136 protein-coding genes and 11 pseudogenes are annotated in these 171,512 nt (G+C 37.8%); 60 read left to right on the top strand and 87 right to left on the bottom strand.

Annotated elements, in window-relative coordinates; all coding sequences use genetic code 11:
* Together ACINWC743_RS20540 and pcaD are read left to right on the top strand one after the other, a co-directional pair.
* Nucleotides 1–365: pseudogene (locus ACINWC743_RS20540) on the top strand (acetyl-CoA C-acyltransferase); the annotation flags it as partial.
* An 85-nt stretch (nucleotides 366–450) separates the two neighbouring features.
* Nucleotides 451–1,230 carry a 3-oxoadipate enol-lactonase gene (gene pcaD / locus ACINWC743_RS20535; RefSeq protein WP_009586813.1) on the top strand — a complete coding sequence of 260 codons (780 nt, stop codon included), beginning with the start codon at nucleotides 451–453 and terminating at the stop codon, nucleotides 1,228–1,230.
* Between the two features lie 264 nt (nucleotides 1,231–1,494).
* Here the strand turns inward: pcaD and mobR are convergent, their stop codons facing one another.
* Nucleotides 1,495–3,177 (bottom strand): phenol degradation transcriptional regulator MobR, encoded by a 1,683-nt coding sequence (gene mobR / locus ACINWC743_RS20530; protein ID WP_009586751.1) that lies wholly within the window; start codon nucleotides 3,175–3,177, stop codon nucleotides 1,495–1,497.
* Between the two features lie 416 nt (nucleotides 3,178–3,593).
* Here mobR and ACINWC743_RS20525 point away from each other — a divergent pair, with 416 nt between their 5' ends.
* The 10 genes from ACINWC743_RS20525 (at nucleotide 3,594) to ACINWC743_RS20480 (ending at nucleotide 11,830) form a co-directional block, all read left to right on the top strand.
* Entirely contained in the window at nucleotides 3,594–3,884 is a 291-nt protein-coding gene (locus ACINWC743_RS20525; protein ID WP_009586699.1) for a phenol hydroxylase subunit, read from the top strand.
* 18 nt (nucleotides 3,885–3,902) lie between these two features.
* Nucleotides 3,903–4,904 (top strand): aromatic/alkene monooxygenase hydroxylase subunit beta, encoded by a 1,002-nt coding sequence (locus ACINWC743_RS20520; protein WP_009586747.1) that lies wholly within the window; start codon nucleotides 3,903–3,905, stop codon nucleotides 4,902–4,904.
* Nucleotides 4,905–4,916: 12 nt separating this feature from the next.
* Complete coding sequence (locus tag ACINWC743_RS20515) at nucleotides 4,917–5,186, top strand: MmoB/DmpM family protein (protein WP_005033116.1); 270 nt, start codon at nucleotides 4,917–4,919, stop codon at nucleotides 5,184–5,186.
* Between the two features lie 69 nt (nucleotides 5,187–5,255).
* Entirely contained in the window at nucleotides 5,256–6,782 is a 1,527-nt protein-coding gene (locus ACINWC743_RS20510; protein ID WP_004829543.1) for an aromatic/alkene/methane monooxygenase hydroxylase/oxygenase subunit alpha, read from the top strand.
* A gap of 95 nt (nucleotides 6,783–6,877) precedes the next feature.
* A complete protein-coding gene (locus ACINWC743_RS20505) occupies nucleotides 6,878–7,240 on the top strand; it encodes a phenol hydroxylase subunit P4 (RefSeq protein ID WP_009586774.1) in 363 nt (120 codons plus the stop codon).
* A gap of 11 nt (nucleotides 7,241–7,251) precedes the next feature.
* The gene (locus ACINWC743_RS20500) at nucleotides 7,252–8,313 is read left to right on the top strand and encodes an NADH:ubiquinone reductase (Na(+)-transporting) subunit F (RefSeq protein ID WP_009586690.1); all 1,062 of its coding nucleotides are present in this window, start codon (nucleotides 7,252–7,254) and stop codon (nucleotides 8,311–8,313) included.
* A gap of 103 nt (nucleotides 8,314–8,416) precedes the next feature.
* Complete coding sequence (catA, locus tag ACINWC743_RS20495) at nucleotides 8,417–9,337, top strand: catechol 1,2-dioxygenase (RefSeq protein WP_035301510.1); 921 nt, start codon at nucleotides 8,417–8,419, stop codon at nucleotides 9,335–9,337.
* A 96-nt stretch (nucleotides 9,338–9,433) separates the two neighbouring features.
* Complete coding sequence (locus ACINWC743_RS20490; protein ID WP_009586809.1) at nucleotides 9,434–10,315, top strand: SphA family protein; 882 nt, start codon at nucleotides 9,434–9,436, stop codon at nucleotides 10,313–10,315.
* A 205-nt stretch (nucleotides 10,316–10,520) separates the two neighbouring features.
* Nucleotides 10,521–10,934: a MerR family transcriptional regulator gene (locus ACINWC743_RS20485; RefSeq protein ID WP_009586765.1), complete on the top strand. Its 414-nt coding sequence runs from the start codon at nucleotides 10,521–10,523 to the stop codon at nucleotides 10,932–10,934.
* A gap of 89 nt (nucleotides 10,935–11,023) precedes the next feature.
* Nucleotides 11,024–11,830: a type 1 glutamine amidotransferase domain-containing protein gene (locus ACINWC743_RS20480; protein WP_009586705.1), complete on the top strand. Its 807-nt coding sequence runs from the start codon at nucleotides 11,024–11,026 to the stop codon at nucleotides 11,828–11,830.
* Between the two features lie 607 nt (nucleotides 11,831–12,437).
* Here the strand turns inward: ACINWC743_RS20480 and ACINWC743_RS25110 are convergent.
* Nucleotides 12,438–12,560, bottom strand: coding sequence for a hypothetical protein (locus tag ACINWC743_RS25110; protein ID WP_009586795.1), 123 nt, complete (start codon nucleotides 12,558–12,560; stop codon nucleotides 12,438–12,440).
* 1 nt (nucleotide 12,561) lies between these two features.
* Nucleotides 12,562–13,803, bottom strand: a complete 1,242-nt coding sequence (locus ACINWC743_RS20475; RefSeq protein WP_009586742.1) for an NADH:flavin oxidoreductase/NADH oxidase family protein — start codon at nucleotides 13,801–13,803, stop codon at nucleotides 12,562–12,564.
* A gap of 316 nt (nucleotides 13,804–14,119) precedes the next feature.
* Between ACINWC743_RS20475 and ACINWC743_RS20470 the strand changes: the two genes are divergently transcribed.
* The gene (locus ACINWC743_RS20470) at nucleotides 14,120–16,357 is read left to right on the top strand and encodes a TonB-dependent siderophore receptor (RefSeq protein WP_009586800.1); all 2,238 of its coding nucleotides are present in this window, start codon (nucleotides 14,120–14,122) and stop codon (nucleotides 16,355–16,357) included.
* A 108-nt stretch (nucleotides 16,358–16,465) separates the two neighbouring features.
* Here the strand turns inward: ACINWC743_RS20470 and zigA are convergent, their stop codons facing one another.
* Genes zigA through ACINWC743_RS20455 form a run of 3 tightly spaced genes read right to left on the bottom strand, consistent with a single transcriptional unit; the run spans nucleotide 16,466 to nucleotide 18,845 of the window.
* On the bottom strand, nucleotides 16,466–17,692 hold the full coding sequence (gene zigA, locus ACINWC743_RS20465; protein ID WP_009586727.1) for a zinc metallochaperone GTPase ZigA: 1,227 nt from the start codon (nucleotides 17,690–17,692) through the stop codon (nucleotides 16,466–16,468).
* Nucleotides 17,693–17,700: 8 nt separating this feature from the next.
* Nucleotides 17,701–18,105: a hypothetical protein gene (locus tag ACINWC743_RS20460; RefSeq protein ID WP_009586718.1), complete on the bottom strand. Its 405-nt coding sequence runs from the start codon at nucleotides 18,103–18,105 to the stop codon at nucleotides 17,701–17,703.
* Nucleotides 18,106–18,107: 2 nt separating this feature from the next.
* Nucleotides 18,108–18,845: a D-Ala-D-Ala carboxypeptidase family metallohydrolase gene (locus ACINWC743_RS20455; protein ID WP_009586704.1), complete on the bottom strand. Its 738-nt coding sequence runs from the start codon at nucleotides 18,843–18,845 to the stop codon at nucleotides 18,108–18,110.
* A gap of 756 nt (nucleotides 18,846–19,601) precedes the next feature.
* On the opposite strand from ACINWC743_RS20455, the gene fimA (ACINWC743_RS20450) reads away from it, so the two are divergent.
* From fimA (ACINWC743_RS20450) to ACINWC743_RS20370, 17 genes are all read left to right on the top strand, one after another.
* Nucleotides 19,602–20,159, top strand: a complete 558-nt coding sequence (fimA, locus tag ACINWC743_RS20450; RefSeq protein WP_009586731.1) for a type 1 fimbrial major subunit FimA — start codon at nucleotides 19,602–19,604, stop codon at nucleotides 20,157–20,159.
* Between the two features lie 54 nt (nucleotides 20,160–20,213).
* Nucleotides 20,214–20,693, top strand: a complete 480-nt coding sequence (locus ACINWC743_RS20445) for a hypothetical protein (RefSeq protein ID WP_005033145.1) — start codon at nucleotides 20,214–20,216, stop codon at nucleotides 20,691–20,693.
* Between the two features lie 19 nt (nucleotides 20,694–20,712).
* On the top strand, nucleotides 20,713–21,414 hold the full coding sequence (locus tag ACINWC743_RS20440) for a fimbria/pilus periplasmic chaperone (RefSeq protein ID WP_009586694.1): 702 nt from the start codon (nucleotides 20,713–20,715) through the stop codon (nucleotides 21,412–21,414).
* A gap of 4 nt (nucleotides 21,415–21,418) precedes the next feature.
* Nucleotides 21,419–24,025 carry an outer membrane usher protein FimD gene (gene fimD, locus ACINWC743_RS20435; protein ID WP_035301509.1) on the top strand — a complete coding sequence of 869 codons (2,607 nt, stop codon included), beginning with the start codon at nucleotides 21,419–21,421 and terminating at the stop codon, nucleotides 24,023–24,025.
* A gap of 13 nt (nucleotides 24,026–24,038) precedes the next feature.
* Nucleotides 24,039–25,049 (top strand): fimbrial protein, encoded by a 1,011-nt coding sequence (locus tag ACINWC743_RS20430; protein WP_035301508.1) that lies wholly within the window; start codon nucleotides 24,039–24,041, stop codon nucleotides 25,047–25,049.
* Between the two features lie 9 nt (nucleotides 25,050–25,058).
* Nucleotides 25,059–26,234 carry a fimbrial protein gene (locus ACINWC743_RS20425; RefSeq protein ID WP_151776249.1) on the top strand — a complete coding sequence of 392 codons (1,176 nt, stop codon included), beginning with the start codon at nucleotides 25,059–25,061 and terminating at the stop codon, nucleotides 26,232–26,234.
* A gap of 9 nt (nucleotides 26,235–26,243) precedes the next feature.
* The gene (locus ACINWC743_RS20420; RefSeq protein WP_009586771.1) at nucleotides 26,244–26,786 is read left to right on the top strand and encodes a fimbrial protein; all 543 of its coding nucleotides are present in this window, start codon (nucleotides 26,244–26,246) and stop codon (nucleotides 26,784–26,786) included.
* Between the two features lie 277 nt (nucleotides 26,787–27,063).
* Nucleotides 27,064–28,086: a helix-turn-helix domain-containing protein gene (locus ACINWC743_RS20415; protein ID WP_009586808.1), complete on the top strand. Its 1,023-nt coding sequence runs from the start codon at nucleotides 27,064–27,066 to the stop codon at nucleotides 28,084–28,086.
* A 514-nt stretch (nucleotides 28,087–28,600) separates the two neighbouring features.
* Complete coding sequence (locus ACINWC743_RS20410; protein WP_009586810.1) at nucleotides 28,601–28,834, top strand: hypothetical protein; 234 nt, start codon at nucleotides 28,601–28,603, stop codon at nucleotides 28,832–28,834.
* Nucleotides 28,835–29,352: 518 nt separating this feature from the next.
* Nucleotides 29,353–29,904, top strand: a complete 552-nt coding sequence (fimA, locus tag ACINWC743_RS20405; RefSeq protein ID WP_009586722.1) for a type 1 fimbrial major subunit FimA — start codon at nucleotides 29,353–29,355, stop codon at nucleotides 29,902–29,904.
* Between the two features lie 71 nt (nucleotides 29,905–29,975).
* Nucleotides 29,976–30,452: a hypothetical protein gene (locus ACINWC743_RS20400; RefSeq protein ID WP_035301520.1), complete on the top strand. Its 477-nt coding sequence runs from the start codon at nucleotides 29,976–29,978 to the stop codon at nucleotides 30,450–30,452.
* Nucleotides 30,453–30,471: 19 nt separating this feature from the next.
* Nucleotides 30,472–31,176 carry a fimbria/pilus periplasmic chaperone gene (locus tag ACINWC743_RS20395; protein ID WP_009586743.1) on the top strand — a complete coding sequence of 235 codons (705 nt, stop codon included), beginning with the start codon at nucleotides 30,472–30,474 and terminating at the stop codon, nucleotides 31,174–31,176.
* 5 nt (nucleotides 31,177–31,181) lie between these two features.
* Nucleotides 31,182–33,797 (top strand): outer membrane usher protein FimD, encoded by a 2,616-nt coding sequence (fimD, locus tag ACINWC743_RS20390; protein WP_035301507.1) that lies wholly within the window; start codon nucleotides 31,182–31,184, stop codon nucleotides 33,795–33,797.
* Between the two features lie 11 nt (nucleotides 33,798–33,808).
* Nucleotides 33,809–34,819, top strand: a complete 1,011-nt coding sequence (locus ACINWC743_RS20385; RefSeq protein ID WP_009586693.1) for a fimbrial adhesin FimH — start codon at nucleotides 33,809–33,811, stop codon at nucleotides 34,817–34,819.
* A gap of 6 nt (nucleotides 34,820–34,825) precedes the next feature.
* Nucleotides 34,826–35,362 carry a fimbrial protein gene (locus tag ACINWC743_RS20380; protein ID WP_009586797.1) on the top strand — a complete coding sequence of 179 codons (537 nt, stop codon included), beginning with the start codon at nucleotides 34,826–34,828 and terminating at the stop codon, nucleotides 35,360–35,362.
* A gap of 270 nt (nucleotides 35,363–35,632) precedes the next feature.
* A complete protein-coding gene (locus ACINWC743_RS20375) occupies nucleotides 35,633–36,691 on the top strand; it encodes a helix-turn-helix domain-containing protein (protein WP_009586707.1) in 1,059 nt (352 codons plus the stop codon).
* A gap of 718 nt (nucleotides 36,692–37,409) precedes the next feature.
* Nucleotides 37,410–37,616, top strand: a complete 207-nt coding sequence (locus ACINWC743_RS20370) for a hypothetical protein (RefSeq protein ID WP_009586753.1) — start codon at nucleotides 37,410–37,412, stop codon at nucleotides 37,614–37,616.
* Nucleotides 37,617–37,699: 83 nt separating this feature from the next.
* On the opposite strand, the gene cntB is transcribed toward ACINWC743_RS20370, so the two are convergent.
* The 6 genes from cntB to ACINWC743_RS20340 all read right to left on the bottom strand — a co-directional run bounded on the left by cntB (nucleotide 37,700) and on the right by ACINWC743_RS20340 (nucleotide 45,213).
* Nucleotides 37,700–38,656, bottom strand: a complete 957-nt coding sequence (gene cntB, locus ACINWC743_RS20365; RefSeq protein ID WP_009586792.1) for a carnitine monooxygenase, reductase subunit CntB — start codon at nucleotides 38,654–38,656, stop codon at nucleotides 37,700–37,702.
* A gap of 105 nt (nucleotides 38,657–38,761) precedes the next feature.
* On the bottom strand, nucleotides 38,762–40,213 hold the full coding sequence (locus tag ACINWC743_RS20360) for an NAD-dependent succinate-semialdehyde dehydrogenase (protein ID WP_009586749.1): 1,452 nt from the start codon (nucleotides 40,211–40,213) through the stop codon (nucleotides 38,762–38,764).
* Between the two features lie 63 nt (nucleotides 40,214–40,276).
* The gene (gene cntA / locus ACINWC743_RS20355; protein ID WP_009586752.1) at nucleotides 40,277–41,392 is read right to left on the bottom strand and encodes a carnitine monooxygenase subunit alpha; all 1,116 of its coding nucleotides are present in this window, start codon (nucleotides 41,390–41,392) and stop codon (nucleotides 40,277–40,279) included.
* Between the two features lie 65 nt (nucleotides 41,393–41,457).
* Nucleotides 41,458–42,411, bottom strand: coding sequence for an alpha/beta hydrolase (locus ACINWC743_RS20350; protein ID WP_009586725.1), 954 nt, complete (start codon nucleotides 42,409–42,411; stop codon nucleotides 41,458–41,460).
* Nucleotides 42,408–44,063, bottom strand: a complete 1,656-nt coding sequence (locus ACINWC743_RS20345; RefSeq protein WP_139420340.1) for a BCCT family transporter — start codon at nucleotides 44,061–44,063, stop codon at nucleotides 42,408–42,410. Before ACINWC743_RS20345 ends, ACINWC743_RS20350 begins: the two co-directional genes overlap by 4 nt.
* Before the next feature lie 37 nt (nucleotides 44,064–44,100).
* Nucleotides 44,101–45,213, bottom strand: coding sequence for a tartrate dehydrogenase (locus tag ACINWC743_RS20340; RefSeq protein WP_009586738.1), 1,113 nt, complete (start codon nucleotides 45,211–45,213; stop codon nucleotides 44,101–44,103).
* 100 nt (nucleotides 45,214–45,313) lie between these two features.
* On the opposite strand from ACINWC743_RS20340, the gene ACINWC743_RS20335 reads away from it, so the two are divergent.
* Nucleotides 45,314–46,294 carry a LysR family transcriptional regulator gene (locus ACINWC743_RS20335; RefSeq protein ID WP_004829585.1) on the top strand — a complete coding sequence of 327 codons (981 nt, stop codon included), beginning with the start codon at nucleotides 45,314–45,316 and terminating at the stop codon, nucleotides 46,292–46,294.
* 78 nt (nucleotides 46,295–46,372) lie between these two features.
* Nucleotides 46,373–47,206, top strand: coding sequence for a DMT family transporter (locus tag ACINWC743_RS20330; RefSeq protein ID WP_009586801.1), 834 nt, complete (start codon nucleotides 46,373–46,375; stop codon nucleotides 47,204–47,206).
* 121 nt (nucleotides 47,207–47,327) lie between these two features.
* Here the strand turns inward: ACINWC743_RS20330 and ACINWC743_RS20325 are convergent, their stop codons facing one another.
* The 8 genes from ACINWC743_RS20325 to ACINWC743_RS20290 form a co-directional block, all read right to left on the bottom strand.
* Nucleotides 47,328–48,512, bottom strand: a complete 1,185-nt coding sequence (locus ACINWC743_RS20325) for a hypothetical protein (RefSeq protein WP_009586758.1) — start codon at nucleotides 48,510–48,512, stop codon at nucleotides 47,328–47,330.
* 383 nt (nucleotides 48,513–48,895) lie between these two features.
* Complete coding sequence (locus tag ACINWC743_RS20320) at nucleotides 48,896–49,381, bottom strand: DUF4189 domain-containing protein (RefSeq protein ID WP_009586807.1); 486 nt, start codon at nucleotides 49,379–49,381, stop codon at nucleotides 48,896–48,898.
* Between the two features lie 542 nt (nucleotides 49,382–49,923).
* Entirely contained in the window at nucleotides 49,924–50,982 is a 1,059-nt protein-coding gene (locus ACINWC743_RS20315; protein WP_009586768.1) for a 2,3-butanediol dehydrogenase, read from the bottom strand.
* Between the two features lie 122 nt (nucleotides 50,983–51,104).
* Nucleotides 51,105–51,890, bottom strand: coding sequence for an acetoin reductase (locus ACINWC743_RS20310; protein WP_009586702.1), 786 nt, complete (start codon nucleotides 51,888–51,890; stop codon nucleotides 51,105–51,107).
* An 11-nt stretch (nucleotides 51,891–51,901) separates the two neighbouring features.
* The gene (gene lpdA, locus ACINWC743_RS20305; RefSeq protein WP_009586791.1) at nucleotides 51,902–53,302 is read right to left on the bottom strand and encodes a dihydrolipoyl dehydrogenase; all 1,401 of its coding nucleotides are present in this window, start codon (nucleotides 53,300–53,302) and stop codon (nucleotides 51,902–51,904) included.
* Between the two features lie 10 nt (nucleotides 53,303–53,312).
* A complete protein-coding gene (locus ACINWC743_RS20300; RefSeq protein ID WP_009586695.1) occupies nucleotides 53,313–54,878 on the bottom strand; it encodes a 2-oxo acid dehydrogenase subunit E2 in 1,566 nt (521 codons plus the stop codon).
* 1 nt (nucleotide 54,879) lies between these two features.
* On the bottom strand, nucleotides 54,880–55,899 hold the full coding sequence (locus ACINWC743_RS20295) for an alpha-ketoacid dehydrogenase subunit beta (RefSeq protein ID WP_004829597.1): 1,020 nt from the start codon (nucleotides 55,897–55,899) through the stop codon (nucleotides 54,880–54,882).
* Nucleotides 55,900–55,914: 15 nt separating this feature from the next.
* Nucleotides 55,915–56,877, bottom strand: coding sequence for a thiamine pyrophosphate-dependent dehydrogenase E1 component subunit alpha (locus tag ACINWC743_RS20290; RefSeq protein ID WP_035301502.1), 963 nt, complete (start codon nucleotides 56,875–56,877; stop codon nucleotides 55,915–55,917).
* A gap of 360 nt (nucleotides 56,878–57,237) precedes the next feature.
* Between ACINWC743_RS20290 and lipA the strand changes: the two genes are divergently transcribed.
* Together lipA and ACINWC743_RS20280 are read left to right on the top strand one after the other, a co-directional pair.
* The gene (lipA, locus tag ACINWC743_RS20285) at nucleotides 57,238–58,230 is read left to right on the top strand and encodes a lipoyl synthase (protein WP_009586734.1); all 993 of its coding nucleotides are present in this window, start codon (nucleotides 57,238–57,240) and stop codon (nucleotides 58,228–58,230) included.
* 255 nt (nucleotides 58,231–58,485) lie between these two features.
* On the top strand, nucleotides 58,486–59,571 hold the full coding sequence (locus ACINWC743_RS20280; protein ID WP_009586770.1) for a helix-turn-helix domain-containing protein: 1,086 nt from the start codon (nucleotides 58,486–58,488) through the stop codon (nucleotides 59,569–59,571).
* 16 nt (nucleotides 59,572–59,587) lie between these two features.
* On the opposite strand, the gene ACINWC743_RS20275 is transcribed toward ACINWC743_RS20280, so the two are convergent.
* The gene (locus ACINWC743_RS20275; RefSeq protein ID WP_035301519.1) at nucleotides 59,588–61,066 is read right to left on the bottom strand and encodes a PLP-dependent aminotransferase family protein; all 1,479 of its coding nucleotides are present in this window, start codon (nucleotides 61,064–61,066) and stop codon (nucleotides 59,588–59,590) included.
* A 162-nt stretch (nucleotides 61,067–61,228) separates the two neighbouring features.
* Between ACINWC743_RS20275 and ACINWC743_RS20270 the strand changes: the two genes are divergently transcribed.
* Nucleotides 61,229–62,419: a benzoate/H(+) symporter BenE family transporter gene (locus tag ACINWC743_RS20270; RefSeq protein ID WP_009586719.1), complete on the top strand. Its 1,191-nt coding sequence runs from the start codon at nucleotides 61,229–61,231 to the stop codon at nucleotides 62,417–62,419.
* A 234-nt stretch (nucleotides 62,420–62,653) separates the two neighbouring features.
* On the top strand, nucleotides 62,654–63,109 hold the full coding sequence (locus tag ACINWC743_RS20265; RefSeq protein WP_009586796.1) for a GNAT family N-acetyltransferase: 456 nt from the start codon (nucleotides 62,654–62,656) through the stop codon (nucleotides 63,107–63,109).
* Nucleotides 63,110–63,671: 562 nt separating this feature from the next.
* Here ACINWC743_RS20265 and adeS read toward each other — a convergent pair.
* Complete coding sequence (adeS, locus tag ACINWC743_RS20260; protein ID WP_035301518.1) at nucleotides 63,672–64,742, bottom strand: two-component sensor histidine kinase AdeS; 1,071 nt, start codon at nucleotides 64,740–64,742, stop codon at nucleotides 63,672–63,674.
* Between the two features lie 146 nt (nucleotides 64,743–64,888).
* Between adeS and ACINWC743_RS20255 the strand changes: the two genes are divergently transcribed.
* Nucleotides 64,889–65,152, top strand: a complete 264-nt coding sequence (locus ACINWC743_RS20255) for a transporter suffix domain-containing protein (RefSeq protein WP_009586755.1) — start codon at nucleotides 64,889–64,891, stop codon at nucleotides 65,150–65,152.
* 15 nt (nucleotides 65,153–65,167) lie between these two features.
* Here the strand turns inward: ACINWC743_RS20255 and adeR are convergent, their stop codons facing one another.
* Entirely contained in the window at nucleotides 65,168–65,914 is a 747-nt protein-coding gene (gene adeR, locus ACINWC743_RS20250; protein ID WP_009586696.1) for an efflux system response regulator transcription factor AdeR, read from the bottom strand.
* A gap of 146 nt (nucleotides 65,915–66,060) precedes the next feature.
* On the opposite strand from adeR, the gene ACINWC743_RS20245 reads away from it, so the two are divergent.
* The 4 genes from ACINWC743_RS20245 (at nucleotide 66,061) to ACINWC743_RS20230 (ending at nucleotide 73,330) form a co-directional block, all read left to right on the top strand.
* On the top strand, nucleotides 66,061–67,248 hold the full coding sequence (locus ACINWC743_RS20245) for an efflux RND transporter periplasmic adaptor subunit (RefSeq protein ID WP_009586780.1): 1,188 nt from the start codon (nucleotides 66,061–66,063) through the stop codon (nucleotides 67,246–67,248).
* Nucleotides 67,248–70,370, top strand: a complete 3,123-nt coding sequence (locus tag ACINWC743_RS20240) for an efflux RND transporter permease subunit (RefSeq protein WP_035301500.1) — start codon at nucleotides 67,248–67,250, stop codon at nucleotides 70,368–70,370. The genes ACINWC743_RS20245 and ACINWC743_RS20240 overlap by 1 nt, the downstream gene beginning before the upstream one ends.
* Before the next feature lie 82 nt (nucleotides 70,371–70,452).
* Nucleotides 70,453–71,862 carry an AdeC/AdeK/OprM family multidrug efflux complex outer membrane factor gene (gene adeC / locus ACINWC743_RS20235; protein WP_035301516.1) on the top strand — a complete coding sequence of 470 codons (1,410 nt, stop codon included), beginning with the start codon at nucleotides 70,453–70,455 and terminating at the stop codon, nucleotides 71,860–71,862.
* 316 nt (nucleotides 71,863–72,178) lie between these two features.
* The gene (locus ACINWC743_RS20230; protein ID WP_009586703.1) at nucleotides 72,179–73,330 is read left to right on the top strand and encodes a DUF1624 domain-containing protein; all 1,152 of its coding nucleotides are present in this window, start codon (nucleotides 72,179–72,181) and stop codon (nucleotides 73,328–73,330) included.
* A gap of 109 nt (nucleotides 73,331–73,439) precedes the next feature.
* On the opposite strand, the gene ACINWC743_RS20225 is transcribed toward ACINWC743_RS20230, so the two are convergent.
* Nucleotides 73,440–74,384, bottom strand: coding sequence for a LysR family transcriptional regulator (locus tag ACINWC743_RS20225; protein ID WP_009586714.1), 945 nt, complete (start codon nucleotides 74,382–74,384; stop codon nucleotides 73,440–73,442).
* Between the two features lie 89 nt (nucleotides 74,385–74,473).
* On the opposite strand from ACINWC743_RS20225, the gene ACINWC743_RS20220 reads away from it, so the two are divergent.
* Nucleotides 74,474–75,115: a hypothetical protein gene (locus ACINWC743_RS20220; RefSeq protein WP_009586776.1), complete on the top strand. Its 642-nt coding sequence runs from the start codon at nucleotides 74,474–74,476 to the stop codon at nucleotides 75,113–75,115.
* Nucleotides 75,116–75,217: 102 nt separating this feature from the next.
* Here the strand turns inward: ACINWC743_RS20220 and ACINWC743_RS20215 are convergent, their stop codons facing one another.
* The 7 genes and pseudogenes from ACINWC743_RS20215 to ACINWC743_RS20180 all read right to left on the bottom strand — a co-directional run bounded on the left by ACINWC743_RS20215 (nucleotide 75,218) and on the right by ACINWC743_RS20180 (nucleotide 80,250).
* Nucleotides 75,218–75,895 carry a GAD-like domain-containing protein gene (locus ACINWC743_RS20215; RefSeq protein WP_009586798.1) on the bottom strand — a complete coding sequence of 226 codons (678 nt, stop codon included), beginning with the start codon at nucleotides 75,893–75,895 and terminating at the stop codon, nucleotides 75,218–75,220.
* Between the two features lie 183 nt (nucleotides 75,896–76,078).
* Nucleotides 76,079–76,723, bottom strand: coding sequence for a GAD-like domain-containing protein (locus ACINWC743_RS20210; protein WP_035301499.1), 645 nt, complete (start codon nucleotides 76,721–76,723; stop codon nucleotides 76,079–76,081).
* Nucleotides 76,724–76,918: 195 nt separating this feature from the next.
* Entirely contained in the window at nucleotides 76,919–77,596 is a 678-nt protein-coding gene (locus ACINWC743_RS20205) for a GAD-like domain-containing protein (protein WP_035301498.1), read from the bottom strand.
* Nucleotides 77,597–77,821: 225 nt separating this feature from the next.
* Nucleotides 77,822–78,838: a hypothetical protein gene (locus tag ACINWC743_RS20200; protein WP_009586782.1), complete on the bottom strand. Its 1,017-nt coding sequence runs from the start codon at nucleotides 78,836–78,838 to the stop codon at nucleotides 77,822–77,824.
* Between the two features lie 400 nt (nucleotides 78,839–79,238).
* A pseudogene (locus tag ACINWC743_RS25340) lies at nucleotides 79,239–79,416 on the bottom strand (RHS repeat-associated core domain-containing protein); the annotation flags it as partial.
* 5 nt (nucleotides 79,417–79,421) lie between these two features.
* Entirely contained in the window at nucleotides 79,422–79,640 is a 219-nt protein-coding gene (locus tag ACINWC743_RS20185; RefSeq protein ID WP_151776227.1) for a hypothetical protein, read from the bottom strand.
* A 154-nt stretch (nucleotides 79,641–79,794) separates the two neighbouring features.
* Complete coding sequence (locus ACINWC743_RS20180) at nucleotides 79,795–80,250, bottom strand: hypothetical protein (protein WP_151776228.1); 456 nt, start codon at nucleotides 80,248–80,250, stop codon at nucleotides 79,795–79,797.
* A gap of 41 nt (nucleotides 80,251–80,291) precedes the next feature.
* Between ACINWC743_RS20180 and ACINWC743_RS20175 the strand changes: the two are divergent.
* A pseudogene (locus ACINWC743_RS20175) lies at nucleotides 80,292–81,223 on the top strand (IS5 family transposase).
* Nucleotides 81,224–81,366: 143 nt separating this feature from the next.
* On the opposite strand, the gene ACINWC743_RS20170 reads toward ACINWC743_RS20175, so the two are convergent.
* The 23 genes and pseudogenes from ACINWC743_RS20170 to ACINWC743_RS20060 all read right to left on the bottom strand — a co-directional run bounded on the left by ACINWC743_RS20170 (nucleotide 81,367) and on the right by ACINWC743_RS20060 (nucleotide 106,764).
* Nucleotides 81,367–81,705, bottom strand: a complete 339-nt coding sequence (locus ACINWC743_RS20170; RefSeq protein WP_009586789.1) for a hypothetical protein — start codon at nucleotides 81,703–81,705, stop codon at nucleotides 81,367–81,369.
* Between the two features lie 195 nt (nucleotides 81,706–81,900).
* Nucleotides 81,901–82,347: a hypothetical protein gene (locus ACINWC743_RS20165; RefSeq protein WP_005033246.1), complete on the bottom strand. Its 447-nt coding sequence runs from the start codon at nucleotides 82,345–82,347 to the stop codon at nucleotides 81,901–81,903.
* 9 nt (nucleotides 82,348–82,356) lie between these two features.
* A pseudogene (locus ACINWC743_RS25335) lies at nucleotides 82,357–82,876 on the bottom strand (RHS repeat-associated core domain-containing protein); the annotation flags it as partial.
* An 84-nt stretch (nucleotides 82,877–82,960) separates the two neighbouring features.
* Nucleotides 82,961–83,467 carry a hypothetical protein gene (locus tag ACINWC743_RS20155; protein WP_009586750.1) on the bottom strand — a complete coding sequence of 169 codons (507 nt, stop codon included), beginning with the start codon at nucleotides 83,465–83,467 and terminating at the stop codon, nucleotides 82,961–82,963.
* Nucleotides 83,464–84,195 (bottom strand): annotated as a pseudogene (locus tag ACINWC743_RS24985) (RHS repeat-associated core domain-containing protein); the annotation flags it as partial. The gene ACINWC743_RS20155 and the pseudogene ACINWC743_RS24985, both read right to left, overlap by 4 nt.
* A 12-nt stretch (nucleotides 84,196–84,207) precedes the next feature.
* Nucleotides 84,208–84,570, bottom strand: coding sequence for a hypothetical protein (locus tag ACINWC743_RS20145; protein ID WP_009586779.1), 363 nt, complete (start codon nucleotides 84,568–84,570; stop codon nucleotides 84,208–84,210).
* Nucleotides 84,571–84,970: 400 nt separating this feature from the next.
* Nucleotides 84,971–85,384: pseudogene (locus ACINWC743_RS24980) on the bottom strand (RHS repeat domain-containing protein); the annotation flags it as partial.
* Between the two features lie 377 nt (nucleotides 85,385–85,761).
* Nucleotides 85,762–86,202: a hypothetical protein gene (locus tag ACINWC743_RS20135; RefSeq protein WP_009586710.1), complete on the bottom strand. Its 441-nt coding sequence runs from the start codon at nucleotides 86,200–86,202 to the stop codon at nucleotides 85,762–85,764.
* Nucleotides 86,203–86,351: 149 nt separating this feature from the next.
* Nucleotides 86,352–86,909, bottom strand: a complete 558-nt coding sequence (locus ACINWC743_RS20130; RefSeq protein ID WP_009586769.1) for a hypothetical protein — start codon at nucleotides 86,907–86,909, stop codon at nucleotides 86,352–86,354.
* Nucleotides 86,906–88,266 (bottom strand): annotated as a pseudogene (locus ACINWC743_RS24975) (RHS repeat domain-containing protein); the annotation flags it as partial. The pseudogene ACINWC743_RS24975 and the gene ACINWC743_RS20130, both read right to left, overlap by 4 nt.
* Nucleotides 88,267–88,421: 155 nt before the next feature.
* Nucleotides 88,422–89,012, bottom strand: coding sequence for a hypothetical protein (locus ACINWC743_RS20120; protein ID WP_009586698.1), 591 nt, complete (start codon nucleotides 89,010–89,012; stop codon nucleotides 88,422–88,424).
* Between the two features lie 9 nt (nucleotides 89,013–89,021).
* A complete protein-coding gene (locus tag ACINWC743_RS23570) occupies nucleotides 89,022–93,782 on the bottom strand; it encodes an RHS repeat-associated core domain-containing protein (RefSeq protein ID WP_009586721.1) in 4,761 nt (1,586 codons plus the stop codon).
* The gene (locus ACINWC743_RS20110) at nucleotides 93,779–96,736 is read right to left on the bottom strand and encodes a type VI secretion system Vgr family protein (RefSeq protein ID WP_009586733.1); all 2,958 of its coding nucleotides are present in this window, start codon (nucleotides 96,734–96,736) and stop codon (nucleotides 93,779–93,781) included. Before ACINWC743_RS20110 ends, ACINWC743_RS23570 begins: the two co-directional genes overlap by 4 nt.
* Nucleotides 96,737–96,917: 181 nt before the next feature.
* Complete coding sequence (locus ACINWC743_RS20105) at nucleotides 96,918–97,520, bottom strand: hypothetical protein (protein WP_009586820.1); 603 nt, start codon at nucleotides 97,518–97,520, stop codon at nucleotides 96,918–96,920.
* 327 nt (nucleotides 97,521–97,847) lie between these two features.
* Nucleotides 97,848–99,155: an aminotransferase class I/II-fold pyridoxal phosphate-dependent enzyme gene (locus tag ACINWC743_RS20100; RefSeq protein WP_009586759.1), complete on the bottom strand. Its 1,308-nt coding sequence runs from the start codon at nucleotides 99,153–99,155 to the stop codon at nucleotides 97,848–97,850.
* 19 nt (nucleotides 99,156–99,174) lie between these two features.
* Nucleotides 99,175–99,873: a glutamine amidotransferase gene (locus ACINWC743_RS20095; protein WP_009586781.1), complete on the bottom strand. Its 699-nt coding sequence runs from the start codon at nucleotides 99,871–99,873 to the stop codon at nucleotides 99,175–99,177.
* 5 nt (nucleotides 99,874–99,878) lie between these two features.
* The gene (locus tag ACINWC743_RS20090; protein WP_009586762.1) at nucleotides 99,879–101,060 is read right to left on the bottom strand and encodes an aspartate aminotransferase family protein; all 1,182 of its coding nucleotides are present in this window, start codon (nucleotides 101,058–101,060) and stop codon (nucleotides 99,879–99,881) included.
* Nucleotides 101,057–101,317, bottom strand: coding sequence for a hypothetical protein (locus ACINWC743_RS20085; protein ID WP_009586787.1), 261 nt, complete (start codon nucleotides 101,315–101,317; stop codon nucleotides 101,057–101,059). Before ACINWC743_RS20085 ends, ACINWC743_RS20090 begins: the two co-directional genes overlap by 4 nt.
* Nucleotides 101,318–101,323: 6 nt before the next feature.
* Nucleotides 101,324–102,061, bottom strand: a complete 738-nt coding sequence (locus tag ACINWC743_RS20080) for a YggS family pyridoxal phosphate-dependent enzyme (protein ID WP_005033259.1) — start codon at nucleotides 102,059–102,061, stop codon at nucleotides 101,324–101,326.
* A gap of 186 nt (nucleotides 102,062–102,247) precedes the next feature.
* Nucleotides 102,248–103,228 (bottom strand): aliphatic sulfonate ABC transporter substrate-binding protein, encoded by a 981-nt coding sequence (locus tag ACINWC743_RS20075; protein ID WP_009586708.1) that lies wholly within the window; start codon nucleotides 103,226–103,228, stop codon nucleotides 102,248–102,250.
* Nucleotides 103,229–103,347: 119 nt separating this feature from the next.
* Entirely contained in the window at nucleotides 103,348–104,946 is a 1,599-nt protein-coding gene (locus ACINWC743_RS20070) for a sensor domain-containing diguanylate cyclase (protein ID WP_005033263.1), read from the bottom strand.
* 536 nt (nucleotides 104,947–105,482) lie between these two features.
* Nucleotides 105,483–106,091 (bottom strand): GNAT family N-acetyltransferase, encoded by a 609-nt coding sequence (locus ACINWC743_RS20065; RefSeq protein ID WP_009586730.1) that lies wholly within the window; start codon nucleotides 106,089–106,091, stop codon nucleotides 105,483–105,485.
* Between the two features lie 34 nt (nucleotides 106,092–106,125).
* Nucleotides 106,126–106,764, bottom strand: coding sequence for an FMN-binding negative transcriptional regulator (locus ACINWC743_RS20060; RefSeq protein ID WP_009586775.1), 639 nt, complete (start codon nucleotides 106,762–106,764; stop codon nucleotides 106,126–106,128).
* Between the two features lie 143 nt (nucleotides 106,765–106,907).
* Here ACINWC743_RS20060 and ACINWC743_RS20055 point away from each other — a divergent pair, with 143 nt between their 5' ends.
* Nucleotides 106,908–108,410, top strand: coding sequence for a PLP-dependent aminotransferase family protein (locus ACINWC743_RS20055; RefSeq protein WP_035301494.1), 1,503 nt, complete (start codon nucleotides 106,908–106,910; stop codon nucleotides 108,408–108,410).
* Nucleotides 108,411–108,534: 124 nt separating this feature from the next.
* On the opposite strand, the gene ACINWC743_RS20050 is transcribed toward ACINWC743_RS20055, so the two are convergent.
* The 9 genes from ACINWC743_RS20050 to ACINWC743_RS20010 form a co-directional block, all read right to left on the bottom strand.
* On the bottom strand, nucleotides 108,535–108,921 hold the full coding sequence (locus ACINWC743_RS20050; RefSeq protein ID WP_009586804.1) for a carboxymuconolactone decarboxylase family protein: 387 nt from the start codon (nucleotides 108,919–108,921) through the stop codon (nucleotides 108,535–108,537).
* Nucleotides 108,918–110,375, bottom strand: coding sequence for an NAD-dependent succinate-semialdehyde dehydrogenase (locus ACINWC743_RS20045; protein WP_009586784.1), 1,458 nt, complete (start codon nucleotides 110,373–110,375; stop codon nucleotides 108,918–108,920). Before ACINWC743_RS20045 ends, ACINWC743_RS20050 begins: the two co-directional genes overlap by 4 nt.
* A 142-nt stretch (nucleotides 110,376–110,517) precedes the next feature.
* Entirely contained in the window at nucleotides 110,518–111,690 is a 1,173-nt protein-coding gene (locus ACINWC743_RS20040) for a hypothetical protein (protein ID WP_009586811.1), read from the bottom strand.
* Between the two features lie 32 nt (nucleotides 111,691–111,722).
* Complete coding sequence (locus ACINWC743_RS20035) at nucleotides 111,723–113,117, bottom strand: purine-cytosine permease family protein (RefSeq protein ID WP_009586740.1); 1,395 nt, start codon at nucleotides 113,115–113,117, stop codon at nucleotides 111,723–111,725.
* Between the two features lie 350 nt (nucleotides 113,118–113,467).
* Nucleotides 113,468–114,937: a (Z)-2-((N-methylformamido)methylene)-5-hydroxybutyrolactone dehydrogenase gene (gene tgnC / locus ACINWC743_RS20030; protein WP_009586799.1), complete on the bottom strand. Its 1,470-nt coding sequence runs from the start codon at nucleotides 114,935–114,937 to the stop codon at nucleotides 113,468–113,470.
* A gap of 11 nt (nucleotides 114,938–114,948) precedes the next feature.
* Nucleotides 114,949–115,986 (bottom strand): flavin-dependent trigonelline monooxygenase oxygenase component, encoded by a 1,038-nt coding sequence (gene tgnB, locus ACINWC743_RS20025; protein WP_009586728.1) that lies wholly within the window; start codon nucleotides 115,984–115,986, stop codon nucleotides 114,949–114,951.
* A gap of 2 nt (nucleotides 115,987–115,988) precedes the next feature.
* Nucleotides 115,989–116,921: a flavin-dependent trigonelline monooxygenase reductase component gene (gene tgnA / locus ACINWC743_RS20020; RefSeq protein ID WP_009586735.1), complete on the bottom strand. Its 933-nt coding sequence runs from the start codon at nucleotides 116,919–116,921 to the stop codon at nucleotides 115,989–115,991.
* A 24-nt stretch (nucleotides 116,922–116,945) separates the two neighbouring features.
* Nucleotides 116,946–117,737 (bottom strand): alpha/beta fold hydrolase, encoded by a 792-nt coding sequence (locus ACINWC743_RS20015; protein ID WP_009586736.1) that lies wholly within the window; start codon nucleotides 117,735–117,737, stop codon nucleotides 116,946–116,948.
* Nucleotides 117,706–118,308: an amino acid synthesis family protein gene (locus ACINWC743_RS20010; RefSeq protein ID WP_009586814.1), complete on the bottom strand. Its 603-nt coding sequence runs from the start codon at nucleotides 118,306–118,308 to the stop codon at nucleotides 117,706–117,708. The genes ACINWC743_RS20015 and ACINWC743_RS20010 overlap by 32 nt, the downstream gene beginning before the upstream one ends.
* 148 nt (nucleotides 118,309–118,456) lie before the next feature.
* Between ACINWC743_RS20010 and ACINWC743_RS20005 the strand changes: the two genes are divergently transcribed.
* Together ACINWC743_RS20005 and ACINWC743_RS20000 are read left to right on the top strand one after the other, a co-directional pair.
* A complete protein-coding gene (locus tag ACINWC743_RS20005) occupies nucleotides 118,457–119,119 on the top strand; it encodes a GntR family transcriptional regulator (protein WP_005033289.1) in 663 nt (220 codons plus the stop codon).
* Nucleotides 119,120–119,166: 47 nt separating this feature from the next.
* Nucleotides 119,167–119,454 (top strand): DUF1330 domain-containing protein, encoded by a 288-nt coding sequence (locus ACINWC743_RS20000; RefSeq protein WP_005033291.1) that lies wholly within the window; start codon nucleotides 119,167–119,169, stop codon nucleotides 119,452–119,454.
* 129 nt (nucleotides 119,455–119,583) lie between these two features.
* Here ACINWC743_RS20000 and ACINWC743_RS19995 read toward each other — a convergent pair whose 3' ends face one another.
* From ACINWC743_RS19995 to ACINWC743_RS19965, 7 genes are all read right to left on the bottom strand, one after another.
* Nucleotides 119,584–121,812, bottom strand: a complete 2,229-nt coding sequence (locus ACINWC743_RS19995) for a TonB-dependent receptor (RefSeq protein ID WP_009586764.1) — start codon at nucleotides 121,810–121,812, stop codon at nucleotides 119,584–119,586.
* A 140-nt stretch (nucleotides 121,813–121,952) separates the two neighbouring features.
* On the bottom strand, nucleotides 121,953–122,939 hold the full coding sequence (locus ACINWC743_RS19990; RefSeq protein ID WP_005033295.1) for a siderophore ABC transporter substrate-binding protein: 987 nt from the start codon (nucleotides 122,937–122,939) through the stop codon (nucleotides 121,953–121,955).
* Between the two features lie 4 nt (nucleotides 122,940–122,943).
* Entirely contained in the window at nucleotides 122,944–123,714 is a 771-nt protein-coding gene (locus ACINWC743_RS19985) for an ABC transporter ATP-binding protein (RefSeq protein ID WP_005033297.1), read from the bottom strand.
* Nucleotides 123,711–124,658 carry an iron chelate uptake ABC transporter family permease subunit gene (locus tag ACINWC743_RS19980; RefSeq protein ID WP_035301493.1) on the bottom strand — a complete coding sequence of 316 codons (948 nt, stop codon included), beginning with the start codon at nucleotides 124,656–124,658 and terminating at the stop codon, nucleotides 123,711–123,713. Before ACINWC743_RS19980 ends, ACINWC743_RS19985 begins: the two co-directional genes overlap by 4 nt.
* Complete coding sequence (locus tag ACINWC743_RS19975; protein ID WP_009586715.1) at nucleotides 124,658–125,599, bottom strand: ABC transporter permease; 942 nt, start codon at nucleotides 125,597–125,599, stop codon at nucleotides 124,658–124,660. The genes ACINWC743_RS19980 and ACINWC743_RS19975 overlap by 1 nt, the downstream gene beginning before the upstream one ends.
* The gene (locus ACINWC743_RS19970; RefSeq protein ID WP_009586773.1) at nucleotides 125,590–127,368 is read right to left on the bottom strand and encodes an ABC transporter ATP-binding protein; all 1,779 of its coding nucleotides are present in this window, start codon (nucleotides 127,366–127,368) and stop codon (nucleotides 125,590–125,592) included. The genes ACINWC743_RS19975 and ACINWC743_RS19970 overlap by 10 nt, the downstream gene beginning before the upstream one ends.
* The gene (locus ACINWC743_RS19965; protein ID WP_009586786.1) at nucleotides 127,362–129,167 is read right to left on the bottom strand and encodes an ABC transporter ATP-binding protein; all 1,806 of its coding nucleotides are present in this window, start codon (nucleotides 129,165–129,167) and stop codon (nucleotides 127,362–127,364) included. Before ACINWC743_RS19965 ends, ACINWC743_RS19970 begins: the two co-directional genes overlap by 7 nt.
* Nucleotides 129,168–129,373: 206 nt before the next feature.
* On the opposite strand from ACINWC743_RS19965, the gene ACINWC743_RS19960 reads away from it, so the two are divergent.
* Nucleotides 129,374–129,982, top strand: a complete 609-nt coding sequence (locus tag ACINWC743_RS19960; protein ID WP_009586748.1) for a TetR/AcrR family transcriptional regulator — start codon at nucleotides 129,374–129,376, stop codon at nucleotides 129,980–129,982.
* 142 nt (nucleotides 129,983–130,124) lie between these two features.
* On the opposite strand, the gene ACINWC743_RS19955 is transcribed toward ACINWC743_RS19960, so the two are convergent.
* Nucleotides 130,125–130,970, bottom strand: coding sequence for a siderophore-interacting protein (locus tag ACINWC743_RS19955; protein ID WP_009586812.1), 846 nt, complete (start codon nucleotides 130,968–130,970; stop codon nucleotides 130,125–130,127).
* 190 nt (nucleotides 130,971–131,160) lie between these two features.
* Complete coding sequence (gene soxR, locus ACINWC743_RS19950; protein WP_005033313.1) at nucleotides 131,161–131,628, bottom strand: redox-sensitive transcriptional activator SoxR; 468 nt, start codon at nucleotides 131,626–131,628, stop codon at nucleotides 131,161–131,163.
* Between the two features lie 322 nt (nucleotides 131,629–131,950).
* Here soxR and ACINWC743_RS19945 point away from each other — a divergent pair, with 322 nt between their 5' ends.
* Genes ACINWC743_RS19945 through ACINWC743_RS19935 form a run of 3 tightly spaced genes read left to right on the top strand, consistent with a single transcriptional unit; the run spans nucleotide 131,951 to nucleotide 136,569 of the window.
* The gene (locus ACINWC743_RS19945) at nucleotides 131,951–132,379 is read left to right on the top strand and encodes a DoxX family protein (RefSeq protein ID WP_009586815.1); all 429 of its coding nucleotides are present in this window, start codon (nucleotides 131,951–131,953) and stop codon (nucleotides 132,377–132,379) included.
* Nucleotides 132,376–133,476 carry an efflux RND transporter periplasmic adaptor subunit gene (locus ACINWC743_RS19940; RefSeq protein WP_009586744.1) on the top strand — a complete coding sequence of 367 codons (1,101 nt, stop codon included), beginning with the start codon at nucleotides 132,376–132,378 and terminating at the stop codon, nucleotides 133,474–133,476. The genes ACINWC743_RS19945 and ACINWC743_RS19940 overlap by 4 nt, the downstream gene beginning before the upstream one ends.
* 12 nt (nucleotides 133,477–133,488) lie before the next feature.
* Nucleotides 133,489–136,569, top strand: a complete 3,081-nt coding sequence (locus ACINWC743_RS19935) for a MexW/MexI family multidrug efflux RND transporter permease subunit (protein WP_009586711.1) — start codon at nucleotides 133,489–133,491, stop codon at nucleotides 136,567–136,569.
* Between the two features lie 358 nt (nucleotides 136,570–136,927).
* Here the strand turns inward: ACINWC743_RS19935 and ACINWC743_RS19930 are convergent, their stop codons facing one another.
* The 4 genes from ACINWC743_RS19930 to ACINWC743_RS19915 all read right to left on the bottom strand — a co-directional run bounded on the left by ACINWC743_RS19930 (nucleotide 136,928) and on the right by ACINWC743_RS19915 (nucleotide 140,918).
* Nucleotides 136,928–137,680 carry a PA1136 family autoinducer-binding transcriptional regulator gene (locus tag ACINWC743_RS19930; protein WP_009586687.1) on the bottom strand — a complete coding sequence of 251 codons (753 nt, stop codon included), beginning with the start codon at nucleotides 137,678–137,680 and terminating at the stop codon, nucleotides 136,928–136,930.
* A gap of 434 nt (nucleotides 137,681–138,114) precedes the next feature.
* Entirely contained in the window at nucleotides 138,115–138,984 is an 870-nt protein-coding gene (gene hchA / locus ACINWC743_RS19925) for a glyoxalase III HchA (RefSeq protein WP_009586760.1), read from the bottom strand.
* A 391-nt stretch (nucleotides 138,985–139,375) separates the two neighbouring features.
* Nucleotides 139,376–140,236: a Vmh family MBL fold metallo-hydrolase gene (locus tag ACINWC743_RS19920; protein ID WP_009586819.1), complete on the bottom strand. Its 861-nt coding sequence runs from the start codon at nucleotides 140,234–140,236 to the stop codon at nucleotides 139,376–139,378.
* A gap of 4 nt (nucleotides 140,237–140,240) precedes the next feature.
* Nucleotides 140,241–140,918: a DsbA family protein gene (locus ACINWC743_RS19915; RefSeq protein ID WP_009586766.1), complete on the bottom strand. Its 678-nt coding sequence runs from the start codon at nucleotides 140,916–140,918 to the stop codon at nucleotides 140,241–140,243.
* A 134-nt stretch (nucleotides 140,919–141,052) separates the two neighbouring features.
* Here ACINWC743_RS19915 and ACINWC743_RS19910 point away from each other — a divergent pair, with 134 nt between their 5' ends.
* Complete coding sequence (locus tag ACINWC743_RS19910; protein ID WP_009586723.1) at nucleotides 141,053–141,400, top strand: winged helix-turn-helix transcriptional regulator; 348 nt, start codon at nucleotides 141,053–141,055, stop codon at nucleotides 141,398–141,400.
* 43 nt (nucleotides 141,401–141,443) lie between these two features.
* Here ACINWC743_RS19910 and ACINWC743_RS19905 read toward each other — a convergent pair whose 3' ends face one another.
* Both ACINWC743_RS19905 and ACINWC743_RS19900 read right to left on the bottom strand, forming a co-directional pair.
* Nucleotides 141,444–142,727 (bottom strand): OprD family outer membrane porin, encoded by a 1,284-nt coding sequence (locus ACINWC743_RS19905; RefSeq protein WP_009586817.1) that lies wholly within the window; start codon nucleotides 142,725–142,727, stop codon nucleotides 141,444–141,446.
* A 31-nt stretch (nucleotides 142,728–142,758) separates the two neighbouring features.
* The gene (locus tag ACINWC743_RS19900) at nucleotides 142,759–144,105 is read right to left on the bottom strand and encodes an MFS transporter (RefSeq protein ID WP_009586739.1); all 1,347 of its coding nucleotides are present in this window, start codon (nucleotides 144,103–144,105) and stop codon (nucleotides 142,759–142,761) included.
* Between the two features lie 647 nt (nucleotides 144,106–144,752).
* Between ACINWC743_RS19900 and ACINWC743_RS19895 the strand changes: the two genes are divergently transcribed.
* Both ACINWC743_RS19895 and ACINWC743_RS19890 read left to right on the top strand, forming a co-directional pair.
* Entirely contained in the window at nucleotides 144,753–145,829 is a 1,077-nt protein-coding gene (locus tag ACINWC743_RS19895; RefSeq protein WP_009586783.1) for an aromatic ring-hydroxylating oxygenase subunit alpha, read from the top strand.
* Between the two features lie 12 nt (nucleotides 145,830–145,841).
* Complete coding sequence (locus tag ACINWC743_RS19890; RefSeq protein ID WP_009586712.1) at nucleotides 145,842–146,786, top strand: PDR/VanB family oxidoreductase; 945 nt, start codon at nucleotides 145,842–145,844, stop codon at nucleotides 146,784–146,786.
* A 67-nt stretch (nucleotides 146,787–146,853) separates the two neighbouring features.
* On the opposite strand, the gene ACINWC743_RS19885 is transcribed toward ACINWC743_RS19890, so the two are convergent.
* From ACINWC743_RS19885 to pobA, 3 genes are all read right to left on the bottom strand, one after another.
* On the bottom strand, nucleotides 146,854–147,534 hold the full coding sequence (locus ACINWC743_RS19885) for a GntR family transcriptional regulator (RefSeq protein WP_009586737.1): 681 nt from the start codon (nucleotides 147,532–147,534) through the stop codon (nucleotides 146,854–146,856).
* A gap of 341 nt (nucleotides 147,535–147,875) precedes the next feature.
* On the bottom strand, nucleotides 147,876–148,217 hold the full coding sequence (locus ACINWC743_RS19880; protein WP_009586729.1) for a hypothetical protein: 342 nt from the start codon (nucleotides 148,215–148,217) through the stop codon (nucleotides 147,876–147,878).
* 436 nt (nucleotides 148,218–148,653) lie between these two features.
* Complete coding sequence (gene pobA / locus ACINWC743_RS19875; RefSeq protein ID WP_009586777.1) at nucleotides 148,654–149,886, bottom strand: 4-hydroxybenzoate 3-monooxygenase; 1,233 nt, start codon at nucleotides 149,884–149,886, stop codon at nucleotides 148,654–148,656.
* Between the two features lie 133 nt (nucleotides 149,887–150,019).
* Between pobA and ACINWC743_RS19870 the strand changes: the two genes are divergently transcribed.
* The 5 genes from ACINWC743_RS19870 (at nucleotide 150,020) to ACINWC743_RS19850 (ending at nucleotide 158,756) form a co-directional block, all read left to right on the top strand.
* On the top strand, nucleotides 150,020–150,829 hold the full coding sequence (locus tag ACINWC743_RS19870) for an IclR family transcriptional regulator domain-containing protein (RefSeq protein ID WP_009586785.1): 810 nt from the start codon (nucleotides 150,020–150,022) through the stop codon (nucleotides 150,827–150,829).
* 291 nt (nucleotides 150,830–151,120) lie between these two features.
* Complete coding sequence (locus ACINWC743_RS19865) at nucleotides 151,121–153,331, top strand: TonB-dependent siderophore receptor (protein WP_009586802.1); 2,211 nt, start codon at nucleotides 151,121–151,123, stop codon at nucleotides 153,329–153,331.
* Between the two features lie 165 nt (nucleotides 153,332–153,496).
* Complete coding sequence (locus tag ACINWC743_RS19860; protein WP_009586713.1) at nucleotides 153,497–154,558, top strand: alpha/beta hydrolase; 1,062 nt, start codon at nucleotides 153,497–153,499, stop codon at nucleotides 154,556–154,558.
* A gap of 856 nt (nucleotides 154,559–155,414) precedes the next feature.
* Complete coding sequence (gene aspT, locus ACINWC743_RS19855; protein WP_009586685.1) at nucleotides 155,415–157,100, top strand: aspartate-alanine antiporter; 1,686 nt, start codon at nucleotides 155,415–155,417, stop codon at nucleotides 157,098–157,100.
* Between the two features lie 54 nt (nucleotides 157,101–157,154).
* On the top strand, nucleotides 157,155–158,756 hold the full coding sequence (locus tag ACINWC743_RS19850) for a bifunctional aspartate transaminase/aspartate 4-decarboxylase (RefSeq protein ID WP_005033338.1): 1,602 nt from the start codon (nucleotides 157,155–157,157) through the stop codon (nucleotides 158,754–158,756).
* 134 nt (nucleotides 158,757–158,890) lie between these two features.
* On the opposite strand, the gene ACINWC743_RS19845 is transcribed toward ACINWC743_RS19850, so the two are convergent.
* From ACINWC743_RS19845 to ACINWC743_RS19825, 5 genes and pseudogenes are all read right to left on the bottom strand, one after another.
* On the bottom strand, nucleotides 158,891–159,352 hold the full coding sequence (locus ACINWC743_RS19845; RefSeq protein WP_171064917.1) for a hypothetical protein: 462 nt from the start codon (nucleotides 159,350–159,352) through the stop codon (nucleotides 158,891–158,893).
* Nucleotides 159,353–159,606: 254 nt separating this feature from the next.
* On the bottom strand, nucleotides 159,607–161,667 hold the full coding sequence (locus ACINWC743_RS19840; protein ID WP_009586763.1) for a choline transporter: 2,061 nt from the start codon (nucleotides 161,665–161,667) through the stop codon (nucleotides 159,607–159,609).
* Nucleotides 161,668–162,727: 1,060 nt separating this feature from the next.
* Nucleotides 162,728–162,965, bottom strand: a pseudogene (locus ACINWC743_RS25330) (hydrolase or metal-binding protein); the annotation flags it as partial.
* A gap of 90 nt (nucleotides 162,966–163,055) precedes the next feature.
* Nucleotides 163,056–169,025: a calcium-binding protein gene (locus ACINWC743_RS19830; RefSeq protein WP_009586788.1), complete on the bottom strand. Its 5,970-nt coding sequence runs from the start codon at nucleotides 169,023–169,025 to the stop codon at nucleotides 163,056–163,058.
* Nucleotides 169,003–169,557: a hypothetical protein gene (locus tag ACINWC743_RS19825; protein ID WP_009586700.1), complete on the bottom strand. Its 555-nt coding sequence runs from the start codon at nucleotides 169,555–169,557 to the stop codon at nucleotides 169,003–169,005. Before ACINWC743_RS19825 ends, ACINWC743_RS19830 begins: the two co-directional genes overlap by 23 nt.
* Nucleotides 169,558–169,951: 394 nt before the next feature.
* Between ACINWC743_RS19825 and ACINWC743_RS19820 the strand changes: the two are divergent.
* Nucleotides 169,952–170,531: pseudogene (locus tag ACINWC743_RS19820) on the top strand (DUF4372 domain-containing protein); the annotation flags it as partial.
* Between the two features lie 171 nt (nucleotides 170,532–170,702).
* Here ACINWC743_RS19820 and ACINWC743_RS19815 read toward each other — a convergent pair.
* Nucleotides 170,703–170,933 (bottom strand): annotated as a pseudogene (locus ACINWC743_RS19815) (hypothetical protein); the annotation flags it as partial.
* A 172-nt stretch (nucleotides 170,934–171,105) separates the two neighbouring features.
* Here ACINWC743_RS19815 and ACINWC743_RS19810 point away from each other — a divergent pair.
* Nucleotides 171,106–171,512 (top strand): annotated as a pseudogene (locus ACINWC743_RS19810) (transposase); the annotation flags it as partial.

Raw genomic sequence — 171,512 nt, 5'->3', positions numbered from 1 at the left:
AAATCATTGCAGCGACGACAGTCGGTATAGAACCTCGAATCATGGGATTTGCACCTGCACCAGCGATCAAGAAATTACTTCAACAGGCAAATCTGAGTTTGGCGCAGATGGATGTGATTGAGCTGAATGAAGCCTTTGCCGCCCAAGCTTTGGCAGTGACTCGTGATTTAGGCTTGGCAGATGATGATGCACGGGTCAATCCGAATGGTGGTGCGATTGCTTTGGGGCATCCATTGGGTGCATCAGGTGCGCGCTTGGTGACAACCGCCCTCAACCAACTTGAACAGATTCAAGGGCAATATGCCTTGTGTTCAATGTGCATCGGTGTGGGTCAAGGCATCGCCATGATTATTCAACGCGTTTAATTTTAATTTAAAACAAGATTTTGTAGCCAACCATTAAAGTTGTTGGTCTTTCAATATCATCAAACAGGCAAAAGGATCAGTTTCTATGCCAACATTCCAGTCAGATGATGCTGTCATTCATTATCAAACATGGGGTAAGCCGACTCAGCCTGCCCTTGTATTTTCCAATTCGTTGGGTACTCAACTGAGTATGTGGCAGGCTCAAATTGAATATTTTCAAAAAGATCATTTTATCATAGCCTATGACACCCGTGGTCATGGGCAATCGACAGCACCTCAAGGACCCTATTCTATCGAACAGTTGGGTCAAGATGTCATTCATTTATTGGATCAGCTCAATATTCAAAAAGCAGATTTTTGCGGAATTTCAATGGGTGGCTTAACAGGTCAATGGTTAGCCATTCATCATCCGCAACGATTTAACCATGTTGTGATCTGCAATACTGCTGCAAAAATTGGTCAGGAATCTGCTTGGTTAGCACGTGCCGAATTGGTGCGTGAGCAAGGCTTAACCCCGATTGCAGAAACAGCAGCACTTCGTTGGTTTACCGAGCCCTTTATCCAAAGTCAAACAGCGATTGTAAAATCCATGAGTAACGACCTCGCAGCTAGCAGCACAGAGGGTTATGCAAGTTGTTGTGAGGCTTTGGCTAAAGCGGATTTAACCACTCGAATCAATAGCATTACGGTACCTGTCTTGGTGATTGCTGGTGCACAAGATCCAGTGACGACTGTTGTAGATGGGCAATTTATGCAGGAGCAAATCCCTGAGTCTGAACTCTTTGTGATTGAAGCATCGCATATTTCCAATGTAGAAAAACCGCAACAATTTAATCAAGCCTTGGCAGATTTTCTAGTCTCTTGATGATTTTAAATCTTCTTTGAATCTGTAGTCTTAAGTAAAAACTCACACTGGTGAGTTTTTACTGTTCAATTCATTGGTTTTTAGAATATTAATTTGCCTCCGAAGCCTCATTCTTTCCACTCAACATCTTAGCTTCGCCATAAAGTAGACAAACTGCACCAAGATGTTTTGAATATGATTCAAACCTTTGATTTATTAAATAAATTTATATGGCGATATAGCTATGGATTGAATCGGTTGTCATCTCGATGCATGCTGATCTCTTTATGGTAAATCAATTTTCTTTAATCGATAATCCAAGGTCGCCCGACTAATTCCCAAAATTCGAGCAGCTTCTGAAACATTTTGGCGACTTTTGTCCATAGCCGTACGAATAATGTCTTGTTCAAATTGTTCCAAGGAAAAATGTTCAGTCAATAATTCATCAATATTGATATTCATGTGTGTCGAATGAGATGTACTTTCCACATCTTTATGCTGTGGAAATAAACTGTCTAATTTTATTTCCTGTTGATGATCCGTCAATAATGTTGCACGTTCTAACAAATTTTCTAATTCACGAATATTACCCGGCCAATCATATTTCATCACGAAACTTTTAGCTTTATCACTTAAGCCTTTTAAGGTTTTGTCGTACATATTTTCAAACCGTGCCAAAAAGTGATTGATCAATAAAGGAATATCTTCTTTACGCTCACGTAAAGGTGGAATCAAAACAGGAAAAATATTAAGGCGATAATATAAATCTGCTCGAAACTTGCCATCTTTCACAGCTTGTTCCAAATCCTCATTGGTTGCTGCAACAATTCTGACATCAACTTGACGTGTACGAGTATCTCCTACCCGTTCAAACTCACCCTCTTGTAACATTCTTAACAAGGCAGCTTGCGCACGTGGTGAAAGCTCAATGACTTCATCAAGAAAAATCGTTCCACCGTGAGCACGTTCAAATTTTCCCATTCGAGATTGAGTCGCCCCTGTAAATGCACCTTTTTCAACACCAAAAAGTTCTGACTCAATTAAATCTGGAGGAATACAAGCACAATTGACCGCAACAAAAGGTTGGCGTTTACGCTGACTGGCATTATGGATACCACGAGCAAATGCTTCCTTACCTACACCTGTTTCACCTTGCAATAAAACAGCCACTTTACTGCCTGCTGCTTTTTTCAGTAAATCACATACTTGACGGTAAGCCACTGATTCACCCACCGCATTGAACATGGTGTAATCACTTTCTGCGTCTGTGTAAATATTCTTTTTCAACGCATTGAGTTCAGCCTGTAAGGCAATGATTTCATCTGAAATAGGATCTGGTGACATAAAACGAATCAGCTCATCAGCATTTTCCCATTCACTTAAAGGTTTACCAATAATTCGACAATGGTCATCCCCTTGAGCGACACAATGTGTTTCCTGATAGATAATGGTCTGTCCCATCACAAAACTACTGTAACCACAAGCATAACCCAAGAGCATCCAACAAGCTGGTTCATCGGAAGAACCAAACTCACTCAAATGAACTTCAGCTTCAAATGAGTTCAGCCAATTAAAATCCGCATAAAACTGCTTTAGATCATGACTGAGGTGCAACTCATTGACTTCTACCTGCACCATGCCACGAATACCGTGCATTTGTGGTCCCGCCATAAATGCTTCAGCTTCATTTAAATTGGGGCGAAGTTTAGAGGTCACTTCTGCGTCACGCATGCCAGCTTGATAACCACAACGAATAAAGAAACGTTTGGTTCTTTCAAGCCCTAGCATCTGAAACAAATCTTTTCTTAAAAACCCCATGATACTGGTATGCATCAACAACATACGATTTTCATCAAACCAGATTTGACCATGTCGGGTATCAAAAACGATTTTATCCAATAGATCTTGAATATCTTTGTTTTGTTCAAGTATCTGCTTATATACCTTCACATTTTTGGCTTGGGGCATGATATCCATCCTTGGCTATATGTCTTTTGTGAATGCAACCTTGATATTACCTAATTCCGACTAAAAAGCTTTACTACCTTATTCTTATATTTTTATACCTTAGAGGTATATTATCTTAATTTTGAGCTATATCAGTCGCTTAAAAAAATCTTATTTCATAAATAAAAAAATAAACGAATGGATCAATCAATAAGGTGTTTATTGTTTTGATGAAATCTGATTAAACCAATGTTCATCATTTGATGAAAATCTCTATTAATCTCCTCTCTTTCAATCAACACAAAATTTTTAAACAATTGTATTTAAATATAAAAATAAAGTTGGCACGACTTTTGGAATATCTATAGGGAATTATCTGAAGAGCATGATGCTCTGCATCAAAACTGTTGTTGATGTTGACCAAAAGGATTCCACTTATGGTAGATGCCACACCCACTCACCCACTGGTGAAATACATTCGAATTACTGGTGATCGTAATGCCAAATTCGTTGAGTTTGATTTTGCAATTCATGATCCAACCCTATTTGTTGAATTGGTTTTACCCCAACAGGCATTTCAGCACTTTTGTGAAATTAACCATGTAATCGAAATGACCGCAGAACAACAGGCTTGGAATGACGCGCAGGAAGATAAATGGCGCTACGGCATTGAACCCACTGTTCTCAATCATACGCGCCAATATGCTGATCAAGAAGATCAGGCTTAAGTCGAAAAGGAGAATGAAATGACTTTAGAAATTAAAACATCCAATTTAGAGCCGATTCGCCAAAGCTATGCCTATATCGAACGTCGCTTTGGTAGCAAACCTGCCACCCGTTATCAGGAAGTCAGTTTTGATGTACAGGCATCCACCAACTTTCACTATCGTCCATTGTGGAAGCCTGAAAAAACGTTAAATGATCAAACCCATACAGCTTTGAAAATGCAAGACTGGTATGCATTTAAGGATCCTCGTCAGTTCTACTATGGTGCTTATGTGCAACATCGCGCACGTATGCAAGATACTGCTGAAAGTAATTATTCATTTTTTGAAAAACGTCAATTGGTTGACAACCTCAGTGATGCAGTCAAACAAAAAATCATCACTTGTTTATTGCCATTTCGCTATGTCGAACAGACTGCCAACTTACACATGATGTCAGGGAGTGCTTATGGCTATGGAACCGTGATCACCCAAGCCTGTATTTTTGCAGCAATGGATCGTTTAGGGATGGCGCAATATATTTCCCGTATCGGTCTGATGCTCGACGGTCATACAGGTGAATCCTTAGCACAGGCGAAACAAGCTTGGATGAATGATGAGATGTGGCAACCTCTACGCAAACTTTGCGAGCACAGCCTGACAGAGCAAGATTGGTTCAAACTCTACATCCTGCAAAATCTGCTGATCGACACCTTCTTACAAGAACTGATCTTTGGACAACTCGATCAATGGCTTGTTGAACATGGTGGGCGTGATATCGCCATCCTCACCGAATTTGTTAAAGACTGCTTAACTGATTTACGTAAGTGGTCTGACAGTGTTTTAAAAACTGCGATTTCAGAATCAGAAGAAAATAAAACTTTAATCCAATCATGGATAACCGAAATGCTTCCAAACGTTCAACTGGCATTTCAAAGTTGGGCACAAAACGCACTACCTGACAGCAATATTGATACTGCACTGAATGCTCTTTCAGAACGCAGTAAAAAGGTAGGTTTGGTTTTACTTGATTCAGCAGCATAAGGAATTGCCATCATGAGTTCTAAAGTTTATTTAGCCTTACAAGACAATGACACCTCACGTTATATCATTGAAGCCATTGAACAGGACAATCCTGAAGCAAACATCCAATATCTCCCAGCCATGATACGCGTAGAAAGTACAAGCATTTTGGTGATTCGAGCTGAAACAGTATCAGAAAAGCTCGGACAGGATTGGGACATTCAAGAACTGCAACTCAACATGATCACATTGGGTGGCAATGTAGAGGAAGATGATGACAGTTTTACCCTGAAGTGGAATTAAACCCGTCGCCCTACATCAAAGCAAAACATCAGAAGCAGGCAGCTTCAAGCCATTGAAAGGATAATCAAAATGAATAGCCAAGCAAAAGTCAGCAATAAAAAACTCAATGCCAAAGAACGTTATCGAATATTGACCCGTGATCTGGACTGGGAGTTTTCCTATGCAGATCGAAAAGATGCCTTTCCTTATGAAGAATTCGAAGGCATAAAAATCACTGACTGGTCTAAATGGGAAGACCCGTTCCGTTTAACTATGGATGCCTATTGGAAATACCAAGCTGAAAAAGAAAAGAAACTGTATGCCATTTTTGATGCATTTGCGCAAAACAATGGACAAATGAATGTTTCGAATGAACGTTATGTCAATGCCATCAAACTGTTTTTAACCGCAGTGACCCCGTTGGAATATCAAGCTTATCAGGGTTATGCACATGTTGGACGCCAATTTGGTGGAATCGGCGCTCGGATTGCTTCACAGATGCAATCTATCGATGAATTACGTCATGTACAAACCCAGATTCATGCGATGAGTCATTACAACAAGTTCTTTGACGGTTTCCAAGATTGGGCACATATGCATGATCGTGTTTGGTATTTATCCGTTCCGAAATCATTCTTTGAAGATGCCCGTTCAGCTGGACCGTTTGAGTTTTTATTGGCGATCAGTTTTGCCTTTGAATATGTATTGACCAATCTGTTATTCGTACCATTTATGTCAGGCGCAGCCTATAACGGTGATATGGCAACTGTCACCTTTGGCTTTAGTGCCCAATCAGATGAAGCACGCCACATGACACTCGGTTTAGAAATTGTCAAATTCTTACTTGAACAGCATGAAGATAATGTGCCAATCGTTCAAGAATGGATTGATAAATGGTTCTGGCGTGGCACCCGTTTGCTCTCCATCGTCGGCATGATGATGGACTATATGTTGCCAAATAAAGTCATGTCATGGAAAGAAGCTTGGGAAACCTACTTTGAAGAAGCAGGTGGTGCATTATTCAAAGACCTTAGTCGCTATGGCATTCGTATGCCGAAATACAGTGAGGTCATCACCAAAGAAAAAGAGCATGTATCACACCAAGCATGGTGGATTTTCTATAACTTTGGTCATGCGGCTGGCTTCCATACTTGGATTCCAACAGATGAAGAAATGGATTGGTTATCTGCAAAATACCCTGACACTTTTGATCAATACTATCGCCCACGCTGGGAACTGGCACGCAAAATGGAAGCCGAAGGTAAACGCTTCTATAGCGCAGGCTTACCACAACTTTGCCAAGTCTGCCAAATTCCAATGACATTTACAGAGATGGATGGCGACCAAACCATGTTCAGTTATCGTGAATCAATTTACCAAGACGAACGCTACCATACCTGTTCAGATGGCTGCCATGACATTTTTGAAAGAGAGCCTGAAAAATACATCCAAGCTTGGTTGCCTGTTCATCAGATTTTACAAGGCAATTGCGGTGGTCCTGACTTAGAAAGCATTTTAAGGGACTACTACAATTTCAATGTGGGTGCAGACAATCTTGACATAGAAGGTTCCCCAGACCAAAAACGCTGGAAAAAATGGAAAGGTAACGCGGCTTAATCCATCACTCAAAACAACAGCAACAAGGAACGGATGTCGTCGCTAACGACTGCATCCTCTCAAGGATTTATTCAAAAAATTTGAGGAATTACCCCATGACCGTAAAAGCGATTGTAGAAAATTATCAATTTGAACCTTTAGATCTCCAGCAAAAATACGGCGACAATATGCTGCTATTTATTGGTTGGGACCATCATACACTTTTTTGTTCTGCCCATACTTTTGTCGTTTCAGCGCATCAAACTTTTCAAGAGTTGCTTGATGGACAGATTCAAGTAGGTTTCGAGCAACATCCTGACTTTGCAAATATTGATTGGTCAAAAGTTGAGTTTTACCTTAACCGGCAACGATTAAACGTGGATCTTTCTAAATCTTTAGCGGATTTGGGTTTTGATCACAAATCACTCCTACGCTTTGTTACGCCTGAATTACAGGGTTACAACGGCACACACGTTTAAGGAGAATGAAGATGAGCTATCAAGTTACCATCGAACCCATCGGTACCACGATTGAAGTAGAGCAAGATCAAACTATTTTGGATGCTGCATTACGCCAAGGGGTTTGGCTACCCTTTGCCTGTGGGCATGGCACATGCGGGACTTGCAAAGTCCAAGTCACAGACGGTTTCTACGATGTTGGCGAGGCTTCACCGTTTGCATTGATGGATATTGAACGAGAAGAAAATAAAGTTTTGGCCTGCTGTTGTAAACCTGAATCTGACATGATCATCGAGGCAGATGTGGATGAAGATGAGGATTTCTTAGGTTACTTGGTTCAAGACTACCAAGCAAAAGTGGTCGAAATGACCGACTTATCACCGACGATTAAGGGCATCCGTTTTGAAATTGATCGTGAGATGGCATTTCAAGCTGGACAATATATCAATCTCCATATCCCCAATGTCGAAGGGACTCGTGCATTTTCAATTGCAAACTCACCCAGTGAAACCAATATCATCGAATTGCACATTCGTAAAGTCGAAGGCGGTCAGGGAACACAGTATATCCATGAACAGTTAAAGCTGGGAGATAAACTCGCTCTTTCAGGTCCATATGGGCAATTCTTTGTACGTAAGTCTGACCAACAAAATGTCATCTTTATCGCAGGCGGTTCGGGGCTGTCCAGTCCGCAATCCATGATCATGGATCTGCTTGAACAAGGTGATCAACGCATCATATATCTTTTCCAAGGCGCACGTGATCTGGCTGAATTGTATAACCGAGAAAAATTTGAACAGCTTGTCAAAGAATATCCAAATTTCAGATACATCCCTGCGCTTAATGCACCCAAATCAGCAGACGATTGGACAGGTTTTACAGGCTTTGTTCATGAAGCTGTAGCCAATTATTTCGAGCACAAATGTGGTGGACACAAAGCCTATTTATGTGGACCGCCTCCGATGATTGATGCAGCTATTTCTACACTGATGCAAAGCCGTTTGTTTGAAAAAGATATTCATACTGAACGTTTCTTGAGTGCTGCGGATGGTGCAAAGGAACAATCACGTTCAGCACTTTTCAGACACATTTAGACCTAACGCATGTCTTTATACAATTTTAGTCAAAGATACAGTTGAGTGATCTCGACAAAACAAGATCACTCCCGACAGTCATATCAATCAAAGGAAGATGATGATGAACCGCCAAGAAATAGATAAATTAGTTCAACAAATGAATGTAGACACTGCAACAGGTGAAGTAAATCCACGTGTTCAGCAAATTGTGGTTCGCCTACTTGGAGACTTGTTCCAAGCTATTGAAGACTTGGATATATCTCAAACTGAACTTTGGAAAGGTTTAGAATACTTTACCGATGCTGGTCAAGCCAACGAGCTTGGTCTGTTGGCAGCAGGATTAGGCTTAGAACACTATTTAGATCTGCGTGCTGATGAAGCCGATGCGAAAGCTGGTATTACAGGTGGAACACCACGCACGATCGAAGGTCCATTATATGTTGCAGGTGCACCTGAATCTGTCGGCTTTGCACGTATGGATGATGGTTCTGAATCGGATCATGTTGATGCGTTGATCATTGAAGGTATTGTCACAGATACGGCTGGAAATAAAATTCCCAATGCCAAAGTAGAAATTTGGCATGCCAATAGTCTAGGCAATTATTCTTTCTTTGATAAATCTCAGTCTGAGTTTAATTTGCGCCGTAGTATTTTCACAGATGCCAATGGTCAATATGTCGCACAAACCACCATGCCTGTAGGTTATGGCTGTCCACCGGATGGTACGACACAAGCACTACTCAATTTGCTGGGTCGTCACGGCAATCGACCATCTCATGTTCACTATTTTGTCTCTGCGCCAGGTTATCGCAAACTCACCACCCAATTCAATATTGATGGTGATCAATATCTTTGGGACGACTTTGCCTTTGCCACACGTGAAGGCTTAATTGCCACGGCAAGTGAAGTTACAGCTGTTGACGAGATTAAAAAATATAATTTAGATCAGCCTTTTAAGCACATTAGCTTTCACTTTGAATTGGTCAAAGAGACTCAACAAATTCCCTCAACAGAAGTTAATCGCCGTAGAGCAGCAGCTTAACCTCAAACATCACGATTTTATCTAACACAATGTACCTATACAGAAGCTTATAGGTACAGCTCGATGTCATAAAAATATCATTGAAAAGGATTTTCTATGAAACAATTCATCTTAAAACTTTCACTTACATTAATGCTCGGTTTAAGCACGCACATCGTTCATGCTACGGAAAATGGTGCAGACTCATTTGCCTTGGGTGCAGAAGGTATGATGGCAGGTGCCTTACCTCCACCGGGTGTTTACTTATTGACTTATTATCAAAATTATCATGCAGGACATTTTGATCAAGGTCCTCCCAATTTTCATTTAGACGTCAATGCTTTTATTCCTCGACTGGTTTGGATGACAGAGCAAAACTATTGGGGAGGTCAACTTGGATTCTATGCGATTCAACCGATGGTCGATTTGCGCCTTTCAGCAGCAGGTATGTCAGACCATAACACCGCCTTGGGTGATCTAATGCTCGGTTCAATGCTTGGTTGGCACCGTGGTAATCATCACTGGATTGGCGCGATTGAAACAGTGCTTGCTACTGGAAAATATGACAAAGCAAGCATCACTCAACCTTTGGTTGCCAATATAGGAAAAAACTACAATACCGTACGACCAATTTTTGGCTATAGCTATGCACCTGAAAATGGTTTAGACCTTTCTACGAAAATCTCTTATAGCTTTAATACAGAAAACGATGATACACATTATCGATCTGGAGATTATTTTGCAGGAGATTACAGTATAGGCTATAAGCTTTCAGATCATGTTAAAGTTGCTATTGAAGGTTATGCGTTTAAGCAAACCAAATCAGATCGCCAACATGGTGACAATATTGGTATGCGTGGACAGGTTTTGGCTGTTGGTCCTGCTGTACAATATCAAGATAAAAACTGGTCGGTCGAAGCAAAATATTTAACCGAGACTCAAGTTGAAAATCGCCCAGAAGGTCATACTGGACTATTAAAATTTGTTTGGGCGTTCTAACTTCAAACTGGTCTGTTTTGACCATAGGATGTTCACCAATCTTGTATTTTCATGACGCTACTACTGAAAATACAAGATTCCTTCCAGAAAAAATCCCACTGCTCTTTATCTTTACGCTCAATGAAATTCAGATTGATCTTTTCATCTTGCTTTTGATGATGTGAAAGCCTAAAGTAAACTTTAGTGTTAAAAAGAAATTAGTAAAATGAATATCAGTCAATTATCTAAACAAAGCGGACTAAGTACGCCGACGATTCGTTATTATGAGCAAATCAAACTACTCCCCAAAGCCAAAAGAAAATCAAATGGTTATAGAGAGTACAGTGAAGATGATCTTAAACAGCTTTTTTTGATTCAACAGGCACAACAAGTCGGTTTTTCATTGAATGAAATTAAGTCTTTCTTACCCTCTCAAGTTGGTCAATGGAATCACGACATATTGATCGGTATTTTAGAAAGTAAAATTAAAGATATTGAAGAATTAGAACAAAAGTTAAGCCTCAGCAAACTGAATCTACGCACCATGATTCACGCAATCAATAACAAACCTGATGAAATTACTTGTGCGGAAAATGCACAACGCTTGCTGAATCTTTATTATGCAAAGGAACAAATGTAGCCCAGTTATCCATAAATCATAAAAGTGCTTGACCTTAAACCTCACTTTAAGCATAGCATTGAATACAGGTGGACGATTAGGAACCTGTTATGTTTAAACGTTGGAATCTTCTTTATCGGTGGATGGGCATTTTTATGGTGATATTCGCAAGTGGTCAAAGCACAGCATCTGAATCTACTCAACAAACTAACCCCGTAAAATCAAGCGGAAAAATTTTGGTCGTTATGACCAATCATGCAACGTATCCCTCACGTTCTGATACGACAGGATTATGGCTGACTGAGCTTACTCATTTTTATGATGTTGCTCAAGCAGCAGGATACGACATGGATTTTGTCAGCCCTCAAGGTGGTACTGTTCCACTGGATGAACGCAGTTTAAAATCTATCTACATGGATGCATCAGCTAAAGCACATCTGGCAGACCCGAAATTTGTACAGCGACTGAACACCACACTGGCACCTAATGCAATTGATCCAGCACATTATCAAGCCGTTTACTATACTGGTGGGCATGGGACGATGTGGGATTTTCCCAACAATCAAGCCCTACAAAAGATCAGTGAAAAAATTTATCAACAAGGTGGGATTGTTTCAGCAGTATGTCATGGTGTCGGTGGATTATTGCCTTTAAAAAAACAAAATGGACAACCGCTGATTGCAGGAAGAACTGTGACCGGTTTTGCCAATATTGAGGAAACGTTGTCTGGAATTAAATCTCAAGTTCCCTTTTCTCTACAAAACAATTTAATACAACGCGGTGCTCAATATAAACGAGGTTTTCTCCCTTTTACCTCTTATGTGATTTCTGATGACAGGATCATCACTGGACAAAATCCTCAATCCAGTAAAGAAGTTGCTGAGGCTGTGATAAAACGATTAAAAAGTCTAAATTAACCTGAGTTCGATGTAATTAAATCTTCAACTCATTGAAAAATAATAAATCTCCATGGAGTCTTGCTGCGTTTTCATCCAATTTTAGGATGAGGAGCGGCGCTCCGCAAGCGCAACCATCAATAGCGTTTCATTTCTCTTGATCAATAAAATTAAAGCGATCAATAGATTGTTTGATGATCTAAGGCTTGCACTGCCACACTTTATTTCTAAAGTTTAAATTGTTTTGCGTAGGCGATGGCTCACTTTTCAGAGATGAAAAGTGACAAAAATCTTTCGTTGAGCGAGGGGTACATCCTATATACCCCCCGCTCAACATGGCGACATCCATGTCGCTTCACGATAGCAAGACCATATATAGATTCAAAAGGGCGAAATAAATGAATCATCCAAATCACTTGTATGAATAATCAGGAGGTTTGGCTGTATCATCTTTCATCAATGATTTTTATCGAACTCAGGTTAAATTAATTTCTTAAAAAAATTGCTCGATGTTATAAAAAACCAGATCACTTGATCTGGTTTTTCTTTATTCATACATTTTGAGTCAATTAAGAGTGAATAAGAAGTACAACTCAATCGACATCTCACTTCTTTCAACTTTTGAATATTAACAAATCACCAATTCGCCTGAATCTTGAAGCTGAGTAACGAACTGATAATCCATCAATTTAGCAGGCGTATAGCCATTTGCACCATAAATCATCCAATTCAAATCATGATTTTGTCCCATCTTATCCCCTCGCTTTTAAGATATTTGCCATCGCATGCTTATACTGACGAGTACGACGTGCCATCGCAGTTTGTTGTAAAATCAATGCCCATAAGGGGGACACTTGAGGATTGGGCGTTTTACCTAAACTGAGTTTACGTAGCTGAAATTTAACTGTTGCCATATTGGCAAGTGATGCAAGCGTTTTATTCTTCCATGAAATTGCTTTCAAAGTCGGTGCTATATTTTGTCCTTGCTTCCATGCATTCGGTAAGTTTGGATCAATGGCTAAAGCCGTAGCAATTCCAACCATATCGACACCACTCTCTATGACCTGTTCAGCAACTTGTTTACGGCGAATACCACCTGTGACCATCACGGGCATTTTGGCAATCTTGCGAATCTCTTGCGCAAACTCCAAAAAATAAGCTTCACGTGCCAAAGTTCGACCATCTCGCGCTTGTCCTTGCATCGCGGGGGCTTCATAACTGCCACCTGAAAGTTCAACCAAGTCGACCGCCAATTCATTCAACATTTCGACTACAAGTTGAGCATCTTCAGCACTAAAACCTCCACGCTGAAAGTCTGCTGAATTAAGTTTCACTGCCACCGTAAACTGATCTGAGACCACTGCTCGAACTGCTTTGACAATTTCAAGTAAAAGACGTGCACGATTTTCAAGTGAACCGCCCCATTGATCTTGGCGTTTATTACTGAGCGGTGATAAAAACTGGCTCAATAGATAGCCATGCGCTGCATGGATTTCGACTCCCGTAAAACCTGCTTTTTCGCCTAACCGAGCCGTATTTGCGAAACGTTGAATCACTTCATCAATCATCGTTTGAGTCATTTCAATTGGTAAATTAAAACGATCTGACATTTTGCCTAAATCTAATCCAACAGCAGATGGTGCCCAAGTTGCTTGACCCAGATTGGACTGCATTTGACGACCAGGATGGTTGATTTGCAGCCAAACTTGTGCCCCTTGAGAACGTGCTATCTGAGTCCAACGTTTAAAAATGTCCAAGTGTTTATCATCTTCAAGTACCACACCACCAGGTCCAGTCATTGCACGACGATCCACCATGACATTACCTGTAATAATCAGTCCTGCACCACCATCAGCCCAAGCTTGATATAAACGCATCAATGCTTCAGAAGGTGCGTGATTTAAATCTGCCATATTTTCTTCCATCGCAGCTTTCGCTATACGATTGGCAATCTCAGAACCATTTGGAAATATCAATTTTTCGAAGACTTTCATTTTATCGCCTCATTGGGTATAGCTCTACTTTAAGTTTAAAGTTAACTTTAATGTCAATCTTTTTTTTGGAACAATTTTACTCCCAATCAATTTACTTTCTGATACATTTAATCATTATGAGTTTAATGAAATGAACAATAAATTTTCATGTATTTAATTTTAAAAAATTACATATAAAATAATATATTACATAAATTTAAATCTTATTTTTTCTTTAAATATCAAAATAATTATTTATAAATTATGACATTTTCGTAGCTTTTTGTAATCTTATTGATAATAATAACGATTCTTATTAGCATAATTTATCACTATTATGGACAAGCAATTTCGACAAACGGCATTAAACATTGCAATCAAGTCATTCTTGATATGTGGTGCAATTTCTCATACTGCTTTTGCACAAGAACAACCATCCAATACTGATCTGTCTGTTCTCCCAACCATTACCGTCAAAGCAGATACTCAAGATGAAAAAACTGAAGGAAGTGGCAGTTATAAAGCCAATTCATCACGATCATCTTCGAAACTCAAGTTATCTTTAAAAGAAACACCACAATCTGTGAGTGTAGTCACACGTGAACAAATTGAGCAACGTGGTCTCACTATTTTGGATGATGTACTTGCTGCCACTCCCGGTGTAACAGCAACAAAGAATGACAGTGAACGTTCTAACTACTATTCCCGTGGCTTTGCAATCAGCAACCGACAAATTGATGGTATGCCTGTAGGTGACAACGCTCCTCGCTTCGACAGCTTTTTCTTTGACCGTATTGAAGTCGTCAAAGGTGCATCAGGTCTAACAGGTTCAACAGGAAGCCCTTCTGCAACCATCAATATGGTTCGTAAACGTCCTGAAAAAGAGTTTAAGGGCAATGTCAGCTCCACCTATGGCTCATGGGACAACACCCGTGTTGAAGCCGATGTTTCTATTCCACTCACTCAAGATGGCAGTGTTAGAAGCCGATTCATGGCAGCTTATACTGACAAAGAATCCTATATGGATCGTTATAAACTAAAGTCAACAGCCGCGATGGGGATTATCAGTGCAGATTTAACGGCAAACACAACTGCCTCTGTTGGGTTCCAATATCAAGACAATGACCCTAAAGGCTCAACGTGGGGAACAGTGCCATATTTCAATGCTGATGGAAGTAAAGCGAATTTTTCGCGAAACTTTAGCTTGTCTGCGGACTGGAGCTCAATTGCCAATACAGATAAAACAGTTTTTGCAGATATAGAACATACTTTTGCCAATGATTGGTTGGTAAAAGCTGCAATTGCACACAGCACTTCGGATAACAGTTGGATCGTGGCTTATGGTGGGAGTGGTTTTCCAGACCCAAGCACAGGTAAAGGTTTAAGTCTATGGAGTATGGTCAGCCCTTATGCTGAAAGTAAAAAGCTCAATATTGATTTTTATGCAACTGGTTCATTTCAATTGTTAAACCGCCAACATGATTTAATCATTGGTTATAGTGGATTCAAAAGTGAAAATACTTCATTAAGTGTTAACAGCAAAATAGCATATCCTGCTGCTATACCAGATTATCGAGAGTGGACAGGAAATATTCCGAAACCGACATATGAAAAAAATGGTGCAGGTAGTACCAATACCACAGAACTTTACGGCGTATATTCAACTTTACGTTTAAATCTGGCTGACCCGCTTAAGTTAATTTTAGGCGCACGTTATAGCTCCTATGATTACAAAGTCGATAAATGGGATCCTAACGCTGCTGTTTCTCCTACAAAGCCACGTAATTTTGATCAACTCATCCCCTATGCAGGGATTTTATATGACATCAATGATACTTATACTGCTTATACCAGCTATACCAAAGTATTCAATCCCTCCACACGACGAGATCGCTTTGGTGACTATTTAGATCCTGAAATGGGTAACACCACTGAACTGGGTATTAAAGCGGATCTATTGGACGGTAAGTTACTGACCAGTGCGGCTTTATTTTGGTCAGATGTCAAAGACCTTGCTGTAGAAGATGTTGAATACCGCGAAGGTGTAAAAAACGGCACCATTGCTAAAGTTGATGAGATGGATACTGCCTATATGTCAACGGGCAAAGGGCTTAAAGTCAATGGTTTTGAATTAGAAGCCATTGGTAAATTACAGGAAAACTGGAATCTAAGTTTTGGGTATACTTATGTCAATAGTGTCAGCTCTGCAAATGCTAATGCTTTAAGCAATATTCCTCAAAACCAAGTGAAATTATTTAGCAGTTATACCCTGCCTGAAAATCTTTGGTCAGGCTCAGAAAAATTGACGATAGGTGGCGGCATCAACTGGCAAAGTGAGATTTCACAAAAATGGGGAGGAGCGCCTGCAAATGCCTACAATGGTGGTGTAGTCACTCAAAAGGCTTATTACTTGGCAAATGCTTTTGCCAGTTATAAATTGAGTGATGAGCTGACTGCAAGTCTAAATATCAATAATTTATTTGATGAAAAATACTACTTAAATGTCGGTTTTTATAACGGCGTTTATTGGGGTGAACCGCGTAATGTCACCCTTACATTAAGAGCAAAGTTTTAATTTAATCTAGGGTTTTCATTGATCAAAAGAATAAAGGAGTGCTTAACTAAAAGCACGCCTTTTAAACCATACTCACAACTAGACACTGACTGAGCTATACATCATGGATTAATGGGTTGCGATAGAATCCGCCCAATCACTAAATGGATTATCAAAAGTTTGCCATTTTTCTGCACCCAATGCCATTTCTGTATCCGTCAACAAACATGCATCCAATTGATTAATTAATTCAGATTGATTCATATCCAGTCCAATTAAAACAATTTCTTGGCGAGCATCACCTGTTTGTTCATCCCAGTTTCCCTGAATGACATCCAGACTGTGCTGATCTTCTGGCCAATGTTCATCAGACACGGCTGCCCACCAATATCCAGCCACACCATGTCTTGCCAACGCACCTGCTTGTGACCAAGATCCTGCCAACTCAGGATTTGATGCCAACCAAAAGTAACCTTTAGAACGAATGACACCTTGCCATTCAGTTTGAATAAAATCAAAGAACCTTTGCGGATGAAATGGTCGTCTGGCACGATAAACGAAACTTTGAATACCATACTCTTCTGTTTCGGGGGTATGTTCACCGCGCAGTTCTTTAAGCCAACCCGGCGCTTGTGCGGCTTCATAAAAATCAAATAAATGAGTATTCAATATTCGATCCAAATTCACTTGACCAAATTCAGAAACTTCAATTTTTGCTCGGGGGTTCAACGATTGTAAAATTTTAAACAGCTTGTCCTGCTCGGGTGGCTGAATCAAATCAATTTTATTCAGCACAATCACATCACAAAACTCAATTTGATCAATCAATAAATCAACCACATTACGACTATCATGTTCCCCTAATGACTCGCCTCTCGCTTGTAAACTATCCAGAGAGCTATAGTCTTTTAAAAAATTATAGGCATCAACCACAGTCACCATCGTATCAAGACGGGCAAATTCATTCAGTGAAATGCCATTTTCATCTTCAAAAGTAAAGGTTTCTGCAACTGGTAAAGGTTCAGAAATACCTGTAGATTCAATCACCAATTGATCAAAGCGCTGCTCCTCTGCCAAACGTCGGACTTCAACCAATAAGTCTTCTCTTAAGGTACAACAAATACAACCATTACTCATTTCAACCAACTTTTCATCGGTCCGTGAAAGTTCTGCACCGCCCTCTCGAACTAAAGCAGCATCAATATTGACCTCAGACATATCATTGACGATCACTGCAATCTTGCGACCCTCACGATTATTCAAGATATGATTCAGTAAAGTCGTTTTTCCAGCACCTAAGAAACCTGATAAAACAGTGACAGGAAGCTTTTGGGGAGTGGCTAATAAGTTATTCATTGGCATTCTCACTTTAAAATTGTATGGTTTTCATGCGCCGATACACACGCAAAACACTGACCGAGGACTTCTAAATATTCACATTTGGCGTTAAATTTTTTTGCGTTTAAGGATTGTTTGACACATCTGTCAAAATGGGGAATGACAATACTTTGCACCTGTTGACAATGGGTACAGACCGTTAAGATTTGATAAGGCGTTTCCAAATTTGCAACTGTGGCGATATATAGATTTAAACTATTCAGTTTAATAATAAGTTTCTGCTCACACAGTTGTTTAAGTACTCTATAAATCTGCATAGGGGCTTGAAAACCATAAGGCTTGGCTTTTTCCAAAAGTTGATATGCGCTCATTGCCTTATGTTCTGCCTGTAAAATTTGCAAAAGCATTTGCTGCGCCTGAGCTTGTTTCATTTTTATTGATCCTGCTTTTTATGATTGTTTAGAAAAGTATTCATACATGGAGATGAGTGATAACGATGATCTGCTCCCCAAGTGCGATAACCTGCACTATCAATATGGATTTGCCCCGATGGATAGACGCCTAAACCCATATTGAGTTGTTGACCATAGTCATGCCAAAACTTGCAAAGTTTTATTTTTGTGCCTTGAATAACAACCAATTCTTTTTCATCTGGCATTTCAGAACCAATTCGAAAGTCTAAAGCCGCATTAAAAATATGTTTTGAAGCGCTTGCACCATTGGCGCATCGGTTGAGATTTAAATTTCGATAAACTGAAGTCACTGTGAAATCATTCAAAATCTGCTGATCAATCAGCTGGTCCAGAATGTTGAGTGTAGGCACGATATTGCGCCACAACGCTTGAGGAGGAATTTCAAATTCAGTTGCATTGCATCTTTGCCAATCTCTCGCAGTTTGGAAAAACTCAAAATTAGGCACATAAGTATGTATGCCTTGTTGTTTTAAAAATTTTTTATAATGTTCAATCGCTTGTTGGTTAACTGCATCTTGCTCCCACACCAAAAAAGAAGCCGGCACGTTTTTGATAGGCTGTTTATCTACTTGATGATTTGTCCTAACGAGCTTGGATAAAGACTGGTTGATCGTCATGAACTGTTGTTTTGAGTCTAATGCGTTTTGGCTACATGCCGAAACGCATCCAATCAATCCAATAAAGTAGCATCGTTTCATTTCACTAAAATCCAAGCTCAAAAGACAATGTTCAATTATCAATAATTAATTGTTATGTTATAATATAACAATTAATGAATGCAAATATAGTCAAAACATCAATACACACACAACTTATATGATCGTTAATTTTTTTTAAACAAATGAGGCATCAAGTCATCCAAAGAATGCGGCTAAAATTATTTTTTAAACGGGTTAAAAGTATTTTCATTTAAGCCTTTTAAATATGTATTATTCAAAAACCACCATCTCAAACAAATAAATTCTCAATCACCAGTTTCTGTTTAAAAAACCACAATAATAAATTTTAATTTAAATTAAAAAATACTAAACAAATGCATGCCTTTTTATAAAATTACAATACCGTAATAAATTAATATTTCAAAACCATTTTAAATATAATATTTTTCACATATAATTTTCATTATCTACATAATATTAAATAATAATTTTAAATTTAAATCATGATTTTAAACATTAAAAATAAACAAAATTAGAGACTTAATTCACAATAATAATAATTAATAAAAATAAAGTCACAAAAATAATAATCGTCGTTAAATACAATCTAATCGCGTTTAAAATACAAAGTTTTCCCTTGCGGTAAATATCAATATGTTCGTGTGTTTATTACATCTGTCACTATTTTTAAAAAACAGTACGAATAAACAGCGTTTATTGATGCCATAACAAATGAAGTCAATAAACAAAAAAGAAAGTGTTGAATATCAATTTTTTTAACGAATAGGTTTTACTATGAAATTTAGTACATTAGGTCTAATCGCAATCTCTACATTCGGTGTTTCTGCTTCTGCTTTAGCTGCTCCTGTTGAAGTAAAAGGTGGAACAGTCAACTTTAAAGGCGATCTTGTCAATGCTGCATGTGCAGTAAGTACAAGTTCTACAAATCAAACCGTAACACTCGGTCAAATTCGTACAGCAAGCTTTACCAAAGCTGGTGATAAAACAACTGCTGTACCTTTTGAAATCAAACTTGTCGACTGTGACACTGCAGTTCAAGCAACTGCAGCGGTTGCTTTCCAAGGTAATGCTGTAGGTGGTACAGCTGGCGCTAAACTATTAGCAGTGTCTGCTGCTGATGCAAACGGCACCGCAGCAAAAAATGTCGGTATTGAAATTGCGGACCACACTGCAAAAGTATTGGGCTTAACAGGTGCGGATTACTCAACAGCAAAAACACTTATTACTGGTGATAACACGCTTCAGTTCAGTGCACGTTATGTAGCTACAGATGCTGCCACTACACCTGGTCAAGCAAATGCAAATGCAACCTTTACAGTGAAATATGAGTAATTATTCTTTCGGGAATAATTTCTAAGCAATTGACTAAATGAGCTTATTTTACCCATGAAAAAATATATAGCCCTGATTGCTGGGATATTGGTTAGCACTCATATTTATGCTGAAAGTTATGTATTTGGTGGAAAAGCTCAATTTCTGGGGGCTTTACTCAATCAAAGTTGCTCAATTTCGATTGAAAGTATAGTTGATACTTCGACTAGAGCTCCCCAATCCCCTATTCAAATTAACTTTTCAACCTGTTCTGTTGACTACTATAGCAATCTCATCATCAGTTTATCTGAACCCAATCAGTTAAAAAAAGAGATGTTTACCACCACAGCACAAACAAAAAGTGAGTTTGATAAAGAAATTAATATTCAAAGTGCTGAACATAAACGTTTAGGTGAAAGATTTATCCAACATATTGACCTACCTAAACATTATGACGATGAATCACCAAAAAGTGTACGTGTTTACTTAAATAAGCCTTTTGAAGATTCACCTACTCAAGCACCACATTTTTTAATTTCTATTTTTTATCCATAAGTAAATTCTAAAGGTTTATATGAACTTGAACTTATTTAAACAAGGTCTTCTTGGTATAACCTTAGCCTGTATGACTGCGACAAGTTTTGCAAACACCAATGGTTCTGGTGGTATTTCACTGGGTGCAACCCGTGTGATTTATCCAACCGATGCAAAACAAGTTTCTTTGCCGATCATTAACAGCAATAGCAAAGAGCGCTTCTTGATCAATGCATGGGTAGAAGATTCTTCAGAGAATAAATCTAAAGATTTTCTGATTACTCCACCCTTATTTGTTGCTGAAGCGAACGCTGAAAATACCTTACGTATTATCAATGTGGCACCGAATCTCCCTCAAGATCGTGAATCTGTGTTTTGGATCAATGTCAAAGCGATTCCCTCGATTGATAAGTCAACATTGACCGATAAGAATGTTTTACAGCTTGCGGTTTTATCTCGCATCAAACTGTTTATTCGACCTACAGGTTTAACCACTAAAGCTGAAGACTCATTGAATACACTCAAGTTTTCTAAAACTGCTGACGGTATTACAGTCAATAACCCATCTCCCTATCATGTGTCTTTTGTCAATCTTTATTTAGATGACAAAAAATTACCCAATGTGATGGCAGCTCCATTAACGCAGACAAAAATCGCAGACAGCTCTGGCGGTAGCTTGAGCTATCAAACAGTCAATGATTATGGTGGTTTAACGTCTAAAGTGAATTTAGAACTGAAGTAAGCATATGAATACTCTACATTTAACATCATCCAATACGTTACGTATAAGGAAAATTATTAAGCGATACCCGATGGGTATGGCGATAACGATGCTTATATCCGCAGTGATGGTGAGAGAGAGTCATGCTGAACAAGTGTTTAACCCTGAATTCCTGTCAGATGGGTTGCCTGACACACAAATCTCCGACTTAAGCAGATTTGATAAGTCCACCCATCAGTTACCTGGTGTGTATCGTGTCGATGTATATGTCAATGATCAATATGCATTTACACGTGATATTAATTTTATTGAGAGTGCTGACGCTCAGGATTCTACAGGCTTATTGCCTTGTTTAGACATCAAAACCTTAAAGGGTTTTGGTGTCAATATTGCCCAATATGAAGGCTTTGCAGATACCACTCAACAATGTGTAGATTTCACCTCGATTATTGAAGGTGCAACAACCCAATTCCACTTTGACAAACAAAAACTCAATATTAGTCTGCCACAAATATCGCTCATGAATCAGGTCAGAGGTTATATCTCACCAGATCAATGGGATGAAGGCATCAATGGTTTATTTCTCAATTATAATATCTCAGGTTATAACAACTCTAAAACAGATTCCAATAGCGCATTTTTACGTTTGGACAATGGGCTCAATATTGGCGCATGGCAATTTAGGCACTCTGGAAGTTGGAGTTACAACTCTCACCAAGGCAAATCTTCAAACCAATGGAATGACTTAAACACTTATGCGCAAACCATCGTAGCCCCAATCAAAAGTCAACTCATCATCGGTGATAGTACAACTTCAGGTGAGATTTTTGACGGCTTTGGCTACAGAGGTGTTCATTTGTCTACATCTGATGCCATGTATCCAGATAGCCAACAAGGCTATGCGCCTTCGATCCGTGGTGTTGCGAAAACCAATGCCAAAGTGGTCATTAAGCAAAATGGTTATGTGGTTCATCAAATCAACGTTGCGCCTGGTCCTTTTAAAATTGAAGACATCAATACAGCGTCTTTAAATGGTGACTTGGTCGTGACCATTGAAGAAAATGATGGCTCTCTACAAACCTTTAAAGTGCCGTTCTCAACACTACCTATTTTACAACGTGAAGATCGTACCAAATACAGTATTGCGCTTGGTGAGTATCGAAGTGGATTAAGAAACCAAGACAATCCTTTTATCGCACAAGCAACAGCGATCCATGGATTGAACAGTGGCATGACGGTTTATTCTGGTACTCAGCTTTCCCAAAAATATAAAAGTTTTTTATTGGGTTTAGGTGCAAATCTTGGACACTACGGTGCTTTCTCGTTTGATATTACCCATGCCAACAGTGAGTTAGCAGATAAAAGTTCATCTAGTGGTCAATCATTACGTTTTTTATATTCAAAATCACTACTAAGCTCGGGTACCACTTTTCAGCTTTTAGGCTATCGCTATTCGACCAAAGGTTTCTACACCTTAAATGATGTCACCAATAAAAACATGAGTGGCTACAATACAGGTAAAGATCAAACTGATCTTCCCAATATTGAAGACTACTATAATTTAAATAATGCCAAAAAAGGTCGCTTCCAACTCAATATTTCACACTCATTTGGAGACTACGGTTCTCTATTTATTTCAGGAAACCAACAAACTTACTGGAACACCGATAAAAAAGATGAGTGGTTACAAGCAGGTTACTCTAACTCTTGGAAAACCGTAAACTATTCATTTTCGGTCAGTCGCAATAAATACTCTGCGCGTGACATTACTGACACCATGTATACCATGAACCTTTCTTTTCCTTTAGACAAGGTGTTAGCAAAGGCAAAATTTACTGACAATCCAATCCAGAATAGTTATGCATCGTTTTCAAGTACACAAAACTCGAATGGTGATGAAACCTATATGGCAGGTGTCAGTGGTACTTTGCTGAAAGATCGAAATTTAAGTTATAGCTTTAACCAAGGCAAAGTCAGCCAACAAGGTGACATTGGCTCTTTAAATGTGACCTATAACGGCAGCTACGGTAATGTTGGCGCGGGTTATAGCTATGAAAAAGATTCCAATCAGTTTACCTATAGTGCATCAGGTGGCGTGCTTGCTCATCGTGACGGGATTACCTTTGGTCAACCTTTAGGTTCAAGCTCTATCTTAGTCAAAGCATCTGGGGCAAAAGGCGTCAATATTGAAAATCAAATTGGCGTTAAAACTGACTGGCGTGGTTATGCGATTGTGCCTTATGCCAATGAATATCGCTCTAACCGTGTCGCACTGAACTCAGACAGCTTTAGTAATAATCTGGAAATTCGTAACAACGTTGAACATGTCGTTCCAATTAAAGGCGCCATTGTTCGAGCAACCTTTGATACCAGTATCGGTGTTCGAGCACTGGTGACCTTATCACATGATGGCAAACCTGTACCTTATGCCAGCAGTGTGATCGAAACAGAAAGTTCTACCCGAAGTATGGTTGCTGATGACGGTCGTGTCTACTTAACTGGCTTACCACTTAAAGGCACCTTAGAAGCTTATTGGGGCGGAAACTCCAGTGAAAAATGCAGCACAGCTTATGACATTTCTCAAATGGATTTGACTAAACCTGTTGTTCAATTTGAACTTGAATGTCAATAAGGGGCTGAACAAAATGAAACTTAAATACTTACTACTCTCGCTTCTTATGGTCAGTTCCACCCAATCTTATGCACGACAATGTTGGAATGCCAAAGGTTACAATATAGTCGATAAAGTTAATTATGACTTATCGAGAACCTTTTCTCAGGGTAATAATGCTATAGGGCAAATACATGAGATCACTATAAATCCTAACACGGACATCAAAGCCCAATGCACATCTGCTTCGTATCCTGGGGGGCAAAGTATAACTGTTCGTGCATATATAGCCGAGCAAGGAATTGTTCAAAGAGAAGGTGATTACCAGTATATGCAAATTAATGAATATTTGCTGGCAGCAATGCGAATAAATGATAGTGCGATAGGTGAATTTTATCCTCCTGCGCGCAAATCTATGGGCAGAGATCCCAATGTTGATGACGGTAATCCCTTTCTGGTAAGAGACTCAAATTTAACATTACGCCTTAAAGTAATTAAACCCTTTGTAGGCAATGTATCAATTCCATCAAAAACGATGTTTACTGTTTATGTCACCACATCACATAACGATCCACTCTACTATCCAGTATATACTATTAGCTACAGTGGACGAATTATTGCACCACAGTCTTGTACCATCGATTCAGGCAAGGTTTTAGAAATTAAATTTGGCGATATTCTTGCCTCTGAATTTGCACAAGCAGGTGCAGGCAATAAACCCAATTCTGTCGACCCACAAACTAGAAGTGTCTCAGTTCAATGTTCAAACATGAATGCTGCAGCAACACTCACCTTCCGTATCGAATCAGAAAAGTCTCAAGGCGAGATGTTGGTCTCAAACAATAATGATATCGGTTTTAAAATTTCAAATCTTAATGATAAACTATTGATTCCAAATAATTTATTAAGCACTTCTGAGTTTCAATTGAATCAAAACCAAAATGCGACCATATCTTTTAAAGCATGGCCAGTCAGTGTAACAGGGAAAAAACCTGCACTTGGTCCTTTTAATTCCAGAGCATTTATTCGAATTGATTTCCCATAGGATTGAAATATGAAAAATCACACGACATACGTGTTCAGTCCAATCAAACCTCGATATTTAACGTATCAAGGGTATTTATATACGCCAGCATTCAGTCCAAAGTTAAATGCTCTAACCCTTTATGCTGCTGAAATATGCTCTCAGATTATTCGCAATTTTTTAAGCCACAAGCTCTACACGATGAAATTCAAATATTTATTACTCTTACTCCTGTTCATTAGTTCAACTCAATCCTTTGCACGACAATGCTGGAATGCAAAAGGAATAAATGTTGTTGATTCAGTTAATTACAATTTATCGGATACATTTACTTCGAGTAATAATGCAGTAGGAAAAATACAAGTTTTGAACATGAATTTTTCTCAAAAACTTGAAGCCCGATGCGATCCATCAAGTTCATCGTATAATTATACTAATCGTGCTTATGTAACCAATGAGCCAATCGTTGAAAAAATTGGTGACTATCAATATATACGAATCAATGAATACTTGTTGGGTGCAATGCAAATTAATGATAGTGCTATTGGTACATTTCATCCTCCAGCTCGAATAAATATGGGTATGCATCCTAACGTAAGTACGGGAGGGTCTTTTCCTGTAAATGACTCAAACTTACGCTTTCTCCTGAAAGTGGTTAAACCCTTTGTAGGCAGTGTATCCATTCCATCAAAAACCATGTTTACCGTTTATGTGACCACTAACCCTACTGATCCACTCTCTTACCCCGTATATACCATCAGTTATACTGGACGAATTATTGCACCACAGTCTTGTAGCATTGATTCTGGAACAGTTTTAGATATTAAATTTGGTGACATTCTTGCCTCTGAATTTAACCAAGCAGGCGCAGGCAATAAACCCGCTTCTATCGATCCACAAACCAGAAGTGTCTCCGTACAGTGTTCCAACATGAATGCTGCGGCAACACTGACTTTCCGTATTGAATCTGAAAAATCTCAAGGGGACATGTTGGTCTCTAACAATGATGATGTCGGCTTTAAAATTTCAGACCTCAATGGCAAAACTTTGATTCCAAACAATTTATCCAGTTTTTCTGAATTTCTGTTGAATCAAAACCAAAACGCGACCATATCTTTCAAAGCTTGGCCAGTCAGTATTACAGGAAATAAACCAGCACTTGGACCTTTTAATTCCAGAGCATATATACGGATTGACTTTCCCTAGGAGAATAAGATGCAAAATCTAAGTAAATATATCATATCTGTAATGAGCGTCTTTTATTTAAGTTACTCCTTAACAGCAAATGCAAATAATATAAAATTAGATGCAATTAATCTTAACCTTTCAGGTACTGTTACAGAAAAGACCTGTGGCGTGTTAAGTACTGCACAAGATAAAAAAATAGAACTCGGAACCATCAGACTGGGCAAAGGAATGTATAAAGATGATCGTTCCCCACGCGTTCAGATTCCTTTTGATGTCAGCAGCTGCCCCGCAAATGGTCTTGTCACTATCACCTTTACAGGAACCAATGATACTGTCGATACTCAGTTACTTGCCATAGATAATGTGCCGAAAAAAGCCAAAAATGTTGCCATTGAAATTAGCGACAAAGATAAGAACAGGGTTGTATTGGGGACAAAAAGTAAGCCAATCACAGCCGATGCCAATGGAAATGCATCATTGATGTTTTATGCCAATTATATTGTGACTAAGGACACAGCTGAGCCTGGTGTCGGCAATGCAAAAATGCAATTTTCTATTCAATATGAATGAGAAAACATCATGCTTAAATTTTACCAACAGGTATATAATTACCACCCTTCAATTTTAGGAGCATGTATATGATTTAGAGCAAAAGAATATGCAGTTTTAAGTCTTAACTATATTTCAATTTTTGGTAAATCAGGTTGATTTTATCAATAGTACGGCTTGTCAATTTTTTAGGCAACCAAATCAGTTTACCTAAATTTGATGGGTGAAGTTCCCTTACAAATTTTTCAGCATATTAAGCCCAATTTACGATCAAGTCAATTGGAAACTTGGAGAAATTATGAAGTCTTTTTTAAAAATTAAAAGCGTTCGTAATAGTTTAACACTTTTATTAGATGATTTTTGTAAAAAACATGGCTTAGATTCACCTAAAAGCTTTAAAAGCACATTTAATGACCATATTCCTTTTGGAGAATGGCTCAATAAAATCAAAGAGATCAGTGAACAGTACCCCAAAGAAGGCTTAGGCTTAGAGATTGGTGCTTTGGTTCAGGCTAACCATATTGGCATTGTGGCATATATTGCCCAGTCATGTGACACCTTCGCTGACTATATCGAAATACTTTCGAAGTATGAACGCTTATGGTTTAATTACATCCCTAAAAAAATTGATTTTGATGAAGATTTTTTTTCAATCTCTTGGGAAAAACCAGCATATGTAAAAGCGGGTTTATATATTAAAGAAACGTCAATTGTTGAAGAGATGCAAGTCTCTATTATCTATCATCACTTACAACAATTGATGGATTCTGCTGAAAATGCTTTTCACCGTCTTGATTTGGCAATTCCAGAGCCAGAGAATATTGAAAAATATACCCAACTTTTTAACTGCCCTGTTTACTTTAATACAGAACAAACCAAAATCGTTTTTTCAAATACGCTATTAAAGGCTAAACTCAAATGCTATGACCCGACATTATTTGAAATTTTGTCAGATCATGCCAATATTTTACTTAAAAAAATGCCGAAACAAGATTCACTTGTTGAATTGGTAAATTTAAGTGTGATCCAAGCACTTGAGCATAATAATGTTCAAATTCATTTTGTTGCTCGCTCATTAAATCTTACTCCGAGGATGTTACAACGAGATTTAAGAGACAGAGGTTCATCTTTCAAATTAATCCTTGCCAATGCACGGAAAAATTTGGCAAAAAAGCACTTAAAAAACGAGAAGTTAGCGATCACTGAAATTGCATTTTTATTAGCATATAAAGATCAAACCTCATTCAATCGTGCTTTTCGTGGATGGACAGGATTTTCTCCTTCTGAGTGGAGAAAGCAATATCTTGATAAACGTATGTAGCCTATAGAAATTTAAAAGGAAAATATGTTAGTTACTGCGAAATGCTTGTCGTGGTTGATACTCATTTTTCGATTGAAGCAAACTTAAACACATATTTTACTCAAAATTAGATTTCACTTTAATCTCCAAGACTCCTTCAAAGGATAATCTTTTCAATAAACACTGTAATGAATAGATCTCTAAGCTAAGCCAAAAGCAAAACTCTTGCTCAATCGCTTATGTTGGTGAAAATTCAAATAATAATCATCTATGATTTACGTGTATGTACTTTATATCATTATGTTTAATACATGGTTTCTAAAAGCATTAAACTACGCTACTGTAAAAATTTGCCAAGTATTTATTCAGAAACTGAATAACAAATTCGGGGATTAAGGCATATATCTTAAAATGCCGCATAAACTCAGTAAGTGTAATAATTTTTATGCTTTAAATGCCAAGCAATCGTGCATAAGAGGGAAAGTTTTAGACTGATTTCTGAAATATATTAAATAAAAATCTTGAGGATATTAAAGTGCTAAATGTATCAGCAGAAAAACGTAAACTTAAACGAACGTATTTAAGAAAAGGCGATCCAAGTTTGGTGTTAATTTCAAGTTTTATTACCCATGTGAAATATTTAGGTTGGAGTGATGAGCATATTAAAAAGCTATTGGCTGAAGCAAGAAGCCAAAATTATAGCTATTTGTATGCAACCTTAAAAAAGGCGATTGAGTCAAACCAACACCCCATATACAAAAAAATTTAAAACAAACAGGAATTCTAATCAGCGTCGATTTCGCGAATTCAGGATGTTTTTAGCTTTTTTGACTTTAGTTTCCTTTTCATACAATAATATTTTGATTACTTTTAAACCAATATGAATATAAAATAATAATAATATTATTAATTTTCAAACATTAACACTGTTTTAAAAATTACGCATTTATAATAAAAAATGTGACAATCATCAAATAAAAAATTGATTTTAATATAAATTTTACCAATATATTTTTAATAAATATATTCAAATTCAACATAATTTATTGATTTTAAATAAAAATATTTAATTACATTAAAGTAATTATTTTCGTCAAATACAAATAATCATCCAGAAACTACAAAGATATTTCACATAATTCAAACTACCATGAACTTACATTTATTTAACTGTGTCACTTTTTTTTAAAACAGTGAGACTAAATGTAGTTTATTGAAGTCAGTGAAACGAACTCAATAGATTAAAAAAATTGAAAATCAACCTTTCTAAAATAAATAGGTTTTACTATGAAATTGAGTCTATTAAAAATTGCAACTTTATCAGCATTGACTATTTCTGCTTCTGCGTTTGCTGCCGATCCTGTAACTGTAAACGGCGGTACAGTTCACTTTACGGGTGAACTGGTAAATGCTGCATGTGCTGTGAGTACAGAATCTTCAAACCAAACTGTAGATTTAGGTCAATATCGTATTGCTCGTTTAGAAGTTTCTGGTGATAAAACCACGCCAGTACCATTTCAAATCAAACTTGTAGACTGTGATCCAACAGTACAAGCAACGGCAGCTGTCGCATTCTATGGTCAAGCTGAATCTACAAATCCAAATTTACTTTCAGTATCTGCGGGTGGCTCTAACTCAACAGCAGCATCATTTGTTGGTATTGAACTTTCAGATGATACTTCAAAAATCTTAGGAATAAATGGTTCAAGCTTCTCTACACCTAAAACACTTATTGCAGGTGATAACACACTTCAATTTAGCGCACGTTATGTAGCAACAGGTAAATCTACACCTGGTCAAGCCAATGCTGATGCAACATTTGTTGTGAAATATGAATAATTCTTTGCTCAAAAAATTAATTATTTTCCAAAAGTAATTATGACGTAGTAAACACAATGGGCTTATTCATCATGAAAAAATATATAACGTTGTTCGCTGGAATATTGGTCTGCTCTCATATTCATGCTGATAGTTATGTATTTGGTGGGCGAGCTCATTTTCGTGGAGTTTTAGTTCATGAAAGTTGCGCTGTTTCTGTAGAAAAAGCCAGAGTGACAACTGAAACTCCGTACTTACCTGTTCAAATTCATTTTTCGTTATGCCCTATGAGCATCTACGATAATCTTGCGATCGGTTTATCTGAAGCCAATAAGCATACACATGAGATTTTCTTTACCACGCCTCAAGCAAAAAATGATTTTGATAAAGAAATTAATATTCAGGGCGATGAATATATCAGCTTAGGGCAGCGACTTATCCAATCTGTGGCGTTACCTAAAGATGATAAAAACATTAGGGAAAAGAGTGTAAATGTTTTTCTTAATCAATCAATTGAAGAACCTTTCACACCCTCACAGCATGTTTTAATTTCTGTTTTTTATCCATAAATAAATTCTAAGGGTTTATATGAACTTCAACTTATTAAAAAAGGGTATTTTGAATATAACCTTAGCCTGCTTGTCTTCCACAGGTTTTGCCAACACTGACGGTTTAGGCGGAATATCTCTAGGTTCTACTCGTGTCATTTACCCAATCGATGCAAAACAAGTTTCACTTCCTATTATTAATAGCAATAACAAAGAACGCTTTTTAATTAATGCATGGGTTGAAGATCATCGTGATAACAAAACTAAGGATTTCTTAATTACTCCACCTTTGTTTGTTGCTGAAGCAAAGACTGAAAATACACTGAGAATCATCAATGTAGCGACATCTGAATTCGCTCAAGATCGCGAGTCTGTGTTTTGGATCAATGTCAAAGCAATTCCCTCGATTGATAAGTCCACATTAGCAGATAAAAATATTTTACAACTTGCTGTGTTATCTCGAATTAAGCTTTTTGTTCGCCCGACAAATTTAAAAACAAAACCAGAAGCCAGTTTGGAAACACTCAAGTTTTCAAAGACGGCTGAAAATATAATGGTCAATAATCCGTCTCCCTACCATGTCTCTTTTGTCAACCTTTATCTAGATGGTGTGAAACAGCCAAATGTTATGGCATCACCCTTCACCGAAACAAAAATTTCAAATGCATCAGGACGCAACTTAAGTTATCAAACAGTCAATGATTATGGTGGCTTGACACCTAAAGTTGATTTAGAGCTGAAGTAATCGTTATGAATAGTTTATTTTCAATACCATACAACACTGTATGTATGAGGAAAAATATTCCGCTTTCACCCTTTGGGATTGCAATGACTTTACTCATTTCAATCTTCACTATACGGGTCAGTCATGCTGAGCAAGTATTTAACCCTGCTTTCTTGGCAGACAACTTATCCAATACTCAAATTTCTGATTTAACCAGATTTGAAAAATCTACACATCAATTACCAGGTCTTTATCGGGTCGACGTATATGTCAATGATCAATATATGTTTACTCGTGATATTAACTTTATTGAAAAGCCAGACACTCAGGACACTACAGGTTTATTTCCTTGTTTAGTCACGAAAACTTTACAAGGTTTTGGCGTAAATATTGGTCAATATGAACAATTGTCTACACATAAACAGTGTGCTGATTTTAGTACGATCATTGACGGTGCAAACAGCCAATTTCAGTTTGATAAACAAAAATTAATGATTAGCTTGCCTCAAGCGGCATTACTTAACCAAATTCGTGGTTATATTCCTCCAGATCAATGGGATGAAGGGATCAATAGCCTATTCACGAATTATAGTCTTTCTGGTTATGACAACTCAAAAACGGATACAAACAGTTTATTTTTACGATTAGACAGCGGTATAAATCTTGGGTCATGGCAATTGAGGCACTCTAGTAGCTGGAACTATAATCGTTATGCAGATAAAACATATAATCAGTGGAATAATTTAAACACCTATCTACAAAAAACAATTATTCCATTAAAAAGCCAATTAATTATTGGAGATGGTTCAACCAATGGTGAGATTTTTGACAGCTTTGGTTATCGAGGTGTGCATTTATCAACCTCGAGTGCGATGTATCCAGACAGTCAACAAGGCTATGCACCCACGATACGCGGTGTGGCTAAAACCAATGCTAAGGTTGTCATTAAACAAAATGGTTATGTAATCCATCAAATTAATGTAGCACCCGGACCCTTTCATATCCAAGATTTGAATCCCACTTCCATGAGTGGGGATCTTTTGGTGACTATTGAAGAAAATGATGGTTCAGTACAAAGCTTTGTCGTGCCCTATTCTACGCTCCCAGTCCTGCAACGTGAGGGTCGAACCAAATATAGTGTTGTTTTTGGAGAATATCGCAGTGGTAGAGATTCTCAGGATAATCCTTCAGTTGTACAAGCCACGGCAATCCACGGGCTGAAGAATGGGATCTCTGTATATGCTGGAACCCAGTTTTCTCAAAAATATAAAAGTGCGCTGGTTGGCTTAGGGGCAAACCTTGGAAATTACGGTGCATTATCTTTTGATCTCACGCATGCCAACAGTGAGTTAGCCGATCAGTCTACGCATAGTGGTCAATCATTGCGCTTTTTATATTCAAAATCGCTTTTAAGTTCAGGTACAACTTTTCAACTTCTTGGTTATCGCTATTCAACTAAGGGCTTTTATACCCTGAATGACGTTAGCTATAACAATATGAGTGGTTATGAACTTTCTGAAACTCATGATGGCAATCAATCCAATACACCGATCATTACTGACTACTACAACTTATATAACGCAAAAAAAGGGCGTCTAGAAGTCAATATCTCTCATTCACTCGGAAAATATGGATCGTTATTTGTCTCAGGAAATCAACAAACCTATTGGGATACCGACAAGAAAAACGAATGGGCTCAAGCTGGCTATGCAAACTCATGGAAAGGATTGAATTATTCATTTTCAATCAGTCGCAACAAATATTCAGAAATCAATCAAACTGACACCATGTATGCCATGAATATTTCCTTCCCTCTGGACAAATTATGGCCTAAAGCAAACTTCCAAAATAGCCCTCTGAATAATGCCTATAGTACTTTTTCAACCACTCAAAACTCGAATGGTCATGAATCTTACTTGACGGGTTTAAGTGGAACTTTACTCAAAGACCGAAATTTAAGTTATAGCATCAACCAAGGTCATGTCAGTAACCAAGGCAGTATCGGTTCAGTCAGTTTAAATTATGAGGGTCGTTACGGCAGCATTGGTGCTGGTTATAGCTATGATCAAAACTCAAATCAATTTACCTATAACGCTTCAGGTGGTGTACTTGCCCATCGTGATGGTATTACTTTTGGTCAACCCTTGGGTGCTACCTCAATTTTGGTCAAAGCGCCGGGCGCCAAAGGGGTCAACATTGAAAATTATATTGGTGTGAAAACAGATTGGCGTGGCTATGCGATTGTTCCTTATGCCACTGAATATCGTGCCAATCGTGTTGCACTCAACTCAAATAGCTTCAGCAATAATCTTGAAATCAGTAATAACGTCGAAAATGTAGTACCCATTCAAGGTGCTATTGTCCGAGCAAACTTTAATACCAGCATCGGGATCCGAGCCCTCATTAGCTTAACCCACAACGGTAATTTTTTGCCTTACGCAAGTAATGTATCTGAAATAGAAAGTTCAGCCCGAAGTATGGTCGCAGATGATGGTCGAGTCTATTTAACTGGGCTGCCACTCAAAGGCACGTTAGAAGCAAATTGGAATGAAACTGATGGAGGAAAATGTTTGGCTAATTACGATATTTCAGAAATGGACTTAACCAAACCCGTCATTCAATTTGACCTTGAATGTAAATAAGGAGAGTGTATATGAAAGTTAAGCTTTTAATCTCTTCCATATTATTACTTGGTTCTACCCAGTGTTTTGCAATTTCATGCTGGAATAGTAAAGGGCAAGGCGTTGTGGATGAAGTTTTCTATGATCTTTCCAATAGTTTCAGTAGTTCCAATAATGCTGTTGGACAAATTGTAGAAATCAGAAAAAACTTCTCGGCACAAGTATATGCAGTATGTGAACCCCACAGTTCAGGCATCAGCGGTAATAGAACCAAACGTAGCTATGTTACTGATTTGCCAGTTGTTGAAACAATAGGTCGTTATCAATATTTGCCCATTAATGACTATTTGCTGGGCGCAATGAAAATTACCGACAGTTATGCAGGTGATTTTTATCCGCCTGCTAATTATGTACAGATGGGCTATGACGCCAATGTCAGTGCAGGCAGACCTTTTGGCGTCAGGGATTCGAACTTTACCTTTAGGCTTAAAGTGATCAAACCCTTTATTGACTTTGTCCCTATTCCCAAAAAGACCATGTTTACCGTGTATGTCTCTATAGGCTCAGGCGACCCATTAATTTTCCCTGTTTACACAGTGAGTTATAGTGGTTCTGTCAATGTGCCTCAAAGCTGTAAAATTGGAACAAATGATATTGTAGAAATTCCTTTTGGCGATATTCCGGCATATGCATTTAGTAATGCAGGTCCTGGAAATAAACCAAGCAATGTCAATGTACAAACGCGAACATTAGGAATCCAATGTACCAATATCAATGCGCAAGCTATGCTGACACTGCGAATTGAAGCAGAAAGAGCAAACGGAAATATGATTATTTCTGATAATCCAGATATTGGATTTCAGATGTCAGATCAAAACAATAACATTTTGATTCCCAATAATATAAACAGTGTCATTCCTTTCAATCTGCAGCAACAACCCGCCAATGTGACCATTAAAGCTTGGCCAATCAGTATAACGGGCAACACACCTAAAGTTGGTCCCTTTAAATCGAGGGGCTATCTCCGAGTTGATTTTGAGTAAAGAAAAATGAAACAGATAACAACGATGATCGTGATTTTTTGTTGCAGCATTTATCAACATGCGAATGCTCAAGATTCTAATGTTGAGTTAGGACGTGTAAACATTGAACTCTATGGAAATGTCACCACTGTAACTTGCGGTGTTTTAAGCTCTGAGCAAGATAAATATATTCGTCTCGGAACAATTGCAACCAAAGATTTACCATCCGTTGGCAGTCAATCCAAAGCAACTCCGATTCCTTTTGAAATGAGTAATTGCCCTGCTAACGGTACAGTGACGATTACTTTTGAGGGGGTACGTGATAGCGACAATGCAGAGCTTCTCGCCATCGATGATTTGGTCAATAAAGCTGAGAATATTGCGATAGAAATTAGGGATCAAGACAAGAAACGCTTAGCTTTGGGCAAAAAAAGTGAAGATTTCGTGGTGGACAGTAATGGTCGTGTTTCTGCGCTATTTTATGCCAATTATATCGTGACCAAAGCGCAAGCAAAGGCAGGGCTAGCCAATGCAAATGCTCAATTTTCTATAGAGTATCAATGAGAAAACATCATGATTAATGAATGGAATTAATATTATAGTAAATAAGTGATAATTTTGAATAAATTAAGTTAAAACAAAAGCTTGGAATTTATTCTAAATTTAAAACTTAACGCACAACACGCTAAACGGACTGATTTTGTTCAGAAAACGATGTGTCATTTTATTGATATGAAACCGTTTTGCTCGCAAAAAAAATGAAAGATGAAATATACCTCTATTGATCCTAAATCAAATTAACAGTCGTGTCAAAGTAAAATACTTGGAGGAGTGATGAAATCATTTTTAAAAACCAAAAGTGTCACAACAAGTTTGACGGTCTTATTAGATGAATTTTGCAAAAAAAATCATCTAATATTCCCCAAAAAAACTCAAAGCAGCTTAAATGGTCACATTACTTTTGGTGAGTGGTTAAAAAAAATTAAAGTCATTGATAAACAGTATCCTTATGATGGTTTAGGGCTAGATATTGCTGCCCTATTTCAGCCTAATCATATCGGTGTGGTTGCTTATATTGCACAATCTTGCAATACATTATCGGATTACATCAAAATTTTACCCAAATACGAAAAACTTTGGTTCAATTATCTTCCCAAAAAAATTCGTGTTGAACCAAATACTTTCTCAATATCATGGGACCAACCCGCCTACTTACAAGCAGGCATCTATATCCAAGAAAGCAAGATCATTGAAGAAATGCATGTGGCGATCATTTACCAACAGTTCAAACAGCTTTTGGGGGGTGAAGAAAATATTTTTCTTGGTTTAGAGCTAGCGATACCCGAGCCAAAAGATTTGGAAAAATATATGCGATATTTTAATTGCCCGATCCAATTTAATACTGAACAAACTAAAATTATTTTGCCCAGTTCACTCTTACATATCCCGTTTAAAAGTCATGACCCGAATCTTTTGACAATTCTGACCAACCATGCCAATGCATTACTCAAAAAAATGCCGAAACAAGATTCATTAAGAGAACTTGTCAATCTAAGTATTCTACGGGCTTTAGAAAGTAATGATGTTAAAATTCAAACCATTGCCAGGTCTTTAAACACCTCACCTAGATTATTGCAAATTGATTTAAAAAAGAATGGATTATCCTTTAGGAATATCTTAAACAGTATCCGTCAAAGTTTGGCAAAGAAATATTTGAGAAATTGCAGTTTACTGATTGTCGACATCGCATTTTTACTTGGCTACAAGGACCAAACCTCTTTTAATCGTGCTTTTAAAGCATGGACTGGTATATCACCTTCAGAATGGAGAAAAAGACATATGGACAAAAATATCAACACTATCAATCCTAAACTCTGTTCTTATATGGAATGATCAAAATATATGATTTAGACCTAGTTTAATTTAATCTTGAAAGCGCTTTCACTAGATCAAATATCAACTTCGCAACGCCTAAATATCTTGAATCATCATCAATACAAAAAGTGTATGAGGCAATTTTTCATACAAGACGATGAGACTAACTATGTTTGTTTAAAAACATAATTTTCCGCTAAGTATTATATTTTCTTAATAATACTAGGAAGCATTATGCTTATTGTTTGGATCTATCTTTGTCCTTATTGTCAAACTACCTGATGATTCATACAAGTGATTTGATTTCAATTATTTCTATTCGGTGAACTTTATACTTTTATACAAATTCTAAGCTGACTTGATGATTCATTTATTTTTCACTTTTGAATCATTGCTGATTTTTCTATTGTGAGGCGACATTCATGTCGCCATGTTGCGTAAGTATAGGATATGCCCCTCGCTCAGCAAAAGTTTTTTATCAGCTTTTCATCTCTGAAAATTTGTGTGTTCTTTAATCAATTGACTATATTCCATAAAATCAACCTCATATTTCTCTTTTAGCAATATTTTTAAGATATTAAATAAGTTGTTGATAGATACTCAGCTCTATTTCATAAATGCAAAATCTTTCAATAAAAAAACTGGTTTTGCTAAAAATGACAAGAAATTATGCACGATATGGAAAGTCTACCCCTTTTTTTTTAAATAAAATTAATAAAAAAGGAGGTATTAAGTTTTGCTAAAAAAAGTAACCAAACAAAAACTGAAACGTACCTATCTGCGAAAAGGTGATCATAGTCTAGTCTTGATCGCAAGCTTTCTGACGCATGTTAAATATTTAGGTTGGAGTGATGAGCAAATTAAGGAAACATTACAAGATGCAAGAAGTAAAGATTATGAATATTTATATGAAACATTAAAAAGAGCTGTAGAAGTACCATAAGAACTAAGCTACAGCGCTTAGATTTTCATACTATTATTAAAATAAATAGCTACATTAAATTAAAAGTAAAATCATCATTCAACTTATAAATCCAGTACTAATCTCCGACCTTTGGCACGAGAAACGCAGATCATCATCGACTGTTGAGAAGACTTTTCATCATCGCTCAAATACTGATCAAAATGTTCTGCTTCACCCTCAATAATTGTAGTTTCACAAGTCCCACAAACCCCTTCACGGCAGAGACATTCCACATCAATATTTAATGCTTCAATGGCTTGTAGAATCGTTTGATTGCCTTGTACTTCAACTTCCTGATTAGATTTCGCCAGTACCACCGTAAAAGCTTCACCCTCTTCAGGCACAGTTGAAGCAAATTGTTCCCAATGAATATATTCATCACGATAACGATGAAAATTACAACGATCAATCACAGCATCAATCATCGGCTTAGGTCCACATACATATATATGTGTTGCTTTAGGTTGTGATGCGATCAGTTGATCGAGGTCAAGGCTTGTGCCTTCTGAGTCGACATAGCTAAAAATATGTGCTGAATGTTTTTGTTTGAGCTCTTCTAATAATGCCGCATGTTCTGGTGAACGAAAAGCATAATGCAACTCGTAGTCTGCGCCACGCGCCGCCAACTCCTCCATTTGAGGTACAAACGGCGTAATACCGATCCCACCAGCAATTAAAATATGCTTGCTACCATTTTCAGCCAGAGGAAATAGATTTTTAGGCTCAGAAATGACGATTTCACACCCTTCTAGACACTGATCATGCATATACACTGATCCGCCTTTGCCTTCGACATCCTTACGCACACAGACCTGATAAGTCGAGAGATCTTCAGCACAACTCATCAGTGAATAAGCATTGGAAAGCTGATCATTCATTTTCACAATGATATGGCTACCGCCATTGAATTGAGGGAAATTTTGTCCATCCTGACGTTTAAATGTAAATCGTTTGATCAATGGGGTGAGTTGTTCTACTCGAGTAACCACTGATGGAAACATTTCATAATGACTTGCCATGTCTAAATCCTCTTTACCACATGCTGCTTCATACAAGCATTTCTTAATTTTAAGCGCAGATTTCAGGCTGGTTAATCTTCACTGATCGACCAACCTGTGTTGTTGCTATAAGCCTAAACACATATATTTAATGGTCATGAATTCTTCTAAACCATATTTTGAACCTTCGCGCCCCACACCCGATTGTTTAACACCACCAAACGGAACGACTTCATTGGAAATTGCGGTGGAGTTCATTCCCACCATGCCATATTCGAGTTGTTCAGCTACGCGCCAAATTCTCGAAATATTTTCACTGTAGACATAAGCCGCTAAACCAAAAATCGTATCATTGGCTTGTGCAACGACATCTGCTTCTTCACTGAAGCGAATCAGTGGTGCAACAGGTCCAAAGATTTCCTCTTGTACGATTTCCATCTGCTGATTCACACCAGTTAAAACCGTGGGTTCAAAGAATGTTTGCCCCAATGCATGCGGTTTACCGCCACAAGCCACTTGCGCCCCTTTTTCACAGGCATCATCAATCAATTGCTGGGCTTTTACGACCGCTTTTTCATTGATTAAAGGACCAATCTGTACGTTTGCTTCAAGACCATTGCCAATTTTGAATTTTTGCACTTCTTGCACAAACTTTTCAGTAAATGCCTGATAAATCTTGTCATGCACATAAATACGATTGGCACAAACACACGTTTGTCCAGCATTACGGAATTTAGCAAAAATCGCACCTTGAACAGCTTTATCGAGGTCAGCATCATCAAAAATGATTAACGGTGCATTTCCACCCAATTCTAATGCCAGTTTTTTAATGGTGCTTGAACATTGCTGCATCAATAAACGACCGACAGGCGTAGACCCTGTAAATGTTAATTTTTTAACTTTTTCATGACTGGTAAATACCGCACCTATTTCTTGTGATTTACCGGTTACAACATTGATTACACCAGCAGGAATACCTGCCATTTCAGCTAACTTCGCCAAGGCTAAAGCACTGTATGGTGTTTCATTGGCGGGTTTAATCACAATGCTACAGCCTGCCGCTAAAGCAGGAGCTGCTTTACGGGTAATCATCGCAATTGGAAAGTTCCAAGGTGTAATTGCAGCAACAACACCGACAGGCTCTTTACTGATGATAAAACGTTGTTGATTGTTGGTGGTTGGAATTACATCACCATAAACACGTTTTCCCTCTTCAGCAAACCATTGGATAAATGAAGCCGCATATTTCACTTCACCCAATGCTTCAGCCAAAGGTTTACCCTGTTCAACCGTCATGATATATGCCAGCTCATCTGCATTCGCCAACACCAACTGATGCCAAGCAAGCAATAAATCTGCACGTTGCTGTGCAGTTAACGCTTTCCATGAAGCCAATGCTTGATAAGCAACTTCAATGGCTTCCGTTGCTTCAGCTGTTCCCATATTCGGAATCACACCAATTTCTTCACCTGTTGCTGGATTGGTTACAGGTACAGTGTCATGAGATTGAGCATCGATCCATTGACCATTGACCAATCCACGTTGTTGAAATAACTGACGACCTTGCAAACTTGTCATGTCATGATCCTATAAAGTGACAAGAAGGTACGGCTAGATTTGCCGCACCTCTAAATTGATGAATTACTGATGGTATTGCGCAACCAGATTTTGGAAATATGCAATACCATGTTCGCTGATACCTGAACGTTGTCTATCAGTCATAATACGACCTTGACCACGATATCCCCGTGATTTCAACCCACGTTGCACACTTTCAACCAGATTTAAATCTTCAGGACGGAATACATTACGATACCATTCAATCAAATCTTTCTGATCTTGAGTGAGTGCTTCATTGGTAAAGTAAATGTCATAATGTTGTAAGGTCGTTTCAGCATCAACAGGAAATTCATAAATCACTGTCATAAAATTGCTGCCTGGTGGAACATTAAACATGGTGCATGGCCAAGTCCAAAAACCACTGAAGGTTGGGTCTTGAACAGATGGATCTAATTTGAATGATTTTTCTGAAGAACGTGCATAGCCGTATTGTAAAGTCCAGTTTTGATGTGTGGTGTGCCAATATTTATCGACTTGCACTGAATCTGCAAAACCAGGATGTGCAGGACCACAGTGATAACATTCCATATAGTTATCAACGATCACTTTCCAGTTTGCTGGTGTTTCAGTGACAAAACGTGCTGCAAGTTTTAAATCTTTGATGACTGCACAGCTTTCATTGAGCTTTTGGGCAAATTCAGGTAACTGATCTTCTACACAAGTTGCATTTTCATCCATATTGATAAAAATAAAACCTGCATACTCTTCCACCTTTAACGGCACCATACTTGAGTTTTGTTTATCAAATGACTCAACATGGTCACAGTTACGTGCTAAAGCCAAGCTACCATCTAACTTAAATGTCCATGCATGGTATGGACAGGTAATCACGTTTTTTGCTTTACCACTGCCACTGAGCAACTCATGACCACGATGTGGGCATACATTATAGAAAGCGCGTAAAATATTATCTTTACCACGAATCACAATGATGTTTTCACCAATCACTTTGCGGGTAATATAATCATTGGCTTGTGCAACTTCACTGCCATGTGCCACACAAATCCAGCTTTTTGCAAAAATTTCTTCTTTCTCACGTTCAAAAACTTGAGAAGATGTATAGAACACTTTTGGGAAGGTCCATGCTACATCTGGGTTTGAGCAGAAATCTTCGGGTAATTTATCAACTGCATTCATGGTTTTACTCCATTAAACTCTTTTGTCCTAACGACCGTTTCATTAAAAATTGGCTGATGCCCAAATCAATTGAGCATTTGCTTTATTGAACTCAGCATCTGCTGATATAAATCCTGTACGACTGGGCAATCACGAACTAAGCGTAGACTGCCATGTAGCAATCCCTTTCCAAGATAAAATTCCGTTTCGATATTGGCTTGTTTTAAGCTGTCAGCAAAAATACGTCCGTCATCACTTAAAGGGTCATACTCTGCTACAGCAATAAAACTCGCTGGCATACCAGAAAAATCCTGTGCGAACAACGGCGATAAACGTAAGTCTTGCCAATCATTTTCATTGGGTGCATAAGCTGTTAAGTAATAACGCATGTCTGCTACGCTCAGTAACGGTGCTTGTCCATGCAACTGGCAAGATTCGCTATCAAACTGGGTGCTTAGACTTGGATAAATCAGTACAAGACCACATGCTTGATTTGCCGTATGTTGTAACTGAACTGCCAGTGATGCTGCTAAATTACCACCTGCACTATCTCCTGCTAATACGATTTGATCTGGATTAATACTCCATTCAATCGCATGTTGTTTAAGCCAGAGGTAAACCGTTTCACAATCTTCATAAGCTGCTGGAAAGTGATGTTCAGGCGCTAATCGGTAGTCGATACTCAGTACCACAACATTGAGATCACGACACAGATAACGGGTGATAAATTCATGTGAATCTAAATTTCCCACCATCCAACCACCGCCATGAATATAAACAACGCATGACCACCCTTTTTCTGGTGCTTCACCTAATGGTGAATACAATCGAACATTCACTGGATGCGTGATATGCGGTACGACTCTATCTTCAATATTGACTGTGTCATCTCTTGGCAAAGTGTAATGTAAACACATTGCATCATAGGCAGCACGTATTGAATCAATATCCTGATCCGCAGGTGAATAAATACTGCTCCAGTACACTAAGCTTTGCATTTCTTCACTTAATTCATAGTTCATGTTCGATTGTGCTGTCATGACAATTCCTTTTGACTTGCCTTATCTGCAATCGGTTCAATGGCAACATCAATATGCATATGCTTATTGGCTTCTGCATGATCCAATGATTGCAATTCATTAAAGCTACTTTGCTCAATCAGATGTGATGGAATCTTTGAATAATCCTCAATCAACCATTTCACCAAGCCATAAGTCTGTATCAGAATAATCACGATAAAAGGCAAGGCGGTCACAATCGTTGCCGTTTTCATGGTGTCTAAAGGTGCTTTAGAAAAAATCATCGCAATCGGTACCAAGGTCAGCATCAAGCACCAGAATAATCGAGCATTTGGTGATGGATCTTGTCCTTCACTTAAGCCACGTGTACAGGTTGCTGAGACGGCATAACCAACCGCATCCATATGCGCTGCAAGGAAAATCACCATAATGCCGAGGAAAATCCACATCATCAGCTTGCCTGCTGGTAAAAGCCCCAACAGTTGACTGATCGCAACTTCACCGCCTTGCTGACTCAAGACTTGGGGAACATTCACCATGCCATGAATAAAGTTATATACACTGTAGTTTTCAAATACACCGAAGATGAACCATAAACCAACGCTACCACCAATCACCATGGCAAGAATCACTTCTTTAATGGTACGTCCTTTAGAAACACGAGTAACGAAGAGCGCCACACCCGGTGCATACGAAATCCACCACAACCAATAGAAAACGGTCCATTCACGGGTGAACTTTCCATCGCCCATCGGGTCTGTAAATAAACTCATATCAACAAAGTTGGTTGCCATAAGACCAAAACTCATCAATGAATTATTCATAATGAATTGGGTCGGCCCAAAGCACAGGACATAGATTGCGAACAGTACCACACCCAGACAGACCATATGGCTGAGACGCTGCATCCCTTTGTCCATACCGACATAAGAACTCAGGGCAAATAAAATCGATACCGCAAAAATGATGACGACCTTGGTCATAAAGGTATTTGGAATACCAGTAAGCTGCGACAAAATATTGGTAAAGGTCACTGCGGTCAGTACCAATGAAATAGTTAAGGCACCAAACATACACAGCAAGAACATTAAATCAACCAAACGTCCAACGGGTCCTGTTGACTTAAACCCTGTAACCGCCTCTATCATCGAAGCCAAGCTCAAGCCTTTATTCTTTCTCACATGATAGCTATAGCACAGTGAAATAGACGCAAGTGCATAGATCGACCATGCGCTTAAACCAGAGTGAAAGAATGAATATGCCACACTGTATTTGAGTGCTTCGGCAGATTCGGGTGCTAAATTTAAGCCCGGGGTTTGGTAATAATATGCCCAGTCCAAAAAGCCCCAATACAATGTCGAAGAACCAATGCCCGATAAAATGAACATAAAAATCCACGACATGGTGCTGTATTCAGGTTTTCCCTCTCCCAACTTGATTTTGCCGTATTTACTAAATGCCAAACCAAAGGTAAAAATAATTGATAAAAAGGCAAATAAAAGCACGGGCGTGGTAAACACCGAAGTCGTCCAATGCATCCATTTAGAAGCCAATTCTATTGATTCAGATGAGTAGATCGCTAAACCAGCCACCGAAATAAACACAACGGCAAGACTGGTTATAGCTAAGGTCTTATCTGTATAGAGTTTTGTATTTTGATTATCCATATCTATTCAATCCATCTTGGATTTTGATCATTCCATATGGTGGTTATTCCATAGCGAATAAATCCATTTTCTCGTGAGTTACAAATGATGCAATGGCATCTCCAACTTGATAAGTTTTTGCAGTTCCGCCAACATCCGGCGTTTTAGGTCCATGAACCAAGATATGTTCAATCGCCTGCATAATGTCTTGCCCTGCCTGAATCACCTGTTCATCCCCATCTGCCAAGAAATCCAACATCATGGCACCTGACCAGATTGCAGCGATCGGGTTGGCAATTTGCTGACCAAAAATATCTGGAGCAGAACCATGTACAGGCTCAAACAATGACGGGAACTTACGTTCAGGATTGAGATTTGCAGATGCTGCTAAACCAATCGTTCCTGTACAAGCAGGTCCCAAATCAGACAAAATATCGCCAAACAAATTCGATGCAACCACTACATCAAAACGTTCAGGCTGTAGTACAAATCGGGCAGCTAAAATATCAACATGTTGTTTATCTGCTTTGATTTGCGGATATTGTTTTGCCATTTCATCCACACGCTCGTCCCAATATGGCATGCTGACAGCAATTCCATTGGACTTGGTTGCAGCCGTGATCTTTTGAGCATCACGTTGACTGGCAAATTCAAATGCATATTTCAAAATGCGGTCTACCCCATAACGCGTAAATACCGCTTCCTGTAATACGAACTCTCGATCAGTGCCTTCAAAAGCTTTACCACCTATTGCGGAATATTCGCCTTCACTGTTTTCACGTACCACATAAAAATCAATATCCCCTGGCTGTTTACCTGCAAGTGGGCATTTCACCCCAGGCATTAATCGAACTGGGCGTAAATTTACATATTGATCAAAACGGCGGCGGAACTGCAGCAATGAACCCCAAAGTGAAATATGATCGGGTACTTTTTCAGGCCAACCTACAGCACCAAAGAAGATTGCATCATATTGCTGTAAAATCTCAAACCAGTTATCCGGCATCATTTTGCCGTGTTCAAGGTAATAATCGCAGCTTGCCCAATCAAAGGTATCCATTTGAAGTTCAATACCATATTTATCAGCTGCTGCCTTTACAACCTTGATTCCTTCTGGTAGAACTTCTAACCCAATCCCATCACCTGCAATCGTGGCAACTTTATACTTTTTTGCCATAACGCTCCCTTACACCTTTGGTTAATATCCTTAGATGTAAACATGCTGTTTTCAGCAAAAATGATCAATAAGAAAACTATCACCCCAATGGACACGGATCGTGAATAATCTACCTAACCTATCGGATTTAAAGGTTTTTTGCACAGTCGCAAAACGCAAGAGTTTTGTCGATTCTGCGGATGAGCTTGGCGTTTCGCCTGCTTTTATTAGTAAGCGGATCAACATTTTAGAGACCAATTTAAATTGTAAATTATTTCATCGAAGTACACGCCATGTCAGTTTGACGGAAGATGGCAAACTTATACTCGATCGTGTTGCGCATATTTTGGACGAGTTTGATGAGATTAGTGAACTGGTCAATAACCCATTAAGTACGCCAACAGGACATCTGGATATTGTCAGCAGCTTTGGTTTTGGTCGAAAACATGTGGCGCCCATCTTGTCAAAACTGATGACCATGTATCCAAAACTGGAGATACAGTTTGATACCATTGATAATACTAAGGATCTGATTCAACACAGTATTGATTTGGATATTCGTATTGGTAACGAAATTGCACCCAATATGATTGCAAAAAAACTGGTGCCTAATTTTCGGATTTTTTGTGCCGCACCCAGTTATATCCTTAAAAATGGTGCGCCTGAAAATTTAGAAGATTTACGGCATCATGACTGCTTAACCATTAGTGAGCGTGATCAATCCTCTGTATTATGGAAATTACGTCACGCCTCAGAAGATATGTCTGTACATGTTACACCGCGCTTTATTTCAAACAATGGTGAAATTATTCACCAGCTTGCTGTAGAAGGTCACGGGATTATTTTACGTTCAATTTGGGATGTTGCCGATGAATTGATTAGTGGTCAATTACAACATATTCTTCCTGAATATTGGCAAGATGCAGATGTATGGGCAGTCTATCCATCACGTTTGAAAAGTTCATCCAAATTACAAACCTGTATTTTGTTTATTCAAAATGAATTATTGAATCGTTTGCAACATATCCAAAACCTATCACGAGGACAGTTGATTCAACCTGTAGAATCTGTTCAACACAGCGCTGAGAAGGTATTTTTATAGGTATGCTTAGATTTTTGTTTTTTTAAATATCATCAATCATCAGCTTGATAAAACTGATGATCTACTGACACTAAAACTATGAGCACAACGATATTTGGTCTAATTTTACTGGCAGCAGCATTTCATGCAACATGGAATGCGATTGTCAAAGCGGGCTCAAATAAGTTCTTAACCACCGTACTGGTTACAGCATCAGCAGCAGTTTTAGCCATGCTATTGCTGCCCTTTTTCCCGATGCCCAACAGTGCAAGCTGGGCTTATATTTTAGCATCTACAGTGATACAAATTGTCTATTTTGGTATGGTCGCAAAAATCTATCATATCGCAGATATGGGACTGACCTACCCGTTAATGCGGGGTACTGCACCGCTTATTGTTGCTGTTTTAGGGACATTGTTGCTGGATGAAAAGCTCGAATTCTATGCATGGCTTGGTATCATCACGATTTCCATCGGCATTTTATCCATGATCTTCGCCGCACCTAAAAAGGGACGAAAAGGGATTGGTTTAGCCTTGCTAAATGCAATCTTGATTGCGAGTTATACCTTGGTGGATGGACATGGGATTCGCCTTTCTGGATCAGCTATTTCCTATATCTTATGGAGTTTTGTACTTTCTGGACTGATTTTCTTTATTTTTGCCTTAAAAATGCAGTATCGACAGATGGGGAATTATTTCCGTTTAAATTGGCATCTCGGTTTAATCGGTGGAATCGGCTCATTTTTCTCTTATGGTCTCGCCTTGTGGGCAATGACACTCGCACCTGTTGCCATCGTTGCCGCATTGCGTGAAACTTCAATTTTATTTGCGACTTTAATTGCAATTTTCATTTTAAAAGAACGTGCTACGGTCACTCGAATTCTCTCATCCTGTATTATTTTAATCGGCGCACTAATTTTGAGAGTCAGCTAACGCTTGATCACCAACAGCTCATTCCCAAATAAGCACCCATTAAACATCACTCTTTTTAAACCTCAGTTCAATTAAAAAGCCAGCTTATTTGGATAAAGCTGGCCCAATGGTCACGCTTTGTTTAGAAATAATAGCCTAGTGATAAATAAAACAATTTATTCCACTGATTACTTTCTCCCTGTGCAAGACCGTTTGCACCGCCTCCAGTCATCGGATCATTGCGACTCCAAATATATTCGCCCTGAATGCCAATTGCTTTGTAGTTAAAATACACCCCAGCGGTGAGTCGATCTGAATCTTGGTAAGCTGTTTGATCTTTAAAGTAGCGACTATAAGCCAAATAAGGTTTTATATTCTCCAACTGATGAAAAGGCTGTGCCAATGTATAATTAATTTCATTAGACATAAACTTGCCTTTATTTGCCACTTGGTATGGATAATCGAAGGCTCCCATAGTCGAACTATTTGGTAGCAAATTGTCCGCATTGTTAATATTTTGCTCACCTGCCAAAAATAGCCATTGCCATGCTTGGTAGTTCAAGGTGTTAAATACAGCCCATGTACGACGATGTCCATCTTGTTGAGTTCGGTTGTTTTCCAATTCTGAATACCAATATGAACCACCGATTTCAGTCGAAAAGTTTTGTGATTTGTCCAAATCAAACTTTCTAGACAAACGTGTGATCCACATATTTTTTTCTTCAATATCTGTACCCTGACTTAAATCATCTGCTTGAACAAAATTGCCACTGTATCGACTTGCATCTTTGGATGTGCCTGTATAATTTCCACCATCAGTAGGATAGAAACCTAAATTAAAATTGTATTGATCATTTTTAAATTGATATTTTAGCCCTAGATTTTGTATGTCTTCAAAACCCACAGTGTTAAGCAATGTTTCATAATAACTATTGCCCCATAATCGACCAAAACCAAAATCTATAGATTGAAACCCGACAGACAAACGCTGCTGATCTGAAAACTTATAGCCTGCCCATGCATCTTTTAAAAACCAAGCATCACATAAACGACTGTATTGATAACAGCGAACATCCATCGAAGCGATCCAATTGGGGTTTTCATAACTCAAAACAGCTTTAATATCTGCAAGTTGCCAATCCTGATTTTTAGAGCCCTCATTTGCCTCGACAACATAATCTTTGTACATATAGCGTGTTCGAATTGCGCCTGTGAGTTTCAGTTCCCCTGATTCTGTTTTAGGATCGCCTATACTTAAATCAGCTGCTAAAACAGGCATATTCGCTAACATACCCATTGATCCCAAAATTAAGAGTGCCTTCTTCATTATTCTACTTCCTTGTTTATCCTGCTAAGAAAATGAACAAATTCAACAAGACAAACAATGCTGAAACTATGTCGTCAGCATTTACAAAGTGTGTTTAATTTATGCTAATTATATTTAAATCATGCAAAATACTTTATTTTTTTAAATGAATATTCAAGTTATAAGTCGGTATTTAAACAAAGATTACAATATTGAAAGATGTGCACCAAGGATGATCATCTTGTTTATCAACCCAGATCATATTTTAAGGTTTTATAATTTTAATAGAAAAATACTGTATAAGCTGACAATGCACATAAGATTCTAAAAATACTGATTTTGAAATTTTTGATCAGTTTTTATATTTATGGTCTTGTCAGCCCATTTAAAAATACATTTTAGTATTACATGACGCTGCTACAGCGCTCGTAAACGACCTCACATTGATCTTTTCTAAAACCGTCACGTTGGCATTGTGATAACACACTCTCACGTCCAAATTTCTTTCTAAATGTATGATCTCTACCCGTGACTTGTCCATATAATTTGGTTGTGCCCTTCGCTTGACCGACGGTAGCGCATTGGGTTTCTTGGTAAGTAAACCAAACCTCACAGTGCGTTCCACCCTTTTCCTGACAGTCTTTTACAGCTTTTGCACGGAGATCTCCACGGAATACTTTAGCGAAAGAATGTCCAACTACCCCATTACTGCCTGAAGCAATTGCTCCGACAACCGCATAAGTGTAATAAGTTGGCGCTTGATAGCCACCCCCTCCACCACCGTAATTAGGAATTGGTGCGCATCCCATGACACCCTGCCCACCCACTGGATACATACCCTGAGGACAATTACCTTCAGCCCACGCCAAATGGCTTAAACTGCTGAACATTAATAGGCTGCATATCGACAGTAAATACTTTATTTTTTGATTCAAGAATATCCACATAAGCTTCCCTCTTTTTTCATTTTAAGCATGAGCATTTTCACCCAAGATTATTTTTTGTTCAATAAATATCATGATTATTTACTTGAAATATTGACTTAAAATAATTTAAAAATTCATATTAATTTTTGATAATTAATGTCTTTTAATCATATTTAAAAAAATAATTTCATAAAAATTTTAACTTTTTTATTTAAAATTTATTTAATTTTAAATTCATAATTATGGAAATATACGCACAATTTCTCTCATATTTTATATCAATCTGATGAATCAAATCTCACTCAACCATTTAAGTTATTTTGCTTTTTACACCATTCATCACTTTTATAAACTGGTTTCAAAGCATCATTCAACAAATAAAAGCCCATCATCCTTTATCTTCTCCCAAAGGGAGAAGACCGTTTTAATATCTATAGGATTGATAGCTGATCATTACAGTTTGATTGTTCAAAGACTCCCTTGTCTATTCAAGTGCTTTTACCCCTTTAAGGATGTACAATAATTTTTACCGCAGATTCATTGTTATGAATCAAAGTTTCAAATCCTTGCGATACCAAATCATCTAAAGCAATGCGTTGAGTGATAAATGGTTCTAGATTAATTTTACCTTGCTCAACCAAACGTATGGTTTCTTGATGATCGTTGACATAAGCAATCGTGCCACGAATATCCAATTCTTTCATCACCACACTATGCACATTAATAGTGGCAGGATGACTCCAAATTGACACGATCACCACCACACCTGTAGGCTTCATGGCTGCAACCAAAGTATCCATGACTTTATTGACGCTACTACATTCAAATGCAACATCTACGCCTTTATCTTGAGTCAGTTTCATCACTTCTGCCACCACATCCACTTGTGATGGATCAAGCACATAGTCCGCAACACCTGCTTCTAAAGCTTTTTCTTTACGTTTAGCGCTCAGTTCAGTGATGATGACTGTTAAACCTTTGGCTTTTAAAATTGCAGAAAGTAATAATCCTATGGGACCAGCACCACCGACCAAAGCAATATCACCAGCCTTTGCCCCACTTCGCACAAAAGCATGATGCCCTACAGATAAAGGTTCTATCAGTGCAGCTTGATCCAATGGAATTTTGTCAGAAATCGGATGAACCCAGCGTCGTTGTACAGCGATCTTTTCTGATAAACCACCACCCCGTCCACCTAAACCAATAAAGTTCATATTTTTTGACAAGTGATAATGATCATTCGGACCCGTGGGTACATCATCTGCAATGATATAAGGTTCGACCACAACATGCTGCCCCACCTGAATATCCTCTACTCCCTCACCGACCGCATAGACCACACCTGAAAATTCATGCCCCATGGTCACAGGTGCAGATTCGCCAGAAATTGGATGCGGATGCCCACAAGGTGGAATAAAGATCGGACCTTCCATAAACTCATGTAAATCTGTACCACAAATGCCGCACCATGCGACTTGGATTCCCACAGTTCCGGGAAGGACTTGAGGTTCTGGAATATCCTCAATACGAATATCCCCTTTGTCATAAAAACGTGCCGCTTTCATAGAACTATTCCTTATAAAGATAATAGAAAACTTAACCAAGACATCGCGAATATCTGCATCTCATGCCTTGTTTATGTCGTTCTAACCGATCACCCAATACATTGTTGAAATGTCCTCAGACTCTAACGATAGACCATGCCACCGTCAGTCAAAATTGATTGACCAGTAATATAATTTGCATCCTCACTTGCCAAAAAGGCAACCAAAGCAGCCACATCATCTGGGGTTTCAGCTCGACCTAAAGCAATGCCATCAACATATTTCTTATAAGTTTCACCTACAGGTGCGCCTGTGATTTCAGCAAAGCGTTGGTCAATTTCGACCCACATATCTGTTCCCACGACTCCCGGACAATAGCTGTTGACCGTAATACCTGCACTGGCATACTCCTTGGCAGCAGCTTGTGTCAAGGCTCTGACAGCAAACTTCGTTGCAGAATAGACACCCAACAAAGCAAAGCCTTCATGCCCTGCAATCGAGCAGGCATTGATAATTTTTCCCTGCTGTTGTCGTTGTTTAAATTTATTCGCTGCGGCTTGAATTCCCCAAAGTACACCACCCACATTAATATTCATGATTTGGTTAAACTCGCTGGGTGTGACTTCAGCTAAAGCTTTAACCTGCGCAATGCCAGCATTATTGATCATGATATCAAAACCATTTAAAGATGATTCTGTATGTGCAATAGCTTCACTGATTTGTATTGGATCAGCAATATCGGCAATAAATGTGGTGGCCTTTACACCCAATGCTTCAATTTCTTGTTGCACAGCATTTAACTTTTCTTGACGAAGATCTACCAGCGCAATATGTACGCCTTCTTGTGCCAAACGTAAGGCAATGCCTCGTCCTATTCCTTGTCCTGCACCTGTAATCAGTGCAACTTTGTTGTTTAAACCTTTAGGCATATTGTGACTCCTTAGATATGGATTGCACGTTGCATTGCCGATAAGACCGACTCATGCATCGCCTCAGATAAAGTAGGATGTGGGAAAATTACTTGCGCTAGACTTTCATCTGTAGCTTCTAAATATTTGGCGATAGCAAAGCCTTGAATATGTTCAGTGACTTCGTGCCCAACCATGTGTGCGCCCAACAACTCACCTGTTTCTTGATTAAAAATGGTTTTGACAAAGCCTGCCATTTTACCCAACGCCAATGCCTTACCATTGGCTTGCAATGGAAACTTACCAACATGGATATTCAATCCTGTTGCTTTGGCTTTCTGTTCAGTCAAACCGATACTCGCCACTTGCGGATGGGTAAAGATACAACCAGGGATTTGAGTACGATCTAGTGCATGTACATGTTCAAGACCTGCAATTTTTTCCACACATAAAATAGCTTCATGACTGGCTTTATGTGCCAAACACGGTGCACCAGCAACATCACCGATTGCATAAACACCAGCAACATTGGTTTTGCACCATGAATCGACTTTGATAAAACCATGTTCAAATTCCATTCCCAGTGCTTCTAAACCTAAATGCTGTGTATTCGGTTGAACACCTATTGCTGAAAGCACTTTTTCCACAGTCACAACCTGCACCCCTTGTGCAGTTTCAATATGGCAATGTACCAAGTCATGATCCCGTTCGATTTTTTGTACTGCAGCTTCTGTTAAAACCTTCATTCCTTGCTGTTCAAATTGCTTTTGTACATATTGAGCAACCTCAAGGTCTTCACTGGGTAAAATCTGTTTGGCTATATCCACCAAAGTCACTTGACAGCCCAAGTCTTGATATAAGCTTGCAAACTCACTTCCAATTGCCCCAGAACCAATCACCAATAAGGATTGAGGTAATTGTGTAGGAACTAAGGCTTCTCGATAACTCCACACCTGCTCACCATCTACAGGGATATGCGCTAAGTTGGCGGCTTTAGCACCTGTTGCGACAATAATATGTGGTGCTGAAATCTGCTGTTTTTGTCCCTGCGTATCAGTCAGCTCTAACTGTTCTTTGGCAGTGAATCGTGCAGTTGCTTTAAAAACCGTTACTTGATTTTTCTTCAACAACTGTCCAATACCCTGCACCAATTGCTCTGAAACTTGTCTGCTATGTCGAACCAATTGCTGAATATCAAACTCAACTGCACCCAAACGAAAACCAAATTGCTCAGAATGTTTAAACTGTTGCGCCAATGCTGCTCCACTTAACAGTGCTTTCGTGGGAATACACCCCCAATTGAGGCAAATCCCACCCAAATGTTGTTTTTCAACAATTGCGGTTTTTAAGCCCAGCTGTGCTGCACGAATCGCAGCAACATAACCACCTGGACCTGCACCAATCACGATAAGATCAAATTGTGTCTCTGACATATTTAATCTCCTACACTAAAATCAATGCAGGATTTTCAACAAACTGCTTAAATGCTGCCAAGAATTGCGCCCCCAATGCACCATCAATCACACGGTGATCACAAGACATTGTTGCTGTAACCATTTGACGAATCACAATCGAGTCTTGTTCAATGACCGCACGTTTTTCTGCTGCACCTAACGCCAATATTGCACCCTGAGGTGGATTGATAATGGCATCGAATTGCTGAATGCCGAGCATGCCTAAATTAGAAATGCTGAAACTCCCCCCCTGAAATTCATCAGGCGCTAATTTTCCAGTTTTGGCACGTGTCGCCAAATCACGCATTGCATTTGAAATTTGTGCCAAAGACTTACTATCGGCCGCTTTAATAATCGGTGTGATCAATCCATTCTCGATCGCCACTGCAACAGAAATATCGGCTTGTGCAAACTGTAAAATCTGTTGATTCTTTTCATCATATTGCACGTTGACTTGCGGTACTTTCATCAAAGCAGCGGCAGCAGCTTTAATCAGCATATCGTTAATCGACAACTTCACTTGGGGGACAGTGCTATTGATTTGCTGGCGTAATGCTTGGATTGCTTCAACATTGAGATCTATAGTTAAACGGAAATGTGGTGCATTACGTTTTGCTTCCTGTAGTCGTGATGCAATGGCTTTACGCATACCGTTCATGGCAATTGTGGTAGGTTTTGCTGATTGCGTTGTATTGTCCTGATCGCATTGTTGTGTCTGTACAGGGTTTTCACGCTGATAAACGGCTTCTACATCTTCTTTACAGACTCGACCTCTGGTGCCTGATGCGCGACAATCATGCAGATTTATGCCCCATTGTTTGGCTAAACGGCGTGCAACAGGTGTTGCTAACACTAGACTGTCATCTGCTTTAGATTTTGCTACTTTAGCACTGGCTTGCTGACGAATATCTGGCCATGAGCCTCCAACAGCTTGAACGGCTTGTTGAATATCATGGACACTGATACGCCCTTGTCGTCCTGTACCAGTAATTTTTGCCAAATTGACCTGATGCTTTTCAGCCAATTTCAAAGCATGTGGTGTCGCAAAAATCTCGTCACGCTGTTGATAACCTCGCAATACGACGGGAATTGAATAACCACCTTGAGCAACCGATTTCTGACTATTTACAGCATTATTCTGTTCAGGCAAATTATTCGGTTGAGCCACAGTAGCGACTGTTGTTTTAGCCTGAGTGGCTGATACCTGTTCTGATGTTTTATCTGGTGCGTTTGTATGGGATTGCTTTTCACTGACTGTCGATGTGCCCGTTAAAGATTGGGCAAAAGCATCAATTTCTGCATCTGAAACTTGTGAATCAGCACAAATCGCAATTAATCCGCCCACCAGCAAAGTATCGCCTGCTTTGGCAATGATTTTACGCAAAGTACTATCAAAGGGCGCTTCAAGCACATTGACGATTTTGGTGGTTTCAATTTCACAAATTTCTTGTCCTTTGCTAAATTGCGCCCCCTCTTGAATCAGCCATTGCGCAATTGTCCCTTCTTCCATGGACAAACCCCATTTTGGGATTTCTAAAGTTTTGATTTCGCTCATCCTAAGCCTCCAACGTTTTACGTACAGCCTGTTCGATACGCTCTACACTTGGTAACCATTCTTTTTCTAAAACGGGTGAGAAAGGTACAGGAGAATGTGGTGGTGTTACCAACTCAATCGGTGCTTTCAAATAATGAAAACCTTTTTGCGCAATCAATGCGGCAACATCATGCCCAAAACCACAGCGCGCAGCCGACTCGTCCACAATGACCACGCGACCTGTAGACGCGACTGACTCTAAAATCCCATCCTCATCCAAAGGTGAAATGGTACGTGGGTCAACGACTTCAACAGAAATGCCTTCTTTTGCTAATTTATCAGCAACCTCATTGGCGCGATGTACCATTAAACTCAACGCAATAATGGTAATATCCGTCCCTTCACGTGTGTAGTTGGCTACACCAAATGGAATACTATATGACTCGTCTGGCACTTCTCCCTTGATGTCATAAAGCAACTTATGTTCACAGAAAACAACTGGATCATCATCACGAATGGCTTGAATCAGCAAGCCTTTCACATCATAAGCACTGGATGGTACAACCACTTTTAAACCCGGCACAGCGGCAAACACGTTGTAAGGTGATTGTGAATGTTGAGCAGCCGCAGAAAAACCGGCTCCGATCATGCCTCTTACCACTAAGGGTGCTTTGGCTTTTCCACCAAACATATAACGGAATTTAGCGGCTTGGTTATATAACATGTCATGACAAACGCCATAAAAATCCATAAACATCAGATCTGCTACTGGGCGCAAACCTGTTGCTGCTGCACCTGCTGCCATTCCAATAATGGCTGACTCAGTGATTGGCGTATCAATTACACGTTCTGAACCAAACTCAGTCCATAAACCTTTGGTGACACCCAACACACCACCAAAACCTTCAAGTTTATTGTCATCTGTGTTTTTGCCACCATGACCACCACGTACGTCTTCACCTACCACAATCACCGTGGGATCACGACGCATTTCTGATTCAATCGCTTCTTTAATCGCATTTCGATAACTTTTATTTGGCATTGCTTTACTATTCCTTTAGTAAGAGACGTAAACGTCGGTGAGAAGTTGAGAAGCTTCTGGATACTTGGCTGCACGTGCTTTTGCTACCGCTGCATCCACATTGGCTTTTGACTCTGCATCAATCGCATCCAGTTTGGTGTCCTCAATTTTTCCTTTGACTTTTTCACGAAAAATTTTCAGTGGGTCTTTATGTTCTTTGACATAATCAAGTTCTTCTTTTGAACGAATTAATCCAGGATCACCTTCAAAGTGCCCGTAAAAACGATTGGTAATGGTTTCGATCACACTCGGACCTTCGCCACGACGTGCACGCTCAATGGCTTTTTGAGCGACTTCATAAACAGCAAAGAAATCTGTCCCATCAACTTTTTCAGCAGGCATGCCAAAAGCAGCTGCACGACCCGCAATATCCTTGCTACCAACGGCATAGTCATGTGCCGTACCTTCACCAAAACCATTGTTTTCAAAAACAAAAATAACAGGTAATTTTAAGACCACTGCCATATTCATGGCTTCAAAAGTTAAACCTTGGTTAGAGCCTCCATCACCTGTAAAAGACAAACCGATTCCACCCGTTTTTAAAGTTTTAGCAGTCAAAGCTGCACCAATTGCCAAAGGAGGTCCACCGCCCACAATACCATTGGCGCCAAGCATGCCTTTGTCCAAATCGGCAATATGCATTGAACCGCCCTTACCTCGACAAAGTCCGTCATCCTTACCGAAAATTTCCAACATCATCCCGTGGATATCGCATCCTTTGGCAATACAATGCCCATGCCCACGATGTGTTGAGGTAATAAAATCTTTGTCCGTCAAGTTTTCACATATTCCAACGGCTACAGCTTCTTCACCACTGTAAAGATGAATAAAGCCGGGAATATCACCTGTATTGTTTTCATCGTGCAGTCGATCCTCAAACTCACGAATATCTCGCATCCGTCGGTATGCTGCTAGCAATTGCTCTTCCGTTAATTGCATATCCTTAATCCTTAATGTTCACATTTAGAATAAAAAACCAGATATTTAAAATAAATATTGGTATTTAAAACCTGTATACTTATATAAAATTATTTTAATAAAAATTAATATTAGACTAAAAAAATATTCATTTTAAAAAAGCACTAAAAATATTAAAAACAACTATTTATGAGTCAAAAAATATTTGTAATTTTTTATAATTTTCAAAAACTTAAAAAACCAAACCTTTAACCAACCTTTATTTTATAATATTAATATTTTGCTTCAATTTATTCACAGTTAAAATATTTTAAATATAATTGACACATAGAATAAAAGTGTCATTTTATATTCATTATTTTATTTAATGGACTATTTAAAATGGATTTAAAACGTTCAATCACCACAGGTGAAAAGTTACGAGGTGCTGATAAGCTGGCACGTATTCCAGTCAAAATCATCAGTACTGAACAAATTCCACAGAAACCAGAATGGATTCGTGCCAAAATCAGCCATCCAGAAGAAATACAACGCATTAAAGACTTATTACGCCAACAAAAGTTGCATACTGTCTGCGAAGAAGCCGCTTGTCCCAACCTACCGCAATGCTTCGGAGGTGGAACAGCAACATTTATGATTATGGGAGACATCTGTACACGCCGATGTCCTTTTTGTGATGTTGCGCATGGTCGCCCAAATACTTTAGATCCTGATGAACCCAAACATTTGGCGGAAACTGTTAAAAACTTAAATTTGAAATATGTGGTGATTACCTCTGTAGATCGAGATGATCTTAAAGATGGTGGCGCGCAACATTTTGTCGACTGTATTCAAGAAATTCGCCAAAGTAGCCCAGATACATTGATTGAAATTTTAGTTCCTGACTTTCGTGGCAGGCTAGATCTTGCACTTGAAATTCTCAGTGAAACACCACCAGATGTATTTAATCATAATATTGAAACTGTACCACGCTTATATCGGGCAATGCGTCCAGGCTCTGACTATCAACATTCTCTTGAGTTGCTTAAAAAGTTTAAACATTTGCGTCCTGATATTGCGACTAAATGTGGTTTGATGGTGGGATTGGGCGAGGTAGAAGCAGAAGTCATTGTTCTACTCAATGATCTGAGTGATCATTTGGTTGATTACGTGACGATTGGTCAGTATTTACAGCCGTCAAAGTCCCATGCCCCCATTCACCGTTTTGTATCGTTGAAAGAGTTTGAAAACTATCAGACACATGGACAATTATTGGGATTTAAGAATATCTGGAGTGCGCCTATGGTTCGCTCAAGTTATTTTGCCGATCGTCAATATAAAGGCGAGCCTGTTCCTCAGCCATTTAAACGTGAAAATATCTTAAAAAGTGGCTAAAACTCAGCATCTTTGATCAAAGTTGAATAGCTTTGGATGGGTAACTTTATTTAACATTTATGCGCAGAAAACTCATTTTAAATTGAGCTCTGACATTTTAAAGTGGATGTAGATCAAGACAAAAATACCCGAATTTTAATGCCATCATTTTGCTGGATTTAATACGTCTTAAATGTGATGTCAAAACCGAACTATACAATGACAATGAATACAACATATTAATGGCGATAACCGCGCATCATAAAGGACTATGATATGAAGCTATTGAATCAAACATCAACATTACAAACCACACATTTATTCAATATCGCGCCAATGAATGCTGCGCCACTTTTAAGCCTGCCCATGGAGCAGGAACAATCATTATTTCGCCGTTCAATCCAACACAACTATGCAGATTTATTGAAAATTGCAGATGACTCAGAAATGGCGATTGGGATCACTGACCATCATGGAACATTATTATGGACATGGAGTAGCCGTTCTATGCTTTCGTCCGCAGAACAAGTCCATTTTGTTGAAGGGGGTCATTGGTCAACTCAAGCTGTTGGTACCAATGCAATCGGTTTAGCGCTGAATAATCATATTTCCAGCTGTGTGTATTCTCATGAAAATCAAATGAATAGCGTACAAGATTGGGTTTGTTATGCAGCGCCAATCGTTGACCCTGTTTCTGGTCAATTTCACGGCATTATTAATTTATCCACCAAATATAAAAAACATACCTCACTTGGTGTATTGGCTGTCGAGCGATGTGCCGAATTGGTTCAACGCGCAATCCAGTTTGAACAAAAAAATATGCTGTATCTGAAAGTTTTTGGTACACCTAAAGTACAGTTCAATCAACAACTTCTAACCCTGACTCACAGACAAATTGAAATTCTCTGTATTCTCATTTTGCATCCGGATGGAATAAATTTAGATGAATTGCATTATGCACTGTATGGCGATCGTGACATCAGTGAAAAAACCTTAAAGGCAGAAATGTCACAACTCAGAACCTTGCTTCCGAATTGTATTTTATCACGTCCCTACAAACTGATTTGTGAAATTCAAACTGACTTTATCCGAGCAGAACAGTCACTCAATGCTGGTTTTCTAGCCAGCACATTTTCATTGTACAAAGGTAGTTTCCTCGCAAAATCAGAAAGTCCATTATTGACCACATGGCGAGACTGTTTCGATGCTCGCTTAAGTCATTTGATCTATCAAATGCAAGATATTGATCCATTACTCAAAATTATTCGCCATATGCCAGAACGAATTGATGCCATACAACGAGTACTGGAGTTATTGCCACAGGAAAGCCAACACCGTGATCGTTTTTTAAAACTGCTTTGACCTGACCTGTATAACATCAATATGATTCAATATGCTGTGCTAAGCGTTGAATATTAAAGCGGATTTCCTCAGGGCTATGCGCAGCATAGCCAAATAAAACTGCTGCTTTTTGAGGAGGACTTTGGCAGTAACGAGATAAAGGCTGTACAGCTAAATCAACTTCTGCGCATATTTTTAGGAAATCTTGTTCTGTCCATCCTTGATTGAGCCAACACACCAAATGAATCCCGGAATCTGTCGGCTGTACAGTCAAGACATTCGCAAGTCTCTGTTGGATTTCTGCAATAAGCACCTGCTGTCGTTCATAACAAGCTTTGCGTACTTTTCGTACATGCCTTGCATAATGCCCCTCTTGAATAAACAATGCCAAAGCAACTTGTTCCAGATAAGCGCTTCGTGTATCGGTATAGTATTTGGCGAGACTAAATGTCTCAATTAATGCTTCTGGAACGACCATGAATCCTAAACGGAACTCTGGAAACATCATTTTTGAAAATGTTCCAGAATAAATCACTCGTTGATGTTGATCTAAACCTTGTAAAGCCTGAATAGGATGCGTGCCATATCTGAACTCACTGTTATAATCATCCTCAAAAATCCATTTTTGCTGACTCACTGCCCATTCCAGCAATGTCAATCGGCGACTCAAACCTAAAGTTCCCCCAAGTGGAAACTGATGCGATGGTGCCGTATAAATGAGCTGACTGTCTGGATAATGTTGAATGATTTCATTGATCTTCATTCCATCATCGTCACTCGCTATGGGATTCACAGTCATGCCAAAGCTGCGGAAAATATTCAATGCTGCATCATAACCAGGCTCATCCAAACAGACTTGGTCTTGCGCTTGCAATAAAGCATATGCAGCCAAATGAATCGCCTGCTGTGTGCCATTGACCACAATAATCTGCTGTTCATGGCAGTTCAGTCCTCGAGTCGAACGGACATAGTCACAAATGGCTTGGCGTAAAGGTAAATAGCCTCGACAATCATGAAACTGCCCCAACTGTCGATAAGACTGACGCCATGCTTTTCCCAGCAACTTTCCCCAGAGTCGGTGTGGAAATAAATCAGTACAGCCCACACCGACATGAAAGATTTTCTCTCCCTGTCCAGAAACATTTTGTTTTTGCCATGCGGGCAACAAATTTGCGATGTGCGGATTAACCTTTAATTGCTGAGGAGGCTGGACTGAAGTCGAATTTGTATCTAAGGGTAAATTGATCAAATGATCAGGGATAATTTCAACAACATAGGTTCCAGAACTCGGTTTGGTCTGCAAATAACCTTCATCCAGTAAACGTTCTATCGCAGCCAGAACTGAGTTTCTAGAAATAGACATCATCTCTGCCAAAGCACGGCTTGAAGGCAGTTTGCTTCCTGCTCGCAAACGCCCATCCAAGATAGCATCACGCAAAACACGATATAAACCATCTTTGATCTGTCCTTCTGGCAAAATCAAATGTGGAAAAACAGCTGAAGATGGTGAGCGCATAAGAAAACTGGTACTGTCAAAAATATCAAAAGTGTACCTTATAAAAATACCACAATCAAAACTACACTCAATCGGACCATTCCAAATCATTGAGAAAAAAGACATCTTTTACTCAAGTGCTTGGGCTCTAAACACATGATTAAAAATCTTTGGGGTTGACTTATGCACGCTCAACGGCGCCCATTTCGAGTATTTTCTTCTGATCTGATTCATCCTGTTGTCGCAGGATTGATTTCGGTGATTGTCAACTATGGTGGTACTTTTATTCTAATCTTTCAAGCTGCTCAAGCAGCAGGATTAAGTGCTGAACTGACTGCTTCATGGGTTTGGTCTATTTCCATTGGTGTTGGGATTTCAGGCATTCTACTAAGTTGGATCAGTCGAGAACCAATTATTACAGCATGGTCAACACCAGCAGCCGCCTTTTTGATTACAGCATTGCTCACCATTCCTTATGCGGAAGCCATCGGAGCTTATTTGATTTCTGCACTGGCTTTTGTGATTTTAGGCATGACGGGATATTTTGAAAAACTGATTGCTTATATCCCTCCAAGCATTTGTTCAGGTCTGCTCGCTGGAATCTTATTACAATTCGGCATTTCTGCATTTTCCAATATCAGTATTGATCCCGTCTTAGCGATCAGTATGCTATTTGTTTACATGCTGACTAAACGAATTTCTGCTCGCTATGCTGTTGTCAGTGTACTTGGGCTAGGTTTGATATTTTTAATTTTACAATCCCGTATTGATTTCTCAGCATTTGAACTGCAATTGGCTGCGCCTGTCTTTACCGTACCTGCATTTTCAGTCAATGCACTTTTGAGTGTGGCACTGCCTTTATTTTTAATCACACTCACAGGTCAATATATGCCGGGCATCTTGGTACTTAGAAATGATGGTTATCAAACCAGTTTAAAACCGATATTTACGATCACTGGTTTGGGCTCTTTTTTAATGGCTCCTTTTGGTTCTCATGCATTTAATCTTGCCGCAATCACTGCTGCGATTTGTACAGGGAAAGCATCTCATACTGATCCATCTAAACGCTGGATTGCAGGTATTGCTGCAGGTATATTTTATATTTTGGTTGGAATATTTGGGCTAACGCTTGCAAGCCTCTTTAGTGCTTTCCCGAGTGTTTTTATTGCAACGTTGGCTGGACTTGCTTTACTGGGAACGATTGCAGGAAGTTTGGCAAATGCAATGCATGATCAGGACACACGGGAGTCTGCACTGATCACCTTTTTAGCCACTGCTGCAAATATTCATCTGTTGGGCATTGGAGGGGCTTTTTGGGGACTAGTCATTGGATTAATGTCCTATGTGATCTTAAATGGAAAATTTAAAAGATAAACCATTGTTTTACCATTACACTTTTATCATACCCACTATTCGCCATAGATGTGATTTAGACATTATGGAATTCTATGACATACCTGACCAAAACAAGGGAGACTAAGACTCCCTTTTTTAGGTCTCAAAGCAACTGGTACTCTCAAAAAGATCAAAACTGTATCTTATGAAGATACCACAATAAAATTACACTAATTTCTCTGCTTTCAAACTTATACCGACTGGAGAATATCTGTGGAAAATTTATCAATTCAAATTGTACCTGTCACCCAAGTGGACTACACACAGTGGTTAGCGTATTGGTTAGCCTATCAAGAATTTTATCAAGTCAGTTTATCAAGTGCAGTCACTCAAACCACATGGCAACGTTTTTTTTCTGATGCCGAACCTGTTTATTGTGCTGTGGCAAAACATGAAGACACTGTATTTGGCTTTGTTCACTATGTCATTCACCGCTCGACATGGGCTGAGCAGGATTATTGTTATCTTGAAGATCTCTATGTTTCACCAAAATCCAGAGGTCAACAGATCGGTAAACATTTGATTGAATATGTTAAACAACAAGCTCAAAAATCCCGATGCGCACGCCTGTATTGGCACACTCAACAAAGTAATCATACAGCACAAAAACTGTATGACTGGGTAGCAGAGAAACCTGGGGTGATTGAGTACCGTATGCCTTTAAATTAATTTAACGTGAATTCGATGCAATTAAATCTTCAACTCATTGAAAGATAATAAATCTATTTGGATTTTTGCTGGATTTTCATCCGATTTTAGGATGAGGAGCGGAGCTCCGCAAGGGCTCGCCATACTTGTTTTGGCATGAGGAGCGAAACTCCGTAAGCGCAACCATCAATATAGTTTCATTTCTCTGATCAATAAAATGAAGGCGATCAATAGATTGTTTGATGATCTAAAGCTTGCACTGCCACGCTTTACTTCTAAAGTTTAAATTGTTTTGCGTAGGCGATGCCTCACTTTTCAGAGATGAAAAGTGACAAAAATCTTTCGTTGAGCGAGGGGTTTATCCTTTACCCCCGCTCAACATGGCGACATCCATGTCGCCTCACGATAGCAAGAACATCAATGATTCAAAAAGTACAAAATAAATGAATCATCCAAGTCACTTGTATGAATAATCAGGCGGTTTGACTGTATCATCTTTCATCAAGGATTTTTATCGAACTCAGGTTAATTTATCCTTGCCAGAAATCAATCAATTTCTGGCAATACTTTTGCTCAGCGTCGCTTATTCATTGCGCTCAATTTGGATGGTAAAAACACTATTCGAATCTTTATTTTGATATCTAATCGTGCCCTGATGAGCAATCACAATCGCGTGTACCACAGCCAGCCCTAAACCAGTTCCACCAAACTCTTTATTTCTCGACTGTTCTAATCTAAAAAATGGATCGAACAAATGGTCTTGATACTCTTGTGCAATGCCTGGTCCTTGGTCACCAATCTGTAAAATCCAGTTATGATCAATCACTTTTGAAGAAATAGTCAATTGACCTGCATGTGCATAGCGTACTGCATTATCAATCAATGCCATTAAAACTTGCTCAATACGACGTCGATCGCAATATACAGGTGTTGTCGTCAAATCCAGCTGAGGAATAAGTTGGGCTTGAGCCAAACGATCATCAAACAGTTTAATTACACGTTCAATACTTTCCTGTGTATTGACCCATTCATAATTTAATCTTAACTGCTGATTTTCGACCAAACTCAATGTGCGTAAGTCTTCAACTAAATGAGATAAACCTTCAACTTGATTTAACAGGCTTTTAAATAAGACCACATTGGGTTCAAAAACACCATCGATAATGCCTTGTAAGCGACCTTGTAAAATCGTCATTGGCGTTCTAAGTTCATGCGCAATTGCAGCATTCCAAACCTGAGCATTTTTAACTGAAAGCTCAAGTTTTTGTGCCATATGATTAAAGTTATGCATCAATTCAGAAATTTCAGCAGAATGTATCTGGCGGTCATCTGCTCGTGCTGAAAGATCACCTTGGCTTATTTTCTCAGCGGCTTCTGCTAAAAAATTAATCGGCTTAATAAACCGTTGCGCAAGATGCATGCCGATAATCAATGAAATCACCGACCCGCAAAAAACAACCGTAGACAACCAGATCCAATCGACAAAATGAAAGTCGGTCCATTCCCCTTGCAATGAACTTAAAGTAATCCAACCGACATCAATGGCATAGTTATAAATAATATAACCCAGCAAAACCGAGAATAATGTTACGCTCAAATTCACAATACTGAGTGCAATGAACAGCTGCTTACTGATTCCTGACTTATTCTTCATAAGCTTTCCAGCTTTATTCACCACGTGTTGATCCATATCATAGGTTCATTTTTTCTGATCTTACACACTTTTTCCGCACTTTAAAGATCATTTCTCCGCAAACCTTGCAAACAATCACACGATCAAATGTTATAGCGCTGAGTGAGATGATTAAACAAAAGTTAAATCTACGCAAGAAAATCGGTTTTATACTTTTAGCGATTGTCGTGACGTATTGGATTGCCTTTCCTATCATTGCGTTCTTGGAGATTCCTTATAAAGCATGGGTGATGACAGTCATGGCAATTGGTGGTGAAATTCTCTTATTGATTGTTATTGCCTTATTCAGTAAGGAATATTGGCACAGCATGAAACACAAATTTAAGCGTGTATATTCAACATTTAAAGATCGACACCAGAAAATCAAATGACCAGAATTAAACCAATCAAGATTCAAAATAGGTAGATGCTGAGGGCTGATCTAGTCGGTAACCTACTCCACGAACATTGATCAACATCTGTTGCAACCCAAGTTCTTCAAGTTTTTTCCTTAACTTGCTGACATGGCTATCTACCGTTCGTTCCAATGCATCACTGTCAGGCAAACAATGATTCATCAATTCACTGCGGGTAAAGACTTTATGCGGATGGTGAATCATCAAACTGAGAATCTTATATTCAGTTAAGGTCAGATTGAGTAAAACGCGTTGATCTTGTTGATAGACATAGGCGCTATGAATCTCAGCATTGATCTCTATATTTTTATAAACGAGGTGGCTATTTTGAACCGAAATATTCTGTTGTGTCCGTCTCAACACTGCTTGCACCCGAGCAACCACTTCATTGGGATTGAATGGTTTGACCACAAAATCATCAGCGCCAATCCGTAGTGCCATCACCTTATCAATATCTTGATCTAATGCTGTTAGCATAATGACAGGGGTTTGCGCCTTTTGACGAATTTTACTCAGTACTTCCCAACCATTCATTTCCGGTAATTTAATATCTAAAAGAATTAAATCGATCGGTTGAGCTGAATGGATTTCTATTGCATGCCGCCCATTCATCGCTCGAATTACCCGCATTCCTTCACGTTTTAAATAACGCTCAATAATATCGCCAATATCATATTCATCCTCAACAACAAGGATCTGTTTATCGCGGCAATCAAAAGAAAATGAGGCTTCAAACATGAATGAATCATCAAATAATTTCTGTCAATCTGCATGATACGCTGATTTATCTGCTTTTCTCCACACTTTTTCCACACTTTGCTGATCAAGGTTACACAAACATCAAAAATAATGTGAACATCAAAAACTCCCAAGGCTTGGACAGAATGCAAAAGCATCTATTACTTCCATTATTTTTATCCATCGGGTTGCTGATGCAAGGCTGTGGCTCCAAGGAGGCAGCTCAACCAGAAACACCACCTGCAAAAGTCAGTGTACTCAACATTCAACCTCAATCAGTCAATTTCAGTGAGAATCTCCCAGCACGTGTACAAGCATTCCGTACGGCTGAAATTCGCCCCCAAGTCGGCGGTATTATTGAAAAAGTGTTATTCACTCAAGGCAGTGAAGTAAAGGCAGGACAAGCGCTCTATAAAATTAATTCGGAAACATTCCAAGCGGATGTAAACAGCAATCGTGCATCGCTCAATAAAGCAGAAGCGGAAGTGGCACGTTTAAAAGTTCAGTTAGAACGCTATCAACAATTGCTACCGAGCAATGCCATCAGTAAGCAAGAAGTTAGCAACGCTCAAGCAGAATATCGACAGGCACTTGCAGATGTAGCACAAATGAAAGCCTTACTCACACGTCAAAATCTCAATTTACAATATGCCACTGTTCGCGCACCGATTTCAGGTCGAATCGGACAATCCTTTGTCACAGAAGGAGCCTTGGTTGGTCAAGGTGACAGCAATAAAATGGCTACAGTACAGCAGATTGATAAAGTCTATGTCGATATTAAACAGTCGATCAGTGAATATGAACGCTTACAAACTGCATTGCAAAATGGTGAACTGTCTGCAAATGATCAAAAGACTTTCCGAATTTCCAACAGTCATGGTCAACCCTATAACGTTACAGCAAGAATGTTGTTTGAAGACATTAATGTAGATCCGGAAACAGGTGATGTCACTATTCGTATCGAGGTCAATAATCCTGAAAGAAAGTTACTCCCTGGCATGTATGTTCGTGTAGATATTAACCGCGCTTCTGTTCCACAAGCTTTACTGATTCCTGCTCAAGCCATTCAACGTAATATCAACGGCGAACCGCAAGTCTATGTGATCAACGCCAAAGGTACAGCAGATATTCGCCCAATCGAGCTGGGACAACAATATGAGCAATATTACATTGCCAATAAAGGATTAAAAGCCGGGGATAAAGTGGTGGTTGAGGGTATTGAGCGTATCCAACCTAACCAAAAACTTGAGCTAAGCGTATGGAAAGTTCCTGTCAATACAACGGCGAATACCTCTGTACATGCCGAATCAGCTGCAACACAAGGAGCTCAATGATGATGTCACAATTTTTCATACGTCGCCCTGTGTTTGCATGGGTGATAGCGATTTTCATTATTCTATTTGGGGTACTGAGTATTCCTAAATTGCCGATTGCACGCTTTCCAAGTGTTGCTCCGCCGCAAGTCAATATCAGTGCGACCTACCCAGGGGCTACTGCCCAAACCATCAATGATAGTGTCGTCACTTTGATTGAGCGAGAATTATCGGGAGTCAAGAACCTGCTTTACTATAGTTCAACAACCGATACCTCGGGTACAGCTGAAATTTCTGCAACGTTCAAACCGGGTACTGACGTTGAAATGGCTCAAGTGGATGTACAGAACAAAATCAAGGCGGTGGAAGCGCGGTTACCACAAGTTGTTCGTCAACAAGGTTTACAAGTAGAAGCTTCTTCATCAGGCTTTTTAATGCTGGTCGGTATCAACTCACCCAATGGACAATACTCAGAAGTTGATTTGAGTGATTATCTGGTACGTAATGTGGTTGAAGAACTCAAGCGTGTTGAAGGTGTTGGTAAAGTTCAATCTTTCGGTGCTGAAAAAGCCATGCGGATCTGGGTTGATCCAAATAAATTAATTTCTTATGGTTTATCGATCAGCGATGTAAATACGGCAATTCGTGAAAACAATATTGAAATTGCACCTGGACGCCTTGGAGATCTTCCAGCGACAAAAGGACAATTGATTACCGTTCCTTTGTCAGCTCAAGGTCAATTGGGCAATGTAGAGCAATTTAAAAATATCAGTTTAAAGAGTAAAACCAGTGGTAGCGTGATTAAGCTTTCAGATGTTGCAGAGGTTGAAATGGGTTCACAAGCCTACAACTTTGCCATTTTAGAAGATGGTCAACCTGCTACAGCAGCTGCGATTCAGCTCAGCCCAGGGGCGAATGCAGTCAAAACTGCTGAAGGTGTAAGAGCCAAAATTGAAGAATTAAAATTGAATTTACCTGAAGGTATGCAGTATAGCATCCCGTATGACACTGCGCCTTTTGTTAAAATTTCGATTGAAAAAGTGATTCATACATTACTTGAAGCCATGGTTTTGGTGTTTATTGTGATGTATTTATTCTTACACAATGTCCGTTATACCTTGATTCCAGCCATCGTTGCACCTATTGCCCTACTCGGGACTTTCGCAGTGATGCTCCTTTTGGGCTTTTCCATCAACGTTTTGACCATGTTCGGGATGGTGCTTGCTATCGGGATTATTGTCGATGATGCAATTGTGGTAGTTGAAAATGTCGAACGGATTATGGCGACAGAAGGCTTGCCACCCAAAGAAGCTACCTCTAAAGCAATGAAAGAAATCACCAGCCCAATCATTGGGATAACACTGGTGCTAGCTGCGGTATTTTTACCAATGGCCTTTGCCAGTGGCTCTGTCGGTATTATCTATCAGCAATTTACACTGACCATGTCTGTGTCGATTTTATTCTCTGCACTCTTGGCATTGATCTTAACACCTGCCCTATGTGCAACGATACTAAAACCAATTGATGGTCACCATCAAAAGAAAGGCTTTTTTGCATGGTTTGATCGGAGTTTTGATAAAGTTACCAAAAAATATGAATTACTGTTACTCAAAGTCATTAAACATACCATTCCAATGATGGTGATCTTTGTGGTGATCACAGCAATCACCTTTGCAGGCATGAAATATTGGCCTACCGCATTTATGCCAGAAGAAGATCAAGGCTGGTTTCTGACCTCCTTCCAACTTCCTTCAGATGCAACAGCAGAACGTACTCGCAACGTTGTCAATGAATTTGAACAGCATCTAAAAGACAATCCCAATGTAAAAAGCAATACAGCAATCTTAGGTTGGGGCTTTAGTGGTGCTGGTCAAAACGTTGCGATGGCATTTACTACGCTTACGGATTTCAAAGACCGTACTTCTACGGCGACAGAGATGACCAATTCAGTCAACGCTTTCATGGCGAATAGCAAAGAAGGCGCAACCATGGCGGTGTTACCTCCTGCCATTGATGAATTAGGTACGTTTTCAGGTTTTAGTTTACGTTTACAAGACCGTGGAAATTTAGGTATGCCTGCATTACTGGCAGCTCAAGACGAGCTGATGGCAATGGCAGCCAAAAATAAAAAGTTCTATATGGTCTGGAATGAAGGTTTACCACAAGGGGACAATATTTCTTTAAAAATTGATCGTGAGAAACTCAATGCTTTGGGCGTGAAGTTTTCTGATGTCTCTGACATTATTTCAACCTCAATGGGTTCAATGTATATCAATGACTTTCCTAATCAAGGACGGATGCAACAAGTCATTGTTCAAGTGGATGCCAAATCACGGATGCAATTAAAAGATATTTTAAGTCTCAAGGTAGCAGGCGCAAGAGGACAATTGGTTTCTCTGTCTGAAGTGGTCACACCTCAATGGAGTAAAGCACCGCAACAATATAATCGCTATAACGGACGACCATCTTTAAGTATCGCAGGTATTCCAAACTTCGACACTTCCTCTGGTGATGCAATGCGAGAAATGGAACAATTGATTGCTAAATTGCCCAAAGGTATAGGCTATGAATGGACGGGTATTTCTTTACAGGAAAAACAAACCGAGTCTCAAATGGCATTTTTACTGGTACTTTCAATGTTGGTCGTATTCCTTGTATTGGCGGCACTTTATGAAAGTTGGGCGATCCCGCTTTCTGTCATGTTGGTGGTTCCTTTGGGCATTTTTGGAGCAATTGTTGCGATCATGTCGAGAGGCATGATGAATGATGTGTTCTTTAAAATTGGCTTAATCACCATTATCGGTTTATCGGCGAAGAATGCCATTTTGATTGTTGAATTTGCCAAGATGCTCAAAGAAGAAGGCATGAGTTTAATTGAAGCCACAGTTGCAGCAGCTAAACTTCGTTTACGCCCTATTCTGATGACTTCACTGGCGTTTACCTGTGGTGTGATTCCTTTGGTGATTGCATCAGGTGCAAGTTCTGAAACTCAACATGCATTAGGAACAGGTGTATTTGGAGGCATGATTTCTGCGACGATTTTAGCGATTTTCTTTGTCCCGGTATTTTTTATTTTTGTCTTAGGCACAGTAGAAAAAATATTCTCTGCAAAATCACCATCAAAACAAGACCCGCAACTTTAATACAACACAATAGATCAGAAGAAAACTGATGTTTTCCTCTGATCTTGCTGATGTTTTCACCTTTTATAAATGGGTAAAAATCATGCCTAAATCAACACTCCTATTGCGTGGATTGATTGCCTCCACACTATCCATTGCTTTGACCGCTTGTATGAATTTACAAGCACCAAAGCCTGTCATTCAATCTAATATTCCTGAAAATTTTACTCAAAATTCTGCTCTAAATCGCTCAGAAATCTCAATTGCCCATCAAGGCTATTCAGATTTCTTTTCGGATGCCCGTTTATTGCAAGTCATTGAAATGAGCTTAGCGCATAACCGTGATTTGCGTACAGCAACGCTCAATATTCAACGAGCGCAGCAACAATATCAAATCACTAAAAATGATCAACTTCCGACAATCGGTGCCAATGGCAGTGCGCTTAGACAAGTCAACCCAACGGTTAATCCCAATAATCCTTATTCATCATTCCAAGTCGGACTGGGCATCACAGCCTATGAAGTTGATTTTTGGGGACGTGTAAAAAGCTTAAAAGATGTGGCTTTAAATCAGTATCTTGCCACTCAAAGTGCGCAACAATCCACCCAAATTAGCTTAGTCAGTCAAGTGACTCAAGCTTGGTTAGATTATGCTTTTGCACAATCTAATTTGAGCTTAGCCAAGCAAACACTAATCGCCCAACAGGATTCTTACCATCTGAATAAAAAGCGATTTGATGTAGGGATTGAGAGTGAAGTTCCTTTACGTCAAGCCCAGATTTCTGTGGAAACAGCTCGAAATGATGTTGCCACCTATAAAACGCAAGTCGCACAAGCCCAAAATCTGCTGAACTTATTGGCAGGACAAAGCGTTCCTCAAAGCCTACTCCCCAATCAAGCAGTTGAACGTATCAGTACACAAGCTACTTTTGCTACGGGTTTGAGCAGTGATTTACTCAATAATCGACCTGATATCAAAGCTGCTGAATACCAACTTCTTGCCGCAGGTGCCAATGTGGGGGTGGCAAAAGCAAGAATGTTCCCCACGATTAGCTTAACGGGTTCTGCTGGCTATGCTTCAACAGATCTTCAAAATTTATTTAAATCAGGTAGCTTTGTTTGGTCAATTGGACCTAGTCTGGATCTACCCATTTTTGATTGGGGGACTCGAAAAGCCAATATAAAAATTTCTGAAACAGATCAAATGATTGCACTTGCAGATTATGAAAAAGCCACTCAATCAGCATTTCGTGAAGTTAACGATGCTTTAGCAGCACATGCTCATATAGACGAACGTTTAGATGCGCAACGTCGACTTGTCTCGGCAACACAAACCACTTATCGACTTTCTTCGGCTCGCTTTAAAGCAGGAATCGACAATTATCTTTCAGTTTTGGATGCTCAACGTTCTGCTTATACTGCTCAACAAGGTCTACTCACATTAGAGCAAAGCAAATTGAACAATCAAATTGAATTATATAAAGCTTTGGGTGGAGGATTAGAACAAAAATAATAAATGTTGGCTCAAGTAAAGTACGAAAATTAAGTACTAGAACGATACTTTCGCCATAAAAAATTCGGTATGGCTCAAGCCTTATTTTATTAATAAGGCTTGAGAAAATTAAAGACTTGGTGAATAGACTAAACACATCTCTATGAATATCCATAAAAGCGAATAGTATTGATCATTTATATAAAAAAATTATTTCGCTTAGAACCAGCAATATTTTGAATTTTAAAAACATCAACTTTACTGATCATTTTTTAATTTTAAAAGCAGAAAAATTAATGTTACAGTATATCATAACACTATATTTTATCTTTTCTTTATGTCTACGTCCCCTTCCCAGCGCTTACAAGCCATTGATGCATTAAGAGGTTTAGTTATCTTAATCATGATGGTTGATCATGTCAGAGAAACCTTTTATCTGCATCATCAAGTTCCAGATCCGATGATTATTTCAGCAACAGAAGAACCCTTATTCTTCAGCAGAATTTTGGCTCATTTATGTGCGCCTGTCTTTGTCATTTTGACGGGTTTATCGGCATATCTTTATCAAGCAAAAAATAATAGCCTTCAGATGACCCGTGAATTTTTAATCAAACGTGGGCTTTTTTTAGTTTTTCTGGAACTGCTAATAATCAACTTTGCATGGACTGGGAAATTTCCACCCGATGTCATTTATCTACAGGTGATTTGGGCAATTGGCATAAGTATGCTTGCTTTGGCAGCACTGATTGGATTACCGCAAAAACTGCTATGGTGTATCAGCTTGATGATTATTTTTGGTCATAACCTACTTGATCAAATCTCCTTTGAAAATATCCCAGTTTTACACCAACTTTGGCTCATCTTACATGACCGTGGATGGATCGAAATTGGAGACATTGTTCGTTTAAGAACCTCTTATCCTGTTTTGCCTTGGATTGGTGTGATTACACTGGGATATTGTATTGGTCATCAGGTTTTTGCCCCGTCCAATGATACGGCAAAAAGAAATCAGATCTTGCTCCGCTTTGGTTTATCCAGCATTGCACTATTTTTCATACTGAGAATCATCAATCTCTATGGTGATCAAGCATGGCAAGTTATGCCAACATTCTCAGAAACATGGATGAGCTTTATGAACCTCACCAAATACCCACCTTCGTTACTGTTTATTCTTTGGAATGCAGGTATGGGGCTTATTCTTTTGGTACTTTTACAAAAAGTTGAAACACAAAAATGGGTTAAACCGTTAATTATTTTTGGTTCAGTTCCAATGTTTTTCTACATTGTTCATTTATATCTTTTAAAAGCGTTGTATCTGGTTGCAGTGCAAATTTTCGGTACGACACAAGGTCAATACTATGGTGTAGATCAGGTCTCTACCTTATGGTTAATCTCCATACTATTGAGTATTTTGCTCTATCCATTGATGCTCAAATTTTCCAAGTTTAAACATCAAAACAAACACATCCCCATTTTAAAATATTTATAAAATGCGTTTGGGTTAAATCAGCACATATACACTCAACACACTGATGCTAAATGATTTTAGCATCAGTTTTTCTTAAAATACCACCAACATCTTAGAATCATAGCATCCTTTAAATATGGGAATCATCATGTTTCAGTGTCGGTTCGGATTTTAATTTTTGGGCGAGAAATTGAATAAATACTTCTATTTTAGGCGCTAAATAGCGTGTCGGTGGATAGAGTAACCACGCAGCACCACTGTAATAGGTTTTAAAATACCATTCTGGCAGAACTTGCAACAAAGTATGGTTTGCCAAAGCCTGACGGGCAACGAAGTAAGGTAAACTTGCAATCCCCATATGATTTAATGCTGCATCTAAGCGTATACCAGTATGATTTGCAGAATATCGTCCTTTAACAACAACACTGGTGGTTTTATTGCCTTTTTGAAACTTCCACTTTGAGTCGCTGGCTTGCTCACCCAAATAGATACATTGATGATCCACTAAATCCTGAGGCTTTCGTGGAATGCCATAACGTTTGAGATACTCTGGAGTTGCGACCAGTACATGATCAATCTGAATTAATTTTCTTCCCTTTAATCCCAATGCTGGCTCATTGGTAATCCGTATCGCCAAATCAATCTCATCATCAATAAAATCAACAATGCGATCTTCCAATAACAGTTGAATATCGACTTTGGGGTATCGTTCTAAAAATTCAGCAAGATGTGGATGAATCATATAGTGTCCCACAGCTTTGGGTACGCTGATTCTTACTGTACCACTGGGTTCACTGTTTAATTTTCCTGTGTTGTCGATCACTGCCTGAGCAGCATTGAGCATTTCAAGACAATATCCATAAATTTGCTGACCACTTTCGCTCAAACGTAATTTTCGTGTAGTTCTTTGCAACAGTCTGGTTTCTAGTGCCTGTTCAAGTCGAGTAATGGCCTTACTGATCGCAGAAGGTGTATTGCCCAGTTGTCGTGCTGTTTCTGAAAAACTTCCTGTCTCCACAACCTTGACGAAAATAGCCATTTCCTGAAGTAATGCAATGCTTTGATTTGTGCTCATGAGGAAAAAGTAAATTCATTTTTTACTAGATTATCATCAATAGGATTACTTCATATAATTCTTTCTTAGAAATTTGCGAAGAAGTTAATATGACTCAGGCTTTATATTTATCTGACCAGACCAGTGCAGACGTTCAGGTTTTATCCTGCGAATTAAATCAAGATGGTTTATTTGCAGTTCGGCTAGAACAAACACCGTTTCATCCTCAAGGCGGTGGACAACCGAGTGACTTAGGTACAATCAACGATGTGAATGTCGTGCATGTTGTACAACAGGATGGTGACATTATTCATTATTGTCAGGGTGAAATTGCTCTGGGTCTGGCTTTTGCCCAAGTTGCCCAGAAACAAAGACATTTTTATAGTCGCCTCCACTCCGCAGGTCATTTGATCGGGCATATCATGCAAAGCTTTGGGTGGCATCCTGTAAAGGCACAGCATTGGCCTGAAGATGCAAAAGTGCAATTTACGCAGTCAGAAAACGCTCAAGATATCGATCAAATCCATCTTCAAGCGATATGTCAGCATTACATTCGCCGTGATTTGCCCCGTATGATGCAACAAAATGACCAAGGTTATCGTGAGGTTGGTTTTGGCGATCTGCCTAAATTTCCTTGTGGTGGGACACATGTTCAATCTTTATCAGAAATTGGCAGTATCGAAATTACTACTTATAAAATAAAAAAAGGCAAACTCACTGTTGCCTATAAAGTTACAGAGATGTGCCTATAATATTTAGGCATTTTATAAGTTGGCAATATTTTCCCTAAAAATATACCCCTCTAATTAGACCAATAGTATCCAATTTTCAGGGTGCAATTCATTCAAGCTTTCTTAGTCTAAACCTTGTTCATCTACATACTTACCAATATCCAACATCATACGTGGAGTATCGAGTGTGGCTAAAAATTGTAAATGCGAGATAATCGGTAACTTACGTACATTTTCCAGCTTGGCTTCACCGCCTAAAACAAGAGCAGGTTCAAATCCAAACATTTCATTTTTCGTAAGTATTCCATATTTTTTTACAGCACGTTCAAATAAAGGTTTGTTTCTATAATCTTTTAAATCCAAATATTTTTTATTTTGTGTAGCAAAAAACATTTGAACCAAAAAATCCTCTTCATTTTTTTTCATTTCTTCCATATTTGGAAATATTTGATTCATTATGGAGGAAATTGTAAGACATCTTCCATGTAGAGTTCCCCATACCTCTAAATCTCCAAATGCACTTCGAGCAATGACAAAATATTCCTCATGTGGTTGGGTTTCGATATTTTCTAACAATGCATCCAGTACATCTTGATATTCATCAGGATTAACCAACCAAAATAAACCATTTCCCCAACCTGAAAAACCAAATGCTCTCCAATACTCTAAGAGTTGGGTTGGTAGTTTTCCTTTATATTTATTAATAATGCTATCTGAAACAGGTTCTGAAAATACAGGTGGACCAAAACCTTTATCATTATAAAAATAGTCAAAATCTTCATCTATTATAAATTCACTCATTTTTTACACCTTTCCAATTTTGCATTCATACTTGTACTAACATTGATTAAATGAAGATTGACTGAATCGTTTGATAATTCCATCATTTTTTGAATTAAAGCCAAAGCATAGCTTTGGCTTCGTACTTCTTTAACGATACATATTAAAATTAATATCTAATATAATTGAATTCATTCATAAATATTAAAGTGTATAAATCTCTGTATCAGCAAGTTCAGCAAGCATATTTAAATGCGCTAATACTGGAACTTTTTTTAGATTTTCAAGTTCCATACTCCCCCCAAAAACTAAAGCAGGAACAAAGCCATATATTTCAAATCTATTTAATGGTCCTAGTTTCTTTTGCGCACGTTCAAATAGCAACTTATTTTTTTCATCTCTCAAGTCTAATCTTTCTTTATTTTTCGAAGAGAAAAAAATATCTATTTCAAAATCAGGTTCATATGAATCATCTTCTAAAATTCTTGGAAATATTTTGTGTATAGTTGGATTAATTGTCACAGACTCCCCTGAGTTTTTTGACCAAACAAAAAGTTCTCCAAATGCAGTTCTTGCAATTACAAACAATTCATCTTTATCTAAAAAATTAGTCTTTTCTAAAAATTTATGTAATAAATCATCATAATCAGCAGGGTTTACCAACCAAAATAAACCATTGCCCCAGCCAGAGAAACCATACTCTTTCCAATAATACAATAACCTTTTAGGTAACTTATTCTCATACTTTTTTAATGTATCTTCATCTACTTGTAATGCCTCTATTGGTGGACCAAAACCTTCATCATTATAAAAATAATCAAAATCATCTTCCATTATAAATTCACTCATTTTTTATCTCATTTTATCAAGTACATATTGGTATTCTTATATTAAAATTTAGCTACTTGCTTAACTCCATCAGTGCTAGATAAAATTGGTAAACAATTTTAAGTTTAAATACTTGGAAATATTTACCCTAGAAATACACCCTTCAAGTTAGACCAATAGTATCCAATTTTCAGGGTGCAATTCATTCAAGCTTTCTTAGTCTAAACCTTGTTCATCTACATACTTACCAATATCCAACATCATACGTGGAGTATCAAGTGAGGCTAAAAATTGTAAATGCGAAATGATAGGTAACTTACGTACATTTTCCAGCTTGGCTTCACCTCCTAAAACAAGAGCAGGTTCAAATCCAAACATTTCATTTTTCGTAAGTACTCCATATTTTTTTACAACACGTTCAAATAAAGGTTTGTTTCTATAATCTTTAATATCTAAAAGCTTTTTTTCTTTAGAAGATATAAATATTCTTATTAGTAAGTCTTCTTCACCAGTCTCTATATCTTGTATATTTGGAAATATTTGATTCATAATAGGAGATATTGTATAACAATTACCATGAATTGTTCCCCAAATTTCTAAATCCCCAAACGCACTTCGAGCAATGACAAAATATTCCTCATGTGGTTGGATTTCGATATTTTCTAACCACACATCCAACGTATCTTGATACTCTTCTGGATTCACTAGCCAAAATAATCCATTCCCCCAACCTGAAAAACCAAACGCTTTCCAATACTCCAAGAGTTGGTTTGGTAGTTTCCCTTTATATTTATTGATGATGTCATCTGAAACAACTTCTGAATAAATTGGAGGACCAAAACCTTCGTCAAGATAAAAAATTTCAAAATTTTCATCCATAATAAATTTACTCATTTTTTACACCTTTTCAATTTTGCATTCATACTTGTACTAACATTGATTAAATGAAGATTGACTGAATCGTTTGATAATTCCATCATTTTTTGAATTAAAGCCAAAGCATAGCTTTGGCTTCGTACTTCTTTAACGATACATATTAAAATTAATATCTAATATGATAACCCCCTCAAAATAATTGAACTTAAAAGTGAAAAACTGAATAACCTTAATTAAAAATTTTCATCCTACATATTCATTAATAATAAAATTATTATCTCTATAACATAATCCATATACAATTTCATACTTATAAAATTGATCAATATTTTTTTCAACGTATGGAATTGAATCAAAAAAACTCAACTTAACCTGATTTAAATTATAAAGTACTGTATATAACTTACTTAAAATTTCATTATCATTACTTTCTTGAATAAAAAACTCATTAATTTCATTTAAATCATAATGTTTTTTTGATAAGAAGTAATGTACAAATCCATTCAATATCATTTTTGAAACAAATATATTTAAAGTGGTTTGGTTTATTTTAATACAATCCAAAATAACACTTAAATAATCCTTACAGTTAAAATATTTAGAATCCCAAATTATATATTTATAAAATTTATCACTCTTTATAGAATAAAAATTATCAAATTTATTTTCAAATTCATTTACATTAAAAATATGTACAAATAACTGATTCAAGAATTTTGAAATTTTTTTATTTTCCATTCTACCTAAAATCGCTTCCAAAATTTTCATTACATCCAATTTCTTAGATTCAACAATTAAAAACACACGTTCATCAATACTAAAATTTGACCATAACTCTTTATCAGCATAAATATACTTGAAAAAGTTACTTAAATTATACAGATAATTATCTTTGCTTCCAAAAATCAATTGAAATAAAAAAAAAGTTTTTATAAACTGATTTTCATAGTATTGTAACTCTGTTCTAAAACAAAATGAAATAACAACAGACTGAATAATATTTATTGCATATTCAATTTCTTTATCTTCATACCCCTGTTTATTTAAAAAATCATATAAACTTGATATATAATTTAACGAAAAAAAATCTTTTATGTTTCCTACCAAATCAATTTCTTCATTTTCATTCACATAAAATAAACTGAAGTCATTATCAAAATCCTTTTTCATAACCCAGCTATCTTCGATTAAAAACTCGTCATTACTTCTTGAATTTAAAAACAAAGAACAATGACTATTTAATAGGTTGCTTATTTCCATTTTCCATCACTATCTTTAGTTTGAATACAAATATTCTCTATTTCTTTAGTAAACTCAGGAACGACATTTCTTCCAATCCCTTTTGCACCAGGTTCATTTGTTTTAACCATAATACCATCTGGATGTGTACTTTCACCGGATAACATCTCATCATTTACTACATTTTTATTGAGAATAGCTCGCCCCTTCTCTGTCACAGTAATAACAACTCTCGTTTTTTCTTTTCCTGGATTAAAATCTGATCCATCATTAACCCAAATAGCTTTAGCACTTGGTTTTCCATTACTTCTAATAATAGGAACTAAGCCATTATTTGCTTTAATTGCCAAAGCTTCCGCTTTAGAAACATATCTTGTAATTTTATGTCCAAAGGATACTTTACAAGTATTTTTAGTTGCCTGTAAACCATAAGGATCAATCCACTCAATCGGATTAGGAGCATACTGATAAATATTGCTTCCACCCAACAACCCAATCTGATCTTTACTTACAAACCTCCCTACATAAGGCGAATAATAACGATAACGGTTATAATGGAGCCCTGTTTCTTCATCAAAATACTGACCTTGAAAAAGAATATAGCTTAGTGATCACTATTATGTATTCGAATAACTTGACTATCGTCTGTTACCCAAATACCGCTATCCCAATTTATATTAAATTTTTTGAAAGTTTCTAAAGTATTTAACTCAAAATTATTTTTTTGATTTTCATTTAAGTATTGTATAAATTTGAATTCAACGGTATCTGCCTCATCATTTAATACACCAAATTCACGATCCTCTCGATCCATTAATGCCAATGAAAAAATTTCATTTTGCGCAATAAACCCTAATTTTTCTTCAAATTTACCTGTTTCTTCTAGCTTAATTTGAAATGCTTTGTCAAATAAACTTACATTCTATTTGATATAAAATTTAGGATTTAATGTAAATGTTAATCTTCTATACTTCATTTCATAGTCTCTTTTGTATATCGCCTTTTCGACTTAAATCATCAAGTTCATGGTTTTTAAATATTCTAAAACCAAAACTTTCAGATCTTATCCCTTTTAAACATGGTTTTGATCTTAATTCACTATCAATTTTATCTTCAATAGTTTTTATTGCTGCTATTTCTGAACCATCTCGTCTTCTATTTTTATATGTTGGATCATTTGCTAAATACTCACTTATTATAAATGCATCGAAATCAAAATCATTAGAATTAAATGGTGCTCCTACTTTAGTAATCGAGTTTTTATAGCCACTAGCTAAACTCCCTCTATAACCAATAGAAGCATTGGGATCTAATCTCTTTATATCATCTTCATATTTTTTCATTGTGGACTCAACAGCTGATCTGACTGTGTTAATACAAACCCCTGTTCTATTTTCTTTTGATTTTTTGACGTTCCAACGGCTTTGTTGCACAAACCTATCTCTAAAGGCTGATTCCACACTATAATTTTCAAATGAATAAACCTACAGCTAAAATCTACCGGACAACGAATTGGTCTTTTTACAATAAAGCACTGATCAATCGAGGAAATATATCAATTTGGTTTGAACTAAAGACTCAATGGTATGCACAATCACGAGGCAAACAAGGTCGAAATCAAATCTACTCCGATATAGCTATTCAATGCTGTTTAATGATCAAATCTCTCTTTCGGCTCTCTCTACGGATGGTTACAGGCTTTGTTCAAAGTCTGATTAAACTTTGCGGATTAGACTGGATAGCGCCAGACTACACCACGCTTGGTAGAAGACAAAAATATATTGATATTGTGATTGATTATCAAAAAAGTAGCGATGGGCTACATCTACTCGTAGATTCTACTGGCTTAAAATTTCTAGGTGAAGGTGAATGGAAACGCAAAAAACATGGACCTGAATATCGCCGACAATGGCGTAAACTCCATATTGGTATTGATGCTAAAACCTTGCAAATACGTGCTGTACAGCTCACTACAAACAATGTCAGTGATTCACAAGTACGAGGAGATTTACTTGCTCAAATTCCATTGGATGAAAAGATTGACTCTGTTTATACCGATGGTGCTTATGACACTAAACACTGCCGAAAAGTCATTTTAGATCGACAAGCACATGCAGTGATTCCTCCAAGAAAAAATGCAAAGCCATGGAAAGATCAGCAAGCGAGGTCTATAGAGCGGAATGTGTTATTGAAAACAGTCAAACGGTTAGGAATATCCCTTTGGAAAAGCGGTCTGGTTATCACCGTCGAAGTTTGGTGGAAACCAAGATGTATTGCATCAAATTATTAGGCGATAAATTAACATCAAGGAGTTTCCCTAGTCAGGTGAATGAGATTCATGCACGCGTAGCAGTCTTGAATAAATTCACAGAATTAGGTCGCCCTCATACTCAAGTTATGCCTTAAATTTGAGTGACTTGGGTAAATATTAACTTTTAAATCTTTGTGCAACAAAGCCATTCAGAACTAATTTGGTGAGGAAACTTCATTTAAAACCTGAATCTACCAAAGGATTATCTCCTCAACATCAAAGTCTTTTCCTTTAATTTTTAATAAATAATATACAAATTTTCATTATTTTTTTTTGTGTCTTGCATAATAAATATTAAATCTTTAAGTGTTTTTTTCTCTTCAAAAAGATTATCCTCACTAAATTCTTTTAAATAATTATTTAAATTTTCTAAGATAACATCTATTTCATTGTTGAAAAATGCAATTGTTTCATAATCATCATTTTTATCTAAAAAAAATTCTCTTTTAATAGAAGGATATTTTTTTAGATTAATATGATTAACAAATATGGATTCATAAATAAAATCATCAATACTTGACTTCAAAGTTAAATCAGAATTTTCAAAAGGATTTGTCCCACTATAAACAAAATACATATTAGAACCTCAACTCTATAGGCATTAAATCACCAGTAGCAAAAGTACCTCCACCTTTTGTTGCTTTTGTATCAGAATCAGTATTCTTTAATCTGAAGAAAGGTGCAACAGTTTTTCCTTTTGGTGGACAGCTTGCTTGTTTTTTGCATGTTAATAGTAATCATCACTACCTTTTCTATTAAGTATCCAATCTGTCTATTTAGTTAAAATACTTTCCAAAACTTCAAAAATACTGCGACAAAAATCATTTTCTAAAGATTCAGGTAAAACTAATGTATACTGAAATGAATTCTTTAATAATATCTTGTAAGAATTATATTCATCATTATCAAATTCTAAATCATCAGTATCTAAAGAAATTTTTCTAGTATTCACGTCCATAGAAATATTTTCATAACTATTTGAAATCAGTGAAAATGGACCATCCCCTTCTCTTGTTATTGAGTAAGCATGTTCATCAAAAAAAACTTCCATTTCATTATTTTTGATATATGTAATAAAACAATTCTCATCATTTAACTCTTCCATATAATGAGTTTGAACATTGTTCCACATTGATTTAATTCTATGATTAAACTCAATAACAGCAATATTTGGTGAAACATTAGATATAATTACGTAATCATAACCTGTAATCTGCATTATGCCCCCTTATTTATCAGTTTTCCCATGTGAAATAACACTAGTACGTGGAACTATTAAGTCATGATCTATATAGTTTACATGTGAACTTCGTCCACCCTTAATTTTTTTCAGCTTACATTTCTCTATCTTAAATTTAAAATAATATTCCGATTTATCACTAGTTAGACCTAAATAGCTTTTAAAGCCACCAGGTTTATGCAAAAGTTGTTCAGGTGACATCGTAGTTACATAAACTCCTTTTGGATGACCTTTATCTGGTGCAGAAGATTTAAAAATATAAGGAGATTGTGAAGAAATAGCATTGTATCCTTTTTTGTCAGTATAGTGATAAACATCAACCATTTCAGGTAATTCACATACTTCTTGCTTTTGTTGCTGTCGCTGTAGACCTGAAGGATCAATCCAAAATATACTATTAGGAGCATATTGATATAAGTTATTGCCTCCATCAAGCCTAATTGGATCTTTACTTACAAACCGCCCTACAAAATGTAGAGTAATAACGGTAGCGGTTGTAATATAAGCCGTTTCTTTACATTTGTACTTCAGACATGAGCTTTACTCATGTCAATGGAAAAAATATTATTTGACTTAAATAAATATGAATTACTTATAAAAACTTAATAAATGTATTTATACAATTTTCATCAGTAATGTTTAATAATTCCTCAATCAAATTATCCTTAAAGTCATTTAATACTTCGTAATCATCATTAAGTATTTTTTTATTGTAAGTAATATAAAATAATTGTACATAACAATCTAATATAGCTATAAACTCCTCAAAATTTTTGGCTAAGGGTTCTAATTCTATTTTCCCAACCCCATGTTTAGCAATTTTTACTTTATAATCAGTAGTTGAACTATAAAAAATTGGATTAGCTATAATATCCCCTAAAACGTATAAACTCAGATCATTTGAATACACATCTTGCATATTATAAATATCATAAATACCATATAAGGTAATATTTTCAGCCGACCAATCAAGTATAAGACTATCTGAACCAACAGCATTTACAAAACTTAAAAAATCAGATGGTAATTCAATATTAACTTTTTTTCCTTCTGTAATTTTATCAAATTCAGCATATTTCTTTAAATTATCTAAACTCATAATTTACATCCTTTTTTATCCATTTTGTCTTTTGCTAGATTGTATTGCCTCATCATTTCCGCCCTATCAATTAGTCTTCCAGTTGTTGGATTAGTCCATTTGCCTGTGGTTTCAGTTTGACTGTTTCTGTGTCCTTGTAAACCATTTTTGTGTTCCCCACCATTTGGAGAGTTAGTTAAGAATACAATATTTCTAGGATCTCCCTCCCATTCAGGTGCAGAAGCAGCATTATTTATATGATGACCTGTATAACCTTTAACCTTACCAGTAGTTTTTAATTCAGTTTTTTGAGCTTCTGTCCAATTAGTTGTACCATAGCCTGTCAATGTAACTAGTTGCTTCTCTAAAGCCCAAGCCCTGTTTACGCCACTTGTATAACTACCAGCTAAAGGAGTAACTTTATCCTTTTTGTATCGAACTATATCTACCTTTATTGGACAAGCACTTAACCCATAAGGATCAATCCACTCAATCGGATTAGGAGCATACTGATAAATATTGATTCCACCCAACAACCCAATCGGGATTTTACTAACAAAGCTTCCTACATAAGACGAGTAATAACGATAAAGGTTATAGTGAAGTCTCGTTTCTTCATCAAAATATTGTCCTTGGAAACGAATATTATTGCTGATGATTTCTGAGTTCTCAAAGAAATTAGATTTGTTTTTCTCAGCTCTACACTCATCCCATGCCTTATATTCAGCTTTCTCAATAATTGCAATCGTTTATGCTGACTATTAAAGAGCGTAATCAGGAATATTCAATTTTTTAAGAGAACCAATAAAAGATAATCCATCACTTTTTTGTTTTACATGCCAAAGTATATAGCCGCATTTCCAATTATTTATAAGATTATAACCATCTTCTAATTCTTCGTTTAAAATAGAACCAATTACAAATGGAGGAATCCAAATTTCAGATATTTCACCATCACCATTCCATCCAGCATCAATTAGCTTATCATTAATTATATTCAAACTAGAACCATAAACATTAACTTGACATTTTCTTGTATAACTTAAATTATCAATCCATTCATAAACATATACAAATAAATTTTGATTTTTTTGTAAATATTTTAATTGACCTTCTAAAGACATATTAAACCTATATTTAAAAAATTTTAACGATTTTTTCACCAAATCGTTCAGCATTTGTTGGAAAGTTTTGTCTTTGGGTTTTGAAAGAAAATACTTTTTCTTTATTTCCTAGACAAGGTAATGCTAATTTTATGGCACCATTTATTGAGTTTTCAATTGGTTTGAGTTCTCTCGGATATCGATTAGTACCATCACCAAATAATGCTTTTGAAGCAACATAGCCATCAATATCCGATTCTTGCTGACTCCAAGGTTGCCCATTAGATCGAACTCCTGTTACTAAACTACCACGAATACCTACTCCAGCATCCGGAGCAATCTCCTTAATCGCTCCTTGATGTAGTTTAACAATTGAAGAAACTTTAGATATTACCTCTGGTCGTGAATAAACTGTACATCCTGAGGACTGTGTTAAACCTAATTTATCTACCCAATTTATAGGATTCAATGTGTAGTTATATAAGTTAAGCCCTCCAAAAATTTTAATCGGATCTTTACTTACAAACCTCCCTACATAAGGCGAATAATAACGGTAGCGGTTGTAATGTAATCCTGTTTCTTGATCCTTGCGCTTCAGACAGAGCAATGCTCTGTCTTTGCTCATGCACCTTGGAAACGAATGTTGTCGCTTATAATTTTTGAGTTATCAAAGAAATTAGATTTAGCTTTTTCAGACTTACCACTTCAAGCATAGCTCTCGTCTTGCGCTCGTGCAAAGCGTTGCTTTGCTGACACGAGCTCACCCCATGCCTTTATATTCAGCTTTCCAAATGATCGAACCTGTATGGTCAGTCATTTCCTGCGGTGTACCTATTAAAAAATAAGTGGGTCGAAAATAAGCGTATGTAATTAATTTTAGTAGTGGGGATTCAGCGGATGCTTACATTAATGGGCACTATCAGAGTATTGAATCTTTAGAGAAAGTGTTGGTTCACTGAATCCCTACATTAGTTTTTAATTGAGAGGTGCTCTTTTGAATTAGAGGAATATATAAACTAAAAGGATTGAGCCCTGTTCAATTCAGACTCAATCTTATGGTTAACTAAATATACAAGATTTGAAGTTCAGATCCTTTGACTGTATTTATACAGCTTATTTTTTGTGATTATAAACAATCATTTGACCTTTAGGAAAATCGCCTTTCCATCCACATGGCATACCCCCTTCTTTCAATATATTTAGTATATTTTCCTAAAATTCAGGTAAAATATCTACAAAAACAAGATACCTAAATAGATAGAAAAATTCGCCACTTAAACAATTTTGGAGATCTTCATCAATTTCTTTGTTATCAGCAATTTCAAATAATACTTTGTTTATTTTTTCATATGATTGTGAACGCTTATCTTGATATTTTTCATAAATATCTTGTGGTAATTCTAATTCAAAATCATGTAAATAAGCACCATCTCCCTGCATTTCAATAATGTGAGTCCAATATTGATACTCTTTTCCTTTAAAGTAATCTACATCTTGATCTGTAGAAAAAGTAATAGCATCCTCTGCATCATGAATAATAATACTTTTTAAATCGGTATACATACCATTGAGAAAGTTTTCTGATTGAATTAGCTTATTTAAATCAGAAACCACATTGTCCATCTTAGTAAATATTTCAACTTCACTCATCATGAAGCTTCTTTTATTTAAACTTAGTTAAAATTTATTTCCAAATGATTACACCTTTATATGAACAAGCTGTTACACTACCCCAAGTTCTTTCTTAAATTTAAGTTACTTTGGGAAGTATTAACTTTTAAATCTTTGTAAAACTAAGCCATTTAATACATAAAAGTATTTTCCGTTTGAAAATCTTCTATTTTTTTAAAATTTAAATTGTTTTTTTCATTTAAATCTCTAGATTTATCAGATAGCAATTCAATACAGAATATTCTTAATAGATTTTTAACATGATTATTTTTAGATTGCATAAATTCATTAAATATAATTTCAAAAACTCGATTACAATTATCAGAGTCAATTAAATACTCCCCCCACCAAGCAAATGGATAACTAGCCTTTGATGATAATAATTCTTTAATCAAGAAAAATAGAGCATCCAACATATCAGTATATTTAATAAAATACTTATTTGACTCATTTTGATATTGATCAACCTTTAAACATGAGGTTAAATAATCAACAATTACAACATCAGGCGACTCAACCTCTTCATTATTATAGTGATTATTAATATAATTCAGTTCTGAGTTGAAGTGTAATAAATCTTTTTTATTAAAACCTATTACATATTTTGGATGTACCCAAAATTCAAATTTCTCATCTTCATTTAGTTTTTTAATTTTCATTAATTCTATATTATGATTAAGATATTTCATATTCGCTTTCCAGTTGGTTGTATTCTTACAGGCATTGCCAAAGCCTCTTCTAACTTTTTAATATATGGATCAGCATACATATGTAATTTTGCTTTATCTTTCACACACAGACTGAATGCATTATCTACACTTTTCATAGTCTTTTTAAAGCTAGTAAGTAATCCTTTTCCTTTTTCAACATGATCTCCAGCACCTGGTCCAACTAATATTCCAGTAGCTTTTGTATAACCAATCGAACCACTAACTCCACCTGCTATTTTCAATTTAGCATTTGGTCTATTAGTATAATCATGAATAGCGATAAGATGTTTAATCTCCTTTAATTTTTCATTATAAATTTTCTGACTTTTTTCACATTGAGTCATTAACCCAAGAGGATCAATCCAACCCGTTGAACTCGATGCATATTGATAAGAATTATTACCTCCCAACAACCCAATTGGATCTTTACTTACAAACCGTCCCACATAAGGCGAGTAATAACGATAGCGGTTATAGTGAAGCCCTGTTTCCTCATCAAAATACTGACCTTGGAAACGAATGTTGTTTGAGATGATCTCACTGTTTTCGAAGAAACTCGATTTAGCTTTTTCAGACTTACCACTTCGAGCATAGCTCTCGTCTTGCGCTCGTGCAAAGCGTTGCTTTGCTGACACGAGCTCACCCCATGCCTTATATTGTGCTTTCCAAATGATTGCCCCTGAGTGGTCTGTCATTTCCTGTGGCGTACCTAAGTGGTCACAATGATAGAACCATACATCATCAAAGCCTTTACTTTTTTTGATGGTTTTCCATATAGGATCACGATAAATACTATAAGGTTTATCTGTCCAATCAAGTGTTTGGTGTAGTTCTATTGAGCTTTGATAAACGGCTTGTAGCATCGGCACAAAGCTGTCTTTTTCGTAAATGTAGTGTTTGGTGGCATGTTCTGTTGACTCATAAGCCAATGTATCACCATCCCATCCATAGATGATGTTGTGTTCATCACCTGTATGGTGATGTTTACTATGCTTTTGGATACGACGACCTAAGGCATCATAACGATACTCTGCGGTGAATTGGCTGTTACGGCTTTTAATCATTCGACCATAGACATCCCATTCAAGGTTTAAATCTCCTTGATTGGATTTTTGTCGAACCAATTGTCCATAAGCATCATATTGGTATTGTTGGTCTAAATATTCTTTGACCACGTTATTGACTAAGCGATTATAGCCATAACCTTTTCTTCTGCTCGTTGTGCATGGTTTTGATCTTGATGTTGGGCTTTGTCATCATTGTAACGATCTATGATGTTACTGGCAGGGTCGAAGTTAAAGGTTTCTTTACCGAGTTTACTGCTGGCTTCAAGTATAATTCAAATGCCCGCTAATCACTTAAACTGAATATAAAGATATCTCATTTTTAAATTACGCATCAATACTCAAACAATTTTGATTTAAAAACGATCAATCAATTGATCGTTTTAAATTTATGAAAAAAGACCCCATATTGATTAATATTCACAATTTAAAAAATTTCCTTTAAATTAGGTAAAATATTTTTTAACTCATTAATTTCATAAATAATATTATCTTGTAATAAAAAAGAGTCTTCTTTATCTTTGAACTCATATATATTTTTTTTCAACATATCAATTATTAATACTATTGAGTTAGTATAATAAAATTCTAGTCCCAATTTTTTCTCCTTGTTCCTAGTCTCGATTCTAGAAGCTATTTCGCTTCCATTTATTACCCGATTAAAACGCTTTTCTTCCATTACTTTATTATCATTAAGATCTTTCATTAAAATAGAAAGAATTTCTTTTCTTATGTTAACATCTTCATTTACAACATATTTAATTTGATATAAATAACAAAGACTTGCCCATTGGATTGAGTTTTTACGATTAAAATCGCAAAACTCTATACTATCTAAAAATTCTCTGATCACAGAATAATTATCAAACTCTTGAACAAATAAGTTATAAACCAATCTAACGAGTTCTAAAGTTTTATCACTTTCTTTTATATCAAAATTATTTTCCAATGATTTAAAATATTCCTTTTGATAATCATACTTTAATAACTCATTTAAAATTTCTAACTTTACATTCATATTACACCTCTATTTTACAAAGATTTTAACTTTATCACCGGGTAAAACTCCCGCACTGGCAAGACCTAATTGAATTGATTTGCCAGCACCTTTATTATCAGATGGCTTAATATATTTTACACTTGCACCTAATCCACCTTCTTTAAACATAGCCATTGGCCATTCATCTCGATCATATCCCGTTTTACAAGGATGGCCTTTCATAGCTAATCTTCGTCTTGCTGGAGCATTAATTGGATCCACAGTTACTATGGATGCATGCCCTCTAGCAATAGCTGATTTAATATGACCAGCAGTTTCAGGATAAACTTTACTATCTAGTGTTAAATAATAATCAAATGGTGAATTTACGGGTGCAGGCTTTACACTTACTCCTTTCAAACCTAATGGATCGACCCAGAAATTACTATTTGGTGCATATTGATATGTGTTCATGCCACCAAACAATCCAACTGGATCTTTACTTATATATCGTCCAACATTATACGAAAAGTATCGATATCGGTTGTAATGAAGACCTGTTTCTTGGTCGAAATACTGTCCTTGGAAACGGATGTTGTTGCTAATAATTTCAGAATTTTCGAAGAAATTAGATTTAGCTTTCTCTACTTTACATTTGCCCCAAGCCTTATATTGCGCTTTCCAAATGATTGCACCTGTATGATCACTCATTTCCTGTGGTGTACCAAGGTGGTCACAATGGTAGAACCAAACGTCATCAAAACCTTTACTTTGTTTTGTTGTATTCCATAAAGGATCACGATAAACACTATAAGTTTTATCTGTCCAGTCAGGTGTTTGATGAATATCTATTGATGTTGTATAAACCGCTTGTAGCATAGGAATGAAACTATTTTTTTCATAGATATAATGCTTAGTCGCGTCTTCTGTCGATTCATAGGCGAGGGTATCACCATCCCAGCCATAGAGAATATTTTGTTCTTCACTTGTATGGTGGTGTTTACTGCGTTTTTGGATACGACGCCCTAAAGCATCATAACGATAATCCGCCGAATACTCTTGATTGCTTGTTCTTTGCAGCCGACCTAAAACATCCCATTCTAGATATAAATCACCTTTAGATGATTTTTGACGAATGAGCTGTCCATAAGCATCATATTGATACTGCTGGTCTAAATATTCTTTGATAACATTATTAACCAGATGATTATAACCATAGTTTGTATCGTCTATATTTTGGTTATAAGTCTGCAGTGACTTTTGAGTATTTTTAGGCTCAATAATATTACTTGCAGGGTCGAAGTTAAAAGTTTCCTTACCCAACCTAGAATTTGCTTCCAACAAACGACCTACAGCATCATATTTATAGTTTAAATTACCTCTACGGCTATCCTGAATTTGGATTAGCTCACCAGATTTATCATATTGATAAAGCCGTTGAATAAGCTGTTGAGTCTCATGAATTGCATTATTTTGTTTTGCTGGCGAGTCGTAGCCCGATTTATGTCCATTAACGATGCTTTGTTGCATCAAGCGTCCAAAATCATCGTACTTTTGTTCTTGGCTTATCCCATTGGCATAATGGCGCATAGTTTCACGATGTAAATCATCTCGTTCAAAGCTTAAAACATCTTGCCCATTAAGAATTAAACCTAAAACGTGACCTGTACCATAAGTAAGCCAATCAATATTTTGTCCATCAGGTCGTATGGTTTTGATTCGATCATTGATTTCATCATAACTGTGTTTCCATACTGCTGTTGTTTTGAGCTTTAAATCACTCTGATGTTCTCGATTTAGGTTTCCAACTGCATCATAGAACCATTGATTATGCATTTCTGAGTTTTTAGCATCAATCAATTTACCGCTGGCATCATAAGCAAACTCTTCCGTTTGAACATGGTTAAGTTCTTTGCCACAACCATAACCTACTGTCCGTTGTTCGAGTTGCCCAAGACTATTAAAAATAAAATGCTGAACTCGATCTTGTGGTGAGAGTTGATCTTGTAATTTTTGTCCATGTGCAGAAGCAACCTCAATACTGGTGGCTAATCGCCCTGAATCTTGGTTATATTCATATTTGGTTTCATTTCCATCAAAATCAATTTCTTTGGTTAATCGCCCCATAACATCATAGAAAAACTCATAGACTGCACCATTTTCATTGATCAACCTTTTTAATCGGCTGAGCTTATCCCATTGATATTGAAGCTTATGATTTAAGGCATCTGTACGAGTATGGATTAATCCCGAAGCGGTATAGGTATATTTTGTAATTTGCTTATTCGCATCAATATGTGCCAATAAGCGACCTTCGGCATCGTGAATGAAATGAACTTCCGTGCCATCGGCATATTTTATTTTTTCCAACTCACCAACAGCATTGAGTGGAAGTCCTTTAAGAACTGGCTCTCTTAGCTCTCGGGTGAATGATGTATAATAATATTCAATTTTTTGATTCAGTGCATTTTGAACTACAGACAAGCGTCCAAACTCATCATAAGACCATTTTGTAGTTTTCCCTGAACAATCTATATATTCAACAAGATTTCCACTTTCATCATATTGCAGAGATTTTGTACCACCTTTGGTATCCTTAATTGAAACGGGTAATCCATTGGCATTATATTGGTATGATGTAGCATGTTTCAGCGGATTGATTGTTTTAATTAGATTATTATTTTGATCATATTCATTAACCCACAAGTAACCAAATGAATCACGAACAAAAATTAGATTAGAATTTTCATCATATTGGTAATACGTCCAATTACTCTCTTGATCACAATATTCAACTAAATTGGAATGTTGATCGTATTTAAACTTTTCAGAGCTTCCATCAGGATACATGTGTTGGATTATTCGATCGGCTTTGTCTCGAATCCATATTTCACTTGATCCATCAGGATAAATCACTTTATCTGTATAACCATTACTGTTGTAGTAATATTCAGTCGTATTCCCTAAACCATCTTTGACATAGGTAGTTCGAATTGAATCATCCCAAGCAAAAAAGAATTCATTACTTCCGTCATCCATCCATTCGTGAATCACTTTATCACTGTCATCTATCACTGCCCATTCAAAATTCATCGCTACACCTGTTAAATCTGTGTAACGTGTAATTAAATGATTTTTATATTCATAATTATAGCTGTATTGATTTTCAGTCGTTGCTTGAATGAGGTCATCATTTTCATCATATTGGTATGATGCGAGTAGACGGCTAATCCTGTCGTTTTCAATCAGCCAAATTTTATGAATTTTCTTTTCATTATATTCAAAACCGAGCTGTCCAAGCTGAGCACCATCCGACTTGATAACAACATCTGTCAAATTCTCATTTTGGTCATAAATAAATCCAAGCGTATTTACTTTTTGATAGAGAATATAATCGATTTTATATGTATGCTTAAGTTTTTTATAAACTTCTTTTGATCCATCTTTAAAAGCAATTTGTACTGTATCTTTTTCTAAAAGGGCAACTTCAATGTCATTTTCAGGAATAAAATATTTTTTACCTTTGATTAATCTTGGTAATTCAATTTGATTTCCGACAGTATCTAGGTAGTAAACTTTCCCTTTTTTTTCTAAAAGCTCTTTATTGAAATATGATTGCCATTTTAAGCCTAAAGTGCTTTTAATATTTTTAGAACCCGAGATATACGTCCTATAACCAAGTAATGGAGCATATTTCAAATGAAAGTCATAGTGAGTAAAGATTTCTTCACCAGTTGAATATTGGACACTTCGTTTTGAAGCTGCTTTTTGAGTAGACTTATTTGATGAACAAGGATCTTCTTTACCTTTTGTTTTCTTCTGAAATCTTTTCCGTATTGCAGCAAAACGTAGTTCAATGCTTTTTAAAACTTTCTGACCAACTTTACTTTTTTTCAATGCTCCAAGTGCTAAGGCATTTAATGTAAATAAAAAATAGTACACACCTGAACTACTTGCATCACTATCACCAACGCTCCCAAAAGCTTTATCTACAAATGTTTTAGCTGCATTTTGGATTGTTCTTAAAATACTTTTAACAGAATTCCATATATTTTCTGCAGCAGAAATAACCATATTTGCTGATTGAATTTGTTGACCTGTTTTTGCACTTGTTACGCCACGAAGGTTTAAAACTAAATAATCTGCAAAATTTTTAAAGTGTTCAGCTTTAGTTGGAAAAACGGCATCATATTGACTAGCTTTATTAAGCTGACTAACAGCATCGTTATAAAACCTATTCGGATCTAATTTATTTTTCTTAAATTGGTCATCGACTGTTTTAATAAAAGCATCTATTGATTCTTTAATTTTTGTTTGAATATCACTTTTGATTTTATCAATATTATTAATTAGATACTCTGTCGCATCAAAAAATTGTCCAGCAACCCGCTCATGTAAAACCATTTGCAACTGCTGAATCAAAGCATCTTTGAATGCTAGTTTCCCACCAGATTTACGAATTGCACTCCTTACCATATGCATCCCATATTTCATTGGTGGCCCTACAACCTTAGTTGCAGGAAATGGAATTAATGGAATAATATCAATGACTAAATAAATCCAATTTTCAACTTTTGTATGATCATTGATCAGTGCTTTTGTATCCTCAATAATGTCATAAGCCGAAAACATAATATCAGAGGCTAGACTAAAAGGAGGAGTGTTCAAAAGCACACTTTGAACATCATTTAATGTTACTACACCATGTGTAGCAGCTTTAATCCATATATCAGCCGTCTGTTGTGACTCAGCGAGTGCCTTTTTAAATTCATTACTTTTTTCATCAATAAATAAAACCGTATCACTCATGAAAAACACCCATTTTTAGATAATTCTGCAAAACTTTTATTTGTACTTTTTTTAGAAGTGGCTACATCACTTAACGCTTTAGTTATTTCATTTTTCGGTAATTTACTTGTAATGAAATCTTTAACAATGTTTCCTAAACTAGCACTATCAGGAAGAATGGATGCGTAGTTTTCTCTTTTAAAATCACTCGCTTCATCTAAAGGACTTCTTTCATCTGGCCAAAGTGTGACTTTCTTTACACCTGGAGCAAGTCCTTGTAGTAATACGTGGCCTTGTTTATTTAATTGACCTTTGAATACCTTCCCTAAAGTGTCAACAACTTCATATTTTCCATTTTCTACAAAATTGCCATGTACATATTCATGAAAAATTTCAAATGTACCTTCTTTCATATTTAACTTAGGAAGCTTTGGTAAATTAGCATTTGCACTGCTTGCGGACTGAAACACATGCTGCCCAGCATTGACCTCAAACTTTCCACCCGTTTTGGGGAAAATTCCAGAATTATTCAATGCGATTTGCGATGAACCACCTGTAATCACAACTTCTTTAGGGCTACTAATCACAACTTTATCATCGGTCGATGAAATGGTAATACCTAACTTGGCAAATACATTTAAAGCATCTGACTGCGCTTGAATCTCTACTTTACTTTGCGCTGCAATCGCTTTAATCCCACCTTGCGCAGCAAATAAACTCAGTTTGTTTTGCGCATGTGCAATCCAATTCTTTTGCGTACTTAGATTAATACTGTTTCCTGCAAATTGATTTATTTGAGCATCTGCAGAAATATGAATGTCTTCTGCGGTGCTCAAAGCGATCCCATCTTGCGAACTTAATAAAAGTAGCGATTTTTTGAATATCGCAATTTTTTGTTCAAGCTGTTCTTTAAATTCTTTCAGCTGCTCAATCGACTCAATTTCATCGGTCTTTTGGTTCTTGGCAATATCACTTAAAGCTTTGCTGTTGGTCTGACTGCTTTCAAGTTGCTTTTTGACAATCTCACTCTCTAAGTGATCACCTTTGGCTTGATCTTGAGCATAGGTCGAAATCAGTAAGCCTTGCCCTGCTCTTACTGCACCCCAATGATCAGTTCTTAGTTCAAAGCCTTCACCACGATCATCACTTTCCGCTTTATCTTTTGGATGACTAAGCTTTCCGAGATTCAGTTGACTCGCGCCATGACTACTGTGCAACTGACTACTGATCTGATTGGTCGTATCGTCAAATCTCAGTTGGTTGTAGCCACTACCCTGATATTCTTTACTTTTAATGCCTGAAAGTTTTTTGGTCTCTGGTAGTTTGCCTTTGTCATCAAACTTAGTCGGATGGCGGTGTCCTTCATGGATACGTCCCACCACAAATGGTCTATCAAGGTTACCATCAAAGAAATCTATAACGACCACCTCTCCTGCTCTCGGTAGGAACCGTGCCCCATAGCCTTCACCCGCCCAAGGGGTGAGTACATCGACCCAAGCTGAATCTGTGTCATTGTCGTTAGAGCCTGCACCGCCATCATGGTTATGATCTTCACTGCGAGTAAATAGGAAGCGAACTTTAATCCGTCCCCATTCATCAACATGAATTTCTTCCCCACTTAAGCCAACAACTCTGGCACGCATTGGATGAGCAGTTGGTCTTTGAGTTAGAGGATTATATTCAGGAACAATCTTAATATTGCGTCGTTGTAGAACCAATTCATTGGCTTGGCGTTCTTCACTGTTGTTTGTGATGATATTGCTGGTTTGCCAATCACTTTGTTTGAGTAAAGTTTCAACTTGGTGGGTCAAGTCTTTCGGTAAATTATTCTGATTATAAAAGCGCTTCGCTATGATCAGAAACTGCTTATCATGGGATTCTAGTTGAGATATGGTTGGATGTTCATCTAGCTCAAAAAAATAACCAACATGTGCATCTCGTACAGTGGAAGTAGCTGTAAATCGTTTGGCTTGTGAGTCGTAGTAATTGCTTAGGTTTTCATTGAATTTTTCAATCTGACTGTTGCCTGATTTGGTTGCACCATCTTCACCATTCAAGTCTTGTATCCATGCTGGGCTAAAGTGCCAAGCTTGTTCTAAACCTAAACTGGTGTTGTCGTAGTTTTCACTGTGTTGATGGTTACTTTGAACTGAGCCTGCACCCTCTTCTGTTTCCAATGCATCTGCTTGCCATCGTTGGATATGCACTGCCGTCGGTTGGATTGAGCGTTGTCCGATAAACGTCGTAATACTGTCCGTGAGTTCTGTCGCGGAACTGCGATGAAAACGGATGTTCTTACGATCTAAACTTTTATATTGGGAATTATCATCGATTAAACGTAGCTTTTGAGGTTGGATTTGTTCACTTGAATTAGAAACTTTAAGCTGTGCTTCATCGATTAAAGTTGTAATCCCTTCCTCAGAAAGAAGTCTTTGAATGAATTCGCCATCCAGTTCATTATTCTGCATAATGAATGGTCTAACATCATAGTCTTTAGTTAGTCCACTCAGATCTAAAGTGAGACTTGAAGCAAACAGCGGACTACGTTTCACCCATTCCTGAAATATGGTTTGAACTACCTCAATAGCCGACTTCGCCATAAATACCCGAGAATTTCTACGCTGTTTCCATAAAGCAGTTGGATCTTCTACAGTTAAACGATAAATTGTAAGAGAGCCATCATAGACACCCACATCTGCTTTGGTCACAATGCCTGAAATTCGATTTAACTCAGACCGATCATTAACAATATCAATGGCAACTTGAGCACCTATAAACTGTTTTAACGGTATTGCTCCATTCGTTGAGAGGCAAATAAGTTCTAGATGAACACCTTTATTCAGTTCATGTGTTCCATCAATACGTTGCAGAAAAACTTGATCGTTTAATAACGAATTTGAAAAAGACGCATGGATCGCACGTTTTTGGGAGCTTAGTCCTATTTGATCCAAGGCAGCGTAAAAATTGTTAGACATAGTTTATTATTGGGTTTTAAATTGTGATGTAGTGTACTAAAAATTACAACCCAAGTCTAGACAGACCTGTCTAATTCATCTCTATATAGATATTAAAATAAACATGCATATCTTTGATTTTACGCATAGTTTGATGACTGACTGATAGAGTTATCACATCTCAATAAAGCATCCATATTAATCAAATATTCATTTTCAAATTGGCAAGCCTTTTTAACTGCTTTCTTGCGATCACAATTTTTTCTTTGGTGGTTTGCAATTGTTCGGCAATCTGTTGCATGGTCATTGTTGAGCTGGTAATGATTGCTTGATTTGCCAAAAGCCAACGCTTATTTTCGATACGTTGTGGATGAGGTTTTTTGACTTTTGCATAACATCTTAAATAGCGAGCATAACTACTGACTTGATCTTTGTTTAAACCATATTGTTGATACAAATCTTCAAAACCATCCCCCAATAACTCATCTTTATGTTCGATTGCCCATTGATGATTTAATACCACTTTTTCCCGTTGAATATTCAATTCTTTTCGAAGTCGAGAAACTTTGATGCCTGAAAAATTCAATTGCTTCATCACAGTTTGACGGGAGTTTTGCCGTATAAAATCTGCCAGTTCTGGTGTTAGGATGCAGGCATAACTGCCACGGGTCGTACTATACGCCCGACCTTTGTAAATGATTTGACCGATCTCTGTCTTATACTCTTCATAGACATCCCAATCCTCACCTTGCCAATCTTTAATGACTTTAATGGGGTTAAGTTTAGGTTTATATCGAGAAGTCATCACAGCAGCCTTTTTTAATACGACTATACTGTTTTATAAGTTTACCTTTATAATTTCAAGATATATTGTCTAAAAAATGAATTATTATTTTAATTTTTTTTAACAATTTGCTATTTTATGAGACAGTTTAGTAGAAATCATCCAATATCTTGAAAATCTTCCGTTCGCTTTAATATTGAAATGATCTCAAGCAGAACTGCTCAATCGCGAAACAAGTACCCGCCATATCCTAAATCCTAAAATTTAAATTGAGTACCGTCAAAATTACCTGCAAAACTCTTAAAATAAGTATAAGTTAAACCCATTGTTTTTAAATAAATAATTGATTTATAAATTAATAATAACTTGATAAATCTGTTCAAATTGTTGGCAAAAGTCTTTCATCTGTTGTTCTGTCATATCAGCCGTACTGATTCTTATGCCTTCAATTTCTTGATTGACGCTAAAATCTCGTCCTGAACGTACCAACCAACCTCGTTGCGATAAAATCTTGCTGATTTTGTCTGCATGTGGCAATTCAAGCCAGATATTTAAACCATCATAATGCATCGCACAAGGGATATTAAACTGTTGTAAATACTGCACAATTTTTTGATTTTGTTGTTGGTAATAAGATTTTGCCTGATTTAAGTTGACCGGAAATTTTTCAGCACTGAACAACTGGAACACCATTTCTTGGATGATATGACTGACCCATGTTGAACCTGCATTCAATTTTCGTCGCAATCTATCTGAAGTTTCAGCATCACAACCAACAAATGCAAAACGAAAATCTGGCGATAAGTATTTGGATACTGAACGTACTACAGCCCAGTGCTTTGTTGTGGTGGGAATGATATGTTGGTAACAGGTTTGAGAAAGTACTGAAAAATGGTCATCAACAATCACCAATACATGTGGATAGTTTTCCAATAGTTTTGAAATTTTCTCAGCCTGAGTGCGATCTAAACTATAGCCTGTTGGATTTTGCGCACGTGGCGTAATAATCAATGCTTGCGCGCCTGCATATAAGGCTTGTTCAATTGTATCAAGAACAAAACCATCGCTCCTGACTGTAAAAGGTTGCATTTTAAATTGCTGATGTTCAATTGCAGAGATACTGGTGATAAATCCTGGTTGCTCAACAGCCACTAAATCGGAAGGAACGAGGTAGGCAGCGAGTATTCGCTCAATCGCATCGACTGCACCGTAGGTAAATTCAATTGAAAATGGTTGAGGAATATCTGCAAAAACCTGTTGTTGGGCAATGTTTAATAATTCAGCATGATAGATGTTTTCACCATATAAACTGCTGTTCAGATGACCAAAATTGATTTGACTTAGAGTTGGTAACCATTCTCGGTGGGGATTACCATGAGCCAAATCGACTGTGCCCTCATTTAATGCTTGAAAGCCTTCTGATATGCGACAAGATTGTTTTGATTTGACTTGTGTGCCTAAACGTCCTTTAGACACCACAATGCCCATCGACACTAAACTTTTATAGGCAGCAGCCACCGTATTTCGGTTCAGCCCAAGTTGTTCTGCTAACTCACGGACACTGGGCAAGAAGTCGCCTTCATTTAACTGCCCTTCATTGATCAGTGTACGAATATTATCTTGAATATCCTGAGCGCTGTTGCCTTTAATTTTCATAAAAAATCTATATCGAGTTTTATACAGGAATGAGGTGATTAAGCCAATCACGTAATAACAGTTTGGCTTTGTTCTGTAAGTATTGCCCATATAGTACATTTTCTTGACGTAACTTTAAAATATCAATCTTCGCCTGATTGAGTTCAGTCGTATGTCCAATCAACCAACGCTCTAATGTTTTTGGATCAACTTCAACATGAAATTGCAATGCCAGAATATTGAGACCCACAGCAAAGGCTTGGTTGGGATAGTAAATTGAACCTGCTAAGCGTTTAGCGGATTCAGGTAAATCAAAGGTGTCACCATGCCAGTGTAATACCTGAACATTTTCCAAATGCTTTAAAGCTGAGGCAAAGCCTTGACTGGTAATGGTTAATCGACTCCAACCTATTTCTTTGATATGCCCTTTATACACCTTTGCACCTAAAGCCGTTGCTATTAACTGAGCACCTAAACAAATACCCAATGTTGGATAGTGATGAGCTAGACGGGTACGTAGTGCATTAATTAAATCCGATAAATAAGGATAATTAGCCGTTTCATATGCGCCGATCGGTCCACCCAACAAAATAACAGGATGTTTTGAAGCAAGAGCCTCATCCAAGGCATCGACACCTAACTGTAAATACTGAATTTGATAATTTAAGTCATTCAGCGTCTGTGCAAAACTGCCTAAATCTTCAAATGCCAAAGTTTGAATCGCATAGATCATTTTCATCTTGGTCACGCTACTTTTTCAATGGGATGAATGACTTTAAGCAAGCCATATATTTGTTGAGCTAAATATTCAATTTGTGTGCTATTGATATTATAAGGTGGCAATAAGCGAATAATTTTTCCTTGGGTGACATTCACTAAGATATCAAATTCTTCACTGGCAATTTTTGTCAGGTTTTCAATCGGATGGATCAGTTCAATTGCAATCATCAATCCCACACCACGAACCGATTGCACATTGTTTAAACCTGTTAATTTGGACTGTAGTAAATCGAGTAAGTGATAACCTTTTGCATGAATTGAGGATAAATACTGTGTTTCCAGTAGATGCAACACTCGATACGCCACACGACAGGCTAGAGGATTTCCACCAAAGGTAGAACCATGTAAGCCTGACTGTAATAGCTGCCCCAACTTAGGGTGGGTTAAACAGGCACCAATCGGCAAACCATTGCCCAAGCCTTTGGCAATGGTGAGTACATCAGGACAAATTTCAGCTTGTTGATAATAGAACCATGTTCCTGTACGCCCGAGTCCACATTGGATTTCATCCAACATCAACAACCAATCCTGTTGATCACATAGTGCTCTGAGTTGCTTGAGATAAAATGCTGAAGCAATATTCACCCCAGCTTCACCCTGAATTGGCTCAAGCAACACTGCCACAACATCGGGATCAATTTGATAAGCTTCAATTGCAGCCAAATCATGAAATGCAACAAACTCAAAACCTGTTAGTAAGGGACCAAAAGCCTGTCGATAATCAGCTTTTGCCGTTGCAGACAACGCCCCTAATGTACGTCCGTGAAATGCCTGTTGCATGACAATTATTTTGGGACATTGAATGCCTCGCTGATGACCATATAAACGAGCTAATTTAATTGCCGTTTCATTGGCTTCTGTGCCTGAATTACAAAAAAAAGTCTGGGTTAAACCCGTAATCTGTGCCAGTTTTTCAGCAAGACGTTCATTCCAAGTATGTTTAAATAAATTGGAAAGATGTAAGAATGTTTGGGATTGTGCCACGATTTCCGTATGAATATCAGGATGAGCATGCCCAAGTAAGGTGACACCGACACCTGAAATAGCATCCAAATAACGCTTATCTTGGTGATCCCATAGATAGCACCCTTGACCACGTTGAAATTCAATGGCTAAAGGTTGATAAACGGGCATTAAATAACTCATGTCATCTCCTGCGACAAAATATTCATCGAACAGGGCTGATAGATATATTCACTTCCCAAGAGCTGCATCGTCCCCTCTTTTTGCATAAGAAAACGCGAATCTTCAATCACTTGATGTAACTCATAGCTTAATTCGGTTGTATGCTGTAAATAACTCAACAAAGTATTAATTTTCATTAAAGCGTGCATAGAACGGCTTTGAAAATGTCCCAATAATTTGCCCTGTTGATAGATGGTTAATTGATAATGTTGACTCATCTTGGCTTACTCCGCCCAGTAATAATGATCAGGCAGTGCTCTTGCACCAAAAATAGCCTGCCCAACGCGAATATCCGTTGCACCTTCTTCGATGGCAATTTCAAAATCTCCAGACATCCCCATAGATAAACGCTGGACATCAGGATAAATTTTTTGAATTTGATCTCTTAGTACACGTAAAGTCTGAAAACATCGCCTCACCTCAACAGCATCTTGACTGTGAATAGCCAGCGTCATTAATCCAATTATTTTGAACTGAGTAAACTGCTGACACTGATCAATTAAAGCTAAGGCTTGTTCAGGTTCAACACCAAATTTACTGTGTTCATTGGAGGTATTTACCTGAATAAAAACAGGAATTTTACGTTGTTCGAGTAATAAGCGATGATTTAGTTTTTCTGCAAGTTTTAAACTGTCTAAGGCATGAAACTCATCAATAAATTTGGCTACATACTTCACTTTATTGCTTTGTAAATGCCCAATTAAAATCCAATGAATTGGTAAATGTTGTAGCGCTTCATATTTGGCTTTCGCCTCTAACACTTTATTTTCACCAAAACTACAAAAGCCTAATTGATATGCCTGTTCAATTTTTTCAATCGCTAAAGTTTTGGTCACAGGCAATAAGCGAATCTCTGCGGGATTACGTCCTATTTTTTGGCATATCGCTGTAATCTGTTGCTGAACCTCACTAAAGTTTTGCTGCAACCCAATTAAATTGCTCGGCGTAACAAAGTGCTCCATAAAAAACCCATGACAAATTAATTTTGTCCTATGACAATAATATGGTTTAAAAAATTGCGCAAGCTTTTTATCGTCTTGCTCGACAAATTAGCTTGCGCTTACTCAATAAAACCCATTCATCACCGTGACTAAATCACACGCTAAGAATTAAAGTTATTGCCATTTTTTACATACCCAATGCTCATGTTATTGAGCAGGTTTCCAAACAAATTGTGCAGCTTCAATTTGATTAGGAATCAACTTTTGACTATAGAAGAGGTCTGCAATCTTTTGTTGAGATTCAATAGCCTCTGAACTTAAAATCGCAACAGGATTTGGTTTTGGTTTTTTAGCAATGACTTTTTGCGTCACTTTGACATCTAAACCAGTGCTCTTCGCCAAAATCTCAGCTGCTTCTGATGGATGAGCATTAATCCACTGATCACTTTGATTTAATACAGCCAATACTTTTTCTGCATCCTTTGGATGGTTTTTGACAAAATTAGGCTGTGCCAAATAGTAGCTATAGGTCGTTGGCAAATCTGTAGACTCAAATAAAATTTTTGCATTTCCATCAATTTCAGCAGCGCTAATATAGGGGTCCCAAACAGCCCAAGCATCGATTGCCTTTTTATCCAAAGCAGCACGTGCATCTGAAGGCGTCAGCCAAACAGGTTGGATATCTGCCCATGATAGATGAGCTTGCTTTAAAGTTTCAGCCAAAAAGTTATGCGCACTTGAGCCTCGGGTTAATGCAATTCGTTTACCTTTCAAATCCGCAAGACTTTTAATCGAACTCTGATTCGGCAATAAAATTGCATGAGCTTGACGAGATGATTGCTCATAACCTAAATAATTCAATTGTTTCCCCGCGGATAATGCAAATACAATCGGTGCATCACCGGTATAACCGAAATCAATTGAATTGACAGATAAAGCCTCTAAAGTCTGAGGACCCGCGGGAAATTCTTTCCACTCAATTTTTACATGAGGGAATTGTTTTTCAAACAATTGATTCTGCTTCGCCACGATCAATTTTAATGCTGCTTTTTGATAACCTATATTGAGTGTACTGATCTGATTGCTATCAATGGATTTTTTATCATCCTGTGTCTGTTTTGAACAACCTGAAAGCAGTAACCCTGTACTAAAAATGGTAATCAATCCATACGCTAATAACTTATTCATACTCACTCAAATCATCTAATATTTCATTGAGTGTATACAGACAATAAAATATTGATAAATATATAATCTTTATATATTTATCACATAATATTCACAAAGGTTTTTAACGCTTCAATATTCTATTTTTTATAGCGAATACAATTACGCCCTTCTGCTTTGGCTAAGTATAAATATTCGTCAGCAGCTTTAAATACCTTATGAATATCTGTAGATATTTCAGGCCAGTGTGCAATACCAATCGACACAGTCACTGCGGGAATATCATCAATTGGACTTTTTTCCAACAGTTGGCGAATTCTTTCAGCAATATTGATACTTAAATTTTGGCTATCTATCGGACTTAATATGACAAATTCCTCGCCACCAATTCGACAACAAATATCAATATTTCGTACACAGTCCTTGATATGCTGTGCCGTACGCTTTAACACCATATCCCCCTTTTCATGCCCATATTGATCATTGATTTTTTTAAAGTAATCAATATCTACAGCAATAATGGCAAAAGGAATATTGGATTTCATCAAGCGTTCAATATGCAGCTCCATCCCACGACGGTTATACAGCCCTGTCAAAGGATCAGTATTCACATAATGGTTGAGTGTGGAAATTCGTTTGCTAAAATTTGAAGAACTTTGCAACAAGGATCGTTTAAAATTCCTGACTTCATAATAGAGCGCATCAACATCTTTAATTTGATTGGCTGTTTCTGGATTGTTTAAATGGCTCGCCATCGTTGCCAAGCGGTTTAATGGCGCAGAAATATAATAGGAAATTTTCCAGATAATTAAAAAAATTAGAATATAAAAAACAAGCATATATGCAATAATTTTATAGATAAGGTTGGGTACTTTTTCTAATAGTTTATGCGTGGGTTGTTGCGAAACAATAATCCAATCGGTGTGTTTCACTTTTGCAAAACCCGCTAAATTATCAACCCCCTTACTATTGATCAATCTGATTTTCCCTATCGAATGTTTCTCCATATAATCCAGACCTGTATTGTCTGTTGCATATGTTCCTATTCGATGAACATCAGGATGAAAAATGATTTTATGCTGGCTATCGAGCACATACATATAGCTGTCTTTATAATTAAAACTAATGGTCAATAACTCATTGATAATATTCCTTTCTTTCAAATAAATCGCACCACCTACAAAACCTAGATAGTTCTTATGCCGATCAAAAATTGGTTGTGAAATAAACACAATCAAATTCTTTTTGACTGAGTAATACGGACTTGTAATCACGGTCTTTTGGGTATCTAAAGATTCAGTAAAGCCCAATGTTCTATTGATTACATTTTTATTCAATGCAATTTTCGATGGTGAAAAATTGAGGATTCGACCATGTTTATCAGAAATAATCACACTATCAAAAAAGTTAGACTGAAATTTGAGGCGGTCTACTTCAGATTGTTTAAATTTTTCGTCATCAAATGATTGCCCCAATAACATGGCACTGTAATCAAGTTGTTTTAATACCGTCTGAATTTGAGAATCTGTTTTTTGCGCAATCTTCGTTGCATACTCCATATTCACAGATAAAGACGTATCTAATAATTCTTTTTTTTGAATAGAGTAGTTTACGAATAAAGATGCAATAAAGAGGATAACAATACTGAAAACAGCCAAAAATAGAATAAGTTTCCTTAGGTTTAATTTTAAACAAAATATGAATTTTTTTAGTTTCATTGAGTCAATTGCAAACAGCATTTGCTTGAATTTTATGCTCTTTTAATCATTATTACTACAATATTTTTATTATTATTAAACTTATTTCCAATCCCCTTAAAATAAGATGCGCATAATATTATCAACAAATTATAAGCATCACTTCAAATAATAATACTTAAAAATAATTATAACCCTCTGTAATATAAATAAGAAATTCATTTTACTCTCTAATTGAACAATATACTCAGGGGATGTATTTTTTACCTTCTAGATTTAATGTAAAAATATATTATTCTTATTAACATGACTTTAATCATATATTAAGCTCTACTTCGCATATTCTTTATATCAACTAAATTAATAGATTTTACAACGACAGCAATTTGCCTAATTGTCTTGAATTGATGTCTGTTCAAGAGTCATAACATTCCTATGCTTATCGAATAAAAAATATTTAATCAACTAGTGCTTTGACCGACACGAATGTTTATCAATCAAAAGCAATCAACAAGTGACTGCCATGAATATAGAGCATCCTTGGCAATCAAGTTGATTTTCATGGTGATTTAAGCTGCTTAGATACTTTTGGAATTATTCGACTTGTCAAGCAAAAAATTTAAATGTTGTCGTACCGCAGCCCATTCACTTTTTAAAATACTATACACATATGTATCACGCAAAATATCATCTTTCACAATTTGATGGCTACGCAATATGCCATCGAGTTTTGCACCTAAACGTTCAATCGCGGCTCGGCTTTTGAAGTTAAATGAGGACGTGCGAAACTCAACTGCAATACAATCCAAGTGATCAAAAGCATAACTTAGCAGTAACTGCTTACATGCTGTATTGATATGTGTTCGTTGCACAGATTGTCGATACCAAGTTGAACCAATTTCGACACGGCGATGGACCGCTTCGATATTCATAAAACTGGTCATGCCTAAAACTTGAGCTGTTTGTTTTTCAATGACGGTATAAGGCAACATCTTGCCTTGAGTCTGTAAGTTTAATCGTCGCTGAATCTCAGCCCTCATTTGCTCAGGCGTTGGGATATGTGTAAACCATAAGTTCCATAGTTCTCCGTCACATACAGCTTCTATTAGCGCTTCCATGTGTTGTATTTCAAGCGGTTTTAAAATGACATGATCATTTTCTAAAACCTGAGATGTCAGCCAAGTCATTCAATTCTCCTTCTACCCACATAGAGATGAGTATTTATTTATTTTTCTCTGCTGCAACCTGATACATTGCATCAGCAATTACACCATGCTCTGTCTGAGATAATGCATTGGCAACGCCAACAATATCTCGATGATCTTTGTTCTGACCGAGTTTTGCTTTGCCTTGCAGTCTCGTGATTTCTATTTCAATACCAACAATTTCCTGAAGCATCGGTTCTAAATAATCTTTGGGAGCATCAGACATTTTCCACGGGGTAGGTTGAGTTGCTTCATGTGTCCGAGTTAAACGTGCAACTACACCTCGTACATAGCGCTCGTCATCATGAATACGGATTTTGCCATGCGCATGTACAACCCTGTAGTTCCATGTTGGCACCTGTCGATGGTGTTCATGTTTACTTGGATACCATTGAGGTGAAATATAAGCATCTCCAGCACGGAATACCACCAACACTTCATCACCATCATGAAGCTGCTGCCAGATAGGATTCTGTCTTGACACATGGGCATGAAGTGTACCCAACTCTGACTGTTCTAACTGTAGTTCAAAAGGTAAATGGTTAGCATCTAGACCCTGTGTGCCATGACTCAACAGTATTCCCAGCGGATATTCACACATCAGTTGATGCATCTCTTTCACTTCAGTGATTTCAAAATCTTTTGGGATATACATGGTCGACTCCTCTCACTCTCACTCTCACTCTCACTCTCAATCATTAAAACAGTCATTAAACATGAACTTCCTATTGTAAATTTTCTGATTTAATTGGATTATTCAAAAGTACCAGTTTGTATTTATTTAAGTAGTCCAGAATTATGGCGAGAATGGCAAAAGTGGTTGAGCTTCCTTCAATATCGAAGCTCAACAAACAGCAAGGCAAAGTGACTGCACAACTGATACAGATCCTCAGAGAAGCTGTACAACAAGGAGATTTAAAGGCAGGTGATCCTTTGCCCTCGTCACGTGAATTGGCGCTCAGCTTAAGTGTTTCCCGTGGAACGATAATTGAGGCATATGATCAATTACTGGCAGAAGGTGTTTTAGAGGCACATCCACGTAAGGGAACCTTTGTTGCACAGTCTTTAATCAACACGCCACATCAACAACATCAAAAAGACATTGTTACCAATACATTTAAATCAAATCTGACAGCAGCCGCACAAGCCTATGCCGAGATATTAAAAGAATTTAAACCTTTGCCCCATTTACCCTTTGCGATATCTGTTCCTACCGGACGTACTCAACCCAATGATGTCTGGCGCAAATTTGGCAATCGCTATCGCGCTCAAGGAGAAGGCTTACCCTCAGGCTATGATGATCCTCAGGGCGTATGGTCATTGCGAGTTGCAATTGCAGAGTATGTTCGTCGTTCTCGTTCAGTTCATTGCCAACCTGAACAGATTGTGATTACCAATGGCATACAACAAGCTTTATATATTTGCAGTCAAATTTTATTTGAACCAAAGGATCAGGTATGGCTCGAAGATCCTGCTTATCGTGGAACATCAGCCATTTTAGAAAATGCTGTACAAAACATCCAAATTGTTCGTGTTCCTGTTGATGAGGAAGGATTCCAAGTCAAGACAGCCATCAACCTTGCTCCTCATGCACGAGCAGCTTTCGTTACCCCTTCTCATCAATACCCGATGGGTATACCAATGAGTTTATCTCGTCGTCATGCCTTATTGGCATGGGCATCACAACAACAAGCATGGATTATTGAAGATGATTATGACAGCGAACTACGTTATCACGGGCAACCTTTTCCAGCCTTACAAGGTTTAGCACCTGAACGTGTCATCTATTTGGGTACTTTTAGTAAAGTGCTTTTCCCTTCACTTCGACTGGGTTATGCGATTTTACCGCAAGCCTTAGTTGCACCTTTCTGTGGTTTAAGAGTGTTGATCGACCGTCACCCTGCTTCAGCAGATCAACATGTGCTCGCCAAGTTTATTGAGCAGGGATATTTAGAGCGACATATCCGTAAAATTCGCCAAGTTTATGCCGAAAATCGTCAACATTTGATGACGATAATTGCAAGACATATCCCCGAACATCTCGGTTATTTAGAGTCAGGAGATCAAGGCATGCATATGGTGCTTTGGCTCGCAGAACATATCAATGACCTTGCCATTGCCCAAGCAGCCGTAGACATGAAAATTGCAGTGAAAGCCATTTCTCCAACTTTTTCAGCACCACGAAAACGTTCAGGTTTAATTCTTGGCTTAGGTGATTTTAATCTCAAGCAAATGGAAAGCGCGGTCATAATTTTAGCTGATCTCATTCAACATGCTGATGTTAAATCAGCATCCATCTAGTCAATCATTTAAAAACATGTATCGCAAAATCGAGTTTCTGTTGATCAATATGAATCTGCGCATATCGATCTATACAGACCAGTTTAGATCTAAACCCAACTGCACAGAGTCAATTCTTTACAGTTTAGTGCTGTTCTTCTTGATATTCCTGAATAGCTTCTTTGGCTATACGAAAACTGTCTACCGCAGCAGGTACACCACAGTAAATTGCAACCTGTAACAGCACCTCACGAATTTTGTCTTTTGGTACACCATTTCGTAATGCGCCTTTAACATGTAATTTTAGCTCATGTGGACGATTTAATGCAGAAATCATGGCAAGATTAATCAGACTACGCTCATGTTTGCTCAGTTCTTCACGTCCCCACACTGCACCCCAACAATACTCAGTGACCAACTCCTGTAAGGGTAAATTAAAGTCATCCGCATTGTTGATCGATTGATTGACATAATCTTCACCCAGTACTTGTTTACGAATCACAAGACCTTTTTCAAATTTTTCATTACTCATCTGTTTAATCCTCCAAATAAGGTGTATTTAATTTCAAGGTAATCTTCAATGCCATACTTTGAACCTTCACGCCCTAAACCTGATTGTTTGATTCCACCAAATGGTGCAACCTCATTAGAAATCAATCCTTTATTGATACCTACCATGCCATATTCCAATTGTTCACTCATCCGCCAAGCTCGTCCAAGGTCTTTGGTATAACAGTAGGCTGCTAAACCAAACTCAGTTGCATTGGCCATCTCTAGCGCCTGTTGCTCGGTTTCAAACTTAAATACAGCGGCAAGCGGACCAAAAGTTTCCTGAGTTGCCACATCCATGTCTGCGGTCACATCTGCAATAATGGTTGGCTGATAAAACAACTCTCCTGCACTGTGACGTTGCCCCCCTGTCACCAAACGAGCAGCTTTGGATAAGGCATCTTGTACATGGGCTTCAACTTTCTTCACAGCATTCAGATTAATCAGTGGACCAATTTCACTACCAACATCCAAACCATTGCCAATTTTAAAAGCACTGACTTTTTCACTTAATGCGTTGATGAATTTATCGTAGATGCCTGCTTGAACCAAAAAGCGATTTACACAAACACAGGTCTGCCCTGCATTTCGATATTTTGCAATCAATGCGCCTTCAATGGCGGCATCCAAATCTGCGTCATCAAAAACAATGAATGGTGCATTACCACCCAATTCCAAAGAGACTTTTTTTAAGGTTTGTGCAGAACGTCGATAAAGCATTTTTCCCACAGGTGTAGATCCTGTAAAGCTAAACTTTCGCACCACATCACTTTCAAAAATAGCATCCCCAATCGTGACTGCATCCCCTGTAATCACACTGAAAATTTCGGCAGGAATCCCAGCTTGAATAGCTAAATCAACCAATGCCAAAGCTGTAAACGGTGTCTCAGGTGCAGGTTTAACAATACAAGGGCAACCTGCCGCCAATGCAGGCGCTACTTTTCGTGTAATCATCGCGGCTGGGAAATTCCACGGCGTAATCGCTGCAACGACTCCGATCGCTTGTTTTTGTACCACAATACGTGCATCTGGATATGGGCTTGGCACGATATCCCCATATACACGCTTTGCTTCTTCAGCAAACCACTCCACAAAACTGGCAGCATACAAAATCTCTCCTCTCGCCTCTGCCAATGGTTTGCCCTGTTCACTGGTGAGAATAAAAGCAAGCTCATCTGCCTGCTCAACCATCAATTCAAACCAACGTTTTAAAATGATTGAACGATCTTTTGCTGTTTTATTTTTCCAAGCTGACCAAGCATTTGCAGCAGCTTGAATTGCTCGTTCTGCTTCGGTTTTCCCCATATTGGGTACTGTCCCAATAAGCGCTTGAGTTGCAGGATTATAAATATCTGTTCTTTGAAGGTTGTCAGCATCACACCATTGCCCAGCGATGAAGGCTTGTTGGTGAAAGAGAGACATGTCTTTGAGTTGCATATGGATCATCCTGTTTAGATGCAAACATCCATATGTGCTTATAACGCTATGGTTTGTATAAGCACATACTTAGTCTTGTATTATGGCATACCAAGAAAATGATGAAAAAAATTTTCGATTGCCCGAATGTTATGATTCAACGTTAAAAATAATAGAATAAAGTCAAATTCAATAACTTATTCCACTTATTATCATCCCCCAATGCCAATGATGCTGCATTGCCACCGATAAAAGGATCATTTTTACTCATGATATATTCAGCAAACAAAGAAAGCTTTTTATGATCAATGGAGACACCTAAGATATTCCGAATGGAATCCTTTGCTTCAGCCTGATCTTTGTTATATCGGCTATGCATGAGATAAGGGGTAATATTGCCAATTTTTCCGACATCTTTAAATGCATACCCCAGATCAGCCGTGTAATAACTGGCTTTGTTGGCGACGGCATATTCAGTGTCATAAGATCCCATAAGCGAAGTATCAGGTTGAATTAAATCTTTATTGTTGACATCATTTTTGCCTCCAGTCAAAGTCAACCCAAGCAGCCCATAATTTACTTTGGTAAATACTGACCAAGCATTACGTCGTCCAGTCTGGTTGGTTTTCTTATTGTCTATTTGCGAGATCCAGTAAGACGCACCAAGCTGCGTATCTAAACCATCGATACCCAAAGGAATATCTTGACTCACCCGCCCCACCCACATGTTTTTCTCTTGTAAGTTAGTTTGTGTCACATCATCGGAACGTACATAATTGGCTGTGTAACGACCTGAATCTGGCGTATAGGTCCCTGAATAATGACCACCATCAATCGCAAAATAACCAAAATCAAATTTGGTCGCTGACGATAATTCAGCATGATAGTTCACACCAACATTATGCACATCTTCCAAACCCGCAGTAGTATTGATACTACCATACAAGCTATTACCCCAGAAACGTCCGGGTCCAAATGGAATGGCTTGCATACCCACCACAAGTTGATCTGTTTTATTCAAACGATAACCTGCATAAGCATCAATCATGCTGGAAAAATCACAAAACCGCTCATATTGATAACAACGATATTCTGCGTGTCCAAACAGATTTCCACGTTCATAATCCAATTTAAGTTGCGCTGCATCGAAACGGATTTTCTGATCATCAGCATTCTCACCATAATCTTTGACTTGGTAATTGCCCCGTACATAACCAGATACAGTGAGCTGACCTGTTTCACTATTGGATTCACCAAAACTGATTCCAGCATAACTTGGTGAAATATATGCAACTAAAATTGAAGCGATAACCCATTGTAAATTATTATTTTTCATCGTGAAGATTCCTTTCACATCACATTTTAATGTTAAACTTTGATATCCAAAGCCGAGTCTGCGTATTTAATCTTGCTGAAATTAAACAGGTAATACACGATAAAACTCACCACCAATCCAATCACCCAAGAAACATCAACATCAGGGATCACATTGGCAAATGGTCCTGTAAAAAAGGCATTGGTCAAGAAAGGAATCTGAATCATAATCCCGATAAAATAGGCGATCAGCGCTTTGGCATTAAACTTGCCGTAAATACCACCATCTTGGGCAAAAATAGACTGAATATCATAAGATTTCTTGTTGACCACATAGAAATCCAAAAGATTGATCGACACCCAAGGTACTAAGATAAACAACAAGGCAAAAATCACATTCAGGAAGAAACTAATAAAGTTGCTCGAAGCCCATAATGCAGTGAAAGTTGCCAAAATCAGTACCACAACTGACAGCACAATTCGAATATTCTTACTCGGTATCCATTGTCCTGCAAAGGTTTGAATCGAAGTAATGCATGACAACACTGCACCATATAGATTCATGGCATTGTGACCGATAATATTACAAAGAAATAAAATCATCAGAACGTAGCCAAATATACCTGTACCTGATTTAACTGCTTCCATCGCATCTGTTGTGGAACCGATACTGACCGCTACAGTTCCAAAAGCCATAGCAAAAATTGTACCGAGAGATGCACCCAAATAGGTGTAAATAAAGGGTTTATAAATGCCAATACTTTTAGGTAAATATCTTGAATAATCTGAGGTATATGGAGAAAAACTAATTTGCCAAACCGCACATAAACCAAACATGGCAAACCAGCCTTTCAGGTTGAAAGTTCCTTTTGCCAAAACCTCAGCATTGATATGCGGCAGCATAATGATTAGACCAATCAACAGCGAACCACCCATAAACCAAGTTCCAATCTTATTGAACTTATGAATCAGGTGATAACCGACGATCCCAATGGTCGTTGCGGCAATTGCTCCGATCACGGTTGCTGTAGGTACAGGAATTACGGGAACAACCGTGTGCAAAGTTTTACCCGATAAAATAATATTGGAAATAAAGAATCCAAGGTAAATCAGGGTAGTAAATAACACCACCAACAAAGCCCCATAGCGCCCAAACTGCGCACGGCTTTGAATCATTTGTGGAATACCCACTTGCGGTCCTTGTGCCGAGGTTAGTGCTAAAATCGCTGCACCAAAGAAATGTCCTGCACAAATTGCCACCAAAGCACTGATTAAGCTTAGCTTAAAAGTGAGCATCGACATTGCACCTGTAATCACAGCCAAAGGCGCAATATTGGTACAAAACCATAAAGTAAAAAGATCCCGAACTTTTCCATTGCGTTCTGATGGATCTACATAATCAATCGAATGGCTTTCTATCGCAAAAGCATTTTTTTCATTTTGACTCATATCCTTAATCTCTCTTTGAGGAATTCATTTTCCTCAATCTGAATTTATTTGTGAGCGTAAATGTAGATTTCACAACCTACTTTGTCAGCATCCTATTCAAATGACCTGACCACGATATTGACGATATGGCTGACTAATACGCTGTCGTTTGCGTGAATTCAGCCTAAAAAAGATAAAAGACACCCCATGTGAGACTTTTTTCAAAGCTCAACAGTATTTATCCTTTTCAATTACAGTAAAAATTTATAGAACTTTAGTGTTCTGCATATATTTTCATCCTTGAAGTTAAATTCCTTAAATTAAAATATGATCTTCTGATTCATGACCATCATCTATTTCATGACTATTATTTATCTCATGATAAAGGGATCATCAATCGGTTGATCAGAGGTACGTAACCAAACCGTTTTGGTGGTGGTGTAATCAAATACCGCCTCAAAACCACCTTCTCGACCATGTCCAGATAAACCATGACCACCAAAAGGTGCAAGTGGTGACACTGCACGATAAGTATTGAGCCAAACAATTCCTGATTGAATCGCTTTTGTCATGCGGTGTGCGCGACTTAAATTTGTAGTAAACACGCCTGCGGCAAGACCATAAGCGGTATTGTTTGCCGTGTGTATTGCCTCAAGCTCTGTTTTAAAACTGACCACAGACAGCACTGGACCAAACAACTCATTCATTACACAATCGGCCTGAGTCGCATCACTACAATCCAGAATAGTGGGTGGATAGTAATAGCCTGCACGGTCAATGCTCTCCCCACCTGTCAATAGCTTTGCCCCCTGCTGAATTGAACTTGCGACAATCTGTTCAATTTTTTGCCGTTGGCGTAAAGTACACAATGGACCAAACTCAGTTGCCATATCCTCAGGCAGACCAATTTTGATGCTTTGCACACGTTGTACCAAGCGTTGTACAAATTCATCTTTGATACTTTCTTCAACCAATAAACGAGAACCTGCCACACAACTTTGTCCAGTTGCGGCAAAGATCGCTGCGACTTGAGCATTTACAGCACTTTGTAAATCAGCATCTGCGAACACAATAAATGGAGATTTCCCCCCTAACTCAAGAGAGACTTTGGCAAGATTTTCAGCAGAATTTCTGACAATATGCTGCGCTGTTTCAGGTCCGCCTGTGAATGCCACATGTGCAACCTCAGGATGACGGGTTAAAACAGCACCACATTCAGCCGCAAAACCTGTAACCACATTTACTACACCCGCAGGGAAACCAGCTTCATGTACTAAGCGTGCAAAAGCCAGTAAAGGTGCTGGACCTTCTTCCGAGGCTTTTAAAACCACACTACAGCCTGCTGCCAAAGCAGGACCAACTTTAACTGCGGATAAAAATAACTGACTGTTCCAAGGTACGATTGCTGCAACAACACCTACAGGCTCTCGGATGGTCCAAGCTTGCATATCAGGCTTATCAATCGGTAAATATCGACCTTCAAGTTTGTCAGCAACACCAGCATAATAGCGGTAATACTCGGCCACATATGCAATCTGGCTCGACGTTTCACGGATAATTTTACCGGTATCTTGTGTCTCAAACAGCGCCAACTCTGGTGCTGATCGTTCAATTAAATCCGCAAGTTTATACAGCAACTTACCCCGCTGAGATGCGGTTAAATCAGCCCAAGCTGAATCTTTTAATGCTTGTGAAGCAGCTGCAACCGCACGATTCACTTCATCTGTACGTGCTTCAGGCATTTTTGCCCAAACTTGTCCTGTTGCAGGATTGATACTGTCAAATTGTGCAGCACCATCCTCAAACTGACCATTGATATATAACTGAAATGGAGAAGTCATGGTCTTCTCTCCTATGCAAAAGCTGGCATCACTTCGTTGATCATACGTTCCAATGAGGCTTTTTTACGTTCAAAGCTCATTCCTGTATCGATCCAGAATGAGTATTCGTTATAGCCCATTGCCTCATAAGCTTTTAAACGATCAATCACTTCTTGCGCTTGACCAATCACATTATTTTTACGCATAGCTTCAGGACTATAGAAAGGATGTTGCGCCATTTCTTCCTTGGTCATCGGCGCGATCAGCCCTTGGCTAATTTCACGCTCATTTTTAAACCATGCACCAAAATAATTATAGAATGTATTGATTTCATCTGCGGCGAGTTGAGCATCTTGCTCACTGTCAGCGACATAGGTATGACGAAGTAACATAATTTCAGGACGTGGAATGTCTGCAAATTTCTCACATGCTGCATTAAAGTTGCCCATCAATTTCTCAACTTCTTCATCACCCAAATGTAATGGTGTCACTTGCACATTACAGCCATGCTGAACTGCAAATTCATGACTATTTGGATCACGTGCTGCAACCCAAATCGGCGGATGTGGCTCTTGTAAAGGTTGAGGAGCTGAGGTAGTTTTCGGAAATTGCCAAAACTCACCTTGATGCTCGTAATCGCCTTTCCACAAGTTTTTAATGGCAGGAATCATTTCACGCAAACGTTGCCCTGCACTCCATGCATCCATACCCGGTACCATGCGCTCATATTCGAAAGAATAAGCTCCACGGGCAATACCGATATCCAAACGACCATTGCTGATAATATCTGTCATTGCTGCTTCACCAGCCAATTTGATTGGATGCCAAAACGGCGCAACGACTGTACCTGTACCTAAGCGCACATGTTGAGTTTTGTTGGCCAAATCAGCCAAATTGATAAATGGATTAGGCGCAATGGTAAAATTCATCGCATGATGTTCACCTGTCCAAATCGCATGCATTCCGCCTCGATCTGCAATCTGACAAAGTTCAACCATTTCATCATAAAGCTGTTTTTGTGTTTGCTGATCAGAAACACGTTCCATGTGTACAAATAATGAAAAACGCATAGTTAAACTTCCTCTTTAACAATTTGACGAACTGTACCTGTTGTTTGATTACCGTAATACACCCCATAAGTTTTGAGATAATTTTCTTTACGATAACGCATCAACATACTTTCCAAGGCACTATCAACAAAAGTAAGCTGCTCAAGATCATTCAAGTCTATAAACTGCCCCTTATGTGCTTGAAGTACTGGGGTATTACATAAGAAGGCAATATACTGTTGCTGTGTGGTGATATCGTCATATACAGAATATATAAAGCTTGGCGATGCCTCAGGTTGATAGACACTGAAGATTTTTTCGAGGGCTTTTTCAGCACCGTCTTTGTTGACGAGCAAATGCGGCAAAGTCCATTTGCCATCAGCAGTTTGTTCAAGCAAAATCTGGTTTTCATGACCGATTAACGCCATCATCATGACTTTCATACTTGAAATCACATCTGTCGATGATTTAGCGGGTGTGAAATAAGCACCACGATAATAACCAAGACCTGCAAAGCCTGCTGAAGCAAAGTTTTCTACTTGACCAATCAAAATCGCATGGTCACCTGCATCTACAATTTGATAAGTGGTGCAATCAAACCATGCACTCACGTGGTCAATAATTGGATTTTGATACTGACTCGTCTTCCAAGACAGATTTGCAAAACGATCATCACTTGGTCGTGCAAAAGTATTGGAAATATCTTTCTGCTCTTCGGCCAAAATGTTAATCGCAAAATGCTGAGCCTTGGCAAAATGATGATAATTGCTCGATGTCTTGGCAATGCTGACCAGTAGTAATGCTGGGTCCAAAGACACCGAAGCAAAAGAGTTTGCAGTAAAACCGAGCGCAGTTCCATCATCTGTACAGGTTGTGACTACGGTAACGCCGGTCATAAATGATCCAAAAGCATCACGTAGTTCACGTATTTTATTTATCGTATCCATTTCACTCATTGCTATATCCCTTCATCAAGCAATTTAGACGCTGGTTTCCAACCATGCTTGCATTGCATTATTCACTTTGTCTGGTGCAGTTAAATTCACCATATGTCTTTCATTTTCAATCACAATTGCTTTTGCATTTTGTGCTTGCTGAGCCATTTGTACTGCCATTTCAGCGGTTGAGTTGGGATCACCTGTTCCTGTTAAAATCAAAGCAGGACATGTGATTTTTGACCAATCATCTGCGTAGGTTGAATCTCCTTGGGCAAATGCTGAATAAGCTGTAGCATAGCCAGCCATGTTCACATTTTGCAGCCATGTTTTTACCTTTAATGCTGCTTGGCGTTCGACTTCGCTGTCACCAAACCAACGTTGCAATGGTGTCTCAATGTCGATCTTTCCTGTTTTCAGTGCTTCAGCACGCTGAAGTACGGCATCTTTGGCTTTTTCTGTGCGTTTATAAACACCATTTAAAACAGCCATTCGTTTAACTAAATCAGGACGTGTTGCACTCACGCCTGTGGTAATCAAAGAACCCATTGAGTGCCCTGCTAAATTCACAGCACCCACATTCAGTTGACATATAAACTCAATGGTCCAGTCCACAAATGCCTGTAAAGGCGCATCATTGGTCAATTGGGTACTCTGTCCATGACCTGGCATATCCACCGAAATCACACGATAGTGTTTCGAAAAAAATTCTATTTGTGGATACCATGCTTCAGCTTGCATACCCACACCGTGAATAAGCACCAATGGCTCGCCTTCACCCTGCTCAAAATAATGAGCAATCCGATTATTTGACAGCTGCAGGGTTTTTGAGATCATGACCTAACTCTTCCAAATCTTGATAACGATCACCAATACGATGATGTGGACGACCACCTGTTGCGGCACCAATCACCACAACCAATTCATCTGCTGCAGGTGCATCAGGAATAGCAAATTGTAAAGTCAGATAATGAGAACGACGACCTTCATCATTTTTATCCATCATCGGGATCAAGATCGGCGCATTGGCAGGACCACGGGTATTGTTAAATGCTAAGTAAGATTTTGCACCGACCGCACTACGGTAAGTATTACCAAAATGCAAGGTGTGAATCAGTGCAGAAGCATGCTCAAGCTCACCGTTTAAACCCACAACCGCACTCTTACCAAATGCTTGTACAGCTTCACCTGAACCGACCTCATCCAAAATCAGACGAGTTAAATGCTCACTTAAAATTGGTGCAATACGGCGAATTTCTGGTGCCAAGTTTTCAACATAGCCCTGTCCTGCCCATGGATTTTGGATTACAGCTGCTGCTGCAACCATTTTTAAAGGTATTGCTGCTTCTTTACCACCATCGACATAGGTCGTTTCAACATGCAGTACAGTTTTACGGATTAGATTCATTGTTCTTCCTTGTGAATTCAACTTGCCATTCGTATTATGGTATACCATAATACATAATGAAAAAAAAGCAAGAGTTTGCTATGCTAATTTTGACAAAGAAACATGTAACAAAATTGTGCATGATTAAAATTGGGAAAGTTCAATCACCATGAATCTTAAAATTGAAAATCCACCTGTGACTTTACGTGAGTTGTGTTTGAACAAACTTCGTAATGCCATTATTACGGGATACTTCCCCTCTGGAAAAAGATTAGTTGAAAGAACCTTGTGCGAAGAACTTGGTGTAAGCCGTTCAGTGGTTCGAGAAGTCATTCGTTATTTGGAAGCAGAAGGTTTGGTTGAAATCCTGCCGAACAAAGGACCTATTGTGTCCTTGTTGGATTGGGAACTTGCATCACAAATTTATGAAATTCGTCTGTTATTGGAACAAAGTGCAGTTGCTGATTGCACCAAGAACCTCACCGATGAAACGACAACTCTACTCAAACGTTTACTCAATGAACTCGAGCAAGCATTCGCTACTGATGATATTGATCTGATTATTTCAACCTCAGCCAAACTTTACGAAACCATTTTTACCACAGCCAAACATTTTATCGCTTGGGAAGTTGTGCAACGTTTAAATGGACGTATCAGCCGTCTGCGTGTCATGACCATGAAATCCACCAAACGACAAATTTCTGGTTATCAACGCATTAAAAATATGTGTGAAGCAATCTATTTACATCAGGATGCTGAAAAAGCCAAACAAGCAGTTGCAGAACATATTGCAGAAGCAGCATCAGTGGCAAAAAATATTTTGAATGCCTGAAAGCATAGACCGTGAAATGATTTAAACCTCAACAAAGGAATGAAAAGATGTCTGCATATTGGATTGCCCACGTCACCGTACATGATTTAGAACAGTACCAACAATATATGGCTTTAGCTCCATTGGCTTTTGAAAAATACGGAGCAAAATTTCTTGCACGTGGTGGGAAGTCATTGGTGATGGAAGGTTCTGAATATGCACGACATGTCATTATTGAATTTGTAGATTTGGCCACAGCTCAGGCTTGTTATCATTCCGAAGAATACCGTAAAGCCAGATTGGCACGTGAAAATTGTGCTGATGTCATGATCAGTATTGTTGAAAGCTTAGACTAAGTGATTGGAATATTTTAAGGCAGTGCTTGATCGATGCCATTGTGCAATAGATTGAAAAGAGCAGCTAAACTCTTTTCAATCTGCTCGCTGACTGGTTCTCACTGTTTGGAAAAACTTAGACAAGGCATATTAAAAGTCCAAAGAAACTGACAACATATATGTCCGCGGAGCGCCCAGTGCTAAACTGGATAACTGCGGCATTCCCCAATAAGCTTTATTGGTGACATTATTCACACTGGCACGTATGGTCATTGGAAACTGTATTAGCGCTGATTTATACCTTGCGCCCAAGTCAAATAATGTTCGACCTGAAGCAGATAATGTATTTTCCTGATTGATATATTGCTTAGAAACCGCAGTTGCATTTGCTGTCAAAGTCAAGCCATCTAAGATCGACGTATCCCACTCTAAGCCCAGCTTAGCTTGTTGTTTTGCAACACCTGTTGCGGTATTGCCCTGATTTTTTCCGCCTGCTGTTTTGGTTAATTCAGGATCAATATAAGCAATCCCCCCCAGTAGACGAACATGCTCAACAGGTGTCGTTAAAAAGCTCCATTCAACACCTCGGTTACGCTGTTCGCCATCCGCAGTGAAAATATTGGTCACTGGGTCTGTATAGCTACTTGGTTTTTCAATTTCAAACACGCTTAAAGTGTTACTGAATTGACCGATATCAACTTTTAATCCCACCTCTTTTTGCTTGGTTTTAAAGGGTGCAAATACCTCCCCAGCATTTACAGCAGTATATGGAGCGGTTGTTCCTTGGCTTAATCCTTCAATATAGTTTGCATAGAGTGACAGATAATTCGTGGCTTTAAATAAAATTGCTGCGCCTGGTGTAGTCGCACTTTTGTCATAGCGAGAAATTCGGTTGCCTGTGACAATATTAAACGATTCGCTCACCACCTCCTGTTGTCGTACACCCACGGTCAGTTGCACCTTGTCTTGGGCAAAAGATAAAGTATCGGCAATACCATAACTACTGAGGCGCGAAGAAGTTTTTGAGATATGTGGTGTATTAAATGGTACTGGTTTTCCCCATACTGGATCATATAAATTTGTGATCCATTCAGCACCAGCAACATTTCTGACTCCATAATCATTTTGATCATGTTCATAATAGGTCGCATTGGCAACCCATTGGTGGGCAACTACACCTGTATTCAAATGTCCTTTGAAGCCAATATCTGCCGATTTTTTTTCAAGATCAAATGCCAATTGACCCATTTTAGTTTCTAAAGTTCCTTGTTGATCAAGCACTGTGGCGGACATTGCACCATTATATTTATAATCAGTTTTGCTCTGTCCATAACTTGCATAAGCCATCAACTGGTCATTGATATCATATTCACCACGTATCATTGCTCCCTTATCTTTGGTTTCAACAAATGACCAGTCTGGATTGAGTAAAGTATCTGGCTTAGGCAGTTTTGGAATATCCACCCCGGGCGCAAGGTTAATTCCTCGATTCACACCGTCTACACGATCCTCTGCACGATATAAATCTGCAGAGAAACGGGCATTTTCTCCACGCCAGTCGAGTCCTAAAGAAAATTGTTGGGTCTGCTTATCTTGATCTTTGATTGCTCCATTTCCATCACGATAGACACTATTGAAACGCACACCAAATGCTTTATTTTCTCCAAAACGTCTCCCCAAATCCAGATGTCCCCCCCATTGGGAGTCTGACATATACGTTGCCGTGAAACGGTTTAATGCTTCATCATCCGCCCTTTTGGTCACCAAGTTAACCACACCTCCTACCGAACCTGCTGGTGGCATTCCATTTAACAAAGCCGAAGGTCCTTTCAAAACTTCAACTCTTTCAAACATCTCTGGAGAGGTGCGATAAAAAGGTGTAATTCCAAACATTCCATTCATCGACATATCACTGGTACTCGATGAAAATCCACGAATGTAGTAATTTTCACTCCACCCACCACTCGCCCCATTGGTAAAAACAGAAGGATCAGTTTTTGCAATCACCTCAGTGATATCTTTAGCTTGTTGGTTTTCAATATATTGATCTGTATAGCCAATACTATTAAATGGCGTTTCCATGAAGTCTTTATCACCCAGAAAACCTAGGTTATTTTGCGATGAAATCTGTCCTGCAAAAGTTGAAGATTTATCTTGTAACGCTTGTACATTGATGGTCGGTAATTGTGGTGATGCGGATTGAGACAAGTTTAACTTTTGGGTGTCTTCTGCATGGACTAAAGAAATCGGGAAGCTTAATGTAAGCCCCCAACCCAACATCATTTGTGCAGAAATCAAGTTTTTAAGCTTAAATTTAGACTGTAAACATCTGAATAATTGCGTTTGACCAGTCGATACAACGCTATTGAAAAATTTCATATCTGTATATCCATTGATTTTTTAGACACAGCTTTCCTGAGCACACTTTTTTCAATAAAAGTATGCGATCTGAATATCTGAACGGTATGTTTTTGGCTAGATGTTTATCTGGCTATAAATTTATCGTAGAAAGACTTAATTCATAGTCGATACCCCTTGAGAACATCATTCATTAAAATTTGCATAGAACTCGGACTTGCTGCCGTGGTGTACCACGCATCTGCATCAACAAAAACAACTTTGCCTGTTTTCCATGCTTTGGTCTGACGCAACAATGGATTGCTAACATTTTGTGCATCAATTGTTGGGCGATGTTCCATAACCGCAGTACGGTCTACGATATACAAAATATCGGGATTCGCCTGTTGAATGAATTCACTCGAAATAGGTTGTCCATGCAAACTGGTATCTACCATCGTACTGGCAGGTTTTACACCCAAGTCATTAAAAATAAAGCCATAACGTGACTGAATACCAAAATTACTAAATGCACCATTGTTATGTAGAACCACCAATGCTTTTTCTGGACGAGTAGCAGTTATCTGTTGAACTTGTCTAATTTTTTTATCTAATTCAGCCACTTTTTGTTGAGCCAAAACTGTTCGATCAAAAATTTTTCCCAAACTCATCAAATGGGTTTTGATCATGTCTATATGATGATGCTGACTGTTATTAAAGTTGATGTCATAGTGTAAAGTCGGTGCAATTTTAGATAACGCTTGATACTGATTTGCTTGTAATGGCGTCATCAAAATAAGATCAGGCTTTAATGCATAGATCTTTTCCATATTCGGCTGAACAATAGCACCTAGATCTTGAACATTTTTATCTTGTTTATACTTGCTTAAAAAGTGTGGTACGTAGTCCTTTGGCATTCCCGCTATAGGAACATCCAATTGGTCGAGAAAATCTGCCTCATTCATATCCAATACAGCAACACGTTGCGGTCGATAATCCAGTTGTGTTTTACCAAGTTCATGTTTAAACACAATAGGCGTATCAAGTTGAATAGTCTGTTGTGCTTGGTCTTTGGGTTTGATTTGATCGTTGGATTCTTGGCAAGCCGTGAAATTCAACATGACCAAAATGGCAACCACAAGACGTTGAGATTTGTTGTTCCAATTCATAGATTCAAGCTCCTGATGAGTTGAAGTAGTTACACATATAGCCATGCTCACTATAGCTAATGTCAAAATTTAGCTCGTACAGGTCACTTAACTGTGCCGCAGTAATCACCCTTTGAGTTGGTCCACTCAAATAAACCGTATTGTTTTTCAAGGCGACAATATGGTCTGAATAATTTGCAGCGAAGTTGATATCGTGAATCACTAAAATCACGGTTCGCCCCTGTTCATCACACAATCGACGTAAGGCCTGCATAATATGAACAGCATGTTTCATATCGAGATTGTTGAGAGGTTCATCCAATAACAGCACTTCAGTTTGCTGAGCAATGGTCATTGCCAAAAATGCCATTTGACGCTGACCACCACTGAGTTCATCGAGATAACTGTCACTCAAAGCATCTAAATCTAGAAATTGGATTGCTTCATCAATCACATGATGATCATATGAAGTCAATGAACCACGACTATAAGGAAAGCGCCCAAAAGCTATCAGCTCTTTCACGGTCATCCGCAAATTCATCCCTGGTGTCTGTCTGAGGGTTGCCACATTCTTGGCATATTCCGCGAGGTGTATCTCCCGAATATTTTGAGTATTGAATAAAATCTCCCCCTGATCTGGCTGAGACAAATTTGCCATCATCATCAATAGTGTCGATTTACCTGCACCATTGGGACCAATCAAGGAAGTTAACTTTTTTTCAGGAAAATCAATGGTCACTTCAGAGAGTATATTTTTGATACCATAGGATTTATAGATATTACGAACACTGATCATGTCACACCTCGAGTACGGACCACCAATATGAGAAAATAGATACCGCACACCAAATTGATCAAAATACTGACTGTCGTTTTATAATTAAATACATGTTCAACAAGGATTTGAGCGATTAGAAAAATTGCGACTGCAACCAGACACCCTATCGCTAGAGTAAATTTATGCTGATAACTTTTTGCAATGGCATAAGCGATATTGGCAATAAACACGCCCATAAATGCTGTAGGACCAATTAAACTGGTTGAAACTGCCACCAAAACGGCAATCAAAGCCAAATAAAATTTGACATAGTGATGATGATCAACGCCTAGTGATATTGCTTGTTCACGCCCTAAACTTAATACGTCCAAAATTGGTAAAGTATTCAGCACTCGCCATAAAACAAAGACAATCATAATCACGGCAAAGATCAGGGTTTCTGACTGAACACGGTTAAATGATGCATAACTTAATCCTTGAAAAACTGAAAATTCACCCGGACTAATTTTTAATTGAATAAATTGAGTGACAGTGCCAAGCACCATGGTAAAGACCAAACCAAATAGCAAAAGCTGAAAAATATCTTTGTGTATGCGCGATAATAAAAATAGATGAAGTGCCCATGAATAGAACAACATCAGAAAAATACCCATAAAAAACTGAGCAGTTATGCCAAGCCATAACACCCCTTGAGTACCAAAAATAAATAACAATAGGGCTTGCCAGAGTAAATAAACCGCTTCATAGCCCATGATGGCGGGTGTTAAGACACGATTGCCCACAAGAGTCTGAAAAATGATAGAGGTACATGCCACACAAATTCCGCCCAATACAATCGCAGCAAGTCTAAATAGGCGCTGAGGAATGACATAATCCATATCAAGGTGGGAACCGAAGAATATAAAAACAATTGCAAGAGCAACGGTTGCACATAGCATTGTGCCGAGCTTGTTTATATTCATTAGCGCAGCCCTCGCAGTATCAAGAGCAAGAAGATCACTCCTCCTGCTCCACCTGCGGTGAGACCGATAGGAACTTCAAATGGATAAAGAATAGAACGCCCAACAATATCGCAGAGTAGAAGTAATGAAGCACCAGCCAAAGCAACGATGGGTAAAGTTTTTGCTAAATTCTCACCATACTTCAAAGCCACCAGATTGGGGATCACCAACCCTACAAATGGAATTGCTCCAACTGTAATCACTGTTGCTGAAACTGTAACTGCTACAAGCAATAAGCCGATTGCAGTCATCGTGGCATAATTTAGCCCCAAGCTTGATGCCATGTCTTGACCCATACCCAGTACAGTGAAACGATGTGCAAAAATATAGGTCAGTAGGATGATGGGTAAAATAAAATAAATAATTTCATAGTGCCCTTGGATTACACGAGAAAAATCTCCCATCAGCCAAGTTTGCATACTCTGCATGATATTATTTTGATAGGCATAAAATTCCGCCAGGGCAGTCAATATACCGCCATACATTAATCCAATCACAGGGACTAATACGGTGTTCTTAAAGCGAATTTGGCGAATAATCACAATGTAAAGCAAACTGGCAATCAGACAGAAAAGCATTGCAAATAGCATTTTACTCAATGTACTTGCTGCTGGAATGAGCGTGAGTGACACCAATATCCCAAGTTTTGCTGCATCTAAACCACCCGTGGTTCCAGGTTCGACGAAACGGTTACGGACAATATGTTGTAAAATCACACCACATACAGATAAGCCAATACCAGTCAAAATAATGGCAATCAAACGAGGAATACGGCTTGCAGTCAGGGTCAACCATGCTTCACTCGACATGGATAACAAGCCATTAAAATCAAGTTGTTGTGCACCAAGCAAAAGTGAACTAATACAAAGCACACAGAAAATAAAAAATAAAGCTAGAGGCATTTTGAAGTTGCCTCAGCCTGTATTTTTTTGCTAATTTTCCATCCCTTAACGTTCTGACTCTGTTTTAAATATTTGGCATAATAACCACCACTTAAGCACAGTTGTGAAGGTGTTCCTTGTTCAATTATCTGTCCATTATCTAATACGACAATATGATCGGCTGTTGCAATGGTTGAAAGCTGATGGGCAATCACCAATATGGTTTTTTTCCCACGTAAATCGTTTAACACCTCAGCAATAATTGCTTGATTTTCTGCATCCAAGGCAGCAGTTGCTTCGTCCACCAATAAAATTGGCGCATCTTTAATCAGCGCCCTAGCAATCGCAATGCGTTGTCGCTCTCCGCCTGAAAGTCGAGCGCCCCCCTCACCTGTCTTGGTCTCAAGACCTTCTGGTAAACGAGCAATCATTTCTGAAATTCCCACTTTTTCAGCAACTTTTAGAATATCTACATCTGTTGCATTGGGCTGACCAATTCGAATGTTTTCTGCAATCGTGCCAGCAAATAAATAATTATCTTGAAAAATTTGACTGATCTGTTGGCTAAGCTGTTGATCAGGCAGTTGTTTAACATCAACCCCACCAATCAAAACTTGACCTTGATTGGCATCAAAAAAACGGGCGATCAATTTGACCAACGTGGTTTTTCCTGAACCCGATGCCCCGATCAATGCCGTCATCGTTCCTGAAGGAATGAATAAGCTCAGGTCTTGTAATATTTTTTGCCCATCTTGTGTATATTGAAAATCGACATCTTTAAACTCAATTGAAGCATCTACAAGCTGTTGTGTTTTTTTGCCTTCTGTGAATACTTGGATATTTAAAATATCTCGCATTTCCTGTAACTGACTGTCTGCACTGCGCAACACTTCGCTATAACTTGCGACTTCTAATAATGCATCAATAAAGCGGCTGATAAATAACAACGATATGGCGATACTTAGCATATCCTGACTGAGAAAATGCCCTGTCATTTGCTGATTCACGAGCATAAACATAGCCAAAGTTAGCAGGACAAAAACAGCTTGAATTGCCCATGTATTCATTACTGAGGATAACGATGACAGTAAAATCAGTTTAAAACTGGCTTGACGTTGTTGATCAATTGCTTGATCAAGAAATCGCTGGCTATTTCCTTCAGCATTAAAAGCACGAAAAACAGATTGTGCCTGTGCAAACTCCACAACACGCTGACTGGTTTCAGCAAAACGTTGCTGATAAGTTTCATCTGCATATTTGGCAATTCTTGAACTGAACCAGAACACGACGACAATTAAAGGAATTGCCAACAACGCAATTAATCCTAAAATGCCATAGATAAACAGTAAACCGACAATAATCACCAATGGTGTAATCACCCCAGAAATTAAAGGGGTAAAAACATGTGCTGGAAGCTGTGCAACAGACATCATGCCTTGTGTCACTAGATGATTAAATTTTGCTGTATTTTGAGGATTAAACCAACCGACAGGTAGGCTCGCAACATGCTGACCTAGACTTAAACGAGCATGTTCTAAAAGTGCAATTCCAACCTTGATTCCCATTTCTTCAACAACACGGCGTAAGCACCAACACAACACAATTCCAGCAAACAATAGACTCAACCAAAGTCCAATTTGTTGAATATTACCAAGGATTAACTGTGACAAAATCAATCCCAGTAGCAAAATGCTCAAACCACAAATTAGACCATATACCAGAGCAACCCCAAGATAACGATGAAAAATAGAAACATCGTCACCCAACAGTTGAGAAAATGTTTTCAGCATAGGGTTTCTCCAGTTGATTGTTGGGTATGTTTGTCCAGATGTGACCACAATTGGGCATATAAGCCTTGATGGTTTAAAAGTTGCGTGTGCGTCCCCTGCTCAATGATTTTCCCTTGATCGAGCACCAAGATACGGTCTGCATGCATAATGGTCTCCAAGCGATGTGCGATCACTAAAAGAGCTCGATGTTGAACAAAATTGGACAGTGCATTTTGGATGGCCATTTCATTTTCGATATCCGCTGCTGCTGTCGCTTCATCGAGAATAAGAATGGGTGGATCGAGTAGAATTGCTCTAGCTATACTGATCCGTTGGCGTTCACCACCAGAAAGTTGAATCTCATCACCGATCATGGTTTGGTATTGTTTGGGTAAACGCATAATACGATCATGAATATTGGCTGCTTTTGCTGCTTGTTCAACCTCCTGCTGGGTTGCATTAGATCGTCCTAAAGCAATATTGTCATAGAGACTGGCATGAATCAGTTGTGTGTCTTGCAACACAAACCCTATTTGCTGATACAACATATTTGGCTGAATATTGCGTAAATCAACACCGCCCAATGTAATATGACCTTGGCTTGGGTCAAAAAAACGTAAGATCAATTGCGCTATGGTTGATTTTCCTGCTCCTGATGGACCCACGATGGCTGTAAAGGTTCCAGGTTGCAGCGAAAAATCCAGTTGAGATAACACCTCATGCGTTTGATCATAGGCATAGCTCACCTGATGAAAACAGACTGTCTGATCTTCGAGTACAAGTGATTGTGTTGTTGGAGACACCTTTAATATCGGTTTTTCTAACAATGCCAATATTCGTTGTGCTGCAGCATCGCTAGCTTGCAAATCATGCAATAGGGTATGCAATAATAAAGTGGGGGCACAGATTGCCGGAGCAATCAAGACAAAAGCCAATAAATCGATGGGATTTAACCACCCTAGATATATGAAAATTGCGCCACTCAGCATGACCACACCCAATATCGTGATCGGTGAAATCATGGCATGTGCATGCGCCATAGATTTAACCAACGGGCGAGTAAACACTTTAAATGCGTGTGCAAAAGTACGAACAGCCTGCTGATAACCCACCGAAGCTTGTCCACTTTGGGCGAAAGTTTTTACGATCGGAATTGCACGGGTAAATTCAACAGCAGCACTATTAATCTGCCCCATTTGAACAGCAAAATCTTGGATATTCTGCTCACTTGCATGCATGGCTTTGCGCAAAAAAAACACAAAACCTACGAATGGGAGCAGTGACAGAACTGCCATTCGCCAATCGATATAAAATAGAAAGATAACAGCAATAATAATAATACCTAGCGCTCGTCCAACAGCTGGATAAAAATGCGCAGTCAAACTATGAAGCTGCCCCATATCATCTTGAATAATTTGTTTTACTTCCCCAGAACTTCGTTGTGTAAACCATCCTAAAGGCAGTTGAGTAAGATGCTGAGTAATATCTTTTTGTAATATCCCAGTGATTTTATGGTCTGCTAAATGTGCAATGAATTCACTGAGGGTGATCAATAACATCCCCAACAATAAACTTCCCAAACAGCCTAACAATATCCATAAGGCATCAGATAAATCTACGTTAGACATCTCTATGGCACTGTGACCAAGAAACAAAACTTTGACGAAATAGGCAATGCCGATGAGTGGCACTAAAGTCAGCATTGAACCCAGAGTAGCAATCAACGAAGCTAAAAATAAATAGAGCCGTATGGGTTTCAGAACAAAGCTGAGTGGGTTAATAGGACTAGGCTGAATTTCATTTACATCACTTGCACACATAACATAAAAAACCTGTTTTGATTATTCCCGTTCCGCCAAGTTCTGATGTTGTTGAGAAAATGACAGTAAATCTATTTATAAATACAAATGAGAATTAATATCAATAGATTTAGTTGCATTGTAGTAAACTAATTAAATAAAGTAAACGGATTTGACCCACTTCTCGTCACATGGCAACATGAAAAAATCAATTGTATGGAATAATTATGCCTCCTTTAGCCAAATCATCATCTCGCGGACGACCACGTACAATCACCCATGAGCGCATCATGAATGCTGGTATAGAGATAGGTTTATTGAATATTACTTTTGTAGGTGTTGCCGCTGCGTTGGGTATTAGCCATATGGCTTTATATAAACATATTGCCAGTCTGGAAGAGCTTAAATATCTAATTGCAGAAGAAATTTTTCTGAGATGGCAGATTCCCCTACCAAAATCTCCTGATCAAATAGAATTAAAAGAATATCTCATTATTTTTATGCATTCACTGCGTGAATTGGTCAAATCAAATCCAGGTTTTACCCCTTATTTAATTCGTAGGATGGCATCAACACCATCCATGGTGACTAAAATTCAGCACCATCATCAGGCTGTTGCTGAAACCTATCAACTTACTCAAGAACAGGCACGATGGTTAAATTCAACGATTGCTTTTCATTGCATTGCTGTCGCTGACACCATTTACTCTGTGGCAGGCAAAGACCCGATTAAGGCTGATCATCGGGAAATAGAAGAAGCGGAAATGGAAGCAGAATTCATCCAAAGTATGCAAGCGTTAATTATCGGCGCATTACACATGCTGAATATAAAATAACGCTATCTATAATTTCTCCATATATATTTCATATCACACGAATTGTTAATTTTTCTTAGCACCAAAACTGTGAAGAAATCACGATAGATTGAAAGTAGCAGCAATAGCATGTCTACATCAACCTATCATGATTTCATTTACATCATATCTTTACATCAAGATCGTCAAACTCAGTTAAACCCTGCCCTTGTTGAACCAGCTTTGAATAATGTTCCAATCGAGCTTCATCGATAACGCTACTGCTCACACCTGCTTTCCAATAACCAAATACACGTACATCTTCTTTTGCCATTTTGAGTTGTTTTAGACAGAACTCTCGGATTTGGCGAGCTTGCTGACGTTCACAGGCTGCCCAAATTGTCATCTCATCAATACATTCAAGTTGTTGCACCTGTTCAAATAAGCCTTGATTTTGAACATTCTGCTTAAGCCCAGTTTGATTAATGAGATGATAATTGACGCCCTTAATATCAGGTAATTCACTTAAAAGTTCAGCTTCGTGAGTGTCCAAAAATATCTCAGCTTGAACATGTTCTGGCCATTGATGCAACATTGCATATACAGCAGGAATACCCGTGTCATCAGCAAAAATATAACATTTTTTGCTTGTTTCAAAATTTGGGTTGGTATGTACACGAGGTCCAGTCAATGCCACCTTTGCACCTATTTTTAGTGTATTTAGCCATCGCATTGCCGGACTTGGAGATGAATGACGCACTAAATCAATTTCAATTTCTTGGCTGAGCTTGTCAAAAGAGCGTATGGTATAAATACGTGAAATTGGTCGCGAATTTACACTTTGCTCTACATCAATCCGTACCGCTAAATTGGCAGTATTCCACAATTCAATTTGATCCGTTTCAATTTTCCCACGTAGTCGTATGATTGAATCAAAAGGTTGAGTAAGTGAGGTAATCGTCATTTCGTGATGTTGCATCCCACTCATATGATCTTCTTTTTCTAGTAATTCAACGTTTTGAGTTTTCATAATCTATTACCTTTGGCGCTATTTTATCAATTCGTTATCTAAATTAGCTGTGTTGAAGTACCAGCTTTTTTAACCGATGTCTAAAACAATACCATAATAAATAATGATTATCATTTACAAAATCATGGAAAAGTCAAATTTCCCCCTTTAATAATACGTGAAAAATCTTTCTTTAAATTCAAATAGAATATTATGGTTCAACACGCTCTAAAATACGTGGACCAGAACCCTCTTGCCCCAGTACATCTTCTGGATTTCGCAGAGGACATTGTTTTAACGACAAACAACCACAACCAATACACCAATCCATCTCATCTCTTAAGCGTGTCAGTTTTTGAATTCGTTCATCTAAATCTTTACGCCAACGTGACGACAGTTCAGACCATTGCTCCGCACTTAATTTGCTGCCAATTGGATAAACACTCAATGCCGTTTTTATCTCCTCCAAAGAAATTCCCACTTTCTGTGCAACTTTAATAATTCCGATATAACGTAAAACAATTGCTGGAAAACGACGTTGATTACCATTGGTTCGAATGCTTTTGATTAAACCCTTAGATTCATAAAAATGTAAGGTTGACACAGCTACACCACTGCGTTTGGCAACTTCACCCACCGTCATCATTCGATCAAAATCAATTTTTATGTCTTTTTCCATTGCAATATTCCTCAACATTACTTGAGGTTTTATAGGTTAAGCCGCTTGATTTGTCAATTGATCTACTCACAATCATCCTCAAGCTTTCAAGAATTATTTTGGTGTTTAAGACCACAGCTTTAGTCTACAAATTTAGCTCAAAATATCGAGATCGAACTATTCTTAAGCAACCTAGAGCAACTCAATTTTATACTGAAAAAACCGTTGACCTCAATATAACTTGAGGTTTTAGACTGCTTGACACGGTGGTAAACAACACCAACAAGCTATTCTTTTTTAAGAATTTTAATCATTCAATCTAATTTCTTCTGGAAATATTCTTATGCCTTATTTGGTTAAATTAAGTTTAGAAAGCCAGTGGCTGTGGGTCATTGTCAAATGTAGCCTCGCCTTTTTATTTTTAAGTTCGGGGCTGAGTAAAGTGTTAAATGTTGAAGCTGGATATATGGAAATGCAAGCAGCAGGTTTAACACCTGTATGGTTTTTCAATTATGCTTCCGCACTGATTTTACTGGTTGGTGCTTACTGCATTTTATTTGAACGGCACATGTGGCTAGGTTCGTTGTTGCTTTCTATCTTTTTGCTCCTGACCATCTTTATCGTACATACTTTTTGGACAATGTCAGGGCTACAAGCCACAATTGCGCTTTACTTTGCGATTGAACATATTGCTGTGATCGGTGGGCTTTGGAGTATTACCATTGCCAGCCATTTTCGCCAGCAACTCCGTAGTCATGGAGTCATTGCATGAAAAGTAAAACACTGATTTTCACAATGAGCATGATTGTACTGTTAATCGGCTGCGGCAGTTATTTTTATATCAGCTCTAGTAAAGCAACTGAATCACCCTCCTCCCAATATCCACTTGTTAAAGTTGCCCTAAGTACAGTCACTGAACAAACGGTGCCACAAACACTTTCCAGTATTGGTGAATTGGAAGCAATTCGACAAGTTCAAGTCTCTTCTGAAAGTAGAGGAATGATTGAGAAAATTTATTTCCAATCAGGACAGTATGTACAGCAAGGACAGTTATTGGTACAACTCAAAAATAATGTTGAACAAAGCGAATTAGGTCGTTTACAAGCCAAACTGAAACAGGCAGAAATGACCTATAAACGTAGCCAACTACTCATCGATAGCCATGCGATTTCACGTGCGGAATTGGATAGTGCCTTGGCTGATCGAGATATGACACGTGCTGAAATACAACAACTTCAAGCCACAATTACACAAAAATCCATTCGAGCACCATTTTCAGGTGTGATGGGCATCCGCCAAGTACATCAAGGTCAATTTTTAGAAGCTGGAACAGGCATTGCCAATCTGGTCGATTCACAACAAATGCTGGCAAATTTCACGTTGGATGAACAACTGGCATCAAAACTCAAATTGGGACAATCTGTACAGCTACAAATTGATGCATATCCTGAAAAAACCTACACCGCGATTGTCAATGCCATCGAACCCATCGTGAGTAAGTCTCGAACCATTTCAGGACAAGCGATTGTGAATAATCAAGATCGCCAACTCAGACCCGGAATGTACGCTAAATTAAGCATTCAAGAAGCTCAACGCTCAAGTTTGGTTATCCCTGAAACCGCAATCACCTATACCGCTTATGGCAATACTGTTTTTGTTGCCAAACATAACGCTCAAAAAATTACCGTACAACGCGTTACTGTCGAGGTGGGTGAACGTCAACAAGGGCGTGTTGAAATCAAATCTGGGTTAAAAGCAGGTGATCAAGTTGTGGTTTCTGGGCAGCTAAAATTAAGTGATGGTATGCAAATTGAGCCTACGCTGAATACGCTCGAACACCTCACATCTTCAGTAAAACCTGAAGTTTAAGAGGGTCATGTCATGAAGTTTACCGATCTTTTTGTCAAACGCCCTGTACTTGCGCTGGTGGTAAGTACCTTAATTTTATTGGCAGGCTTATTTGCCTTAAATAAACTGCCGATCCGTCAATATCCACAACTTGAAAGCTCAACCATTAGTATCAGTACCGAATACCCCGGCGCATCCGCTGAATTACTACAAGGTTTTGTTACTCAACCGATTGCACAAGCCGTCTCTTCAGTTGAAGGGATTGATTATCTGAGTTCTTCTACGGTCCAAGGACGCAGTGTCATTACGCTTAGAATGCAATTAAATCGAGACTCGACTCAGGCATTAACCGAGGTTATGGCTAAAGTGAATCAGGTTCGCTATAAACTGCCACAACAGGCTTTTGATCCTGTGATTGAACGTTCCTCAGGTGAATCAACGGATGTTGCTTATATTGGATTTTCCACAGAACAATTGTCATTGCCAGAGTTAAGTGATTATTTGTCCAGAGTGGTCGAGCCAATGCTCTCCACCATTGAGGGTGTTGCCAAAGTACAATCTTATGGCAGTCAACGTTTAGCCATGCGAATTTGGTTGGATGCAGATCGTCTAGCAAGTCGAGGGGTTACGGCTGCTGATGTTGCTAACGCCATTCGCCAAAATAATTATCAAGCTGCGCCGGGACAGGTTAAAGGTGAGCTGGTGATTTCCAATGTCAATGTCTCCACCAACCTCATCAGTATTCAAGATTTTAAAAATCTGGTGATTCAAAATAACGGACAGAATTTAATTCGACTTCAAGATGTAGCTACAGTTGAGTTAGGTGCAGCATCGACAGAAACCAGTGCATCTATGGATGGAAAGCCTGCGATATTTATCGGATTACAAGCCACGCCAACAGGAAATCCATTGGTCATTGTTCAAGGCATTAAAGACAAATTACCTGAAATTCAAAAGACCTTGCCTCCGGGTGTCAAAGTCAATTTGGCCTACGAAACAGCACGCTTTATCGATGCATCGATTGATGAAGTTTTACACACTTTTATCGAGGCACTGTTGATTGTCATTGCAGTGATCTATTTATGTTTAGGCTCTTTGCGTAGTGTATTGATTCCAGTGATTACTATACCTTTGTCCATGTTTGGTGCATTGGGACTGATGTTGCTTTGTGGCTTTAGCATTAACTTGTTGACTCTTTTGGCGATGGTCCTTGCGATTGGGCTGGTTGTGGATGATGCAATTGTGGTGGTGGAAAATGTCCATCGTCATATCGAAGAAGGCTTATCTCCAATAGCGGCTGCGATGATTGGTGCTCGAGAAGTTGCAGGTCCAGTGATTGCAATGACCATGACCCTTGCAGCAGTCTATGCGCCTATTGGTTTAATGGGAGGGCTCACAGGTTCTTTATTTAAAGAGTTTGCATTTACACTGGCTGGCGCTGTTTTAGTTTCAGGCATCATCGCCCTCACCTTATCCCCAGTCATGAGTTCATTTCTGCTTCAATCTAAACAGCAAGAAGGAAAAATGGCAAAGGCAGCTGAATGGTTTTTTGAACAGTTAACGCAAACCTATCGAAAAATATTGGATTTTTCATTGCATCACCGTTGGATCACTGTACTTTTTGCCATCGGTGTTTTTGCCAGTCTCCCCTTGCTCTATCAATTGCCACAAAAAGAATTGGCGCCTCTCGAAGATCAAGCTAGTGTACTGACAGCCATTAAAGCGCCACAACATGCCAACCTAAAGTATGCTGAACATTTTAATCTTGAACTGGATAAAATCTTTTGGCGTTTTCCTGAAACCAGTACAACATGGATTATTAATGGAACTGATGGACCCGCTTCCAGTTTCGGTGGAACCACGCTTTCCTCATGGAAAGAACGTCATCGCTCTGCGGATGAAATTCAACAAGGTCTACAAAGTCAGGTCGGCAGTGTAGAAGGTACCAGTATATTCGTGTTTCAAAACCCATCGCTGCCCGGCTCTACTGGAGGCTTACCGGTACAGATGGTATTAAGGACTTCGCAAGACTATTCTACGCTTTACCAAACCATGGAGAACATCAAACAGAAAGCGCGTGACAGTGGGCTTTTCGTGGTGGTCGATAGTGATCTAGATTTTAATAATCCCATGACACGGATAGAGGTTGATCAATCCAAAGCCAATAGCTTAGGGATACGTATGCAAGATATTGGCGAAGCACTGGCAACATTAGTCGGTGAAAATTATGTCAATCGTTTCAGTATGCAAGGACGTGCTTATGATGTAATACCACAAAGTATTGGTCAGCAGCGCTTGACATCACAAGCATTAACCCAACAATTTGTCCGTACAGATCAAGGCTCACTGATCCCACTTTCGACTGTGGTACATTTGAGTGAACAGGTCGAACCGAATAAACTCACTCAGTTTAATCAGCAAAATTCGGCAACTTTTCAGGCGATTCCAGCTCCGGGTGTATCTTTAGGTCAAGCTTTGGCTTTTCTTGAACAGGTCGCTGTGGAATTGCCAACAGGTTTTAGTTATGACTGGCAAGCAGATGCTCGTCAGTATATGCAAGAAGGCAACAGTTTAATGTTTGCATTTTTAGCGGCATTGATCGTCATTTATCTGGTGCTGGCGGCTCAATATGAAAGCCTGATGGATCCTTTTATTATTCTGATCACTGTACCTCTTTCGATTTGTGGTGCGCTGATTCCTTTGGCGTTTGGGCTTGCAACTGTCAATATCTATACCCAAATTGGTTTAGTCACACTAATTGGTTTGATCAGTAAACATGGTATTTTGATGGTTGAATTTGCCAATGAACTGCAAGTTCACGAAGGTTTAAATCGGCGAGAAGCCATTCTAAAAGCAGCTCAAATTCGTTTACGTCCGATTCTCATGACCACTGCGGCAATGGTGTTTGGTCTGATCCCTCTACTGTTCGCCACTGGTGCTGGCGCACATAGCCGTTTTGGCTTAGGGCTGGTGATTGTATGTGGCATGCTGATTGGAACATTCTTCACCCTATTTGTTTTACCAACCATATACAGCCTGCTCGCACGTCGGCATAACCAAGATGCTGAGTCTGGTCGTTTTAAAGCACTTAAACAATTTGAAACTGCGGAATAATGGAGTTTGATTCAGGAATGAATTAAAAAACGATTCAATTCGTATGATTTAATCAGTCAAATAGATACCTTAAAATCATTCATGATTTACTAGTGCATGATTGACTAGTGCGTGATTGAATAGTGAATGATTCAGGTATGCAAAAAACTGGTGTTAAATAAGCGTTCACTGTTGTGACTTTACAAATGGCTTGGGATGGCGATTTTTGTCGCCTCCCAACTCATCACAGCACGATCACGATCTAGTGAGAAATCTAAAAGACAAACGCTAATTTTTCAGTAATAGTATCGATTAGAATGCAGTTTTATCACATTGAATGATCCACGCTTGATTTAATCAATCCCCCTCAGCAACGTCTCTATATTTCAATTTCTTTGCTGACCATTGCTGAAGCTATCGCTTGTGCTGTGGACTTTACCCCCAAACGCTTACGAACATTTCTTAAATGATTTTCGACTGTTCGCTCTGAAATTTTTAAGATTTCCGCGATTTCAATCTGTTTATGTCCGATTGCAGCCCATTTCAGCACTTCTTTTTCTCGTTGGGTCAATTTACGCTGCTGTACCGAAGTATCAGGTCGATAGGATAAAATTTTTCGGAATGCAAGCTGACATATCATTTGAACCATTAATTTAAAATCATCACTGACATCAGACAGGTTTCCTGCAAAGGAAAAAGCACCTTCTAAACCAGTTCGACCAAAAATAGGGACTTGTATTCCGCTGAGCTCATCTTGATACAACGTATTTTTAATAACTCGATAGCTTTCTTTTCCGGTTTTTTTATTTAAAGTCTTTGTCCAAAAAAAGGGTTCATCATATTCAAAAATATGACGAGTGATGGGGCAACGACGTAAATAGATTTCACGCTCATCAATATTTTCAACATTCGACCAAGGTCCTGAAACAAAGAAAATTTCATCCACCCATTCACTTTGATTGTGAGGGAAAACACTGCAAACAATAATACGATCAAAATTTAATGTTGCTGCAAAACTCACCAGAATCTGAAAAACCTGTTGCAGGTGATGCGCCTGATTCAATTGGTACACTGTCTGAAACAATAGATCAGCCAATTGATGTGGTGCAAATCGTAGCGCTTTATTTGTCAATTTTAATCTCTTGGTCAAAAATCAGCATTAAATTTGTATTTATTAGGGGCTGTGGACATTTCATAAATGGCTTGCGTTGTAGGTTAAAATTGAGCAGGCATGAGGAGTATACTCCGCAAGGAAATGAAGAGAATAGCGAGACTATTTTCAAGTTTCATAACGTAGCCTGAGATAATTTTAGCCACAACCCTGAGCAAGAACAAAGCACTGCTTTTTGTTTGCAGCGCAAGGCGCAGCGGGGACTAGCGTGTTTTTTGCCGCTTCTTCGTTCCGAACTACTTATTTAGAATGACTAAATTTCGTATTTCGCGCCTAGAATCGCCTAAAAAACACACCTAGTCGCAAACATAGACGAATTGTCCACAGACCCTAAACTTTTCAATTAAATTTTTAGCATCAAAAGTAGTCTCCACTGAGACTACTTTCCTCAAAGTTTAAACCAATTCAGGATCAGCCAGTAAAGTTTCAGCCGCTAATTTACCCAGATTATTTGAAGCTAAAGGACTATCTCCAGTCAGGAGTTTACGGTCTTTATGTACTTGCCCAGTGATACCTTTATTGAGAATTTTTACCCCCAATTTTTCTAGGTTTTCACCCACCAACCATGGCAAAGCACCCGGCATATAACCAATTTCAATATTTGCACCTTGATCTAAAGAATCTGGAAAAACACAAATCTCATAATCTTTAAAAATATAGTTTTCAGGCTTTTCATCTACAGCGGCAGCAAGTAATGATGCCGGACCATGACATAAGGTAATCACATACTTATCATGTTTTACCGCCCACGCTAGTAATTGTTTTACCGCTTTACTTTCTGGAATTTTTGCTAACACACCATGCCCACCCGGGATAAATATACCAGCATAAGGCGAATTTTCACTGATCGCCTCAGTAAGAATATCGTCAAGCTGCAATGGATTTTTAAGTTTTTCAGAATACTTGTGATAAGTATCTAAAACAGCTTTATCCTCATTGGGCATTGCCCACATTTCAAGTTTGACAGGATTCCCCGAAAGTGTAGCCACCTGCACTTCAAAACCTGCAGCATCCAAATGAAATACAGGAAGGAGCATTTCTACTGGATGATTACCTGTTGAAAAAAACTTTCCATTTTGCATCAAGATATAACGCTCATCCGTTGCAATCATCAGTATTTTTTTATTGCCTGTATACGGTGTCGGATAAGTTGTCCCATCATAATCAGTTTTTGAAGATGTATATTGACTTAAAGAGTATGGGGATGGGAAAAAAGCATTATCTTCAGCTAAATCTGGGGTTGGCAGTTTACTTAATTCACTCATGTTATGCTCCAAAATTTTTTTGTGGTTTGGCTCAGTGACTACAGTATATTCTTGAGTAAAACATGTTTTGAATGAGGGAAAACCCCTAGACATACAAATTTAAAACACAAATATGCATTACATTTAAATCAGATATCATTCAGTGAAAATAGGTATCTGATTCATCTGATGAAATATGACAAACATGATTCAATTACAAATGTAATTCTGTTGTTATATTTGATATTTAATTGAATAATTTAGACTCGCAGCATTTTTTTTCTTTTATTCTTTTTGATCATAATAAGTAGCTACAAAAAACCAGAAACTTAACCTAAATAAATAGATTAAGTTTCAAGCGCATATCGTATCAATCATAGATCATTTTTACATGATCAAAACAAGGATTAAATTATTTCCATTCCATTTCGCCTGTGAGCACTTTAGAACTCAACTCCAAAGAACTTTCTTCAGCTAAATTTGGATATTTTTCCTTTAATGCAGCGATAACTGATGCAGAATCTTTATGATCCTTTAAAACTTTATCGACATCCACAAGATATTGGTAAGTGAAATCAATGGCTTGTGTTGCCTTTGGAATATCACCGATATAATGCCCAGGAATAACAGCACTTGGGCTTAAACGCTTCATTTGTTTCAGTGTTTTCTTCCAAGCATCTCGTTGTTTTTCACTTTGTGTATCTGCTGTCCACAAATGAATTCCAGAAGATACCCCTACCCCACCAAGAATGGTACGGTTATGTGGTACCCAAAGATAAGATGCATATTTGCCAGGTGATTTAATTTCAATTTTTTCACCTTCTAATTCAATTGATTTTGCTTCAGTGGCATTCGGAACAATCACTTGAGTGGGTGCAGCATCTTTTAAAATCGGTCCCCAATAGGCGAATTTACCAACTTTTGTGACTTCAATATGCTTAACAACTTCTGGCGTAGCGATCACTTTAGCATTTGGAAAAGCTTGAACCAAAGGTTCTAAACCAAAGTAATAATCTGGATCACCTGCGGTAATCACAATATATTGAAGATTTTTACCACTGTCTTGAATCAACTTGACCAAGTTTTTAGCATCATGCGTGCTAAATTGTGCATCAACCAATATTGCATCCTTTTCCCCCGAGATTAGAGTCGAAGTCACAGGAAAAATACCCTGAGTTTGAGGGTTATACACTTTATAGGTAAGTTCTGTCCCAAATGCTGAGGCGCTCAAAGCAACTGAACTGACTAGAATAGATTTTAAAAATAATTTCATTGCCTTATCTCTCTTTAGAATTAAATGAAGTTTTAAGTAATTGTTGCTCTACAAAACGTACCAAATCCTGTGGTTTATTATAAAAACCATGAATAGGAAGCTGACCAATCTCCGCATGTTGGTTTTCAAAAACCACTGTAGGAAAACCTTGTCCTCGTACACGTGATAACAGTTGACGTGTTTGATCTATGTGTTGATCTAGCTGATTTTGATCCACAGCATCTAAGTATTTTGACCACTGGTCAGGGCGAATACCAAGTTCAGCAACGAGCTGAGCAAGCACACTATATTGTGTGACATTTAAGCCTTTCTGATAGTAAGCTTGTTGTATTAAATTTAATAACGCCATCATCGAATCATAACCCAGCGCCTGCTTGATACTTAAAAATGCATGTGTTGCAGGAATTGAGTTCATCTTCAAGCTGCTGTCTTTGAGCAAGCCATTTTTATAATCGTCACCAAATTTTACGCCAGTGAGTTGATGGATTTGCTCATCATAATGAATAATTTGTGCGCGCATTGCAGCCGTCATTTGCGGTTGATGATCTTCACTATATAAACCACCAAGATGTAAGCATTGAAGATTAGGAAAACCTTCCTCAATTGCATTTATCAAAGGCAATGCACCATAACTCCAGCCACAAATCGGATCAATAATCCAGTGCAGAATCGGAGACGCCATAAACTTCCTCTTAGAAATAGATAGACTTTCGAAATATGCAAAACACATTTCAGCTGATATTTGTTATAGTAAAGAAGACAATTACTTTTTGTAAGTACTTACAAAAAAGTAAGTGACTTGATCTTGGAAAATCTATGAAAACTGACACGTCCTGTTTAGCTGCAAATGTTTTATCAAAAAATTGCCCGTCTCGAATGCAACTAATGCATTTAACCAATCGCTGGGGCGTACTGGTAATGTTTTGTTTAAGAAGAGGCACGCATCGTTTCAGTGAATTGAGACGTAGAATTGATGGCATCAGTGAAAAAATGCTGACCCAAACTTTACGTGATTTAGAAAATGATGGTTTCGTTGTGCGTAAAGAATTTCCTGTCATTCCACCGCATGTTGAATACTCTTTATCTGAAACTAAAGGTGTTGAGGTCGCTGAAAAGATTTATGACTTGGTACATTGGATTGAGCAGAATAGTAATGAAACATAAAACGGTTCTTTGAATCAAAGAACCGTTTGTAATACAGATTCCGTTAAAACTTAAAGCTATAATCTATGTTTAAACGAGTTTCATTGGCTGAGTGAAAGACCATATTGGTTGGCATATCATTTCGGTAATGAGAAAAACGTGCTCGCATGCCTAAGCCTTTTAACTTCCCTTCTGGGATTTTATAAGCTAAATCAAGCTCCATCGATTCTTCTTTAAAACGTTTATCGCCATAACTAAGTAAATCAATATCTTGCCCTTTGGCATAGCGGGTCATAAAACGCAGTCCATTGAGAGAAATATCAGCTAATTTTGTATTTTTAAAATCATATTCATAACGCAGTGAATAAACTTTCTCGTCCTTGTTAGAATAATCTGAACTCATAAAATCAAGCACCACAGGACTTTCAGTTCCCGATAAAAATGGTAACCCTGTTGAGCCAAAGGCCTGCATATAACCCAAAGACAGAGTATGGTTCTGATAATTTAAGCCAAATAATCCACTTAAATGCTGGTTATCTACATCACCAATTTTTTGTCTACCTGTCTCCTGACTATTGAAAAATCGCACATCGCTTAAAAAAGTTAACTGTTCATTTAAAGGCTGTTTACCATTAAAACCCAAGAATTGCTGTTGGTAAATATCATGTAATTCAGCCTGATAAGCACGTATTCGATACGCATCATTGAGTTGATAGGCACCACCAAAACTATAGAAGTAATCTGTTGTTGCTGATTGAGCAAAACGACGATTGATATTGTCCGTACCGACATCACTATAATGAATCGAATCACGTTGTCGCACTTGGTCTACATAAAAACCTTCCAATTGTAACTTTGGAATTTCATTGGAAACAAACCGAGCACCTCGATAAGTTTGAGGGAACAAACGCGCAGGTGAAGAAAAAATCGTGGGTAATCGTGGAACCAAATCCCCCACAAAGAGCTCATTTCTCTTAAATTTTGCTTTGGCAGTCAGCCCTATTTTCCCATAATAATCATCTCGTGAATTATCTGCATTTACAGGTAATAAGTTACTCCGTGCATAGTCATTGGCTCGATCTCCAATTAAGTTAAATCCAGCCATTGCCAATATATCAACACCAAAACCAACTGTTCCATCGGTATAGCCCGATTGACCATTAAAGATAATACCTTGCGCCCAATCACGCGCAGCAGTATAAGGATATGGATCTTGCTTATAGTCTCGGTCAAAGTAAAAATTTCTAAGCGTTAGCTCTGCACTACTGTCTGTCACTAAATCGGCATGCGCCAGAGCACTAAATAATGGGCAAAAGTATACCCACACCCACAAGGATGTTTTTTTCATTTTTTATCTCAACTATTTAATTTTTAGAGGATTAAGTTGTTGTTTTAAGCGTATAGGCTGCTTCATTTTTATGTCGATAAAATGCATTACCCAACATTAAAATAAGCACAATTGCCAAAATAAATACCACTCCGTAATATGCATAAAGTGTGGCTGGCGCTAAACCTTTATCTAAAAAAACGCCTGCAATTGTTGGTGATAAAATGGCACCAATACGTCCAAAACCAATAGCATAGCCTACGCCACGACTACGAATATCGGCATCGTAAATTGTAGGTGAAATAGAATATAAACCAGCAATACAGCCATTAATCAGCGTTCCAAGTAATAGACCAACAATCAATGCCACGCTCACTTGGGCCGAGACAGCCACGAATAAAAACACACATGCGGCAGTTAGTCCTAGAAATAGACTTAAGGCATAGAAAATTTTGATACGGGATGCCAGCAAACCAATAATTGCTGCACCAAAGATCCCACCAATACTAATTAAAATACCTGTGGTAACCCCTTGTTCAGGCGACATTCCCATTGAAATTAAAATTTTCGGTGTCCAACTCATCACAAAATAAAAGCCAAACATTACGAGAAAGAAAGCACCCCATAGACACAATGTTTGAAAGCCCTGTTGCCCACCAAATAATTTGGCAAAATCTCCGCCACCCTTTGCATCACTTTTTGCATAATCAGGTAAGGCATCTAGATGAGTTAAGCCCATACGCTGTAATACTGAGTTCATTCGCCCTAACGCTTGTTGTGGTCTTTTTGCCAACAAATAATCTAAGGACTCAGGCAATAACCATATACTCACCAACAGCATTGCAATGGTTGTGATCCCACCTGCAAGGAAAATCGAGCGCCAGCCTAAATGTTCAATCAGTGCCAGTGACAATATCCCACCAAGTGTGGCACCAATCCCATACCCTGTAGACATTAAACTTACCGCAAAACTTCTCCAGCGCGTATTGGCATATTCACTGGCCAAAACATTGCTACTGGCAAGAATACCGCCAACCCCAATCCCTGTGACAAAACGAAGGATGGCTAACATGCTATGACTATTGACAAAAGCGCATACCAGCATACTAATCCCAGCGATCACCAAACAAATTAAGATCAGTAAACGGCGACCAATTTTATCGGCAAGTGGTGCCAGAAAAATCGAACCAGCAGCCATACCAAATAGACCAGCACTTAATAACAAACCGATTTGAGCACCAGAAAGCGACCAATCAACTGAAACTGAAGGCGCGGTAAATGCCATAACCATGACATCAAAACCATCAATAATATTGAGGCAAACACAAATCAAAATCACGAACCATTGGTAGCGGCTCATTTTATTTTGACTTATCTCACGAAGTACATCTCTTTCCATTTGTGTATCTCCCAATCTGGATAGGATATACGCACGACATTACCGAGTTGCGTTGTTGGGTGGTTATGCATATCCGTATCCATAATTACCTAGAGGAATAATTTAATTTTTAAAACTCGTTTTTGAACAAGAATTTTTTTTGGAGCGTCCTGCTCTATTTCATCCTGACTAATTGGATCCAAAAAATCAATAGTATTATTAAAAAATATTTTCCAAAAAAATATTAAAACATTAAAATACATGATTTAAATAATAACTTTTAAATTAGAAGAACTAGAAACTAATTTTCACATTTGAAGATTACATAAAAATGGATCCATTAAGTTCATTTAACCTCTTTTAAGTCAGTGACCTTATTGAGAATATTAAAAAAGCTCACCGCGACATTTTTAAATATTTCAGTTTCCGCAATACGATGAGCATTCAACAAAAATAAAAATTGGATCCAAAATATAAATAAAAGCACAAATAACCACATAAATACCGTAGAGATATTTTTTTAAATAAAAACAGTAAAATACAGATAAATACAAAATAAATAAGCCCAAATCAAATACTTCAATGATCAAAAATTATCATTTTATCGATTGACCGTTTACTTGTGTTGATATAAATTGGATCCAATAAGTGATAAGGAGTCATCACAAATGTTTATAAAAAATGCATGGTATGTTGCTTGCTATCCTGAAGATATTCAAGACAAGCCGCTTGGTCGCACCATCTGTGGTGAAAAAATTGTTTTCTATCGCGGCAAAGAAAATAAAGTCGCTGCTGTTGAAGATTTTTGTCCACATCGTGGCGCCCCATTATCATTAGGCTATGTAGAAGATGGCAATTTAGTTTGTGGTTATCATGGTTTAGTCATGGGATGCGAGGGAAAAACCATTTCTATGCCAGCTCAACGTGTAAACGGTTTCCCCTGCAATAAAGCCTATGCAGCCATAGAAAAGTTTGGATTTATTTGGGTTTGGCCTGGTGATCAAGCTTTGGCTGATGAGTCCAAACTTCCAACACTAGAATGGGCAGATCATCCTGAGTGGAGCTATGGCGGTGGTCTATTCCATATACATTGTGATTATCGTCTGATGGTCGACAACCTTATGGATCTGACCCATGAAACCTATGTTCATTCGAGCAGTATCGGGCAAAAAGAAATTGATGAAGCCCTTCCTATCACCAAGGTCGATGGTGATCATGTCATTACTGAGCGTTATATCGAAAATGTCATCGCTCCCCCATTTTGGCAAATGGCACTTCGTTGTAATAACTTAGCAGATGATGTTGCCGTAGATCGTTGGCAACGCTGCCACTTCGTTGCACCAAGTAACGTACACATTGAAGTGGGTGTCGCTCATGCTGGACATGGCGGATATCATGCCCCTAAAGATAAAAAAGTGTCATCGATTGTGGTTGATTTTATTAGCCCTGAAACAGAAACCTCGCATTGGTATTTTTGGGGAATGGCACGTAATTTCCAACAAGATAACCCGACCCTCACTGATCTCATCCGCGAAGGTCAAGGCAAAATCTTTACCGAAGATTTAGAAATGTTGGAACAGCAGCAACAAAATATTTTGCGAAATCCCCATCGCCAGTTACTGATGCTGAATATTGATGCTGGTGGCGTACAGTCACGTAAAGTGATTGACCGATTACTGGCACAAGAAAGTACTCTCACGCCTGAAACAACAAAACATAAATTTCCAAATATTCGGGTGATTTAAAGGAGAATAAACATGGACGTTGTTATTAATAAAATTCATCAACTTACTCCATCAATTCGAGCCTTTGAATTGATTTCAAGCAATGGTTCTGTCCTTCCAAGCTTTGAGGCAGGCGCGCATATTGATGTACATCTCAAAAATGGTTTAACGCGCCAATACTCACTTTCAAATTGTTGTCGTGAAAAGCATCGTTATGTGATTGGTGTTTTACATGATGAACATTCTAGAGGTGGTTCTCGTTGCATGCATACCGAGTACCGTGAAGGTGATCTGTTACGTATTGGCGCACCACGTAACTTATTTGAAATTCATCCTCATACCCAAAAGGCAATCTTATTTGCAGGCGGCATTGGTATTACCCCGATTCTTTCAATGGCATATCGACTTAAATCCCAGCGGATCCCATTTGAACTACATTATTTTGTACGTAGTCATGAAATGATTGCCTTCTATGGAAATTTAACCGAACACTTCGCAGGTCAAATTTATTTTCATATTCAAGATCAACCAGAAACGCAATGTGATATGTCTTCAGTCTTGGAGCAGAATGCATCTGATAGACATTTATATGTTTGTGGGCCAGCAGGTTTTATGGCATTTGTGATGGAGTCAGCTCAACACATGGGTTGGCAGACAGAGCAGCTACATCAAGAACACTTTGTCGCACAAAAGTCAGAGAATTCTAACAATACAGCGTTTACCATTGAAATCAAAGGCAGTGACCGTCGAATCGAAGTGCAGCCTCATCAAACTGCCACCCAAGCCTTAATTGAAAACGGTTTTGATGTCCCTATTTCTTGTGAGCAAGGTATCTGTGGAACCTGTATCACACGTGTGCTTGCAGGAGTTCCAGATCACCGCGATGTATTTATGACTGACGAAGAACATGCATTAAATAACCAGTTCACCCCATGCTGTTCCCGAGCAAAATCTACAAATTTGGTGATTGAGTTGTAATGAAAAACAGCGCCTTTCATTCGATTAAAAGGAGTTGCTTAGGGTCTGTTGATATTTCATTTCGGTTTTATTGTGTCAACACGTTTCTTAAGGTCTCACCAAAAACCACAACACTACTATGTTCCCGCATCAATGTTTCAGCACGCCCAGCCTGTCTATGCATTAAAGCATCGTAAATTGAACAGTGCTGTAAATGGGCATAATGTAAGCGACGATATTCTGAAAGTGCTTGAGTTTGGTCATAGGTAATGGCTTGGGCAGAGGCCATGGGCAATTGATTGTTTTTGGCTAAGGCTTGGATCAACGCAACATTTTGCGCGCCTTGAATAATGGTATCGTGAAAAATCACATTAAAATGATGGTAACGTTCCAGTTCATGATCACCAAACTCAGTTTTTCCATCAAAAAGTTTTTCAGTTTCGACAATGCAATTTTGTAGTGTTTTTTTCTGTTCTTCCGTCAAACCTTGTTCTGCAATGGTTTTAGCTGCCAGTCCCTCAAGGATACCACGCACTTCAAGTGCATCATTGATCAGTTTTTCTGAAATTTCTCGAACCGTATATCCCCGAGTTGGATTTTTAATCAGTAAACCTTCTTGCTCAAGCAAACGAAATGCCATACGCACTGGCTGTCTAGATACCCCTAATAACTCAGCCGTTGGAATCTCTGCAACTCTGGTACCGCCCTCAAGCTCACCATCAATAATCATTTTTCTAAGTTTAATTAAGACTTGTTGACCTGAAGACATTCACTGCTGCACGCTTTCAAAAATACCCTTTGATGCTAACAAGTTCACCCATAAAAGGAAAACAAATTTTTGATTTGAATCTATTTGGTTTGAAAGTAAAGCTTTGGTTTGCCAAGTTACATTACAGGCATAAAACCTACTTAATATTAAACTCAATCTTAACTATTGATACCCTCTAAATTGATGCAGTTCTTTGATAAAAAAGCAACGCGTGTGCTTTTTTATCAAAACAATGGGCGAATAATTCTATTAGTCAACAGCGATGATTGTAGGCTCACTCGAATTATAATCAATATAGTGCCATCCATTAAAAAGGGTTGAACAACTATAGTCATCACCACTTAAATCATAAAATGTAAACCCCAACCTTTTGTATTATGAAATTGTACACGGCTTTGATATATCTTACTGATACCGCCTATTACATTTCCTTCTGAAATACCTAATGCTTTAGCGCAATCCGATGTATAACTTGGTTTTACATTGACTTCCCATTTCAACTCACAACGGCTTCCTTCAACTTTATCCATTTGCTTTTTATTCAATGTGTCTGTCACTAGTTCCAAGCTATATCCTGCAGATTTTGGATAGCCAACCTCATAGTTTTTACCCTGATTATTTTTAAGGGAAACCACAATATACTCTTCATTTTGATCAATACTTAAAATATTTAAATTAGTCATTTTAATTACTCTTTGAGTTATGGAGTAAATAAATTATTATTTTCCAATTGATAAAAAAATACCCAATTCTTGGTATTTTCTCATACTTAAGTATTTATTTTTATAAAATAATTTGTAACATCCAGCCCCTTTTTTTTAAGTCTCAAAAATTCCAGTATTTTTTATCGAATTATTTATGAACAATCACACTACTTTTTCCTAATCTTAGTATCCTTTTCTTAACTATATCTTTTTATTGTTTATCAAAAAATTGCTTAAAATACGTTTAAAAAAAACTTTAAATAAAGCTATAGCATTTTAAATTTAGCTTAATCATAAACATGAAGATCAAGCTTTTTATTTTGCATTTAATTTGATTAGCAACAAAAAAAGCCACCTATATTTAATTAAGATTTAAAACCTTGATCAAAATAGGTAACTTTCTATTTTTTAAAAATTAATGACTAACCAAGTCTGAACGACTACCCTGCATATCATTAAAACTTTTAATTTCATAAGGTAAACCGACATAGTTTTCTGCCAATGTGGTTAATCCAGCATTTGATTCTAAAATATAACTTAGTTCAGCCTGTTTAATTTTATGATCAAACTCGCTTTCTGTTTCAAAACGATGCAGTAAATGCGTCATCCACCATGAAAAACGTTCCGCTTTCCATACTCGCTTCAAGCATTTTTCAGAATACGCTTCAATCCCTTTCTCCGAGTCATTGTGATAAAAATCAATCAAAGCATGTGATAAATAAGCAATATCAGAGGCTGCTAAATTTAAACCTTTTGCACCTGTAGGAGGTACTATATGCGCGGCATCACCTGCCAAAAATAATTTTCCAAATCGCATTGGCTCTGTCACAAAACTACATAAAGGTGCAATACTTTTTTCAAGGGAAGTCCCTGTTACTATTTTTTCACGGCTTTCTTCATCCAAACGATTTTTTAATTCATTCCAAAATCTTTCATCCGACCATTCATCAACATGATCTGTCACAGGGACTTGCAAATAATATCGACTCCGTGTTTGAGAGCGCATACTACATAAAGCAAAGCCCCGTTCTGACTGCACATAGATCAACTCATTTGATACAGGGGGTACATCTGCAAGTACACCTAACCAACCGAATGGGTAAATCTTTTCAAAAGTTTTGATTCTATCTTGAGGCACACTTGCACGACAAACCCCATGATAGCCATCACAGCCTGCAATAAAATCACATTTAAGCTGGTACGATTGACCATTATGCTGAAAGCTAACATACGGGTTTTGCTCAAAATCATGAATTTGTACATGCTCAGCTTCATAGTAAGTAGGTAAACCTGCCGCTTCACGAGCATGCATTAAATCTTTTGTGACTTCCGTTTGTCCGTAAACCGTAACTTGCTTCCCCTGAGTTAATTTAGCTAAATCGACACGATGCTTTAAGCCGTTGGTTAAAATTTCAATACCATCATGTGGCAGTCCAAGCTTTTTTAAGTTCTTGTCCACACCCGCTTGGGCTAATAAATCTACAGAGACCTGTTCAAGTATGCCTGCTCGAATGCGTGCAGCTACATATTCAGCACTACGTTGTTCAATAATCACATGGGAGATACCTGCTTTAAACAACAGTTGTCCAAGCAATAACCCTGCTGGTCCTGAGCCAATAATCGCAACTTGTGTGGTTAAATTTTCCATAATATTTTCTCCATATCCTGACACTTAAATTAATTTCTTTGCTGTACTTTTGATATGGTGAAAACTGGATAATCACCGTATAGTGGTAACAATGACCGTATATCGGTTAAATAGAATCGAGTAAGGATGAACGATGAGATACGATTTAATCGAAAATAAAATTTCAGGTGAAACCATTAAGCAAGACGACTACATCGCTGGACTTGCCAAAGGACTGAGTTTACTTGAAGCTTTTGGTATTGATCGTCAAAAACTCAATTCGACTCAAGTTGCTGAACGTACTGGATTAAGCCGCACAGCAGCTCGAAGATATTTAAGAACTTTAAAATATTTAGGTTATTTAGAAAGTGATGATCATTATTTCTGGTTAACACACAAAGTATTACGCTTATCGAGCTCTTATCTGAGTTCTGCTCATCTGCCTAAAGTTGTACAACCGATTTTAAATTTATTGAGTGCACAAACAGGTTTGACTTTTTCATTGGTGGTTTTAGATGAACATGAAGTTGTGCCAATTGCACGAAGTTATTTACCCCAACAAGATAATCTACGCGTAAGTCCGTACGGCATGCATTTGGGTAATCGCTTACCTGCTCATGCAACTTCAACAGGTAAGGTTTTACTGGCAGCACTGCGTCCAGAAGAGCAAAAACAATGGCTGAACAAATATGGTTTAAAAAGACTTACTGCTTATACCATCCAAGATGAAACTCAGTTTTATCAAATATTGAATCAAGTACAAAAACAAGATTATTGTTTATCAAAAGAAGAGCATGAATTCGGTGTTATTGCGATTGCCGTTTCTGTTTTAAATGGTCAAGGTGATGCCGTCGCAGCGTTAAACTGTATTGCACAAACTCATCGAATGACTGATGAACAACTGCTTCAGCAAATTTTGCCTTTACTGAGAAATACAGCTTATGAATTAAGATCTATGATTTAAAATCATACTTATATTTTAGCCAAATCTGTATCATCATTCCTTCTCAATTGGATGAGATTGCTTCATATTCACTAAGCTTCGCCCGATTAAGCAATTCTCCATTTAATGGAAGAATATATTAATAATAAGCACTATTAACTGTTCGATCTTATTTTAAAAATATTGAGGCTCAATGACTTACCTCAATTAAATAAATTAAAAATTTAAAAAGAACATAAATCTTTATTGATTTTTACCCTTATTTTAAATGATAATAATTATCACTAGCATCTTTATAAAAAATTTATTCCAATGAAACTTTCAACACTAAGCTTATCTGTACGTCATGTTCTTTTCAGCTCTCTCACCTTGATCAGTTGTACCGCAATCGCAGAAGACTTCTCAACTCAATTGCCAACAATCGAAGTAAAAGCCGATACAGAAAAAACCACGGGATATACTGAAAGAAAATCTCGCGCAGCAACGAAGCTTGATCTGACCTTGAAGGAAACTCCACAATCCGTAACGGTTATGACCAGCCAACATATCGAAGATCAAAATTTAAATACCGTTGAAGAAGTTTTATCACAAACACCTGGTATTTATGTACAACGCTATGGTGCACAAGGTGCAGTTGGAAATGGTGGAGAATACACATTCTATTATGCGCGGGGAAATCAAATCTTGAACTATCAGGTAGATGGTGTAATGACCTCTCCTGCAACCAGTGGTAAAAATGGTTCATCTCTCAGCAATTTAAATCCCATTATTTATGAAAATATTACTGTACTCAAAGGTGCTGCTGGACTCACCAATGGTGCAGGTTATCCAAGTGCCAGTATTAATCTCAATCGTAAACATGCAACCAGTACTACACCAACAGGTCAGATTCAACTCAATGTAGGATCAGATCAAGCAATTCGCTCAACGTTTGATGCGCAAAGTGCCTTAACATCATCAGGAGTGGTCCGTGGGCGAGTCGTCGCAGCTTATGGTCAAAGCGATTCATGGCGTGATTGGGGAGATCAACGTGATGCCACACTTTATGCGGTAGTTGATGCAGATCTCAGCGAAAAAACGCAGTTCAGTGTTGGTTCTCTACTCAGTCGCTCTCGTCTCAATGGACAAGGTGTACACGGGATTACTGTATTTGGTGATGATGGCACATTGATGCCGTTCAATCGTGAATTCAACCCCAATGCACGTTGGGCTTATAGCAATGTGGATACACTCAATTTATTTACTGAGTTAAAACATGAATTCAACAATCGTTGGAAAATTCAAGCCAATTATAATTATACCAAACAAGACATTAATGCTTTATATGGTGTCATTGGTGTTGCCCAAGTCGACTACACCAAAATGACTGCATCACTTGCAGCATCGCAAAATGATTTCAGCCCAGAAGAACATAGCTTAGATCTTTCAGTCACTGGCGGCTACTCTCTTTTGGGACGTGAACATGAATTGATGCTTGGTGCAAGTTATCAAAATCTAAAGAGTAATAACAATGCTTATGCGGGATATAGTAGTAAAGATACGATTAACTTAAACACATGGAATGGGCAAATTGCTCTCCCGCCAGAAGCTCGCATTGCGACTGGTGTAAGTAATAAAGACTATCAGCAAAGTGGCTACTATCTTGCAACTCGACTTAATCCGATTGATTCCTTACATATTATTGTGGGTGGGCGTTTGTCCAATTATGATTTAAAAACCCATTCTACAAATACAGTTAGAAATACAGTTTCAGATTCTAAAATTAAAGAATCCAATCAATTTACACCTTATGCAGGGATTACTTTTGATATCTCCTCATATCTTACTGCTTATGCGAGTTATACCAATATTTTCTTACCGCAAACCAACCGTGATTATGCATACAATATGTTAAACCCACAGCAAGGTGACAATTATGAAGGCGGGTTTAAAGCAAGTTTTTATGATGACCGATTAAATATGAGTGCCGCTTATTTTCAAGCAAAAATGGATAATGTTGCTGAATCTGCTGGAAAATACAGTGATACAGATCAAGCTGTCATCAATGGATGGACAACAGCGGGATCAACTTATTATCACGGCGTCAAAGGTGCAAAAACGCAAGGTTTTGAACTTGAAATTTCAGGGCAAATTTTACCTGAATGGAATATTCAAGCAGGCTATACCCAAGCTGAAACGAAAGATAAAAATGGTCAACGTATCAATACCGATCGCCCTACACAACAATTTAAATTATTCACCACCTACAACTTACCCGTGATGGAAAATAAATTAACCGTTGGTGCAGGTGTAAATTGGCAAAATGAATTTTATGATAAAAGTAAAACAGGTCTAAATTATGAAGCTTTTCGTCAAAAATCCTTTGGCTTAGTTGATGTAATGGCTCGTTATGCAATCAACAAAGATCTTAATCTTGGACTAAATGTCAGTAATTTAACTGATGAAAAATACCGTCTAAATACGTGGGCAAATACTTATGGCGATCCACGACGTTATACCGCATCAATTCAATATAAATTTTAAAAATGAATTTGATTTAAAACGTCATTAAAGCACCATGCATGGGTCCAGTCCCATCATGGTCAATACTCTAAGTATTGATTTACATATAATACCTGCTGCTGATTGAGCAAGTGTTTACTTTTTAAATTGGTGTGATGACATCACAAATATAGAATGGATCTTTCTATGATCAAGAAAACTTTTCTCTACTTGGCTTTGGGCGTATTGTCTATGCAAATCTCAATACCCAGTTTTGCGGATAGCAGCATCAAAATTGGAGAAACACACAACTTCGTGTCCACTGTATTAAATGAAAAAAGAGCAATTCAGGTCTATCTACCAGCCAGCTATAATCAATATCCCAATCAAAAATACCCTGTTGTATATCTTTTAGACAGTGAAAGTAACTTTCATTATGTGACAGGGATTATTGAAAAATTATCTAAGTCTCCTTATCCCTCAATACCTGAAATGGTGGTTATCGGTATAGTCAATACAGATCGAGCACGTGACTTAACACCTACACCGCAAAAGCCTCAAATTAAAGAAGGACGGCTGATCGAAGGTAAAACTGGCGGAAATCTTGCTTTCTTTAATTTTTTAGAAACTGAGCTTATGCCTGACGTAGAAAAAAAATATCGTACTAACGGCTTAAATGTATTGATTGGTCATTCTTTTGGAGGAATCACTGCACTGAATCATATGCTTAACGGTCACAAAAATATTCAAGCTTATATTGTGCATGATCCCAGTATTTGGTGGGATGATGAAATCATGCTCAAGCGTTTTAAGGAAGTAAAGTACAAAGATTTTCAGCATAAAAAACTATTCTTAACACAAGTCGGTAGCAGTGAAAATACCGCCAGTTTGGACAGCCATTACAATGGTATTCAAAAATTCAATCAATATTTAACTCAACAACCCTTTGCACATTTGAACTATAAATATATCCAATATGAAGGTGAGGATCACGGCACTGTACCATTGAAAGGTAACCTTGACGGTTTGCGTTATATTTTTGAAGGCATGCAGATCAATATTAAATCAATTCCTGAAAATCCAGATCTGGTCAAACAGCATTACACTCAACTCAGTCAAAATTTAGGCTTTGAATTACAACCGAGTGAAGTTTATTTAAATGCCGTTTTTGACTATTTAAAACGCTCAAATAATCCTAAAGTAACACAACAGTTTCAGCGCTATATTCTCTCGATTTACCCACAATGGCAATCCAAAAGCACATCCTAAAAGCTAGTTTTTCCTCATAGTATAGGGCTGTCATTTTTATTCAATATAGGGTGGTATTTAGACCTCTACTACCACTCTGTCATTGCTTAAGTTGCTTATCTCTATAATTTAAAATTAATTAATTTTTATTAAATAAATCAGACTATTGTGAATTCACTTCACCCCAAGATTATTAATTAGAACGATATATCCATCATTTTATTCAGATCAGTATACTTATCAAAATTCAAACCACTTACCATTCACTTTTTAAAATATACGATTCCACAAAAATAAAAATAAAATCACAGATTATTATTTTTACCTTATTTAACTCACAAATTATTCATATAATGACTACAATTTATAATTCCACAATTAAAATAAGTCACACGCATTACTACTAAATAAAAAAAATTGAAATATTCATATATTGGCTATAATTTACCTACGGATACACATTAGCAACAGCATTAAGACAAAAAAGCAAAAGATAAATAAATTGTTTAAATTTTCATATACTTAATAAAAGTAAAAAATAATAGAACTACTTTAAAAGCAACAAAAAAACTATTAAATTATTATAATAATTTCTTTAATATAATTTAATTATTTAAATCCACTTATTAAAGATAACATCCAAATAATAAATTGTTAGACAATTAAAACTTTAATCAATCATAAGAATGCAATCCCTTAAGAATAATTTCATATTCGCTGTATATTTAAGTTCAACAAAAAATAATGATGAAATAATTTAAATATAAACCTAAAAATTTACAGCGCTTTAACTAAATAGTATTTTCATTGAAGGCAAAAATTTAAATATCTTATTTCATTATCAAATATAGATTAAATAATAAAGGTGGGCCGTAAAATGATTGAATGGCTACAAGGCGAGTTAAAACATAGTCCAGAAATCCTATTATTCTTATCTTTAGCAATAGGTTTTTGGATCGGTCAATTTCAATTCGGTAAGTTTCAATTTGGGGGGGTTGCAGGATCATTACTTGTCGCAGTAATTCTGAGCTTGATTGGTGTTCCCATCGACAATGGCGTAAAAGCCATTCTTTTTGCTCTATTTATTTATGCGGTTGGCTTCGAAAGTGGTCCACAGTTTTTTAAATCACTTGGTCCACAATCGATTAAAGAAATTCTGTTGGCGATCTTTATGGCAGTATGTGGTCTGATCACTGTTTTAGCAATGGCAAAAATCTTTAATTTGGACAAAGGTTTAGCTGCTGGGCTTGCTGCAGGTGGAATGACTCAATCGGCAATCATCGGTACAGCAGGAGATGCAATTTCTCGTTTAGATTTACCACTTGCAGAAATCCAAAAGCTCCAAGCCAATGTTGCGATTGGATATGCTGTAACTTATATTTTTGGCTCATTGGGTGCCATTATTGTCTGTGTAAATCTTCTACCAAAATTCATGGGTCGAGAAATACATGATGATGCGTTGAAGGCACAAGCAGAACAGTTAAAAGGTGCTTTTGAACTTGCCCCAGGTCAAGAACTGGCAATGCCTGAAATTGTTGGACGAATCTACAAAGTCAAACAAGCCGCGGGACAAACTATTGCAGAACTTGAAACCATTGCCCCAAGTGTGACCATTGAACGCTTAAAACGTAAAGATCAGTTTATTGATGTTAGCCCTGACATCAGCTTACAAAAAGATGATGTTGTGCTCGTAGTGGGTCGACGAGCAAGTATTGTTTCCATCGCTGCGTCTATCGGATCTGAATTACAGTCCTCACAAGGTATGGAAATGATCATGGATACGACCGATGTTATTTTGAGAAATTCAAAATATGCCAACCGCACACTTGGTGATATTAAGACGAATACGCCAGATTATTTAAAACATGGCATTTATGTCCTTGCGATTAAACGTAACAGTGAAGCTCAAAGGTTGAGTGATGATACTGTACTTCACCAAGGTGATGTCGTGACTGTCTATGGAACAAAAAGTGATGTTGATCGTTTAGTCAAAGAAGCAGGAAAAGCCTTACCTGAGAGTTTAAAAACAGATTGGATTTTTCACGGCGCTGGCTTAGTCGTTGGTTTGGTCATTGGTTTATTTGTTATCCGAATTGGGGATGTACCTTTAACGCTTGGCGCAGGTGGTGGTGCTCTGCTTTCAGGTCTACTCTTCGGTTGGCTTCGTAGCCGAAATCAAGTGCATGGCAACATGCCCTTAGCCGCTTCACAACTACTTAAAGATCTCGGTCTTGCTGGTTTTGTTGCTGCTGTTGGACTGCAATCAGGGCTACAGGCTATTCAAACCATTAAAGAAAGTGGCTTATCGCTCTTTATGATTGGGGTTGTGGTTACCCTAGTCCCACTTATTCTTTCCATGCTCTTTGCCCGTTATGTCCTTCGTTATGACAATGTCGCGGTAATGGCAGGAGCATTAACAGGCTCACGAAGTGCCAATCCTGCTTTTGGTGGCGTACTAGACAAAGCTGGAAATTCGATTCCAACTGTTCCATTTGCAATTACCTATGCTCTCGCAAATGTATTTTTGACCCTGCTCGGCCCACTGATTGTTGGTTTAGCATAAATAAATTTATAAACCCCAAACACATTGATATCAATATAATGAAGGAGGCTTCCCATGGGGAACGTTGATTATTCAAAATACGCAAAACTCAGCCCATTTGAACTTAAAGATGAATTGATTGCTTTGGCACAAAGCCATACTGACCGTATGATGCTCAATGCTGGACGAGGCAATCCCAATTTTCTCGCAACCATTCCACGTCGTGCCTTTTTCCAATTGGGTCTATTTTCAGCCACTGAATCAGAATTTTCTTTTTCCTATATGCCAGAAGGGCTTGGTGGATTTCCCCGTGCAGAAGGATTGCAATCACGCTTTGACCATTTCGTTTTAGAAAATCGCGACAAACCTGGTGTTGTTTTTCTTGGGAAAGCGATTTCTTATGTGCGTGATCAATTAGGACTCGATCCAGATGCTTTTTTACTTGAAATGGTCGAAGGTATTCTCGGCTGTAATTATCCAGTTCCTGATCGAATGCTCAAAGTCAGTGAAAAAATTATCAAAGAATACGTTTTACGTGAAATGGGCGTACAAGGTATGCCTAAAGAGGAACTCGATTTATTTGCAGTTGAAGGGGGGACGGCTGCAATGGCTTATATCTTTAACTCATTAAAAGAAAATAAGATTATTTCACATGGTGATCGTATTGCCATAGGTTCTCCTATCTTTACCCCTTATCTTGAAATTCCCAAACTTAACGATTATCAACTCGAAGAGGTGTTGATCGAGGCTGATCCAAATCTAGGTTGGCAATACCCTGAATCAGAGTTAAGAAAATTAGAAGATCCATCAATCAAAGCCTTTTTCTTGGTCAATCCAAGTAACCCACCTTCGGTTAAAATGAGTGATGAAGGCTTAGCGATTTTGGCTGATATTGTCAAAAAACGCCCTGATCTAATTATCTTAACTGATGACGTTTATGGAACATTTGCTGATAATTTTAAATCTTTGTTTGCGATTTGTCCTGACAATACCATTCTGGTTTATTCTTTCTCTAAATATTTTGGCGCGACAGGTTGGCGTTTGGGTGTCATTGCCTTGAGTAATCATAATATTTTAGATAAAAAAATTGCAGCGCTTTCTAAAAAAGACAAGAAAGAACTCGAAGAACGCTACTCATCCCTCACCACAGATCCATCTAGTATTAAGTTTATAGATCGCCTTGTTGCCGATAGTCGAAATGTTGCTTTAAACCATACGGCTGGATTATCCACACCTCAACAAGTACAAATGGTCCTGTTTGCATTATTCAATATGATGGACTCTCGTCAAAGTTATAAAAAAGCAGTGAAATCTGTGGTAAGAGAACGTGATGCTGCCCTTTATAGACAGCTTGGCGTTGAAGTTCCACAAGATCCAAACGCTGTTGATTACTATACCTTGGTCAATTTAGAAAATACCTCAAGAAAACTATATGGTGATGCGTTTGCTGATTGGGTGATGAAAAATAAGAATCCAACAGAATTACTTTTCCGAGTTGCTGATGAAACAGGTGTAGTGCTGCTTCCGGGTTCAGGTTTTGGTGTTCAACACCCTTCTGCACGTGCCTCGCTTGCCAATTTAAATGAGTTCCAATACGCTGCGATCGGAGCTTCATTACGCAAATTTGCTGAGGAGGCATATGAAGAATATAAAAAAATCAGCAAAAAGAATAAATAAGCATGGATAGCTTAAGTATTCGTTTTAAAAGAAAAAGATCGCATGAATGCGATCTTTTTTGTTGGCGAATAGCTAACCAAGTTAAGCACTATTTACCTGTGGCGATCAAATCTCATCACAGTATGCAAACAGTCTTAATTCTGCACTTTACATTTTATTGCTTTTGCAGGAGTAATATTGGTCGCTGAAACTAATTGAGTTGAATCAAAACCTTCAGTTTCCTCTATAAATAAATGATAGTCTTTAATTTGAATCGTTGCCTGTCCTTCATATTGGCAATAACCTTTTTTAATATTGTCTGGTAACTTAAAAGTCTTTTTTGCTGCATCAAAGTTGCTAAAGCAAAACCATACATCTCGTGTATCACCTTTTGGACGTGGTATCAGTGCAGCCGAGGTTTTATTGGGTTCAAAGCAAATATCATCCCCCATATAATCCACATATTCAGGGTCTAAATTACGTGAAAATTTTCCTGTTAAAGTAGCTTGTCCCTGATAATTTTTAAAACCAGACTCGGTGTTTGTGTATTTGAAGCTTTGTGCCTGTACAAATACTGGCAATACTGCTAAGGCAATCAGTAAAATTTTGTTCAACATGCTAATTTCCATTTTATAAAGTGCTAAATTTGCTGTAATTTTACCCAATCTCAAAAAATAAAAAAACCACTTCGCTGTCTATTGCAGCAGTCTTATCCTCATCCACTTGGCTTAGCTCTATTCATTGAGTTCTCACAACAATTTTTAGACTTTCGCCAAAACCCATGTATTGAAAATGGATTTTAACTTAGACGCTTACTGAACTCCCCCCTTAAGTAGAACATACCTAATAGAGGGAGTTTTATATTAAAACACTAGTCTTGTGAGTCAGGATACAAAGGACGATTTCCGGGGCTAATTCGATTGATATGTAAAAAGGTCATATGACGTTCGTACTTATCTAAAATATCATTAATCACCTGCTCTTTGGTGTATCCGACCAAGTCATTGTCCTGCGAACCTTCGTACAAGAAAGTTTCTAAACGATAGTAATATTGCATACCGCGTTTACCACGCTCACTAAAGGTCGGTGTGATATAACGCACAGGCCAGATCTGATAAATAAAATTAAACTCTTCTTCAATGTAGATGGTTAAATCAAGATGATACAAGGTATCACTATCTTCCACTTCTCCTTGCGTTACTTCGATACTCATGCCACGTTTAACCAACTCATCTGCAACTGTCTGAACCGCAGGTTTACACACGCTATCGAGCATACTCAGTGTTTCACGACTACCAGGGTGAAACATGACACGAGACAAACGTTGCTTCCAGTTTAGAATATCAACATTCCCTACGACAGGTGCTGCATTTGGACTACGACTCGCTTTACGATAATCTTCCAAGCGCAAGGATTTATACAAACCTGCCATCACTAACAACATGACAAAACTGAAGGGTAATCCCATAATGACTGTTGCACTTTGCAAGGCGGTGATTCCGTTCGCCATAAGCATGGCTACCGTCAGTAAGCCGATTGCAGTAGCCCAGAAGATACGCAACCAACGTGGGGCATCATGATCAACACTAGAAAATTTGGTCGTGAAGTTCCCGAGTACCAAAGCGCCTGAATCTGCTGAAGTCACGTAGAAAAGCAAACCTGTAATGGTGGCAATACTGGCAATAAAGGCAAAGCCTGGATACTGAGCAAGTAAGTCATAAAAGCCATGTGCAGGATTGGTCAATACGGTTTGTGCCAGTGTGCTATTACCATCAAAGATCACACTATGTAAGGCACTATTACCGAAAATAGACAACCATGTGATAGTGAACAACAGAGGAATGATCAAAGTTCCACAAACGAATTCACGAATCGTACGACCGCGAGAAATCCTCGCCAGAAATAAGCCGACAAATGGAGACCAAGCTACCCACCATGCCCAGAAGAACAAGGTCCAGCTATTCATCCAGTCTTTTGGTCGATCAAAGGCAAAACTTTCTAAAGCTAAACTTGGGAAGCGACTAATATAATCACCAAAGTTTTGTACCAGTGCATTGAGCAGAAATTCGGTATTCCCAAGGAACAATACGAACAGCATCAAGCCAATTGCGGCATAGATATTAATTTCAGACAAAACCTTGATGCCTTTATTTACACCAGCGGTGACTGAAATAATAGTCACAATCACAGCAACTAAAATCAGTGCAATCTGAATCCAGAGATTCTCTGGGATATCCAACAGCACATGTAGACCATAATTAATCTGAACTACTGCAATACCACAGGTGGTAGCAATACCGAAGATCGTTCCGATCACAGCAGCAATATCAACCGTATGCCCAATAGGACCATCAATTTTTTTACCAAAGATTGGATACAGTGCAGAACGAATCGTTAATGGCAAATTATAGCGGTAACTAAAATATCCCAATGCCATCCCCACCAAGGCGTACATCCCCCACCCTGTTAAGCCATAGTGGAATAATGTCCAAACCATGCCCTGACGTGCAGCTTCATAAGTCTGTCCTTCACCTAGGGGTGGATTCATATAATGTGATAACGGTTCTGCAACCGAGAAGAACATTAAGTCGGTCCCAATTCCAGCAGCGAACAGCATCGCAGACCAACTTAATAGACTAAACTCAGGTTTCGAATGCTTTGGACCAAGTTTGATATCGCCATAACGTGAGAAAGCGATAAAAATCACAAAGACTAAGTACAATGTTGCCGCTAATAAATAGTACCAGCTGAATTTATCACTAACCCAAGCCAACACGACATTCAATAAATGATTGGCAAAGTCGTTAAATAAAATCGTAACAAGTGCAAATGTTAAAATAAGTAGCGCTGAAATATAAAAGACCACACGATTTAAATGGTCTTTATTTGCTAATGCAGCATCATCAACTGCTCTTGGATTATCTGTTGCCATACAATCCTCAGGAAGTTAGAGAAGAAGAAAATATTCATCTACATCTTTCCATCGCTTAATCAATGAAAATAAATATCTGAATAGAAAATGAAAAACAAAAGTTATTTACCCAATTTAAATGTTTCTGATTTTTCAGTGATGTAATGATGTGATAACTGAGTTAATTTCGTGATCACTCGCATTGCTAAAGGATTAAATTGATTCTGTTTGAGTGCATTGACTAATGCCAAACACAAAACAGAAAATAATGATGGATAATAATAAACCAAAGCGCATCACCGCACTTTGTAAGCCGAAGCTTGCTATTAACAACTCTCAGATAAAGACGATACTAATCACTACAGACCAAAAAATGAGTAATCAAATTGCTAAGGCACTTTTATTACTTCCCCTTTTGAGGAAAGATTTGCGACCTGAGTATAACAGAACCTACAAAGTCAAAAACAATACGAAACAAATCACAACACCCCATTAACATACGGGTTCAAAGATAGATTGAAGAAGTTTAATTCAAGATAAACGGAATGAAACAGAGTCATTGAAACCTTTTTGATCTTTAGTACTTGTGTAGAGGTGATTATGATAATAAGACTAATAGTATTGATAAAGAAGCTTACTGTAGAAATCAATAGATAAGCCCTCATCATCAAGAGAATATTATTGTTCTTTTGCTTTTAGATTTTTACTTGTGAATCTAAAAGCATTTAGCACCTGTTACACGTGTGTCACTCCTGTGTAACATCATATCTTGATAGTACGTTATTCTCAAATGATGTTAGTGATAGTAATTTAGGCATTAAAAAGCCCTAAGCTATTGAAGTTTAAGGCTTAGTTATTCATATAAAGTTATAAGAGTTTATATGATTTTAGATATATGGTGGGATGGCGTCAGTTGAAATTGATCAACAACCTACTGTTTTATTTTGTTTTTATTTTCATGCAACTTTAATTTACCCAATTTTAACCCTTTGGCTTTCTGAGTATCCTGAGTATTGGATGAAGTTAGAGGCCTTCCAATTTTGCTCTGTTCTCGATTCTTCGGTGTAAGGTCTCGACATTATCCCGCCTCAAAGCTGGCATTGCCATAACCCTGCCGTACCATATGATCCAACGCCTCCTGATAAAAACCTACTCCCTTACGCTGCTCACCAATCGGCTTTTCTGAACTGATAACACCCTTTAAGTTCATTCCAAATCCACGTAATAGATCGGTGTGCGATAACTTTGTGGGGTACTCTTTTACCTCTCAGAGTAAATTGCAATGGCAGGCGTAAAAGTAGATAAGCTGAAATGATGTGGATCAGATATGTTTCCTAAATTGAATTAAAGATTAGTACAGAAAACTAAAAAGTTGAAGGATAGCTAACCACCCTTCAACAGTTTACATATCAATAGATAATTGACTGATTCATTGTTAAATCTGCTATAGACAATGACTCAGCCTGGTTCGTAAAAATTAGAAGGTCTTTCGAAAGTTCAGTTGGCTGATTACGAACACTCAATGTATTAGTTTTTGCATTAGTATCATAAATAATCTCAATATAATCAGAAAGATTAGAGCTATTGGCATGATTATCTAATATTTGAGACAAATCAATTTGATCTTCTGTCATATCAAAATCAGCCACAAAGTCGACAGGAGTTTCACCTGAAGCATTGAGCAACAATTCAAGAATATCATTGCCCTCATTTAGAACAAATAATTCACTCACAGTTGCATCACCGCTCAGAACATTGTTACCCGAATCACCCATTACAATACTGATGACTTCATCCTCAGCATTAACAGGACGGTCCACATCAAACACCTGATAAATCTGCTGTGAGGAAATACTGCCGCCTGTTTCGAAATTGAAAGATTCAATCTCATGCGCACCACCAAGGAAGTAATCTTTTACTGTAATCTTGTCACTATTACTACCATTCACCTTAAGGATCAGGTCATCACCCGATTTAGTTAAATAGTTAGCCACCTGACTAAAGGTAATACCATTGCCAAAAACCACCTGATCTGTACCCAGCTTTTCATCAATTACCATGGCACCAGAACTATAATTATAGGAGGTATTAAAGGCATCTAAATCCGTATTTTCAGGTAGTGTGTTTACTAGCATACTTTGCTGTGGCATGGTGATGCCAAATGCCCCAAAAATCTGCTCAGCAGTAATTTGTCCTCCGGTCTCAAACTGGAATGTCTCAACCAGATATTTACCAGCCAAGAAGAAATTTTTGACTGTGACTTTATTAGTGTTACTACCGTTCACTTTCAAAATCAGGTCATCGCCTGATTTAGTCAAATAACTTCCCACCTGATTAAAAGTAATACCATTTTTAAAGAAGACTTTATCATTGCCTGATTGTTCAGTAATAATTAACGCACCAGAAGTGTAATTATAAGTCGTATCTCCAACAACTTCACTTGATCCTTGATTACCAGAACCACCAGTAGATGGAAGAGTGAGACCAAATGCATCAAAGATTTGCTGTGCAGTAAGCGCTCCACCCGTCTCAAACTCAAAGTTCTCAACTAAAAAATTTCCTGCGAGAAAGAAGTTCTTTACTGTGACTTTATTAGTATTACTACCATTGATCTTAAGAACTAAATCATCACCCGATTTACTCAAATAATTTCCAACTTGACTAAAAGTAATCCCATTTTTAAAGATGACTTTGTCAGTGCCAGATTGTTCATTGATCGTCAATTCTCCAGCTGTATAACTATAAATAGTATCCCCGACAGGATTAGCTGGTTGAGTACCACCACCAGTTGTTGGAATGGTTAAACCAAATGCACCAAAAATTTGTTCCGCTGTCAGTTGGCCACCTGTTTCGAAATCAATCGTTTCAACTAAATTGTTACCCGCAAGAAAGTAGTTTTTCAATGTAATTTGATTAGCTGAACTACCATTTACTTTTAAGATGAGATCATTCCCAGATTTCATTAGCCCAGATCCAACCTGATTGAAGGTAATCCCATTACTAAAACGTAATACGTCTATACCACCAACTTCTTGCAGAATATCTTTACCACCTGTGTAGAAGAAAATATTATCCTCATCACCACCAATCAATGAATCATTTCCCAATGTGTCATAAATTGCCCCAGGAATAGGTGTATTTGCAGATGGCTGAATATTGATATTCACGCCGACCCCTGTACCTACCCCATAGAGGTCAGTACCCCACAAATAGAAATTTAATTGCCCAACATCAACTCCTTCAGGTGGACTGACAGTCATAGTTAAAGTCAGTGGGTCAAAGATGATCCATTCAGGAATATCTTGATAGTCACCACTGGCATCTTGAGTTTGTAGTGTCAGTTTAAAGCTGAGTTGGTCATCTGCATCTGGATCGGTAATAATATTACTAAAAGTATATTGGAGAACTTCTTCAATTTTTACATTTAGAGTTGAAGGATACTGTTGAATAACAGGTGCTTGGTTATTCTCAGCTCGAAGTAGAAGTGAGTCAATTTCACTTGTTGTCCATATCTCCCCTGAATCAAATACGATTTGATCAAATTTATTGCTAAATGTAATATTTTCACTATCTTGATAATCAGCTAAATTATAATTTGACAACCATATTTTATCAGTACTATTTCTAAATCCAATTAGAACACTTTCACCGAATTTTTGAGCATATAAGCTACTAGCCTCATGACCCTCAATTTTCAAAATATTTACAGCAGATAACTCATCCTCAAAACTAAAAGTATCCGTTCCTCCGCCTTTTTTGTAGATATAAGTATCATCTCCAGCAAGACCGTTAATAAAATTATCTTGCTCATTTCCTGTAATAATATTATCTAACTCGTTACCAAAAGCTACTTTGGCATCGCCTTTTAATATTATATTTTCTACATTAGATTGTAGGTTATGGTAATTCCCTGTATCGAACCAGTTTCCATTTGAATCTTGTGAATAAAATCTTTTATCATCCCATTGCTCAATAGTATCTATGCCACCACTATCACCAAAAACATAGCCAGCAGGGTTTAAAATACCTTCTACAACTTGATCACCTCGAATTAAAGTCGTACTTCCATCAGAATTTGTTATGAGCTTGTCGTACTGGTTCACAACATAATAGTCGTCACCACCGCCACCACTCATGATATCGGCACCACCTTTACCATCTAGATAGTTATTTCCAGAATTTCCATAAAGCCCATTTTCTTTAGCATCACCGATAGCATTAAAGTCTCCACTTCCTTTTAAATGAATTTCCTCAAGATTAGTCCCCTCAAGATCAAAATTATTCTCGATGAAAATAGCATCATAACCCTCATCTTCATTTTCAATGATTATGTCGGTTCCATTAACATCATAAGAGTCATCCCCTAATCCACCGATCAATGTATTGACTCCCTCATCACCTTGAAGCCAGTCTCTACCATTACCACCAATAATTAGGTCATCACCCGCACCACCAAATAAAGTATCGTCGCCTTCCCCACCATTTATTTCATCATTACCCGCTAAACCAAATACAAAATCATCGCCAAACCCGCCTTGTATATGATCTATTTCATTCCCACCATGAAGTCGATCATCCCCTAAGCCGCCATCAATTAAATTTTGTGCGACTAGATTTCCGCGAACTTCATCATTTCCATCGTAAGCATTAATAATATTTGGTCGATTATTTAATGTACCAACAATAACCTCACTGTTATCACTACCTTCAAAGGTAACTCTAGACATCAGGTCACTATTGTTCCATATCGCTTGATCAGCAAACTGTATCTTCAAAATGGAATTTTGAGAGTTCAGAATATAGTTTTTTAATACAATTGTGTCAGTTAAGCCATATTGAATAATGAGATCACTATCTTGGAAAGTAATATTGGAAATATCTGAAGTATATATATTTTGAAAAACTACTTTATTTTCTTCTAATGAATAGTCAAATTCATGAATCTCATCAATACCATCACCTAACTCAAAATGATATATATCGTTGCCACTGCCTCCATACAGTCTATCACTACCTTTTTTCCCAATTAATGTATCATTACCATCAAAACCATAAATTTGGTTTCCTAAATCATTACCCGTCAGTAAATCTACACCTCTCCAACCATTAATATATAATTCATCTGAAGAACCACTAAAGTTTAAAAGAGGAGCTTCAAGTATTGTACTTAAAGAAAGAACTTGATCCTTGAATCTAAAAGAAATATTTTTTGTTGACGTCGAGTCCAACGCCCCTAAAAGTGTTACTTCATCATTTCCATATTTAATTACTAAATTATGCCCCTGTTGATAGAATACAGCTTCATTAGAAGTAACATCAGTAAATGCAATTTTATCAGTACCAGTAGAGAGATTTTCATAATTAATAAAATCTTTACCTGCACCTTTAAATAGAATATAGGTATTGTTACCTTCACCACCATTTAAAAAGTCATTATTTTTTCCCGAAACAATAATATCATTACCACTGCTACCATTAACAGTTATGCCAATATCGGTATCAATGATTACAATATCATCTCCACTTCGAGCATCGAAGATCGTATTTCCTGAATTACTAATTATATTAAAATCATTTCCATTCGTTCCATTAGTTGAATGAGTATCTACATCAGCAAAAACTTGGTCGATTAATAACTTTAACGCTGGATCATTTGAAAAATTATCTCTCCACTGTTGGAGCAAAACAAAACCGTTCTCCCAACCAGCAATATCTAAAAAATTTCCATTAATTTTTAATAAATCTTTCAAATCCTCAATAGCAGTTAAAGGTGATAAGATAATTTTCTGCGAAAAAATTTGTTCTAAGTTAGAAAAATCAAAATAGACTTCATCTTTCTCTAACCCTAAGTACATATCTACAGAGTCTAAATAAGGTTTAAGAATCGTTTGATTCAACAGGTCTGAAAATATTGATTCTTTAACCAATTCATAAATTTGGTCGATACTAGATATTTGATCTGCGAGATATTGATTTAATTGTGTTGTTGGTTGTCTACCTAAAAATGCATCAACAAATCTAACCTTCGCGGTTAGATCAGCATCTGCAATTTCAGGCGGAGGGGGTGGAGTAGTTAAATACGTTGGAACAGGATCACCTCTCCGTACATAAATAACATTTTCTGAGTTTGATGATTGATACCACTCTACATTTATCATTCGGATAATTTCGATAGGATCATTTGAATACGCAGGATCAGACTTGGCCCAAGATTTTACTAAGCTATCGAGTAACTCTTTTTGTTCATATCTTGTTGTGGCATTTACATATTGTGATAATAAATTCTTAAATTCTGTAGATTGCATTGCAACCTGATGCAGATCTTTCAGCCGACCATAGCCTTTTAATTGTGGCAGAACAGATACATCCTGTGTAACTTCAACTTGGCTAGTAAATTTACTATAAATATCCTGATTTTCGAAATTAACATCAGCCATTTTCCCAAGGGAGCTATCGGCTTTAGTATATGAGCCCGTTTCAGCTAGATAACCACCTTCTACTTGCTCATTTTTTATTTCATTAATATTTACGTTTAGGCTCTGTATACCCACGTCATTTAAAGAAAAAAGCTCTGAAGTTTGACTGATACCATCTCCATTAATATCTTTCCAAACTTTTAACTCATTAAAGTTTGTGTCATTACTATCAACTTTCCCATCACCGTTACTATCTAAATCAGACAATGCAGCAAAACCATTTTTTGCATTTGTACCATTTGCTAACTTCGTGCTATCTCCAAATAACTCAGCACCTGAATTTATGAATCCATCACCATTTACATCTCGAACTAATAACCCATCTTCGGGCGAGACCCATCCTGTTGCTGTTCTAATTCCATCATTATTTCCATCAAAAACTGCTCCTTGAAACTTGTTTGCTGCAATAGTTCCAATTTCGCCATCCCCATTCAAATCTAGGATTAGCGGATCGTAATATTCAATTCTGTAGTCTCTTGATGGTCTGTTTCCACCGTTCTGATCAGGTGAGTTTGGATCAGGAAATAGTGGATCTAATAATTCAGGATGTTCTTGAAGATAATCAATACCTGCATCTAACAGCTTACCAAACCCGTAAACAGCTGCAGCCCCTCCTATAAGTCCTACTGCTACAGGAGCAGATGCAGCTAAAGCAGTACCAGCGATTAATCCTCCAAGAACTGCTTGTGCTGCTCCAACTCCTATATCTTGTGCTACATTTTCATATTCTCCAGCCTTAGCATGTGCGCCAATCTGAAGGATTGAAGTAATATTACCCAGTTTTGCGAATTCAGGTACTCCACCTGCGCCAGCTGCGGCTCGTAAACCATCTTGAGCTGTATCATACGCATCCGATATTACCCCTACTGCATCTGGAAAATCATGATTCTCTGGTTCTGCCATTTTTATTTGCTTCTCTTGAAATTATTAAGAATAAATTTAAAACAATGAAACCAAGACAAAGTATATAAAGAATCAAAAAATCTAAATAAATATTCCCTTGGTTCATCCAACGATATTTAATTGATGTTGAAGGAGGCATTAGAAAAAAACCAAAAAATGATATTAAATAAATCATGTTAAATAAAATCATTTCTTTAAAGCTTGATTTTTTTTCTTGTCCCCTTTTATCAATAGTCTGTTCGATTGATTTTTCTAATTTTTTACTTAATTGCCTAGAAACCCCCTTTAAATAATAAACTATTAATAAATAGATATTTGCAATAAAAGTTGTAAGAAAAGATATATCAATCAATATCCTATGTTGGACATCTAAAAGATCTGACCTAGAACTTGGAGTTATTCCTGAATAGGAGTTGAGTGGGATATGAATTGCCACAAAAACAATCACAAAAACAAAAACAAAAAAGAAATATTTTATTTTAAAAGGAGATAGCTCTTCTAAAAAACCCCAAAAATAACTTTTATCGCTCATAAACTAAACCTAAATAAATTTTTAATCTTTTGTATCTATTTCATTGCTTAATAAAATCACCTTAGCTTAATTAAGAAATACAACATAATTACTCCTTGCTTTTCCAACAAAAAAGGTAATAAAAATTTAAATTTAAGGTTCTTTTAAGCTTTGCAATTTTTTTAGTATCGCTATAATTCTTATATTTTTCCATACAGAATTGTCTATTCATTTTTGATAAACCAAACAAATTCAACATATAATGTGATTCTCATCACTTTGAAATTACAAAAAAAGAGAGTTAAACTTACTGCTGTCCCATAGTTTAAATAAAAAAACCTGAGTCTAAATAGTTAAAATATAAGTGCGAACAAACACTTCAACTATAAGGACTCAGGTTTTGTCACATTAGAATATCGTATTTCATCAATTACTCAAACCCATTTTGAGACAAGATTTTGAACGTCTTGCAAAAAATATCATCAAGGGCAAAAATTAAGATCAGCAACACGATGGGATGAATTTATTGCAATATTGATGTCTCAGTTATCTTGCCATCAAAGTTTGAGAGACATTGAATCCAATCTCGAATCACAACAGGAAAAGCTTTATCATCTTGGCGCCAAAAGAATTGCACGAAGTATGCTGGCAAGAATCAATGAAGAACAACCTGCCTGCTTATATCAACAATTGTTTACCCAACTACTTCAACATTGTGAAAACTCCAAGGTCGCTCATAAATTTCGGTTTAAGAATCCATTATATTCACTCGATGCAAGTCATATTGATCTTTCACTGTCATTGTGTGAATGGGCAAAAGTACATGAGTCCAAAGCCAGTATAAACTTACAGTTGGATTAAATCATAGCAACACCATTCCTGAGTTTGTTGCGCTTGGTGATGGTATTGAAAATGATATGGTGCAAGGTAGAACACTTAAATTTGCATCGGGTAGTATAGTCGTATTCGATAAAGGCTATATTGATTATCGATATTTGTGGGACAGCAGTGAGTTAAACTCTCTTTTAACTTTTAGCAATTTATAATTGATCTGATAAATTCAGCTTTTTACCGCATTCATGATGTTTAACTCCTAATCATTGGTGTCAGCGCGTATTCGTACAGATGATTAGGGCTTCTATATAAAAACTTTGATCAAATTGCAATCAATTCAAAGCCTGCACCGACTGTTGCAATCCTTTCTTAATATCTTGAACATGAGTCAAATCATACGTTTGCCGATGTTGTTCTAGCTTTGATTCATCCGGATAAAACTCATCTACAATAACTAATCCTTTGTTACATCCTACCTCAAAGCTGGCATTGCCATAACCCTGCCTTACCATATGATCCAACGCCTCCTGATAAAAACCTACTGCCTTCCTCTGTTCATCGATTTATTTTGTAGATGATGCTGAAATGCTATACATAATGAAAACTTAGAAATAAAAAATAGTGTTGAGTAAACTTCAAACACACTGAACCTGCTATAAGGCATTCGGTAATCCCCCCTGAAAATAATTGAACTCAAAAGTAGAAAATCGAATAATCCTGTAAAGGAGATTTTTTATGAAAACATCTAAATATTCAGACAGCTTAATCATGAGTATTTTAAAACAAGCTGAATCAGGAACACCTGTGCCTAACTTATGCCGTGAACATGGTATGAGTTCCGCTACATTTTATAAATGGAAAGCGAAATATGGAGGTATGGATATTTCAATGATGACACGACTTAAAGAATTAGAAGCTGAAAATGCTCGTCTGAAACGTATGTATGCTGACGAACGCCTTAAAGCAGATATTCTTCAGGATGCACTGTCAAAGAAGTTATAGAGCCTGCACAACGTAAATCTCTTGCTCAGCATGCTGTTGAGCAATTTAAGATTTCAGTGAGTAAAGCTTGCCTCATCTTTCAACTTAGTCAAACCTGTTATCGTTATAAAGCTCAATTAGATGAGCAAAATAAGATGATT

The sequence above is a fragment of the Acinetobacter sp. WC-743 genome (assembly GCF_000335555.1).
GTDB classification, from domain to species: domain Bacteria; phylum Pseudomonadota; class Gammaproteobacteria; order Pseudomonadales; family Moraxellaceae; genus Acinetobacter; species Acinetobacter bereziniae.
The sequence above is the reverse complement of the archived record's forward strand: the minus strand, read 5'-3'. Positions and strand labels throughout refer to the sequence as shown.

Excerpts from the sequence above, each read along its gene's own strand:
- pcaD (WP_009586813.1), top strand. The coding sequence starts at position 451 with ATGCCAACATTCCAGTCAGATGATGCTGTCATTCATTATCAAACATGG.
- mobR (WP_009586751.1), bottom strand. The coding sequence starts at position 3,177 with ATGCCCCAAGCCAAAAATGTGAAGGTATATAAGCAGATACTTGAACAA.
- ACINWC743_RS20525 (WP_009586699.1), top strand. The coding sequence starts at position 3,594 with ATGGTAGATGCCACACCCACTCACCCACTGGTGAAATACATTCGAATT.
- ACINWC743_RS20520 (WP_009586747.1), top strand. The coding sequence starts at position 3,903 with ATGACTTTAGAAATTAAAACATCCAATTTAGAGCCGATTCGCCAAAGC.
- ACINWC743_RS20515 (WP_005033116.1), top strand. The coding sequence starts at position 4,917 with ATGAGTTCTAAAGTTTATTTAGCCTTACAAGACAATGACACCTCACGT.
- ACINWC743_RS20510 (WP_004829543.1), top strand. The coding sequence starts at position 5,256 with ATGAATAGCCAAGCAAAAGTCAGCAATAAAAAACTCAATGCCAAAGAA.
- ACINWC743_RS20505 (WP_009586774.1), top strand. The coding sequence starts at position 6,878 with ATGACCGTAAAAGCGATTGTAGAAAATTATCAATTTGAACCTTTAGAT.
- ACINWC743_RS20500 (WP_009586690.1), top strand. The coding sequence starts at position 7,252 with ATGAGCTATCAAGTTACCATCGAACCCATCGGTACCACGATTGAAGTA.
- catA (WP_035301510.1), top strand. The coding sequence starts at position 8,417 with ATGAACCGCCAAGAAATAGATAAATTAGTTCAACAAATGAATGTAGAC.
- ACINWC743_RS20490 (WP_009586809.1), top strand. The coding sequence starts at position 9,434 with ATGAAACAATTCATCTTAAAACTTTCACTTACATTAATGCTCGGTTTA.
- ACINWC743_RS20485 (WP_009586765.1), top strand. The coding sequence starts at position 10,521 with ATGAATATCAGTCAATTATCTAAACAAAGCGGACTAAGTACGCCGACG.
- ACINWC743_RS20480 (WP_009586705.1), top strand. The coding sequence starts at position 11,024 with ATGTTTAAACGTTGGAATCTTCTTTATCGGTGGATGGGCATTTTTATG.
- ACINWC743_RS25110 (WP_009586795.1), bottom strand. The coding sequence starts at position 12,560 with ATGGGACAAAATCATGATTTGAATTGGATGATTTATGGTGCAAATGGC.
- ACINWC743_RS20475 (WP_009586742.1), bottom strand. The coding sequence starts at position 13,803 with ATGAAAGTCTTCGAAAAATTGATATTTCCAAATGGTTCTGAGATTGCC.
- ACINWC743_RS20470 (WP_009586800.1), top strand. The coding sequence starts at position 14,120 with ATGGACAAGCAATTTCGACAAACGGCATTAAACATTGCAATCAAGTCA.
- zigA (WP_009586727.1), bottom strand. The coding sequence starts at position 17,692 with ATGAATAACTTATTAGCCACTCCCCAAAAGCTTCCTGTCACTGTTTTA.
- ACINWC743_RS20460 (WP_009586718.1), bottom strand. The coding sequence starts at position 18,105 with ATGAAACAAGCTCAGGCGCAGCAAATGCTTTTGCAAATTTTACAGGCA.
- ACINWC743_RS20455 (WP_009586704.1), bottom strand. The coding sequence starts at position 18,845 with ATGAAACGATGCTACTTTATTGGATTGATTGGATGCGTTTCGGCATGT.
- fimA (WP_009586731.1), top strand. The coding sequence starts at position 19,602 with ATGAAATTTAGTACATTAGGTCTAATCGCAATCTCTACATTCGGTGTT.
- ACINWC743_RS20445 (WP_005033145.1), top strand. The coding sequence starts at position 20,214 with ATGAAAAAATATATAGCCCTGATTGCTGGGATATTGGTTAGCACTCAT.
- ACINWC743_RS20440 (WP_009586694.1), top strand. The coding sequence starts at position 20,713 with ATGAACTTGAACTTATTTAAACAAGGTCTTCTTGGTATAACCTTAGCC.
- fimD (WP_035301509.1), top strand. The coding sequence starts at position 21,419 with ATGAATACTCTACATTTAACATCATCCAATACGTTACGTATAAGGAAA.
- ACINWC743_RS20430 (WP_035301508.1), top strand. The coding sequence starts at position 24,039 with ATGAAACTTAAATACTTACTACTCTCGCTTCTTATGGTCAGTTCCACC.
- ACINWC743_RS20425 (WP_151776249.1), top strand. The coding sequence starts at position 25,059 with ATGAAAAATCACACGACATACGTGTTCAGTCCAATCAAACCTCGATAT.
- ACINWC743_RS20420 (WP_009586771.1), top strand. The coding sequence starts at position 26,244 with ATGCAAAATCTAAGTAAATATATCATATCTGTAATGAGCGTCTTTTAT.
- ACINWC743_RS20415 (WP_009586808.1), top strand. The coding sequence starts at position 27,064 with ATGAAGTCTTTTTTAAAAATTAAAAGCGTTCGTAATAGTTTAACACTT.
- fimA (WP_009586722.1), top strand. The coding sequence starts at position 29,353 with ATGAAATTGAGTCTATTAAAAATTGCAACTTTATCAGCATTGACTATT.
- ACINWC743_RS20400 (WP_035301520.1), top strand. The coding sequence starts at position 29,976 with ATGAAAAAATATATAACGTTGTTCGCTGGAATATTGGTCTGCTCTCAT.
- ACINWC743_RS20395 (WP_009586743.1), top strand. The coding sequence starts at position 30,472 with ATGAACTTCAACTTATTAAAAAAGGGTATTTTGAATATAACCTTAGCC.
- fimD (WP_035301507.1), top strand. The coding sequence starts at position 31,182 with ATGAATAGTTTATTTTCAATACCATACAACACTGTATGTATGAGGAAA.
- ACINWC743_RS20385 (WP_009586693.1), top strand. The coding sequence starts at position 33,809 with ATGAAAGTTAAGCTTTTAATCTCTTCCATATTATTACTTGGTTCTACC.
- ACINWC743_RS20380 (WP_009586797.1), top strand. The coding sequence starts at position 34,826 with ATGAAACAGATAACAACGATGATCGTGATTTTTTGTTGCAGCATTTAT.
- ACINWC743_RS20375 (WP_009586707.1), top strand. The coding sequence starts at position 35,633 with ATGAAATCATTTTTAAAAACCAAAAGTGTCACAACAAGTTTGACGGTC.
- cntB (WP_009586792.1), bottom strand. The coding sequence starts at position 38,656 with ATGGCAAGTCATTATGAAATGTTTCCATCAGTGGTTACTCGAGTAGAA.
- ACINWC743_RS20360 (WP_009586749.1), bottom strand. The coding sequence starts at position 40,213 with ATGACAAGTTTGCAAGGTCGTCAGTTATTTCAACAACGTGGATTGGTC.
- cntA (WP_009586752.1), bottom strand. The coding sequence starts at position 41,392 with ATGAATGCAGTTGATAAATTACCCGAAGATTTCTGCTCAAACCCAGAT.
- ACINWC743_RS20350 (WP_009586725.1), bottom strand. The coding sequence starts at position 42,411 with ATGACAGCACAATCGAACATGAACTATGAATTAAGTGAAGAAATGCAA.
- ACINWC743_RS20340 (WP_009586738.1), bottom strand. The coding sequence starts at position 45,213 with ATGGCAAAAAAGTATAAAGTTGCCACGATTGCAGGTGATGGGATTGGG.
- ACINWC743_RS20330 (WP_009586801.1), top strand. The coding sequence starts at position 46,373 with ATGAGCACAACGATATTTGGTCTAATTTTACTGGCAGCAGCATTTCAT.
- ACINWC743_RS20325 (WP_009586758.1), bottom strand. The coding sequence starts at position 48,512 with ATGAAGAAGGCACTCTTAATTTTGGGATCAATGGGTATGTTAGCGAAT.
- ACINWC743_RS20320 (WP_009586807.1), bottom strand. The coding sequence starts at position 49,381 with ATGTTCAGCAGTTTAAGCCATTTGGCGTGGGCTGAAGGTAATTGTCCT.
- ACINWC743_RS20315 (WP_009586768.1), bottom strand. The coding sequence starts at position 50,982 with ATGAAAGCGGCACGTTTTTATGACAAAGGGGATATTCGTATTGAGGAT.
- ACINWC743_RS20310 (WP_009586702.1), bottom strand. The coding sequence starts at position 51,890 with ATGCCTAAAGGTTTAAACAACAAAGTTGCACTGATTACAGGTGCAGGA.
- lpdA (WP_009586791.1), bottom strand. The coding sequence starts at position 53,302 with ATGTCAGAGACACAATTTGATCTTATCGTGATTGGTGCAGGTCCAGGT.
- ACINWC743_RS20300 (WP_009586695.1), bottom strand. The coding sequence starts at position 54,878 with ATGAGCGAAATCAAAACTTTAGAAATCCCAAAATGGGGTTTGTCCATG.
- ACINWC743_RS20295 (WP_004829597.1), bottom strand. The coding sequence starts at position 55,899 with ATGCCAAATAAAAGTTATCGAAATGCGATTAAAGAAGCGATTGAATCA.
- ACINWC743_RS20290 (WP_035301502.1), bottom strand. The coding sequence starts at position 56,877 with ATGCAATTAACGGAAGAGCAATTGCTAGCAGCATACCGACGGATGCGA.
- lipA (WP_009586734.1), top strand. The coding sequence starts at position 57,238 with ATGGATTTAAAACGTTCAATCACCACAGGTGAAAAGTTACGAGGTGCT.
- ACINWC743_RS20280 (WP_009586770.1), top strand. The coding sequence starts at position 58,486 with ATGAAGCTATTGAATCAAACATCAACATTACAAACCACACATTTATTC.
- ACINWC743_RS20275 (WP_035301519.1), bottom strand. The coding sequence starts at position 61,066 with ATGCGCTCACCATCTTCAGCTGTTTTTCCACATTTGATTTTGCCAGAA.
- ACINWC743_RS20270 (WP_009586719.1), top strand. The coding sequence starts at position 61,229 with ATGCACGCTCAACGGCGCCCATTTCGAGTATTTTCTTCTGATCTGATT.
- adeS (WP_035301518.1), bottom strand. The coding sequence starts at position 64,742 with ATGAAGAATAAGTCAGGAATCAGTAAGCAGCTGTTCATTGCACTCAGT.
- ACINWC743_RS20255 (WP_009586755.1), top strand. The coding sequence starts at position 64,889 with ATGATTAAACAAAAGTTAAATCTACGCAAGAAAATCGGTTTTATACTT.
- adeR (WP_009586696.1), bottom strand. The coding sequence starts at position 65,914 with ATGTTTGAAGCCTCATTTTCTTTTGATTGCCGCGATAAACAGATCCTT.
- ACINWC743_RS20245 (WP_009586780.1), top strand. The coding sequence starts at position 66,061 with ATGCAAAAGCATCTATTACTTCCATTATTTTTATCCATCGGGTTGCTG.
- ACINWC743_RS20240 (WP_035301500.1), top strand. The coding sequence starts at position 67,248 with ATGATGTCACAATTTTTCATACGTCGCCCTGTGTTTGCATGGGTGATA.
- adeC (WP_035301516.1), top strand. The coding sequence starts at position 70,453 with ATGCCTAAATCAACACTCCTATTGCGTGGATTGATTGCCTCCACACTA.
- ACINWC743_RS20230 (WP_009586703.1), top strand. The coding sequence starts at position 72,179 with ATGTCTACGTCCCCTTCCCAGCGCTTACAAGCCATTGATGCATTAAGA.
- ACINWC743_RS20225 (WP_009586714.1), bottom strand. The coding sequence starts at position 74,384 with ATGAGCACAAATCAAAGCATTGCATTACTTCAGGAAATGGCTATTTTC.
- ACINWC743_RS20220 (WP_009586776.1), top strand. The coding sequence starts at position 74,474 with ATGACTCAGGCTTTATATTTATCTGACCAGACCAGTGCAGACGTTCAG.
- ACINWC743_RS20215 (WP_009586798.1), bottom strand. The coding sequence starts at position 75,895 with ATGAGTGAATTTATAATAGATGAAGATTTTGACTATTTTTATAATGAT.
- ACINWC743_RS20210 (WP_035301499.1), bottom strand. The coding sequence starts at position 76,723 with ATGAGTGAATTTATAATGGAAGATGATTTTGATTATTTTTATAATGAT.
- ACINWC743_RS20205 (WP_035301498.1), bottom strand. The coding sequence starts at position 77,596 with ATGAGTAAATTTATTATGGATGAAAATTTTGAAATTTTTTATCTTGAC.
- ACINWC743_RS20200 (WP_009586782.1), bottom strand. The coding sequence starts at position 78,838 with ATGGAAATAAGCAACCTATTAAATAGTCATTGTTCTTTGTTTTTAAAT.
- ACINWC743_RS20170 (WP_009586789.1), bottom strand. The coding sequence starts at position 81,705 with ATGTATTTTGTTTATAGTGGGACAAATCCTTTTGAAAATTCTGATTTA.
- ACINWC743_RS20165 (WP_005033246.1), bottom strand. The coding sequence starts at position 82,347 with ATGCAGATTACAGGTTATGATTACGTAATTATATCTAATGTTTCACCA.
- ACINWC743_RS20155 (WP_009586750.1), bottom strand. The coding sequence starts at position 83,467 with ATGAGTTTAGATAATTTAAAGAAATATGCTGAATTTGATAAAATTACA.
- ACINWC743_RS20145 (WP_009586779.1), bottom strand. The coding sequence starts at position 84,570 with ATGTCTTTAGAAGGTCAATTAAAATATTTACAAAAAAATCAAAATTTA.
- ACINWC743_RS20135 (WP_009586710.1), bottom strand. The coding sequence starts at position 86,202 with ATGATGAGTGAAGTTGAAATATTTACTAAGATGGACAATGTGGTTTCT.
- ACINWC743_RS20130 (WP_009586769.1), bottom strand. The coding sequence starts at position 86,909 with ATGAAATATCTTAATCATAATATAGAATTAATGAAAATTAAAAAACTA.
- ACINWC743_RS20120 (WP_009586698.1), bottom strand. The coding sequence starts at position 89,012 with ATGAATGTAAAGTTAGAAATTTTAAATGAGTTATTAAAGTATGATTAT.
- ACINWC743_RS23570 (WP_009586721.1), bottom strand. The coding sequence starts at position 93,782 with ATGAGTGATACGGTTTTATTTATTGATGAAAAAAGTAATGAATTTAAA.
- ACINWC743_RS20110 (WP_009586733.1), bottom strand. The coding sequence starts at position 96,736 with ATGTCTAACAATTTTTACGCTGCCTTGGATCAAATAGGACTAAGCTCC.
- ACINWC743_RS20105 (WP_009586820.1), bottom strand. The coding sequence starts at position 97,520 with ATGACTTCTCGATATAAACCTAAACTTAACCCCATTAAAGTCATTAAA.
- ACINWC743_RS20100 (WP_009586759.1), bottom strand. The coding sequence starts at position 99,155 with ATGAAAATTAAAGGCAACAGCGCTCAGGATATTCAAGATAATATTCGT.
- ACINWC743_RS20095 (WP_009586781.1), bottom strand. The coding sequence starts at position 99,873 with ATGAAAATGATCTATGCGATTCAAACTTTGGCATTTGAAGATTTAGGC.
- ACINWC743_RS20090 (WP_009586762.1), bottom strand. The coding sequence starts at position 101,060 with ATGAGTTATTTAATGCCCGTTTATCAACCTTTAGCCATTGAATTTCAA.
- ACINWC743_RS20085 (WP_009586787.1), bottom strand. The coding sequence starts at position 101,317 with ATGAGTCAACATTATCAATTAACCATCTATCAACAGGGCAAATTATTG.
- ACINWC743_RS20080 (WP_005033259.1), bottom strand. The coding sequence starts at position 102,061 with ATGGAGCACTTTGTTACGCCGAGCAATTTAATTGGGTTGCAGCAAAAC.
- ACINWC743_RS20075 (WP_009586708.1), bottom strand. The coding sequence starts at position 103,228 with ATGAATAAGTTATTAGCGTATGGATTGATTACCATTTTTAGTACAGGG.
- ACINWC743_RS20070 (WP_005033263.1), bottom strand. The coding sequence starts at position 104,946 with ATGCTGTTTGCAATTGACTCAATGAAACTAAAAAAATTCATATTTTGT.
- ACINWC743_RS20065 (WP_009586730.1), bottom strand. The coding sequence starts at position 106,091 with ATGACTTGGCTGACATCTCAGGTTTTAGAAAATGATCATGTCATTTTA.
- ACINWC743_RS20060 (WP_009586775.1), bottom strand. The coding sequence starts at position 106,764 with ATGTATATCCCAAAAGATTTTGAAATCACTGAAGTGAAAGAGATGCAT.
- ACINWC743_RS20055 (WP_035301494.1), top strand. The coding sequence starts at position 106,908 with ATGGCGAGAATGGCAAAAGTGGTTGAGCTTCCTTCAATATCGAAGCTC.
- ACINWC743_RS20050 (WP_009586804.1), bottom strand. The coding sequence starts at position 108,921 with ATGAGTAATGAAAAATTTGAAAAAGGTCTTGTGATTCGTAAACAAGTA.
- ACINWC743_RS20045 (WP_009586784.1), bottom strand. The coding sequence starts at position 110,375 with ATGCAACTCAAAGACATGTCTCTCTTTCACCAACAAGCCTTCATCGCT.
- ACINWC743_RS20040 (WP_009586811.1), bottom strand. The coding sequence starts at position 111,690 with ATGAAAAATAATAATTTACAATGGGTTATCGCTTCAATTTTAGTTGCA.
- ACINWC743_RS20035 (WP_009586740.1), bottom strand. The coding sequence starts at position 113,117 with ATGAGTCAAAATGAAAAAAATGCTTTTGCGATAGAAAGCCATTCGATT.
- tgnC (WP_009586799.1), bottom strand. The coding sequence starts at position 114,937 with ATGACTTCTCCATTTCAGTTATATATCAATGGTCAGTTTGAGGATGGT.
- tgnB (WP_009586728.1), bottom strand. The coding sequence starts at position 115,986 with ATGCGTTTTTCATTATTTGTACACATGGAACGTGTTTCTGATCAGCAA.
- tgnA (WP_009586735.1), bottom strand. The coding sequence starts at position 116,921 with ATGAGTGAAATGGATACGATAAATAAAATACGTGAACTACGTGATGCT.
- ACINWC743_RS20015 (WP_009586736.1), bottom strand. The coding sequence starts at position 117,737 with ATGATCTCAAAAACCCTGCAGCTGTCAAATAATCGGATTGCTCATTAT.
- ACINWC743_RS20010 (WP_009586814.1), bottom strand. The coding sequence starts at position 118,308 with ATGAATCTAATCCGTAAAACTGTACTGCATGTTGAAACGACCTATGTC.
- ACINWC743_RS20005 (WP_005033289.1), top strand. The coding sequence starts at position 118,457 with ATGAATCTTAAAATTGAAAATCCACCTGTGACTTTACGTGAGTTGTGT.
- ACINWC743_RS20000 (WP_005033291.1), top strand. The coding sequence starts at position 119,167 with ATGTCTGCATATTGGATTGCCCACGTCACCGTACATGATTTAGAACAG.
- ACINWC743_RS19995 (WP_009586764.1), bottom strand. The coding sequence starts at position 121,812 with ATGAAATTTTTCAATAGCGTTGTATCGACTGGTCAAACGCAATTATTC.
- ACINWC743_RS19990 (WP_005033295.1), bottom strand. The coding sequence starts at position 122,939 with ATGAATTGGAACAACAAATCTCAACGTCTTGTGGTTGCCATTTTGGTC.
- ACINWC743_RS19985 (WP_005033297.1), bottom strand. The coding sequence starts at position 123,714 with ATGATCAGTGTTCGTAATATCTATAAATCCTATGGTATCAAAAATATA.
- ACINWC743_RS19980 (WP_035301493.1), bottom strand. The coding sequence starts at position 124,658 with ATGAATATAAACAAGCTCGGCACAATGCTATGTGCAACCGTTGCTCTT.
- ACINWC743_RS19975 (WP_009586715.1), bottom strand. The coding sequence starts at position 125,599 with ATGCCTCTAGCTTTATTTTTTATTTTCTGTGTGCTTTGTATTAGTTCA.
- ACINWC743_RS19970 (WP_009586773.1), bottom strand. The coding sequence starts at position 127,368 with ATGCTGAAAACATTTTCTCAACTGTTGGGTGACGATGTTTCTATTTTT.
- ACINWC743_RS19965 (WP_009586786.1), bottom strand. The coding sequence starts at position 129,167 with ATGTGTGCAAGTGATGTAAATGAAATTCAGCCTAGTCCTATTAACCCA.
- ACINWC743_RS19960 (WP_009586748.1), top strand. The coding sequence starts at position 129,374 with ATGCCTCCTTTAGCCAAATCATCATCTCGCGGACGACCACGTACAATC.
- ACINWC743_RS19955 (WP_009586812.1), bottom strand. The coding sequence starts at position 130,970 with ATGAAAACTCAAAACGTTGAATTACTAGAAAAAGAAGATCATATGAGT.
- soxR (WP_005033313.1), bottom strand. The coding sequence starts at position 131,628 with ATGGAAAAAGACATAAAAATTGATTTTGATCGAATGATGACGGTGGGT.
- ACINWC743_RS19945 (WP_009586815.1), top strand. The coding sequence starts at position 131,951 with ATGCCTTATTTGGTTAAATTAAGTTTAGAAAGCCAGTGGCTGTGGGTC.
- ACINWC743_RS19940 (WP_009586744.1), top strand. The coding sequence starts at position 132,376 with ATGAAAAGTAAAACACTGATTTTCACAATGAGCATGATTGTACTGTTA.
- ACINWC743_RS19935 (WP_009586711.1), top strand. The coding sequence starts at position 133,489 with ATGAAGTTTACCGATCTTTTTGTCAAACGCCCTGTACTTGCGCTGGTG.
- hchA (WP_009586760.1), bottom strand. The coding sequence starts at position 138,984 with ATGAGTGAATTAAGTAAACTGCCAACCCCAGATTTAGCTGAAGATAAT.
- ACINWC743_RS19920 (WP_009586819.1), bottom strand. The coding sequence starts at position 140,236 with ATGAAATTATTTTTAAAATCTATTCTAGTCAGTTCAGTTGCTTTGAGC.
- ACINWC743_RS19915 (WP_009586766.1), bottom strand. The coding sequence starts at position 140,918 with ATGGCGTCTCCGATTCTGCACTGGATTATTGATCCGATTTGTGGCTGG.
- ACINWC743_RS19910 (WP_009586723.1), top strand. The coding sequence starts at position 141,053 with ATGAAAACTGACACGTCCTGTTTAGCTGCAAATGTTTTATCAAAAAAT.
- ACINWC743_RS19905 (WP_009586817.1), bottom strand. The coding sequence starts at position 142,727 with ATGAAAAAAACATCCTTGTGGGTGTGGGTATACTTTTGCCCATTATTT.
- ACINWC743_RS19900 (WP_009586739.1), bottom strand. The coding sequence starts at position 144,105 with ATGGAAAGAGATGTACTTCGTGAGATAAGTCAAAATAAAATGAGCCGC.
- ACINWC743_RS19895 (WP_009586783.1), top strand. The coding sequence starts at position 144,753 with ATGTTTATAAAAAATGCATGGTATGTTGCTTGCTATCCTGAAGATATT.
- ACINWC743_RS19890 (WP_009586712.1), top strand. The coding sequence starts at position 145,842 with ATGGACGTTGTTATTAATAAAATTCATCAACTTACTCCATCAATTCGA.
- ACINWC743_RS19885 (WP_009586737.1), bottom strand. The coding sequence starts at position 147,534 with ATGTCTTCAGGTCAACAAGTCTTAATTAAACTTAGAAAAATGATTATT.
- ACINWC743_RS19880 (WP_009586729.1), bottom strand. The coding sequence starts at position 148,217 with ATGACTAATTTAAATATTTTAAGTATTGATCAAAATGAAGAGTATATT.
- pobA (WP_009586777.1), bottom strand. The coding sequence starts at position 149,886 with ATGGAAAATTTAACCACACAAGTTGCGATTATTGGCTCAGGACCAGCA.
- ACINWC743_RS19870 (WP_009586785.1), top strand. The coding sequence starts at position 150,020 with ATGAGATACGATTTAATCGAAAATAAAATTTCAGGTGAAACCATTAAG.
- ACINWC743_RS19865 (WP_009586802.1), top strand. The coding sequence starts at position 151,121 with ATGAAACTTTCAACACTAAGCTTATCTGTACGTCATGTTCTTTTCAGC.
- ACINWC743_RS19860 (WP_009586713.1), top strand. The coding sequence starts at position 153,497 with ATGATCAAGAAAACTTTTCTCTACTTGGCTTTGGGCGTATTGTCTATG.
- aspT (WP_009586685.1), top strand. The coding sequence starts at position 155,415 with ATGATTGAATGGCTACAAGGCGAGTTAAAACATAGTCCAGAAATCCTA.
- ACINWC743_RS19850 (WP_005033338.1), top strand. The coding sequence starts at position 157,155 with ATGGGGAACGTTGATTATTCAAAATACGCAAAACTCAGCCCATTTGAA.
- ACINWC743_RS19845 (WP_171064917.1), bottom strand. The coding sequence starts at position 159,352 with ATGTTGAACAAAATTTTACTGATTGCCTTAGCAGTATTGCCAGTATTT.
- ACINWC743_RS19840 (WP_009586763.1), bottom strand. The coding sequence starts at position 161,667 with ATGGCAACAGATAATCCAAGAGCAGTTGATGATGCTGCATTAGCAAAT.
- ACINWC743_RS19830 (WP_009586788.1), bottom strand. The coding sequence starts at position 169,025 with ATGGCAGAACCAGAGAATCATGATTTTCCAGATGCAGTAGGGGTAATA.
- ACINWC743_RS19825 (WP_009586700.1), bottom strand. The coding sequence starts at position 169,557 with ATGAGCGATAAAAGTTATTTTTGGGGTTTTTTAGAAGAGCTATCTCCT.